Genomic DNA, 169,447 nt, shown 5'->3' on the forward strand with positions numbered 1-169,447 from the left:
GCGCAGCTTTTGCGCATGCTGTGGCGCGGAGCGTCGGCGCCGCACAAGTGAACCGGCTCGCCGGTCAACCCGCTGCTGCTTACCCGTTACGCAAGGTCGGATCGGCACTCGCACGCCAGCTGATCGCCCTTGCGCGCTGCTCGTTGAAGAACTCGACCCACTGGTTGCGCACCTTCGGATCGCTGCTCGTCGCCTCGCTCGCATGGCGCTGCGCGATCGATGCCTGGAACGCGCAGAAGTCGTCGTTCGACAGCCGGCCGCGCCGGTTCGCCACATAGGCATCGAAGAACGTCTCATAGACGTTCTGCGCGTCGCTGCCGTAGTCGACGGTTTGCGGCGAGCACATCTTCTGTAACGCCTCGAACGACGTTGCGCCCCTCGTCCCTTCCAGACTCGGCGTACTCACGCATCCCGCCAGCAGCGCCGCCGCGCCGATCATCAAAAGTCCACGCATACATCACCTCGAAATAGCTGCTACCGGGAGTATCGTCCGCGGTCGCGCGTTGTGCCACTCCCGTGCCATTCGACCCAGGCTCGCTCGGGTCGAAGCGAACTTTACTTTTTCGAATATGTTCATTAAAGTTCGAAAACGAACATGATTGGTTCAATTAGCTTTCCAACTTACTCCCAGATTCGATGCAGAGGCTCACCAGGTGACGCAAGGCACGAAATACGATTTGCTCGTCGTCGGTGGCGGGATCAACGGCGCCGGCATCGCCCGCGACGCGGCCGGCCGCGGCCTGGCGGTGCTGCTGTGCGAGCAGGACGATCTGGCCGCGCACACCTCGTCGGCGAGTACCAAGCTGATCCACGGCGGCCTGCGCTACCTCGAGTACCGCGAGTTCGGGCTCGTGCGCAAGGCGCTGCAGGAGCGCGAGACGCTGCTGCGCGCGGCGCCGCACATCATCTGGCCGCTGCGCTTCGTGATGCCGCATATGCCGGATCTGCGCCCCGCCTGGCTGATCCGCGCGGGTCTGTTCCTGTACGACCATCTGGCCAAACGTGAGCTGCTGCCGGGCTCGCGCGGCATCGTGATGAGCCGGCATCCGGCCGGCGCGCCGCTCGTCGAAACGATCAAGCGCGGCTTCGTTTATTCGGACGGCTGGGTCAACGACGCGCGCCTCGTCGTCCTGAACGCGCTCGACGCGCACGAGCGCGGCGCGACGATCCTCACGCGCACGAAGCTGGTCAACGCAGAGCGCGCCGGCGGCGAGTGGCGCGCGCAACTGCAACGCGCGGACGGCACGACGCTCGACGTGCGCGCCGCCGCGATCGCGAACGCGGCGGGCCCGTGGGTCGGCGAGCTGCTGAAGGGCGCGCTCGGCCGGCCATCGGCGCATAGCGTGCGGCTCGTCAAGGGCAGCCACATCGTCACGCGGCGCCTGTTCGAGCACGACCACGCGTACATCTTCCAGAACGCCGATAAGCGGATCATCTTCGCGATTCCCTACGAGCACGACTACACGCTGATCGGCACCACCGACCTCGAATATCGCGGCGACCCGTCGCAAGTCGCGATCGACGCCAACGAAACGCAGTATCTGTGCGATTCGATCAACCGCTACTTCAGGCAGAAGATCTCGCCGGCCGACGTGCGCTGGAGCTATTCGGGCGTACGCCCGCTGCTGGAGGACGAGAACGCGGACAATCCGTCGGCGGTCACGCGCGACTACTCGCTCGAACTCGACGCGCCCGCGGAACAGGCGCCGCTGCTGTCGGTGTTCGGCGGCAAGATCACGACGTTTCGCAAGCTCGCCGAGCAGGCCGTCGATACGCTCACCGACGCGCTGCGCCACGGCGGGTCCGCGTGGACCGTCGACGCGCCGCTGCCGGGCGGCGACATCGCACAGGCGAACTTCAATCGCTTCCTCGGAGAATTCTCGCGCGAGCATGCGTGGCTGCCGGCGTCGCTCGCGCATCGGCTCGCGCGCGCGTATGGCACGCGCGCGAATCGCGTGATCGGCCTCGCGCGCTCGCGCGCCGAGCTCGGTCGCGAGTTCGCGCCGGGACTGCACGAAGCCGAGCTGGTTTATCTGCGCGATACCGAATGGGCGCGCACCGCGCAGGACGTGCTGTGGCGGCGCTCGAAGCTCGGCCTGCACGTCGAGCCGGGCACGCTCGATGAGGTTACGCGCGATATCGACGCGTGGTTCGCGCGCGAACCGGCCCGGCAGAACGCGTAGGCGGCCCGGCCGGGCAAACTGGCATGCCCCGACAAAAGCGGCTGCAAACACAACGCGGCGCCAATGCCGGGTGAAGCAAACGGCGCGAGCCCGTATAAACGGCGCACACCATCCGCGCGTCCCGGGCCGGCCCCACCGCAGCTTCGGCTGGACGACACCGGCACGCGCCCTCACACTATGGCGGCCCGCTCACGACAACACGCCGCTCGCATCGCCGGCCAGCAATCCGGCGATCCGTAACATGCATGGAGAAGAGACAATGCTGGATCAGTACGTTCTCGCGCTTGACCAAGGCACCACCAGCTCGCGCGCGATGCTGTTCGACCGGCGCGGCAACGTCGTGTCGACCGCACAAAAGGAATTCCAGCAGATCTACCCGCACCCGGGCTGGGTCGAGCACGATCCGCAGGAAATCTGGTCGACGCAGGCCGGCGTCGCCGCCGAGGCGGTCACGCGAGCCGGCATGAACGGCACGTCGATCGCCGCGATCGGCATCACGAACCAGCGCGAAACCACGATCGTGTGGGATCGCGAAACCGGCCACCCGATCTACAACGCGATTGTCTGGCAGGACCGCCGCACCGCCGACTTCTGCGACGACCTGAAAGCGCAGGGTCTCGAAGCGAGCGTGCGCGCGAAGACCGGCTTGCCGATCGACTCGTATTTCTCGGCGACCAAAATCCGCTGGATTCTCGACAACGTCGAAGGCGCGCGCGAAAAAGCGCGTCAGGGCCGGCTCGCGTTCGGCACCGTCGACAGCTGGCTGATGTGGAATTTCACGAAGGGCGCGCTGCACGTCACCGACGTGACCAACGCGTCGCGCACGATGCTGTTCAACATCCACACCCTGAAGTGGGACGACGAACTGCTCGCCGCGCTCGACATTCCGCGCAGCATGCTGCCGGAAGTACGGCCGTCGTCGGAGGTGTACGGGCCGACGGTGACCACCGTGTTCGCGTCGAAGATTCCACTCGCGGGCATCGCCGGCGATCAGCACGCCGCGCTGTTCGGCCAGATGTGCACCGAGTCCGGCATGGTCAAGAACACCTACGGCACCGGCTGCTTCCTCGTGATGAACACGGGCGCCAAACCGATCGAATCGAACAACAATCTCGTCACGACGATCGCCTGGCAGATCGGCGAGCGTATCGACTACGCGCTCGAAGGCAGCATCTTCATCGGCGGCGCCGTGGTGCAGTGGCTGCGCGACGGCCTCGGCATCATCAGGAACGCGGCGGAAATCGAAACGCTCGCACGCGGCGTGCCGCATTGCGACGGCGTGTATCTCGTGCCCGCGTTCGCCGGCCTCGGCGCGCCGCACTGGAACGCGCATGCGCGCGGCACGCTGTTCGGCGTCACGCGCGGCACGACCTCCGCGCATATCGCGCGCGCGGCGCTCGATTCGATCGCCTATCAATCGCTCGACGTGCTGAAGGCGATGGAAGCCGACTCGGGCATTCGCATCGGCGAGTTGCGCGTGGATGGCGGCGCCTGCGCGAACAATCTGCTGATGCAGTTCCAGGCCGACATCCTCGGCGTCGACACGGTGCGCCCCCAGGTGTCCGAGACCACCGCACTCGGCGCCGCCTATCTGGCCGGTCTTGCGGTGGGCTACTGGAAGGACATCGACGAGTTGAAAAGCCAGTGGAAGCTCGAGCACCGCTTCACGCCGGCGCTACCGCATGCGGAGGTCAGGACCTGCCTCGATGGCTGGCAGCGCGCGATCCGCGCGGCGAAGGCCTGGGCCGATACGCCGTAAGGTCGCGGGCGCGCAGAACGCCAAAAGGACGCGGTCCGAAAGTACGTATGATGACGCTTTTCATCCCGGCGCGCGGGCCCGCAACCCGCCGCCCGCGCGCTTTGCGCTTACCGTTTTTCAGGCATGATCGACCACCTCATCTGTGACTGCGACGGCGTGCTCGTCGACAGTGAAGTCATCGCCGATCGCGTGATGTTCGACACGCTGACGGCCACCTTCCCCGGCATCGATTTCGCCCCCGTCGTCAAAACCGCGTTCGGCCAGCAAACCTCGCGCTTTCTCGCCGGCCTCGAAACGCAGTTCGACATCACGCTGCCTGTGAACTTCCTCGACACGATCGAGCACCATGTCGAGCTCGCGCTCGCCGCGTCGCTCGGTCCGATCCACGGCGTGCGCGACGCGCTGCAACGCGTGACGCTGCCGGCTGCGGTCGTGTCGAACAGCCGTATGTCGCGCGTCGCCGCATCGGTACGGCGCGCGGGTCTGCAGCAGATTTTCGGCGAGCGCGTGTTCAGCGCCGAGCAGGTCGCGCGGCCGAAGCCGTATCCGGACGTCTATCTGTTCGCGGCCACGACGCTTGGCGTCGTGCCGGCGCGTTGCCTCGTCGTCGAGGACAGCGTCGCGGGTTTGAACGCGGCGCGTGCGGCAGGCATGAAGACGATCGCGTTCGTCGGCGCGAGCCATATTCCGGACGGCTACGCGGATGCGCTGCGCGCGATGGGTATCACGCGAATCATCAAGCATATGGATGAACTGCCGGCGCTCATCGAGGCGGGCGTGCGCGGCGAATTCGGCGACGTGCAGTCGTAGCGGTTTTGCGCAACGCCGATAAAAAAGCCGGTTCTTCGGAAGAAGAACCGGCTTTTTTGCGTCATGGCGTCGCGTGCCGCTCGATGGATGGCCCGTCAAGCCTCGGCCATCGCGCCCTCGCGCACCTGCGCGAGCGACTCGCGAAACTCGACCAGCTCGGCGATCGTCAGCATCGGCAGATCATGTTGCGCGGCGAAGCGCTCGACGTCCGCGCCGCGCGTCATCGTGCCGTCGGCGTTCATCAGTTCGCACAGCACGCCGGCCGGCTTCAGGCCCGCGAGAATCGTCAGATCGACGGTGCCTTCGGTGTGGCCGCGCCGCGCCAGCACGCCGCCCGGCATCGCGCGCAGCGGGAACACGTGGCCGGGGCGCACGATGTCGGCGGGTTTGGCCGTATCGGCGATCGCGGCGCGGATCGTGGTCACGCGATCCTGCGCGGACACGCCGGTGCTGACGCCTTCGCGCGCTTCGATCGACACCGTGAACGCGGTGCCGTGACGGCTTTCGTTGTTGACGGCCATCGGCGGCAGTTCGAGCGCGCGGATCTTGTCGTCGGGCAGGCACAGGCAGACGATGCCGCTGCATTCCCGGATCACCAGCGCCATCGTTTCGACCGACAGGCGCTCGGCCGCGACGATCAGATCGGCTTCGTTCTCGCGGTCGTGGTCGTCCTGCAGCACCACGGCGCGGCCCTCGCGCAGCGCCTGCAAGGCGGCGGCGATACGCGGCGGAACGGCTTCGGTGGCAAGCAGCGGGAGATCGGCGAAGGCATCGTCTGCAATCGTCGACGGAGCAGGAAAAGTAGCAAAGGACATGGTTGAAACGCTCATCGCAAAAGTTGGGCGAGAAACGTTTCAGGGCATTGCAAACAGACTGGCACGCGCCGCCCAGGCGCCGCGCGGAAGCGGACGCTGATACGCCACCCGGCTACAGGCGGCGTCGCGGAACGCACATGACTATCTGCACATCTTCTTCCATCCGGACTATGACCGTCGGCTCTGGCTTCTGACCAGATCTGCTGACCCCGCTCCTGTCCCCGCTATGCCGAAGGCTAAGCGATGCGGGCGCTCGCGGGCTTGCCGGCTCGCGCTGTCGCGCTGCCGGCCCACCGCCGGTGGGGAATTTCACCCCGCCCTGAAGACGCACTGATTGCCGGTTCGACCGGCGGGCGAAGCATACAACAGTCGCGCGAGCGCTGCAGCGCGACGAACAAAGACCCTACTCACTGCATTTGACCTGCATCGACGCCCTGACCCGCGCTTGAACCTCGGACGCCGTCGATTCTCAACCCGGCACACCTTCGCGTGCGGCTTCGTCGCGTGCGGCGCCCGCGGCCGGCACTTCCCAGCGCGGCGGCGTCTCAGCCCGCAGCGTCACGCGAAACGCGCGCGCCTCGGTGTCGCCGGGATTGCGCAGGCTGTGCGGCTGGTCGGCGTCGAACACGAGCGCGTCGCCGGTCGCGAGCAGTTGACGCTGGTCGTGCACGCTGACTTCGAGCGTACCGTCGCTGACCACCAGATTCACCGTCGTGCCAGGCGCGCGGCGCACGCCCGCTTCGGTATGCAGCGGGGCGATCCGCAGTTCGTGAAACTCGGCGGCGATCGACTCGTCGTCGGGATAGAGCGGGCGCACCGAGTAGCGACCGTTCGCGCTGACCACGCGGGCCGAGCGCTCGGCCGGCAGATGCTCGAAGCCGTTGGTCGCGTGACGCCGCAGGAACGCCGCCACCGACACCTTCAGCGCCGCCGCCACCTTGCACAGCACCTTGATCGACGGCACGCTGCGCGCCGATTCGATCTGCGCGAGCATGGCGCGCGACACGCCTGACGCGCGCGCCAGCGCATCGAGCGAAAGCTGCCGTTCGGCGCGCAGCCGCGCCAGATTCACGCCGACCAGCTGTTCGAGCGCATCGAAGGGTTCGGCGGAGCGCGGCGCCGCGTCGGTGTCGGCATCGGCAGAGGGATCGCGGACCAGCGCGAGCGGCGAATGCATATTGGCCTCCAGAGCGCCGCCAGGCGGCGCAAGAGCAGTAAGTGGAAGCAAGATAGCATCGGCTTTGGCCGCGCCCAACGAAGTTATCTTCACACTGTTATCAGCATTGCGGAGGCAAGCAACTGACGACTCACGCGCTTTGCGCGAGCGCGCGCGCCGGCGCATCCATGCGCGCCGCGAACCACGTCAGCAGCAGCGCGGCGACGCTGACCGCGGCCGCGACCCACGGCAAGGTATCGAGCGCGTGACCGTGATTGATCACGAGACCGCCGAGCCACGCACCCGCCGCATTGCCGACGTTGAACGCGCCGATGTTCAGCGTCGATGCGAGATTCGGCGCGGCGGCCGCCTTCTCGACCACGCGCATCTGCAACGGGGGCACCGTCGCGAACGCCGCGATGCCCCACACGAACACCGTGATCGCGGCAGCCGCTTGCGAATGGCTGGTGCGCGCGAAGATCGCCATCACGACCGCGAGCGCGGCGAGAATGCCCATCAGCGACGGCATCAGCGCGCGGTCCGCAAGCTTGCCGCCGACCATGTTGCCGACCGTCAGGCCCACGCCGAACAGCACGAGGATCAGCGTCACGCCGCGCGGCGAAAAGCCGCTCACCTGCTCGAGGATCGGCGCGATATAGGTGAACACGACGAACACGCCCCCGAAGCCGAGCACCGTCATCGCGAGGGCGCTCCACACTTGCGGGTCTTGCAGCACGCGCACTTCGTGGGCAAGGCCGGCGGGGCCGGTGTCGTGGCGGTTCGGCACCAGCGCGCTGATGCCCGCGAGCGACAGCACGCCGAAGCCGCTGACGATCCAGAACGCCGCGCGCCAGCCGAACTGCTGGCCGATGAAGGTGCCGAACGGCACACCGAGCACGTTCGCGAGCGTTAGGCCCGTGAACATCAGCGCGATCGCGCTCGCGCGCTTTTCGGCCGGCACGAGCGAGGCCGCGACCACCGCGCCGATGCCGAAGAACGAGCCGTGCGCGAACGAGGTCACGACGCGCGCGATCATCAGCACCGAATAGCCCGGCGCCACCGCGCACAACACATTGCCGACGATGAACACGCCCATCAGCAGCTGCAGCGCGAACTTGCGCGACATCCTGCTCGTGATTACCGCGAGCAGTGGCGCGCCGACCGCGACGCCGAGCGCATAGCCGCTGACGAGCAGGCCCGCGGACGGGATCGACACGGCCAGATCGCGCGCCACTTCGGGCAACAGGCCCATGATGACGAATTCGGTGGTACCGATGGCGAATGCGCTAATCGCGAGCGCGATTAATGGAATGGGCATTTTTCCGCTCCGGGAATGAGGTGGGATCAGGGTTTGGGTTGAAGGGCCTGGCGCGCCGCCGTCACGAATTCGATGACGACGCCCGGCGCGAGCGCGACGAACAGCTGCCGCTGCTCCGGTTGCACGGCGCTCGCCGGCACCTGGCGGTCTGATAGCCGATGTCGTGCGCGTCTAGCCGCTCGAGCAACGCTTGCCGTTCGCCGGCGCTATCGAGCCGAAAGGCGATGTGATCGATGCGCGGCATGACGCGGCACGCCGCGCCGGAAGCCGGCGCGGCGATCAGATGCACTACCGGGCGGCCGCTTGCGTACAGCCAGTAGTCGTCGACGGAAAACGGCAGGCGCGCGCCTTCGGTGAACCCGGCGATGTCGACGAAGAAACGCCGGGCGGAATCGAGGTCGGCGGTGACGATGGTCGCGTGATCGAGTTGCATGACGAAGGACAGCAGCGGAGGTTTCGACGGCTGCATTGTCGCGGCGTGACGCCAATTTGATAATTGGCGTAGCATTTGAAGCATTTTCAAATTCTGCTTGAAAGCCAGCGATGGATAACCTCGGCGACATCCGCCTCTTCGTCGAAGCGGCGCAGCAAGGCAGCCTGTCGGCGGCGGGCCGCAAGATGGGCCTGACACCCGCCGCGGCGAGCGCGCGGCTCGCGAAACTGGAAGCGAGGCTCAAAGCGCGCCTGTTCGAGCGCACCACGCGGCAGCTACGGCTCACCGACGAAGGCCGCCTCTACCTGAACTGCTGCCGCCAGGCGCTGCAATCGCTGGACGACGCCGAAGCCGCGCTGCAAGCGGGCCAAGGCGTCGTGCGCGGCAAGGTGCGGGTGTCGGCGACCTCGGACTTCGGCCGCAACCTGCTGATGCACTGGCTCGACGAATTCAACGCGCTGTACCCGGACGTGACGTTCGCGTTGACGCTGTCGGATGCGCTGGCCAATCTCGTGCAGGAGGACATCGATCTGGCGATCCGCTTCGGCGTGCCGCAGGACAGCTCGCTGGTCGCGCGCCGGCTCGCGCCGAACCGGCGGGTGCTGTGCGCATCACCCGAATACGTCGGGCGTCGCGGCGAGCCGAAGGACCCGCTCGACCTCGCCAATTTCGACTGCATCGTGCTCGGCACCGCATCGGGGCCGGCCAGCGAATGGCGCTTCACGCGCGGTGACGAGGTGCAGCACTACAGCGTGCCGTTCGAAGCGGCGCGCGAGACCAACGACGGCGCGGTCGCGCGCGAATGGGCGCTGCGCGGCTACGGCATCGCGATCAAATCGATGTGGGACGTGGAAGCGGACCTGCGCGCCGGCCGCCTGAAGATCCTGCTGCCGGAATGGCGCTACCCCGATGCCCCGCTGCACGCGCTGTATCACCGCAATCGCTTCATGGCGCCGCGCGTGCGCGTGCTGCTCGATTTCCTCGCCGAGCGCTTCGCGCAGGTGTCGGATGAACTGGAAAGCCTGCTGGGACTGACGCCGGACCGGCCAATGAGCGCCGAAACCCCCGTTGCGTGAAGGGCTATAATATGCAGTTACGCTGCAAAGACACGCGCAAGCCGGCCATCACGCTCCGCGCTGCCCCGCGCCGCGGCCTCCTTCACCTTTTTACGACGCCCCCAGGTTAACCACTGCGACCGGCGGAATTCGATGACCAAGAAAGTTTATGTAAAGACCTTTGGCTGCCAGATGAACGAGTACGACTCCGACAAGATGGTCGACGTGCTCGGTGCCGCTGAAGGACTCGTCAAGACCGACACGCCGGAAGACGCCGACGTGATCCTGTTCAATACCTGCTCGGTGCGCGAAAAAGCGCAGGAAAAAGTCTTCTCCGACCTCGGCCGCGTACGCGAACTGAAGGACGCGAATCCGAATCTGATCATTGGCGTGGGTGGCTGCGTCGCGAGTCAGGAAGGCGCATCGATCGTCGCGCGCGCGCCGTACGTCGATATCGTGTTCGGTCCGCAAACGCTGCACCGCCTGCCGCAGATGATCGACGAGCGCCGCGCGAGCGGCCGCGCGCAGGTCGATATTTCGTTTCCCGAAATCGAGAAGTTCGATCACCTGCCGCCGGCGCGCGTCGAAGGTCCGAGCGCGTTCGTGTCGATCATGGAAGGCTGCAGCAAGTACTGCAGCTACTGCGTCGTGCCGTACACGCGCGGCGAGGAAGTGTCGCGTCCGCTCGACGACGTGCTGACCGAAATCGCCGGCCTCGCCGACCAGGGCGTGCGCGAAGTCACGCTGCTCGGCCAGAACGTGAACGCTTATCGTGGAAAATTCGGCGGCGCGCTGACCGTGGGTTCGACCGAGATCGCCGACTTCGCGACGCTGATCGAATACGTCGCGGACATCCCCGGCATCGAACGGATCCGCTACACGACGTCACATCCGAAGGAATTCACGCAGCGCCTGATCGACACCTACGCGAAGGTGCCGAAGCTCGTCAGCCACCTGCATCTGCCGGTGCAGCACGGCTCCGACCGCATCCTGATGGCGATGAAGCGCGGCTACACCGTGCTCGAGTACAAGTCGGTGATCCGCAAGCTGCGCGCGATTCGCCCGGACCTGTCGCTGTCGACGGACATGATCGTCGGCTTCCCCGGCGAGACCGAGGAAGACTTCGCGAAGATGATGGCGCTCGTCGAAGAGATGAAGTACGACACGAGCTTCTCGTTCATCTACAGCCCGCGTCCCGGTACGCCGGCCGCGAACCTGCACGACGACACGCCGCGCGAGGTGAAGCTCAAGCGCCTGCAACATCTGCAGGCCACGATCGAAGAGAACGTGCAGCGCATCAGCGACGCGATGGTCGGCAAGGTCGAACGCATTCTGGTCGAGCGCCCGGCGCGCAAGGACCCGAACGAGCTCGCGGGCCGCACCGGGAACAACCGCGTCGTCAATTTCCCGGCGCCGGTCGCGTCGCATGCACGGCTGATCGGTCAGATGGTCGACGTGAAGATCGTGCACGCGTATCCACACTCGCTGCGTGGTGAACTCGTGATGGTGCACGACGACAGCGCCGCGACGACGCATTGAACGACATTCCGAGTACCGCAACCGACAGGATCGACTCACCGCCTTGAAGACCACTCAGCAGCCTCTGGAATTCACCGCACCGCGCGAAGATAATGCGCGGCTCGCCAACCTCTGCGGACCGCTCGACGAAAATCTGCGGCAGATCGAGCAGGCGCTCGACGTGACCCTGCAGCGCCGCGGCCACCGCATCGCGATCCGCGGGCGCGGCGCGAAGCTCGCGCTCACCGCGCTCGAAAACTTCTACAACAACGCGCGCGAGCCTTTGTCGGTCGACGACATCCAGCTCGCGCTCGTCGAAGTGCGTCATCCGGTGCGTCATCGTTCGAATGGCAACGGCAATGGCAATGGCAACCCCGTCGACGCGCACTTCGCCGGCAATCCCGATCACCCGTTCGACCAGCCCGCCGACGCCACTGCGAGCGAGGACGACTTCGAGGAATACGGCCCGAAGCTGTACACGCGACGCGCGGATCTGCGCGGCCGCACGCCGGCGCAGCGCGAGTACCTGAAGCAGATCGTGTCGCACGACGTCACGTTCGGCGTCGGCCCCGCCGGCACCGGCAAGACTTATCTCGCGGTGGCCTGCGCGGTCGACGCGCTCGAGCGCGACCAGGTCAAACGCATCGTGCTGACGCGCCCGGCCGTCGAGGCGGGCGAGCGGCTCGGCTTTTTGCCGGGCGATCTCGCGCAGAAAGTCGATCCGTATCTGCGCCCGCTCTACGACGCGCTGTACGACCTGCTCGGCTTCGACAAAACCGCGAAGATGTTCGAGCGGCAGATGATCGAAATCGCGCCGCTCGCATACATGCGCGGCCGCACGCTGAATCACGCGTTCATCATCCTCGACGAGGCGCAGAACACCACACCCGAGCAGATGAAGATGTTCCTCACGCGAATCGGCTTCGGCTCGAAGGCGGTCGTCACCGGCGACACGACCCAGGTCGATCTGCCGCGCGGCCAGAAGAGCGGGCTGATCGAAGCGCAACAGGTGCTCGCGAACGTGCGCGGCATCGCGCTCACGCGTTTCACGAGCGCGGACGTGGTGCGGCATCCGCTAGTCGCGCGAATTGTGGAGGCGTACGATGCGCATGCGCAGAAGTCGCAGGCCGCGGTCGATCCGCGCTAAAGCGATGCGCTTCGCAGCGCGAGGCCCGCGTCGCCTCGCCGCAAAAAAAAAAGACTGAGCCAGGAATGCCACGCATAGAAACCGCATGAGCCGCACCCCGAAACTGACGTTGAGCCTGCAATTCCCCGCCGCCAAAGCCTGGCCGGAACACAAGGTGCTGCTGCCGCGCGCGACGGTGGCCGGCTGGATCAAGGCGGCGCTGTTCGCGGACGGCGAATTGACGGTTCGGTTCGTCGACGCCGAAGAAGGCCGCACGCTGAATCGCACCTATCGCGGCAAGGATTACGCGACCAACGTGCTGACCTTCGCCTATGCCGAATCGGAAGATGATCCGGTCACGGGCGATCTGATTCTGTGCTGCCCGGTGGTCGAGAAGGAAGCCGCCGAGCAGGGCAAGCCGCTCGCCGCGCATTACGCGCACCTGCTCGTGCACGGCACGCTGCATGCACAGGGCTACGACCACGAGGTCGAAGAAGAAGCCGAGGAAATGGAAGCTATCGAAACCGAAATCCTCGGCAAGCTCGGCTTTCCGGACCCTTACCAATAGGCGTTCCGCCCCTCCTCGACGCCAGCCCGCCCGAACCCACCGTGAGCACTCCGTCCCCCGAAGCCGATATCCCCGTGCGCTGTCCGGACTACCCGCCGGTGCTCGGCGACTCGCGGCTCCTGACGGACGACGAACTGCGCGCGTCGCTCGAATCCACGTTGCGCGGCTGGGACCACCAAAGCGATCTGTGGCTGTTCGGCTATGGCTCGCTGATCTGGAACCCGGGCCTGCCGACCGCCGAGGCGATGCGCTCGAAGGTGCACGGCTATCACCGCGGCCTCTATCTGTGGTCGCGAGTCAATCGCGGCACGCCAGAGCAGCCCGGCCTCGTGCTCGCGCTCGATCGCGGCGGCTCGTGCACCGGCATGGCCTTCCGGCTCGCGGCCGATGGCTCGAGGCCGCATCTCGAAGCACTGTGGCGCCGCGAAATGCCGATGGGCTCGTACCGTCCCGCGTGGCTGCCGTGCGTGCTCGCGGACGGCCGGCGCGTCGACGCGCTCGCATTCGTGATGCGCCGCGACGTGCCGAGCTACACCGGCAAGTTGCGCGACGACATCATCCAGACCGTGCTGGGCTGTGCGAGCGGCCGCTACGGCACGACCTTCGATTACGTGAGCCGCACCGTGCACGCGCTGCGCGAAAGCGGCATGCCGGACCGCGCGCTCGAAGCGCTGCTCGCGCGTTGCAAGCCGGCCGTGTGAGCGCGGCATCTCGGCAAAACCCCACCCGCGACTTTTTTGCCGGCGAGCGCTTTTGCCCGCGTAATCGGTTAGGATGATTCCACGCTCCGCCGTCGCGGCGGGGCCGTTTCACCTTGGCTTCGCTCATCGCCGGGCCCGGCGGGACACGGTTCCGCCATGCGCCTGGTGTATCCTTAACGCTCTGCAACAGCGCGCCCAGTCTCGCCGGGCGCACTACCATGAACGACACGTATCCCAGTCGACGCCATACCGGACGTCAACTCGACAAACCGCAGGAAAAGCGCTCGCTGCTCGAGCGCCTGACCGACTTCATCTCGCCCGAGCCCGACTCGCGCGCCGAACTTCTGGAAATTCTGCAGGACGCGCACGAACGCAACCTGATCGACGCCGACTCGCTGTCGATGATCGAAGGCGTGTTCCAGGTGTCGGAACTGAGCGCACGCGACATCATGGTGCCGCGCGCGCAAATGGACGCGATCAACATCGCGGACAATCCCGCTGAATTCATCCCCTACGTGCTGGACAAGGCGCATTCGCGCTATCCGGTCTACGAGGGCAATCGCGACAACATCATCGGCGTGCTGCTCGCGAAAGATCTGCTGCGCTACTACGCCGAAGAAGAGTTCGACGTGCGCGGCATGCTGCGCCCTGCCGTGTTCATCCCCGAGTCGAAGCGGCTGAACGTGCTGCTGCACGACTTCCGCGTGAACCGCAACCACCTCGCGGTGGTCGTCGACGAGTATGGCGGCGTCGCGGGCCTGATCACGATCGAAGACGTACTGGAGCAGATCGTCGGCGACATCGAGGACGAATACGATTTCGACGAGGAGAGCGGCAACATCATCGCTTCGCCGGACGGACGCTTCCGCGTGCGCGCGCTGACCGAGATCGAGCAGTTCAACGACACCTTCGGCACAGATTATTCGGACGACGAGGTCGACACGATCGGCGGGCTGGTCACGCATCACTTCGGCCGGGTGCCGCATCGGGGCGAGAAAGTCCGCCTCGACGACCTGATCTTCGAGATCCTGCGCGGCGACGCCCGCCAGATCCACATGCTGCTGGTGCGCCGCGACCCGCTCGCGGGCGAGCGCGAGCGCGAGTCACAGCACGCGCAGACCTGAGCCGGCGGCTCGGGCCGATGCACGGCCTGAGCGCCCGCGCGCTTTCATTGCCGGCGCATTTGCCAACTCCATTTGCCAACTCGTTTGCCTACTGAGTTGCCCTTTCAACTACCGACGCCGACCGCGCGACAATGGCCGACCCGATCACTTCCCGTTCGCACCGCGGCGTGAGCGCCCCCGCTCCCGCTTCCACCGAAGACGGCACGCGCAGCCGCGCGCTGCCGCGCTGGCACTACCTCGTCGCACTGGCCGCGGGCGCGGCCAATACGCTGTCGTTCGCGCCGACGCCGCATGGCGGCTGGCTGCAACTCGCGATCTTCGTGTTCTTCTTCGCGTGGCTCACGCGCAGCACCGGCTGGAAAAGCGCCGCGCTGACGGGCGGCGCGTTCGGCTTCGGCAACTTCGTGAGCGGGGTCTGGTGGCTGTACGTGAGCATGCACTACTACGGTGGCATGCCGGCACCGCTCGCCGGCACGGCGCTCGTGCTGTTCTCCCTGTATCTCGCGGTCTATCCGGCGCTCGCCGCGGGGGTGTGGTCGTTCTGCGCGGGCCATGCGCGCAACGGCGCGGCCGACGAGCGCGCGCCATTCTCGCCGACCTGGCACGGCGCGCTCGCCTTTGCAAGCGCGTGGGCGATCGGCGAATGGCTGCGCGGCACGGTGTTCACCGGCTTTCCGTGGCTCGCCACCGGTTATGCGCAGGTCGACGGCCCGTTGGCGGGGTTTGCGCCGGTGGTCGGCGTATATGGCGTCGGTTGGATGGTTGCGCTGACGGCCGCGTTGATCGTGCAGGCGTTGCTGGCGCTGCTGCCGTCGTGGCGCTCCGGGCGGGCGAATGAATCGCTCGAGCCGAACGCCAGCGCCGCTGATGACGCCGGCGGTCGCGCCGCGCGGGGCCGCGGCACGCACGTCGCCCCCATCGTCGTGCCTGCTGGCGTCGCGCTCGCGCTGCTCGTGATCGGCCTGCTGCTGCCGCTCGTGCAGTGGACCACGCCCGCCAACGCGCCGCTGTCGGTGCGGCTGTTGCAAGGCAACGTGAAGCAGGAGATGAAGTTCGAGGAAGCCGGCTTGCGCGCGGCGGTCGACGAGTATCAGCAGATGATCACGTCGAAGCCGGCCGATCTGATCGTCACGCCGGAAACCGCGATCCCCGTGCTCGCGCAGCAGCTTCCGCCGAACTTCGCGGCCGCGATCCGCCAGTTCACGGATTCGACCGGCAGCGCGCTGCTGTTCGGCGCGATCGGCGGCACGATCACGCCGGACGGCCGGGTGGTCGACTACACCAACAGCCTGTTCGGCGTCACGCCCGGCTCGCACGAGATTTATCGCTACGACAAGCACCATCTGGTACCGTTCGGCGAATTCGTGCCGTGGGGCTTCCGCTGGTTCGTGAACCTGATGAACATTCCGCTCGGCGATTTCTTCCCCGGCCCGCCGGTACAAAAGCCGTTCATGGTGCATAACCAGCCGGTCGCGGTGAACATCTGCTACGAGGACATCTTCGGCGAGGAGATCGCGCGCACGCTGCGCGAGAATGCGACGCCCGCCGGCGTGCTGATCAACTCGACCAATCTCGCGTGGTTCGGCGACACGATCGCGCTCGACCAGCATCTGCAGATCGCGCGCATGCGCTCGCTCGAAACCGGCCGGCCGATGCTGCGCGCAACCAACACCGGCATGACCGCCGCGATCGACGCGAACGGCCGCGTGATCGGGCGCCTGACGCCCTACACGGTCGGTTCGCTCGACGTGCGCGTGCAAGGCACCTCAGGCAACACGCCTTACGTGACGAGCGGCAACAACACGGTGCTCGCGGTGTCGGCGCTGCTGCTCGCGTTCGGTTTCGCGTTCGGACCGGGGCTCGCGCGGCGACGCAACGGCAAGCGGTAACGCCGACGTCAAAGGCACGACACCCGCAAAAAAAATGCGCCTGACATGCAGGCGCATTTTTTTCATGCTCGTTCGAGCTTCATCAATCCTTCGGCACCGTATCGATGAACGACTGCCGCAGCGACAGCTTCTGGAAGTGCTTGTCCAGGTTCGGATGCGATTCGCGCCAGTTCAGTTCCGGCATACGGAAGTCCAGATAGCCGAGCGCGCAGCCCACCGCGATGTCGGCCAGCGTGTAGTGATTGCTCGCGCACCACGGCTTGCTGCCGAGCCCTTGCGACATCGCGATCAGCGCTTCGTCGATCTTGCGCTGCTGCCGCGCGAGCCACGCGTCCACGCGCTGCTCGGGCGCGCGCTGCGTGCCTTCGAGACGGATCAGCACGGCCGCGTCGAGCAGGCCGTCGGCGAGCGCTTCCCAGCAGCGCACTGCGACGCGCTCGCGCCCCGACGGCGGAATCAGCTTGCCGACCGGCGACAGCGTATCGACGTACTCGCAGATCACGCGTGAATCGAACACGGCCTCGCCGTCTTCCATCACGAGGCACGGCACCTTGCCGAGCGGATTGAAGGTGTGAATCCGGGTATCCGGCGCCCAGACGTTCTCGGGCACCAGTTCGTAGTCGATCTTCTTATCGGCGAGCACGATGCGTGCTTTGCGCACGAACGGGCTGCCGAACGAACCGATGAGTTTCATCATGACCTTCTGCCTTTTTCTGAATCCGGCGAAAGTATAAGTGGTCTATGGCTTCCGCGAGCGTGCTGGCGGCATCTTCGCGAACCGCCCGCCGAGCCGCTGTGGACGGATTGCAACATGACGGCGGCCGCCGCGCCGTCCGGAGCCGCACAAAGCGAGTCAATGTCGTGCGCCGAGAATGGGGCCAGGAGAATCGCGGCGCTACAATCGCAGGATGAACCAGCCGACCGAACCCACCATCGCCATCGACGTCTACCGCACGCGCCGCGAGCGCGTTCTCGCCGCGCTGCGCGCCGCGGGCGGCGGCGTCGCCATCGTCCCGACCGCGCCGGAAGCGCTGCGCAACCGCGACACCGACTACCCGTACCGCCACGACAGCTACTTCTATTATCTGACCGGCTTCACCGAGCCCGAAGCGCTGCTGGTGCTCGATGCCAGCGCCGCGCCCGGCGCGCCCGCGTCGATGCTGTTCTGCCGCGAGAAAAGCGTCGAGCGCGAGACATGGGAAGGCTTCCGCTTCGGCCCCGACGGCGCGCGCGAAGCATTCGGGCTCGACGCCGCGTTCCCGATCGGCGAACTCGACACGCAGCTGCCGCGCATCATCGCCGACAAGCCGGCGCTGCACTACGCGTTCGGCACCTCGGCGCATTTCGACGAGCAGGTGCGCGGCTGGCTCGACGCGGTGCGCGCGCAAAGCCGCGGCGGCACCGTTGCGCCCACGGCCGCGCGCGACCTGCTGCCGTTGCTAGACGAGATGCGGCTCGTCAAGGACGACCACGAACTCGCGGTCATGCGCCGCGCCGGACAGATTTCGGCGGCCGCGCATCGTCGCGCGATGGCGCTGTGCCGGCCCGGTATCCGCGAGTACGAACTCGAGGCCGAACTGCTCTACACGTTCCGCAAGTTTGGCGCGCAGGCGCCGGCCTATACGTCGATCGTCGCGGCTGGCGCGAACGCGTGCGTGCTGCACTACCCGGCCGGCAACGCGATCGCGCGCGACGGCGACCTGATCCTGATCGACGCGGCCTGCGAACTCGACGGCTACGCGTCCGACATCACGCGCACGTTTCCGGCGAGCGGGCGTTTCACGCCGGCGCAGCGCGAACTGTACGACATCGTGCTGGCAGCGCAGCAGGCCGCCGTCGACGCGACGCACGCCGGTGCGAGCTTCGACGATCCGCATCAGGCCGCGCTGCGCGTGCTGTCGCAGGGGCTGCTCGACACCGGCATCGTGCCGCGCGCGAAGTTCGCCTCGATCGACGACGTAATCGCCGAGCGCGCCTACGTGCCGTTCTACATGCACCGCACCGGCCACTGGCTCGGCATGGACGTGCACGACTGCGGCGACTACCGCGAGCGCAGCGCGCCGCGCGACGAAGCGGGCGTGCTGCCGTGGCGCACGCTGCGCGCGTCGATGACGCTGACGATCGAGCCGGGCTTGTACGTCCGCCCGGCCGAGGGTGTGCCCGAACGCTACTGGAACATCGGCATCCGCATCGAGGACGACGCGATCGTGACGCCGACCGGCTGTGAGCTGATCACGCGCGACGTGCCGGTCGCCGCCGACGAGATCGAGGCGCTGATGCAGGAAGCACGAGCCCTCCATCAAGCGTCGCATCAACAGAGGACCTGATCCGCGATGAACGAAGCATCTCCCTCGGCGGTGATCCTGAGGCCCGCCTCCCACCAGCAGGGGTTCGATTTCGACGTGACGATCGTCGGCGCCGGGCCGGTCGGCCTCGCGCTCGCCGGCTGGCTCGCGCGCCGCAGCGTGACGCGCGAGCTGAAGATCGCGCTCGTCGACGCGCGTGAGCCGGAAGACTCGATCGCCGATCCGCGCGCGATCGCGGTCTCGCACGGCAGCCGGATGATCCTCGAGCCGCTGCGCTGGCCCGCCGACGCCACCGCGATCGAGCGCATCCACGTGTCGCAACGCGGTCATTTCGGCCGCACGCTGATCGATCATCGCGAGCACGGCCTGCCCGCGCTCGGCTACGTGCTGCGCTATGGCTCGATCGTGCATGGCCTCGCCGACGCCGTGCATGCGACGCCGGTCCACTGGTTCCGCTCGACCTCGGCCGGCGCGCCGGTTCAGGAGCTCGACGGCGTCACGCTGCCGATCGAAACCGCGGGCGTCGCGCGCCAGTTGCGCACGCGAATTCTGGTCAACGCCGAGGGCGGCCTGTTCGGCGACCAGAAGCACGCGATAAATCCGAGCCGCGCAACCGACGAATACGCCGGCGCACGCAACATCGGTAAAAACAACCCCGGCTCGCGCGACTACGGCCAGACCGCGCTGGTCGGCACGGTCACCGTGTCCGCGCCGCAGCCGCACGTCGCATGGGAGCGCTTCACCTCGCAAGGTCCGATCGCGCTACTGCCGATGGGTGGCGTGCGTGGCGCCGACTACGCGCTCGTCTGGTGCTGCGCGCCCGACGAAGCCGCGCGCCGCGCGCAGCTTTCCGACGAAGCGTTCCTGCGCGAGCTCGACGCCGCGTTCGGCAACCGCATGGGCCGCTTTACACACATCAAGGGTCGCGCGTCTTTCCCGCTCGGTCTCAACACGGTCGACACGCTCGTGAACGGCCACATCGTCGCGATCGGCAATGCGGCGCAGACGTTGCATCCAGTGGCGGGCCAGGGCCTCAATCTGGGCTTGCGCGATGCGCATGCGCTCGTCGACGCGCTATCGGCCGAAGGCCCGACCCCGCTCGCGCTTGCCACCTTCGCGCAACGCCGCGCGCTCGACCGGCGCCTGACGATCGGCTCGACCGACACGCTCGCGCGCCTCTTTACCGTCGACTTCGCGCCGCTCGCGGTATTGCGCGGCCTCGCCCTGACCGCACTCGAATTCGTGCCGCCGGTCAAAACCGCGCTCGCCCGGCAGATGATGTTCGGCCAGCGCCGTTAAGCGCGAGAAATCGCTGCGCGGTTCTATGAGCCGGGCGACTTTCATAGAAGATTTAACGGGTTACGAGACTCGGTTCGCGAGTCCCGGCAACCCGTTAACGCTAAAATAGCCGTTTTCCCTCGCATTTCGCGCTGCGCCGGCTGTCACGATTGTCAAATCCTGGCCCGTCGTCGGCGCGCACTCACGCCATGCCCCCTCTCGGCCCCCACAATCTGCGTAACAACCTGTTCGTCGCCCCGATGGCCGGCGTGACCGACCGACCGTTCCGCCAGCTGTGCAAACGGCTCGGCGCGGGCTATGCGGTGTCGGAAATGGTCGCGTCGAACGCGCAGCTGTGGAAGAGCGAAAAGACCATGCGCCGCGCGAACCACGAAGGCGAGGTCGAGCCGATCGCGGTGCAGATCGCCGGCGCGGACCCGGAGATGATGGCCGAAGCGGCCCGCTACAACGTCGCGAACGGCGCGCAGATCATCGACATCAACATGGGCTGCCCCGCCAAGAAGGTCTGCAACGTCGCGGCCGGCTCGGCGCTGCTGCAAAACGAACCGCTCGTGCAGCGCATCGTCGAGGCCGTCGTGAACGCGGTCGGCGTCGGGCCCGACGCGGTGCCCGTCACGCTGAAAATCCGCACCGGCTGGAATCGCGAGAACAAAAACGCGCTGAACGTCGCGCGTCTCGCGCAAGCAGCGGGCATCTCGATGCTGACCGTGCACGGCCGCACGCGCGCGGACCTGTACCACGGCGACGCCGAGTACGAAACCATCGCCGCGGTAAAGGCGGCGGTGCGCATTCCGGTCGTCGCGAACGGCGACATCACGTCGCCGCAAAAGGCGCGCGAGGTGCTCGCCGCGACCGGCGCGGACGCGATCATGATCGGGCGCGCCGCGCAGGGGCGTCCGTGGCTCTTTCGCGAAATCGAGCATTTCCTGCAAACGGGCGAGCTGCTGCCGCCGCCGCGAATCGACGAAATCCAGCAGGTGATGAACGAACATCTCGAAGATCACTACGCTTTTTACGGGGAATTTACCGGTGTCCGCACTGCGCGCAAGCACATCGGCTGGTACACTCGCGGCCTTTCCGGCGCCAACCTGTTCCGGCATCGCATGAATACGCTGGACACCACGCGCGAACAACTCCTCGCCGTCAACGAGTTCTTTGACGCGCAAAAGGCGATCTCAGACCGCCTCGTCTACGTCGACGAAGCGCCCGGCAACCCCGGGCTCGACAGCGAGAGCGAGGACAACTCCGACCGACTAGCAGCATGAGCAAGAACAACATCGAACAATCTGTCCGCGACAGCCTGGACGTGTATTTCCAGGATCTCGACGGCTCCAATCCGCACGACGTCTACGACATGGTCATTTCATGCGTGGAAAAACCCTTGCTCGAAGTGGTGCTCGAGCAGGCCGGCGGCAACCAGTCGCTGGCCGCCGAGTATCTCGGCATCAACCGCAATACGCTGCGCAAGAAGCTGCAACAACACGGTTTGCTGTAGCGCGTCGTAGTTTCTCGCGCCCTGCCACGTTTCCCTTCGGCTTTTCGTCTTCATCATGATCAAGCAAGCGCTCATCTCCGTTTCCGACAAGTCCGGCATCGTCGACTTCGCCAAATCGCTGTCGGACCTCGGCATCAAGATCCTGTCGACCGGCGGCACGGCGAAACTGCTCGCGGACGCGGGCCTGTCCGTCACCGAAGTCGCCGACTACACGGGTTTCCCGGAAATGCTCGACGGGCGCGTGAAAACGCTGCATCCGAAGGTGCACGGCGGCATCCTCGCGCGCCGCGACCTGCCCGAGCACATGGCCGCGCTCGAGAAGCACGACATTCCGACCATCGACCTGCTGGTCGTGAACCTGTACCCGTTCGTGCAGACCGTGTCGAAGGAAGAATGCTCGCTCGAGGACGCGATCGAGAACATCGACATCGGCGGCCCGACGATGCTGCGCTCGGCCGCGAAGAATCACCGCGACGTGACGGTGGTGGTCGATCCGGCCGACTACGCGGTCGTGCTCGACGAAATGCGCTCGAACGGCAACACGGTGTCGTACAAGACGAACTTCCGCCTCGCGACCAAGGTGTACGCGCACACCGCGCAATACGACGGCGCGATCACGAACTACCTGACGAGCCTGACCGACGAGTTGCAGCATTCGTCGCGCAACGAGTACCCGGCCACCTTCAACATGGCGTTCGACAAGGTGCAGGACCTGCGCTACGGCGAAAACCCGCATCAGAGCGCGGCGTTCTACCGCGACCTGGCGGTGCCGGCCGGCGCGCTCGCGAATTACAACCAGTTGCAGGGCAAGGAACTGTCGTACAACAACATCGCCGACTCCGACGCGGCGTGGGAATGCGTGAAGACCTTCGATGTGCCGGCCTGCGTGATCGTCAAACACGCGAATCCGTGCGGCGTCGCGCTCGGCGCGGACGCTCACGAAGCGTATTCGAAGGCATTCCAGACCGATCCGACCTCGGCGTTCGGCGGCATCATCGCGTTCAACCGTGAAGTCGACGAAGCGACCGCGCAAGCGGTGGCGAAGCAGTTCGTCGAAGTGCTGATCGCGCCGTCGTTCAGCGCCGAAGCGCGTCAGGTGTTCGCGGCGAAGCAGAACGTGCGTCTGCTCGAAATCACGCTGGGCGAAGGCCATAACACGTTCGATCTGAAGCGCGTCGGCGGCGGCCTGCTCGTGCAGTCGCTCGACTCGAAGAACGTGCAGCCGCGCGAACTGCGCGTCGTCACGAAGCGTCATCCGACGCCGAAGGAAATGGACGACCTGCTGTTCGCATGGCGAGTCGCGAAGTACGTGAAGTCGAACGCGATCGTGTTCTGCGCGAACGGTATGACGCTCGGCGTCGGCGCGGGCCAGATGAGCCGCGTGGATTCGGCGCGCATCGCGAGCATCAAGGCGCAGAACGCCGGTCTGACGTTGGCCGGTTCGGCGGTCGCATCGGACGCGTTCTTCCCGTTCCGCGACGGTCTCGATGTGGTCGTCGCGGCAGGCGCGACCTGCGTGATCCAGCCGGGCGGCTCGGTGCGCGACGACGAAGTGGTCAGCGCCGCCGACGAGCACAATATCGCGATGGTGCTGACTGGCGTGCGTCACTTCCGTCATTGATCGGCTGAAGTTCGGTAGCCGCAAGACAGGCCCGGCGGGTTGTCCCGCCGGGCCTTTTGTTTCGCGGCGACGCGTTCAATCGTCCGGCTCTTTGCGCGCGTAACCGTCCCGCACCTGCGCATGCTGGCTGATGTACGTGCCCAAACCCCGGCCCCGCCGCGCGAGACGCTTCAGCACCGCGACATGTTCAGCGCCGACACTCGCCTCTGTGTACCAATACACGACGCCCGGCCGAAAGCGCACCTTGATGAAATCGTCGCCGATTTCGTAAGCGTCGACACCCGAGTCGCCGCTGAGATTGCGGTAGCGCTCCATTCTCGATCGCCCTCCCTGCGCAAAGCCTTTAGCAGCTTTTATTCCGCTAAGCATGCTGCCAGCGGACCGCCGCGCGCCGCGTTCGTTGTAGTATCGCAGGCACCTGGTTTTTAAGGTTTGTGCGGCACCTCATGAGAATTCTCGGCATCGACCCCGGCCTGCGCGTGACCGGCTTCGGCGTGATCGAACAACACGGCCACACACTGAGCTACGTCGCGAGCGGCGTGATCCGCACCGCCGACGCCGATCTGCCGTCGCGGCTCGGCACCATCTTCGCGGGCATCTCGACGCTGATCCGCGAGCACGCGCCGGATCAGGCGGCCATCGAAAAAGTCTTCGTCAACGTCAATCCGCAGTCGACGCTGCTGCTCGGCCAGGCGCGCGGCGCCGCGATCTGCGGGCTCGTCGCGGGCGGCGTGCCGGTCGCCGAATACACCGCGCTGCAGCTGAAGCAGTCGGTGGTCGGCTATGGCCGCGCGACCAAGGAGCAAATGCAGCAGATGGTCGTGCGGCTGCTGAGCCTGTCGGGCGTGCCCGGCACGGACGCCGCCGACGCGCTCGGCATGGCCATCTGCCACGCGCACGGCGGCTCGACACTGAGCACGCTCGGCGGCATCGCACCGGCGCTCGCGAAGAAGGGGTTGCGAGTGCGGCGCGGCCGTCTGGTCGGCTAGCGCAACTATGCCCCGCGCCGCCGATCCGCTGCGCTACACTCGCGCTTTCCCATCCGACTCTGAAAACTAATCCGCCATGATCGGTCGCATCGCCGGCGTTCTGCTGGAAAAAAATCCGCCGCATCTGCTCGTCGACTGCAACGGCATCGGCTATGAAGTGGACGTGCCGATGAGCACGTTCTACAACCTGCCGTCGACCGGCGAGCGCATCGTGCTGCTCACGCAGATGATCGTGCGCGAGGACGCGCATCTGCTGTACGGCTTCGGCACCGCGCAGGAACGCTCGACGTTCCGCGAGCTGCTGAAGATTTCCGGCATCGGCGCGCGCATGGCGCTCGCGGTGCTGTCGGGCATGAGCGTCGCGGAGCTCGCGCAGACCGTCACGATGCAGGACGCCGCGCGCCTCACGCGTGTACCGGGCATCGGCAAGAAGACCGCCGAGCGGCTGCTGCTCGAACTGAAGGGCAAGCTCGGCGCCGACCTCGGCGCGATGGCGGGCGCCGCGTCGCCATCCGACCACGCGTCCGACATCCTCAATGCGCTGCTCGCGCTCGGCTACTCGGAAAAAGAAGCGCTCGCGGCGATCAAGAACGTGCCGGCCGGTACGGGCGTGTCCGAGGGCATCAAGCTCGCGCTGAAGGCGCTGTCGAAGGGCTAAGCGCCAAGCCGCGCGCGGTACAATGACCGCATGATCGAAACCGACAAACTCGCCGCCGAGCGCATCATCGCGGCCACGCCCGTGTCGCCGAACGAAGAAGCGTTCGAGCGCGCGCTGCGCCCGCGTCAGCTCGACGAATATGTCGGGCAGGAGAAAGTGCGCGGCCAGCTCGAAATCTTCATCGAGGCCGCGAAGCGCCGTTCCGAATCGCTGGACCACGTGCTGCTGTTCGGGCCGCCGGGCCTCGGCAAGACCACGCTCGCGCACATCATCGCGCGCGAGATGGGCGTCAATCTGCGGCAAACGTCGGGGCCGGTGCTCGAACGCGCCGGCGACCTCGCCGCGCTGCTGACCAATCTCGAAGCCAACGACGTTCTTTTCATCGACGAAATCCACCGGCTCTCGCCGGTCGTCGAGGAAATCCTGTATCCAGCGCTCGAGGATTATCAGATCGACATCATGATCGGCGAAGGGCCGGCCGCGCGCAGCGTGAAGCTCGATCTGCAGCCGTTCACGCTGGTCGGCGCGACCACGCGCGCGGGTATGCTGACCAATCCGCTGCGCGACCGCTTCGGCATCGTCGCGCGACTCGAGTTCTATAACGCCGAGGAGCTCACGCGCATCGTCACGCGTTCGGCCGCGCTGCTCGGCGCGCAGATCCATCCGGACGGCGCGTTCGAAATCGCCCGTCGCGCGCGCGGCACGCCGCGTATCGCGAACCGCTTGCTGCGGCGCGTGCGCGACTTCGCCGAAGTGAAGGCCGACGGCAACATCACCGCGCAGGTGGCCGACGCCGCGCTCAGCATGCTCGACGTCGACGCGGTCGGCTTCGACCTGATGGACCGCAAGCTGCTCGAAGCGATCCTGTACAAGTTCGACGGCGGCCCGGTTGGTGTCGACAATCTCGCGGCGGCAATCGGCGAGGAGCGCGACACGATCGAAGACGTGCTCGAGCCGTATCTGATCCAGCAGGGCTTCCTGCAGCGCACGCCGCGCGGCCGCATCGCCACGCTGCTCACGTACCGGCATTTCGGACTGGCCGCGCCGGATTCGGCGAGCGCGCGGCCGGCTCTGTGGGATTCCACGAACTGAGTCACGCGACGAGGCCGACCAGGATGTCAGACCAGACCCAGCAACCCGGCCCTTCCAACCGTTCACCTGTCAATCCCGCCGGCGACACGTCTGGCAATTTCACGCAGCGCCTCACCCACCGCCTGCGCTCGAAGCTCGCCGCCGGCGTCACGCATCTGACGACCGGCAGCGGACCGGTGCTCGACTACTCGTCGCCGCCGGGCGACCCCGGTCTGTTCGGGCCGGACTCCGTCTGCTGGAAGGTCCACGCCGACTTCACGTCGATGATGACGGGCGGCATCAGCGCGCTGCTGCTTCAGGCGCTGCATCCGCTCGCGCTCGCGGGCGTCTGGGATCACTCGAGCTTTCGCACCGACATCCTGGGCCGGCTGCGTCGCACTGCGACGTTCATCGCCGGCACAACGTACGGCAGCAAGAACGATGCGCTCGCGCTGATCGAGCGCGTGAAGCGCATTCATCTCGACGTGACCGGCGTCGCACCGGACGGCCAGTCGTATCGCGCGAGCGAGCCCGCGCTGCTGACGTGGGTGCACGTCGCGGAAGTGTCGAGCTTCATGACCGCGCATCTGCGCTATGTGAATCCGGTGCTGTCCGTCGCGGCGCAGGATCAATACTTCGTGGAAACCGCGCGCATCGCGGAAATGCTCGGCGCCGTCGATATTCCGCGCTCGCGCGCCGAGATCGAGGCGTACCTGCTCGCGATGCGGCCCGCGCTCGTCGCGAGCGAGCGCACGCGCGAAGTCGTGAGGATTCTGATGAACGCGCCGGCACCGAGCTTCGCGATGCGACCCGCCGGCACGCTGATGCTCAACGCGGGGGTCGATCTGTTGCCCGACTGGGCGCAGACGATGCTCGGCTTGAATCGCCACGCGGCGCTGCGTCGAACCTTCGCGCGGCCTGCCGTGCGGGTCGTCGCGCCGGTGATCCGCTGGGCGCTGGTCAATGGAGTATCGAAGCGGGCTCGGCGGCGCGCGGCGGCGGCGGTGCGGGAGCGGGATTGATTGCGCCACGCGTCTCGGGCCATTGCCCGCCCGCCTTTGCTTACCGCCCCGGTCCCTTCCTGAAACCATCATCGTCGGCGCTGCCCCCGTCGAGATGCGTTACGTCCGCCCACGACACGATCGTCGCGCGACCGTCCCCGTAATCCACGACGTTCAGGCTGGTGTTCAGCAGCGGGTAGTCGCGCGGTGCGTCGAGCCGCATGCCGGTTGCAAAGCGGCGCACGCAGTCGAGCACGCCGCCATGCGTGACACAGGCGATGCGCCCGCCCGGATGCGCGGCGACGAGCGGCTCGATCGCATGCACGATGCGGTGGTAGAACACGCGGTGCGACTCGCCCTCGGGCGGCGCAAAGCCGGGATCGCGGGTTTGCCACTGCGCGTATTCGTCGGGGAAACGCAGCGCGATCTCGTCGCTGTCATGGCCCTGGAACGCGCCGTACGAGCGCTCGCGCAAGTTCTCGCGCGACTGCAGCGGCAGGCCAAGCGCCTCGCCGATCGGCTGCGCGGTCTGCTGCGCGCGCTGCAAGTCGCTCGAATAGATCGCGTCGAGCCGCGCGCCCTGCTTCGCCTCGTCGGCGAGGCGCTGTGCGAGACGTCGCGCCTGCGCGACGCCGGTCGTCGCAAGCGGAATGTCGATGTGGCCTTGAATGCGCTTGATGCGGTTCCAGTCGGTCTCGCCGTGCCGGATAAACAGAATCTGCGTCGTCATGAGAGAGAGGTGCCGTTCGCGGTTGTGTCGAGCGACTATTGTGGCAAAAAGCAGCGGCTCGGCACGGCTCGCCTGCGGCGACGGCATGCTCGAACGTTTGCGTTCTTTTACGCGTTGGTCTGCAACCAGAACGTGACCGGCCCGTCGTTGACGAGCGACACCTGCATATCCGCGCCGAACTCGCCAGTCTCGACGATCGGATGCTTCGCGCGCGCGGCCGCGACGAAGTAGTCGAACAGGCGCTTGCCCTCGTCGGGCGGCGCGGCCGGCGTGAAGCTCGGGCGCAGGCCGCTGTTGGTATCGGCCGCGAGCGTGAACTGCGACACGAGCAGCAGCCCGCCCGCGCGTCCGGCGCCGTCGAGATTCTGCACCGACAGGTTCATCTTGCCGGCCGCGTCGCTGAACACGCGGTAACCGAGCACCTTGACGAGCAGCTTGTCGGCCGTGGCCTCGGTGTCGCCGCGCTCCGCGCAGACGAGCGCGAGCAGGCCCGCGTCGATCGCGCCTGTCACGCGATCGGCGACGCGCACTTCGGCGCGCCGCACGCGTTGGATCAGCGCGATCACGCCGTCAGCGTCACGCGCGCGAAACGGCGCTTGCCGACCTGCACGACGTACTCGCCCGCTTCGACCTTCAGGCCCTTGTCGGACACCGCGGTGCCGTCGATCTTCACGCCGCCTTGCTCGATGTTGCGCAGCGCCTCGCTCGTCGACGGTACGAGGTTCGCCTGCTTCAGCAACTGGCCGATCGCGAGCGGTGCGCCCGCGAGCTTCACGGCCGGGATATCGTCGGGCACGCCGCCCTTCGCGCGATGGTTGAAGTCCTCGAGCGCGCGTTCGGCGTCCGCCTGCGAGTGGAAACGCGCGACGATTTCCTGGCCGAGCATCACCTTGAAATCGCGCGGATTACGGCCCGCGTCGACCTCGCGCCTGAAGCCGGCGATTTCGTCCATCGGACGGAACGACAGCAGTTCGAAGTACCGCCACATCAGCGTGTCGGAGATGCTCATCAGCTTGCCGAACATGTCGGTCGGCTTTTCGCTGATGCCGATGTAGTTGTTCTTCGACTTCGACATCTTCTCGACGCCGTCGAGCCCTTCGAGCAGCGGCATCGTCAGGATGCACTGCTGCTCCTGGCCGTACTGCTTCTGCAACTCGCGACCAACCAGCAGGTTGAACTTCTGATCCGTGCCGCCGAGCTCCAGGTCCGCGTTCAGCGCGACCGAGTCGTAGCCCTGCATCAGCGGGTACAGGAATTCGTGGATCGAGATCGGCACGCCACCCTGGAAGCGCTTCGTGAAGTCCTCGCGCTCGAGAATGCGAGCGACCGTGTAGCGCGACGCAAGCTTGATCATGCCGTCGGCGCCTAGCGGCATCGACCATTCGCTGTTGTAGCGAATCTCGGTCTTGTCGCGATCGAGCACGAGCGCGGCTTGCTCGAAATAGGTCTTCGCGTTCGATTCGATCTGCTCGCGCGTGAGCGGCGGGCGGGTCGCGTTGCGCCCGGACGGGTCGCCGATCAGCGACGTGAAGTCGCCGATCAGGAAAATCACCGTGTGGCCGAGGTCCTGCAACTGGCGCATCTTGTTCAGCACGACCGTGTGGCCGATGTGGATGTCGGGTGCAGTCGGATCGAGCCCGAGCTTGATGCGCAGCGGCTTGGCCGTCGCCGCGCTGCGCGCGAGCTTTTGCGCGAATTCGTCTTCGATCAGCAGTTCGTCGACGCCGCGCCTGGTCACGGCGAGCGCGTGACGGACTTCGTCGGTGATCGGGAAGGCGGAAGCGGGATTGGGCTGGGTGGACTCGGTGCTCATGCTGGAAACGTGAAGTCGCGAAAAAACAGGATTGTCCCATAGATGCGCGCCGCCGCGCCCACTCACGCGCCCCGCACGGCCCCGCGACGGGCCAATTCGTTGCGGCTCGCGTCACCTTCGCCGTTTGCGCCGATAATCTGCTACAACGAATCGGAATGAACATCGACAGGAGCAGCGACGTGGCGCAAGATCCCGCAGACGGCATCTATTTCGGACTGATGTCGGGAACCAGCATGGACGGTGTGGACGGCGTGGCCGTCCGGTTTGCCAAAGGGAAGCCGCCCGAGGTGCTGGCCGAGGCGTTCGTCGGCTTTTCGGCCGGCATCCGCGAAGCGCTGTTCGCGCTGCAACAGCCGGGGGACAACGAGATCGAGCGCGAGGCGCTCGCCGCCAACGCGCTCGCGACGCGCTACACGGTGTGCTGCCACGATCTGCTGCGCGACAGCCGCGTATCGGCCGATGACGTCCGTGCGATCGGCGTGCATGGGCAGACCGTGCGGCATCGGCCGGAAAAGGGGTATACGCGACAGATCAACAACCCGGCGCTGCTCGCGGAAATGCTGCATATCGACGTGGTCGCCGATTTCCGCAGCCGCGACGTCGCGGCAGGCGGCCAGGGTGCGCCGCTCGTGCCCGCTTTTCACGCGACGATCTTCGGTGCGAAGGACGAAACGCGCGTCATCTGCAATCTTGGCGGAATCAGCAACATCACGATCCTGAACGCGACCGGCGGCGTGCGCGGCTTCGACTGCGGGCCGGCGAACGCGCTGCTCGACGCGTGGGCCGAGCGCCAGCTCGGGAAGCCATTCGACGAAAACGGTCATTTCGCGGCGGGTGGCCAGGTCGATCGCAAGCTGCTGAACGCGTTGCTCGACGAACCATTCTTCGCAGAGCAGCCGCCCAAGAGCACCGGCCGCGATCTGTTCAACACCGCATGGCTCGATGCGAAGCTCGAGCCGTTCTCCGCGCTCGCACCAGCCGACGTACAGGCGACGCTCGTCGCGCTGACCGCGGTGACGGTCGCGCGCGAGATTGAGCGGCATGCATCCGATGCGCGGGCCGTGTACGTGTGCGGCGGCGGCGCGCGCAATCCGGAGATCATGAAGGCGTTGCAGCAGGCGCTCGAAGACAGCGGCGTAAGCGGCGTGCCCGTGATGACTACCGACGCGCTCGGCGTGCCGCCGAGCCAGGTCGAGCCGCTCGCGTTCGCGTGGCTCGCGATGCGCTGCATCGCGCGTCTGCCGGGCAGTCTGCCAAGCGTGACGGGGGCATCCGCGGAGCGGGTGTTGGGGGCTATTTACCCGCGCTGAGAAAAGGCAGATGCGAACAAACCCACGCCTCTTGATGTCGCGGGTTGCCTCTGCGGCGCGAAAACAATAAAAAAACGGCGCCGAGGCACCGTTTTCACTGTGGCACGAAGAGCCTGTCCGCTCAGACCGAGAACGACGAACCGCAACCGCAGGTCGTGCTCGCGTTCGGGTTTTTGATGACGAACTGCGCGCCGTTGATGTCGTCCTTGTAGTCGATCTCTGCGCCGACCAGGTACTGGTAGCTCATCGAGTCGATCAGCAGCTGGACGCCGCTCTTGTTCATCACGGTGTCGTCTTCGTTGATCGCTTCATCAAACGTGAAGCCGTACTGGAAGCCCGAGCAGCCGCCGCCCTGCACGAACACGCGCAGCTTGAGCTCCGGGTTGCCTTCCTCATCGATCAGTTGCTTGACCTTGTCAGCCGCTGCGTCGGTGAAGACGAAGGGGGCCGGCATCTCGGTCACGGGGGTGTCGGTGACTGCGTTCATTCGAACTCTCCAAATAGCTTTAGCCGATATTGTAGGGCTGTTCCGGATATCGTGCTGAAGCCCACAAAATCAATGGGTTCTTGCTGCAAGGTCGATGCAAGGCGAGCCGATGCCGCCTGGGCGAACGAAACCGGCCCGCGAACCCCGGCGAACCATAAAAAAAGCCGCCTTCGCGCGTGGCGTTGGCGGCTTTTGCTGCAAACCGGCGTGAAGGCCGGTTCGCGCCCGAAACGATTAACGCTTCGAGAATTGCTTGCGGCGACGCGCCTTGTGGAAGCCGACCTTCTTACGTTCGACTTCACGAGCGTCACGCGTAACGAAGCCAGCGTTCGACAGTTGCGGCTTCAGCGTTGCGTCGTAGTCCATCAGCGCGCGGGTGATGCCGTGGCGAACCGCACCTGCTTGACCCGTTTCACCGCCGCCGGTCACGTTGACCTTGATGTCGAACGTGACACCGTGGTTCGTGAGCTCCAGCGGTTGACGCACGATCATCAGCGACGTTTCGCGCGAGAAGTAGTCGGCGATGGGCTTGCCGTTCACAACGATGTCGCCCTTGCCTGCCTTGATGAACACGCGAGCGACGGCGCTCTTGCGGCGGCCCGTGCCGTAATTCCAGTTACCGATCATGTGGGCTCCCCTTAGATCTCGAGCGCCTTCGGCTGTTGTGCCGAATGCGGATGCGTTGCGTCAGCGTAGACCTTCAGCTTCTTGATCATCGCGTAGCCGAGCGGACCCTTCGGCAGCATGCCCTTGACCGCTTTCTCGAGCGCGCGGCCCGGAAAGCGTTCCTGCATCTTGCCGAATGTCGTTTCATAGATACCGCCCGGGTAGCCCGAGTGACGGTAGTACTTCTTGTCGGTAACCTTGTTGCCCGTGACCTTCAGCTTGCCGGCGTTGATGACGATGATGAAATCACCGGTGTCGACGTGGGGAGTGAATTCAGGCTTGTGCTTGCCGCGAAGACGGTGTGCCACTTCGCTGGCGACACGCCCGAGAACCTTATCCGTCGCGTCAATCACGTACCATTCGCGCGTCACCTCATGGGCTTTTGCGGAAAACGTCTTCATGATCGATCCAAAAAAATTGCTGCGCCCAATGTGTTCTTTCCTGCTTGTAGTGTGCGCATCGAGGCGCGTGCAGGCTCTCCCTGGTTCTTCTTCCGCGGGCGCGGATGCGGAAAAGCCCTGAATTATAAAGGAATTTGTGCTGGCAAGTCAAAACGTGCGATGCGCTCGCCGCGAGCGGCCAGGAAACGGGGCGAAACGCCTGACAAACGGGGGCGAAAAAAAACCCGAACGAGCGGCTCGGGGTTTAATCCACCAAAGGAGGAGGTGGAGGAGACAGCGGAGGTTGCAGAACTGCTGCAACGATGGAGTAAATTATAAGAGTCACCCTTGTGCAACGCAAGAAGATTTGCATTGTGAAATTAGTTTTCATAATGTGACAGATTCGATGCAGGGAGGACATTTGACGAAACTCCTTTTGGATCAAGCACTAGAGGCCAAAGAATTCGAATCGCATCAGACATGCCCTAGAGTAAGGACCCTAAACTGCCCGAGGAATTCTGGAACCGCCCGCCCATTCCGCACCGCAACAAGAAAGCAATCGCCGTGCATGGACGCGGGATGCGCTCAGCGTGCGCCAATCGTCAGACACCGGGCTACAATGCCGTCTCGACAAAGCGATGCGCGGTGGGAGTGACAGCATGGAATGCAAAGTAAGCTGGATGGGACAAGACGGGATGGCGTTCGCGGCCGAGACGGGCAGCGGTCATCTGGTCGCGATGGACGGCGCACCCGAGGGTGGCGGACGCAACCTCGCGCCGCGCCCGATGGAAATGGTGCTGCTCGGCACCGGCGGCTGCACCGCCTACGACGTCGTGATGATCCTGAAGAAGAGCCGCCAGGAGATCGCCGGCTGCTCGGTGACGCTGAAGGCCGAGCGCGCGAGCGAAGATCCGAAGGTGTTCACGAAGATCCACTTCCACTTCACGGTGACGGGCAAGAATCTGAACCCGGCGACCGTCGAGCGCGCGATCAACCTCTCGCACGACAAATACTGCTCGGCGTCGATCATGATCGCGAAGACCGCCGAGCTCACGCATTCGTTCGACATCGTCGCGCTCTGAGCGCGAAAGCGATGGCGGCCACGGCCGCCACCCCGCCCCAAATGAAAAAGCCGGCGTCCCAACGGACGCCGGCTTTCCTTATTCAGCGGCAAAGCAGGCCGATAAGCCGGATTCTGTGCACGCGCCGCGCCCGAAGACTCGACCCGCGTGGCAGCCATTCCTCTAGGCGCGCCATTACTGACGCGCTCAAGCTTCCTACCCGCAGACGAGACGGGGGCCCCGTCCTGCATCGCGAAGATGCGCGCCTGCCTACTTGGAATTGCTCCGGGTGGAGGTTACCGTGCCGGTCTGCCTTGCGACAGCCGCGGTGCGCTCTTACCGCACCGTTTCACCCTTACCTGATCCCGACTTGCGCCGGGCCATCGGCGGTTTGCTTTCTGTTGCCCTGTTCCGCGTGTCGCCACGGATGGCCGTTAGCCATCACCCTGCCCTGTGGAGTCCGGACTTTCCTCGCCCTCGTTGGCCGAAGCCGTCGAGGCCGCGACTGCCTGGCCTGCTTTGCTGACGCGAATTTTAACACCGAACGCGGAAACGCCTAGCGCTTGCGCCTCCCCGTGCGGAACACGGACGTGTCGTCGTAGAACGCCGGCGATTCGTTCTCGGACCACCAGCCCGGAATGCCGAGCACCGGCAGCGGCGCGAACATGCGGCTCGTCAAAGCGTCGGGGCCGAGCAGCGCCGCGCTGACGGCTTCATCGAGCCATGCGTCGCGCGTCGGGGTGTCCCATTCGAAATACTCTGCCGGAACGTCGACGATCCATGCATGGCCGGTGCAGCCCTTGAACGGCGCGATCAGCTTTTCGAGCAGCGCATGGCCGAAGCACCGCACTTCGCAGCTCCGCCCCCACGCATCGCGCCACGCGACACACAGCGTCTGCCACTCGAAGCCGCGTAGCGCGGCGCTCAGCGAAGAATCGGCGCAAGCGAACAGCAGCGCGTTTTCGTCGAAGAGGGTCAGCATGTCGCGCACACCGCCACGCGTCGGGCCCACGCCGAGCACGTCGAGCTCCGCCGACTGGCGCGCGTTCAGCGCCGCCTTGATGCGCGGAAACGCGAACCACATCGAACCGTTGAAGAAGTCGTGCAGATTGTGGCGCGTCGGCACGCAACCGGTCGACGCTATATGCCCCTCGTACGCGGCACCCGGTGGCAGGTCGTCCTGCGCGATGAACGCAAGAGGCTGGCCGCGGCCGGTGGTCTGTTGCATCTGGGCGGCGTCGGCGTTCATCGCGGCGAGAAGGTCCGCGTAGCCGGTCAGCGCGGCTTGCTGCCATCGCTGACCGCGTGTGGCGAATTGCGCGAACCACGGCTTCGACCAGTCGATTGCGGCGAAGCACGGTGGCTGAGGCTCGGGTGCCATGCCGCGCGCAGCTTTGGCCGCCGCGGCTTCATGGTCTACCGCGGAGCCCGCTTTCGCCGCCTTATCAATATTGGCAGCGCGCTGCCCCGCCTCACGCTCCCGCATCTACCGCAGCCTCAAACGAGACGCCAGCCAATCGACTCCCCGCCTCGCAGCGGCACGACCGGCGTATCGCCGGCCGGCAGCTCGGCCGGCAGCGTCCATTGCTCGCGACGCAGCGTGACCTTCTCCGTATTGCGCGGCAGACGGTAGAAGTCCGGACCATGGAAGCTCGCGAAGCCTTCGAGCTTGTCGAGCGCGCCGGCCTTCTCGAATGCTTCGGTATAGAGCTCGAGCGCGTGGAGCGCGGTGTAGCAGCCCGCGCAACCGCACGCGTGTTCCTTCAGCCCTTTCGGATGCGGCGCGCTGTCGGTGCCGAGGAAGAAGCGCGGATCGCCCGAGGTCGCCGCCTCGACCAGCGCGACGCGATGCGTCTCGCGTTTGAGCACCGGCAGGCAGTAGTAATGCGGACGGATGCCGCCCTGGAAAATCGCGTTGCGGTTGTACAGCAGATGGTGCGCGGTGATCGTAGCGCCAAGCAGTTCCGGCGCGACGCCCGCTTCGCGGACGTAGTCGGCCGCGTCCTTCGTCGTGATGTGCTCGAACACGACCTTCAGCGCCGGAAATGCGCGGCGCAGCGGCATCATCACGCGATCGATGAAGACCTTTTCGCGATCGAACAGATCGATGTCCGAATCGGTCACCTCGCCATGCACGAGCAGCGGCATGCCGACTTCCTGCATCACTTCCAGCGTCTTCGCGCACTTCATCAGATCGGTGACGCCCGCGTCGGAGTTCGTCGTCGCGCCCGCCGGGTACAGCTTCACGCCGTGCACGAAGCCGCTCTCGCGCGCGCGGCGGATCTCGTCGGGCAGCGTGTTGTCGGTCAGGTACAGCGTCATCAGCGGCTCGAATCTCGCGCCCTCGGGAATCGCGGCGATGATGCGCTCGCGATATGCCTTCGCCATCGCGGTCGTCGCGACCGGCGGCTTCAGGTTCGGCATGATGATCGCGCGACCGAACTGGCGCGCGGTGTCAGGCAGCACGGCCGCGAGCATCGCGCCGTCGCGCACGTGCAGATGCCAGTCGTCCGGGCGGACCAGTGTGACGGAATCGGGGGAAACGTTGGAAGCAGTCATGGCAGGAATACGAGACTTCGCGCGCCTCGCTGATCGACCGGTCAAACCGCGTTGTAGCGGCCCAAACACATGTCAATTTCGCTATTTGGCGGGTTCGGCTCGGTGATATGCTTGAAAGATCATCATTGTAACGGCTCACTCCGTTCACAGGCTCACCTGCAACATGTGCCAACTTCTCGGAATGAATTGCGCCGCGCCGACGGACGTCACGTTTTCCTTTACCGGCTTTGCGGCGCGTGGCGGCGTCACCGATCACCACGCCGACGGCTGGGGCATCGCTTTCTTTGAAGACAAGGCGTGCCGCTTGTTCATCGATCATCAATCGTCGGCCACGTCGCCGATCGCCGAGATGGTCAAGCGCTATCCGATCAAATCGAAAAACACGATCGCGCACATCCGCAAGGCGACGCAAGGGCACATCCTGCTCGAAAACTGCCACCCGTTCATGCGCGAACTGTGGGGGCGTCACTGGATCTTCGCGCATAACGGCGACCTGCAGGCTTACGCGCCGGAACTGAACGGCGTGTATCAGCCGGTCGGCACGACCGACAGCGAACTCTCGTTCTGCGCGCTGCTGGAAGGTTTGCGTAAGGCTTTTCCGGGCGCGCAGCAGCCGCCGCTTCACGAGCTGTTCGCCGCGCTCGAGACGCTCACGCGTGAAATCACGCAGTACGGCGTGTTCAATTTCCTGATGTCTAACGGCCAGGCCCTGTTCGCGCATTGCTCGACGCATCTGCATTACCTCGTGCGTCGCTGGCCGTTTTCGACCGCGCATCTGGTCGACGCGGACGTGTCGATCGATTTCGCCAAATACACGACGCCCGAAGACCGCGTCGCAGTCATCGCGACCAAGCCGCTGACCGACAACGAAGTGTGGACCGCGTTCAAGCCCGGCGATCTGCTGATGTTCCAGCATGGCGACGTGATCGGCCACGCCAATATCCCGGTGCCGCAGTCGGTGCTCGAAAAGTTGCGCAATCCGGCACTCGACGCATCGGCATCGGCCACGACGATCGCGGCGTCGAACGGCGCGCACGCGGTGGGCACGAGCGCAACCACGATTTCACCCGACAGCGAAACCGATCTCGAAGCCGCCGATGACACGGCAGCGTTCGAGTCGTAAGCCGCCGCGTCACCCTACGCCTGCGAAACAAAAAGCCGCTCCACGGAGCGGCTTTTTTTCGTCCCGCGCGAGCCCCGAAACGAGGCCTGCGCGCCAACCCTCAGTCTCAGTGCAGAATCTTCGCGAGAAAATCCTTCGCGCGATCCGACTTCGGATTCGCGAAGAAGTCTTCCTTGCGGTCGTCTTCGACGATCAAACCCTTGTCCATGAAAATCACGCGATGCGCGACCTTCTTCGCGAAGCCCATTTCGTGCGTCACGCACATCATCGTCATGCCTTCCTGCGCGAGTTCGACCATCACGTCGAGCACTTCGTTGATCATCTCCGGATCGAGCGCCGAGGTCGGCTCGTCGAACAGCATCGCGATCGGGTCCATGGAGAGCGCACGCGCAATCGCCACGCGCTGCTGCTGACCACCGGACAGCTGCCCCGGATACTTGTCCGCATGTGCGCGCAGACCGACGCGATCGAGCAGCTTCAGGGCCTTCGCGGTCGCCTCGTCGTTCGAGCGGCCGAGCACCTTGACCTGCGCGAGCGTCAGGTTCTGCACGATCGACAGATGCGGAAACAGTTCGAAGTGCTGGAACACCATGCCGACCTTCGAGCGCAGCTTCGAGAGATTGGTTTTCTTGTCGGTCAGTGACTGGCCGTTGATGACGATCTCGCCCTTCTGGAACGGCTCGAGTCCGTTGACGGTCTTGATCAGCGTGGACTTGCCCGAACCGGACGGCCCGCACACCACGACCACTTCGCCCTTTTTGACTTCCGTCGTGCAGTCGGTCAGCACCTGGAAATGGCCGTACCACTTCGAAACATTCTTGATAGAGATCATCTTGCGACCTTTTTCTGAAGACCTTTGACGAGGCTCGACGCGATCACGCAGATCACGAAATAACACGCGCCCGCGAACAGTACCATCTCGACGTTCGTGCCGTCACGATCGCCAATATTCGTAGCCGTGCGGAAGAAGTCGGCGAGGCTGATCACGTAGACGAGCGACGTGTCCTGAAACAGCACGATACCCTGCGTGAGCAGCAGCGGCACCATCGCGCGGAACGCCTGCGGCAGCACGATCAGGCGCATCGCCTGCCCATAGGTCATGCCGAGCGCGAACGACGCGTTGACCTGACCACGCGGCACCGCCTGAATGCCGGCGCGGATGATCTCCGAATAATACGCGGCCTCGAACAGCGAGAACGCGACCATCGCCGAGGCGAGCCGGATGTCGATGTCGGCCGACAGACCGAGCACGCTTTGCAGCACCTGCGGCACGATCAGGAAGAACCACAGCAGCACCATCACGAGCGGGATCGAACGGAAGAGCGTCACGTAACCCTGCGCGAACCATCCGAGCGGCTTGATCGGCGACAGTCGAAACATCGCGAGAATGGTGCCCCAGATGATGCCGAATACGATCGCGATCAGCGTGATCTTGAACGTGATGATCGCGCCGGTCCATAGCGTAGGCAGCGCGCCCGGAATACCGCTCCAGTCGAAATGATGCATCACTTTCCTCCGATATAGCCGGGCAGCCGGGCCTTCACTTCGACCCAGCGCATCAGTTGCATCACGATCAGATTGATCAGCATGTATGCGACCGTGACTGCGATGAACGACTCGTAAGTTTGCGACGTGTAGTCGACGAGCTGGCGCGCCTGCGCGGACAGATCGAGCAGACCGATCGTCGAGGCAACCGCGGAGTTCTTGAAGATGTTCAGAAACTCGGAGGTGAGCGGCGGCACGATGATGCGGTAGGCGACCGGCAGCAGCACGTAGCGATACGTCTGCCACTGCGTGAAGCCCACCGCCAGACCGGCCGCGCGCTGGCCGCGCGGCAACGCGTTGATGCCCGAGCGCACCTGCTCGCACACGCGCGCGGCGGTGAAGAGGCCCAGACACACGATCGACGATGAGAAGAACTGCGCGCCCGGCGGCAATTGCTTGAACCAGTTGCCGATCGACACAGGCAGCAGCTCCGGTATCACCAGATACCAGATGAAGAACTGCACGATCAGCGGAATGTTACGGAAAATCGCGACGTAGACGGTGCCGACGCCCGACGCCCATTTGTTGGGCACCGTGCGCAGCACACCGAAGAGCGAGCCGACGATCAGCGCGATCACCCATGCCGACAGCGACACGGTGACCGTCACCCGCAGCCCCGAGAACAGCCAGCCCAGATAGGTGGTGGGCTCGCCCGTGGAGACGGGACTCAGCAGAATGCCCCAGTTCCAGTGATATGACATGACCAAGACTCCGGCAAAAAGAAACGGAAGAAGCGCGTGGCCCCTTCCGTTCCGTTCAGCGTTTCGAAAGTGTCGAAAAAGCAGCTAGGGTTTAGTCGATTGCCTTGTCGTTCGGGTTCTTGAACAGCGCACGCATATCGTCGCTCATCGGGAAGTTCAGGTTCAGGCCCTTCGGCGGGATCGGCGATTCGAACCAGCGCTTGTAGATCTGTTCGCCTTCGCCCGACGTTTGCACCTTCGCGATGGCGTCATCGGCGACCTTCTTGAAGTCGGGGTCGTTCTTGCGCAGCATGCAGCCGTACGCCTCCCGCGATTGCGGCGTGCCGACGATCACGAAATCGCCCGGGTTGCTCGACTTCGCGCGCTCGCCGGCGAGCAGCGCGTCGTCCATCATGAACGCGGCGGCACGGCCCGTCGACAGCGTCAGGAACGATTCGCCGTGATCCTTCGCGCTGATGATGTTCATGCCCATGTTCTTGTCCTGGTTCATCTTGCGAAGCAGGCGCTCGGACGTGGTGCCGGCGGTCGTGACGACCGTCTTGCCCTTCAGGTCCGGGAAGTCCTTGATGCCGGAATCTTTCTTGGTCATCAGGCGCGTGCCGATCACGAAGATCGTGTTCGTGAAGGCAGCCTGCTGCTGACGCTCGAGGTTATTCGTGGTTGAGCCGCACTCGATGTCGACCGTGCCGTTCTGCACGAGCGGAATGCGGTTCTGCGACGTGACCGGCACGAGCTTCACCTTCAGGTTCGGCATGTTCAGCTTTTGCTTGACGCCCTCGACGATCTTCATCGCGTAATCCTGCGAGTAGCCGATCACGTTCTGCTTTTCGTCGTAATAGGAGAATGGGATCGACGATTCGCGATGGCCCAGCGAAATGACGCCCGTATCCTTGATCTTTTTCAGCGTGCCCGAGTCTTGCGCATGCGCGCCAACCGTAAACAGTCCGAGAGTCGCGAGCAGCAGCGCAGCTTTTTTAATCTTCATCTTGATCTCCTTGGCAAGAACCGGCGCCAGTGTAACAAAGTAATTTTTCTGAAAGTATCGCTATTAACCATTCTGTTGCGCGCACGCCGCGATGGGCCCGCGGCGCCGTGGCACGGCCGTTTCGCGCATATGAGAAGGCGGGCGGCATCGATAGGATGCCGCCCGCCGGTCAAACACGCCGTCTTGTGGACCGCGTTGATGCACGAAATTTCGACGGTATGCGCCTCCCGCCCCGGATACCGGGCCGCGTCACCGCCGTTTCAAACAAGATAGGACACGGCCCATCAGGGATACAAGCCGCGCATCTCGCGCGCCTGCAAAATCCGCTTACACGCGACGATGAACGCAGCCGTGCGCACCGACACGTTCTGCTCGCTCGACACCTGCCACACCGCCGCGAACGCTTCGCGCATCACGCGCTCGAGGCGCTCGTTGATCTCGTCTTCGGTCCAGAAGAAGCTCGAGAAGTCCTGGACCCATTCGAAATATGACACTGTCACACCGCCGGCATTTGCGACCACGTCCGGAATCACGAGGATGCCGCGATCGTGCAGGATGTCGTCCGCCGCCGTAGTGGTCGGGCCGTTCGCGCCCTCGACGATGATCCTGGTCTTGATCTTGCCGGCGTTTTTTTCGGTGATCTGATTTTCCAGCGCCGCCGGAATCAGGATGTCCGACTCGACGGTCCAGAACTCATCACCGGTGATCGCGTCCGCTTCGGGGAAACCGCCGACGCCGCCCGTCTTCGCGACGTAGTCGAGCAGCGCGACCGCGTCGATGCCGGTGGACTTGTACACCGAGCCGGTGTGGTCCTGCACCGCGACGACCTTCGCGCCCGCCTCCTGGAACAGACGCGCGGCGATGCCGCCGACGTTGCCGAAGCCCTGCACCGCGATACGTGCGCCTTCGATGTCGAAGCCGATGCGGCGAGCCGCTTCGCAGCCCACCACGAATACGCCGCGGCCGGTCGCCTCGCGACGGCCGAGCGAGCCGCCGAGCGTGATCGGCTTGCCCGTCACGACGCCGGTGGCCGTCTGGCCCTGATTCATCGAGTACGTGTCCATCATCCACGCCATGATCTGCTCGTTCGTGTTCACGTCCGGCGCGGGGATGTCGGTATTCGGTCCGATGATGATGCCGATCTCGCTCGTGTAGCGGCGCGTCACGCGCTCGAGCTCGCCACGCGACAGCGTGCGCGGATCGACGCGGATGCCGCCCTTCGCGCCGCCGTACGGCACGTTCACCGCCGCATTCTTCACCGACATCCACGCGGACAGCGCCATCACTTCGGATAGCGTAACGTCCTGGTGATAACGCACGCCGCCCTTGCCCGGACCGCGCGACACGTTGTGTTGCACGCGATAACCCTCGAAGTGCGCGACCGTGCCGTTGTCGAGTTCGATGGGCACGTCCACGACGAGAATGCGCTTCGGGCGTTTCAGGGTTTCGAGCCAGCGGGACAGCGAACCGAGATACGGCGCGACGCGGTCGACCTGGCGCAGATAGTTGCCCCAAGGGCCGAGGTCTTCCTTATTGAGGTAGGAGGGAACGGCTTGCAACGTTGAGGCGGCTTGTACCGATTCTGCGGCTTGTTGCTGGGCTGACATGAACGCTCCGGCGTTTGATCGAGTACGGGCATTGTCGAAAAACGCCGTATCGAAATCCAATGCCGTTTCCTTATCCCGTTATGTTTTTCTTGCATAACGTTCGCAAAGCCGCAAATTCGCGTCGTCGCGACGCAGGTTCGAGTTTGAGTTTTATGCCGCGGCTCAGGCGGCGCTCTGCCGGAGTTCCTCCGACACCACGTCCCACAACTGGCGCACGAGAATCTGGCGCGCGTCGTCGCTTTTCGCGGCGAGCTTGTCGCGATACAGGCGAATCTCCATGCTGAGCGTCAGTTGCCCTTCCGGCGTGCCGCGCGTCGCGCGATCGAGGCGGATCAGCCGGCCTTCGGCCACCGCATCTTCGACCGCGCTATGCGGCAGAAACGCGATGCCGTGACCAGCGAGCGCCATCGCCTTGAGCCCCTCGGCCATGTCGGTTTCGTAGAGCCGGTCGAGGTACAGGCGCTCCGGCGCGTTCGCGAGAATCACCTCGGTCATGCGCCCGAGGTACGCGTTCGGCGTGTACGACAGATACGGCGCGGGCGCATCGGCCGAGCCTGGCAGCGTGTGACGCGGCCGCCCCGCGCGGGCCGGTGCCGAGAACGGGCTGATCGACTCGTGGCCGAGCGTCAGCATGTCGTAGCGCGCCGGATCGAGCGCGACCGGATGGCTCGGATGGTGGTAGCCCATCATCAGATCGCAGCCGCCTTCCACCAGCGAGAGCGCCGCGTCGTGCACGTTCAGCGCGCGCAGCCGCGTGTGGATCGGGCCCATCTGCGTCTCGATGCGCTGCAGCCAGCGCGGGAAGTAAGTGAGAGACAGCGTGTGGGGGACCGCGAATTCGATCGTCGCCTGCGGCGTCGCCGTGTGGCCGCGCAGCAGCGCGCGCGCCTCGTGGAATTGCGACAGCATCGCGAGCGCCTGCTCGTTGAACACCTGGCCGGCCGCCGTGAGCCGCGTCGGATAAACAGAACGGTCGATCAGTTCCGTGCCGAGCCACGCCTCGAGCGCCTGGATGCGGCGCGAGAAAGCCGGCTGCGTGATGTGGCGCAACTCGGCCGAGCGGCTGAAGCTACGCGTTTCCGCGAGCGAAATGAAGTCTTCGAGCCATTTCAGTTCCATGCGCTTGCGCTTGCCGTCGAGAGGGAAGAAGCCTGCATTCTAGCGGCGCGGATTGCGACCGACGCATCCGGGCGGGCCGATCGCGTCACAGTGGTAAAATCCACGGTTCCCTCCGTTCCCGACCCGCTCGCTGAGCGCTCAACCGCTTCAATCCGGTCCTCATCATGTCCGACACCCGCCCCGACACCCTGTTCGCGCTGAACGCGCTTTCCCCGCTCGACGGCCGCTACGCCGCCAAAACCGAAGCCCTGCGCGACTGGCTCTCGGAAGCCGCCTTCATGCGCAATCGCGTGACGGTCGAAATCCACTGGCTGATCGCGCTGTCGCGCGCCGGCTTCGCCGAAGTGCCGCGCTTCTCCGAGGCGTCCGAGCAATTCCTGCTGCAACTGGCCGAGCGCTTCACCGCGCACGACGCCGCGCGCATCAAGGAAATCGAGCGCGTGACGAACCACGACGTGAAGGCCGTCGAATACTGGTTGAAGGAATCGGTGAAGGGCCATGAAGAACTGGAGCGCGCGAGCGAGTTCATCCACTTCGCGTGCACGTCGGAAGACATCAACAACACGTCGCACGGCCTGATGCTCGCCGGCGCGCGCGAACACGTGATCCTGCCGGCGCTGCGCTCGGTGCATCAACGCCTCGTTGCGCTCGCGCACGCGCAAGCCGCCCAGCCGATGCTGTCGCGCACGCACGGCCAGCCGGCCAGCCCGACCACGCTCGGCAAGGAAATCGCCAACGTCGCCGCGCGGCTCGCGCGTGCGATCGAGCGGATCGCGAAGGTCGAACTGCTCGGCAAGATGAACGGCGCGGTCGGCAACTTCAACGCGCACCTGTCCGCGTATCCGGAGTTCGACTGGGAAGCATTCTCGAAGGACGTCGTCGAGAACCGTCTGAAGCTCGCGTTCAATCCGTACACGATCCAGATCGAGCCGCACGACTACATGGCCGAGCTGTTCGACGCGCTCTCGCGCGCGAACACGATCCTGCTGGATCTGGACCGCGACGTGTGGGGCTACATCTCGCTCGGCTACTTCAAGCAGCGCACGAAGGCCGGCGAAATCGGTTCGTCGACGATGCCGCACAAGGTCAACCCGATCGACTTCGAAAACTCGGAAGGCAACCTCGGCCTCGCGAACGCCACGTTGCGCCACCTCGCCGACAAGCTGCCGGTGTCGCGCTGGCAGCGCGACCTGACCGACTCGACGGTGCTGCGCAACATCGGCGTCGCGTTCGGCTACTCGCTGCTCGCGTACGACTCGCTGATCCGCGGCCTCGACAAGCTCGAAGTGAATGCGCAGCGTCTGAACGAAGACCTCGACAACTGCTGGGAAGTGCTGGCCGAGCCGGTGCAGACCGTGATGCGCCGTTACGGCATCGAGAATCCGTACGAGCAGCTGAAGGAGCTCACGCGCGGCAAGGGCATCACGCGCGAGGCGCTGCAGAGCTTCATTGGCGGCCTGGCGATTCCGCAGGACGCGAAGGACCGCCTGCTCGCCATGACGCCCGGCTCGTACATCGGCCGGGCCGTCGAACTGGCGAAGCGGATCGGCTGATCTGCTGGCCCAGCTTCTTCAATGCATAAAAAAGCCGCTCCGAGGAGCGGCTTTTTTTCGTCCCGCGTTCAAAGCTGGAACGCGAAGCAATCAACGACTCAGCGCGCTTCGACCTGCCTGAGCACCTCGTCGACGATCTGTTCCGGCGTCAGATCGATGCTGACCGTGATCGCTTCGTCGTCACCGGGCTCCTCGAGCGTATCGAGTTGGCTTTGCAGCAGCGACGGATCGAAGAAATGCCCGGTGCGATCCCCGAGACGCTCCGCGAGCACCTCGCGCGAACCCTTCAGGTAGACGAAGCACACGTCCTTGTCGCCGGCACGCAGAATGTCGCGATATGAGCGCTTCAGCGACGAACACGTGAACACCGCCGTCTCGCCCGCTTTCTGCTTTTCCTCGATCGCCGCGCGGATCGTCTTCAGCCACGGCCAGCGGTCTTCGTCGGTGAGCGGAATGCCGTGGTGCATCTTCTCCTTGTTCGCCGCGCTATGGAACGCGTCGCCGTCGGTGAACGCACAATGCAGGCGCTCGGCCAGCATTTCGCCAATCCTCGTCTTGCCGGCGCCCGACACGCCCATTGCGATCAGAATCATTTGAAACTCCTTACAGGACCGCCGCGAGCGCGAAGGTCAGGCCCAGCCCCATCACCGAAATGATGGTTTCGAGGAGCGACCACGTCTTGAAGGTCTGCACCACCGTCATGCCGAAATATTCCTTGATCAGCCAGAAGCCGCCGTCGTTCACGTGCGAGAAGATCAGCGAGCCCGAGCCGGTCGCGAGCACCATCAGTTCCGGCTTCACCTGCACCGCGCCCGCCGCCGCGATCGGCGCGACGATGCCGCAGGCGGTCGTCATCGCGACGGTGGCCGAACCGGTCGCGAGACGCATCATCGCCGCGACGAGCCAGCCGAACAGCAGCGGCGACAGATGCACCGCGGTCGCCACGTTGGTGATTTCCTTCGAAATGCCGCTATCCATCAGTACGCGGCCAAAACCGCCGCCCGCACCGACGATCAGTGTAATACCCGCTATCGGCGCGAGACACTCGCCGCAGAACTTCTGGATCTGCTCGCGGTTGAAGCCGCGGCTCGCGCCGAAGGTCCAGAAGCTGACCAGCACGGCCGTCAGCAGCGCGACGTCGGTGTTGCCGAAAAAGCGCAGCAGATCGTTCGGCAGCGTCTTCGGCTCGAAGACCAGGTCGGCCCAGCTGCCGACCAGCATCAGGACCACCGGCAACAGGATCGTGACCAGCGTGATGCCGAAGCTCGGCAGTTCGCGCTTCGGTGCAGCGGCCTTCGCGGCGTTACCACTTTGCACGCCGTTGGCGTCCTTCACGTCGCTGCCCAGAAATTGCGCGGCAAGCGGATTTTCCTTCGGCAACTGGATATGACGGCTCACCAGCAACGCGAACAGCGGACCCGCGACGATTGCGCACGGCACGCCGACGATCAGACCGTAGGCGATCGTCTTGCCGATGTCCGCGTGAAACGCCTGCACGGCGAGCAGCGCGGCCGGGTGCGGCGGAATCAGCCCGTGCACGACGGACAGACCCGCGACCATCGGCAGGCCGACCAGCAGCAGCGATTTGTTGGTGCGCTTGGCGACGTTGAACGCGATCGGAATCAGCAGCACGAAACCGACTTCGAAGAACACCGGCAAGCCGACGATGATCGCGACCACCATCATCGCCCAGTGAATGTGTTTCTCACCGAACCAGTTGATCAGCGTGGTCGCGACGCGCTCGGCGCCGCCCGATTCGGCCATCATCTTGCCGAGCATCGTACCGAGACCGACGACGATGGCAATGTGCCCGAGCGTGTTGCCGTTCCCCGTTTCGAACGATTTGACGATGGTCTGCATCGGCATGCCGGCCACGAGGCCCAGCAGCAACGACACGATGATCAGAACGAGAAACGGATAGACCTTGAAGCGCGTGATCATCAAGATCAGCAGCGCGATCGCGATCAATGCGTAGACCAGCAGCAAGCTGCCGTGGGCAGATTCCATGAAGCCCCTCCTTTGGTTTATTGATTTCAGAGTGCGGATGCGGCCGGCACTTCGTCTCACGGCAACCTGCGCGATGCCTGAAAACCCGGCTAGCCGCGCGGACGCTGAATTTTACTGTTTGTTTCCAGAAAGCGCGCGCAAATCCAGCACGCATATCAAGTAAAAAAAGAGTCTCGGCGCGACAGCCTGATGCGGCTGTATCGACGAGACTCCTGGGCCCGGTTCAGTTGACCGATGCGTTATTGGGTTGTGGGGCTTAGTGCGCGGGTGCCGCCAGCTGGCTCGCGGCGCGCGCGAGGCGCGTGAGCTCGTCCCAGTTCTGCGCGGCGAGCGCGGCCTTCGGCGTGAGCCACGAACCGCCGACACAGACCACGTTCGGCAGCGACAGGAAGTGCGGCGCGCTTTCCGGCGTGATGCCGCCGGTCGGGCAGAACTTCAGCGCCGGGAACGGGCCGTGGAACGCCTGCAGCATCGGCACGCCGCCCGCCTGCTGTGCGGGGAAGAACTTGACGATCTCGTAGCCGAGCTCGAGCGCGAGAATGATGTCCGACGGCGTCATCACGCCGGGCAACAGCGGCAGACCCACATCCTGCGCGGCCTTGTGCATGTCCTTGGTCAAACCCGGCGACACGCCGAACTGCGCGCCCGCCTTCTTCGCCTGGGCGCAATGCTCAGGCTTCGTGATCGTGCCGACACCGACCACGATGTCGTCCGCGAGTTCGCACGCACGCTCGATCGCGCCGATGCCCGCCGGCGTGCGCAGCGTGATTTCGAGCACCTTCACGCCGCCCGCGTGCAACGCACGCGACACGTGTTCGCCCTGTTCGACCGTGTCGAACGCGAGCACCGGAATCACCGGGCCGAGGCGCACGATATCGCTTACTGTTTTCGACGTCATAGTCAGACTCCTTGTTTCTGCGGCGCCGCGCCGGCTTGCGCGGTGCTCGTGTGATGGTCGCTGGGTTGATGGCCGTGCAGATGGTCACCGTCGTGGCCGTGCTTGTGATGGCTGCCGTGGCCGTGCTGGCCGTCGACCGTGCCGCCCTCGCCGACCAGCTTGCCGAACACCGACGCGCCCTGCTCCGCCGGCGCCGCCGCCGCACGGAACACGCCGAACAGCTCGCGGCCGAAGCCGACTTCGTTGTCCGCCTGATGCAGCGGCTCGGCGTTCGGACGGGCGGCCCACTCGGCTGCGTCGATCTCGATGTCGAGCACGCCCGCTTCGGCGTCGATCACCAGCATGTCGCCCGTGCGCACTTTGCCGATCGGGCCTTGCAGCAATGCTTCCGGCGACAGATGAATGACCGCCGGCACCTTGCCCGACGCGCCCGACATACGGCCATCGGTCACCAGCGCGACATGGAAACCCTGATCCTGCAGCACACCGAGCAGCGGCGTCAAACGATGCAACTCGGGCATGCCGTTTGCGCGTGCGCCCTGGAAGCGCACCACCGCGATGAAGTCGCGCTTGAGCTCGCCCTTGTCGAACGCTTCCTGCACTGCTTCCTGCGAATCGAACACGATTGCCTGCGCCTTTACCTTGCGGTGCTGAGCCGCGACCGCCGAAATCTTGATTACGCCGCGGCCGAGCTTGCCCTGCATCAGACGCAGGCCGCCGTCCGGCTGGAACGGCTCCTTGATGCCGCGCAGCACCGCTGTGTCCGCGCTCGCCTCGACACCTGCCACCCATTGCAGCTTGCCGTCGAGCAGCTTCGGCTCCTCGGTGTAGCGCTTCAGGCCCTTGCCCGCGACCGTGTTCACGTCTTCATGCAGCAGACCGCCTTCGAGCAGATTGCGCACGAGGAACGCGACGCCGCCCGCCGCGTGGAAGTGGTTCACGTCGGCCTTGCCGTTCGGATAGATCTTCGCAAGCAGCGGTACCGCCTGCGACAGCGTGTCGAAGTCGTCCCAGTCGATCACGATGCCGGCCGCGCGCGCGATTGCGACGAGGTGCAGCGTGTGATTGGTCGAGCCGCCGGTCGCCAGCAGCGCGACGATGCCGTTGACGATCGCCTTCTCGTCGACCACATGGCCGATCGGCATGTAGTGGCCGCGCTCGACCGTCAGATCGAGCACGCGGCGCGCGGCCTGCGCGGTCAGCGCGTCGCGCAGCGGCGTGTGCGGATGCACGAAGGCCGAGCCCGGCAGATGCAGGCCCATCACTTCCATCAGCATCTGATTACTGTTCGCGGTGCCGTAGAACGTGCAGGTGCCGTGGCTGTGATAGGCGGCCGCTTCCGCTTCGAGCAGCGCGTCGCGGCCGCACTGGCCGGTCGCGAACTGCTGACGCGTCCTGGCTTTGTCGTCGTTCGACAGGCCGCTTGCCATCGGGCCGGCCGGCACGAAGATGGTCGGCAAATGGCCGAACTGCAGCGCGCCGATCAGCAGGCCCGGCACGATCTTGTCGCAGATGCCGAGGCACAGCGCCGCGTCGAACATGTTGTGGGTAAGCGCGACGGCCGTGCTCATCGCGATCACTTCGCGCGAGAACAGCGACAGCTCCATGCCCGCGTTGCCCTGCGTGACGCCGTCGCACATCGCCGGCACGCCACCCGCGAATTGCGCGACGCCGCCGTTTTCGCGCGCGGCCTGCTTGATGATGTCCGGGTAGTTTTTGTACGGCGCGTGCGCCGACAGCATCTCGTTGTACGACGAGACGATGCCGATATTCGGCTCGCGAATCTGCTTGATCACGAGCTTGTCGTTGCCCTCGAGGCCGGCGAAACCGTGAGCGAGGTTCGCGCACGACAACGCGCCGCGCGCCGGAAAGCGCCCCTGCGCATGCTCGATGCGGGCCAGATACGCTTCGCGCGTGGGCTTGCTGCGCTCGATCACGCGTTGCGTGACCTTCAACAATTGCGAATGCGGGGAAACCATCGGAGCTCCTTCGTCGCTGGCGGCAGGCGCACGCATGACACCTGGCGGTATCGCGGGGTTGTGATATCGAACGACGTCATCTTAGTAGAAAAACTACACGATCGCAATGACGAACTCTGTTGCGGCGCCGCATGGCGCGGATCGCCAGGTCGCCCTACTGGCGGCGCCTCAGCGCTTTACAGCAGAAACCCAGGGAATACACTTACTCGCCGATATGTAGTTTTTGTACCTAGCTTTTGTGCGCCAACGACCAATCGGATATAGTCCACACGTTCTTCAGCATAGTGCGAGTTTTCCGATGATGCTGTCCCAGGTGGAAGAGATGCGCGACCAGCTGCGCCCGTCCGAGCGCAAGCTGGCCGATTACGTGATCGAGGCGCCGCGCGAGGTGCTCGATCTGTCGATGACCGAGGTCGCCGCGCGCGCGGGCGTGAGTCAGCCGACGATCGCGCGCTTCTGTCACGCGCTCGGTTTCTCCGGCTTTCGCGAATTCAAGATCCGTCTCGCGCAGGGCATCGCCAGCGAAGTACCCGCCGTCTATCGCGACGTGCGGCCCGACGAGCCGACGCCGGGCGTCGCCGCGAAGGTGCTCGACCGGACGATCGGCGCGCTGATTCAGGTGCGCAACAATCTGTCGTCGGATAGCGTCGCCGCGGCGATCGACATGCTCGCGCAAGCGAAGCGCATCGAGTTCTACGGAGCGGGCGGCTCAGGCATCGCCGCGCTCGACGTGCAGCACAAGTTCTTTCGGCTCGGCATGCCGAGCGTCGCGTATTCGGACCCGCATACGTTTCTGATGTCGGCCGCGCTGCTCGGACCTGGGGACGTGGTCGTCGCGATTTCCAATACGGGCCGCACGCGCGACATCATCGATGCCGCGAAGGCCGCGCTGAACGCGGGCGCGAAGGTGATCGCGATCACGCACGGCAATTCGCCGCTCGCGCGGCTCGCAACCGTGGGCCTCTTTGCGAACGTCGACGAAGACACCGACATCTTCTCCCCGATGACCTCGCGCGTGTCACATCTGGCGATCGGCGACATTCTGGCGGTCGGCGTCGCGCTGACCCGCGGGCCCGAACTGCTGGAGAAGCTCGCACAAACGAAGGAAGTGATCCACCGGCGGCGGGTGGATTCGCAGGGGTGAACCGCTGCGATGGAATGCGGAACGACGGGATAACGCAAAAGGGCGGTGTGCCATTCAACCGGCATACCCGCCCTTTGGTCTTTTCCAGCGCCCTGCTTAACGCCGTCAGCCGCTCAGAACGGCTTGATCACCACCAGCGCGACCGCGGCGAGCATACCGAGCACCGGCAGCTCGTTGAACATCCGATACCACTTGTCCGAGCGGCGATTCTCGCCGCGCTCGAACTTGCGCAACAGCACGCCGCAATACGCGTGATAGATGATCAGCAGCACGACGACGCCGACCTTCGCGTGAATCCAGGCCTGCCCGCTGCCGATGCCGATCACGAGCCACAACCACAGGCCGCACGCGATCGCGGGCACGGCGATGAAGCTCATGAAGCGGAACAGCTTGCGCGCCATCAGCAGAAGACGCGCCGTCGCGGCGGGTTCCGTTTCCATCGCCAGATTGACGAAGATGCGCGGCAGATAGAACAGGCCGGCAAACCAGGAGGCAATCAATACGATGTGAAACGTCTTTACCCAAAGCATCGGCGGGGGTCCTTGTGGTCCTTGTTGTTGTGGCGCCGGTGGTTGTGGCGCTTCGATTCGTGCTTTATTGACGGCCTTCGCCATGACCCAGCACGACGTATTTCAGCGACGTCAGCCCTTCGAGGCCGACCGGGCCGCGCGCGTGCAGCTTGTCGTTCGAAATGCCGATCTCGGCGCCGAGGCCGAACTCGAAGCCGTCCGCGAAACGCGTCGACGCGTTGACCATCACGCTCGCCGAATCGACTTCGCGCAGGAAGCGCATCGCGCGGTCGTGGTCTTCGGTGACGATCGCGTCGGTGTGCTGCGAGCTATACGTGTTGATGTGCTCGATCGCCGCGTCGATGCCGTCGACCACCTTGATCGCGAGCACCGGCGCGAGATATTCGGTGCGCCAGTCTTCCTCGCTCGCATCGACGAGCGGACCCACGCCCGCATCGGCCAGCACCGCGCGCGCCGCCGCATCGACGCGCAGCTCGACGTCCTTGCCGCGATACAGCTTGCCCAGCGGCGGTAGCACCTCAGCGGCGATGCCGCGCGCGACCAGGAGCGTCTCCATCGTGTTGCAGGTGCCGTAGCGGTGCGTCTTCGCGTTGTCGCAGACGTTCAGCGCCTTCGGCAGGTCCGCGCGATCGTCGACATAAACGTGGCAGATGCCGTCGAGGTGCTTGATCATCGGCACGCGCGCTTCGTTCATCAAACGCTCGATCAGGCTCTTGCCGCCGCGCGGCACGATCACATCGACGTACTCGGTCATCGTGATGAGCTTACCGACCGCCGCGCGGTCCGACGTCGCGACCACCTGCACCGCGTCCTGCGGCAGACCGGCCGCTTCGAGGCCCTCGCCGATCAGCTTCGCGAGCGCGGTATTGCATTCGAGCGCTTCCGAGCCGCCGCGCAAAATGGTCGCGTTGCCGGACTTCAGGCACAGCGCCGCCGCGTCGATCGTCACGTTCGGGCGCGATTCGTAGATGATGCCGATCACGCCGAGCGGCACACGCATCTGGCCGACCTGGATACCGCTCGGCCGGTACTTCAGATTGCTGATCTCGCCGATCGGGTCGGCCAGCGCCGCGACCTGGCGCAGGCCTTCGACCATCGTTTTCAGCGCCTTGTCGGACAGCGTCAACCGGTCGATGAACGCGGCATCGTGGCCCTTGCCGCGGGCGCGTTCGAGGTCGCGCGCGTTGGCGGCCTTCAGCAGATCGGCATCGCGCTCGATCGCCTCGGCAACGGCCGCAAGCGCCGCATTCTTCGCGGCGGTCGACGCCCGCGCCATCGCGCGCGAAGCCTGACGGGCGCGTTGGCCGAGGTCGGTCATGTACTGGTCGATATCCATGGTCATTCTCGTGATGCCCCGCACGTTGGCATGCGGTGGTCGGGCAAGATTAGCGAAAGATCAAACGATTGTAAGTCGGGTACCGGGGCTTTGCTCGCACGCGGGCGGCGGGTGCACTGTGCTGTCGCAGGTTCGCCGATGCGTTTCGTTCGGCGCGTGGCACGCGAAACACGCTGGTCTGTATGTGTGGAACGACTGGCAGTTGGTACACGATTGCTCGCGTCAGCCACTGCTTCGACGCTCGCGCGAATCAGCTGTGTCGCTTCAGACTGGCCGCCGCGCTGGCGCCGCCGTTGGCACCCGAGGTCGCGGCGGCGGCACTGGCGAAGCTGCCGACGGTTTTGGCGCCGCCACCGTCATTGCGAGTTCGAACAGGCCGTCCCACGGATCGGGCGGCGGATCGTTGCGATGATTACCCGGCGTGCCGCCCGACAGCCCCTTCACCTGCCGGTCGAGCCGCGCCGCCAGCGCGAGTGCCGTCTCGAGCGCCGCTTCGCTGACGCGCGACAGCGCAGGTCCGATCAGCCGTTCGCGCGGACCCCATACGCGGTTCTCGCGCGTGAGCATCGCGAGCGGCTTGCCAGCCGCGACGCCGCGCTTGATCCGCAGCAGCGTGCGCACTTCTTCGACGACCGCCCACAGCACGAGCACCGCGGCCTCGCCTTCACCGCGCAGCCCGTCGAGCATGCGCGCGAGACGGCCGACGTCGCCCGCGAGCATCGCCTCGTTGAGCTTGAACACGTCGTAGCGCGCGACGTTGAGCACCGCGTCCTGAACCTGATCGAAGCTCAGCGAGCCGTTCGGATACAGCAGCCCGAGCTTCTGGATTTCCTGATGCGCGGCGAGCAGATTGCCCTCGACGCGCTCGGCGATGAACGCGAGCGCACGCCGCCCCTCCTCGCCGGCTGCGACGCGCTGACCCTGGGCCGCGAGCCGCTGCCCGACCCAGTTCGGCAGCTGCGCGCGCTCGACCGGATCGATCTTCAGCGCGACGCCGGCGTCGGCGAGCGCGGCGAACCATGCCGACTTTTGCGTGGCCGCATCGAGGCGCGGCAGCGTAATCATCGTCAGCACGTCGTCGTTGACGGTGGATGCGAGCGCCTTCAGCGCATCGGCGCCTTCCTTACCGGGTTTGCCCGACGGAATGCGCAACTCGACCAGCTGACGGTCGCCGAACAGCGACATCGACTGGCTCGCGCCGAGCAGCGAGCTCCAGTCGAAACCGCGCTCGACCGTGAACACCGAGCGGTCGGTGAAGCCGGCCGCGCGCGCCGCCGCGCGGATGCGATCGCACGCTTCCTGCGCGAGCAGATGCTCGTCGCCGTATACGACGTACAGTCCGGCGAGGCCGCGGGCGAGATGCGCTTCGAGCGCGTCAGGTCGCAGTTGCATGGCTGGCGGTTGACGGGATGAATGAGATTCGACGAATCACGAACGGTGCGATGCTCACAGCGGCGGCGGCGGCAGCGGTGCGCGCGGCACGATGGCCGGCACGGCCTCGGCCGGCGTCGGATGCAGCGAGCGCACCACGCCGAGACGGCGGACCAACTGATCGACCGCGTCGTTTTCCATGTCGGCGAACAGGATGTCGGACTCGGCGGCCTTCGCCTGCGAGAACTGGTCGCTATAGGTCATCGCGCGGTTCAGCGCGATCACGCTGCCCGGAATCAACACGGTGCCGTCCTTGCCGGTCAGCGTGTAGGTCATCTGCAGATTCAGCTGATACTCGGCGACGACGCCCAGCGAATTCAGCGTCAGCGTGCTGACGTTGCGGTTCTGCGTGATCTGCAGCAGCGCATCGGCATTGGCGGGCGAGCTGACCACCACGGTGTCGCTGCCGCCCTGCACCATGCGCGTGAAGCGCGCCATGGCCGCGGGCGAGCCGCCCGCCACATAGAGGCGCTTGAACGCGAAGTCCTGCTGGCCGCGCAACTGGAAGCCGCAGGCCGACAACATCATTACGCTGCAAGCGAGCGTCAAAAACGATCTGCGAGTCACATTCGCTCCCGGTTCGCAGTGGATTCGCGGTGCCGAGGAACGCCGCCGGGCGGGCGGCGCTCCGTCTGCCGGATGAGGACCTGGAACGTCAAACGACCACGTTCACGAGGCGGCCCGGCACCACGATGATCTTCTTAGGCGCCTTGCCTTCGCTGAATTTCGCGACCATTTCGTGCGCGGCCGCTTGTTGCTCGATCGCTTCGCGAGACGCGTCCTTCGCGACCGTGATCGCGCCGCGCACCTTACCGTTCACCTGCAGCACGAGTTCGATCTCGGCCTGTTCGAGCGCCTTCTCGTCGACCTTCGGCCACGGCGCGTCGAGCAGTGGGCCGAATTCGTCGGCATAGCCGAGCTCCTGCCACAGCTGGAACGTCAGGTGCGGCACGACCGGGTACAGCACGCGCAGCATCACACCGTAGGTTTCACGCAGCACGGCGGTCTGCGCGCCCTTCGCGCCGTCGAGCGCGTTGAGCATCTTCATCGCGGCCGATACCACCGTGTTGTACTGAAGACGCTGATAGTCGAAATCGGCCTGCTTCAGCACGCTATAGATCTCACGACGCAGCGCCTTGTCGGTGTCGTTGAATCGTGCGGCGTCCAACTGGCCGCCCGCGCGCAGCGCGGCTTCGTTCGAATAGCCGAAGTTCCACACGCGACGCAGGAAGCGGCTCGCGCCTTCGACGCCCGAACCCGACCACTCGAGCTGCTGCTCGGGCGGCGCCGCGAACATCACGAACAGACGCGCGGTGTCCGCGCCGTGCTGATCGATCAGCATCTGCGGGTCGACGCCGTTGTTCTTCGACTTCGACATCTTCTCGACGCCGCCGAGCACGACCGGCTGGCCGTCAGCGTTGAGCACCGCGCCGACCGGGCGGCCCTTGTCGTCGAACGACACGGTCACTTCCGCCGGGTTGTACCAGGTCTTCTTGCCCGCTTCGTTTTCGCGGTAATAGGTTTCGTTGAGCACCATGCCCTGCGTGAGCAGGTTCTTCGCCGGTTCGCCGAACTTCACGAGACCGAGGTCGCGCATCACCTTCGCCCAGAAACGCGAGTACAGCAGGTGCAGGATCGCGTGTTCGATACCGCCGATGTATTGATCCATCGGCGCCCAGTAGTCAGTGCGCTCGTCGACCATCGTCTTCGCATCTGGCGACGCGTAGCGGTAGAAGTACCACGACGAATCGACGAAGGTGTCCATCGTGTCGGTTTCGCGCTTTGCCGCGCCGCCGCAGCTCGGGCACGTGCAGTTCAGGAACGCTTCGGACTTCGCGAGCGGATTGCCCGTGCCGTCCGGCACCAGGTCTTCCGGCAGCACGACCGGCAGGTCTTTTTCCGGCACCGGCACGTCGCCGCACTTCGGGCAGTGGATGATCGGGATCGGCGTGCCCCAGTAACGCTGGCGCGAGACGCCCCAGTCACGCAGACGCCACGTGATCTGCTTGTCGCCGAGGCCCAGTTCCTTGAGATCGGCGGCGATGCGGTCTACGGCTTCGTCGTAGGCGAGGCCGTCGTACTTGCCGCTGTTCACCAGCGTGCCGGTCTTCTCGCCGTACCACTCCGCCCACGCTTCTGTCGAGAATTCCTTGCCCTCGACCGCGACGACCTGCCTGACCGGCAGACCGTACTTCTTCACGAACGCGAAGTCGCGCTCGTCGTGCGCCGGCACGCCCATCACCGCGCCTTCGCCGTAAGTCATCAGCACGTAGTTGCCGATCCACACCTCGACCTTCGCCTGCGTCAGCGGATGCGTGACGTAGAAGCCGGTGGCCATGCCTTTCTTTTCCATCGTCGCGACGTCGGCTTCGGCGACGCCGCCGCGCTTGCATTCGTCGATGAACGGCTGCAGTTCCGGCTTGTCTTGCGCGAGACGCGTGGCGAGCGGATGCTCGGCGGCGATCGCGCAGAACGTGACGCCCATGATCGTGTCGGCGCGCGTCGTGAACACGCGCAGCAGCTTCTGTTCGCCGTCGATTTCATACGGGAAGCCGAAGTTCACGCCGAAGCTCTTGCCGATCCAGTTCTGCTGCATGATCTTCACGCGCTCGGGCCAGCCGAGGCCTTCGAGATCGTTCAGCAGTTCATCCGCGTACTGCGTGATGCGCATGTAGTACATCGGGATTTCGCGCTTTTCGACGAGCGCGCCCGAGCGCCAGCCGCGCCCGTCGATCACCTGCTCGTTCGCGAGCACGGTCTGGTCGACCGGGTCCCAGTTCACGGTGCCGGTTTTCTTGTACGCGATGCCCTTTTCGAGCATCTTCAGGAACAGCCACTGGTTCCACTTGTAGTAGTCAGGGCTGCAGGTCGCGACTTCGCGCGACCAGTCGATCGCGAGGCCCATCGACTGCATCTGCTTCTTCATGTAAGCGATGTTGTCGTAGGTCCACTGCGCGGGCGGCACGTTGTTGGCCATCGCGGCGTTCTCCGCCGGCATGCCGAAGGCGTCCCAACCCATCGGCATCAGCACGTTGTAGCCGTTCATCCGCAGATAGCGGTACATCACGTCGTTGATCGTGTAGTTGCGCACGTGCCCCATGTGCAGCTTGCCCGACGGATACGGCAGCATCGAGACGCAGTAGAACTTGGGCTTGTCGGTGGTTTCCGTCGTCTTGTAGGCGTCGATGGCGCGCCATTGCCCTTGCGCGGCGGCTTCGACGTCGGAGGGAACATATTTTTCGTGCATGGTGTGATGGGATCGCCAGGTTCGGTGCTTTCGCACCGGCCCGGTGCTCTGCAGAATGTCGTTGCGTCGTGTCCCCTTCGGCGGGGAAAGGGCTGATTATACCGTTCGCGGACGGGTGCGCCGCGCGGCGTGGTGCGGGACTGGGTATGCCGGATTGGTGAACGCGGTGCGCACCCGGTGGCGCTCAGTGCTGCGCGGCGGGCGGCGGCGGGTCCGTCACGAAGCCGATCCGCTCGAGCCCCGCCTGCTGCGCGGCGCCCATCACCTGCGCAATCACTTCGTAGCGCGTCGAGCGCTCCGCGCGCAACTGGATGTCCGGCTGGTCCGCCCGCTTGCCGGCCTCGGCGAACTGCACGCGCATCTGCGCGAGCGTGATCGGCTTGCCGTTCCAGTAGAGCTTGCCGGCGCCGTCGATCGAAAGGGAGATGGTTTGCGGGGTCTGACGCGCGGGCGCCGCCGCGACCTTCGGCAGATCGAGCCGGATCGCGTGCGAGAACAGCGGCGCGGTGATGATGAAAATCACCAGCAGCACCAGCATCACGTCGATCAGCGGCGTCATGTTGATCTCGGCCATCGGCGCGGCCGTCTGCTTCTTCTCGAGTCCGCCGAATGCCATGTCGCCTCCTTGCGTCTGAGCTTGCCCGTGCGATGGGCGGTGTGTCGTGCGAGGAAGGTCGCGATGTGCCGAGCCCGCCGCGCGTGACAAGTCAGCGGTGCGCCTCGCGCGCCGCCTGCTGCGCGCGCGGAGGCGTCGGCGCGTGCTCGGTTGGGGAGCACACGTACGCATGCAGATCGTGCGCGAAGCCGTCCAACTCCTCGGACAATTGCCGCACGAGGCGGCCCAGCACGTTGTACGCGAGCACCGCCGGAATCGCCACCACCAGACCGAACGCGGTCATGATCAGCGCCTCGCCCACCGGTCCCGCGACGTTCTCGATCTGCGCCTGCCCGCTCGCCGCGATGCTGCCGAGCGCGTGATAGATACCCCATACGGTGCCGAGCAGACCGACGAACGGCGCGGTGCTGCCAACCGACGCAAGCAGCACCTGACCGAACTCGAGCCGCCGCTGCGACGCATTGAGCGCCTGGCGCAGCGCGCGCAGCACCCGTTCGCTGCGCTCGACGCGCGCGAGCAGCGCGCCCGGAATGTCGACCTCGGCCGCATTGAGCGCCGCTTCGGCGAGCGGCGCGAACACGCGCTCACGATCAGTGCGGCGCAGGATGGCGACGCCTTCGGCGAGCGTCGGCGCCTGCCAGAAGCGCGCGATCGCCCGGTTGGCCTGGCGTTTCGCGCGCGTCAGAATCCAGCTCTTGACGATCAGAAAACACCAGCTCGCAATCGACATGGCCAGCAGCACATAGGCGACGCCATGCGTGATTGCGTCGCTCGTTTGCAGGTAATGGATGATGCCGCTGCTGCCTGCCATCTGACCTCGCCTTGGGAAAGTGACTTCGGGAGGGCGCGCTCGGGATGCGCTACTCCGACTATGCGCAACGGGCTTCGCTCAACGCAGGCCGAGCACGTCCTGCATGTCGAAGAAGCCGTTGTCGTGGCCTTCGAGGAAGCGTACAGCACGAAGCGCGCCTTGTGCATATGACAGGCGGCTTGCCGATTTGTGCGTGATCTCGATGCGCTCGCCGATGCCCGCGAACAGCACCGTATGATCGCCCACGATATCGCCGCCGCGAATCGCCGAGAAGCCGATCGTCGACGGATCGCGCTCGCCGGTCACGCCTTCGCGACCGTAGATCGCGCAGTCGTCGAGGTTGCGGCCGAGCGCGTTGGCGATCACTTCGCCCATCGTCAGCGCGGTGCCGGACGGCGCGTCGACCTTGTGACGATGATGTGCCTCGATGATCTCGATGTCGTAGCCGGTCGAGAAGTGCCGCGCCGCGTATTCGAGCAGCTTCAGCGTGACGTTCACGCCGACGCTCATGTTCGACGCGAACACGACGCCGATCTTCCGCGCCGCCGCTCGCAGCTGCGCTTTTTGCGCGTTGTCGAAGCCGGTCGTGCCGATCACCATTTTCACGTCGTGGCGCTGCGCGGCTTCGAGATGCGCGAGCGTCGCGTCGGGACGCGTGAAGTCGATCAGGTAGTCGGATTCGGCGAACACACGCTCGATGTCGTCGGACATCAGCACGCCGGTCTCTTTGCCGAGGAACGCGCCGGCGTCCTGGCCAAGCTGCGCAGCGCCCGTGCGGCAGAGCGCGCCGGACAGCGTCGCGTCGGCGTCGTTGAGGACGGTTTCGATGAGCATGCGGCCCATTCGGCCCGATGCGCCCGCAATGGCAATTTTCATGACGATGAGGATTCGAAAAGAGTCAACCGGTATGGAGCCCGGCAAACGCGGCCCGGCGAATGCCCGGACCAGTGTGCCGGGGAATGCGCCCGGTCGATATAGGGACATGCGGCGGCAGGGAGCGAAATCGCCCGGCTCGCTGCTGGAGCCAATGGGGGCGGCCGATCGGGACGGCTCGCTCAGGTGACTGACCGATACGGCCCGCTGCGGCGACCCACTGCCGCGGCAACACATTCATGCGGCCCAAGCGGCGCATTTCCGACCTCGCCTGGTGACGGACAAACACACATCTGGCGGGCGCCGCACATGTGGCGCGCAGCCCGCCTCACAACACCGACGAGCAAATCAGTTGCTCGTTCCCGGCGTCGCCGGCGAAGTGTTCAACGTCGGGCTGCCGCTGCTTTGCGAGCCCGTCGGGCCGACCGGGTTGCTCTCGTTCTCCTGAGCGGGCGGCGGCGGACGCTTGAACTGGAACTGCGGCTGACCGCCGGACGTCGGGCCTTGCGTCGGGATCCCGCCAGCGCCCGCCCTCGGCACGGCCGACCGCACGGACGGCGCGCGGCTCGGCGTCGGCACCGCGCTCGTTGCGCGATTGGCCGCCTGGGCGGCTTCCGCGTTGGCGTCCATGGACGGCGTGGCGGCCTGCTGGGCGCCTTCGACCGACGGCGAGCGCGTCGTATCCACGGTAGCCGGTGCCGCGGCGGCGGCCGCACTGGCGGCGGCTGCGTCGCTGGCGGCCACGGCGTTGGCGGCCTCGGCCGCGCTCGTCGCGCGCGGCGGCGTCGCGTTCGGGCGGCGGCCACGGCGATCACCGTCGATTTCGGCCAGCAATTCGAGATTGGTCGGCAGATCCTCGCCGCCCGTCCAGTGGGTCACGAGGTCACCCGAGAAGAACACGACGAAGTCGCGCTGCTGAACGATCGAGGTGTTGCCGCGCTTGAAATAGAACACGTAATCCCAGCGATTCGCGTGGAACATGTCGGTCAGCAGCGGCGTGCCGAGCACCTGACGCACTTGCGCGCGCGTCATGCCGACCTTCATCTGATCGGCCATTTCCTGTGACACGAAGTTACCTTGCACGACCGTAATCCGATACGGCGTAATGCGTTGGGCAACGCGCTGGGTCAGGCTGTCGTACGTGGAACATCCGGCAAGAACCGCGACAGTCGCAACAGCGATCAAGGTACCCCGCATGCGGCTCCCCCGGTAGATCAATTGAGATTTAGAAATCATTTCACTCACCGTGCGGGCCCGCTTGCGGGCCGCGCTCATTCCATCGAAAATGACCAGAACGCCAAAACACATTACTATGAGAGCCCAGCATTGTACTCTAGGGATCCCTTGTCATGACCAATCCAACCGATCTCAAGAATATCGGGCTCAAGGCGACCCTTCCGCGCCTCAAAATCCTTGAGATTTTCCAGCATAGCCCGGTGCGTCACCTGACCGCCGAAGACGTGTACCGCAACCTCCTGCACGAGGAGCTCGATATCGGTCTCGCCACCGTGTATCGTGTGCTGACGCAATTCGAGCAGGCCGGCCTGCTCTCGCGCAGCAATTTCGAATCGGGCAAGGCGGTGTTCGAACTGAACGAGGGGTCGCACCACGACCACCTCGTGTGCCTCGATTGCGGGCTGGTCGAGGAATTTTTCGACCCCGAAATCGAAAGCCGTCAGCAGTCCATCGCCAAGGCGCGCGGCTTCAAGCTGCAGGAACACGCGCTGGCGCTGTATGGGGCGTGCACGAAGGAAAATTGTCCGCATCGTAAGCACTGATGCGTCGCGGGTCGCCTGCCAACGCGACCTGGCAAGTCAGAAAAAAGACCCGGCCGATGGGCATCGGCCGGGTCTTTTCTATTCAGGCGGCGGCAATCGCCGCTATCCGACCAACTCCATACTCGGCTCGAAGGCGAGGCGCCACGGCTCGGCCAATTGCAATTCGTCGCAATTCGGCGCATCGCCGCCGCGATCGACGACGATGAAGTCGCTGACCTGATCCAGCGCGAGCAGCGGATGGTGCCAGACCCCTTTCGCGTAATTGACGCCCTGCCACGCATCGGTCCAGAACGCGCGCATGCGCGCGGCGTCGAACTCGCCGGCCGGCGCGACCACCATCAGATATCGGCCCGCGCGTAAGGGAATGAAAGCCTGGCTGCCGAGCGGATGCCGCTCCATCATCGTGATCTCGACGGGCAGCGCGCGCGGCTGCGCGCGAAACAGACTGACGAGCGGTCGGCCGCCCTGCTCCACCACGTCGACGCGCGCGAGGTCGTGATAGCGCTCGGTGGTACCGCCGTTGATCGGAAAACGACGCGCGCCGTCGAGTTCGATCACGTCGCCGAACGGCGCGAAGGCCGCGCGCGTCAGGCGTTCCATCTGCAGGATCTTCATGCGTGCCGCTCCATGACGTTGCTTGCGTTAAGCGATCTCGCCCCACAGACGCAGGCGCGACACGCCGCCGTCCGGGAAGATGTTGAAGCGCACGTGCGTGACCGGCCCGAGCGCGGCGAGGTCGTCCGCGAACGCGTGCACGTGATCCATCTGCAGTTTCTGTTCGCCGAGCAGCACCGGCCAGAACATCGCCTGCGTGACGAGAGAATCGTCGGTGCCGCCGGTCACCGATGCCGCCTGCAGCGAGCAGCGATCCGGGAAGTTGCCCTTGAAGTGCGCGGTGTCCACTTCGATCTTGCGGATCACGCCGGGCCGCGCGAGCGCGACGATCGCCCAGTCGTTGCCCGGCTCGCGACGCCGCCGCGTTTCCCAGCCATCGCCCATGTTCACGCCACGGCCCGGCATCAGCATCTGCGAGGCCGGCCCGAAATGCTGGTTGTTCGCGGCGACGAGGTACGCGCCGTTTTCGATCGCGGCGAGATCGAGCAGCGTGCCGCGCTCGACGCGGCTCCAGTCGCGCTGCGGCTGGCCGTACACGCGCAGTCGCGCGAGCCCGCCGTCCGGATACAGATTCACGCGCAGATGGGTGACCGGGCGCGCGTCTTTCACCTCGACGTAGTGATGCTGGTTGCCCTGTAGCGTTGTCGCCGGCACGAGCGGCTGCCAGTCGGCGTGCTCGGGCGGCACGTCAGCGTCGCTATGACAGGCATCGATCGACGCCGCCGGCGGGAAATTGCCGGTGAAGTGGCTCGTATCGAGATCGACCCCATGCACGACGCCCGGCCGCGCGAGCCGGATCACGCAATGGTCATGGCCGGTCGTGCGCTTGCGACGCGTCTCCCAGCCGTCCATCCACTTGCCGTGGTCGTCGTATTTGCCGGGGATGAACACCGCCGGCTGCGGGTCGAGCATGCGCTCTTTCGGCGCGAAGAATTCGTCGCTGGCGAACAGCGCCTTCGCGCCGAGGCGCGGATCGGCGAGGTTCATGTAGCGGCGTGTGAAGGCGGCAGCGTTCGGGTCGAGGATCGGGTTGGCCATGATGTCGGTCGGTGTCGAAGAGGTCGGAAACAGCCGGCGGCGCCACGGCAACTGCCGGCTTTGCGAAAAAAGGTCGAGGAGCTATCTAGGAAGCGAATGCCGGTTCGTCTGGTCAGACCAGATCCCCGCGCAGCCGTCAGACCGCCGGTGCGGGTTCGGCCGCACCGGGTTCGACGAGCGTGTCGTCGACGACGGGCACGTAGCGCAGCGCCGCGTCGCGATTCAGCACGCGATGCGCGCGCGCCTTGTCGATATCGTTTTCCCACACGGCGACCACCACCGTCGCGACGCAGTTGCCGATCAGGTTGGTGAGCGCCCGGGCGATGCCGACGAACCAGTCGACCGGCAGAATCAGCACGAGACCGAGCACAGGAATCGCGGGAATCGCGGAGAGCGTCGCCGCCAGAATCACGATCGCAGAGCCCGGAATGCCGTGCGCGCCCTTCGACGTCACCAGCGACACCAGCACGACGACGATCAGGTCATGAATAGACAGCGGCGTGTTGGTCGCCTGCGCGATGAACAGCACGGCGAGCGTCAGATAGATCGAGAAGCCGTCGAGGTTGAACGAGTAGCCGGTCGGAATCACGAGACCGACCGTCGAATCCTTGACGCCCATCCATTCGAGCTTGCGCATGATCTGCGGCAGCACGGCGTCGGACGACGCGGTGCCGAGCACGATCGACAGTTCTTCGCGCAGATAGCGGATCAGCTTGAAGATGCTGAAGCCGGCGAGCCGCATCACCGCGCCGAGCACGAGCACGACGAACACCGCGCAGCTCGCATAGAACACCAGCACGAGCATGCCGAGCTGCTTCAGCGACTCGACGCCGTAGGTGCCGGTCGTGAACGCGATCGCGCCGAGCACGCCGAGCGGCGCGAGCTTGATGATGAAGCCCATCACGCGGAAGAACACCTGCGACAGCTCATCGATCAACCCGCTCACGCGTTGCGCGCGCTTGCCGAGCAGCGACAGCGCCGAGCCGAACAGCACCGAGAACACGAGGATCTGCAGAATGTCGCCGGTCGCGAACGCGTTGATCGCCGTGTCGGGGATGATCTTCAGCAGGAAGCCCGCTGTGTCCTTCAGGCTCTTCGCGTGCTCGGTATAGGTCGCGAGCGACGCCGCATCGAGCGAGTTCAGGTTCACGTTCATACCTGCACCAGGACGCGTCGCGTAAGCGAGCACCGCGCCGATCACGAGCGCGATCGTCGTCATCGCCTCGAAGTAGATCACCGACTTCAAGCCGACGCGGCCGACCTTGCGCAGATCGCCTGCGTGCGCCATGCCGCTCACCACCACGCAGAACACGATCGGCCCGATCACCATCTTGATCAGCTTCAGAAAGCCGTCGCCAAGCGGCCGCAAGGACTGCGCGAAATGCGGAAACACGGCACCGAGCACGATGCCGACCACGAGCGCTATCACGACCCGGCCAAATAGCGAATTGAAGAATTTCAACACGGCTTCCTCCTGCGGATGGTTGTTTCGGTCACTTCTGTTCAGACTGGTCCGACCAGTGCTGTTATGGCGAATAGTAGGAAGCCGATATACCCGCGTCAAGGACTCATCGAGCAGTGTTTACCCGTTGTTTTTTCGGCGATTTCGGGTCGGATTCGGGATTTCAGACTGCGCGCGGCGCGCCTTCTCGCGCGCAAGTATTAGAATTGCGGTCAGACCACGCTACCGAGCGATCCCTCATGAAAAACGTCCCGCACACCGTCACCGACGCGGCCATCGCAACCATCCGCGAGCGTATCGAGGGGGGCGTCTATCCGGTGGGCAGTCTGCTGCCGGCGCAGCGCCAGCTATCCGATGAACTGTCGATCAGCCGCGCGTCACTGCGCGAAGCGCTTTCCACGCTGGAAGCGCTTGGTCTGCTGGTGATCCGCCCCGGCAAGGGCGTCTACGTGGAAAGCGCGCAGGCGAAAAACGCGCAGGCGTGGCGCTTCGCCGAGCAGTCGTCGCTGCCCGACACGTATCAGATGCGCTACGCGCTCGAAGGCTTCGTCGCGCGCATGGCGGTGCTCGCGGTCACCAACGACGACCTCACGTGGCTCGAGGAAAACATCACCGCGATGCAAAGCGCGCTCGCCTGCGAGGAACTCGACGAAGCAGCTCGGCTCGACTACGCGTTCCATATGCGCATCGTCAGCATCGCGGGCAATGCGGCGATCGAGTCGATCCTGCGCAGCAGCGCCGAGATCATGCAGGAAAGCCAGCGCATGCCGTTCTACCGGCGCGAGCGGGTGCTGTCCACGTACACCGAACATCGCGCGATTCTCGACGCGTTGAAGGCCCGCGATTCGCTCGCCGCGGGCAAGGCGATCGAGACGCACATCGCGAACGCCGCGCAGCGCGCCGGCGTCTATTTCCCCACCCCGTAGACGGCAAAAATCGCAGACGAAAAAAACCGCTCCGAAGAGCGGCTTTTTCATGCAGCGTGAAACCCGAAACTTACTTCGCGTTCGCGAGCGCCACAGCCGTGTCCAGCATGCGGTTCGAGAAGCCCCACTCGTTGTCGTACCAGCTCGACACCTTCACGAGACGGCCCGACACCTTGGTCAGCGTCGAGTCGAACGTCGACGAAGCCGGATTGTGGTTGTAGTCGATCGACACGAGCGGTGCGTCGTTGTAACCGAGGACGCCCTTCAGCGCGCCTCCTTCCGATGCTTCCTTCATGATCGCGTTGACTTCCTCGACCGTCGTGTCGCGCGCGGCGATGAACGACAGGTCGACGACCGACACGTTGATCGTCGGGACGCGGATTGCGTAGCCGTCGAGCTTGCCGTTCAGTTCCGGCAGCACGAGGCCGACCGCCGATGCCGCGCCGGTCTTGGTCGGGATCTGGCTATGCGTGGCCGAACGCGCGCGGCGCAGGTCTTCGTGGTACACGTCGGTCAGAACCTGGTCGTTCGTGTACGCGTGGATCGTCGTCATCAGGCCGTTCACGAGGCCGATCTTGTCGTTCAGCGGCTTGACCAGCGGCGCGAGGCAGTTGGTCGTGCACGATGCGTTCGAGATGACCGTGTCCGATGCCTTCAGCACGTTGTGGTTCACGCCGTAGACGACGGTCGCGTCGACGTCCTTACCGCCCGGCGCCGAGATGATGACCTTCTTCGCGCCGCCCTTGATGTGCGCGCTCGCCTTTTCCTTGGTCGTGAAAAAGCCCGTGCACTCCATCACGACGTCGACGCCCAGTTCGCCCCACGGCAGTTCGGCCGGGTTGCGGTTCGCCAGCACGCGGATCTTGTCGCCGTTCACGACGAGGTAGTCGCCGTCCACCGACACGTCGCCCGGGAACTTGCCGTGCGCGGTGTCGTACTGCGTCAGGTGGGCGTTGGTCTTCGCATCGCCCAGATCGTTGATGGCAACGATTTCGATATCGTGCTTCTTGCCGTTTTCATAGAAGGCGCGCAGGGTATTGCGGCCGATCCGGCCGTAGCCGTTGATTGCGACGCGAATCGTCATGATTTATCTCCTGATGGCTAAAAAATCCGTGTATGTTCGCCTGGTCGGACATCCGGTTCGGTGCGTTGCCGCGCGCAGCCACGAGGGGCGCGACGGCAACGCGACGCAACCATCAGCCGAGCGCGGCCTTGACCGTCGCCACCACGTGCTCGACGGTGAAACCGAAATGCTTGAACAGCACGCCTGCCGGGGCCGATTCGCCGAACGTGTCGATGCCGACCACGCCGCCTTCCAGACCCACGTACTTGCGCCAGAAATCCGACACGCCCGCTTCGATCGCGACGCGACGCACGCCATGCGGCAGCAGGCGTTCGCGGTACTCGGCGTCCTGCCTGTCGAACACGGTCGTCGACGGAATCGACACGACGCGGGCGGCGATGCCTTCGCGCGCGAGGGGCTCGACGGCTTTCATCGCGAGTTCGACTTCCGAGCCCGTCGCGATCAGGATGATCTTACGCGCGACGATCTCTTCATCCCAGTCGCGCAGCACGTAGCCGCCCTTCTCGATGTTGGCGATCTGCGCGTCGGTGCGCTCGTTGAACTGCAGGTTCTGGCGACTGAAGATCAGGCACGACGGTCCTTCATGCTCGATCGCATGGGTCCAGGCCACCGCGGTTTCGACCGTGTCGGCTGGGCGCCACGTTTGCAGATTCGGGATCAGGCGCAGGCTCGCGACGTGTTCGATCGACTGGTGGGTCGGGCCGTCTTCGCCGAGACCGATCGAGTCGTGCGTGAACACGAAGATCGATGGCGACTTCATCAGCGCGGCGACGCGCAGCGCGTTGCGGCTGTAGTCGGAGAACGTCAGGAACGTGCCGCCGAACGCCTTGTAGCCGCCATGCAGCGCGACGCCGTTGATCGCCGCGCTCATGCCGAATTCGCGCACGCCGTAGTTCACGTAGTTGCCGGCGGCACGGCCTTCGGCATTCACGCGCACCGGCTTGGCGGCCTTCCAGTTGGTCAGGTTCGAGCCGGTCAGGTCGGCGGAACCGCCGAGCAGTTCGGGCAACACGGCCGACAGACCTTCGATGGCCTGCTGCGATGCCTTACGCGTCGCCACGGTCTCAGCGCGCTCGTTCGCGCCGGCGATGATCGCTTTCGCCTTATCTTTCCAGTCGGCCGGCAGTTGCTTCGCGCTGCGGCGCTTGAATTCGGCCGCTTCCTGCGGGTACTTCGCCGCGTAGGCAGCGAACGCCTCGTCCCATTCCGCTTCGAAGCGCGCGCCCGCTTCCTTCGCGTCCCATGCCGTGTAGACTTCCTGCGGAATCACGAACGGCTCCCACTTCCAGCCGATCGCTTCGCGCGTCGCCGCGATTTCCTTGTCGCCGAGCGGCGCGCCGTGCGAATCGTGCGAGCCCGCCTTGGTCGGCGCGCCTTCACCGATCACGGTCTTGCAGCAGATCAGCGTCGGCTTGTCCGACAGCTTCGCCTGCCTGATCGCCGCGTCGACCGCGTCGACGTCATGGCCGACCACGTTCGGGATCACGTTCCAGCCGTATGCTTCGAAGCGCTTCGGCGTGTCGTCGTGGAACCAGTGCACCACTTCGCCGTCGATCGAAATGCCGTTGTCGTCGTAGAACGCGATCAGCTTGTTCAGCTTCAGCACGCCCGCGAGCGAGCAGGCTTCGTGCGAGATGCCTTCCATCAGGCAGCCGTCGCCGACGAACACGTACGTGTGGTGATCGACGATCCTGGCGTCGGGCTTGTTGAATTCGGTGGCGAGCAGCGATTCGGCGAGCGCCATGCCGACCGCGTTCGCGAGACCCTGGCCGAGCGGGCCGGTGGTCGTCTCGACGCCCGGCGTGATGCCGTATTCCGGGTGACCCGGCGTCTTCGAATGGAGCTGGCGGAAGTTCTTCAGCTCGTCCATCGGCAGGTCGTAGCCGGTCAGATGCAGCAGCGAGTACAGCAGCATCGAGCCGTGACCGTTCGACAGCACGAAGCGGTCGCGATCGGCCCATTGCGGGTTCTTCGGGTTATGGCGCAGATGACGCGACCACAGGGCGACGCCGATTTCGGCCATGCCCATCGGCATGCCGGGGTGACCGGAGTTCGCCTTTTGAACGGCGTCCATGGCCAACGCGCGGATCGCGTTGGCCATCAGGGAGGTGGGTGCGGGAGACGGGGTCGTCATGTCGAGTCCGGAGACAGAGTCAGAAAGCGGGGGCGCGCTTGAGGCCCGGAAGCTCGGCGGTCACTTCGCTACGGCGCACGATGCGGCGCCAGGAGACGCGAAACGGGCAGAGCAAGCGGACAAGGCTGAAAGCGTTACATTCTAGCAGAAGGTTAACCCCTATCCGGCCGGAAAGCCGCCTGGCCGCGTGGTTCAACGCGCACCGCCAGGCGGCGGCATTTACAATTCGAGCAGCTGTGTGCCCGCACTACCGATCGAGCCCGTCCGCCGTGAACGCCCCGCTATTGTTCCAGCCTTGTCCCGACGCCGTCTACGGCTTTCCTCACGCGCGCCTCGTCGAGCGTGTCGAATCCCGTTATCAGACGATCGAGATCTGGGACACGCCGCAGCTCGGCGCCCTGTTCACGCTCGACGGCCGTCCGATGACGTCCGCAGGCGACGAATTCATCTACCACGAATGCATGGTGCATCCGGCCGCGCTCGCGCATCCGGCGCCGCGCGCGGCGCTGGTGCTCGGCGGCGGCGATGGCGGGGCCGCGAGGCAATTGCTCAGGCATCCGGGCATCGAGCGGATCGTCGTCGCGGAGCTCGATGCCGAGGTCGTGCGGCTCACGCGCGGACATTTGCCGCAGGTGCATGGCGGTGCGTTCGACGATCCGCGCGTCGAGCTGGTGATCGGCGATGCGGCGGACTACGTCGCGGCGGCGGCCCGCGCGACGCAGGGTGCCACGAACGTCGCGGCCGCGCAGTTCGACCTCGTCGTATTCGACCTGACGCCACCCGATTCGCCCGCGGCCGGCCTGTACACGCCGACCTTCTACGCGCAGTTGAAGCGCGTGCTACGTGCTGATGGGTTTCTGTCGCTCCATCTCGGCTCGCCGTACCACCACGCGCCGCGCATCGCCGCGCTGCTCGGCGATCTGCACGCCGCGTTCGCACAGGTGCGCACGCTGGGCACCTTCGTGCCGCTCTACGGCTCGCTATGGCTGATGGCGATCGCCAGCGACACGCTCGACCCCGCCGCGCTCACCGCCGACACGCTCACCGAGCGTCTCGCCGCGCGCGGCATCGATTCGCTGCGTCATTACGAACCAGCCCTGCACGCGGGGCTATTCTCGGCGGCGCGATCGGCGCGCGATAAACTGAGTCCGTTGACGAAGTCGTCCTTTTGAAGCGCGGACACCTTGCGCGAATCGGTTCGTGTGATGCCGGCGTGCCGCGCCCGACCGAAACCCGCAACCGTGGCCTCGCCGCCTCACGAGATCCGGAGAACTCCATGACCGCCCCCCACCCCGCCGGTGTGCCCTGGCTCACCCCCTATCTGACGGTGCGCGACGCGCGCGCGTCGACGGCATTCTTCTCGGCGGCGTTCGGTTTCGACGTGCGCGACAGCGTGCAGGACGACGGCGTCGTCATGCACGTCGAGATGACCTATCAAGGCCAGCTGATCGTGATGTTCGCGCCTGAAGGCGCGTTCGGCTCGACCGCGAAGACGCCGAAAAGCGCGGGCACGATCGCGCCGCAATCGTTCTATGTCTATGTCGAGGACGTCGACGCCGTGTATGCTCGCGCGCTCGCGGCCGGCGCGAAGTCGCTGAGCGAGCCACAGGACCAGTTCTGGGGCGACCGCTTCGCGCAGGTCGAGGATATCGACGGCTATCGCTGGGCGCTCGCCCGCCACCTGTCCTGAATTCAAGAGTCTCCCGTCGATGCCCCGTTTTTTTGTTGATATCCCGCTTTACGCCGACGACGTGATTGCACTGCCCGACGACGTCGTGCGCCACGTGGCCGTGCTGCGTCTGCAGCCAGGCGATTCCCTGGCGTTGTTCAACGGCCAGGGCGGCGAATACGGCGCCGAACTCGTCGAGGTCGAGCGTCGTGCGGCTCGCGTGAAAATCGGCGAATTTCGCGCGATCGAGGTCGAGCCGCCGTATCGGCTGACGCTCGCCCAAGGCATCGCTGGCGGCGACAAGATGGACTGGCTGATCGAGAAGGCGGTCGAACTCGGCGCCTCGGGCTTCGTGCCGCTCGCGACCGCGCGCAGCGTCGTGCGGCTTACCGGCGAGCGCGCGCAGCGGCGGCAGCAGCACTGGCAGGGTGTGGTGCGGGCGTCGTGCGAACAGTGCGGACGTAATCGGCTTCCGGACGTGATGCCGGTGTGCGAGATTGGCGCGTGGCTCGATACGCTGTCGCGCGAGCCGGCGCCTGACGAGCTGCGCCTGCTGTTATCGCCGCGCGCGAGCATCGGCTTTGCGGCGCTGCCTGACGCGCCGCCGCCTGGTGGCGTGACGCTGCTGATCGGCCCCGAAGGCGGCCTTTGCGCCGACGAGGAAGCCGCCGCCGGCGAACAGGGCTTTACCGCGATTGGCTTGGGACCGCGTGTGCTGCGCACAGAGACCGTCGGAATCGCAGTGTTGGCGGGGCTCGCGGCGCGCTGGGGCGGCTGGTGAGCGGGTGCTTGCCCAAGCAGCGCGACAAAAGCAAAGGCCCGCCAATTAGCGGGCCTTTGCCGTTTATACCGCGACGTTCACTGTCAGACTCAAGCAGCTACGCCTGAACAGGCGAAAATCCGGCGAACTTCAAGCGAACGAGTAGAACACTCGGAACGCGACCTTGCGCTCGGCCCAGAATTCGGCCGCTTCACGGAACACGTCGAGCAGCGTCTCGCGCCCTTCCTTGTCGAATTTCTGCGCGATCGGCAGGTGTTCGAGCACGATCACGAAGCCTGGCTGCGCGCCGGCCTTGTGCACGAGGTCGGTCAGGCAGTCATAGAGCGCGTCGTAGTTCTTGCCGAAATGCCTGGGAAACAGGAACGACGTCGCGATCGTCTCGAGCACTTCCTGCTTCGAGGCGGCGTTCGCGCAGTACGCATACAGAAAGTGCTGGCCGAGCAGGTTGGCCTCGTCGGCGAGATCCTGCACGCGGAACGCGCGGATCGACTGCACGATGTTCGGCCGCACCGTCCTGAAAAGGCTCATGGGCTCCTCGTTCGATGAAACCACCGTGGCAGCCTCGCTTTGATTGTCGCGACCCTGCTCGTCGGCGCGCATCTTCATGACGCGTTGGAACAAATTGCCGTCGCCGGCCGCGAAAAGATCCGTCGCGACTCCGGAATCGTGCGCGTAGATGTTGTCGCTCATGCCGTTCATCCCAATGTCATTCAACAATATGGTTAAAACTGGTGTAATGGTCGTCCGAGTAATAACAATTGTCGGTCCGCTGTAGCGGACCTCCGCAGACGATGCGGCGCGCCCCGCGATTACGCGCGTGAGGCGTGGGGACGGTGTATTCGTGGTAATAGCCGCGCCGGTGGGCGGGCAGCACCCGTTCGTAGTTGCCGAATACGATGCCGTCCTTCTGATACGGGTAAGGCCCGCCGGCGGCAATGAGGTTCAACGTATCGACCGCCTCGCGCGGCAATTGCGCCAGAGCGATGGTGCCCACCTGCGCTTCCACCCCAGTTGGCGCCGAGTAATCTCGCGCCAGCGCTTCGGGCGCGGAACTGGACAACACGCAGAGTGCGGCGGCACCGATCAGCACGCCTTTCATGCGCAACCAGTTGCGTGCCATGTATCAGGTTTCCCCGCTGTCAGATCACGAGTTTGACGACCATGAAAGTCGTAAGGGTATCGCTAATAGCCTTTGGAATCAACGTTCGACGGCCGATGGCACCCCACCTCACCCCGCGGAAAAGCCGGTGGCGCGGACTTTGACGACTTTTGACAGAATGTTTAGCTCGATCGGGCTAAACTGAGCTCAACCGTGATCGAATGCAGTGCGGGCGGTGCAAGCGGCCGCTGGCCGAGGCGCTCGATTGCGGTTGTTGGAGCCTGAAACCACTAAGCCGAAAGGCCGTGTCATTGCCATTTTTCGGGGTGGCGATCCCCAGCTTGCCCTGAGGGCGTGCCCATTGCGGGCACGCCTTTTTTTTCAGGTACGCCGGTTGGAAAGCCGGCGCCGGGCCCGTCGCGGCCCGATCACGATGCGCAGTTAGCGGGTTGCGCTGACGTCCGCGACCAGCAGCGCCGTCATGTTGACGATCCGGCGCACCGTCGCCGACGGCGTCAGCACGTGCACCGGCTTGGCCGCGCCAAGCAGAATTGGGCCAATCGCAATGTTGTTGCCGGCCGCCGTCTTCAGCAGGTTGTACGAGATATTGGCCGCGTCGATGTTCGGCAGCACCAGCAGGTTCGCGTCGCCTTCGAGCGTCGAATCGGGCAATACCTCACGGCGCAGGTTGGCGTCGAGCGCGACGTCGCCGTGCATTTCGCCGTCAACTTGCAGCCCCGGCGCGCGTTCGCGCAGGATCTCGAGCGTATCGCGCATCTTCTGCGCCGTCGGCGCGTTGCTCGAACCGAAGTTCGAGTGCGACACGAGTGCAACCTTCGGCTCGATGCCGAAACGGCGCACTTCCTCGGCTGCCATGATCGTGATCTCAGCCAGCTCGGCCGGTGTCGGATCGACGTTCACGTGCGTATCGACGAGGAAAATCTGCCGATTCGGCAGCACCAGCGCGTTCATCGCCGCATAGACTTTCGCGCCGGGCTTCTTGCCGATCACCTGATCGATGAAGTGCAGGTGGCGGTGTGTGGTGCTGACCGTACCGCAGATCATGCCGTCCGCCTCGCCCTTGTTGACCATCATCGAGCCAATCAGCGTGGTGCGGCGGCGCATCTCGAGCTTGGCCATCTGCGTGGTGATGCCCTTGCGCGACATCATCTTCGCGTATTCCTGCCAGAACTCGCGGTAACGTTCGTCATGATCGGTATTGACAACCGTGTAGTCCTGCCCCGCGACGAGCCGCAGGCCATAACGCGCGATCCGCTGCTCGATCACGGCCGGCCGGCCGATCAGGATCGGCTTTGCGAGCTTTTCGTCGACGATGATCTGCATCGCGCGCAGCACACGCTCTTCTTCGCCTTCCGCGAACACGATGCGCTTCTTCTCCGGCTCGACGCTGCGCGCGAGCTGGAAGATCGGCTTCATCGTCGTGCCGCTGTGATAAACGAACTGCTGCAGATGCTGCGCGTACGCGTCCATGTCCTCGATTGGACGCTCGGCGACGCCGCATTCCATCGCGGCCTTCGCCACCGCAGGCGCGACCTTCACGATCAGACGCGGATCGAAGGGTTTCGGAATCAGGTATTCCGGCCCGAACGATAGATCCTGGATGCCGTACGCGGTCGCGACGATGTCGCTCTGCTCCTGGCGCGCCAGCTCGGCGATCGCGTTGACGGCGGCGATTTCCATTTCGCGCGTGACCGTCGTCGCGCCGGCGTCGAGCGCGCCGCGGAACAGAAACGGGAACACGAGCACGTTGTTGACCTGGTTCGGGTAGTCGGTGCGGCCCGTGCACAGCACCGCGTCCGGACGCACTTCGAGTGCGAGTTCCGGCAGGATTTCCGGCGTCGGGTTCGCAAGCGCGAGGATCAGCGGCCTGGCGGCCATCTGCTTGACCATGTCCTGCTTGAGCACGCCGCCGGCCGACAACCCGAGGAACACGTCCGCGCCTTCGATCACCTCGGCAAGCGAGCGCGCGTCGGTTTCACGCGCGAAACGCTCCTTGTCCGGGTCCATCAGTTCGGTGCGGCCCTTGTACACGACGCCCGCGAGGTCGGTCACGGTGATGTTTTCGAGCGGCAGGCCGATGTCGACCAGCAGGTCCAGACACGCGAGCGCCGCCGCGCCCGCGCCCGACGCGACCAGCTTGACTTCCTTGATGTCCTTGCCGACGACCTTCAGGCCGTTGGTGACCGCCGCCGCGACGACGATCGCGGTGCCGTGCTGGTCGTCGTGGAAGACCGGAATCTTCATGCGCTTGCGGCATTCGCGCTCGACGATGAAGCAGTCCGGCGCCTTGATGTCTTCGAGGTTGATGCCGCCGAAGGTCGGTTCGAGCGCGGCGATCACCTCGACCAGCTTGTGCGGATCGCTCTCGTTGATCTCGATATCGAACACGTCGATGCCGGCGAACTTCTTGAACAGGACGGCCTTGCCTTCCATGACCGGCTTCGACGCGAGCGGCCCGATGTTGCCGAGGCCCAGCACCGCGGTCCCGTTCGTGACGACGCCAACGAGGTTGCTGCGCGCGGTGAAGCGCGCGGCGTTCAGCGGGCTCTCGACGATTTCCTCGCACGCGAACGCGACGCCAGGCGAATACGCCAGCGCGAGGTCGCGCTGGTTGATCATCTGCTTGGTCGGGGCGATCGCGATTTTGCCGGGAGTCGGGAACTCGTGGTAATCGAGAGCTGCTTCGCGGAGTTTGGTATTGACGGGATTCGACATAAGGCAGGCTTCGGAGGGCAGATTAGAATAGACGTTCGACGGCATTGTAGCCCCAATTGCCTACGCAATTCCTTCAATACGGGTACAACAGCCGCGACTGAAACAGCGTGAAAGCACGCGTTGCCCGTTGTCCGGATGGTCCGGCGCTTGCGACGGGGCATCACGCTCAATCACCCTGATCCGCGCTATTTCTCCAATCGTTCTCCGCTCACCGTCCGCCATCATGCTTTCCGAGTTTTCGCTGATCGATCGTTTCTTTGCCCGCCGCGCCGCCGCCGTGCGGCCCGCCAATGCCGAAGGCGGCACGCTCGGCATCGGCGACGATTGCGCGTTGCTGGCGCCGCCTGCCGGCGAAATGCTGGCGATATCGACGGACATGCTGGTCGAAGGCCGTCATTTCTTCGCCGATATCGATCCCGAAGCGCTCGGTCACAAGGCGCTTGCCGTCAATCTGTCTGACCTCGCCGCAATGGGCGCGCAGCCGCGGGCGTTCACGCTGGCCTTCTCGCTGCCGAAAGCCGACGAAGCCTGGCTTTCCGGTTTCAGCGAAGGCCTGTTCGCGCTCGCCGAGCGCTACGGTTGCGAGCTGATCGGCGGCGATACGACAGGCGGGCCGCTCAATCTGTGCATTACGGTATTCGGCAGCGTGCCGCCACGAACAGCCTTGCGCCGCGATGCCGCGCAACCCGGCGACGACATCTGGATCTCCGGCACTCTCGGCGACGCGCGCGCCGGCCTCGGCGCGCAGCGCGGCGAATGGTCCGCCACCCCGAATGACGCCGCGACGTTCCGCCGGGCGCTCGAACGCCCCGAGCCGCGCATCGCGCTCGGCCTCGCGCTGCGCGGCATCGCACACGCGGCGCTCGACCTGTCGGACGGACTCGCCGGCGATCTGCGGCACATCCTCGAACGCTCGTCGGTGGGCGCGAGCGTCGACGTCGATGCGGTGCCGCGCTCGGCCGCGCTACGCCGCCTGCCGCCCGACGTCCAGCAGCGCTGCACGCTCGCCGGCGGCGACGACTACGAGCTGTGTTTCACCGCGCCCGCCGCCGCGCGCGCCGCGGTCGAGGCCGCCGCGCAGAAGGCCGCCGTGCCGGTCACCCGCATCGGTACAATAAGCGCACTGGAGGCGGCCACCGACCGCCCGGCCATCGCGTGGCGCAACGCCAGCGGCGCGCCGCTCACTCTGACCTTGCAAGGTTTCGATCACTTTCATGCAGAATGACCCCCCGCTCGGCCCCGCCGACGACTTCCTCGGCGGCGAGCCGCCCCAGGCGCCTGGACCGCGCGCGCCGAAGCCTGCTCAGCCGCGCCGCGCGACCGCGCGCTTCATGCTGTCGCATCCAGTCCACCTTCTGTCGCTCGGCTTCGGCAGCGGGCTGTCGCCCGTCGCACCGGGCACGATCGGCACGCTGCTCGGGTGGGCCTCGTTCGCGGTGCTGAGTCGTTATCTGACAGTTATTGAATGGGGCGTGCTGATCGGCGTCGGCTTTCTCGGCGGCATCGCGTTGTGCGGCTTTACCGCGAAGCGGCTCGGCGTCGAGGATCCGTCGGCGGTCGTGTGGGACGAAATCGTCGCGTTCTGGCTCGTGCTGCTGATGGTCACGCCGGCCACGCTCGCCGGCCAGGTGGGGGCGTTCCTGATCTTCCGCTTCTTCGACATGGTGAAGCCGCCGCCGATCGGCTACTTCGACCGCCGGCTGAAAGGTGGCTTTGGCATCATGTTCGATGACCTGATCGCCGCATTTTTTACGTTGCTGGTGATTGCGCTGTGGCGGATGTCGGTTTGAGCGCTGCCTGTTCACCGTTCGAGTACCGTTCGACTCTTTTGGTCGCCGCCCAGCCCCTGCCGTTCGCCGCGCCGCCCGGCCGGCTTCGTTTTCCGGATTGACTGACGCCATGCCTACCGATTCCGTCGTTCACCAGCTTGCGATCCGCGTGAGCAACCGTCTGCGCGACGAGCGCCTGATGCTCGTGACCGCCGAGTCCTGCACGGGCGGCATGGTCGCGACCGCGATCACCGACATCTCCGGCAGCAGCGGCTGGTTCGAACGCGGCTTCGTCACGTATTCGAACCAGGCGAAAAGCGAAATGATCGGTGTGCCGGCCGACCTGATCGAAAAGCACGGCGCGGTCAGCGAGCCGGTCGCACGAGCGATGGCCGAAGGCGCGCTGCGCAACAGCCGAGCGCAGGTGTCGCTGTCGATCACCGGCGTCGCCGGCCCCGGCGGCGGCACGGAAACCAAGCCGGTCGGCATGGTGTCGTTCAGTTGGAGCAACCGGCTGCACACGTCGGTGGAAACGAAGATTTTCAAGGGCGACCGCGACCAGATCCGCGTGCAGGCCGCGGCGCACGCGCTGCGCGGCCTGCTGGCGCTACTCGACGAACGCGAGCATTGAGCGGCGGCTAACTATCACTGAGGAGGCGGACAATGCTGGATTCGCGCGCGATCGCAGACGAACTGATCCGCCGCTTCGATCTGAAGCCCCATCCTGAAGGCGGCTTTTTTGCGGAGACCTACCGCTCGACCGCGCGTGTGCTGCGCGTCGGCGAGCCGAGCGAGGTTGGGAACGCCCGTGCGGCGTCGACTACGATCCATTACTTGCTGTGCGACGGCGCGCATTCGGCGTGGCATCGGATCCGTTCCGATGAAGTCTGGCATTTCTATGCCGGCGAGCCGCTGCTGGTCCACGTGCTCGATGAAAGCGATGCCGGCGGTGTGCTCGTCACGCACCGGCTCGGCAATCCGCTCACGCATCCCGATACGGTCTGTCAGGCCGTCGTGCCGGCCGGCTTGTGGTTCGCGGCCGAGTGTGCCGATCCGGCATCGTTCTCGCTGGTCGGCTGCACGGTCGCGCCGGGTTTCGAATTCAGCGAGTTCGAACTCGCGGAGGTGGACGCGCTGAAGGCGCGGCATCCGCGGCATGCGGGGTTGATCGGGCGGCTCGCACCGGCGCGCTGACGCGCCGCGCCGGCCGTCGCGGGATCGCCCACCGCGGGATCGCCCGCCGCGGGATCGCCCGCCGCGGGATCGCCCGCCGCGGGATCGCCCGCCGGTTCAACGAAATGCGTTGATCCGGTCGCGGGTGTCCTTCGCGGCCTGCGCGGCCGCTTGCACGAAATCGTCGCCCCTGCCCGCGTAGATGATCGCGCGCGAAGAGTTGATCAGCATGCCGGTGCCGTTCGCGGTGCGTCCGGCGCTCACGGTGGCCTGCACGTCGCCGCCTTGCGCGCCGATGCCCGGAATCAGCAGCGGCATGTCGCCGACGATCCCCCGCACCACTTCGATTTCCTTCGGAAACGTCGCGCCGACCACGAGCCCAAGCTGGCCGCTCGCATTCCACTTCTGCGCGGCCAGTTGCGCGACGACCTGATACAACGGCCGACCGCTTGTCTCGAGAAACTGCAGATCCGAGCCACCCGCGTTCGACGTGCGACACAGCACGATCACGCCCTTGCCTGCGTGCTCGAGATACGGCTCGATCGAATCGAAACCCATGTACGGATTGACCGTCACCGCGTCGGCCTGGTAGCGCTCGAAGGCCTCGCGTGCGTATTGCCCGGCCGTGCTGCCGATATCGCCGCGCTTGGCGTCGAGAATCACCGGCAGGCCCGGATGGTTCGCGTGAATGTGGGCGATCAGCTGCTCGAGCTGCTCTTCTGCGCGATGCGCGGCGAAGTAGGCGATCTGCGGCTTGAACGACGACGCGTACGGCGCGGTTGCATCGACGATCGTGCGGCAGAACTCGAAGATCGCGTCGGCGCGGCCCGCGAGCGCACCCGGGAATTTGCCGGGCTCGGGATCGAGGCCAACGCACAGCAGCGAGTTCGTGCGCTGCCAGGCGTCGTTGAGTGTCTGGATGAAATTGGACATGATGAGTCTCGCGGCGAGCCGGTAATCGGAGGAGGCGCGTATTTTACCTGTCCCACGAAAGCCGTCCATCGATGGCGGTCACCGCGCGGCCTGCGCCTCATAGGCGATAGCAGCGCCAGGCCGCCCGTTCGGACGTTCGTCCGGCCGGCGGCCCGGCGGCTACGACTGCGGCTACTGCCTGCGCCGCGCGCCGCGCCCGCCCGGCATCGAGCGCAGTCCAGTCCGCTCGACCGTGAAGCGGAACGTGCGCGTCAACCGCTCGCCGCGCTTGAGCAGCGTCATGCCGTTTTCGCTCGCGCCGCCCGCCAGGTTCATCGCATTGATCGGATGATCGACCGGTTCGAAGCAGAAGAAGTCTTCGCCGGGCGGCGTGTACAGCACGTAATAGTCGGTGTCGGCGGCGATGTTCAGCGACAGACGGCGCTTCGGCCATACCACTGCCGCCTGGCCGCTCCAGCCGGTGAACGCGTGATTGACGATCGTCTCCGGCAGCGGATACGCGACGCCGAACTGCCACGCCGGGGGCGCCGGCACGTGGCGCACCGGCAGCCAGTCGTCGCCCGAGAGCCACAGGCCGCCGGCCGCCGCCGACAGCTCGGTGTCCGCGTCGCGCACGAAGAACGGATGCACGCCGAGCCCGAACGGCAGCGTCTCGCGGCCAGCGTTTTCGATGTCGAGCGAGACGACCAGCGTTGGGCCGTCCAGCGTGTAGGTTTGTGTCGCGCGGAACGCGTACGGCTTGCCGTCGCTGCGGTCGAGCGCGAGACGCACGTGCTCGCGGCCCGCGTCGAGCACCTGCCATTGCGCGAGCCAGCCGTCACCGTGAATCGGCAGCGGCTCGTCGGCGCGGTTGCGCGGCACCTCGACGCGCCGCCCGGCCACGCTGAAATGGCCGCCGCCGATGCGGTTCGAGTACGGCAAGAGCGGATAGCAGGCCAGCTGGTTCGGTTGCGTATCGACACCGACGTGACTGCAGCGCCGGAAGATCGGCGTCAGCGCGCCGTCGTCGCGCCAGTCGAAGCGGGTCACGCCGCCGCCGAGCGTCGGCGCGACATCGAGACGCAATTGCGAGTTGGCGAGCGTGATGCACGCGACATCGCCGGCGCTGCCTTCGCCGAGGGCCACCGCCGACGTGCTCGGGCCCGCCAGCACGGGATTGGCGGCCGCGGCGAGTCGCGAGCGTCGCGTTTGAGAGGTTGGGGATGAGGCTGAAACGAGATTCGCAACAGTCATATCTGGCTCCATCGAGAGGCGTGGGACGTTGCCGTCAGGGTTGACGGGAGTGGCGGGCGACTTTTTGTGACCAATTCGCCTCGAGTCCGAACTGCATGCTGCCGATTCGTTGCCGGCCGGTCGCGGGCGTATTGCTCGCGGACCGAAACTGCCACATCGACTTCTGCTTCACCTTCAGGATCGCGGCCCCGGCGTGCGGCCGGGGCTGCGTCATTCTGCGCTAGATAGGCGCGCCCTGGAACAGCGGCTCCGCAACACCGCGCCGCGCGAGCGTCGCGACGAACAGGTCGCCCGCGAGCGTATCGGCCGCGCGCGCCGTCGCATCGAGCTCGGCGTAGGCGCTCGTGATGTACAGCGTGTCGAGCGCCGTCTCGCCCTGGGCGCTGCCCGTGGCCTGGCCGAGCGCGGCACCGCCGATCGCGACGCAGCTCGGCTGCGTGGTCGGCACGTCGATGCGCTCGGTTTCCACGCCATCGGGACCGTAACGCACCACGCGCGCGCCGCCCCATTGCGCGTTCCACAGGCCGCCGTCGCTGTCGACGGTCGAGCCGTCGGGGATGCCGTTCGCATCGGCCAGGCGAGTGAACAGGCGATCGTTCGCGATGCCGCCGTCCGCGCGATAGTCGCACGCGCGGATTTCACGCGTCGGCGAATCGCAGTAGTACATCGTCGCGCCGTCGGGACTGAATGCGATGCTGTTCGAAATCGCCGGCGCTGGCAACGGTAAACGTTCGAGCGACAGATCGTGATTCAACCGATAAAAGCCGGCGACCGTCTGCCGTTGCCCGCTTTCGTCCTTGGTGCCGAACACGAAACGCCCTTGCCGATCGCAGCGGCCGTCGTTGACGCGCGTGTTGAGACCGGGCTCGACGTCGACGATGCGCTGCGTGCCGCCCTTCTCCAGATCGAAAAACGCGAGGTGCGATGCGAGCCCGAGCAGCACGTAGCGCGGGTTTTCGCACAGTGCGAAGGTGGCGAGCCGCTCGGGCATGTCGAACGAATCGCTGCGGCCGTCGGCCGGATCGTAGCGCCACAGCCGCGCGCCTTCGATGTCGGTCCAGTAGAAGCGGCCGCTCCTCGCGCACCAGGTCGCGCCTTCGCCGAGCTCGCATTGCGCGTCGAGCAGCAGCGTGGCCCGCTGCACGCGCGGGCTGGCGCTCACGCCCAGCCTCCGTCGACGACGATGTCCTGCGCGGTGATCATGCGGCTGTCGTCGGCGGCGAGGAACAGCGCCATGCGCGCGAGGTCGGCCGGCATCAGCTCGGCGTCGATGCACTGGCCTTCCTTGATCTGGCGGCGGCCGTTGTCGTCGAGCCACAGGCGCAGCTGCTTGTCAGTCATCACCCAGCCCGGCACCAGTGTGTTGACGCGGATATTGAAGTGGCCGAGGTCGCGCGCGAGCCCGCGCGTCAACCCCTGCACCGCCGACTTCGACATCACGTACACCGGATAGCCGCCGTTCTTCAGCATCCAGCTGATCGAGCCGAGGTTGATGATCGAGCCGCTACGCGCGGCCTTCATGTCCTCCATCACGGCCTGCGCCGCGAAGAACTGATGGCGGATGTTCACGGCGATGCCCGCGTCGAACGACTCGCGCGTCACGTCGCCGATCTGATGGCGCTTGTCGTTCGCAGCGTTGTTGATGAGCACCTGGATCGGACCCAGCGCGGCCTTCACGTCGGCGATCGCTTTTTGCAGAGCGTCGACGTCGGTCAGATCGCAGGCCAGAAACAGCGGCTTGTGCTTCGAATCGCCGAGCTGATCGGCGAGCGCTTCGCCCGCGCTCGCGTCGATATCGAAGAACGCGACGCGCGCGCCCTGCGCCGCGAAGTGCTCGACGAACGATGCGCCGATGCCGGTCGCGCCGCCCGTGATCAGCACCGTACGGTCGACGAGGCTCGGATAGCGCGCGTACGCGGTGTCAGCGAGGCTGGCGTTTGCATTGGCCGGAGACGACATCGTTCGATTCCTTTATGAGCTTGGATGTGCTTGGGATGGGGTGAAAGCGACTCAATCGCGCGAGCCGCGGTTCTTCAACTGGTCGAGCAACACGGCCGCGAGCAGGATCGCGCCGCGCACCAGGTACTGATAGAACGCGTCGATGTTCAGCAGGTTCATCACGTTCTCGACCGTACCCATGATCAGCACGCCGATCACGACGCCGGAGATCGTCGCGCGGCCGCCCAACAGCGACACGCCGCCGAGCACGCACGCGGAGATCACGTTCAGCTCGAAGCCTTCGGCGGCGTTCGGCTGACCCGACGTGATACGCGACGCGAGAATCACGCCGGCAAGCGCGGTGACGGCACCCTGGATCAGAAAGATGTAGACGCGCGTGCGCTCCACGTTGATACCGGCGAGCCGCGACGCTTCCGGATTACCGCCGATCGCCAGCGTATTGCGGCCGTACACGGTCTGGTTAAGCATCACGCCGAACACGATGAAGCAGATCAGCGTGACCCAGATCGGCAGCGACACGCCGAAGAACGTCAGGCCGCCGAGCGCGATGAACGTATCCGACGACACACCGACCGCCTGCCCATGCGACACGATGAAGCCGAGCCCACGGACGATTTCCATCGTCGCGAGCGTCGTGATCAGCGCGTTGATGCGCAGATAAGCGATCACCGCGCCGTTGACGAAGCCGATCACCGCGCCCGCCGCGACCGCCGCGATGATCGCGATGACCGTGCTGTTGGTCGCGTTGAGCACCATCGCGCACAGCACGCCGGCGAACGCGACGGTCGAGCCGACCGACAGGTCGAAGTCGCGCGACGCGAGGCAGAACATCATCGTGCACGCGACCATGCCGATCTGCGAGATCGACAGCGCGAGGCCGAGCATGTTCTCGATCGAGAAGAAATGATCGACGGTCAGCGACATCGTGACGAACATCAGGATGAAGATCACGATCAGGCTGTATTCGGTGATCTGCTGCCACCATTTGGCCTTGTCGCCGGTCTGCGGAATCAGCGCGTCGGCCGCGCTCTTGGCGGTCTGCTGCGCGAGGTTTTCTCTGGCTTGCATGTTCAATACTCCTCCCCGTTCCCCACGGGTTGCGGACTCGCGTCCGGATAAGGTTCAGGCCGCGCGCGACGCGCTCTGGTTGGCGGCGCTGGCGTTCGCGTTTTCAGGCAGCGCGGTCGAGCTTTGCGGCAGCGCGAGGCTCAGCACCGACTGCTCGGTCGCGTCCTTGCGCGCGAGCTCGCCGGAAATGCGGCCCTGGCGCATCACGACGATCCGGTCGGACACGCCGAGCACTTCCGGCAATTCCGACGAAATCATCACGATCGCGCAGCCGCGCTCCGCGAGCTGATAGATCACGTTATAGATCTCGTGTTTCGCGCCGACGTCGATGCCGCGTGTCGGTTCGTCGAGAATCACGACTTTCAGATCGGGCTCGGCGAGCCAGCGCGACAGAATCGCCTTCTGCTGGTTGCCGCCCGACAGGAAGCGGATCTTCTGCCGCCGATGCGGCGTCTTGATCTTCAGCAGCTTGATGAAACGATCCGCCGTCTGCGCCTCCTTCTTGCGATCGAGAAACACGCCCGCGCGCAGATAGTGACGGCGGCAGCTGATGTTGATGTTCTCCGCGACGCTCGCCATCGCGACGATGCCCTCTTCCTTGCGATCCTCGGGGCACAGCACGATGCCGTGCTTAATGGCCTCGCCCGCGCTGCGCACCTTGATCGGCTTGCCGTCGAGTATGAGTTCGCCGCCCTTGCGGTGCTCGGCGCCGTACACCAGATGCATCAGTTCGCTGCGGCCCGCGCCAACGAGTCCGAAGAAGCCGACGATCTCGCCGCGCCGCACCTCGAAGCTCGCCGGCTGCGCGAGCGGATGACCTTCGATCGCCTTCGCCGCGAAGCGCACTTCACCGAGCGGCCGCGCCGAATAGCTATAGATGTCCGAAATTTCGCGCCCGACCATCTCGCTGACGATCGTGTCGCGCGACACGCCTTCTAGCGTGGCATGCGACGCGACCTTGCGGCCGTCGCGGAAGATCGTGCACGCGTCGCACAGCTCGTAGATCTCGTCCATCCGATGCGAGATGTAGATCATCGCGCGGTTGTCGGCGCGCAGATCGCGCACCAGCTTGAACAGCACCTCGGTCTCGCGGTGCGACAGCGAGCTGGTCGGCTCGTCGAGCGCGATCACGCGCGCGTTGCGCATCAGCGCCTTGCAGATTTCGACCATCTGCCGCTGCGCGATCGACAGCTTGCGCAGCTTCGCGTTCGGATCGAGCGCGACGCCCATCGCTTCGAGCCGCTCGCGCACGAAGCGCTTCGCCTCGCGCTTGTTGACCCAGCCGAGCGCATTGGGCAGCTGGCCGAGCAGCAGATTCTCCGCGACCGTGAGGTCGGGCACGTACTGCAGTTCCTGGTGAATCACCGCGATGCCGGCACCGATCGACGCGGCCGCGCTCGGAAAGCGCACCTCGTTGCCGTCGATCAGCATGCGGCCCGAATCGGGCTGATACTCGCCGCCGAGAATTTTCAGCAGCGTCGATTTCCCGGCGCCGTTTTCGCCCATCAGGCCGTGCACCTGGCCGACGTTGACGTCGAAGGACACGCCGTCGAGCGCACGCACGCCTGGAAAAACCTTGCCGATATTGTCAAAACGTAGCGTCGCTGACACTTCGCCTCCTTGTCGACCGGAGTTAGCGCTTTAGCGCTTACTCCGGTCCCATGCAGTTTCATCGCGGTCGACCGGAGTTAGCGCTTTAGCGCTTACTCCGGTCCCATGCAGTTTCATCGCGGTCGACCGGAGTTAGCGCTTTAGCGCTTACTCCGGTCCCATGCAAGATATTGCTGCTTCATGTTGACCGTACGCGTATCGCGCGCGATCCGTCTGTCTCCCGCAGATCGTCTCTCGCCGCCGGCGCGCCGTCCCCTGCGCCAGGCAGGGAAAGCGACGCGCCGGCGGTGTACTTCATACCACCGCAAGTCTTGCGATTACTTCGACGCGAGGCCCATCTTCTCGCGCACTTCGCCGACGTTGTCGCGCGTCGCCAGCATGCCGGTCGTCAGCGTCAGCAGCGGCGGTTCCTTGCCCTGCGTGATCCACGCGTACATCAGTTCCGAGGTTTCCTCGCCGTGGCGCTTCGGGCTGATGATCACGGTGCCGTAGAAGCCCGTCGGCTGCGGCTTCTTGAACTCGTTCATCGCGGACTCCGAACCACCGATGCCGATGCCGATCATGTTGTCGGCCTTGAAGCCACGGCCTTCAGCCGCACGCACCGCGCCGAGCACGCCTTCGTCGTTCAGCGCGTAAGCGACCCAGTGCTTGAACTGCGGGTTCTTCGTCAGCGCGATGTTGGCGGCGTTGAACGCGTTTTCCGTGTCGGTCTTCGCCTGCGGCGCGGTGACGATGTTCGCTTTCGGGAAGCCCGCGGCGACCAGCGCGTCGGTTGCGCCGGTGGTGCGGTCATGCGCGGTCGGCAACTGCTCGTAGGTCACGTCGATCGCGCCGACGTCCTTCATGTCCCAGCCGCGCTTCTTGATTTCAGCCGCGATGCCGTCGCCGACCTGCTTGCCGATGTTATACGCCGAGATGCCCATGTGCGGCACCGCTTCGATCGGCTTGCCCGCGCCGTCGACGAGGCGGTCGTCGACCGTCATCATCTTCAGGCCGTCCGCCTTCGCCTTCGCGACGATGCCCGGCCCGAGCTTGACGTCGGGTGTGCAGATCACGAAGCCCTGTGCCTTCTGCGCGGCGAGGTTATCGATCGCGCTCATCACCTTCTCGCCCGACGGCGCGCCGATCTTCACGAGCGTGAAGCCCTTCTGCTTGGCGGCCATCTCGGCGAACTTCCATTCGTCCTGGAACCACGGTTCTTCCGGCTGCTTCACGAGGAAGCCGATCTTGACTGAATCGGCGGCCTGTACGACCGGTGCGTTGAAGAGCACACCCGCCGCCGCCGCTGCCAGCGTGAGGAAAATTCTGCGTTTCATAATGCGTGTCTCCTGACTAATTGATAACGAGAAGGTAATCGGCCGCGTCTTCTTGTACCGGTCTGACACACGCGGCCAGCGCGTCGTCCGGTGTTCTGTGCGTCTTTTGGCGACGCAAATTCAGTCGTGGTAAAGCACCGAGCGCCCGCCATCGACGGTGATGCAGCTCGCATTGATGAACGGCGCTTCGTCCGACGCGAGGAACACCGCGGTCATCGCCACCTCCTCCGGACGGCCGATGCGCTTCATCGGCTGCAGATCGAGTGTCGCCTGCTTCGCGGCGGCCGGATCGGACTGCTCGTTCCACCAGTCGTGCGTCAGCTGCGTCTCGATGTAGCCCGGCGCGATCGCGTTCACGCGCACGTTGCGCGGCGCGTACTCGATGCCGAGCGCGCGCGTGAGGCCAATCACGCCGTGCTTCGCGACCGGGTACGGAAAGCAGCCCGGAATGATCTTGAACGCGTGCGTCGACGCGATGTTCACGATGCTGCCCGCGCCACGCTCGACCATGCCCGGCAGCACCGCGCGACAGCCGTTCCACACGCCGTCGAGATCGACCGCGAAGCAGCGCCGCCAGTCGGCGTCGGTCATCGTCAGCGGATCGCAGAACACGTTGATGCCCGCGTTGTTGACGAGGATGTCGAGCACGCCGAACGCGCGTTCGCCCTCGCTGACCGCGTGCCGCACCGACGCCGGTTGCGTCACGTCGGTCTGCACCGCGAGCACGCGCGCGCCGGCGCCGGTGCCAACTTCCGCCTCGATCTGCGCGGCCGTGCGCTGCGCCGTGTCGAAGTCGAGTTCCGCCAGCACGACCGCCGCGCCTTCGCGCGCGAACGCCAGCGCGATCGCCGCGCCTATGCCACGTCCAGCGCCCGTCACGAGAGCGGCTTTGCCGGCGAGCCGGTTCATTTCTTCACGCCCGCGCGGGCGATCCGCAGACCGTTGATGAACGCCTTCGCATGCGACGCGGTCACCGCCGCGCTCTGGCCCGGCTTGTACAACGCCGAGCCGAGGCCGAAACCGTTCGCGCCGGCGCTCAGGAACGGCCCCATGTTGTCCGGCGTGACGCCGCCGACCGGCACGAGCGGCACCTGCGCGGCGATCACCGCGCGCCATGCCTTGACGACCTGGCAGCCGAGCTGCTCGGCGGGGAACATCTTCAGCACGTCCGCGCCGTTCTTCAGCGCGATGAACGCCTCGGTCGGCGTCGCGACGCCGGGCGCGCAGGCGAGGCCCCGCGCCTTCGCGGCGATCACGACTTCCGGATCGCTGTGCGGCATCACGATGAGTTCGCCGCCCGCGGCCTTCACGTCGTCCACCAACAGCGGATGCAGCACCGTGCCCGCGCCGACGATCGCGTCGGCCGGCAGCACCTTGCGGATCGCCGAGATGCTGTCGAACGGCTGCGGCGAATTGAGCGGTACTTCGACGATGCGAAAACCGGCTTCGTACAGGGCCTGACCGTGATCGGCCGCGTCGGCGGGCGTGACGCCGCGCAGGATCGCGATCAGCGGACAGGCTTCGAACGCGGCGATCAGACCCGCGTGCGGCATGTACGGTGCGGGCAGATTGATGTGTGGTTGCATGTCGGTTCCTTGTTTCGTGAGCGTCGTAAAGGGCTCTGCCGCCGGTCAGCCTGCGCGCGCCGCCTGGGCGGACGGCCGGACGAGCCCCGCTTCGACGGCGACGCGCCACAGGCCGCGTTCGGTTGCATGCCTGACCGGCTCCGCGCGCAGACAGCCGAATTGCGCGAGTGCGAGGCGGTAGCGCTCGCACAGCGCGTCGTTGCCGATCAGCCGCAGACTCTGCTGCGCGAGCGAGCTGCCTTGCTGCGCGAGTACCGCTTCGAGGCCGGCGAGTTCGTGCCCGATCAGCAGGCCCGACAGATAGTCCGGCTGTGCCTCGCTCGGCAGCGCGCCGGTCAAGCCGAGCGTGCGCGTGCTGAACACGGTCGCGAGCACGCCTGCCTGGCCCTTCTCGCGCGCGATGTTCACGCCGCGCAGAAATGCTTCGGTATCCGGGCGATCGGGCGTGATCATCGTGCGGCCGAGAATCGTGTGCTCGCGCAGCGCGGCGAACACCTCGCCGGTCATGAACGTATGAAAACGCTCGATGCGCTCCGCCTGCACGACCGCCCATTTCGCGTGCGTGCCGGGCAGGCCAATCAGCGAGCGGGCGTTGCTGTCGACCGAGTTCGCGTCGTGCGCGCCGTCCGCGTCCGCGCTGAGCGCGCCGAAAATTTGCGTCTCCTCGCCGCGCATCACGTTCGGCAATTCACCGCGTTGCAGCACGCCCGGCACGATATGCAGTGTCGCGCCGCGCGCGGTCTGCACGCGGACGATACCGGCCACCAACGCATTGGCGTTCGCGGGTGTCTCGACATACGGCGCTTCGAGCCAGCCCTGCGCGCTGCCGACCATCCCCGCCGCGATCACCGGCACGCCGCGCGCATGGTCGAGCCATGCGCCGCAGGCGTCGTCGAACGCGGCGTCGAAGCCGCCCTCGGCCGCGCCACGCGGCAGATTCATGATGCCGGCCGTCGATGCGCGCGTCGCCAGCACGCGACCGTGCGCGTCGAACAGATAGGCGCGCAGCGACGTCGTGCCCCAGTCGAGCGCGATCAGCGCGGCGTGCGTGAAATCGACGGCGGCGGTATCGGCGGCGGCGGTCGCGTCCGGCTTCACGCCCGAGGTGGGCGCGGCGGGCGCCCGGTGGTTCGCCAGCGTGGCGGTGCCCGCTTGTTTCATCGCTTGATCCTGCGCGTGGCCGGTCGCGGTGCGCGCCAACCGAGTTCTTCCGAAATCGCGCGCGCCTCGCGCTGCACGACCGGAATCAGTTCGTCCATCCGTTCGAGCGGCATATAGGGAATCGTGCTGGCCACCGACAACGCCGCGACGATCGCGCCCGACGCATCGCGCACCGGCGCCGCGACGCAACGGATCGCCGCTTCGTTCTCTTCGAGATCGAACGTGTAGCCGCCGGCCGCGTAGTTCGTCATGCGCTGCAGGAAGGTCGGCGCATCGGGGCGGTTGTCCGGCTTGAAGCTGACGCCCGCGAGCGCGCGGCGCGACGCGTCGAACAGCGACTGCCATGCGTCCGGCGCGAGGTCGAGCATCATCGCCTTGCCGATGCCGGTCGACGCGAGCGGCATCCGATGGCCGACGCGCGAGCGCATTTCGAGGCCGCGCGTGCCGGGGATCTTGTCGATGTACAGCACGTCGTCGCCGTCGCGCACGCCGAGGTGGATCGTGTCGAGCGTCTGCTCGGCCAGCGACTCGAGGTGCGGACGCGCGACGGCCGTCAGCGGCATCTGTTCGAGCGCGATCGTGCCGAGCTCGATCAGCTTCGGCCCGAGCAGATAGCCGCCCTGCACCTGCCGCAGATAGCGCGCCTGCACGAGGCTGCTGACGAGCCGGTGCGTGGTGCTGCGGGTCGTGCCGAGCGCGGCGCCGAAGCTGCGCAGATCGCGCACACCGGCCGCGGCCGCCTCGAGAATCGCAAGGCCGCGCAACAGTGTCTGCGTGCCGGCCTGCTGCGGTGTGATTTCCAGCAGCGTGACCGGCAGTCCGAGACCGTCGACGGTCGCCGCGCGCGCCACCGGGCGCGACGCCCTCGCGGTAGCGGACGCACTGGCGGCGACATTGGCGGTGACGGCTGAAGCCTCGCGCGGCGCGGAATTCAGCGCCGGATTCGCGGCGCTGTTCGGCCCGCCGTTCGAGCCCTGCGCGGCCTCGGTCGCGCTGGCGGCGGGAGTGGGCATCGCTTTGTTCATGGCGATTCGCCTTCGGATGGTTTCTGCGCTTAGCGCGCGGGGCCGGAGAACAGGGCGGAAACGGGTGCGGCGCCGCGCTCGCGCGGCTGCTGTGGTTGGCTGCCAGACATGGTCGGTCTCGTCTCCGGTTTTTTTCTGTCGCTGTTCGCTGTTTCGGCGCGCTGGGGCGCCGACTCGCGATGCATGTTGGCTTGGATTGTAGGGCGACTTTTGAGAATCACCAATATGTGAATGTTGAGTCCATATAGTGAGATTTTAGTGGGCGATCGAGTGTTTAGCGAACTGTCGCGATCGCGGTCTGCTGACGCAAAAAAGCCCGCGCGAGGCGGGCATCGAAGCAGGACAACGGGATCGAGGGCTCTTTCAATCCGGCAATTCAGCCGCGCCCATCCGCCGCGCAATCACGCGCGCGCGTTGTGTGAGATACGCCGAATTCCTGTGTTCATCGAAATACCTGGGGCGTGGCAGCATCACCGCGAGCCGCGCCGACTGCGCGGCCGTGAGCTTGCTCGCCGAGGTCTTGAAGTAGTACTGCGCGGCCGCCTCGGCGCCGTACACGCCGCTGCCCCATTCGACCGAGTTCAGATAGATCTCGAAGATGCGCTGCTTGTCCATCAGCGTTTCGAGCATCCACGTGATGATCAGCTCCTGGCCCTTGCGGATATAGCTTTTCTCGCGCGACAGAAACAGGTTGCGCGCAAGCTGCTGCGAGATCGTCGAGCCGCCGCGCACGATCCGGCCTTGCGCCTTGTTGCGCTCCCACGCCTGCAGGATCGCGTCGGTTTCGTAGCCTTTGTTGTTGACGAAGTTCGCGTCCTCGGACGCGATGATCGCGCGCTTCAGGTTGCGGGAAATCTGATCGTACGGCACCCACGTTCGCTGCACCGACAGATCCGGCCGGTCCTGCGACAGACGCCATGCGTCCGAGCGCATGAACGCGGTCGAGCGCGGATTGACGACGTTCCAGATTGCGATCTGCGCGAAGTAGTACGCCTGCGTCGCGAGCCAGGCGATGGCCACGACCGCGGTCAACCAGGCGAGCCAGCGCAGCGGGCCGGACTGGCCGCGCGAACCGCTGGCGCGCCGCGTCGCTGTCATGGTGCGTGCTATCCGCGCGCCGACGTTACGCGGGCGACGGCGCCGTCAGCAGCGCGCGCAATTCGGCGAGCACCGGCGCACTGTCCGGACGCACGCCGCGCCACACATGGAACGATTCGGCGGCCTGCTCGACCAGCATGCCGAGTCCGTCGGCGCCGCGCGCGCCGAGTTTCGCCGCGTGCTGCATGAAGATGGTCGGATGCGCGCCGTACATCATGTCGTAGGCGAGCGTGCCGTTGCCGAACGCGCGATCGTCGCACTCGGGCAGCGACGCATCGAGGCTGCCCGCGGTCGCGTTGACGATCACGTCGTACTGGCCCGCTTCGATCGCGCGGGCGCTGCCGCCGGTCAGACGGCAGTGCGCGCCGCTGGCAGCCTGCGCGAACTGGTCGACCAGCGCTTCGGCCTTCTGCGCCGTGCGATTGACGATCGTCAGCGTATGCGGTGCGCGCTCGAGCATCGGCAGCACGACACCGCGCGCGGCCCCGCCCGCGCCGAGCAGCAGGATGCGCGCGCTTTTCAGCGACACGCCGAGATTCACCTCGATGTCGCGCACGAGGCCGAAGCCATCAGTGTTGTCGCCGTAGATGCCGTCGGCGTCGACCCGCAGCGTGTTCACCGCGCCGGCCGCCGCCGCGCGCGGCGACAGCGTGTTCGCGAATGCATGCGCGTCGAGCTTGAACGGCACCGTCACGTTCAGGCCGCGTCCGCCCGCTTCGATGAACGCGCGCACGTGCGGCACGAACGCGTCGAGCGGCGCGAGCAGATGACCGTACTCGACCGGCTCGCCGGTTTGCGCGGCGAAGCGGCCGTGGATGAACGGCGACTTGCTATGCCCGACGGGGTTGCCGATGACCGCGTAGCGCTCGCGCGTTGGGTTGCCGCTCATCGTCCCGGCTCCGTGATGTGTTGGTCGCGGTCGGCGTTGTTCGCGGCGTTGTTCGCGGCGTTGTTCGCGGCGTCGTTGCCGTCGCCGGTCGCCGCGGATTCGTCTGCGCTGGGGTTGTCGTTGGGATTGCCGCCGTCGGCTTCGGCTTCAGCTTCGGCTTCGCTTTCGGCGCTGTCATCGGATGCGTCGAGCAACTCTTCCTCGCTCTCGTCCTCGCCTTCTTCGGCTTCGCCGCCGCTCGTCACGGTCGGTGCATCGAGCACGTGCAACAGACGCACCGACGCTTCGATCGTCAGTTCATCGATCGACATGACTTCCATCTGCAAACGCGTGCCGCGCGCATGCACGCCGAGGCCCGGCACGTGCAGCAGCAGCGGAATTTCCTCGAGACGCACGAGATCGCCCTTCACGACCGACGCGACCACCTGCTTGCGATTTTCCTGCGTGAGCCAGCGCAGACACCAGAAGTACTCCATGCGACGCTGATAGTCGGCGTACGCGGTGTAGGTGTCGTCGAAGCCTTGCACGACCGCGAACAGATCGGCGTCCTTCGGCTTGAACGGCGCGGCGAGCTTGGCGGTCACGCCATGCTGCACGCACGCGATCAGCTGCCACTGATTCACGAGGTCGACGTAGCGGCGCAGCGGCGACGTGCTCCACGCGTACTGCGTGACGCCGAGCCCTTCGTGCGGCGCGGCGTTGGTCTGCATGCGTGTGCGCTTCGGGCCGCTCGGCACGCCGAACGCGCGCTGCGTGCGATAGATGCCCGGCACGCCGTGATCGTGCAGGAACCCGCCCCACGACGAGTTCGCGAGAATCGCCAGCTCGGCGACGATCGTGTCGAGCGGCGAGCCGCGCCGGCGCGGCGTAATCGTGACATGCTCGCCGTCGACGTAGAAATTGAAGTCGGTATTGCGCTGCACTTCGCGGCGCAGGCCGTAGCCGGCGCGCGCGGTCTGGCGCTTTTCGAACAGCGCTTGCGCGAACGGCCACAGCACGGCGATATCGTCCTTGTGCGGATACTCGCCGGTGCCCTCGGCGAGCGCCTTCTCGGTGACGATTTCGTCGAGCGTGTTGTGGCGCAGATTGTTCTTCACGAACACGCGCTCGGCGCGCGTTTCGCTCGCGACGATCTCCTGCGTCTCGCGATTGACGATCACGTACAGCGACAGCGCCGGCCGATACCCACCCTCGGCAAGCGTGAAGGTGTCGACGACGCTGTCGGGCAGCATCGTGATCTTGTCGCCGGGCATGTAGACCGTCGACAGACGCGCGCGCGCAATCGCATCGACTTCGTCGCCACGCTGGATGCCGAGCGCCGGCGCGGCGATGTGCACGCCGATGCGCACACGGCCGTCGGCCAGATGCTCGACCGAGAACGCGTCGTCGATTTCGGTCGTGGTGATGTCGTCGATCGAGAACGCCTCGACGTCCGCCTGCGGCAGATCGTCGGGCACGTTCGCGGCCGCGACGGACGGGAAGCCGGTGCCGTGCGGGAAGAACTCGGACAGGAATTTCGCTTCGTGCAGCGCGCGCGGCGACGCGATCGCGCCGCATTCGAGCATCAGCCGCGCCTGCGAGATGCCGCGCGCGGCCGCGGCGCCCTCGAGCGCCTTGTACTCGATCGTGTTCTTGTCGGGCTTCGTCAAGAGCGCGAGCCCCTTGCCGCCCGCGAACGCTTCAGGCAGACGGCCTGCCTTCAGCTCTTCCTCGTACTGCGCCTGCACGAGAGCCTGCTGACGCTTGCGCTCGAGGCCCGCGAGCGCCATCTTCAGCTGCTCCTGCGGCGCGCGCTGGTACATGCCGCGGCCCTTGCGGCGGAAGTACACCGGCGAGCCCTGCATGCGCAGCACCAGCGCCGCGCGCTCGATCGCGCCGAAGCTCGCGCCGAAGTACTCGGCGCCCAGCGTCGCGAACGGGAATTCATCGTCCGGCGCGCATTCCCACAGGAAGTCCAGATCGATCTCTTGCGCCAACGCGTCGGCCTGCTGCATCAGTTCGGCCGCGGTGGGCTTCTCGAACTCGATCAGCACATCCTTCGCGCGCACCTTCGCGCGCCGCCCGCCCGGCAACTCGACCTGAAACGCGTCGCCCTGGCGCGACAGCACGCTGCCGGCCTTGAAACTGCCCGATTCCTCGAAGAAAACGTTCACTCAATACTCTCGTTCTGACTTGCGTCTGCCGTCGCGCCCGACGCCCTGTGGCGATCGATCACTGCATGCGCGGCACGGCAACCTGTTCGTGATAGTGAATCCGCGGCGCGCACTGCGCGTGCCAGCGGGTTGAATCTTGCGACCAGCGATGGCGGTCGGTGTGTCTTTCCGACTGACGTCCTGGCAGGGTTCGATGCCGCCGCTCTTGCGTGCCGTCAGGCCGCCGCGCGCGGCGCCGGCGGCTCGACGTGTTCGGCGTCGCAAAAGGCCAGCACGTCGTCGAGATACTGCGCGAACTCGCTGATCGCGTGGTCGCTGCCCTCGATCAGCGTGGTGCGCGCGCCCAAATAGTGCGCGAGCATTTCGCGGTAGTCGAGGACTTCGTCGCCGGTGGCTGCCATCAAATAATAGCGTTTGGGCTGCGTGATCGACGCGACGCCGAGCGCGCGCAATTCATCCAGATGATGCAGCTCGACGACGATGCTTCCGCCACCGTGCCACAACGGCTGCTCGCCGAGATACGCGCTCAGGTCGCGCTGCGGCGCGACCGCCGGGTTCAACAACACGGCCGGCCAGCCGTGTTTCTCGGCCAGATGGGTGGCGAAGTAGCCGCCGAGCGAACTGCCGATCACGGTCACCTGCCGCGCATCGCCCTTCGCGCGTGCGTCGGCGACCAGCGATTCGGCGAGCGCCACGGTTTCGAACGGCGACACCGGCAGCATCGGGCAGCACCACTCGTCGGCGCGACCCAGCTCGGCGAGACGCGCCGCGAGCAGGCGCGCCTTGAACGAATTCGGCGACGAACGGAAACCGTGCAGATACAGAATCACGACGCGCCTCGCGTCGAAAGACCGTCGAGCAGTTTCTGATGCACGCCGCCGAAGCCGCCGTTGCTCATCACCAGAATCTGGTCGCCGGGGCGCGCCGCGTGGACCACCGCCTTCACGAGCGCGTCGAGGTTGTCGAACGCCTGCGCCTTGCCGTCGAGCGGCGCGAGCGCTTCGCCGAGGTTCCAGCCGAGCGCGTCGCGGCCGCTCGGCGCGCCGTAGCCGAACACGAGATCGGCGTCGGCGAGGCTCGCCGGCAGTTGCGCTTTCATCACGCCGAGCTTCATCGTGTTCGAGCGTGGTTCCAGCACCGCAAGGATTCGCGTGTTGTCGCGGCCGACCCGCGCGCGCAGGCCGGCCACCGTCGTCTCGATCGCGGTGGGGTGATGCGCGAAGTCGTCGTACACGGTCACACCCTCGACGCTGCCACGCACTTCCATGCGGCGCTTCACGTTGCGAAAGCCGGACAGCGACTTCGCGGCCTGCGCGGGCGGCACGCCGACATGGCGCGCGGCGGCGATCGCGGCGAGCGCGTTCAGGCGGTTATGCTCGCCCTGCACCTGCCAGTCGACCACGCCGACGCGCTCGCCGTTGTGATAGACGGCGAAGCGTTCGTCGACGGGCACGCCCTGCTCCGCCGCCTGGATCTCCCAGCCGCCCTGGACGCCGAAGCGCTCGACCTCGCTCCAGCAGCCGCGCGTCAGTACGCGCTCGAGCGCGTCCTCGCGGCCGTTCGTGACGACGCGGCCGAGGCGTGGCACCGTGCGGATCAGATGATGGAACTGCGTTTCGATCGCGGCGAGATCAGAAAAGATGTCGGCGTGATCGAATTCGAGATTGTTCAGCACCGCCGTTTTCGGGCGGTAATGGACGAACTTCGAGCGTTTATCGAAGAACGCGGTGTCGTATTCGTCGGCTTCGATCACGAAGAAGCTCGAATCGGTGAGCCGCGCCGACACGCCGAAATTCAGCGGCACACCGCCGATCAGGAAGCCCGGGTTCAGGCCCGCATCTTCGAGCAGCCAGGTCAGCATCGAGCTCGTGGTGGTCTTGCCGTGCGTGCCGGCCACGGCCAGCACCCATTTGCCGTTCAGCACGTGCTCGCCGAGCCACTGCGGACCGGACACGTACGGCAGGCCGCGGTCCAGAATCGCTTCCATCAGCGGGTTGCCGCGCGTGACCACGTTGCCGATCACGAATAGATCCGCGTTCAGGCCGTTCAGTTGGTCCGCGTCATAACCCTCGATCAGACCGATGCCTTGCGCCTCGAGCTGCGTGCTCATCGGCGGATAGACGCCGGCGTCGCAGCCGGTCACCGTGTGGCCCGCATTGCGCGCGAGCACCGCGAGACCGCCCATGAAGGTGCCGCAGATGCCGAGGATGTGGATATGCATAAGCCTGTCGTGCCGCGGGGGCGTTTCTTGCGAGGGATGAGAGAGCCACAGGACGGTCGGAACGACCGTCTGCAAAGGACGCCTATTGTAACCGACGCGACGCGCGCTGCCCCCTGCCGGCCACGCCCGGCGCCGCCCCGTGCGGGCCGCCGAACCGCGTCGCAGGCTCGATCGAGTATCATGCAAGGATGGTCCGCAAATCACATTTCGACCCGCAGCGCCTGCGCGAGGAAATCGCAATCGCGGCGGCACGCCTGATTGCCGAAGACGGCCTGGATTACGCCAGCGCGAAGCGCAAGGCGGCCCGGCAGGTCGTCGGCGAGACTCGTGTTGCCGGCGAATGGCTGCCGGACAACGATCAGATCGAAGAAGAAATCCGCGAATATCAGGCGCTGTTCCAGAGCGACAGCCAGCCGGCGCTGCTGCGGCGCCTGCGCATGATCGCGGTCGACTGGATGGAGCGGCTCGCGCCGTTCAATCCGTATCTGACGGGCGCGGTGCTCGGCGGTACGGCCGGCGAGCATTCGGATGTGCATCTGCAGGTGTTTTGCGACAACCCGAAGGAAGTCGCGATCTACATGCTCAATGCAAACATCCAGTACGACGTGTCGGAAACGCGCCACTTCGCGGGCCGCGGCTACGTGGAGACGCTGAGCTTTCTGTGGCGCCCCGCGGGCGAGCGCAACGCCGAGCCGGTCGGCATCCACGTCGCGCTGTACGAAACCGACGACCTGCGTGGCGCGGTACGCGCCGACGCGCGCGGCCGCACGGCGCGGGCCAATTTGCCGGCGGTGCAGGCGCTGCTCGACGGCGACGAAGTGCCGTCCTTCACCAATTGATCAGACAGAACGGAGCACGATGAACACGAGACGTATGCTGGCGGGCGCGGTCGTCGCGCTGATTGCCGCGGGCGGCGGCGTACTGGCCAATCACTGGCTCAATCGCGGTTCCGACGTCGCGTACGCGGCGCAGGCCGGAGCGCAGCCTGCCACCTCTGCGAGTCCCGTGCAGCAACTGTGGACCGCGCCGGTCACGAACGTCGACGGCAAACCGCAGTCGCTGAGCCTGCTCAAGGGCCACCCGATCGTCGTCAACTTCTGGGCGTCGTGGTGCGCTCCGTGCGTCGAGGAAATGCCGGCGCTGTCGCAGATCCAGCGCGAGTATGCGAAGAAAGGCATCCAGTTCGTCGGCCTCGGCGTCGACTCGGAAAAGAACATCCAGACCTTCCTGCAGAAGGTCAAGGTCGCGTACCCCGTCTACGTGACCGGCTTCGGGGGCGCCGACCTCGCGCGCGCGTTCGGCAACAATGCGGGCGGTTTGCCGTTTACCGTCGTGATCGACGCAAAAGGCAACATCCGCTCGACAAAATTGGGCCAGATCGACCCGACGGCGCTGCGTCAGACGCTCGACGCGCTGTAAATTTCCCGATTTCCCACGCTGCGCTTTTTGGCATGCGATTCCGTGCAGAACGAGCAAAAATACACGGATAATTCCCGAATTTGAGTGAAGTTGGACCCAAGGCTGCGCCGCGGCCCGCGCCGGCCGTCGCCGCGTACGCGCGCGAAACTAGACAAGTTTCTCTAATCAGCGCTAAAGTGCGCGCAATTCCACGGAAAAAGAAGCGACCATGACGCGACTGCTGGTACTGCACGGACCCAACCTCAATCTTCTCGGCAGCCGGGAACCCGAGGTCTACGGTCGCGTGACCCTGCCGCAGATCGATCAGGCGCTGGCGGACCGCGCAGCCGACGCAGGCGTCGAACTCGCGTCGTTTCAGAGCAATCACGAAGGCGCACTGGTCGACCGTATTCAGGCGGCCCGCACCGAGCAAACCGATTTCATCCTGATCAATCCCGCCGCGTACACACACACGAGCGTGGCCATTCGCGACGCACTGGCGGGAGTCGGCATCCCGTTCGTCGAGATTCATCTGTCGAACGTGCATCGCCGCGAACCGTTCCGGCATCACTCGTATTTCTCCGACCAGGCTGAGGGCGTCATTTGCGGCCTCGGCTGGAAGGGGTATCTGTACGCGCTCGAATTCGCGCTCGACCGGCTCGCGGCCGGGTCGTCGCGCGGCTGAATCCAAACACGTCCAATTTGAGCCGGCTACTGCGACTTGCACACGCCGGCACACTACGCATTGAAAAGGGGCACCCTGATGGATCTACGTAAACTCAAAACTCTGATCGACCTCGTTTCGGAGTCCGGTATTTCCGAACTCGAAGTGACCGAGGGCGAAGGCAAGGTCCGCATCGTCAAGAATGCGCCGCCGGTTTACGTCCAACCGTCCGCCTCATACGCCGTACCGCAATTCGCACAACCGGCACCGTTCGGCGCTGTCGAAGCACCGGCAGCCCCCGCGGGCGCTCCGGCCACGCCGGCCGCCGCCGCACCGCAGGGTCACGTCGTCACCTCGCCGATGGTCGGCACGTTCTACCGCGCGCCGTCGCCGGGCGCCGATCCGTTCGTGCAGGTCGGTGACACGGTCAAGGAAGGCCAGACCATCTGCATCATCGAAGCGATGAAGCTGCTCAACGAGATCGAGTCGGACAAGTCCGGCGTGGTCAAGGAAATCCTCGTCGAAAATGGCCAGGCGGTCGAATACGGCCAACCGCTGTTCGTGGTCGGCTAACGCGGCACGCACTATTTGCCGCCCGCGCGCCGCTCGTCCCGAGGCGCGCGACCGATCCTCTGCGGCAGCCGGCGTCGTGACCGACCCGGCGCCTATTGATGAGTCGAAAACCCGCTATGTTTGAAAAAATCCTCATTGCCAATCGTGGCGAGATCGCGCTTCGTATCCAGCGCGCCTGCCGCGAGCTCGGCGTCAAGACGGTCGTCGTCTATTCGGAAGCCGACAAGGAAGCCAAGTACGTGAAGCTCGCCGACGAGGCGGTCTGCATCGGCCCGGCACCGTCGAATCTGAGCTATCTGAACATGCCCGCGCTGATCAGCGCGGCCGAAGTCACCGACGCCGAAGCGATCCACCCCGGCTACGGCTTCCTGTCGGAGAACGCCGACTTCGCCGAGCGCGTCGAGCAGTCCGGCTTTACCTTCATCGGCCCGCGTCCGGAAACGATCCGCATGATGGGCGACAAGGTCACGGCCAAGCAGACCATGATCAAGACCGGCGTGCCTTGCGTGCCGGGTTCGGAAGGCGCGCTGCCGGACGATCCGAAGGAGATCGTGAAGATCGCCCGCCAGATCGGCTATCCGGTCATCATCAAGGCGGCTGGCGGCGGCGGCGGCCGCGGCATGCGCGTGGTCCACACGGAAGCGGCGCTCGTCAACGCGGTCATCATGACCCGCGAGGAAGCCGGCCGCGCGTTCGGCAACCCGCAGGTCTACATGGAGAAATTCCTCGAGAACCCGCGGCACATCGAAATCCAGGTGCTGGCCGACTCGTTCAAGAACGCCGTGTGGCTCGGCGAGCGCGACTGCTCGATGCAACGCCGTCACCAGAAGGTGATCGAGGAAGCGCCGGCGCCGGGCATCGCGCGTCGCCTGATCGACCGTATCGGCGATCGTTGCGCGGACGCGTGCAAGAAGATGGGCTATCTCGGCGCGGGCACCTTCGAGTTCCTGTATGAAAACGGCGAGTTCTACTTCATCGAGATGAACACGCGCGTACAGGTCGAGCATCCGGTGACCGAACTGATCACCGGTGTCGACATCGTGCAGGAACAGATCCGCATCGCGGCCGGCGAGAAGCTCACGTTCCGTCAGCGCGACATCCAGTTCCGCGGCCATGCAATCGAATGCCGGATCAACGCCGAAGATCCGTTCAAGTTCACGCCGTCACCGGGACGCCTGACCTCGTGGCATATGCCGGGCGGTCCCGGCATCCGCGTCGATTCGCACGCCTACAATGGTTATTTCGTGCCGCCGAACTACGATTCGATGATCGGCAAGCTGATCGCTTACGGCGCCACGCGCGAACAGGCGATCATGCGGATGCGCATCGCGCTGTCGGAAATGGTGGTCGAAGGTATTCAGACCAACATCCCGCTGCACCGTGAACTGATGCTCGACGCGAAGTTCGTCGAAGGCGGCACCAGCATCCACTACCTCGAAAACCGGCTGGCCGCGCGTCAGCAGGTCGCGGAAGAAGCGTAAGTCATGAGCTATCGGGAACTGGTTGCCGAACTGGCGCGCGAGCACGCGGAGGAATTGTCCGACGCGCTGCTCGAGCTGGGCGCGTTGTCGGTGTCGGTCGAAGACGCCGACGCCGACACGCCCGACGAGCAGCCGCTGTTCGGCGAGCCCGGCCTCACGCCGGATCGCACGGCATGGCAGCATTCGCGTGTGATCGCGCTGCTCGCGCCGGAACACGATCCGGCTGTGCTGCTGACCGCCGCGGCCAACGAGATCGGACTCGATGCCGCGCCGGCATATACCGTGCGCGAGGTCGAGGAGCAGGACTGGGTGCGGCTCACGCAGTCGCAGTTCGATCCGATCCAGATCGGCGAGCGCATCTGGGTCGTGCCGTCGTGGCACGATGCGCCGGACCCCGACGCGCTCGTGCTCGAACTCGATCCGGGTCTCGCGTTCGGCACCGGCAGCCACCCCACCACGCGTCTGTGCATGGAGTGGATCGAGCAGTCGATCAAGCCCGGCCAGTCCGTGCTCGACTACGGCTGCGGCTCGGGCATCCTCGCGATTCTCGCGAAGAAGTGCGGCGCCGATCCGGTGATCGGCATCGATATCGATCCGCAGGCGGTCGAATCGGCGCGTCACAATAGCGAACGCAATCACGCCGAAGTCACCTATGGCCTGCCCGACGCCTGTCCCGCCGGCGAATTCGACGTCGTGGTCGCGAACATTCTCTCCAATCCGCTCAAGCTGATGGCGTCGATGCTGTCGTCGAAGGTGAAGCCGGGCGGCCACATCGCGCTGTCGGGCATTCTCGCCCGCCAGGCCGAGGAGGTCGCGCAGGTCTACGCGCGCTGGATCGATATCAGCGTGTGGCGCGAACATGAAGGTTGGGTGTGCCTCGCCGGAACGCGCCGCGAAAGCAATTAGAATAAGGCGTATTGTCAACCTAACGGCCTCAGGCTCAACGGCTCGATATGCACCTGGCAACGCGTTGCCCCTTCTGCGAAACTGTCTTCCTTCTGCAACCGGCGCAGCTTGCGCAGCGCCGCGGCCTCGTGCGGTGCGGGCATTGCCAGGAAGTCTTCGACGCGTCGAGCAGTCTGTTCGACGTCTCCGAAGGCGGCGATTTTTCCACGGCCAAACCGGTTGCCGCCGCGGCGGCAATCGAAGCGCTGTCGGGTGTGCGGCAACCCAACCCGGACTTCAGCGGCGACGCGTGGGACCCGTGGGCGCCGGCTTCGGAACAAGACTCCACCAGCATTTCCCGCAGCACGCTCGATGCCCGTTTGCGCGACCACGCGAGCAGCGTGCCGCTCGCGCCGCTGCCGCTTGGCGGCAACGAGCACGCACCCGTCACATCGGGCACTCGTCGCCAGGCGACCGAACCGGAATTGCGCGCCGGCGCTTTCACGGCACCGCTACCCGCGGACGATGAGCCGACGCTGGCCGACGCGCCGCTCGAACCCTTCGCCTATCCCGCCGACAACGCGGTCGATGAACCGCCTGTCGTCCCGCCCACCGCGCCTGCTCCCCCACCGCGAGTCGAAGGCGAAGCGCCGCGCGTCTGGCACAAGATCGAACGCCCGGAGCCGTCCACGCTCGATGAACCGGCGCTGCGCGAACCAGCAAGTCTGCATGGCATGCCCGACAACGAGCCGCACTTCGGCCCGGTCGGTGGGGGCGTGGGCGGCTTCGGCGCCGCCGCAGGCATGGGTGCCGCAGGTGCTTCGGGCGCCGGCGGTCCCGGCGGCCCGCGCCCGCCGGGCGGTCCGTCGCTCGCCCCATCGAGCGGCGAGCCATTCTCGGTCAATCCGCCCGTCAGCGATGGCGACGATCCGTTCCCGGTCGTGCGCGAAACCCGCCCGGTGGACGCCGGACGCGTCGGCTGGATCGTCGCCGGCGTGGTGCTCGCCGCGCTGCTCTTCATTGCGCTGCTCGCGCAACTCGCGTGGTGGCAACGCGAGACCGTGATGGTCAACCTGCCGCGCTCGCAGATCCTGTACGCGCAGGCCTGCGCGCATCTCGGCTGTCAGCTGACGCCGCCGCACGACATCGAAGGCCTGCTGGTCGAGCCCTCCGATCTGCGGCAGATCGACGGCCCGCACAAGCTCGAGTTGAAGATGCCGCTGCACAACCGCCTGAACATCGCGCTCGCCTACCCCGCGATCGAACTCACGCTGCTCGACGATCAGAACAACGTCGCCGTGCGGCGGGTGCTGTGGCCGCAGGATTACGTGCCGCCCGGCACCGTGATCGCGTCCGGCCTGCCCGCGCACGCGACGCAGACGATGATCGTGCACCTCGACACCGGCAGCGCGATTGCCTCCAATTTTCGCGTACAGATTTTTTATCCGTAACGCACCCTCGCGCGCCCGCTCCCGAGCGGGCGCATCATTGTCATCACTGACGCCCTTTTCGGAGCACAACACATGAGTCAAGTCACGCTGGGTGGCAACCCGATCGAAGTAAGCGGCACGTTCCCGTCGGTCGGCCAGCAGGCCGCCGCATTCTCGCTGATCGGCCGAGACCTGAAGCCGCTGACGCTCGCCGACTTCGCCGGCAAGCGCAAGGTGCTCAACATCGTCCCGAGTCTCGACACGCCGACCTGCGCGACGTCGACGCGCAAGTTCAACGAAGCCGCCGCGAAGCTCAGCAACACGGCCGTGATCGTCGTGTCGGGCGACCTGCCGTTCGCGGCGTCGCGCTTCTGCACGACCGAGGGCATCGAGAACGTGGTGACCGCGTCGACGTTCCGCGGCCATGAGTTCGCGCAAGCGTACGGCGTCGACGTGACGAGCGGTCCGCTGACCGGCCTGACCGCGCGCGCGGTCGTCGTGCTCGACGAAAACGACAAGGTCGTGCACGCCGAGCTGGTCGGCGAGATCAAGAACGAGCCGAACTACGACGCAGCGCTCGCCGCGCTGAAGTAAGCCCTCTCGCGCGCGAACCACGGCGCCGCGCCTCGCGCGCGGCGCCGTCGGCGCGGCGCGTCTCTTCCCACCGCTTTCATACAGGAACGCTCGCCTTGGCTACGCTCATCTGCGGCTCGCTCGCGTACGACAACATCATGACCTTCGAAGGCCGCTTTCGGGAGCACATCCTGCCGGAGCAGGTCCACATCCTGAACGTAAGCTTTCTCGTGCCGACCATGCGTCGCGAGTTCGGCGGCTGCGCGGGCAACATCGCCTATGCGCTGAATCTGCTCGGCGGCGACGCACGCATCATGGGCGCGATCGGCGCCGTCGACGCACAGCTCTATCTGGACCGGCTCGCGCAGCTCGGCCTGTCGACGGAAAACGTGCTCGTCGTGCCCGACACCTACTCGGCGCAGGCGATGATCACGACCGACCTCGAGAACAACCAGATCACCGCTTTCCATCCGGGCGCGATGATGCAGTCGCATCAGAACCGCGCCGACGAAGTGGCGGGCCTGACGCTCGGCATCGTCGCGCCGGACGGCTATGACGGCATGGTCCAGCACTCCGAACAGCTTGCCGCCGCAGGCGTGCCGTTCATCTTCGATCCGGGCCAGGGCTTGCCGCTGTTCGACGGCGAGACGCTGCGGCGCATCATTGAACTTGCTACTTATGTAGCGGTCAACGATTACGAAGCCGCGCTGGTGAGCAACAAGACCGGCTGGTCGATCGAACAGATCGCCGGCAAGGTCGACGCGCTGATCATCACGCTCGGCGAGAAGGGTGCGCAGATCCATCACGGCGGCGGTATCGAAGAGATTCCGGCGGTAACGGCCAGGCAGGTGCTCGATCCCACCGGCTGCGGCGACGCGTTTCGCGGTGGCTTGCTCTACGGTATCGAGAAGGGTCTCGGGTGGGCCACGACCGGCCGTCTCGCCAGCCTGATGGGCGCACTGAAGATCGAGCATCAAGGCCCGCAAAACTACGCGCCCAGTCGGGCGGAAATCAACGAGCGGTTCAAGCAGGCCTTCGGATACGACCTGCACTGATATCGCGTGCTATGGGAGTTTGGGAATGAGAACATCGAGTCGCCTGATCGTCGTCACCTTGATCGCCGGTTCGCTGGCCATGTCGGGGTGTGCGGTCAACAGCAGCTCTCCCGACGTTTTCACCGCCTCGCAGGCGCAGCGTGAACAGACGGTTCGCATGGCCACGGTGGAGAGCGTGCGCGCGGTGCGGATCAGCACGAACGACGGTCAGCCGATCGGCATCGGCGCACTCGGTGGCGCGGCGCTCGGCGCGCTCGCCGGCAGCACGATCGGCGGCGGACGTGGCTCGGTCGCGACGGGTATCGTCGGCGGCATCGGCGGTGCGGTCGCCGGCAATGCAATCGAAAACCGCGTCGCCATGCGCGACGGTATCGAAATCACCGTGCGCCTCGACAACGGCGACATGCGCGCCGTCACCCAAACTGCTACCGGCGAAATCTTCCGCGCCGGCGATCGCGTGAGGCTGCTGTCGAGCGGCGGCGTCACGCGCATCACACACTAAGCGCACCTCCCGCGCGGCGGCGCGTAGTTCAGCGCCGCGACGACGACTTCACACGCATGGGTCCTCACGGGTCCATGCGTTTTTTTCTTTTCGGGACGACGGGCAAAAAAAACCCGCCACCAGCACACCGGTAACGGGTCATTGACCGGGTGGCGCCCGCAAGAAATCGAGCACGACCCGGTCATCCGACACATCGTACGATGTGTCGACTTACTGCTACTACTTACGGACGGCTGCCCGTCGGGAACGGCCATGCCGCTGCCGGGTTCAGCGCGGTCTTCACCGTCGCCGCCGGTGCGCTCGAGACAGCAGGCGCAGCGGGAGCAGGCGCGGCCTTCTTGGCGACAGCCTTCTTCGCAGGGGCAGCCTTCTTCGCAGGCGCAGCGGCCTTCTTCGCGGCAGCCTTCTTGGCAGGTGCAGCTTTCTTGGCTGCAGCCTTTTTGGCAGGCGCCGCCTTCTTGGCAGCGGCCTTCTTCGCCGCGACCTTCTTCGCCGGTGCTGCCTTCTTCGCTGCGGCCTTCTTCGCCGGTGCTGCCTTCTTCGCTGCGACCTTCTTCGCTGCGACCTTCTTCACCGCGGCTTTCTTCGCCGGTGCTGCCTTCTTCGCCGCGACCTTCTTGGCTGCAACCTTCTTCGCCGCGACCTTCTTCACTGCGGCTTTCTTCGCCGGTGCTGCCTTCTTCGCCGCGACCTTCTTCGCTGCAACCTTCTTCGCGGCGACCTTCTTCACTGCGACCTTCTTCACTGCGACCTTCTTCGCGGCGACCTTCTTGGCCGGAGCAGCCTTCTTAGCCGGAGCAGCCTTCTTTGCTGCGGTCTTCTTTGCTGCGGGCTTCTTGGCCGCGGCCTTCTTTGCAGTTGCCATCATTTTCTCCTTCAGGTTTTCAGATGAGGTCAGTTCAAACTACACCCTTCGTCAAAACCCGCTTCCCGCGGACGCTTCTCAGGGCGCGCGCTACGAAGCGGGCTATTCATCGGCGTACGCAGGTGCGGCGCGCTTACGCTAATGAATGCGGTAAGGCGCGCCGTGCCCGAAGGCACCGCGCGCCAAATCTGGTCGGCGTCGCAAGGCGACGCCGGCAATTGCTTGATCGGGCCGCCGGCAACGACGCCAGCGGCTTTTTCCGGGGGAAGTTTGCCCATCCCACTGAAGGGTCCGCAAAGTGCCTGTCATGTTTGTGGGCCGTCAAGGCACCGGGCACGCTTTGCATCAGGCCGTTCTGCTCCTAACCCGGGGCGCCGCGGCCACATGCGGCGGCATCCCCATCAATGAATACATCCGCGATACGAATCCCGGCTTACTCCCAGGAAAGCGCACCGCCAGTCTGATATTCGATCACTCGCGTCTCGAAGAAATTGCGTTCCTTCTTCAGATCGATCATCTCGCTCATCCACGGGAACGGGTTTTCCTCGTTCGGGTACAGCGGATCGAGACCGATCTGCTGGCAACGGCGGTTGCAGATGAAGCGCAGATAGCTCTTGAACATCGACGCGTTGAGGCCGAGCACGCCGCGCGGCATCGTATCTTCGGCGTAGCGGTATTCGAGCTCGACCGCCTGCTGGAAGATCGCGCGAATTTCGGCGCGGAATCCGGCCGTCCACAGGTGCGGGTTTTCGAGTTTGATCTGGTTGATCAGGTCGATGCCGAAGTTGCAGTGCATCGACTCGTCACGCAGGATGTACTGGTACTGCTCCGCCGCGCCGGTCATCTTGTTCTGGCGGCCGAGCGCCAGGATTTGCGTAAAGCCGACGTAGAAGAACAGGCCTTCCATCACACAGGCGAACACGATCAGCGAGCGCAGCAGCGTCTGGTCTGCTTCGAGCGTACCGGTCTTGAAGGCCGGGTCGGTCAGCACGTGGATGTACGGAATCAGGAATTCGTCTTTCGCGCGGATCGACGGGACCTCGTGATACGCGTTGAAGATTTCGCCCTCGTCCAGACCGAGCGACTCGACGATGTACTGGTAAGCGTGCGTGTGGATCGCCTCTTCGAACGCCTGGCGCAGCAGGAACTGGCGGCATTCGGGCGCCGTGATGTGGCGGTAGGTGCCCAGCACGATGTTGTTGGCGGCGAGGGAATCTGCCGTCACGAAGAAACCCAGGTTGCGCTTGACGACGCGGCGCTCGTCTTCGGTCAGCCCGTTCGGGTCTTTCCACAGGGCGATGTCGCGCGACATGTTCACTTCCTGCGGCATCCAGTGGTTGGCGCAACCCGCCAGATACTTTTCCCAAGCCCACTTGTACTTGAACGGCACCAACTGATTGACGTCAGTCTGGCCGTTGATGATGCGCTTGTCGGCGACATTGACGCGCGCTTCGGAAGCGGCCGCCGCGTTGGCAACCGCGTTGCCAATATGAGCGACGGGAGCGACAGCGACGTCGTTCGCGAAGACTTCTTGAGCGGAGGGAGCATGCGGCGCGGAACGCGTTCCGATTTGCGAATCCACAGCCGACCCCGCAGCGTTGCGCAACACGTTCGGTTGCGTCGCGCTCGAGGGAGTTACGGCAGTGATCTCGTCATCCCAGTTGAGCATAAATGTCACCATCAATTTAGAACGGTTTGTACCATCTTTTCACGAGCGATAAAAGAGTTCACTCGCGAAAATTCCTGTTTTCGATTCGCGTTGCTACGTTCATACAACACTTTGTTCGACATGCCGCGTGTGACCCATGCAGTGACGCATCGAGTGACGCGTGATGAACGCGAGTTCAACATGTGTTGCCGAGGTCCTTCGCGAACTCGAAGAGCAACGTTTCGACACGACGTTTCGTTGCTCTATCTATATGTATTGCGCAGTGCGTTCACGGCATCCGCCGACTGATCGATGGACTGATCGACTGATCGATGCCGAACGAGCCGCGCATCGCGAGAGTCGGCGGTGAGCCGTGTCGAGCGTGATGCGTCAGCGTTGGCGGTCGAGGTGCGATGCCATGTCGTGCGATCGTCTGGTGTTGCCAACGGCTGGGTTGCTTCATTGCATCGACGAGCGGTGAGACTTCGATACTGCTCACCGCTCGTCGACCTGCTTTCTACTTCATCGACGGGGCGCGTCGCTCACCGCCTGCGGATCACCACCTACGACCCTCGCGTGCAGTTAGCAAGCATCGCTCCCGCTGCTTGCCAATCTTTACTGGCAAGCCTCGCACTCGTCGAAGCCAGGATCGCCCGGACGCATCATGCAGACCGGACCATCCGCTTCGGGTGCCGCGTCGACCGCGACCGCGGCAGTCGCTGCGACCGCTGCAGCAGCCTGCAAGCCGCCGCCCACACCACCCGCCGCGCCACCGCCCACGCCGAAGCCGCCTGCCGCGCCGCCTGCGCCACCCGAGCCGTCATGACCCGAGCTCACCGCGTTCAGCGCGCCGTGCGCGACCGTCGACTTCTCGACGTGCGTCGCCGCCATCGTGCGCAGGTAGTAGGTGGTCTTCAGTCCGCGCAGCCATGCGAGCTTGTAGATCTCGTCGAGCTTCTTGCCCGATGCGCCCGCCATGTAGATGTTCAGCGACTGCGCCTGGTCGATCCACTTCTGACGACGCGAAGCCGACTCGACGAGCCACACCGGATCGACTTCGAACGCGGTCGCGTAGATCGCGCGCAGGTCGGCCGGGATGCGGTCGATGCGCGACAGCGTGCCGTCGAAGTACTTCAGGTCGGCGACCATCACTTCGTCCCACAGGCCGCGCGCCTTCAGGTCGCGCACCAGGTAGTCGTTGACCACCGTGAACTCGCCCGACAGGTTCGACTTCACGTACAGGTTCTGATAGGTCGGCTCGATGCACGCCGACACGCCGATGATGTTCGAGATCGTCGCGGTCGGCGCGATCGCGACGCAGTTCGAGTTGCGCATGCCGTAGGTCGAGATACGCGAGCGCAGCGCGGGCCAGTCCATCGACTCGCTCGAATCGACCTCGACATAACCGCCGCGCGCCTCGGCGAGCAGCGCCACCGAATCCTGCGGGAGGATGCCGCGATCCCACAGCGAACCGCGGTAGCTCGAGTAGCGGCCGCGCTCTTCGGCAAGCTCGGTCGACGCGTAATACGCGTAGTAGCAAACCGCTTCCATCGAGCGATCGGCGAACTCGACCGCTTCCTGCGACGCGTACGGCGTGCGCAGCACGTGCAGGCAGTCCTGGAAGCCCATGATGCCGAGGCCGACCGGACGGTGCTTCAGGTTCGAGTTACGCGCCTTGGCGACCGCGTAGTAGTTGATGTCGATCACGTTGTCGAGCATGCGCATCGCGACGCTGACCGTGCGCTTCAGCTTGTCGTGGTCGAGCGCGAGCGTGCCGTCGGCCTGCTCCTTCAGGTGCGCGACGAGGTTCACCGAGCCGAGATTGCAGACGGCGATTTCGGCGTCGCTCGTGTTCAGCGTGATTTCCGTGCACAGGTTCGACGAGTGGACGACGCCGACGTGCTGCTGCGGCGAGCGCACGTTGCACGGATCCTTGAACGTGATCCACGGATGGCCGGTTTCGAACAGCATGCCCAGCATCTTGCGCCACAGTTGCGCCGCCGGGATCTTCTTGAACAGCTTGATCTCGCCGCGCGCGACCTTGTCTTCGTAAGCCGTGTAAGCCGTTTCGAACTCGGCGCCGAACTTGTCGTGCAGGTCCGGGCAGGTGGACGGCGAGAACAGCGTCCAGTCGCCGCCTTCCATCACGCGCTTCATGAACAGATCGGGAATCCAGTTCGCGGTGTTCATGTCGTGCGTGCGACGACGGTCGTCGCCGGTGTTCTTGCGCAGCTCGAGGAATTCCTCGATGTCGAGGTGCCACGATTCGAGGTACGCGCACACCGCGCCCTTGCGCTTGCCGCCCTGGTTCACGGCGACCGCCGTGTCGTTGACGACCTTCAGGAACGGCACCACGCCCTGCGACTTGCCGTTGGTGCCCTTGATGTGCGAGCCGAGCGCGCGCACACGCGTCCAGTCGTTGCCGAGGCCGCCGGCGAACTTCGACAGCAGCGCGTTTTCCTTCAGCGCTTCGTAGATGCCGTCGAGGTCGTCGTCGACCGTGGTCAGGTAGCAAGACGACAGCTGCGAGCGGCGCGTGCCGGAGTTGAACAGCGTCGGCGTCGAACTCATGAAGTCGAAGCTCGACAGCACGTTGTAGAACTCGATCGCGCGCGCTTCGCGGTCGATCTCGTTCAGCGACAGACCCATCGCGACACGCATAAAGAATGCCTGGGGCATTTCGATACGCACGTTGTCGTGATGCAGGAAGTAGCGGTCGTACAGCGTCTGCAGACCGAGGTAGCCGAACTGCAGGTCGCGGTTCGCGTCGAGCGCGGCCCCGAGGCGCTTCAGGTCGAACTGCAGCAGCTTGTCGTCGAGCAGCTCGGCTTGCACGCCGCGCTTGATGAACTGCGGGAAGTACTCGGCGTAGCGCTCGCCCATCTCGGCTTGCGTGACTTCCTCTTCGAGAATCTCGCGGCGGATCGTATGCAGCAGGATGCGCGCGGTGACCTGGCTGTAGGCCGGGTCCTTTTCGATCATCGTACGGGCAGCGAGGATCGCCGAGTCGTACACCTGGCTCATCGGCACGCCGTCGTACAGGTTCTTCACCGTTTCCGCGACGATCGGCTCGGCGCTTACGGCGTCGCCGAGGTTCGCGCACGCGGACTCGATGATGCCGCGCAGCGCAGCCATGTCCAGCGGACGCGTGATGCCGTTGTCGGTCACGTTCAGGCCCGGGGTGCTGGCGCTTTCCGCTGTCTGACCTTCATGAGCGTCATGCGCGCGCACCTGGTTGCGCTTCTCGCGATACAGCACGTAAGCACGCGCGACGTTGTGTTCGCCGCCGCGCATCAGCGCGAGTTCGACCTGATCCTGAATGTCTTCGATATGGAACGTGCCGCCATTCGGACGGCTGCGCACCAGCGCGCGCACCACGTTCAGCGTGAGTTGTTCGACCAGTTCGCGCACCCGTGCCGACGCCGCGCCCTGACCACCGTTGACGGCGAGGAACGCCTTCGTCACGGCGATCGCGATTTTCGACGGCTCGAACGACACCACGCTGCCGTTGCGGCGGATCACCTTGTAGTCGGCGTAATTCGCTTGCGGCGCGAGCGCCTGCGCGCCTTGGGTCTGGCCGAAGGTCTGGCCAGTCGGTGAGCCCTCGTAACGGGTCGTCACGTTGTCGGTGGTTTGCATGTGCAAAGCTCCTGGTCTTGGAAATATTGCGGCGAGTGCCGCGGATTAAATCGAACGCCGCGCCGCCGCGTGCGCGTGCGATGAGGTGCAGGAAGGCCGGCGACGCCGGTTGGTGGGATGCATCTGCGAGGAAGCCTGGTTCGATTTGATGACGGTCTTCATCGGGTCGGTCGCGATCACTGGCTGGTCCTTTCCTGAATGCTTCTGGATGCGGCCGGAGATCCCCTACCGGCTGCGCCCCAGGAATTTTTTTCGCTGTCTGGAATGCTTGCGCTGCCATGCTCGGGGAGCGGGACGCCGCAGACTTATCCACTCTTATTCACTCGGTTATGCACATGGTTATTCACAGCACAACACAAGATATAGTGCGAAACTCAGTTGTCGGCACCAAGTATAGTGGAGTTTCGAGACAGGTCAAAAGGTTTTATTTGCGCTCGCAGTCTTGACTTTTGCTTCACGCGGCGCGCAGAAGCTCCCCGGAGAAGCAGGCTGCGCCTCGTTCTCCGGGGATCACGCAAGATCGTGCGAAGGGGTTACCGCGTTTCGGGAAACTTGAGATAGGGGAAATACCGACCGTCGAGCAACGTGTCGCGCTGCAGTCGCGGCCACTCGAAATACGGACCGGGATCGGTCTTGCGACCGGGTGCGATGTCGGAGTGGCCGGCAAGCGCGTCGATCGGATAGCGTGCCGTCAGTGCTCTGACGAGCGCGGCGAGCGTGCGGTATTGCGCCGCTTCGAAGGCGGTGGTGTCGCTGCCTTCGAGCTCGATGCCGATCGAGAAATCATTGCAGCGCTCGCGGCCGAAAAAATTCGACGGCCCCGCGTGCCACGCGCGCTCGTTGCACGACACGAACTGCTCGAGTGCGCCATCGCGATGAATCACGAAATGCGCGGACACGCGCACGCCGCGCAGATGCGTGTCGTAGTACGGGTGAGTGTTGCAGTCGAGCGCGTTCTGGAACAGCTCGGCAATCGCGGTGCCGCCGAACTGGTTCGGCGGCAGGCTGATGTTGTGAACGACGATCAGCGTCGGCAGCGCGCCTTGCGGCCGCGCTTCGAAGTTTGGCGAGGCAAGCTTGCGTGCGGCAGGAACCCAACCGTCGGCATCGACGGTGTACGCGCCGCTCATCGGGCGTCGCGGCCGCTCGGACGCGCGCCGTGGCGCTGCGCGTGCGCGGCGCAGCAGAACGCCTGCCCCGCGACGCTGACCGAGTCGCTCTTCGGTGCGTGCACGCCGCACTCGACGCAGCGGATCATCGGCTCGGCAAGCTGCGGCTGTTGCCCATTCGAAGAACGCGCGCCGCCATTCGCGGTGCCGGCAGCGTTGGCGCCGCCGGCACCGGTGCGTTGCGCGGATTGCGCGTCGTGGCGGCGCAGCGCCTTCACGAGCCATTGACCGACGATGAACAGCAGAATCAGCAAAAAGATTTGTCGCATGGGGACACTCACACCACGGGCCGGTGCAACAGCACCTCGAAAACAAAACGGCTGCCGACGTACGCGAGCAACAGCGCGACGAACGAGGCCAGCACCCAGCGCAATGCCGCACGGCCGCGCCAGCCGGACACCTTGCGCGCGGTCAGCAGCGCGCCGAACATCACCCACGAAAGAATCGCGAACACGGTCTTGTGATCGAGCCGCAATGCGCGGTCGATCAACTGCTCGCTGAACAGGATGCCCGACAGCAGCGTCAGCGTGAGCAGCACGAAGCCGGCGCCGATCAGACGGAACAGCAGCTTCTCGAGCGTGAGCAGCGGCGGCAGCGCGTCGAGCCAACTCGACCACCAGCCATTGTCCGCCGCCGCGTGCCTTTGCGCGAGACCACCGCGCATCGAATGCAGACGCCGCTCGACCGCCAGCATCAGCACCGCGTGCAGCGCCGCGATCGCGAATAGACCGTACGCGATATTCGCAATCAGGAAGTGCAGCTTGAACATCGGCGCGGCCGCATACGGCAGCACGCGCACGCCGCCGAACGCGAGCGGCAGCAGCGACGCGACGCACGCGAGTGGCAACACCAGCAGGCGCAGTCCGTCGAGCGGGAAAAAGAAACTCTCGATCCAGTAGATGCCGGCGCCGAGCCAGAACATCGCCGACAGCGCGAACGCGAAGCCGAACACCATCGCGTTCTGCGGGAAGATCGTGGTATGGAGCAGCACGCCGTGAGCGAGCAGCGCGACGAACAGCAGCGCGCGCCCGGGCGCGCTCATGCCCGAGGCCACCAGAGCGCCCGCGTTGGCGGCATGTCCGGGCAGCGGCGGCACGCTCTCGAGCAGCGGCCGCACGGCCGCGTGCCGGTGCGAGCGCCAGCCGGCCACGGCAAGACCGCCATAGAGAAGCGCGGTGAGGGCATACAGTACAATATCCATATTCGAAGTTTACACTAGGGCCCTACTCCGCGACGTCTTGCGCTTCGCGCGCTGCGCGGGCCCCACCGTTCATCGCTCCCCATGCTCGACAATCTGACTCAACGGATGGCGCGCGTCGTCAAGACGCTGCGCGGCGAAGCCCGGCTCACCGAGGCGAACACCCAGGAAATGCTGCGCGAGGTGCGTCTCGCACTGCTCGAGGCCGACGTGGCGCTGCCCGTCGTGCGCGAGTTCATCGCGAAGGTCAAGGAGAAGGCGCTCGGCGAGGAAGTGATCTCCAGCCTGTCGCCGGGTCAGGCGCTCGTCGGCGTCGTGCAGCGCGAACTGACCGCGGTGATCGGCGGCGATTACGAAGGCAAGGCCTCCGAGCTCAATCTCGCCGTCGCGCCGCCCGCGATCATCCTGATGGCGGGTCTGCAGGGCGCCGGCAAAACGACCACGGTCGGCAAGCTCGCCAAGCTGCTGCGCGAGAAGCACAAGAAGAAGGTGCTGACCGTTTCGTGCGACGTCTATCGTCCCGCCGCCATCGCGCAGCTGAAAACGGTGACCGAGCAGGTCGGCGCGGACTTCTTCCCGTCGGAGCTGAACCAGAAGCCGGTCGACATTGCCCGCGCCGCGCTCGACTGGGCCAAGCGCCACTATCACGACGTGCTGCTCGTCGACACGGCCGGCCGTCTCGGTATCGACGAGGTGATGATGAACGAAATCACCGCGCTGCACGCCGAGCTGAAGCCGGCGGAAACGCTGTTCGTCGTCGACGCGATGCTCGGCCAGGACGCGGTCAACACCGCGAAGGCGTTCAGCGACGCGCTGCCGCTCACCGGCGTCGTGCTCACCAAGCTCGACGGTGATTCGCGCGGTGGCGCGGCGCTCTCGGTGCGTCACGTGACTGGCAAGCCGGTCAAGTTCGTGGGTGTCGCCGAAAAACTCGACGGCCTCGAAGTGTTCCACCCGGACCGCATGGCGAGCCGGATTCTCGGCATGGGCGACATTCTCGCGCTGGTGGAGGAAGCGCAGCGCGGCGTCGACGTGCAGGCCGCGCAGAAGCTCGCCGACAAGGTCAAGAAAGGCGGCGACTTCGACCTCAACGATTTCCGCGCCCAGCTCACGCAAATGAAGGGCATGGGCGGCCTGTCGTCGCTGATGGACAAGCTGCCCGCGCAGTTCCAGCAAGCCGCGGCCGGCGCCGACATGAGTCAGGCCGAGAAGCAGATGCGCCGCATGGAAGGCATCATCAACTCGATGACGCCGGCCGAGCGCGCCAAGCCCGAACTGATCAAGGCGACCCGCAAGCGCCGCATCGCCGCGGGTGCGGGCGTGCAGGTGCAGGAAGTCAACCGCATGCTGAACCAGTACGAACAGATGCGCACGATGATGAAGAAGCTCAAGGGCGGCAACCTGCAGAAGATGATGCGCGGCATGAAGGGCATGATGCCTGGCATGCGCTAAGCTTGATGGGACCGGCGCGCGCTCGCGCCGAGTGCGGCGCGGCTGACTTCGGCATCGTGCGGGTTTATTCTGTAGCGCATTGCGCCGTCCCTCGCGGGAACGTCCCTCGGGACGTTGCCACTCACACTATGTATACAGTTACCGTCCGTCAGACGTCATGAACCGCGAAGAAGCCCTCCATATTTTTCAACACTCCGAAGAGATAGTTTCGGCCTCGGACGTCACTGCGTCGATCGCCCGCATGGCGGCTGCCATCCGCGACGAGATGAGCGAGGACTTCCCGCTCGTGCTGTCGGTGATGGGCGGCGCCGCGGTATTCACCGGCATGCTGCTGCCGCACCTCGATTTCCCGCTCGAGTTCGACTACATCCACCTGACGCGCTACCGCAATACGACGAAGGGCAGCAACGAGATGCAATGGCGCGTCGCGCCGGCCGAGTCGGTCAAGGATCGCGTGGTGCTCGTGCTCGACGACATCCTCGACGAAGGCGAGACGATGGCCGCAATCCGCGACCGCATCCTCGCGATGGGCGCGAAGCGCTTCCTGTCCGCGGTGCTGTGCGAGAAGATCATTCCGAAGGCGAAACCGCTGCGCCCCGATTACTGCGGCTTCGAAGTGCCGGACCGGTACGTGTTCGGCTGCGGGATGGATGCGAAGGGCTACTGGCGCAACCTGCCGACCATTCGGGCGTTGACCGAGGGAGCGTGAGCGGGGCATCCGCCCGCGCCCCTACCGGCGAAAAAAAAGCAGCCTGCCTGGCTGCTTTTTTATGGCTGCGACGGTGGCAATGCGCGCACCGGCTCGCGTTTCACAGCTTGTGCACGAAAGAGCGGATTCCACCGAGCATCATCTCGACTGAAATCGCGACGAGCACGAGCCCCATCAGCCGCTCGAACGCCGCCATCACACGTTCACCGAGCGACGCCTGAATGCGCTCGGCGAGCATCAGCACGATCGCACAGATGATCATCGTGACGGTCAGCGCGCCGACCCACTCGAACGTCTTGCCCGGCGCCTGCGAGGTCAGCAGCATGACCGTCGCCAACGCCGACGGACCCGCTAGCGCAGGAATCGCGAGCGGCACGATCAGCGGCTCGCCGCCGCGCGCGTCGCCGCCGAACGGACCGTCCGGATGCGGAAACACCATGCGCAGCGCAATCAGAAACAGCACGATGCCGCCGCCGATCCGCAACGACTGGTCGCTGAGGCTCATCATGCGCAGAAAGCTCTGCCCGAGCACCATGAACACCAGCAGGATCGCAAACGCGATCGCGACCTCGCGCAGGATCACGACCGTGCGACGCTCCGGCGACACATCGCGCAGACAGCTGACGAAGATCGGGATGTTGCCGAGCGGATCGGTGATCAGGATCAGCAGCACCGTCGCGGACAGGAAGGTGTACTCCACCGCCCGCTCCGCTTAGTTCGCCAGCGCCGCGCGCACTTTGCCGATCACGGTGTGCGCGGCATCCGCGACCGGCAGCAGCGTCGCTTCGGCCTCGCGACGGCCCTGATACTCGATCTTGCCGTCCTTCAGACCACGGTCGCCGATCACCAGTCGATGCGGCACGCCGATCAGTTCCCAGTCGGCGAACATCACGCCCGGCCGCTCGCCGCGATCGTCGAGGATCACGTCGATACCGGCCGCGACGAGTTCCGCGTACAGCTTGTCGGCCTGCTCGCGCACCGCGTCGCTGCGGTCATAGCCCATCGGGCACAGCACGACTTCGAACGGCGCAATCGACTCCGGCCAGATGATGCCCTTGTCGTCGAAATTCTGTTCGATCGCGGCGCCGAGAATCCGCGTGACGCCGATGCCGTAGCAGCCCATTTCCATCGGCCGAGGCTTTCCGGTTTCGTCGAGACAGGCCGCGTTCATCGCTTCGGAATACTTGGTGCCGAGCTGGAACACGTGGCCCACTTCGATGCCGCGGCAGATGTCGAGCACGCCCCTGCCGTCCGGCGACGGATCGCCCTTCTTCACATTGCGGATGTCGGCGACGACCGGCTCCGGCAGGTCGCGGCCCCAGTTCACGCCGGTGGTGTGATAGTCGACGTCGTTCGAGCCGACCACGAAGTCGCTCATGTTCGCGACCGTGCGGTCCGCAATCACCTTGACCGGCTTCTTCGTGTTGATCGGACCGAGATAGCCCGGCGGTGTGCCGAACGTCTCGACGATCTCGGCTTCGGTCGCCATGCGGAAATTACCGAGGCCCGGGAGCTTGGCCGCCTTGATCTCGTTCAGATCATGATCGCCACGCAGCATCAGCAGCCAGATCGTCGGCTCGGCGCCTTCGTTCTCGGTGGCGAGCACCACCGACTTGATCGTGCGTTCGAGCGGAATGTTCAGCAGTTCGGCAACCGCCTCGCACTTCGTCTTGCCGGGCGTCGCGGTCTTCTTCATCTCTTCTGCCGGCGCCGCGCGCTCTGCGATCAGCGGTAGCGCTTCGGCCGCCTCGACGTTCGCGGCGAAATCGGAGGTCGGGCAATACGCGATGTCGTCTTCGCCGGTGTCGGCGATCACATGGAACTCATGCGAGCCGCTGCCGCCGATCGAGCCGTTGTCGGCCGCCACCGCGCGGAAGTCCAGACCGAGGCGCGTGAAGATGCGCACGTACGCGTCGTACATCTTGCGATACGACTCGCGCAGACCCTCCGCGTCCTTGTCGAACGAGTACGCGTCTTTCATGATGAACTCGCGGCCACGCATCACGCCGAAACGCGGACGGATCTCGTCGCGGAACTTCGTCTGGATCTGATAGAAGTTGACCGGCAGTTGGCGATAGCTCTTGATCTGGTTGCGCGCGATGTCGGTGACCACTTCCTCGTGCGTCGGGCCCATCACGAAATCGGCCTGCTTGCGGTCCTTGAAGCGCAGCAACTCGGGACCGTACTTCTCCCAGCGCCCCGATTCCTGCCACAGTTCGGCCGGCTGCACGGCCGGCATCAACAGCTCGATGGCGCCCGCCCGGTTCATTTCCTCACGCACGATCGCTTCCACCTTGCGGATCGAACGCAGGCCGACCGGCAGGTAGTTATAGATACCGCCCGCGACGCGACGGATCATGCCCGCGCGCACCATGAGCTTGTGGCTGATGATTTCGGCGTCGGCGGGCGCTTCTTTGAGAGTGCCGATAAAGAAACGGGAAGCTTTCATTCAAGGTGTCCAAAAGCGGCGGCTTCCGGTAGGACCGCCAGAAAAGGGGAAAATGAGGGAAATCGACACAGATCCGCGGCGAAGCCGGCAGGGTTCGCCCGACTGGCGGCGCCCTGCCCCCGTGCGGCGCCGAAACCGCCGCGCAAAGCCTCTCTCACAAGGGATAGGCACGGAAAACCGACAGGCTACCGCAAACCCGGGCCTGTTGCGGCGAATCGCTCCATTCTGACGCGATTCGGTGCGTAGGGTCCGTTATCTGTTTATAATCAAAGCAATTTTAAAGGATTCGAAGGTGGTTGTATGCTGGATCGTGAAGGCTTTCGCCCGAACGTCGGCATCATCCTCTTGAACGCGCACAACGAGGTGTTTTGGGGCAAACGACTCCGTGAACATTCCTGGCAGTTTCCGCAAGGGGGCATCAAATATGGTGAGACCCCCGTGCAAGCGATGTATCGGGAGTTACACGAAGAGACCGGGCTGCTTCCTGAGCACGTCAAGGTGATCGGTCGCACGCGCGACTGGTTGCGTTATGAGGTGCCTGACAAGTTCATCAAGCGCGAAGTACGCGGTCATTACCGCGGCCAGAAACAAATCTGGTTTTTGCTCCGGATGGTAGGACGCGACTGCGACATCTGTTTGCGCGCCACCGACCACCCTGAGTTCGACGCGTGGCGTTGGAACGAGTATTGGGTGCCGCTCGACTGTGTGATCGAGTTCAAGCGGGATGTGTATCAGTTGGCGCTAACGGAGCTGTCCCGTTTCATGCGCCGGCCTGCGCCGCGTGCGGAAAAACCTGGCGGGCATCATGGGTCGCGTTATCCCCGGATAGCGTCGTCGATGCAAAGCCCGCCGGATTCCACGGTAAGCACGGTGGTCACCACCGTCACGACCGTAACTTCGGTCAGCGTCGAAACTTCGACGCACGTGCTGGTCGCGCCGGATTGCGGTCCCGGCTCACCGGATGCCAACATGAGATCGGAGGATGAGCGCGAAACGGCCGAAGCCGACGAGGCCGTCGCCCCGTTAGTCCGACGAGGCGTGCGCGATTAACCATTCCAGGCGGCGGCTCGCGCCGCCTCTCTCTGGCGCGGCTTTCGAGCCGCGTCCGTCTCTCGAGGGAATCAGATTGAAAGCACTTGCATTCGCCGTGGCGTGCGTCGCCACCGGCGCCCTGCTGGCAGGCTGTTCGAGCGCCGGCAAACCGACCAACAAAGACGACAGCGAGTTCACCTATCTGCTGGATCGCAAGAGCAACTGGGTTGAAAACAAGGTCGACACGTTGCCGCCGCTGCCCTCCGACGCGAACCTGCTGCCGTTCGAAGTCTCCGGCAATACGCCGCTGCAATTTGCGATCGACCCGAAGTCCGTCAGCGTTGGCGACGACGGCGTGGTGCGTTACACGGTGGTCGTCACGAGCCCGGGCGGTGCGCGCAACGTCAATTACGAGGGCATCCGCTGCGACACGTATGAATGGCGTCAGTATGCGGGCCTGAACGCCGATCACGACGGCTGGGACACGACGGTCGCAACCCCGTTTTCGAGGATAGAAAACGGCGCGCTGAATGCGTACCAGGCCGCGTTGTATCAGGACTATATGTGCGCAAACAAGATTCCGACCGGCAGCGCGCAGCACATCGTCGAGAACATTCGTTACAAGCGCACGCAGACGTCGCAGATTCATTGAGGCCGGTTGCGCGGCGCGCGCCCGACTCAGGCGCCGTTGCTTATCCGTGACGATTAAAAAGCCGTTCCAGCCTGCGCTGGAACGGCTTAATTGTTGGCTCTTCATACGCGCGATATGCGCGCCGCCGCGCAGATCAAAGCACCACGAGATTGTCGCGATGAATCAGTTCGGGCTCGAGCATATAGCCGAGCACTGACTCAATTTCGCCGCTCGGACGCCGCTGGATCAGTTTGGTTTCCGCGCTGCTGTAGTTCGTCAAACCACGTGCGACCTCGCGGCCTGTCGCGCTCAGACACGCGATCACCTCGCCGCGCGCGAATGCACCCTGCACACCGACGATGCCGATCGGCAGCAAGCTCTTGCCGCCGGCGGTCAGTTTTTCGACCGCGCCGTCATCGATCACAACGTGGCCGCGCACCTGCAGGTGATCGGCCATCCATTGCTTGCGCGCCGCCATGCGCGCGGTGCGCGCGATCAGTTGGGTGCCGATCGCCTCGCCGGCCGCCAGTCTCACCAGCACGTCCGACTCGCGCCCACTCGCGATCACCGTATTGGCGCCGCTATGGGCCGCACGCTTCGCAGCGAGAATCTTGGTCAGCATGCCGCCGCGGCCGAGGCTCGAGCCCGCGCCGCCCGCCATCGCCTCGAGCTCGGGCGCGCCGGCGTCGGCTTGCTGGACGAGTGTCGCGGTCGGGTCCTTGCGCGGATCTGCGGTGAAGAGGCCTTGCTGGTCCGTCAGAATGATCAGCGCGTCGCCCTCGATCAGATTGGCAACCAGCGCGCCGAGCGTGTCGTTGTCGCCGAACTTGATTTCGTCGGTGACGACCGTGTCGTTCTCGTTGATGATCGGTACAACTCCGAGCCCCAGCAGCGTGAGCAGCGTGGAGCGAGCGTTCAGATAGCGCTCGCGGTCAGCAAGGTCAGCGTGAGTAAGCAGGATCTGCGCAGTCTGGATGGAATGTTCGGCGAAGCGGCTTTCGTACACTTGCGCGAGACCCATCTGACCGACCGCCGCGGCCGCCTGCAGCTCATCGATTTCACGCGGCCGCTTCGTCCAGCCGAGCCGCTGCATGCCCTCGGCGATCGCACCCGAGCTGACCAGCACGACTTCCTTGCCTTGCGCGCGCAGTGCGGCAATTTGCGCGGCCCAGCGGCCGATCGCCGCATGATCGAGGCCGCGCCCGTCGTTCGTGACGAGACTCGAACCGACTTTGACGACCAATCGCCGTGAATCTGCGATGACGGAACGCATTGTGCGCTGTCTCCCAAGATGACGCGTGATGCATACCGGCACCCGCCGCTGGCGCCGGCGCTCGAGTTGTTATTCCTGCGGATCGGTGCCGGCTTCGCGGGTCGCGGCCGGTACTTGCGTCCCGTCGCGGAAACGCACGTCGGAGGCCAGGTCTTCGGCTTCGGCCGCGCGTTGCGCGTCGGAGTGCTCGGCGAGGTAGTCGAACACGGCGTAGCAAAGATTTTCACAGCCCTGGCCAGTCAGCGCCGAGATCTCGAACACCGGACCGTCCCAGCCGAAGCCTTCGAGGAACGCCGCCACGCGCGCTTCGCGATCGTCCTCAGGCACCATGTCCAGCTTGTTCAGCACAAGCCAGCGCGGCTTCTGATAAAGCTCTTCGTCGTACTTGCGCAGTTCGTTGACGATCGCCTTCGCTTCCGCGACCGGATCGATCGATTCATCGAACGGTGCGATGTCGACGATGTGCAGCAGCAGCCCGGTGCGCTGCAGGTGACGCAGGAATTGATGGCCTAGGCCGGCGCCTTCCGCCGCGCCTTCGATCAGCCCCGGAATGTCGGCAATCACGAAGCTGCGGCTCGGCCCGACGCGCACGACGCCGAGGTTCGGCGCGAGCGTGGTGAACGGGTAATCGGCGATTTTCGGCTTCGCGTTCGACACCGACGAGATAAACGTCGACTTGCCCGCATTCGGCATGCCGAGCAGACCGACGTCGGCCAGCACTTTCAGTTCGAGGCGGACCATGCGGCGCTCGCCCGGCTTGCCGTCGGTCTTCTGACGCGGCGCGCGGTTCGTGCTGGACTTGAAATGGAGGTTGCCGAGGCCGCCGGCTCCCCCTTGCGCGATTTGCACGCTCTGGTTGTGCTCGGTCAGATCGGCGATCAACTCGCCGGTTTCCATGTCCGTGATGGTGGTGCCGACCGGCATGCGCAGCGTGATGTCATCACCGCCCTTGCCGTAGCAATCCGAGCCGCGGCCGTTTTCACCGTTGCGCGCCAGATGTTTTTTCGCGTAGCGGTAATCGATCAGCGTGTTGATGTTGCGGTCAGCCACCGCGATCACGCTGCCGCCCCGGCCGCCGTCACCGCCATCGGGGCCGCCGAACGGGACGAACTTCTCGCGGCGCATCGACGCGCTGCCATCCCCTCCGTCGCCGGCGATGACTTCAATCCTCGCTTCGTCAATGAACTTCATGTGTTACTCCGTCCCGTGGTGTACTGCCCGATTCGATGCAGGGGTTGATACTGATTGGATGCTGCTATTTTGCCGCGCGCGCCGCGCGTTGATCAATCGACCGAACGGCATAGTCCGCCGATGAGGAGCGGTCGGCTGCGCGGCTTCGGCGCCAAGCTAAAGAGACGCCGCAATAAAAAAAGCCCCGCGAACTTCGCGGGGCCTTTTTCCGGTCCTGAAGCCCGTGCCTGATTAAACTCAGGCTGCCGGGACGACGGAAACGGTGTGCTTCTTCGCCGCGCCCTTCGTCGAGAACTGGACGTGGCCGTCCTTCAGCGCGAACAGGGTGTGATCCTTGCCCATGCCGACGTTCTCGCCAGCGTGCATGCGCGTACCGCGCTGACGCACGATGATGCCACCAGCGTTGATAGCCTGGCCGCCGTAAACCTTAACGCCGAGGCGCTTCGATTCGGAGTCGCGGCCGTTCCGGGACGATCCGCCTGCCTTTTTGTGTGCCATTTGATTTGCTCCTTAACCGGTGCGCTTACGCGTTGATCGCGTCGATGCGCAGTTCGGTATAGTTCTGGCGGTGGCCGCCATGCTTCTGGTAGTGCTTCCGGCGACGCATCTTGAAGATCGTCACTTTGGCGTGACGACCTTGCGACACGACGGTAGCCTTGACGGAAGCCCCACTGACCAGCGGCGTACCGAACTTAATCGATTCGCCTTCGCCCACTGCGAGAACCTGGTCGAGCGTGATTTCAGCGTCAATGTCTGCCGGTATCTGTTCTACTTTAAGTTTTTCGCCGACGGCAACCTTGTACTGCTTGCCACCGGTTTTTATGACCGCGTACATTGAGAACCTCACTCTGTATTCATTTTTCCCACGCACCGCGCGCGGAAACTCTCAATTATACATAGAGTTAGCTGCTCGGTCAAAACCTGCTTACCAACCCGTCTACCGTCCGGCTTCGGCCCTCCCTCGCAGGCGCTCGCAGATGGCAAACCTGTAACGCGCGGCGCCCCGCAGACGGCCTTGGCAGGCGCCCCGCGCGCCATGCGGACCGCATCCACGCCGCAGCCGACGACCCGGAAGCGCCCCGATCGCCTTATAATTCGCGGCACTACCCAATTCAGCCATCATGTCGTCGACTGCCACCACCTCCCCCAACGTCGCCAGCCTGCTTGCTCCGATCGCCGAAGACATGCAGCAGGTCAATCGCGTCATCCGGCAACGTCTTGCGTCGGACGTGATGCTGATCAATCAGATTTCCGAGTACATCATCAGCGCCGGCGGCAAGCGGCTGCGGCCCGCGCTGCTGTTGCTGGTGGCGGGCGCGCTGGGCGATACGACGGGGCACCGGCACGAGCTGGCAGCGGTCGTCGAATTCATCCACACGGCCACGCTGCTGCATGACGACGTGGTCGACGAGTCCGACCTGAGGCGCGGCCGCCAGACCGCCAATGCGCTGTTCGGCAACGCGGCGAGCGTGCTGGTCGGTGACTTTCTTTACTCACGGTCGTTCCAGATGATGGTCGGCGTGGGCAAGATGCGCGTGATGGAAATTCTGTCGGAGGCGACCAACATCATCTCTGAAGGCGAAGTGCTGCAGCTGTTGAACATGCACGATGCCGACGTCGACGAAGCCCGTTACATGCAGGTGATCCGCTACAAGACCGCAAAGTTGTTCGAGGCGGCCGCCCAGCTCGGCGCGGTGCTGGCCGGCGCGGACGCGAAAACCGAAGCCGCCGCCGCCGAGTACGGTCGTCGCATCGGCACCGCGTTCCAGATCATGGACGACTGGCTCGACTACACGGGGACGGCCGAGTCGATGGGCAAGAACGCCGGCGACGATCTGCGCGAAGGCAAACCGACGCTTCCGCTCATCTATCTGATCGAACGCGGCACGCCCGAGCAGTCGGCGCTCGCGCGCGAAGCCATCGAGCAAGGTGGCACCGACCGTTTCGATACCATTTTCGATGCGATCACGCGCTCGGGCGCGCTGGATCACACGCTCGAGTGCGCGAAACAGGAGGCGCAGGCAGCCGCGGCAGCAATTTCGTCATTTCCCCATTCCATTTTCAAGGAGAGCCTGCTAGAATTATGCTCTTACTCGACGGCAAGACAGTCTTGAACGAGACTGAGACACCGAATTAGTCTGAATCGAGTCAGCAGTACCCAATCGGGGTGTAGCTTAGCCTGGTAGAGCGCTACGTTCGGGACGTAGAGGCCGGAGGTTCGAATCCTCTCACCCCGACCAGATTCTCCTTGTTAGCTCAAGGTTCAAAACCGCCGCAGCGTTGCTGGGCGGTTTTTTGTTTTGCGCGGCGCTTTTTTCGTTGCTCTCGTGCTGCCCTTCGCCGCTTTCTTTCCTCCGGCTCGTCAGGCACAGCGCGTACGTTGCCACGTTGTCGTCCTAGCGGCGTCAGCCGTCGTCCACACCGGAGCGCGCGGCCCCCTCTGCTATATTCTCTCCATCCTTTCCCTTATTTTTCACGACGCGTGGAACAACTTCCCTTATGGGCGCAGATCGGCGCCGTCCTTCTGCTGCTTGTCTGCTCCGCCTTCTTTTCCATTTCCGAGACAGCGATGATGGCGCTCAATCGTCATCGCCTCAAACATCTCGCCAGCAAGAACACGCTCGGCGCAAAGACGACTCAGGGCCTGCTCGCAAAAACCGATCAGCTGCTCAGCGTGATCCTCATCGGCAACAACCTGTTCAACACGATCATTCCGGTACTGACGACATCGCTCGCGCTGCATACGTTCGGCCGCAATAGCCTCGTGCTGTCGATCGCGACCGGTATCGTCGCGTTCCTCATTATCGTGTTCGCGGAGATCACACCGAAGATCGTCGGCGCGACGTTTCCCGAGAAAATCGCGCTGCCCGCGAGCCTGCTGATCGCGCCGTTGATGCGCGTCGCGAGGCCACTGATCTGGTTTGTCAACCTGTTCGCGACCGGCATCCTGCGCGTGCTGCACATCAACACGAAGGGCGCGCGCGACCAGCGGCTGTCCACCGAAGAACTGCGCACCATCGTGCTCGAGTCGGGAAGCTTCATGCCCACCAAGCACCGCAGCATCCTGCTGAACCTGTTCGACCTCGAAAACATCTCCGTCGATGACGTGATGATCCCGCGTCGCCGTATCGAGGCCCTCGACTTCGATGCCCCGTTCGAACAGATCCTGCATCAACTGGAGACCTGCTATCACAACAAGCTGATCGTCTACCAGGGCGACATCGACCGCGTGCTCGGTGTGCTGCACGTGCGCAAGACGCTCTCAGCGCTGCACAACCAGGAGCTCGAGCGCGATACCTTGCGCGAGCTGCTCGCCGAGCCGTACTTCGTGCCAAGCGGCACGCCGGTGTTCCAGCAGCTGCAATACTTTCAGGAGAGCCGGCAACGCATCGCGCTCGTCGTCAACGAATACGGCGAACTGCAAGGCCTCGTCACACCGGAAGACATCATCGAGGAACTGATCGGCGAATTCACCACGTCGATTCCGCGTAGCGCCAGCTCGCGCGGTGGCTGGAACGAGGCGGGCGAATGCATCGTCGCGGGAAGCATGCCGTTGCGCGAGCTGAACCGCTGGCTGCAACTCGGGCTACCCACCGATGGCCCCAAAACGCTGAACGGCCTGATTCTCGAAATCCTCGAAGACATCCCCGACGGCGACGTCTGCGTGCGCATCGGAGACACCAAGCTCGAAGTGATGCGCAGCGACGATCAGGCGATCCGCACCGTCAAGCTTTTCAAACCGCCGTCGCGCACGAAGGCCGGTAAAGCAAGGTCAGGCTGAACTTCGCGCCGCCGCACGCTGATTTACGGTCAGCATCGCACAGGCTCGCGAAACGCGCCATTAGCCGAATGGCCGAATGGCATTCGGACGCCCGCAACCGGAAGATGAAGCCGTCATGTTCTAAAGGCGGTTCATCACCGGTCTCTCATGCAAACACCCTTTGCCACCGCCGCGGCATTGCCGCGCCCACTCGCTATCGACGGCGAATCCAGCACAACGAGTCTGAACGATCCCGACAACGCCCCAGCCGTGCGTCTGTTGACCGACACGTTGCACGAAGCGACGCGGCGCAATGCGTCGGATATCCACATCGAGCCGGCCGAGCATGGCTGGCGTGTGCGCCTGCGTATCGACGGCGTGCTGCATGAAATCCCGCGGCCGCCCGCCCATCTGCGCGACGCGTTCGTCACGCGTGTGAAAGTGCTCGCGCGCATGGACATCGCCGAGCGACGCGTGCCGCAGGACGGCCGGCTACGCCTAGCGACGTCGCCAGGGCGGCTCGAGGATTACCGCGTCAATTCGCTGCCGACACTGTTCGGCGAAAAGCTCGTGCTACGACGGCTCGACGCGCTGCCCGCCGATCTTTCGCTCGATTCGCTCGGCCTCGATCCGCGGCAGCGCGAAGCCGTCGACGCCGCGATCCGCGCGCCGCACGGTCTGATGCTCGTCACCGGACCGACGGGCAGCGGCAAGACACTATCGCTGTACTGCTTCCTGAACCTGCTGAACGGCGAGGCACGCAACCTCTGCTCGGTAGAAGACCCAGCCGAGATCCAGCTGGCCGGCATCAACCAGGTCAGCGTGCGCGAAAAAGCCGGACTGACTTTCGCGGTCGCGCTGCGGGCTTTTCTGCGTCAGGACCCGGACGTGATCATGGTTGGCGAAATCCGCGACAACGAAACCGCCGACGTTGCCGTGAAGGCCGCCCAAACCGGTCACCTCGTGCTGTCCACGCTGCATACGAACGACGCGCCCGCGGCCATCGCGCGGCTCATCGACATCGGTGTCGAGCCGTACAACCTTGCCGCCGCGCTGCGCATGGTGACCGCGCAGCGGCTGGTGCGGCGACTGTGCGTCGCATGCCGCGCGCCCGCGCCGCATTCGCCGGCGGCACTCCACGCCGCGGGCTTTGGCGAACATGAGCTCGACGGCTGGCAACCGTATGCGGCGACCGGCTGCGCGGTTTGTCATGGCATCGGCTATCGGGGGCGCGTCGGCATTCATCAGGTGATGCCCGTCTCCGACGCGATGCGTGAGCAGATCGTCGCAAGCGCGGGCGCGCACGAGCTGGCCCGCCTCGCGCAGATGGAACGGGTCGCGACGTTACGCGACGCGGCGCTTGCGCGCGTGCGCGACGGCACCACGAGTCTCGCCGAAGCGCTCGCCGCCACGGAGGTCGCATGAGTACCGCCGCGCTGTCACCAACCCGGTCCGTCTCAGCCGACCTACGCTTCAGATGGCGCGGCGTCGACGCGGACGGCACGCGCCAAAGCGGCACGCTGATCGCGCCCGACGCGAGCGCCGCACGCACGATGCTCAAACGCGACAACCTCTTTATCGTCGAACTCGCAACGCAAGGACCGGCGCCACGCCCGAAGACGAGCGCGGCCGCTGTCACGCTGTTCACGCGACAACTGTCCAGTCTGCTGCGTGCCGGTTTGGCGCTCGCGCCCGCGCTCGAACTACTCGCGCAGGCGTCGACGTCGGGTCAGCGGCAAGGCATGCCGCGCATCGTCGGCACTATCGCGCGCGACATCACCGCCGGCCTGCGGTTTTCGGCGGCCTTGCAGCGGCACCCGGCGCAGTTCAATGCGCTGTATTGCCAGCTCGTCGAGGTGGGCGAAGCGGCGGGCGCGCTCGTCACCGTGCTCGCCCGCCTCGCCGACGATCGCGAACGCGCCGCTGCGCAGCGCGCCAAGGTGCGCGCGGCTCTCACCTATCCAGCCGCGATCCTGCTGCTCGCGCTCGCGATAACTGCCGCATTGCTGGTGTGGGTCGTGCCGACGTTCAAGCAGATCTTCGATGGCTTCGGCGCGAAGCTGCCCGCGCCGACGCAGTTCGTGCTGGCGCTCTCGGCGGCCGCCGCGCGCTGGAGTGTGCCGTTGTTCATACTGATGCTCGCAATGAGCTCGGCCATCACGCTCGTGCTGCGTCGTTCGGTAAGCGCGCGCATCCGCTTCGCGCGCCTGTCGCTCGACCTGCCGGTGGCCGGCCCGCTGCTGCGCACGCTGTGCGCGGCGCGCTGGAGTCGCGCGCTTGGCACCTTGCTGTCCGCCGGCACGCCGCTCGCCGACGCATTCGATTCGCTCACTCAGGCGACCGGCAATGCCTTCTTCGATCGCGCGACGGCAAGCATCGCCATCAGATTGCGGCGCGGCGAACGGCTCGCCGCGGCTATGCTCGCGGCCCGCTGCTTTCCTCCCGAAGTCGTGCAGCCCGTTGCGGTCGCGGAGGAATCCGGCGCGCTCGACAGCATGCTCCTCGATGTCGCGTCGCTTGCGGATCGCCAGGTCGACGACAGGATCGGCACGCTATCGAGCCTGTGTGAACCGCTCGTGATCGTCGTGCTCGGCACACTGGTCGGCGGCCTCGTCATCGCGATGTATCTTCCCATTATTCAACTCGGCAACGTGGTGTAGCATCGCAGCCGAATCCACTTCGTCACCATGCAGGCTCCTCTTCCGCTCGTGTCACAAACTTCCTCCAGCCTGCTCGCGGGCTTACTGCCGGGCCGCTTTGCCAGCGATATCGGCCTCGCGCTCGCGAGCCTGCCCGCTGGCGTGCAGATCGCATTCGCGATCGTGCTTGGCCTCGTGATTGGCAGCTTCCTGAACGTGGTCGTGCATCGATTGCCGATCATGCTCGAGCGTGCATGGCGCGCCGAAATCAGCGAGACCACCGACGTGCCGCCGCCCGACCACGGACTGCCCGCGCGCTACAACCTGTGGATGCCGCGCAGCGCGTGCCCGCATTGCGGCCATGTGCTGAGCGCGTGGGAAAACTTGCCGGTGCTGAGCTACCTGCTGTTACGCGGCCGTTGTTCCGCGTGCGGCACGCATATCAGCGCACGCTATCCTCTGCTCGAAATCGCGAGCGCCGCTTTCGCGGCAGGCGCACTGATAGCGTTCGGCCCGACGCTGATGGCACTCGCCGCGTTCGGCCTGTGCGCGACGTTGCTCGCGATGAGCGCGATCGACGTCGACACGCATTTGCTGCCCGACTCCTTGACGCTGCCGCTGTTGTGGGCCGGCCTGATCGTCAATTTCAACGGCATGTTCACGAATCTGCATGATGCGGTGCTCGGCGCTATCTTCGGATATCTGGCGTTGTGGGCCGTGCATTGGGTGTTCAAGCTCGTGCGTGGTATCGAAGGCATGGGCTATGGCGACTTCAAGCTGCTCGCCGCGCTCGGCGCGTGGCTCGGCTGGCCCGCGCTGCCGCAGATCGTGCTGGTCGCCGCGGTGGCCGGTGCCGTGATCGGCCTCGCGGCGACGTGGCGCGGCCGAATGCGCTTCGAGGAGCCGCTCCCGTTCGGGCCGTTTCTCGCGGCGGGCGGTGTGTTGACGCTGTTTGCCGGCACGCCGCTTTATCTGGCTCTGGGGGGCTGAACCATGTTCGTTGTGGGACTCACTGGCGGTATCGGCAGCGGCAAATCGACGGTGGCCGATCTGTTTGCCGCGCGCGGCGTGCCGCTCGTCGACACGGACGTGATCGCGCATCGCATCACCGCGCCGCATGGCCTCGCAATGCCGCACATCGCCGCCGAATTCGGCGCGCAATCCGTCGCCGCCGACGGCTCCCTCGATCGCGCGCGCATGCGCACGCTCGTGTTCAGCGACGAGACCGCGCGCAAACGTCTCGAAGGCATCACGCATCCGTTGATTCGCGCGGAAACCGAGCGCGAAGAGCGCGAAGCGAAAGGACCGTATGTGATCGTCGTGGTGCCGTTGCTGGTCGAGTCCGGGACCTGGAAGAACCGCGTGAATCGCGTGCTCACCGTCGATTGCAGCGTCGACACGCAGATCGCGCGTGTGGTGAGCCGCAACGGCTTCAGCCGTGAGCAGGTGCTCGCAATCATTGCGCGCCAGGCCACGCGCGAAGCGCGGCTCGCCGCCGCCGACGACGTGATCGTCAATGACAATGCGCCGCTCGAAGAACTCGAGGCGCAGGTGGACGCTCACCATCAAGCCTATCTGTCGCTGGCGAAGGGCGATGCCGAGTTGTAGCGCGCGCAGACGCGTCGTCACCGGCACATTGAACTTTGCGCGCACGCGGCAGCCGAAGCGCTCATAACACCGGGAACTCACAAAAAAGTTGCGAAAGCGCGCAGAAAAAGTGCGTGATTGCCTGGGTAGTCCCACGGCATTAGAATGTTTTGCATTCCTGTCACCGACCACGCCCGAGGCGAGCCCGCTTGATCCTTTACGAGTACCCCTTCAATGAGCGAATCCGGACGCTGTTGCGGCTCGAAGATCTGTTCGAGCGCTTCACGTTCTTTCTGACTCAGGAAGACGCGCGGGAACATCACGTCGCACTGACAACGCTGTTCGAAATCTCCGAAGTGGCGGGCCGCGCGGATCTGAAATCGGATCTGATGAAAGAGCTCGAGCGGCAGCGGCAAACGCTCGCGCCATTTCGCGGCAATCCGGGCATCGAGCAGAACGCGCTCGAAGCGGTGCTCGGCGAAATCGAGCAGACGCTTGCGGGGCTCACGCAGATGCAAGGCAAGACCGGCCAGCATCTTGCAGACAACGAGTGGCTCGCGAGCATTCGCAGCCGCGCAATCATCCCCGGTGGTACCTGCAAATTCGACCTGCCCTCGTATTACGCGTGGCAACAGTTGCATCCCGATCAGCGTCGCCAGGACATCGCCAAGTGGGTGACACCGCTTTTGCCGCTGCGCGACGCGGCCACCATCGTGCTGCGGCTCGCGCGTGAGTCGGGCCAGGCGTCGAAGGTGATGGCGATGCAAGGCAGCTATCAGCAAATGCTGTCGGGCCGCTCGTATCAATTGATGCAGGTTCGCGTCGCTCCCGAATTGCGCGTGATTCCCGAAGCGAGCGCCAACAAGTACATGCTGTGGGTGCGCTTTACGGTGCAGGACGGCGATCTGCGGCCGCGCGCGGTCGACGTCGACGTGCCGTTCCAACTCACGCTCTGCAGCCTGTAGTCGCCTGTCAATCACCGCCGCATTGAGCAGCGCACACCGGATTTGACCGAACGCGCCTTTGAACCGGCGCGAAATAGCCCTATATTCGTTACTTGTTCCGTTTGCGATTGACCGTCCGACCGTATGCCTACCGTCGTCAAATGTCCTACCTGCGGTAAAGATGTCCGCTGGACCTCCGAGAGCCGCTTCCGTCCGTTCTGCTCCGAGCGCTGCAAACAGATCGATCTGGGCGCATGGGCCGCCGAAAAATACAGGATTGGCGGCAACGAACAGGAAGGATCTTCGTCCGAAGAGGAAACGCCGCGCGGCGACTACAACCCGCACTGAGCGAGTCAGTAAAAAAGCCACGCGAACCGGCGCTACCGATACAGCGCCCGCTACCGCGTGGCTTTTTCAATCACGGCCTGCAATCAATCACTTCTTCTCAGCCGCGAGCCACTCCAGCACCGGGATCGTGGCCGGCAGCAACGGCGAGACATCCGCAGGCAAGCTCTGCCAGACGAAGGCCTGACCTTCACGCCCCTGCGGCTCGCCCGACCATTGCGTCACCTTGCAGAAGAAGAGGCGCACATAGGCGTGCGGATAATCGTGTTCGAGCGTATGCCACAGATGGCTCGCCTCGACCTCGATTCCCAGTTCCTCGTGCAGCTCGCGCGCGAGCGCGGCCTCGACCGATTCGCCCGCTTCGAGCTTGCCGCCCGGAAACTCCCAGTAGCCCTCGTACGGCTTGCCCGTCGGACGCTGCGCGAGCAGATAGCGCCCATCCGGCTGCACCAGCACGCCGACAGCGACTTCGGTGACCGGACGGCCAGCGCCGTTGGCGCCGACGCTATTGCCGGCGCTTATGTTAGCGTCGCTCATGCCGGCGTCTTACGGCCGGACCAGTCGCGCGCGAACTGCCATGCGACCCGTCCCGAGCGCGAGCCACGTTCGAGCGCCCACACGAGCGCATCGCCGCGCGCCGATTCGATCTCGGCGTCGTCGCAACCGAAATGGCGCAGCCAGTGCGCGATGATCCTCAGGTAGTCGTCCTGCTTGAACGGATAGAAGCTGACCCACAGCCCGAAACGCTCGGACAGCGAAATCTTCTCTTCGACCAGTTCACCCGGATGAATCTCGCCGTCCGAAGTGTGCTTGTACGTCTCGTTGTCGCTCATGTACTCGGGCAGCAGATGGCGGCGGTTCGACGTCGCATAGATCAGTACGTTGTCGGACTGCGCGGCCACCGAGCCGTCGAGCGCAACCTTCAGCGCCTTGTAGCCCGACTCGCCTTCTTCGAACGACAGGTCGTCGCAGAACACGACGAAGCGCTCCGGCCGCTTCGCGATCAGATCGACGATGTCGCCTAGGTCGTGCAGATCGTCCTTGTCCACTTCGATCAGGCGCAGGCCGTCTTTCGCATACGCGTTCAGGCACGCCTTGATCAGCGACGACTTGCCGGTACCGCGCGCGCCCGTCAGCAGCACGTTGTTGGCCGGCTGACCGCGCACGAACTGGCGCGTGTTCTGTTCGATCAACCCCTTCTGGCGATCGATGTTCTGCAGGTCGTCGAGCGTGATCGGCGAAATGGCATGCACCGGCTGCAAGTAGCCGCGACCCTGGCGCTTGCGCCAGCGGAAAGCGACCGCGGCCGACCAGTCGATGTCCGGCGCGGCGGGCGGAAGCATCGCTTCCAGGCGGCCGAGCACGGCTTCGGCCCGGTTCAGAAACAGTTCGAGTTTGTCCATGGTGAGTAGGCGGCCCGTGGCCGCGCTTTGAAGCTGATTACGAGCGGTAGTCGGCGTTGATGCTCACGTAGTCGTGCGACAGATCGCAGGTCCAGATCGTGGCTTGCGCATTACCGCGGCCGAGCACGACGCGAATGCCGATCTCGCTTTTTTTCATCACGCGCTGGCCGTCTTCTTCGCGGTAGGCCGGGTTGCGTCCGCCGGCAGTCGCGACCAGCACGTCGTCCAGATACAGATCGATCTTGCCGACGTCGAGATCGTCAACGCCGGCATAGCCGATGGCCGCGAGAATACGGCCGAGGTTCGGGTCCGATGCATAGAAGGCCGTCTTGACGAGCGGCGAGTGGCCGATCGCGTAGGCGATCTGGCGGCATTCGCCGACGCTCGAGCCGCCTTCGACATGCACGGTCATGAATTTGGTCGCGCCCTCGCCGTCGCGCACGATCAGTTGCGCGAGGTTCTGCGCGACCTCGGTCACCGCGTCGCGCAGCGCTGCATAAGCGGGCGAATCGGTGGACGTGATCGCGGGCAGGCTCGATTTGCCCGACGCGATCAGGATGAACGAATCGTTGGTCGACGTATCGCCATCGATCGTGATGCAGTTGAACGAGCGATCCGCGACGTGCTTCACGAGCTCGTCGAGGACCGGCTGCGCGACGGCTGCGTCGAACGCGAGGAAGCCGAGCATGGTCGCCATGTTCGGCTTGATCATGCCGGCGCCCTTGCTGATGCCGGTCAGCGTGACGGTATGACCGCCGATCGTGACCTGGCGCGAGCTCGCCTTCGGCAGCGTGTCGGTCGTCATGATCGACTGCGCCGCGTCGTACCAGTTCGCTTCCTTGCGGTTCGCGAGCGCGGCCGGCAAGCCCGCCTTCAGACGATCGACCGGCAGCGGTTCGAGAATCACACCCGTCGAGAACGGCAGCACCTGCTCGGGCGCGATGTCGGCAAGACGCGCGAGTTCCGCGCAGGTTTCGCGCGTCGCCGCGAGGCCCGGCTCACCGGTGCCCGCGTTCGCGTTGCCGGTGTTGATCACCAGCGCGCGAATCGGCTTGCCGCCCGCGCGCACGCGCTGCAGGTTCTCGCGGCAGACCGTGACGGGCGCCGCGCAGAAGCGGTTCTGCGTGAACACGCCGCCTACCGTCGCGCCTTCGTCGACGGAAATGACGAGCACGTCCTTGCGGTTCGGTTTGCGGATATTCGCTTCCGCCCAACCTAGCGTGACGCCGGCGACGGGGTGGAGTTGAGCGGGATCGATCGAGGGAAAGTTGACAGCCATGGTCGCGACCTGTCGAAGAAAATGCCGGCGGACGCCGGCATCGGGGAAACGGAACTGATGACCCGGGTGTGTTGCCGGGTCACCCGCGAAATCAAAACGGCCAACGGCGCTTAAAAACGACACGGCGCGCCCGGAAGCGCGCCGCATCGCCATCAGGCGATCTTGCCGTGGCACTGCTTGTACTTCTTGCCGCTGCCGCACGGGCACGGGTCGTTGCGGCCGACCTTCGGCACGTTGTCGGCATTCATGTGCACGGCCGCCTGCGGCGCTGCGCCGTGGCCGTGGCTCATCGCGTCGCCGATCATCGCGGCGGTGGCCGCTTCGGCCGCGACCGGCGCGGCGGCGCCGGCTTCCGCGAACTCGGCATGACGGAACTCGACGTTCTCCAGATGACCGCCCTGCTCTTCCATCTGCTCCGCGGCCGCTTCGAGCTGCTCCGGCGACTGGATCTGCACGTTCATCACGATGCGCGTGACTTCGAGCTTCACGGCGTCGAGCATCGCGGCGAACAGTTCGAACGCCTCGCGCTTGTATTCCTGCTTCGGGTTCTTCTGCGCATAGCCGCGCAGATGGATGCCCTGACGCAGATGATCGAGCGCGGCCAGATGCTCGCGCCACGCGCGGTCGAGCGTCTGCAGCATGATCGAGCGCTCGAACGCGCTGAACGATTCGCGGCCGACCAGCTGGACCTTCGCCTCGTACCCTTCGTCCGCGGCGGCCTCGACCGCTTCGAGAATCTCTTCCGCGCTGATCGAGTTCGACTCGTTGATCATTTCCTGAATCGCGAGGTCGAGCTGCCATTCGTTGCGCAGTACTTCCTCGAGCTCGGGCACGTCCCACTGCTCTTCGATGCTGCCCACCGGCACGAACTGATGCACGATGTCGCCGACCACGCCGTGACGCATCGCGCTGATGGTCTCGGTGATGTCGTTCGCTTCGAGCAGTTCGTTGCGCTGCTGGTAGATCACCTTGCGCTGGTCGTTCGATACGTCGTCGTATTCGAGCAATTGCTTACGAATATCGAAGTTGCGCGCCTCGACCTTGCGTTGCGCCGATTCAATCGAGCGCGACACGATGCCCGCTTCGATCGCCTCGCCTTCCGGCATCTTCAGGCGGTCCATGATCGCGCGCACGCGGTCGCCCGCGAAAATGCGCAGCAGCGGATCTTCCAGCGACAGATAGAAGCGCGACGAACCCGGGTCGCCCTGACGGCCCGCACGGCCGCGCAGCTGGTTGTCGATCCGGCGAGACTCGTGACGTTCGGTGCCGATGATGTGCAGACCACCCGCGGCTTTCACCTGATCGTGCAGCGTCTGCCATTCATCGTGCAGCTTCTGGATGCGGCGCTGCTTTTCGTCGGCGGCGAGCGTTTCGTCCTGCTCGATGAACGACGCCTGCTTCTCCGCGTTGCCGCCGAGCACGATGTCCGTACCACGGCCGGCCATGTTGGTCGCGATCGTGATGCGCTGCGGACGGCCCGCTTCGGCGACGATCTCCGCTTCGCGCGCGTGCTGCTTCGCGTTCAGCACTTCGTGCGGCAAGCTGACCTGCTTCAGCAGATGCGACAGCAGCTCCGAGTTCTCGATCGACGTCGTGCCAACCAGCACCGGCTGACCTCGTTCGAAGCACTCGCGAATGTCGCGGATCACCGCGTCGTAGCGTTCCTTCGCGGTCTTGTAGATCTGATCCTGCTTGTCGATCCGCTTCGGCGGACGGTTGGTCGGGATCACGACCGTTTCGAGACCGTAGATCTCGTTGAATTCGTACGCTTCGGTGTCGGCCGTGCCGGTCATGCCGGCCAGCTTCGCGTACATGCGGAAGTAGTTCTGGAACGTGATCGATGCGAGCGTCTGGTTCTCGCTCTGGATCTTCACGTGTTCCTTCGCCTCGACCGCCTGGTGCAGACCGTCAGACCAACGGCGGCCGGCCATCAGACGGCCGGTAAATTCGTCGACGATGATCACTTCGCCGTTCTGCACGACGTAGTGCTGATCCTTGAAGAACAGCGTGTGCGCGCGCAACGCCGCGTACACGTGGTGCATCAGCGTGATGTTCTGCGGCGCGTACAGGCTTTCGCCGTCGCCGATCAGGCCCCACTCGGAGAGCAGGCGCTCGGCCTTTTCGTGGCCCGACTCGGTCAGGAAGACCTGACGGCCTTTTTCGTCCAGCGTGTAGTCGCCCGGCTTCTCGACGCCGGTGCCGTCCGCCTTCTCTTCGCCGATCTGGCGCTCGAGCAGCGGCGGCAGCGCGTTCATGCGCACGTAGAGTTCGGTGTGATCTTCGGCCTGGCCGGAGATGATCAGCGGCGTACGCGCTTCGTCGATCAGGATCGAGTCCACCTCGTCGACGACCGCGAAGTTCAGGCTACGCTGCACGCGCGCGTCGGTCTCGTAGACCATGTTGTCGCGCAGGTAGTCGAAGCCGAATTCGTTGTTGGTGCCGTAGGTGATGTCGGCGGCGTAGGCTTGCTGCTTCGCCGTGTGCTCCATTTGCGACAGGTTGATACCGACCGACAGACCGAGGAAGTTGTAGAGACGCGCCATCCATTCGGCGTCGCGCTGCGCGAGGTAGTCGTTGACCGTGACCACGTGGACGCCGCGGCCCGACAGCGCGTTCAGGTAGACCGGCAGCGTCGCGACGAGCGTCTTGCCCTCGCCGGTGCGCATTTCGCTGATCTTGCCGTAGTGCAGCGCCATACCGCCGATCAGCTGCACGTCGAAGTGGCGCATCTTCAGCACCCGCTTGCTGGCCTCGCGGCAGACCGCGAACGCTTCCGGCAGGATCTTGTCGAGCGATTCGCCGCTCGCAACGCGCTGGCGGAATTCACCCGTTTTGGCGCGCAGTTGGTCATCCGTCAATTGCTCGATCTGCGGCTCGAGCGCATTGATCGCCGCGACGGTCTTTTGATATTGCTTGACTAGCCGCTGATTACGGCTGCCAAAAATCTTCTGTAGAAAACCGGTGGTCATCGGATCGGTGTCTGCGTCGCGGCTTCGGCTGGCTCGCGGTATGCGCTACGCGCATACCGCGCCTGGGTCGGAAAGTCCTCGGCGGCTTAGTCCAAGAGTGAATTCGAATCGGGCATTTTAGCACGCGCCTCCGGCCGCGCTCGTGTCGCAGGCGTGACGGCGCCGGCCTCCGCCAGCCCCGCCCGGCAACCTTCGGCGCGGCGCGGACCGACTTCGCAAGCTGCCCGCGCGGTACAATCGCGGCGTGAGCGCGCATGGGGCGAGCTCACGTCGTCAATCCCAAACATGAGCCGTTTTTCGTCCTTTTCAAGGCCGCCGAAGCAGTTCGATCGGCGCCGTCCGCAACCGCTTGCCGAGGTACTCGGCCGCACGGACGCGTTCGCTGCGCTGCGCGCAGGCGTCGAGCAGATCGCCGCGCTCGAGAAGGATCTGCGCGAGCTGCTGCCCGATTATCTGGCGACGAGCGTCGAGCCTGGCTTCATCAAGGAGGGCGTGCTGGCCCTGTTCGCCGCACACAACGCGCTCGCGGCGCGTCTGCGGCATCTGGAGCCGCGGCTGCTGGCGGATTTGCAGCAGCGCGGCTGGCCCGTGCAGGCGCTGAAGATTCGGGTGCGGCCGCAGCCGCTGAAAGAACCGCCGCCCGTAAAACAGGCGCGCATGACGCCGGCGGGCGCCGCCGCGCTGCAGGCGTTGAGCGAATCGCTCGAGCCTTCGCCGTTGCAGGAGGCGCTGGCGCGCATGGCCGCGCGGCATCGGCGCAATCGCTGAACGCTCGACGAAAAAAACGGCCCCGAGGGGCCGTTTTTCATTTGCTTGCCTGTTACGCTGGCTTTATGCGAACGCAGTCTGCGTCTCGTACGCGAAGCCGCGCGGGGCCTTCTGCGTGTCGTCGAAAGTGACGATTTCGTACGAGTCTTCGTGCGCGAGCAGCTCACGCAGCAACGCGTTGTTCAGACCGTGGCCCGACTTGTACGCGGTGTACGACGCGAGCAGCGGGTGGCCGACCACGTATAGGTCGCCGATGGCGTCGAGCATTTTGTGCTTGACGAACTCGTCGTCGTAACGCAAGCCGTCGTTGTTCAGGATGCGGTACTCGTCGAGCACGATCGCGTTGTCCATGCTGCCGCCGCGCGCGAGGCCGAGCTCACGCATCATTTCCACTTCATGCGCGAAGCCGAACGTGCGGGCACGCGCGATTTCGCGCACGTACGACGTGTTGGCGAAATCCACTTCCAACGCCTGACCGGTTTTGTCCACGGCCGGGTGACGGAAGTCGATCGTGAATTTGAGCTTGAAACCGAAGTACGGATCGAGGCGCGCGAACTTGTCGCCGTCACGGATTTCGACCGGCTTCGTGACCTTGATGAATTTCTTCGGCGCGTTCTGCTCTTCGATACCCGCCGACTGGATCAGGAACACGAACGAACCCGCGCTGCCGTCCATGATCGGGATTTCCTCGGCGGTGACGTCGACGTAAAGATTGTCGATGCCAAGACCGGCGCAGGCGGACATCAGATGCTCGATGGTCGACACGCGCGCGCCGTCTTTCTGCAACACGGAAGCCAGACGCGTATCGCCAATCGCCAGCGCGGACGCAGGAATGTCCACCGGCGTGGGCAAATCCACGCGCGAAAACACGATGCCAGTGCCCGGCGCCGCCGGGCGGAGCGTCAGATTGACTTTACGGCCGGAGTGCAGCCCGATGCCGACAGTCTTGACGATCGATTTAATTGTGCGCTGCTTCAACATGGTGGCATTCTGTTCGATTGAAAATCCTAATCAGGATTTTTTATTCCATAGCGCGAATTATACTCCAATCCCCAGACCAGCGTCTTTGCGGGGAACGTGACAATCTGTTTCGCTGCATTACCCACTGGGCTCCGACGGAAAGCGTGACGGGCCGATGCCCCGGAACGGAGGCGTTTCCGGTCAATCGGCCCGCGTAACGGCCTGTCACAAAAGCGTCGTAATCACCGTTGCCGTAACGCCACGCGGCATAAGCGCAGGGTCGCGACGAAGGTGCGACGTCAGCAACTAGCTCAACGTGGCGAGAATACTCGCTGCATCGCTGACTTCGAATTTGCCGGAAGCCTCGACGTTCAGCGTCTTGACCACGCCGTCGTCGATCACCATCGCGTAGCGCAGGGAACGGATCCCCATGCCGCGCGCCGACAGATCCTGCTCCAGACCAAGCGCCCGTGTGAAAGCCGCACTACCGTCCGCCATCATGCGCACCTTGCCCGAGGTGTGCTGATCGCGTCCCCACGCGCCCATGACGAACGCGTCGTTGACGGACACGCACCAGATTTCGTCGATGCCGGCAGCGCGCAACTGCTCGGCATGCTCGACATAGCCCGGTACATGTTTGGCCGAACAGGTCGGCGTGAACGCGCCGGGCAATCCGAAGATCACCACGCGCTTGCCCGCCGTCTGCTCGTGCACGTCGAATCTGTTCGGTCCGATCGTGCAGCCCGCCCGGTCGTCTTCGACGTACTCGAAGAGCGTCGCGTCGGGCAGCTTTTCACCTTCCTTGATCATGCTCAGTCCTTTGCATCGATGCGAAGCACGCTCGCACGTCCTCGTGTCGCAGTGAATTTCGGTTCGGCCCATTCAGCTATAAGCCAACGCCGTTCGGCGGCAGCCACTTCGTCCGCTTCGCGAATCCGCAGAGGGCAGTTGCCCCTGCCGCGAATCAGACGATAAGCGACCTGCTTGCCGTTCACCCGCCACGCTCGTGCATTCGTCCGCCAGCGCTGCATCTGCGACCTTACTCGCAACGCGGCAACGAAGCCTGCCCGTGCGCTCAGTCCGCCTGCTTGCGCAGGAATGCCGGAATGTCGTACGTATCGACGCCCTTTTCCTGCAGCGCCTGCACGTGCGAGGCCGCCGTGTCGCGCGACGTGCGCCAGACTGCCGGCGTATCGAGCGCGCCGTAGTCGGCCGTGCTGGAGTGGCCTGCCGCCGGTGCGTACGCCGCATGCGCCATCGCGCCGATCGGCTGGTTGTCGGTGCCGGTGCGCAGCAGCGTCATCGGTGCAGATTGCTGCTTCTTCGCCGCGCGGCCGAGGCCCGTCGCAACGACCGTCACGCGCAGCGCGTCGCCCATCGCGTCGTCGTACACGGCGCCGAAGATCACCGTGGCATCTTCCGCGGCATAGCTCTTGATCGTGTTCATCACTTCGCGCGTTTCCGACAGACGCAGCGAGCGGCTCGACGTGATGTTGACCAGCACGCCACGCGCGCCCGACAGATCGACGCCTTCCAGCAGCGGGCTCGCGACGGCCTGTTCGGCCGCAAGACGCGCGCGATCGACGCCGGCAACCGTCGCCGTGCCCATCATCGCCTTGCCCTGCTCGCCCATCACGGTCTTCACGTCTTCGAAGTCGACGTTGACGAGACCGTCGACGTTGATGATTTCCGCAATGCCCGCGACCGCGTTGTTCAGAACGTCGTCAGCGCACTGGAAGCACTTGTCCATCTCGGCGTCGTCGCCCATCACCTCGAACAGCTTGTCGTTCAGCACGACGATCAGCGAGTCGACGTGATCCTCCAGTTGCTGCGAACCGGCTTCCGCCACGCGCATACGCTTGCCGCCTTCGAATTCGAACGGCTTGCTGACGACGCCAACGGTCAAAATACCCATTTCCTTCGCGATCTGCGCGACGACCGGTGCCGCGCCCGTGCCGGTACCGCCACCCATGCCGGCGGTGATGAACACCATGTGCGCGCCGCGCAGTGCGTCGGCGATACGCTCGCGTGCTTCTTCAGCAGCGGCGCGGCCCATTTCCGGCTTGGCGCCCGCGCCCAGACCCGTGTTGCCGAGCTGGATCACCGCGGTGGCACGCGAACGCGACAGCGCCTGCGCGTCCGTGTTCATCACGATGAAGTCGACGCCTTGCACGCCTTTGTTGATCATGTGCTGAACGGCATTGCCGCCAGCGCCACCGACTCCGACGACCTTGATGATCGTGCCGCTCGTTTCGGTTTCCAGCATCTGGAATTCCATGTTGCCTCCGTCAAGATAAAAAGTTACCGCCACTCGGCGTTATCCGGCAGGAGATCGGGCAACCCCCTGTCGCGCGCCGGCCGCCGGCACCAGCGCGAATTTCTCGAAACCCGTAGTCAGAAGTTGCCGAGGAACCAGTCCTTCATGCGCGAGAACACCTGTCCCATCGACCCCGACTGCACCGCAACCTTGCGCCCGCGCATACGCTGCGAGCGTCCTTCGACGAGCAGACCCATCGCCGTCGAATAGCGCGGATTGCGCACGACGTCGGCGAGACCGCCCGCATACTCCGGCACGCCGATGCGCACCGGTTTCAGGAAAATGTCCTCACCGAGCTCGACCATGCCGATCATCATCGACGCGCCGCCCGTCAGCACGACGCCCGAGCTCAGCAGTTCCTCATAACCCGACTCGCGCACCACCTGCTGCACGAGCGAAAACAGTTCTTCGACGCGCGGCTCGATCACGGCCGCCAATGCCTGGCGCGACAGCGTGCGCGGCCCGCGCTCGCCGAGACCCGGCACTTCGATCATCTCGTCCGGATCGGCGAGCGCCTGCTTGGCGATGCCGTAGTCGACCTTGATGTCCTCGGCATCCGGCGTCGGCGTTCGCAGCGCCATCGCGATGTCGCTCGTGATCTGGTCGCCGGCGATCGGAATCACGGCCGTGTGGCGAATCGCGCCTTCGCTGAAGATCGCGATGTCCGTCGTGCCGCCGCCGATGTCGACCAGCACCACGCCCAGTTCCTTTTCGTCTTCCGTCAGCACCGCGAGCGACGACGCGAGCGGCTGCAGAATCAGGTCGTTCACTTCGAGGCCGCAGCGACGCACGCACTTGACGATGTTCTGCGCCGCGCTCACGGCACCGGTCACGATATGCACCTTCACTTCGAGGCGGATGCCGCTCATGCCGATCGGCTCGCGCACGTCTTCCTGACCGTCGATGATGAATTCCTGCGTGAGGATATGCAGCACCTGCTGGTCGGTCGGAATGTTGATCGCCTTGGCGGTTTCGATCACGCGCGCGACGTCGGCCTGCGTGACTTCCTTCTCCTTGATCGCGACCATGCCGCTCGAATTGAAGCTGCGGATATGGCTGCCGGCGATCCCGGTGAACACGTTCGTGATCTTGCAGTCGGCCATCAGCTCGGCTTCCTCGAGCGCGCGCTGAATCGACTGCACGGTGGCTTCGATATTCACCACCACGCCCTTCTTGAGCCCCTTCGATTCGCTCTGGCCGAGACCGATCACCTCGTAGTGACCCTCGCCCTTCAACTCGGCGACGATGGCCACTACCTTCGACGTTCCGATGTCGAGGGCGACCAGCAGATCTTTATAGTCTTTACTCATAGCGTGCTCAGTGCGTGTGATGTCCGTTTACTTCTTGCCCTTGTCGGGTTCGCTGATGAAGCGCATGCCAGTGGCACGAATCGCGAAACCGTTCGGATAGCGCAAGTCCGCATTCTCGATATCCTTTCCCCAACGTTGCGTCACCGCGCTCCATGCCGCGGTCAGGCGCTTGCTGCGATCGGCCAGCGTGTCCTGATTGCGTTCGCGGCCCAACTCCACCTGCGTGCCGTTCGACAGCTTCACCGTCCACGCGTAGCGCGGCGACAGCGTCACTTCCTCGGGCGTCTCGTGGATCGCCGCGAACCACTTCTGGAAGTCGTGATAACGCGCGACGACTTCCTTCGCCGTACCGTCCGGGCCGTCGAACGCCGGCAGGTCTCCGTCGAGCTCGCCCTGGTTCGCGGTGAACAGCTCGCCGTCGACGCTCACCAGCTGATCGCTGCCCCACGTCCCAAGCGGCTTGTACTCCTCGAGCGTGACAGCCAGTGCATTCGGCCATACGCGCCGTACGCTCGCGTGACGCACCCACGGCATCTGCTCGAACGCCTGCCGTGCGGCGTCGAGATCGACCGTGAAGTAGTTGCCCTTCAGTCGCCCCACCACGCCGGCGCGTACCGTCGGCGAATTGATGTGCTCGGTATCGCCGTCGATCTGGATCTCGCGCAGCGCGAAATTCGGGCGCTGGATCAGCCAGTAACCGCCCGCCGCCAGCAGCACGAGCACCAGCAACGCGTGCAACGCGTTGGTGGCGAGATTGAGCTGGCGAACGTTGTTCCACATGGTGTCGCTTGCGGTTGCCTTGGTTAATCCTGCAGCGTCAGCGCCAACACGCCGACCACCAGTTCCTGATAGCTGATGCCGACCGCGCGCGCCGCTTTCGGCGGCAGCGAGTGATCGGTCATACCGGGCGCCGTGTTCACTTCGAGGAAGTACGGCTTGCCTTCGCCGTCCAGCATGAAGTCCGCGCGGCCCCAGTCGGTGCAGCCGAGCACATCGAACGCGCGGCGCGCGAGCACCTTCAGGCGCGCTTCCTCTTCGGCGCCGAGACCGCACGGAATCAGATACTGCGTGTCGTTGGCGACGTACTTCGCGTGGTAGTCGTAGAACTCGCCGGCCGGCACGATGCGGATCACCGGCAGGTCCAGATTGCCGGCGATGCACGCGGTGTACTCGCCGCCGCCTTCGATGCTCTTCTCGACCACGACGATACGGTCGTGCTTCACGGCTTCGATCAACGCGGCCGGCAGCGCGTCCGCGCTCTTCACCTTGATCACGGCGACACTCGAACCTTCGCTCGCCGGCTTCACGAACAGCGGCAGACCGAGCTTCGCGACGATCTCCTTGGCGCGCGCTTCGTAGTCGTCACCGCGCAGCACCGCTTCGAACGGCGGAGTCGGAATGCCGAGCTGCTGCCACACGAGCTTGGTGCGGAACTTGTCGAGACCGAGCGCCGAGCCGAGCACGCCGCTACCGGTGTAACGGATGCCATAGAAATCCAGCGCGCCCTGGATCTGGCCGTTCTCGCCGTAGCCGCCATGCAGCGCGTTGAACGCGCGCACGAAGCCTTCATCCTTCAACGCGGACAGCGGACGCTCGGCCGGATCGAACGGATGCGCGTCGACGCCCGCGTCACGCAGGCCTTGCAACACCAGGCGCCCGGAATTGAGCGACACCTCGCGCTCGGCGGAATTACCGCCGAGCAGCACTGCCACCTTGCCGAATTGTTTAGGGTCGATACTGCTCATCTCACACCTTCTGTTCCTGAGCGAGTCGAACCGGCACACCGCCGATCGAACCCGCGCCCATCGTAATCACCACGTCGCCGTCGCGCACCACCGTGGACAGCGCGTCCGGCACTTCATCCACCGTATCGACAAACACCGGCTCGACCTTGCCCGCGACGCGCAGCGCGCGCGCCAATGCGCGGCCGTCGGCGGCGACGATCGGCGCTTCGCCGGCCGCATAGACTTCGGTCAGCACGAGCGCGTCGACGGTCGACAGCACTTTCACGAAATCCTCGAAGCAATCACGCGTGCGCGTGAAGCGGTGCGGCTGGAACGCCAGCACCAGACGCCGGCCCGGAAATGCGCCGCGCGCCGCCGCCAACGTGGCGGCCATTTCGACCGGGTGGTGACCGTAGTCGTCCACCAGCGTGTAGGAGCCCGCGGCCTGGCCGTCGCTGAGAACCGGCACTTCGCCATAGCGTTGGAAGCGTCGGCCGACGCCGTTGAAATCCGCGAGCGCTCGCTGGATATCGGCATCTTTCACTTCAAGTTCAGTCGCAATTGCAATTGCGGCCAACGCGTTCTGCACGTTGTGCTCGCCCGGCAGGTTCAACGTGACGTCGAGCGGCGCCGCGTCTTCGCGCATCACGGTGAAATGCATGCGGCCTTCGCGAGCTTCGACGTTGACCGCGCGCACCTGCGCATCGGCCGCGAAACCGTAGCGGATGATCGGCTTCGACACGAACGGCAGGATCTCCTTCACGTTCGGATCGTCGACGCACAGCACCGCGATGCCGTAGAACGGCAAACGGTGCGTGAATTCGATGAAGGCCTGCTTCAGACGCGCGAAGTCGTGACCATAGGTGTCCATATGATCGGCGTCGATGTTCGTGATGACCTCGATCACCGGGAACAGGTTCAGGAACGACGCGTCCGATTCGTCCGCCTCGGCGACGATGAAGTCGCCGGTGCCGAGGCGCGCATTCGCGCCCGCGCTGATCAGCCGGCCGCCGATCACGAAGGTCGGATCGAGCCCGCCCGCGGCGAGCACGCTCGCGACCAGCGACGTGGTCGTGGTCTTGCCGTGCGTGCCGGCAATCGCGATGCCCTGCTTCAGACGCATCAACTCCGCGAGCATCACCGCGCGCGGCACGATCGGAATGCGGCGATGACGCGCGGCCAGCACTTCCGGGTTGTCGCTGCGCACCGCGGTCGACACCACCACCGCGTTCGCGCCTTCGATGTTCTCCGCCGCGTGCCCGATCGAAATGCGCGCGCCGAGCCCGGCGAGGCGCTCCGTGACCGCGTTGCCCGACAGGTCCGAGCCGCTCACCTGATAGCCGAGATTGACGAGCACTTCGGCGATGCCGCTCATGCCAACGCCGCCGATGCCGACGAAATGAATGTGTTTGACGATGTGTTTCATTGCTTTCCTTCTGGGCTCACGCCCGCCATCGAACCCGCAGCCGCCACCGTCGCGCAGATCTGCGCGACCTGTTCGGTGGCATCCGGTTTCGCGAGCGAGCGCGAACGCTCCGCCATTTCCGCGAGACTTTCCCGCGTCTGGCTGCGCAACCAGTCGGCGAGCTTTTCCGCCGACAGATCGCGTTGTTGCACGACCAGCGCCGCGCCGTTGTCGGCGAGGAACGCTGCATTAGTGGTCTGGTGATCGTCGACCGCGTACGGGAACGGCACGAACAGCGCCGCGACGCCGACCGCCGAGATCTCCGACACGGTCATCGCGCCCGAGCGGCAGATCACCAGATCGGCTGCTTCGTAAGCGCTCGTCATGTCGTCGATGAACGGCACGAGCGAGACATCCGCACCAGCCTGCAAACCAGCCGCCGCGTAGTTCTCGCGCAGAGCGTCGATATGCTTCGCGCCCGCCTGATGCACGATGCGCGGTCTCTCGTTGGAGCCAAGCAGCGCGAGCGCGCGCGGCACGACTTCGTTCAACGCCGCGGCGCCGAGACTGCCGCCCACGACGAGCATGTTCAGCGGACCATTACGCTGCGCGTAGCGTGCTTTGGGTGGATTCGCCCGCGCAAGTTCCTCGCGAATCGGATTACCGGTCCATTCGCTGTGCGGCAGCGCATTCGGAAATGCGACCAGCACGCGCTTCGCGAGCTTCGCGAGCACCTTGTTCGCGAGACCCGCGATCGAATTCTGTTCGTGCAGCACGAGCGGCCGGCCGCTCAGCGCGGTCATCAGACCGGCCGGGAACGTGATGTAGCCGCCCATGCCGAGCACGACGTCGGGCTTCACGCGACGCAGCACGCTCAAACTCTGCGTGCACGCGCGCAGCAGATTCACCGGCAGCATCAGCTTGGTCTTCAGGCCCTTGCCGCGCACGCCGCCGAAGCGCAGGTACTCCATTGGAATGCCGTGCTTCGGTACCAGCGTCGCTTCCATGCCCGCGGGGTTGCCGAGCCACACGACTTTCCAGCCCCACGCCTGCATCAGATGGGCGACCGCGAGCCCCGGGAACACATGTCCCCCCGTGCCGCCGGCCATCACCATCAGCGTGCGTTGTGGCAGAGCCGTCATACCTTGCCCCCGCGCATCAACACCCGGTTCTCATAGTCGACCCGCATCAGCACCGCGATCGCCACGCAGTTCAACAAAATGCCCGAGCCGCCGTAACTGACGAGCGGCAACGTCAGGCCCTTGGTCGGCAGTAGGCCGAGGTTCACGCCCATGTTGATGAAGGTCTGCGCGCCGAACCATATGCCGACGCCCTTCGCGACCAGACCCGCGAACGTGCGATCGAGCGCGAGCGCCTGGCGGCCGATCTCGAACGAGCGGCGCACGATCCAGTAGAACATCAGGATCACGACGAGCACGCCGACGAAACCCAGCTCCTCGCCGATCACCGCGAGAATGAAGTCGGTATGCGCTTCCGGCAGATAGTTGAGCTTCTCGACGCTGCCGCCGAGACCGACGCCGAACCACTCGCCGCGCCCGAACGCGATCAGCGAGTGCGTCAGCTGATACGCCTTGCCCTGCGCGTAGCGATCGTCCCACGGATCGAGGTAGGCGAAGATCCGCTCACGACGCCACGGCGACGCCCACACCAGCAATGTGAACGTGCCCACCGCGGTTGCGACGAGGCCGCCAAACAGCTTGCCGTTCACACCGCCGAGGAACAGCACGCCCATCGCGATCGCCGCGATCACCATGAACGCGCCCATGTCCGGCTCGAGCAGCAGCAGCATGCCGACGAGACCGACCGCGACGGCCATCGGCAGAAAGCCCTTGGCGAAGCTGTGCATGTATTCCTGCTTGCGCACCGTGTAGTTCGCCGCGTAGATCGTCACCGCGAGCTTCATGATTTCCGACGGCTGCATGTTCGTGATGCCGAGCGGAATCCAGCGGCGCGCGCCGTTCACGCCCTTGCCGACGTGCGGGATCAGCACGATCACGAGCGCGACGAGCGAGATCAGGAAGAGCTTCGGTGCGTACTTGTCCCACGTCGAAATCGGAATGCGGAACGACGCGACGCCGACCGCCGCGCCCATCAGCACGAAGATGATCTGGCGCACGAGGAACGCCCAATCGCGATACGACGCGTACTTCGGCGAATCGGGCATCGCGATCGACGCCGAGTACACCATCACGACGCCGAGCCCGAGCAGCGCGACGACGACCCACAGCAGCGAGTGGTCGTAGTCGAGCATGCGCGAGCGCAGCGGCCGCACGCCGTTGACCGCGCTCGCGAGACCGCTGCCGCCCGTGCGGGTGGACGTGCGCGCCGCGGCGCCGTTGCCGCCGGAGGGTTCGCGCGAGCCGAAACGTTCCGACCAGCTCATATCATCGTCCCCCGTTCGGCCGCGATATCTTCGACCGTGCTGCGGAATACCGCCGCGCGGTGTGCGTAACCCTTGAACATGTCGAAGCTCGCGCACGCGGGCGACAGCAGCACCGCGTCGCCGGGCTGCGCGAGCGCGGTGGCCGCGCGCGTCGCGTCTTCGAGCGTCGCGTGATCGGTCATCGCGACGCCGCAATGTTCGAGCGCCGCACGAATCTGCGGCGCGTCGCGGCCGATCAGCATCACCGCGCGGCACCAACGCATCACCGGTGCGGCGAGCGGCTCGAACTCCTGTCCCTTGCCGTCGCCGCCGGCGATCAGCACGACGCGCTGCGCGAGACCGTCGAGCGCGGCGACCGTCGCGCCGACGTTGGTGCCCTTGCTGTCGTCCACATAGTCGATGCCGTCGATCGACGCGATCAGTTCCACGCGATGCGGCTCGCCGCGATATTCGCGCAGGCCGTGCAAAAGCGGCGCGCCGGGCAGGCCGATCGCGCGTGCGAGCGCGTACGCGGCCAACGCGTTGGCGGCGTTGTGCAGGCCACGGATGCGCAGTGCGTCGGCGGGCATCAGACGCTTCAACGCGATGTCGGGCGTTGCGGCTGCTTCGTTCTTGCGACGGCGCTTCGGCGTCGGCGCCCCGAAGGAAGTCCCCTTGGGGGACTCGTCGCTCGCGTCGCGATCTTGCGCTTCGACGAGCCACACCATGTCGTTGTCGCGCAGGAGGCCAAAGTCACCGTCGTTCTTCGGCTCGGTCACGCCGAACGTGACGACCTCCGCGTCGCCGCTGGCAGGCGCGAGCGCGATTACGCGTGCGTCGTCGCGGTTCAGCACTCGCACCGTCCGTGTACCGAAGATGCGGCCCTTCGCGGCTGCGTACGCATCGAGTCCGCCGTGCCAGTCCAGATGATCCTGCGTGATGTTGAGCACGGCGGCCGCGTCCGGCGTAAACGTATGCGAGGTCTCCAGCTGGAAGCTCGACAGTTCGAGCACCCACACGTCGGGCAGCGCGGTCTGGTCGATCGCTTCGGAGAGCTTGTCGAGCAGCGACGGGCTGATGTTGCCCGCCACCGCGACCTTCTTGCCCGCGCGTTCGCACAGCAGGCCGGCGAGACTCGTCGTCGTGGTCTTGCCGTTCGTGCCGGTGATCGCGATCACCTTCGGCGCGTAGCCGGACTCGCCGAGCGTGCGCAGCGCCTGCGAGAACAGTTCGAGTTCGCCCCACACCGGGATGCCCTGCTCGCGCGCCGCCGTGATCAGCGGCAGCAGATCGGCGGCCAGCGGCGACAGTCCCGGGCTGATCGCGACCAGCTCGACGCCTTCGAGCAGCACCGGCGAAAACGGACCGCCGACGAAATCGGCATCGACGCCATGCGCTTCGAGCGCGGACAGATTCGGCGGCACTTCGCGCGTATCGGCCACGCGCAGCCGACAGCCGTGCCTGGCGCACCAGCGCGCCATCGCGAGACCGGATTCACCCAGTCCCAGCACGAGCACCATCGGCTTTTGCCGATCCCGAAACTTCTCGCCGAACATCGCCTGCTTCCTTAAATACTGCTGCTTAACGCAATTTGAGCGTGGACAAACCGAACAGGCACAACATCAACGTGATGATCCAGAAACGCACGACCACCTGCGTTTCCTTCCAGCCCGACAATTCGAAATGGTGATGCAGCGGTGCCATCTTGAAGAACCGCCGCCCTTCGCCGTAACGGCGCTTCGTGTATTTGAACCACGTGACCTGCAGCATCACCGACAGCGTTTCCGCGACGAAAATGCCGCCCATGATGAACAGCACGATTTCCTGACGCACGATCACCGCGACCGTGCCGAGCGCACCGCCGAGCGCGAGCGCGCCGACGTCGCCCATGAACATCTGCGCCGGGTGCGTGTTGAACCACAAAAACGCAAGACCCGCGCCGCCCATCGCCGAACAGAAGATCAGCAATTCGCCCGCGCCGGGGATGTGCGGGAACAGCAGGTATTTCGAGTAGACCGAGCTGCCCATCACGTACGCGAACACACCGAGCGACGCGCCGACCAGCACGACCGGCATGATCACGAGGCCGTCGAGGCCGTCGGTCAGATTCACCGCGTTGCTCGCGCCGACGATCACCAGATACGTGAGCACGATGAAGCCCCACACGCCGAGCGGATAGGTCATCGACTTGAAGAACGGCAGCAGCAGGTCGGCGCGCGCGGGCAAGCCCATCGACAGGCCGCTGCGCACCCACGCCATGAACAGGTCGAACACGCGCACGTTGCTCGCCTCGGACACGCTGAACGCGAGATAAACCGCCGCGAACAGGCCGATCACCGATTGCCAGAAATACTTCTCGCGCGACGACATGCCGCGCGGGTCCTTGTAGACGACCTTGCGGTAATCGTCGACCCAGCCGATCACGCCGAAGCCGAACGTGACGAGCATCACGATCCAGATGAAGCGGTTGGTCAGATCGGCCCACAGCAGCGTGGCCACGGCGATGCCGAGCAGGATCAGCACGCCGCCCATCGTCGGCGTGCCCGATTTGACGAGGTGAGTTTGGGGGCCGTCCTTGCGAACGGCCTGGCCGACCTTCATCGCGGTCAGCTTGCGAATGACCGCCGGGCCGCAGACGAGCCCGATCAACAACGCGGTGATGGTCGCCATCACCGCGCGAAACGTCAGATAACTGAACACGCGCAAGAAGCTTGCGTCATTCTGCAGCCATTGCGCCAGCGCCAGTAGCATGCCTGGATCCTTCTATTTCAATGTGCAGCGGGCGTCGTGCCCGCGGCGTTGGGTTGTGGACTCGTAACGGCGTCCACCACGCGCTCCATCTGCATGAAGCGCGAGCCTTTCACGAGAAGCGTTGCGGCAGCGCCGAAGCCGGCCTGCTGCAGTTGCGCGACCAGTGCGCCGACATCGGCGACGTGGTGCGCACCCGCGCCGTATGCGGTGCAGGCGTCGCGCGAGGCGTCGCCCATCGCATACAGCGCGTCGATACCGCGCTCTTTCGCATACGCGCCGATTTCGCGGTGAAACGCCGGGCCGTTGTCGCCGACTTCGCCCATGTCGCCCATCACGAGCACACGCGGCGATTCACGTGACGCGAGCACGTCGATCGCGGCGCGCATCGAATCGGGATTCGCGTTGTAGGTGTCGTCGATCACGGTTGCGCCCGCGAGCGTGCCGAGCACGGCCTGCTTGACCTGCAGACGGCCCTTCACCGCGCCGAACGATTCGAGGCCGCGCTGGATCGCGTCGAGCGACACGCCCGCTGCCAACGCCGCCGAGGTCGCCGCGAGCGCGTTGTGTGCGTTGTGATTGCCGAGCACCTGCAGCGTGACGTCGAGATGGCCTTGCGGCGTGTCGATAGACAGACGCTTGCCGTCGAACCTGCCCTTCACCGCGGCTTCGGTCGTGCGCTCCGCGCTGTTCAACGCGAAATCGATGATGCGACTGCCGGTCGCGGCGACGCGCCAGATGCTCGCGTATGCGTCGTCGGCGGGGAATACCGCCGTGCCTTCCGGCGACAGCGCGTGAATCACGCTCGCGTGTTCGAGCGCGACCGCCTCGACGCTCGCCATGAATTCCTGGTGCTCGCGCTGCGCGTTGTTGACGACGGCAACCGTCGGCTCGGCAAGCTTCGCGAGCTGTTCAGTTTCGCCCGGATGGTTCATGCCGAGCTCGACCACCGCGAGCCGATGCGCGGCATGCAGACGGAAAAGCGTGAGCGGCAGGCCGATGTCGTTGTTGAAATTGCCCGCGGTCGCGAGACGCGCATCCGCGCCGACCGCGGCCGCGAAGATCGAGGCGATCATTTCCTTGACCGTGGTCTTGCCGTTGCTGCCCGTGACCGCGACGAGCGGCAGGTCGAACTGACGACGCCAGCCGCGCGCGAGCGCGCCGAGCGCTTCGCGCGTATCGGCGACGCGGATCGCGGGCACGCTCCAGCTATCCGGCGTGCGCGCGACGAGCACCGCCGCGACGTTGCGCTCGGCCACTTGCGGCAGGAAGTCGTGCGCGTCGAAACGGTCGCCCTTGATCGCGATGAACAGATCGCCGGGGCCAGCGCTGCGGCTGTCGGTCGACACGCGCTCGAAGCGCACGCTGTCGTCGCCGGTGACGCTCGCGCCGGGGATCTGCGCAGCGGCTGCACGTAGTGAGAACATGTTCATTCGCCACCTCCGCGTGTTTGTGTGGCGCGCGCGGCGAGCGCGAGGCGGGCGTGGTCCTGATCGGAGAAAGCGCGTTTCTTGCCCATGATTTCCTGTGTGGCTTCGTGCCCCTTGCCGGCCAGCACGATCACGTCTTCGCGCGCGGCGCCGCGGATCGCCTGCAGGATCGCGCTCGCGCGGTCCTCGATGCGGCGCGCCTTCGACGCTTCCTGCATGCCCGCGGCAATTTGCTCGATGATCGCGAGCGGATCTTCGCTGCGCGGGTTGTCGCTCGTCACGACGACGTTGTCCGCCAGCCGCTCGGCGATCGCGCCCATCAGCGGACGCTTGGTCGCATCGCGGTCGCCGCCGCAGCCGAACATGCAGACGAGTTCGCCGCCGCGCGCGGTCGCGATCGGCCGCAGTGCTTCGAGCGTCTTTTCGAGCGCATCGGGTGTGTGCGCGTAGTCGATCACGACGAGCGGCTCGTCGTTCTGCAGACGGCCGCCCAGACGCTGCATGCGGCCGTTCACCGGTTCGAGCTTCGCGAGTTCGGCGAGCGCCGCGTCGAACGGCACGTCGGCGGCGAGCAGCACGCCGAGCACCGCGAGCACATTGCTGACGTTGAAGAGGCCGAGCGTTTGCACTTCGACTTCGGCATTGCCCCAGTCCGACGTATTCAGATGGAACTCAGTGCCGGTCGCGGTGGCGCGCACGTTCGATGCGACGAGCCACGCGTCGGCTTGCGTTGTGTCTTTGGCGTGAGCGTTCCCTTGCGCGGCATCGATGCCATAGGCGATTGTGCGCGCGTGACTACGCGTGCTCGCGAGCAAACGCCGGCCGGCGGCATCGTCGCGATTGATCACGGCCGCGCGCAGCTCGGGCCATGCGAACAGGCGCGCTTTGGCGGCTTCGTAGGCCTCGAACGTGCCGTGATAGTCGAGATGGTCCTGTGTCAGGTTCGTGAACACCGCGATGTCGAACGCGGTGCCGTTCACACGCCCCTGATGCAGCGCATGCGACGACACTTCCATCGCCACCGCCTGCGCGCCCGCGTCGCGCAATTGCGCGAGGCTGCGTTGCAATTGCGGCGCGTCGGGCGTCGTGAAGCCGGTTTGCACGAGCTGGCCGACCAGCCCGGTGCCAAGCGTGCCGACGATCGCGCAGCGCGTGCCGAGCGCGGACAGCGCCGCGGCGACCCACTGGCTGCACGAGGTCTTGCCGTTCGTGCCGGTGATGCCGACCGCGAGCATCGCGTCGCTCGGATCGCGATACCACGCGCTCGCGATCGTGCCGGCGAGTTCGTTCAACGCCGGCACCGCATGTGCGGCGGCCGCGTCGAGCGTGCCGCTGAAACCTTCGGATTGCACGAGCACGGCGGCCGCACCGCGCTTGATGGCCGCGTCGATGAATGCGCGGTTGTCCGCGCCATCGACCGCGTACGCGAAGAACGCGTCGCCGGCCGCGAGCGAGCGCGTGTCGGCGTGCAGATGCGCGCCTGGCTGCACGTGCGCGTGCAGCCAGGCGAGGGCGTCGGCGATCTGCCGGTGCGCTGGATGTTGCTCGCGCAGCGCGCTCATCGCTCGACTCCCGGATGATTTTTCGGGGTGGCGGAAATGGTCATCTTCTTCACGCCGGGGCTCGTCGACAGCTTCTTCACCACGGGCGGCGTGGCCGGCGCGCCGGGCGCGGGCGGCGCCGAATCGTCGGACACGACCATCTGCTTGACGGGCATGTCGGGCGGCACGTTCAGCGCGCGCAGCGTATCCCCGGCGATGCCCGAAAACACCGGGCCCGACACCTGGCCGCCGAAGTGGCTACCGGCCGTCGGCTCGTCGACCGACACCGCAACGACGATGCGCGGATTCGGCATCGGCGCCATGCCGACGAACGAGGCGCGATATTTGGAGTGGTCGTAGCCGTGCGGACCGTGCTTGTACGCGGTACCGCTCTTGCCGCCGACGCGATAGCCGGGCACCGCCGCATCCGGCGATGTGCCTTGCGGCGACACCACGGTTTCGAGCATCGCGCGCACTTCACGCGCGGTGGTCGGCGAGAAGATCTGCGGACCGGTGGCCGGCGGGTCGCCCGGCGTGTGGAAAATCGTCACCGGCATGATTTCGCCGTCGTGCGCGATCGCGGTGTACGCGCGGCCGAGCTGGAACAGCGACACCGACAGGCCATAGCCGTACGACATCGTCGCCTGCTCGATACGGCGCCAGCTCTTCCACGGACGCAGACGGCCCGCCGCCGCGCCCGGAAAGCCGACCTTCGGTGCCTGGCCGAGACCGATGCTGGTGTACATGTTCCACATCTCTTCGGGCCGCAACTGCATCGCGATTTTGGTCGCGCCGATGTTGCTCGACTTCTGGATCACGCCGCCGACCGTCAGTACGCCGAAGCCGCTGTCGTCGGTAATCGGCGCGCCGTCGAGTACGAAGTGGCCGTTGCCCGTATCTACCAGTGTAGTCGGCGTCACCCGGTGCAGATCGAGCGCGAGCGACACCGTGAACGGCTTCATGATCGAACCCGGCTCGAACGTGTCGGTCAGGATGCGGTTGCGCAGCTGGTCGCCGGTCAGGTGCGAGCGGTCGTTCGGGTTGTAGGTCGGGTAATTGACGAGCGCGAGCACTTCGCCGGTGCGCACGTCGATCACCATCGCCGCGCCGGCCTTCGCCTTGAATTTCTCGACGGCCGCTTTCAGGTTCGTATAGGCGATGTACTGGATCTTGCTGTCGATCGACAGATCGACGTCCTTGCCGTTGTGCGGCACGACCTGTTCGTCGACGTCCTCGATGATGTGGCCCATCCGGTCCTTGATCACGCGACGGCTGCCCGACATGCCCGCGAGGAGCTTCTGGTCGCCGAGCTCGACGCCTTCCTGGCCCTCGTCCTCGACGTTCGTGAAGCCGATCAGGTGAGCGGTGATCTCGCCTTCCGGATAGAAGCGCTTGTACTCGTCGCGCGAGTAAATGCCGGGGATGTCGAGCGACGCGACTTTTTCTGCGACGTCGACCGGCACCTGGCGCTTCACGTAGACGAAGGTCTTGTCTTCCGACAGCTTCGAGCGCAATTCCTTAGTGGTCATGCCGAGCAGTTTGCCGAGCGCGTCGAGCTTGTCGGCGCCGAGGTCGTCGGGCACCGATTCGGGAATCGCCCAGATTGCACGCACCGGCAGACTCGTGGCGAGCACGAGGCCGTTGCGGTCGAGAATCTTGCCGCGCGTGGCCGGCATGTCGATGCGGCGCTGATAGCGGATCTCGCCCTGCTTCAGATAGAACGCGTTGCCCGGGCCCTGAATCCAGAATGCGCGCGCGGCGAGCGCGACGAACGCCATGAACAGCAGGAACACGACGAGCTTCGAGCGCCACATCGGCAGGCGCACCGACAGAATCGGATTGGCCGAAAACGCAACGCTCTTGTGGGCCGACGATTTTTTCATCGCGTGGCTCCGCGACGGGTCGCGACCGGCGCCGAGGCCGGCGCGGAAGTCGGAATGGGTGCGTCGATCGCCGTGGCGGCACCCGGGGCGAGCGTCAGGTACTGGGTGCGGCCCGTGCTGACCGATTGCATCTTCAGCGAGGCGGTGGCGAGCTGCTCGATGCGCGACGTTTTGGACAGCGCGCTCTGCTGATATTGAAGCTGCGAATAGTCCTGCTGCAGCTGACGCTCCTGCGACTGCGCGCGCTGCAGCTGGATAAAGATCTGACGCTGCTGATTGGTCGCGTTGACGACCGACAAGGCACAGCCCATCACGATGATCAGCAGGAAAATATTGAGGCGGTTCATGGCGCGATCCGCTCCGCCACGCGCATCACGGCAGAACGGGCGCGCGGGTTGTCGGCGACTTCAGCGTCGCTCGCGAATACGCGGCCGATGATCTTGAGCGGAGGGCTCGGCAGGTCGACCGCGCGGATCGGCAGACGGCGGTCCACCGCCGGCGCGCTCGCGTGCGCCTGCATGAATCGCTTGACGATCCGGTCCTCGAGCGAATGAAAGCTGATGACCACCAGCCGCCCCCCTTGCTCCAACAACGACAACGCTGCTTCTAGAACGACTTGCAGCTCCGCAAGCTCTTGATTGACGTGAATCCGTATAGCCTGAAAGGTGCGGGTTGCCGGATCCTTGCCCTTCTCACGGGTTTTGACGACGTTAGCCACGATTTTGGCAAGCTCGCCCGTGCTGACGAGAGGCCCAAGACGGTCGGACTCTGCCCGGCGAGCAACAAGCGCCTTTGCAATCTGAAAAGCAAACCGTTCTTCCCCATAATCTCGTATCACCTCCGTCAATTCCTGCACCGTGGCCCGCGCGAGCCAGTCAGCCGCGGACTCGCCGCGCGTCGGGTCCATCCGCATGTCGAGCGGGCCGTCGGCGCGGAAGCTGAAGCCCCGCTCCGGATCGTCGACTTGCGGCGACGACACGCCCAGATCCAGCAACACCCCCGACACACGCCCTACCCCGCGCTCCGCCATCGCGGCGCGCAGTGAAGCAAAACTCTCGTGGACGATGGCAAAGCGCGGATCGGCGATCTTCTGCGCCGTCGCGATCGCGAGCGGATCTTTATCGAACGCGATCAGCCGCCCTGCTTCACCGAGCCGTTCCAGCACGAGGCGGCTATGGCCGCCACGGCCGAACGTGCCGTCCACATACGTGCCGTCGGCGCGCGTGACCAGCGCATCGACCGCTTCGTTCAGCAGCACCGTGCGATGCTGCAATTCGTTTCCCATCGCAGGTGCCATATAAATAAGCCGCGATCAGAACGTGAAATCTTTCAACGCGTCGGGCATGCCCTCGGCGATCGCCGCCTGTTCCTTCGCGGCGTAGATCTGTGCATCCCACAGCTCGAAATGGCGGCCCATGCCGAGCAAGGTCACTTCTTTCTCCAGCGAGCCAGCCGCTCGCAACTCCGGCGACACGAGCACACGGCCTGCGCCGTCCATATCCACATCCATTGCATTGCCGAGAAAAATGCGTTTCCACCAGGCGGCGTTCATGGGCAGCTTGTCGACCTTGTCACGGAAGATTTCCCATTCGGGGCGTGGAAAGAGCAACAGGCAGCCGTCCGGGTGCTTGGTGATCGTCACCCGGCCCTCTGCCTGTGTTTGCAGCGCATCCCGATAACGAGAGGGAATCGACATCCGCCCTTTCGCATCGAGCGTCAGCGCCGACGCCCCTTGGAACACTTCGCTCTCCCCTATTACGGCGCTGTTTGCGCCGCCCGCCCGGTCCGTGAAAATCTACCCGAAAGTGATGTCGGGAACACACAAAAATACACTTTCTCACACTGTCTCCCACTTTAGAGGAACGCTAAACACGGGTCAAGGGAGCGGCGCGCTTTTCGAGCGGATTTTGTTTGCTAGAACAAGGACTTAGCGCGACTCCTTCACGTCCAGCATAAAACGGAAAACCGTTATAAATGAAAGGGCTAGTGCAACTTGTGAAGGTGATACGTGAAAAGTGCGAGGAAACGGCGCGAATTGAAAGAGATCGTCAAGGGATTCTGAAAGGGAAGAGGCGGCGTCGCCCGGACCGACGACGAACGGGGCGCGCGGCGCCGTCTCGCTTGCGGAAATGCGTTCAGCGATGGCTGAGGCGATACGTGCGGTGCTCCGGTTAGCGAAGCGAAGCGGGTGAAACGCTCATATGTAATAGGCGGTGCGCGTCATCACCTTCGACATCGCACGCATCAACGCGCGTGCAGGAAACGGCAACTCGATGCCGCCCGCGTCCATCGCGGCCTTGCCGTGCTGCGCTTCATCGACGCGCATCTGCTCGACGATCGCGCGCGATTCATGGTCCGCGGCGGGGAGCTGATCGAGATGACTGTCGAGATGCTGCTCGACCTGGCGCTCCGTTTCGGCCATGAAGCCAAGACTCACGCGATCGCCGAGACGCCCCGCGGCGAGACCGATCGCGAGCGCGCCGGTGTACCACAGCGGATTGAGCAGACTCGGACGCGAGTCGAGCGCCTGGAGGCGTTTGGCGGTCCACGCCAGATGATCCTCTTCTTCCGACGCGGCGTGATCGAACATGGCGCGCAATGAAGGTGAGTCGGTGGCGAGTTTCTGCGCCTGGTAAAGCGCCTGCGCGCACACTTCGCCGACGTGGTTCACACGCATCAAACCCGCCGCATGCGCGCGCTCCGCGGGCGAGAGTTCGGGAGCTTCGGCCGTCGCCGCGGAAGCCTGCGGAAGCGGCAGCGGACGGCTCATCCGCGAGACCCCCGTCAGTGAGCGTAAACCCCGATCAAACTCGCCAATCAACTCGTCCAGCAACATAAAGCGCTCCCTGATTCGATAACCGCCGCATCGTTCCGGAAGGTCCGTGCGACAAGGCTTCGCGACGCGAAACCCGTGGCCCGACAGCCACCAATCCGCATGAAATGGGCGGTTAATTTGCGATTCTAGACCATGTTGCGTAAACGAAACAGCAGCCTTCCGGAGCGACTCCTTTTTCTTTGTTCCATGTATGCCTTTTGTTACATTACGTGGCAACTTCTCGCGAAGTTAGACAGCAAGGCCCTCTGCACTAACTAAATATTTCGCCTTGTACAAAAGATTCGTATTCCTTGGAGATCATTCGATGAAAAAGTCGCTTCTCGCTCTTGCAGCACTGGGCGCATTCGCAGGCGTCGCTCATGCGCAGAGCAGCGTGACCCTGTACGGCATCGTTGACGTTGGTATCAACATGAACACCAACTCGGGCGGTAAGCATCTGTACAACATGTCCAGCGGCGTCCTGCAAGGCTCGCGTTTCGGCCTGCGTGGCACTGAAGATCTGGGCGGCGGTCTGAAGGCCCTGTTCGTGTTGGAAAACGGCTTTGACGTGACCAACGGCAAGCTCGGTCAAGGCGGCCTGATGTTCGGTCGTCAGGCATATGTCGGTCTGTCGAGCCAGTTCGGCACGGTCACGCTGGGTCGTCAGTACGACTCCGTCGTCGACTACGTGGGTCCGTTCGAATCGGGTGATCAGTGGGGCGGCTACATCGCCGCTCACCCGGGCGATATCGACAACTTCAACAACGCGTATCGCACCAACAACACGGTCAAGTACACGAGCACCAACTACAACGGCCTGACGTTTGGCGGCACGTATAGCTTCGGCGGCCAGGCAGGTAACTTCACCGGCAACCAGATCTGGTCGTTGGGTGCTGGCTATAACAATGGTCCGCTGCAATTGGGCGTTGGTTACCTGAACGCGCGTACGCCGTCGGCGACGGGCGGTCTGTTCAACAACGGCGGCACGACGACGGCTGCCGGCGCAGCTGTGACGACCCCGATCTACGCTGGCTTCGCATCGGCTAACACGTACCAGGTCATCGGCGCAGGCGGTGCGTACACGTTCGGCGCGGCAACCATCGGCCTGACGTATTCGAACATCCAGTTCGCTAACCTCGGCAAGACGTTCGCGTCGCCGTTCACTGGCCAGAAGGCAACGTTCAACAACGGCGAAATCAACTTCAAGTATCAGTTGACCCCGGCACTGCTGGTCGGCGCAGCGTATGACTACACGCGCGGCCAGCAGATCGAAGGCAACTCGCGTGCTCAGTACCATCAGGGCGCGCTGGGCGTGGACTACTTCCTGTCCAAGCGTACCGACGTGTACCTGGTCGGCGTGTACCAGCACGCTTTGGGCGACACGGTCAACGCAACGGGTCAGGTGGTCGCAGCAACGGCAGGCATCAACGGCCTGACCGGTTCGTCGAGCAGCAACCAGTTCACGGCTCGTATCGGTATCCGTCACAAGTTCTAATAAGTCGTAAAAAAACGCAGTTTGTCTCAAAGGCGCCTTCGGGCGCCTTTTTTTATGCGCGGATTTTGTACGGGCAACAAAAAGCCCGGGCACTTTCGTGCGCCGGGCTTTTGTTCTTCGCTCGCTTAAGCCCTGCCGTCGCGCAACTCGCGGCGCAGGATCTTGCCGACATTGCTCTTCGGCAACTCGGTGCGGAATTCGACGACCTTCGGCCGCTTGTAGCCGGTCAGTTGCGTTTTGCAGTATGCGAAGATCTGTTCGTCGGTCAGCGACGGATCCTTTTTCACGACGAACAGCTTCACTGCCTCGCCGGAATGCTGATCCGGTACACCCACCGCCGCGACTTCGAACACACCCGGCAGCTTTGCGACGACGTCCTCGACTTCATTCGGATACACGTTGAAGCCGGACACCAGAATCATGTCCTTCTTGCGATCGACGATCTTCACAAAGCCGTCCGCGCCCATGATGCCGACGTCGCCTGATTTAAAGAAGCCGTCCGCCGTCATCACCTTGGCGGTTTCGTCGGGCCTGTTCCAGTAGCCCGCCATCACCTGCGGGCCGCGGATGCAGATCTCGCCGGACTGGCCGGGCGGCACTTCGTTGCCTTCGTCGTCGCGGATGGAGACTTCGGTCGACGGCAGTGGCAGACCGATCGTGCCGTTGTATCCGGTGGCGGTGACGGGATTGCAGGTCACGCACGGCGACGTTTCCGACAGCCCGTAGCCCTCGACGATCGGCGTGCGCGTCAGCTCGAACCAGCGCTTCGCGACCGCCTCCTGCACCGCCATGCCGCCGCCGTTCGCGGTCAGCAGCTTCGAGAAGTCGAGCTTGTGGAAGTCGGGGCTGTTCAACATCGCGTTGTAGAGCGTGTTGACCGCGGGAATCGTCGTGATCGCATACCCCTCAAGCGACTTGATCATGCCGGGGATATCGCGCGGATTCGGAATCAGCACGCCGAGACCGCCGGTGCGGATCGTCAGCAGCCCGCACACGGTCAGCGCGAACACGTGATACAGCGGCAACGCGACGACCGTAATGAACTGATCGATATCCGTGCGGTTCGCGCGCACCGGATTGAGCCAGACCTCCGACTGCAGCACGTTCGCGATCAGGTTCCGATGCAGCAGCGTCGCGCCCTTGGCCACGCCGGTGGTGCCGCCCGTGTATTGCAGGAACGCGATATCGTCGGGCCCCTGCTGGACCGGCTTGAACGTCAGACGTGCGCCCTCCGAGACCGTGTCGTTGAACTTGACGTGCCCAGCCAGGCTCCACGCCGGCACCATCTTCTTGACCTTGCGCACGACGAAGTTCACGAGCGGGCCTTTGATGCCCATCAGGTCGCCCATCGCCGCGACGACCACATGCTTGACCGGCGTATTGCGCACGATTGCCTGCAAGGTCCCCGCGAAATTCTCGAGCAGAATGATCGCCTCAGTGCCGCTGTCCTTCAGTTGGTGCTCGAGTTCGCGCGGCGTGTACAGCGGATTCACATTCACGACCACATAGCCCGCGCGCAGAATCGCGGCGAGCGCGACTGGATACTGCAGCACGTTCGGCATCATGATCGCGACACGCGAGCCGCGCGTGAGCCCTTTCGACTGCAGCCACGCTGCAAGATTGCGCGAAAGCTCGTCGAGTTCACCGTAGTTGATCTGCTTGCCCATGCACACGAACGCCGGCTTTGCGCGGTGTTCGCGAAAGGCTTCCTCGAGCAACTCGGCCACCGACGAATAGCGTGTCGGGTCGATCTCTGCTGGAACGCCGGGCGGATAAGATTTCAGCCAGATTTTCTCCATGCAGCGTCTCCTGAATTATTTTCGAATGGTCGTGCTAAAAACGCATCGTAGCATGGGCATATTGCGGCCAATGGGCAAAGCGATGAGGTTAGACGGCAGCCTCGAACTTGCGAGGCTGGGCGCCAGCTTCAATGTGCGGCGCGGCTTTCAGGCCCGCTCGACTTCGACGAGACAGTCGTAAAACGTCGCCGAACCGCCGAGATCGGTGAGTGCCTGGCTCGTCAACTGATTCGCGTTGCGGCCGTCCGGCGCGAGCTTCTTCCACCAGATCGACAACCCGACGACCAGGCCTTCGCGCGCCCGGTCGGTCACGCGGGCACGCGCTTGCATCGAGCCGCGGTCGTTGAAGATGCGCACCTGATCGCCGTCGCCGATGCCGCGCGCGTGCGCGTCGGCAGGGTGGATGTCCAGATGCGGCTCGCCTTCCGTCGCGCGCAGACTCTCGATGTTCACGAAGGTGCTGTTCAGGAAGTTGCGCGCGGGCGGTGAAATCATCGCGAGCGGATAGCGGGCCGCCAGCTCGGGCGCGCCGTCGGCCGATTCGTAGGGGGGCAGGTAGTCCGGCAGCGGGTCGAGGCCCTGTTGCGCAAGGCGCTCGCTGTAGAACTCGCACTTGCCGGATGGCGTGCGAAAACCACCGTCGGCAAATGGCGCGTCAGGTAGATTGAGACGGGCCCAGCCGGCTTGCTTCAGCATCGGCCAGTCGACACCGTCCAGCGTCTTGTCGTCCCAGCAAAATGCGGCTTGCGCGACGGCTTCGTCGCTGTCGAAGAGCGCCGGTTCCGTCATGCCCATGCGGCGCGCGAGGCTGCGGAAGATCTCGGTATTCGGCCGTGCGTCGCCGAACGGCGCGATGGCGGGCAGGTTGACCATCACGTGCGTGTGACCGTACGACTTGTGCACGTCGAGATGCTCGAGCTGCGTCGTGGCAGGCAACAGCAGGTCGGCGTAATCCGCGGTGTCGGTCTGGAAATGCTCGAGCACGATCGTGAACAGATCCTCGCGCGCAAAACCCGCCGCGACGCGTTCGGAGTCCGGTGCGACCGCGACCGGATTCGAGTTGTAGACCACGATCGCCTCGACCTTGGGGCCGAACGTCGCGTCGCCCGGATGCAGCAACGCGTCGCCGATCGCATTCATATTGATCACGCGGCTCGGCTTCGACGGCCAACCCGGCATCAGGTCGGGACGCTGCAACGCGTGCGAGTCGACCGGTGCCCAACCGCTCGACGACAGCAGCGCCCCGCCCGCGCGCTCACGCCATGCGCCGGTCAGCGACGGTAGACACGCGATTGCGCGCACCGCATTGCCGCCGCCACGCACCCGCTGCAGACCGTAGTTCAAGCGGATCGCGGCTTTCCGCGTGCTGGCGTAAAGTCGCGCAAGATCGGCGATTTCCTCTTCCTCGACGCCACAGATTTCGCTAACCCGAGACAGTGGATAGCTGAGCGCACGCACCTTCAAGTCGGCGAAGCCCAGCGTGTGCGCCGCGATGTACTCGTAGTCGAGCAGATTCTCGGTAATCAGGACGTTCATGATGCCGAGCGCGAGAGCGCCGTCTGTGCCCGGCTTCAGCGCGATGTGTTGATGGCATTTCTCCGCGGTCAGCGAGCGATACGGATCGATTGCGATCAGCCGGGCGCCGCGACGTTTGGCTTCCTGCGCGCGCGTCCAGAAATGCAGATTCGATGCGATCGGATTCGCTCCCCAGATCAGGATCACCTCGCTCTCGGCGAAAAACTCGATGTGCATACCGATGCCGGCGCCGTACGTGTATTTGAGGCCGGCAGCGCCGGCCGCCGCGCAAATCGCGCGATCCAGCTGCGATGCGCCGAGCTTGTGGAAAAAGCGTTGCGCGATGCTATCGCCCTGCACCAAGCCCATCGTGCCCGCGTAGCTGTAAGGCAGAATCGCTTCCGGCGCGCGACGGACAATCTCGCCGAGGCGGCTTGCGGCAAGGTCGAACGCTTCGTCCCAGTTGATTGGCTCGAAACGGCCCTCGCCCTTACGGCCGACACGCTTCATGGGCGTCGTCAATCGGTTCGGATGGTATACACGCTCCGCGTAACGACTGACCTTTGTGCACAGCACGCCCTGAGTCGGCGGATGGTCGGGATCGCCGGCGACCTTGATCGCCCGTCCATTGTCGATGGTCACGCGCATCGCGCAGGTGTCGGGGCAATCGTGCGGGCACACGGCGCGCGCGAATTCGATCGGGGCGTTCATCGGCAATGTGTCCTGGCGAGCAGTAAGCGGTCGCGCAAAGTGGAATTTTATTACGTCTATAGGCCGCCGACCTCGGTGGCGCCACCAAAAATGCCTTCGGCGTAGAATGAATAATCCGCAGTGCCCGGGCCGACGTGGTCCGCGGCGATCTCATGCTCGTCAAGCACAAACGCATAATCACTCCATCATGAAACTCATCCCCGAAATTCAGGCCGCTCGCGGCGAAATCCAGACCCTTCGACGAACCATCCATGCCCACCCGGAGCTGCGCTACGAAGAGACGGCGACTGCTGATCTCGTCGCGCGTTCGCTCGAGTCCTGGGGCATCGAGACCCACCGTGGTTTCGGCAGGACGGGCGTGGTCGGCGTATTGAAGCGAGGTAACGGCTCGCGCGCGATTGGCCTGCGAGCCGACATGGACGCGCTGCCGATCCAGGAGCTCAACAGCTTCGATCATCGGTCGACGAACGACGGCAAGATGCATGCGTGCGGGCACGACGGACATACGGCGATGCTGCTCGGTGCCGCGCACTACCTGGCCAAACATGGTGCTTTCGACGGCACGATCGTGTTCATTTTCCAGCCGGCTGAAGAAGGCGGCGCCGGCGCGAAGGCTATGATGGACGACGGCTTGTTCAACAAATTCCCCGTGGACGCCGTGTTTGGCATTCACAACTGGCCGGGCATGCCGGCGGGCCACTTCGGCGTGACCGAAGGCCCGATCATGGCGTCGAGCAATGAATTTCGCATCGAAATCAAGGGCGTCGGCTCGCATGCAGCGCTACCGCACAATGGCCGTGATCCGGTCTTTGCGGCGGTGCAAATTGCCAACGGGCTGCAAAGCATCATCACGCGAAACAAAAAGCCGCTGGATACTGCGGTATTGTCGATAACGCAGATACATGCGGGCGATGCGGTCAATGTAGTACCGGACGACGCATGGATCGCGGGGACCGTTCGGACCTTCACTACAGAAACGCTCGACCTGATCGAGTCACGCATGCGCAAGATCGCGCACAGTACAGCCGAAGCATACGATTGCTCCGTTCAGATCCAATTCCACCGGAACTATCCCCCGACGATCAACAGCAGCGAGGAAGCGCGTTTTGCGGCGTCGGTCATGAAAGAGATCGTTGGCGCGGAAAATGTCGATGACGCGGTTGAACCGACCATGGGTGCCGAAGATTTTTCGTTCATGCTGCTGGCGAAACCGGGTTGCTATGCGTTTTTGGGCAACGGCGATGGCGGCCACCGCGAGGCGGGCCACGGCGCGGGCCCTTGTATGCTGCACAACGCGAGTTATGACTTTAACGACGAGTTGTTGCCGGTGGGATCGACGTATTGGGTCCGACTGGCGCAGAAGTTTCTGGCGCAAGGGAAGTAGAGAGTTGATGGAGCGGCCCCCTGAATCGCCGGACACAGTTTCCCACTTAAAATAGCGGGTAGGCATACAACTGTGTTTTTGACTAACAACAAACAAGAAGTGATGGAAGTGTTGATGGGACCGGAACGCCGGCGGCGGTGGTGAGAGAGAGTTTCGAGCCGGGCAAGTCGGTCTCGATGGTTGCACGCCAGCACGGCGTGAATCCGAACCAGCCGTTTCACTGGCGCGAGCTGTATCAGGATGGCAGCCTGTCGGCTGTCAGTGCCGGCGAGGAAGTCGTACCAGCGTCGGAGCTGAGCGATGCGCTGAAGCAAATCAGGGAACTCCAGCGACTGCTCGGCAAACTCCAGCGACTGCTCGGCAAAAAGACAATGGAGAACGAGATTCTCCGTGAGGCGGTGGAGGTGGCGAAGTCGCGAAAATGGATTGCGCGCTCACCCTCATTGCCGGGGGACGAGCAGTGAAGCAGGTCTGCGACGTTCTCGGCGTAGCGCGCTCAAACGTGGCGGCAAGGCTTGCACGTACAGCCGACTGGCAGGATGGACGCAGCGCCAGGAAGACGGACGATGCCGGGCTGGTCGAAGAAATACGGCTGAGCGTCACTGACCTGCCGAGCTATGGTTATCGCCGGGTCTGGGGTATATTGCGTCGGCAGCGGGAGAACGAGTTGAAAGGCGTTGAGGCGGGCGGAGGTGTCGCTTGCTTCAATGCTGTTTGTTAATTTTGGCCGCGAAAACGCAAAAACCCCACCGCGGCGGGTGGGGTTTCTGACTGGGGAGGAGCCTGACGATTACCTACTTTCACACGGGCAATCCGCACTATCATCGGCGTGGAGTCGTTTCACGGTCCTGTTCGGGATGGGAAGGGGTGGGACCGACTCGCTATGGTCATCAGGCATGACGGGTTGCTGCGTCGCAGGGTTGGAGTCAACCGCTTGCGCCACAGCCAATCGGGAAGAAGCGTAAAGGATTCGAGTGTGGGGGGTTGTGTTGTTTCTGGCACAACGCTGAATCCCAACCGTGCGTTTCTGTTAGCTCCCGCGGGAGTTCACACCAATCCCCTTCGGGGATCGGACCGGCGTCAGTGCTCAAGCACTAACGCGGGTCGAGACACACCTGTTATAGGATCAAGCCTTACGGGCAATTAGTATCAGTTAGCTCAGTACATTACTGTACGTGCACACCTGACCTATCAACGTCCTGGTCTTGAACGACCCTTCAAGGGGCTCGAAGCCCCGGGGATATCTCATCTTAAGGCGAGTTTCCCGCTTAGATGCTTTCAGCGGTTATCTCTTCCGAACATAGCTACCCGGCGATGCCACTGGCGTGACAACCGGTACACCAGAGGTTCGTCCACTCCGGTCCTCTCGTACTAGGAGCAGCCCCCTTCAAATATCCAGCGCCCACGGCAGATAGGGACCAAACTGTCTCACGACGTTTTAAACCCAGCTCACGTACCTCTTTAAATGGCGAACAGCCATACCCTTGGGACCGGCTACAGCCCCAGGATGAGATGAGCCGACATCGAGGTGCCAAACACCGCCGTCGATATGAACTCTTGGGCGGTATCAGCCTGTTATCCCCAGAGTACCTTTTATCCGTTGAGCGATGGCCCTTCCATACAGAACCACCGGATCACTATGACCTGCTTTCGCACCTGTTCGACTTGTCAGTCTCACAGTCAAGCACGCTTATGCCATTGCACTATCAGCACGATTTCCGACCGTACCTAGCGTACCTTCGTACTCCTCCGTTACACTTTGGGAGGAGACCGCCCCAGTCAAACTGCCTACCATGCACTGTCCCCGACCCGGATCACGGGCCAAGGTTAGAACCTCAAACAGATCAGGGTGGTATTTCAAGGACGGCTCCATTGAGACTGGCGTCCCAACTTCATAGCCTCCCACCTATCCTACACAGACCGGTTCAAAGTCCAATGCAAAGCTACAGTAAAGGTTCATGGGGTCTTTCCGTCTAGCCGCGGGGAGATTGCATCATCACAAACACTTCAACTTCGCTGAGTCTCGGGAGGAGACAGTGTGGCCATCGTTACGCCATTCGTGCAGGTCGGAACTTACCCGACAAGGAATTTCGCTACCTTAGGACCGTTATAGTTACGGCCGCCGTTTACCGGGACTTCAATCAGGAGCTTGCACCCCATCATTTAATCTTCCGGCACCGGGCAGGCGTCACACCCTATACGTCCACTTTCGTGTTTGCAGAGTGCTGTGTTTTTATTAAACAGTCGCAGCCACCAGTTTATTGCAACCCTTTCACCCTTCTGGCGCAGGCCAGTCAGGCTATGAGGGCGTACCTTATCCCGAAGTTACGGTACCAATTTGCCGAGTTCCTTCTCCCGAGTTCTCTCAAGCGCCTTAGAATACTCATCTCGCCCACCTGTGTCGGTTTGCGGTACGGTCACTGTGAAACTGAAGCTTAGAGGCTTTTCCTGGAACCCCTTCCAGTTGCTTCGTCGCCTAGGCGACTCGCCTCGCACCCTTGAATTGCGCGCCCGGATTTGCCAAAGCGCCTTCTCCAATGCAAGGACCGGGACTTCCAACACCCGGACAACCTTCCGCGATCCGTCCCCCCATCGCATTTCACAATGGTGCAGAAATATTAATCTGCTTCCCATCAGCTACGCATTTCTGCCTCGCCTTAGGGGCCGACTCACCCTACGCCGATGAACGTTGCGTAGGAAACCTTGGGCTTACGGCGAGGGGGCCTTTCACCCCCTTTATCGCTACTCATGTCAGCATTCGCACTTCCGATACCTCCAGCACACTTTCCAGTGCACCTTCGCAGGCTTACGGAACGCTCTCCTACCATGCACATTACTGTGCATCCGCAGCTTCGGTATATGGCTTAGCCCCGTTACATCTTCCGCGCAGGACGACTCGATCAGTGAGCTATTACGCTTTCTTTAAAGGGTGGCTGCTTCTAAGCCAACCTCCTGACTGTTTTAGCCTTCCCACTTCGTTTCCCACTTAGCCATATTTGGGGACCTTAGCTGGCGGTCTGGGTTGTTTCCCTCTTGACACCGGACGTTAGCACCCGATGTCTGTCTCCCGTGATTGCACTCTTCGGTATTCGGAGTTTGCTATGGCGTAGTAATCCGCAATGGACCCCACAACCATGACAGTGCTCTACCCCCGAAGGTGACACACGAGGCACTACCTAAATAGTTTTCGGAGAGAACCAGCTATTTCCAGGTTTGTTTAGCCTTTCACCCCTATCCACAGCTCATCCCCTAACTTTTCAACGTTAGTGGGTTCGGTCCTCCAGCACGTGTTACCGTGCCTTCAACCTGGCCATGGATAGATCACCTGGTTTCGGGTCTACACCCAGCGACTGGACGCCCTGTTCGGACTCGCTTTCGCTACGCCTGCCCTAATCGGTTAAGCTCGCCACTGAATGTAAGTCGCTGACCCATTATACAAAAGGTACGCCGTCACCCCGCTTTAAGCGCTCTCGCGCTTAAATCCACTTCAAGCGCGCAGTGGTCATGTTTCAGACTTGATGTCTTTTGACGCATTCATTTCATGAATGCGCCGAAAGCGCTTAAAGCGGGGCTCCGACTGTTTGTATGCATGCGGTTTCAGGATCTGTTTCACTCCCCTCCCGGGGTTCTTTTCGCCTTTCCCTCACGGTACTGGTTCACTATCGGTCGATCACGAGTATTTAGCCTTGGAGGATGGTCCCCCCATCTTCAGACAGGATTTCACGTGTCCCGCCCTACTTCTCGTACACCCAGTTCTTCCATGCTGTTTTCGTCTACAGGGCTATCACCTGCTATGGCCGCACTTTCCAGAGCGTTCGACTAACAATACGGATAACGTGTACCGGCTGATCCCATTTCGCTCGCCACTACTCTGGGAATCTCGGTTGATTTCTTTTCCTGCGGTTACTTAGATGTTTCAGTTCACCGCGTTCGCTTCACGTAGCCTATGGATTCAGCTACGGATACTCCATTAGGAGTGGGTTTCCCCATTCGGACATCTCCGGATCAATGCTCGTTTGCCAGCTCCCCGGAGCTTTTCGCAGGCTACCGCGTCCTTCATCGCCTGTGATCGCCAAGGCATCCACCACATGCACTTGTTCGCTTGACCCTATAACGGGTGTGTCTCTGTGTCGACCCACGTTAGCGCTTTAGCGCTTACGTGGGTCCCATCCCCGGAGGGGATAGACGCACTCGCTACAGGTTGAGTATTCGTGTTGCGCCGTATTCCAAAGCAATCTTTCGATCACCTTTAAAATACATCGATACAATCACAACCCTGATTCACCTACTCGGCACCCATCTCCAGGCGCCTTTCGTGAATCTCTTTACTACTTCTTCCTGATTGTTAAAGAACGGCAGCCGGTATGAAGCCTGTGCCTCATACCGCTCTGACTGGCTCAATCGCCAATGCGCAACGCTCTGCCTTCATGCAGAACCCTGCGCATTGAGGATTGGTGGAGGATGACGGGATCGAACCGACGACCCCCTGCTTGCAAAGCAGGTGCTCTCCCAGCTGAGCTAATCCCCCAGTCCCACAGATATTCCAGCGGCCCCAGCCCTTCAGCTCACCAGACAAGACCGTGGTGGGTCTGG

General features: G+C 64.7%; 152 protein-coding genes, 3 tRNA genes, 2 rRNA genes, 1 other RNA gene, 3 pseudogenes and 1 riboswitch (2 of these 162 only partly in view). Of the genes and pseudogenes, 61 read left to right on the top strand and 100 right to left on the bottom strand.

Features of this window, described 5'->3' with window-relative positions; translation table 11 throughout:
• Window positions 1-51, top strand: partial view of a TetR/AcrR family transcriptional regulator gene (locus OKW29_RS32550; protein WP_429293905.1) — the end only. 603 nt of this gene lie to the left of the window's left edge; 51 of the gene's 654 nt are visible here — the last part of the coding sequence; its start codon lies beyond the left edge, outside the window; the stop codon is at window positions 49-51.
• Between the two features lie 28 nt (window positions 52-79).
• Here OKW29_RS32550 and OKW29_RS32555 read toward each other — a convergent pair whose 3' ends face one another.
• Complete coding sequence (locus OKW29_RS32555; protein ID WP_184050855.1) at window positions 80-454, bottom strand: hypothetical protein; 375 nt, start codon at window positions 452-454, stop codon at window positions 80-82.
• 199 nt (window positions 455-653) lie between these two features.
• Between OKW29_RS32555 and glpD the strand changes: the two genes are divergently transcribed.
• The 3 genes from glpD (at window position 654) to OKW29_RS32570 (ending at window position 4,752) form a co-directional block, all read left to right on the top strand.
• Entirely contained in the window at window positions 654-2,183 is a 1,530-nt protein-coding gene (gene glpD / locus OKW29_RS32560; RefSeq protein ID WP_429293906.1) for a glycerol-3-phosphate dehydrogenase, read from the top strand.
• A gap of 259 nt (window positions 2,184-2,442) precedes the next feature.
• On the top strand, window positions 2,443-3,942 hold the full coding sequence (gene glpK / locus OKW29_RS32565; RefSeq protein ID WP_184022960.1) for a glycerol kinase GlpK: 1,500 nt from the start codon (window positions 2,443-2,445) through the stop codon (window positions 3,940-3,942).
• 123 nt (window positions 3,943-4,065) lie between these two features.
• Complete coding sequence (locus OKW29_RS32570; RefSeq protein ID WP_184022959.1) at window positions 4,066-4,752, top strand: HAD family hydrolase; 687 nt, start codon at window positions 4,066-4,068, stop codon at window positions 4,750-4,752.
• Between the two features lie 95 nt (window positions 4,753-4,847).
• Here OKW29_RS32570 and ribB read toward each other — a convergent pair whose 3' ends face one another.
• The 4 genes and pseudogenes from ribB to OKW29_RS32590 form a co-directional block, all read right to left on the bottom strand.
• Window positions 4,848-5,567 carry a 3,4-dihydroxy-2-butanone-4-phosphate synthase gene (gene ribB / locus OKW29_RS32575; RefSeq protein ID WP_429293907.1) on the bottom strand — a complete coding sequence of 240 codons (720 nt, stop codon included), beginning with the start codon at window positions 5,565-5,567 and terminating at the stop codon, window positions 4,848-4,850.
• Window positions 5,568-5,714: 147 nt separating this feature from the next.
• A riboswitch (FMN riboswitch) is annotated at window positions 5,715-5,898 on the bottom strand.
• A gap of 138 nt (window positions 5,899-6,036) precedes the next feature.
• Entirely contained in the window at window positions 6,037-6,744 is a 708-nt protein-coding gene (locus OKW29_RS32580) for a helix-turn-helix domain-containing protein (RefSeq protein ID WP_429293908.1), read from the bottom strand.
• A 130-nt stretch (window positions 6,745-6,874) separates the two neighbouring features.
• Window positions 6,875-8,041, bottom strand: a complete 1,167-nt coding sequence (locus OKW29_RS32585; RefSeq protein WP_429293909.1) for an MFS transporter — start codon at window positions 8,039-8,041, stop codon at window positions 6,875-6,877.
• A gap of 26 nt (window positions 8,042-8,067) precedes the next feature.
• Window positions 8,068-8,474, bottom strand: a pseudogene (locus OKW29_RS32590) (VOC family protein).
• A 110-nt stretch (window positions 8,475-8,584) separates the two neighbouring features.
• Here OKW29_RS32590 and OKW29_RS32595 point away from each other — a divergent pair.
• The 7 genes from OKW29_RS32595 to lnt all read left to right on the top strand — a co-directional run bounded on the left by OKW29_RS32595 (window position 8,585) and on the right by lnt (window position 16,455).
• On the top strand, window positions 8,585-9,550 hold the full coding sequence (locus OKW29_RS32595; RefSeq protein ID WP_429293910.1) for a LysR family transcriptional regulator: 966 nt from the start codon (window positions 8,585-8,587) through the stop codon (window positions 9,548-9,550).
• 132 nt (window positions 9,551-9,682) lie between these two features.
• Window positions 9,683-11,068 (top strand): tRNA (N6-isopentenyl adenosine(37)-C2)-methylthiotransferase MiaB, encoded by a 1,386-nt coding sequence (gene miaB / locus OKW29_RS32600; protein WP_187628193.1) that lies wholly within the window; start codon window positions 9,683-9,685, stop codon window positions 11,066-11,068.
• Between the two features lie 43 nt (window positions 11,069-11,111).
• Window positions 11,112-12,194, top strand: a complete 1,083-nt coding sequence (locus tag OKW29_RS32605) for a PhoH family protein (protein WP_429293911.1) — start codon at window positions 11,112-11,114, stop codon at window positions 12,192-12,194.
• Between the two features lie 85 nt (window positions 12,195-12,279).
• Window positions 12,280-12,741 (top strand): rRNA maturation RNase YbeY, encoded by a 462-nt coding sequence (gene ybeY / locus OKW29_RS32610; RefSeq protein WP_184022954.1) that lies wholly within the window; start codon window positions 12,280-12,282, stop codon window positions 12,739-12,741.
• Between the two features lie 41 nt (window positions 12,742-12,782).
• Entirely contained in the window at window positions 12,783-13,442 is a 660-nt protein-coding gene (locus OKW29_RS32615; RefSeq protein ID WP_429293912.1) for a gamma-glutamylcyclotransferase, read from the top strand.
• 218 nt (window positions 13,443-13,660) lie between these two features.
• A complete protein-coding gene (locus tag OKW29_RS32620) occupies window positions 13,661-14,566 on the top strand; it encodes an HlyC/CorC family transporter (protein WP_429293913.1) in 906 nt (301 codons plus the stop codon).
• A 131-nt stretch (window positions 14,567-14,697) separates the two neighbouring features.
• Complete coding sequence (gene lnt / locus OKW29_RS32625; protein ID WP_429293914.1) at window positions 14,698-16,455, top strand: apolipoprotein N-acyltransferase; 1,758 nt, start codon at window positions 14,698-14,700, stop codon at window positions 16,453-16,455.
• A gap of 82 nt (window positions 16,456-16,537) precedes the next feature.
• Here lnt and OKW29_RS32630 read toward each other — a convergent pair whose 3' ends face one another.
• Window positions 16,538-17,152 (bottom strand): glutathione S-transferase C-terminal domain-containing protein, encoded by a 615-nt coding sequence (locus OKW29_RS32630; RefSeq protein ID WP_184022950.1) that lies wholly within the window; start codon window positions 17,150-17,152, stop codon window positions 16,538-16,540.
• Window positions 17,153-17,363: 211 nt separating this feature from the next.
• Between OKW29_RS32630 and OKW29_RS32635 the strand changes: the two genes are divergently transcribed.
• The 5 genes from OKW29_RS32635 to purH all read left to right on the top strand — a co-directional run bounded on the left by OKW29_RS32635 (window position 17,364) and on the right by purH (window position 23,176).
• Complete coding sequence (locus OKW29_RS32635) at window positions 17,364-18,782, top strand: aminopeptidase P N-terminal domain-containing protein (protein ID WP_429293915.1); 1,419 nt, start codon at window positions 17,364-17,366, stop codon at window positions 18,780-18,782.
• Window positions 18,783-18,788: 6 nt separating this feature from the next.
• A complete protein-coding gene (locus tag OKW29_RS32640) occupies window positions 18,789-20,060 on the top strand; it encodes a UbiH/UbiF/VisC/COQ6 family ubiquinone biosynthesis hydroxylase (protein WP_429293916.1) in 1,272 nt (423 codons plus the stop codon).
• 188 nt (window positions 20,061-20,248) lie between these two features.
• On the top strand, window positions 20,249-21,325 hold the full coding sequence (gene dusB, locus OKW29_RS32645) for a tRNA dihydrouridine synthase DusB (RefSeq protein WP_090801809.1): 1,077 nt from the start codon (window positions 20,249-20,251) through the stop codon (window positions 21,323-21,325).
• The gene (locus OKW29_RS32650) at window positions 21,322-21,555 is read left to right on the top strand and encodes a Fis family transcriptional regulator (protein WP_008919619.1); all 234 of its coding nucleotides are present in this window, start codon (window positions 21,322-21,324) and stop codon (window positions 21,553-21,555) included. Before dusB ends, OKW29_RS32650 begins: the two co-directional genes overlap by 4 nt.
• Before the next feature lie 55 nt (window positions 21,556-21,610).
• Complete coding sequence (gene purH, locus OKW29_RS32655) at window positions 21,611-23,176, top strand: bifunctional phosphoribosylaminoimidazolecarboxamide formyltransferase/IMP cyclohydrolase (RefSeq protein ID WP_184058423.1); 1,566 nt, start codon at window positions 21,611-21,613, stop codon at window positions 23,174-23,176.
• A gap of 75 nt (window positions 23,177-23,251) precedes the next feature.
• Here the strand turns inward: purH and OKW29_RS32660 are convergent, their stop codons facing one another.
• Window positions 23,252-23,491 carry a hypothetical protein gene (locus OKW29_RS32660; RefSeq protein WP_018421774.1) on the bottom strand — a complete coding sequence of 80 codons (240 nt, stop codon included), beginning with the start codon at window positions 23,489-23,491 and terminating at the stop codon, window positions 23,252-23,254.
• A 131-nt stretch (window positions 23,492-23,622) separates the two neighbouring features.
• On the opposite strand from OKW29_RS32660, the gene ruvC reads away from it, so the two are divergent.
• The 4 genes from ruvC (at window position 23,623) to OKW29_RS32680 (ending at window position 26,916) form a co-directional block, all read left to right on the top strand.
• Complete coding sequence (ruvC, locus tag OKW29_RS32665; protein WP_184006515.1) at window positions 23,623-24,165, top strand: crossover junction endodeoxyribonuclease RuvC; 543 nt, start codon at window positions 23,623-23,625, stop codon at window positions 24,163-24,165.
• A gap of 76 nt (window positions 24,166-24,241) precedes the next feature.
• Entirely contained in the window at window positions 24,242-24,823 is a 582-nt protein-coding gene (gene ruvA / locus OKW29_RS32670) for a Holliday junction branch migration protein RuvA (RefSeq protein WP_429293917.1), read from the top strand.
• Window positions 24,824-24,853: 30 nt separating this feature from the next.
• Window positions 24,854-25,915 (top strand): Holliday junction branch migration DNA helicase RuvB, encoded by a 1,062-nt coding sequence (ruvB, locus tag OKW29_RS32675; RefSeq protein WP_429293918.1) that lies wholly within the window; start codon window positions 24,854-24,856, stop codon window positions 25,913-25,915.
• A gap of 23 nt (window positions 25,916-25,938) precedes the next feature.
• Window positions 25,939-26,916 carry an oxygenase MpaB family protein gene (locus OKW29_RS32680; RefSeq protein WP_429293919.1) on the top strand — a complete coding sequence of 326 codons (978 nt, stop codon included), beginning with the start codon at window positions 25,939-25,941 and terminating at the stop codon, window positions 26,914-26,916.
• Between the two features lie 40 nt (window positions 26,917-26,956).
• On the opposite strand, the gene OKW29_RS32685 is transcribed toward OKW29_RS32680, so the two are convergent.
• From OKW29_RS32685 to tyrS, 3 genes are all read right to left on the bottom strand, one after another.
• Window positions 26,957-27,625 (bottom strand): histidine phosphatase family protein, encoded by a 669-nt coding sequence (locus OKW29_RS32685; protein WP_187628202.1) that lies wholly within the window; start codon window positions 27,623-27,625, stop codon window positions 26,957-26,959.
• A 107-nt stretch (window positions 27,626-27,732) separates the two neighbouring features.
• Window positions 27,733-28,191 carry a D-aminoacyl-tRNA deacylase gene (gene dtd / locus OKW29_RS32690; protein WP_429293920.1) on the bottom strand — a complete coding sequence of 153 codons (459 nt, stop codon included), beginning with the start codon at window positions 28,189-28,191 and terminating at the stop codon, window positions 27,733-27,735.
• The gene (gene tyrS, locus OKW29_RS32695) at window positions 28,188-29,438 is read right to left on the bottom strand and encodes a tyrosine--tRNA ligase (protein ID WP_429293921.1); all 1,251 of its coding nucleotides are present in this window, start codon (window positions 29,436-29,438) and stop codon (window positions 28,188-28,190) included. The genes dtd and tyrS overlap by 4 nt, the downstream gene beginning before the upstream one ends.
• Before the next feature lie 179 nt (window positions 29,439-29,617).
• Between tyrS and OKW29_RS32700 the strand changes: the two genes are divergently transcribed.
• Window positions 29,618-30,748 carry an anhydro-N-acetylmuramic acid kinase gene (locus tag OKW29_RS32700; protein WP_429294985.1) on the top strand — a complete coding sequence of 377 codons (1,131 nt, stop codon included), beginning with the start codon at window positions 29,618-29,620 and terminating at the stop codon, window positions 30,746-30,748.
• Between the two features lie 121 nt (window positions 30,749-30,869).
• On the opposite strand, the gene erpA is transcribed toward OKW29_RS32700, so the two are convergent.
• The 3 genes from erpA to rplM all read right to left on the bottom strand — a co-directional run bounded on the left by erpA (window position 30,870) and on the right by rplM (window position 32,302).
• On the bottom strand, window positions 30,870-31,235 hold the full coding sequence (gene erpA, locus OKW29_RS32705; RefSeq protein ID WP_027198818.1) for an iron-sulfur cluster insertion protein ErpA: 366 nt from the start codon (window positions 31,233-31,235) through the stop codon (window positions 30,870-30,872).
• Window positions 31,236-31,469: 234 nt separating this feature from the next.
• Entirely contained in the window at window positions 31,470-31,862 is a 393-nt protein-coding gene (gene rpsI, locus OKW29_RS32710) for a 30S ribosomal protein S9 (protein ID WP_115781002.1), read from the bottom strand.
• An 11-nt stretch (window positions 31,863-31,873) separates the two neighbouring features.
• Window positions 31,874-32,302: a 50S ribosomal protein L13 gene (gene rplM, locus OKW29_RS32715; protein ID WP_013090508.1), complete on the bottom strand. Its 429-nt coding sequence runs from the start codon at window positions 32,300-32,302 to the stop codon at window positions 31,874-31,876.
• A gap of 638 nt (window positions 32,303-32,940) precedes the next feature.
• Between rplM and OKW29_RS32720 the strand changes: the two genes are divergently transcribed.
• Entirely contained in the window at window positions 32,941-33,363 is a 423-nt protein-coding gene (locus OKW29_RS32720; RefSeq protein WP_026226035.1) for an OsmC family protein, read from the top strand.
• Between the two features lie 86 nt (window positions 33,364-33,449).
• Here the strand turns inward: OKW29_RS32720 and rnpB are convergent.
• The 3 genes from rnpB to pyrC all read right to left on the bottom strand — a co-directional run bounded on the left by rnpB (window position 33,450) and on the right by pyrC (window position 35,901).
• Window positions 33,450-33,863: RNase P RNA component class A (gene rnpB / locus OKW29_RS32725), an RNA gene on the bottom strand.
• Between the two features lie 35 nt (window positions 33,864-33,898).
• Complete coding sequence (locus OKW29_RS32730; RefSeq protein ID WP_429293922.1) at window positions 33,899-34,828, bottom strand: DUF3025 domain-containing protein; 930 nt, start codon at window positions 34,826-34,828, stop codon at window positions 33,899-33,901.
• 11 nt (window positions 34,829-34,839) lie between these two features.
• On the bottom strand, window positions 34,840-35,901 hold the full coding sequence (gene pyrC, locus OKW29_RS32735) for a dihydroorotase (RefSeq protein WP_429293923.1): 1,062 nt from the start codon (window positions 35,899-35,901) through the stop codon (window positions 34,840-34,842).
• A 163-nt stretch (window positions 35,902-36,064) separates the two neighbouring features.
• Between pyrC and OKW29_RS32740 the strand changes: the two genes are divergently transcribed.
• A complete protein-coding gene (locus OKW29_RS32740) occupies window positions 36,065-37,024 on the top strand; it encodes a class II glutamine amidotransferase (RefSeq protein ID WP_429293924.1) in 960 nt (319 codons plus the stop codon).
• A gap of 106 nt (window positions 37,025-37,130) precedes the next feature.
• Here the strand turns inward: OKW29_RS32740 and OKW29_RS32745 are convergent, their stop codons facing one another.
• The 6 genes from OKW29_RS32745 to OKW29_RS32770 all read right to left on the bottom strand — a co-directional run bounded on the left by OKW29_RS32745 (window position 37,131) and on the right by OKW29_RS32770 (window position 42,981).
• Window positions 37,131-37,856 (bottom strand): amino acid ABC transporter ATP-binding protein, encoded by a 726-nt coding sequence (locus tag OKW29_RS32745; protein ID WP_090801826.1) that lies wholly within the window; start codon window positions 37,854-37,856, stop codon window positions 37,131-37,133.
• The gene (gene gltK / locus OKW29_RS32750) at window positions 37,853-38,530 is read right to left on the bottom strand and encodes a glutamate/aspartate ABC transporter permease GltK (RefSeq protein WP_184022936.1); all 678 of its coding nucleotides are present in this window, start codon (window positions 38,528-38,530) and stop codon (window positions 37,853-37,855) included. The genes OKW29_RS32745 and gltK overlap by 4 nt, the downstream gene beginning before the upstream one ends.
• Entirely contained in the window at window positions 38,530-39,270 is a 741-nt protein-coding gene (locus OKW29_RS32755) for an amino acid ABC transporter permease (RefSeq protein ID WP_018421789.1), read from the bottom strand. The genes gltK and OKW29_RS32755 overlap by 1 nt, the downstream gene beginning before the upstream one ends.
• Before the next feature lie 91 nt (window positions 39,271-39,361).
• Entirely contained in the window at window positions 39,362-40,255 is an 894-nt protein-coding gene (locus OKW29_RS32760) for a glutamate/aspartate ABC transporter substrate-binding protein (RefSeq protein WP_429293925.1), read from the bottom strand.
• A gap of 284 nt (window positions 40,256-40,539) precedes the next feature.
• Window positions 40,540-41,862, bottom strand: a complete 1,323-nt coding sequence (locus tag OKW29_RS32765) for a Glu/Leu/Phe/Val family dehydrogenase (protein WP_429293926.1) — start codon at window positions 41,860-41,862, stop codon at window positions 40,540-40,542.
• Between the two features lie 162 nt (window positions 41,863-42,024).
• A complete protein-coding gene (locus OKW29_RS32770; RefSeq protein ID WP_429293927.1) occupies window positions 42,025-42,981 on the bottom strand; it encodes a LysR family transcriptional regulator in 957 nt (318 codons plus the stop codon).
• A 164-nt stretch (window positions 42,982-43,145) separates the two neighbouring features.
• Between OKW29_RS32770 and purB the strand changes: the two genes are divergently transcribed.
• Complete coding sequence (gene purB, locus OKW29_RS32775; RefSeq protein ID WP_429293928.1) at window positions 43,146-44,534, top strand: adenylosuccinate lyase; 1,389 nt, start codon at window positions 43,146-43,148, stop codon at window positions 44,532-44,534.
• 98 nt (window positions 44,535-44,632) lie between these two features.
• Here purB and OKW29_RS32780 read toward each other — a convergent pair whose 3' ends face one another.
• From OKW29_RS32780 to edd, 4 genes are all read right to left on the bottom strand, one after another.
• Entirely contained in the window at window positions 44,633-45,127 is a 495-nt protein-coding gene (locus OKW29_RS32780; RefSeq protein ID WP_090801834.1) for a gluconokinase, read from the bottom strand.
• Between the two features lie 10 nt (window positions 45,128-45,137).
• Entirely contained in the window at window positions 45,138-46,541 is a 1,404-nt protein-coding gene (locus OKW29_RS32785; RefSeq protein ID WP_429293929.1) for a gluconate:H+ symporter, read from the bottom strand.
• A gap of 256 nt (window positions 46,542-46,797) precedes the next feature.
• Entirely contained in the window at window positions 46,798-47,439 is a 642-nt protein-coding gene (eda, locus tag OKW29_RS32790) for a bifunctional 4-hydroxy-2-oxoglutarate aldolase/2-dehydro-3-deoxy-phosphogluconate aldolase (RefSeq protein ID WP_429293930.1), read from the bottom strand.
• A gap of 2 nt (window positions 47,440-47,441) precedes the next feature.
• Window positions 47,442-49,418 (bottom strand): phosphogluconate dehydratase, encoded by a 1,977-nt coding sequence (edd, locus tag OKW29_RS32795; protein WP_429293931.1) that lies wholly within the window; start codon window positions 49,416-49,418, stop codon window positions 47,442-47,444.
• Between the two features lie 298 nt (window positions 49,419-49,716).
• Here edd and OKW29_RS32800 point away from each other — a divergent pair, with 298 nt between their 5' ends.
• Window positions 49,717-50,562, top strand: a complete 846-nt coding sequence (locus OKW29_RS32800; protein WP_184066743.1) for a MurR/RpiR family transcriptional regulator — start codon at window positions 49,717-49,719, stop codon at window positions 50,560-50,562.
• A 113-nt stretch (window positions 50,563-50,675) separates the two neighbouring features.
• On the opposite strand, the gene OKW29_RS32805 is transcribed toward OKW29_RS32800, so the two are convergent.
• The 9 genes from OKW29_RS32805 to OKW29_RS32845 all read right to left on the bottom strand — a co-directional run bounded on the left by OKW29_RS32805 (window position 50,676) and on the right by OKW29_RS32845 (window position 60,603).
• A complete protein-coding gene (locus tag OKW29_RS32805; protein WP_429293932.1) occupies window positions 50,676-51,092 on the bottom strand; it encodes a CopD family protein in 417 nt (138 codons plus the stop codon).
• Window positions 51,093-51,156: 64 nt separating this feature from the next.
• Window positions 51,157-52,428, bottom strand: coding sequence for a glutamate-5-semialdehyde dehydrogenase (locus OKW29_RS32810; RefSeq protein ID WP_184050922.1), 1,272 nt, complete (start codon window positions 52,426-52,428; stop codon window positions 51,157-51,159).
• A 264-nt stretch (window positions 52,429-52,692) separates the two neighbouring features.
• On the bottom strand, window positions 52,693-53,820 hold the full coding sequence (gene holA, locus OKW29_RS32815; RefSeq protein WP_429293933.1) for a DNA polymerase III subunit delta: 1,128 nt from the start codon (window positions 53,818-53,820) through the stop codon (window positions 52,693-52,695).
• 54 nt (window positions 53,821-53,874) lie between these two features.
• Complete coding sequence (lptE, locus tag OKW29_RS32820) at window positions 53,875-54,426, bottom strand: LPS assembly lipoprotein LptE (RefSeq protein WP_429293934.1); 552 nt, start codon at window positions 54,424-54,426, stop codon at window positions 53,875-53,877.
• 88 nt (window positions 54,427-54,514) lie between these two features.
• Window positions 54,515-57,106 (bottom strand): leucine--tRNA ligase, encoded by a 2,592-nt coding sequence (gene leuS / locus OKW29_RS32825; protein ID WP_429293935.1) that lies wholly within the window; start codon window positions 57,104-57,106, stop codon window positions 54,515-54,517.
• 184 nt (window positions 57,107-57,290) lie between these two features.
• A complete protein-coding gene (locus OKW29_RS32830; protein ID WP_429293936.1) occupies window positions 57,291-57,722 on the bottom strand; it encodes an ExbD/TolR family protein in 432 nt (143 codons plus the stop codon).
• A 91-nt stretch (window positions 57,723-57,813) separates the two neighbouring features.
• Complete coding sequence (locus tag OKW29_RS32835) at window positions 57,814-58,533, bottom strand: MotA/TolQ/ExbB proton channel family protein (RefSeq protein ID WP_184058458.1); 720 nt, start codon at window positions 58,531-58,533, stop codon at window positions 57,814-57,816.
• Between the two features lie 78 nt (window positions 58,534-58,611).
• Window positions 58,612-59,409 (bottom strand): 4-hydroxy-tetrahydrodipicolinate reductase, encoded by a 798-nt coding sequence (dapB, locus tag OKW29_RS32840; protein WP_184066764.1) that lies wholly within the window; start codon window positions 59,407-59,409, stop codon window positions 58,612-58,614.
• Window positions 59,410-59,754: 345 nt separating this feature from the next.
• On the bottom strand, window positions 59,755-60,603 hold the full coding sequence (locus OKW29_RS32845) for an outer membrane protein assembly factor BamE (RefSeq protein WP_429293937.1): 849 nt from the start codon (window positions 60,601-60,603) through the stop codon (window positions 59,755-59,757).
• Window positions 60,604-60,755: 152 nt separating this feature from the next.
• On the opposite strand from OKW29_RS32845, the gene fur reads away from it, so the two are divergent.
• Window positions 60,756-61,184 (top strand): ferric iron uptake transcriptional regulator, encoded by a 429-nt coding sequence (fur, locus tag OKW29_RS32850; protein ID WP_013090534.1) that lies wholly within the window; start codon window positions 60,756-60,758, stop codon window positions 61,182-61,184.
• A gap of 102 nt (window positions 61,185-61,286) precedes the next feature.
• On the opposite strand, the gene OKW29_RS32855 is transcribed toward fur, so the two are convergent.
• The 3 genes from OKW29_RS32855 to OKW29_RS32865 form a co-directional block, all read right to left on the bottom strand.
• Entirely contained in the window at window positions 61,287-61,799 is a 513-nt protein-coding gene (locus tag OKW29_RS32855; RefSeq protein ID WP_429293938.1) for an ureidoglycolate lyase, read from the bottom strand.
• A 27-nt stretch (window positions 61,800-61,826) separates the two neighbouring features.
• Window positions 61,827-62,837, bottom strand: a complete 1,011-nt coding sequence (gene alc, locus OKW29_RS32860) for an allantoicase (RefSeq protein ID WP_429293939.1) — start codon at window positions 62,835-62,837, stop codon at window positions 61,827-61,829.
• A gap of 136 nt (window positions 62,838-62,973) precedes the next feature.
• Window positions 62,974-64,302: a C4-dicarboxylate transporter DctA gene (locus OKW29_RS32865; RefSeq protein WP_429293940.1), complete on the bottom strand. Its 1,329-nt coding sequence runs from the start codon at window positions 64,300-64,302 to the stop codon at window positions 62,974-62,976.
• A 236-nt stretch (window positions 64,303-64,538) separates the two neighbouring features.
• Here OKW29_RS32865 and OKW29_RS32870 point away from each other — a divergent pair, with 236 nt between their 5' ends.
• The gene (locus tag OKW29_RS32870) at window positions 64,539-65,225 is read left to right on the top strand and encodes a FadR/GntR family transcriptional regulator (RefSeq protein ID WP_429293941.1); all 687 of its coding nucleotides are present in this window, start codon (window positions 64,539-64,541) and stop codon (window positions 65,223-65,225) included.
• A 70-nt stretch (window positions 65,226-65,295) separates the two neighbouring features.
• Here the strand turns inward: OKW29_RS32870 and gap are convergent, their stop codons facing one another.
• Window positions 65,296-66,309, bottom strand: a complete 1,014-nt coding sequence (gene gap / locus OKW29_RS32875) for a type I glyceraldehyde-3-phosphate dehydrogenase (protein WP_429293942.1) — start codon at window positions 66,307-66,309, stop codon at window positions 65,296-65,298.
• A gap of 112 nt (window positions 66,310-66,421) precedes the next feature.
• Window positions 66,422-68,443, bottom strand: a complete 2,022-nt coding sequence (tkt, locus tag OKW29_RS32880) for a transketolase (RefSeq protein WP_429293943.1) — start codon at window positions 68,441-68,443, stop codon at window positions 66,422-66,424.
• 269 nt (window positions 68,444-68,712) lie between these two features.
• Here tkt and speE point away from each other — a divergent pair, with 269 nt between their 5' ends.
• From speE to OKW29_RS32895, 3 genes are all read left to right on the top strand, one after another.
• A complete protein-coding gene (speE, locus tag OKW29_RS32885) occupies window positions 68,713-69,615 on the top strand; it encodes a polyamine aminopropyltransferase (RefSeq protein WP_429293944.1) in 903 nt (300 codons plus the stop codon).
• Between the two features lie 104 nt (window positions 69,616-69,719).
• Window positions 69,720-70,133, top strand: coding sequence for a VOC family protein (locus OKW29_RS32890; RefSeq protein ID WP_090801864.1), 414 nt, complete (start codon window positions 69,720-69,722; stop codon window positions 70,131-70,133).
• Window positions 70,134-70,152: 19 nt separating this feature from the next.
• Window positions 70,153-70,893: a 16S rRNA (uracil(1498)-N(3))-methyltransferase gene (locus OKW29_RS32895; protein ID WP_429293945.1), complete on the top strand. Its 741-nt coding sequence runs from the start codon at window positions 70,153-70,155 to the stop codon at window positions 70,891-70,893.
• A 129-nt stretch (window positions 70,894-71,022) separates the two neighbouring features.
• Here OKW29_RS32895 and OKW29_RS32900 read toward each other — a convergent pair whose 3' ends face one another.
• The 3 genes from OKW29_RS32900 to OKW29_RS32910 all read right to left on the bottom strand — a co-directional run bounded on the left by OKW29_RS32900 (window position 71,023) and on the right by OKW29_RS32910 (window position 74,773).
• Window positions 71,023-71,583 (bottom strand): barstar family protein, encoded by a 561-nt coding sequence (locus OKW29_RS32900; RefSeq protein ID WP_429293946.1) that lies wholly within the window; start codon window positions 71,581-71,583, stop codon window positions 71,023-71,025.
• Window positions 71,584-71,599: 16 nt separating this feature from the next.
• Complete coding sequence (locus OKW29_RS32905) at window positions 71,600-72,013, bottom strand: ribonuclease (RefSeq protein WP_184066793.1); 414 nt, start codon at window positions 72,011-72,013, stop codon at window positions 71,600-71,602.
• Between the two features lie 420 nt (window positions 72,014-72,433).
• Window positions 72,434-74,773 carry an NADP-dependent malic enzyme gene (locus tag OKW29_RS32910; RefSeq protein ID WP_429293947.1) on the bottom strand — a complete coding sequence of 780 codons (2,340 nt, stop codon included), beginning with the start codon at window positions 74,771-74,773 and terminating at the stop codon, window positions 72,434-72,436.
• 178 nt (window positions 74,774-74,951) lie between these two features.
• Between OKW29_RS32910 and thiL the strand changes: the two genes are divergently transcribed.
• The 4 genes from thiL to OKW29_RS32930 all read left to right on the top strand — a co-directional run bounded on the left by thiL (window position 74,952) and on the right by OKW29_RS32930 (window position 77,691).
• On the top strand, window positions 74,952-75,953 hold the full coding sequence (gene thiL / locus OKW29_RS32915; RefSeq protein ID WP_184022910.1) for a thiamine-phosphate kinase: 1,002 nt from the start codon (window positions 74,952-74,954) through the stop codon (window positions 75,951-75,953).
• Complete coding sequence (locus OKW29_RS32920; protein ID WP_429293948.1) at window positions 75,943-76,518, top strand: phosphatidylglycerophosphatase A family protein; 576 nt, start codon at window positions 75,943-75,945, stop codon at window positions 76,516-76,518. The genes thiL and OKW29_RS32920 overlap by 11 nt, the downstream gene beginning before the upstream one ends.
• Window positions 76,519-76,627: 109 nt before the next feature.
• Window positions 76,628-77,128, top strand: coding sequence for a CinA family protein (locus OKW29_RS32925; protein WP_184022908.1), 501 nt, complete (start codon window positions 76,628-76,630; stop codon window positions 77,126-77,128).
• Between the two features lie 32 nt (window positions 77,129-77,160).
• Window positions 77,161-77,691, top strand: coding sequence for a cupin domain-containing protein (locus OKW29_RS32930; RefSeq protein ID WP_429293949.1), 531 nt, complete (start codon window positions 77,161-77,163; stop codon window positions 77,689-77,691).
• Between the two features lie 96 nt (window positions 77,692-77,787).
• Here the strand turns inward: OKW29_RS32930 and pyrF are convergent, their stop codons facing one another.
• The 16 genes from pyrF to mpl form a co-directional block, all read right to left on the bottom strand.
• Window positions 77,788-78,603: an orotidine-5'-phosphate decarboxylase gene (pyrF, locus tag OKW29_RS32935; protein ID WP_429293950.1), complete on the bottom strand. Its 816-nt coding sequence runs from the start codon at window positions 78,601-78,603 to the stop codon at window positions 77,788-77,790.
• Window positions 78,604-78,774: 171 nt separating this feature from the next.
• Window positions 78,775-79,836, bottom strand: coding sequence for an aldose 1-epimerase (locus tag OKW29_RS32940; RefSeq protein ID WP_429293951.1), 1,062 nt, complete (start codon window positions 79,834-79,836; stop codon window positions 78,775-78,777).
• A 220-nt stretch (window positions 79,837-80,056) separates the two neighbouring features.
• Window positions 80,057-80,998 (bottom strand): SMP-30/gluconolactonase/LRE family protein, encoded by a 942-nt coding sequence (locus OKW29_RS32945; protein WP_429293952.1) that lies wholly within the window; start codon window positions 80,996-80,998, stop codon window positions 80,057-80,059.
• Window positions 80,995-81,795: an SDR family NAD(P)-dependent oxidoreductase gene (locus tag OKW29_RS32950; RefSeq protein ID WP_090801880.1), complete on the bottom strand. Its 801-nt coding sequence runs from the start codon at window positions 81,793-81,795 to the stop codon at window positions 80,995-80,997. Before OKW29_RS32950 ends, OKW29_RS32945 begins: the two co-directional genes overlap by 4 nt.
• A gap of 51 nt (window positions 81,796-81,846) precedes the next feature.
• Complete coding sequence (gene araH / locus OKW29_RS32955; RefSeq protein ID WP_184022903.1) at window positions 81,847-82,863, bottom strand: L-arabinose ABC transporter permease AraH; 1,017 nt, start codon at window positions 82,861-82,863, stop codon at window positions 81,847-81,849.
• Between the two features lie 54 nt (window positions 82,864-82,917).
• A complete protein-coding gene (gene araG, locus OKW29_RS32960; protein WP_429293953.1) occupies window positions 82,918-84,474 on the bottom strand; it encodes an L-arabinose ABC transporter ATP-binding protein AraG in 1,557 nt (518 codons plus the stop codon).
• Window positions 84,475-84,791: 317 nt separating this feature from the next.
• The gene (locus OKW29_RS32965) at window positions 84,792-85,790 is read right to left on the bottom strand and encodes an arabinose ABC transporter substrate-binding protein (RefSeq protein ID WP_184050969.1); all 999 of its coding nucleotides are present in this window, start codon (window positions 85,788-85,790) and stop codon (window positions 84,792-84,794) included.
• Window positions 85,791-85,910: 120 nt separating this feature from the next.
• The gene (locus tag OKW29_RS32970) at window positions 85,911-86,699 is read right to left on the bottom strand and encodes an SDR family oxidoreductase (protein WP_429293954.1); all 789 of its coding nucleotides are present in this window, start codon (window positions 86,697-86,699) and stop codon (window positions 85,911-85,913) included.
• Window positions 86,696-87,376, bottom strand: coding sequence for a 2-dehydro-3-deoxy-6-phosphogalactonate aldolase (locus OKW29_RS32975; RefSeq protein WP_184066819.1), 681 nt, complete (start codon window positions 87,374-87,376; stop codon window positions 86,696-86,698). The genes OKW29_RS32970 and OKW29_RS32975 overlap by 4 nt, the downstream gene beginning before the upstream one ends.
• 45 nt (window positions 87,377-87,421) lie before the next feature.
• Window positions 87,422-88,537, bottom strand: a complete 1,116-nt coding sequence (locus OKW29_RS32980; protein WP_429293955.1) for a 2-dehydro-3-deoxygalactonokinase — start codon at window positions 88,535-88,537, stop codon at window positions 87,422-87,424.
• Window positions 88,534-89,562, bottom strand: coding sequence for an IclR family transcriptional regulator (locus tag OKW29_RS32985; protein ID WP_429293956.1), 1,029 nt, complete (start codon window positions 89,560-89,562; stop codon window positions 88,534-88,536). Before OKW29_RS32985 ends, OKW29_RS32980 begins: the two co-directional genes overlap by 4 nt.
• 363 nt (window positions 89,563-89,925) lie before the next feature.
• Window positions 89,926-90,660, bottom strand: coding sequence for a monofunctional biosynthetic peptidoglycan transglycosylase (gene mtgA / locus OKW29_RS32990; RefSeq protein WP_184022897.1), 735 nt, complete (start codon window positions 90,658-90,660; stop codon window positions 89,926-89,928).
• A 25-nt stretch (window positions 90,661-90,685) separates the two neighbouring features.
• Window positions 90,686-91,549: a shikimate dehydrogenase gene (gene aroE / locus OKW29_RS32995; protein WP_429293957.1), complete on the bottom strand. Its 864-nt coding sequence runs from the start codon at window positions 91,547-91,549 to the stop codon at window positions 90,686-90,688.
• Complete coding sequence (locus tag OKW29_RS33000) at window positions 91,546-93,702, bottom strand: ribonuclease catalytic domain-containing protein (protein WP_429293958.1); 2,157 nt, start codon at window positions 93,700-93,702, stop codon at window positions 91,546-91,548. The genes aroE and OKW29_RS33000 overlap by 4 nt, the downstream gene beginning before the upstream one ends.
• A 215-nt stretch (window positions 93,703-93,917) precedes the next feature.
• A complete protein-coding gene (locus tag OKW29_RS33005) occupies window positions 93,918-94,532 on the bottom strand; it encodes a YqiA/YcfP family alpha/beta fold hydrolase (protein ID WP_429293959.1) in 615 nt (204 codons plus the stop codon).
• Window positions 94,529-95,923, bottom strand: coding sequence for a UDP-N-acetylmuramate:L-alanyl-gamma-D-glutamyl-meso-diaminopimelate ligase (gene mpl, locus OKW29_RS33010; RefSeq protein ID WP_429293960.1), 1,395 nt, complete (start codon window positions 95,921-95,923; stop codon window positions 94,529-94,531). Before mpl ends, OKW29_RS33005 begins: the two co-directional genes overlap by 4 nt.
• Window positions 95,924-96,111: 188 nt before the next feature.
• On the opposite strand from mpl, the gene OKW29_RS33015 reads away from it, so the two are divergent.
• From OKW29_RS33015 to OKW29_RS33060, 10 genes are all read left to right on the top strand, one after another.
• The gene (locus OKW29_RS33015) at window positions 96,112-96,762 is read left to right on the top strand and encodes a UDP-N-acetylmuramate--alanine ligase (protein WP_429293961.1); all 651 of its coding nucleotides are present in this window, start codon (window positions 96,112-96,114) and stop codon (window positions 96,760-96,762) included.
• 19 nt (window positions 96,763-96,781) lie between these two features.
• The gene (locus OKW29_RS33020; protein WP_184022891.1) at window positions 96,782-97,342 is read left to right on the top strand and encodes a TlpA family protein disulfide reductase; all 561 of its coding nucleotides are present in this window, start codon (window positions 96,782-96,784) and stop codon (window positions 97,340-97,342) included.
• A 208-nt stretch (window positions 97,343-97,550) separates the two neighbouring features.
• Entirely contained in the window at window positions 97,551-98,006 is a 456-nt protein-coding gene (aroQ, locus tag OKW29_RS33025) for a type II 3-dehydroquinate dehydratase (RefSeq protein WP_090801901.1), read from the top strand.
• Between the two features lie 78 nt (window positions 98,007-98,084).
• A complete protein-coding gene (gene accB / locus OKW29_RS33030; protein WP_090801903.1) occupies window positions 98,085-98,558 on the top strand; it encodes an acetyl-CoA carboxylase biotin carboxyl carrier protein in 474 nt (157 codons plus the stop codon).
• Between the two features lie 116 nt (window positions 98,559-98,674).
• Window positions 98,675-100,039, top strand: coding sequence for an acetyl-CoA carboxylase biotin carboxylase subunit (gene accC / locus OKW29_RS33035; RefSeq protein ID WP_184006568.1), 1,365 nt, complete (start codon window positions 98,675-98,677; stop codon window positions 100,037-100,039).
• A gap of 3 nt (window positions 100,040-100,042) precedes the next feature.
• Window positions 100,043-100,945, top strand: coding sequence for a 50S ribosomal protein L11 methyltransferase (prmA, locus tag OKW29_RS33040; RefSeq protein ID WP_090801906.1), 903 nt, complete (start codon window positions 100,043-100,045; stop codon window positions 100,943-100,945).
• Window positions 100,946-100,992: 47 nt separating this feature from the next.
• The gene (locus OKW29_RS33045) at window positions 100,993-102,375 is read left to right on the top strand and encodes a zinc-ribbon and DUF3426 domain-containing protein (RefSeq protein ID WP_429293962.1); all 1,383 of its coding nucleotides are present in this window, start codon (window positions 100,993-100,995) and stop codon (window positions 102,373-102,375) included.
• Window positions 102,376-102,447: 72 nt separating this feature from the next.
• Window positions 102,448-102,948 (top strand): thiol peroxidase, encoded by a 501-nt coding sequence (gene tpx / locus OKW29_RS33050; RefSeq protein WP_090801909.1) that lies wholly within the window; start codon window positions 102,448-102,450, stop codon window positions 102,946-102,948.
• A 95-nt stretch (window positions 102,949-103,043) separates the two neighbouring features.
• Window positions 103,044-103,982: a carbohydrate kinase family protein gene (locus OKW29_RS33055; protein ID WP_090801910.1), complete on the top strand. Its 939-nt coding sequence runs from the start codon at window positions 103,044-103,046 to the stop codon at window positions 103,980-103,982.
• A gap of 25 nt (window positions 103,983-104,007) precedes the next feature.
• Window positions 104,008-104,484 (top strand): glycine zipper 2TM domain-containing protein, encoded by a 477-nt coding sequence (locus OKW29_RS33060; RefSeq protein WP_184022888.1) that lies wholly within the window; start codon window positions 104,008-104,010, stop codon window positions 104,482-104,484.
• 223 nt (window positions 104,485-104,707) lie between these two features.
• On the opposite strand, the gene OKW29_RS33065 is transcribed toward OKW29_RS33060, so the two are convergent.
• The 7 genes and pseudogenes from OKW29_RS33065 to OKW29_RS33095 form a co-directional block, all read right to left on the bottom strand.
• The gene (locus tag OKW29_RS33065) at window positions 104,708-105,349 is read right to left on the bottom strand and encodes a histone H1-like DNA-binding protein (RefSeq protein ID WP_429294986.1); all 642 of its coding nucleotides are present in this window, start codon (window positions 105,347-105,349) and stop codon (window positions 104,708-104,710) included.
• A 29-nt stretch (window positions 105,350-105,378) separates the two neighbouring features.
• Window positions 105,379-105,695 (bottom strand): annotated as a pseudogene (locus OKW29_RS33070) (hypothetical protein).
• An 87-nt stretch (window positions 105,696-105,782) separates the two neighbouring features.
• Complete coding sequence (locus OKW29_RS33075) at window positions 105,783-107,018, bottom strand: ribonucleotide-diphosphate reductase subunit beta (protein WP_429293963.1); 1,236 nt, start codon at window positions 107,016-107,018, stop codon at window positions 105,783-105,785.
• A gap of 594 nt (window positions 107,019-107,612) precedes the next feature.
• Window positions 107,613-110,636 (bottom strand): ribonucleoside-diphosphate reductase subunit alpha, encoded by a 3,024-nt coding sequence (locus OKW29_RS33080; RefSeq protein ID WP_429293964.1) that lies wholly within the window; start codon window positions 110,634-110,636, stop codon window positions 107,613-107,615.
• 533 nt (window positions 110,637-111,169) lie between these two features.
• Complete coding sequence (ampD, locus tag OKW29_RS33085) at window positions 111,170-111,766, bottom strand: 1,6-anhydro-N-acetylmuramyl-L-alanine amidase AmpD (protein WP_429293965.1); 597 nt, start codon at window positions 111,764-111,766, stop codon at window positions 111,170-111,172.
• Window positions 111,763-112,074 (bottom strand): PP0621 family protein, encoded by a 312-nt coding sequence (locus OKW29_RS33090; protein ID WP_090801917.1) that lies wholly within the window; start codon window positions 112,072-112,074, stop codon window positions 111,763-111,765. Before OKW29_RS33090 ends, ampD begins: the two co-directional genes overlap by 4 nt.
• An 8-nt stretch (window positions 112,075-112,082) precedes the next feature.
• A complete protein-coding gene (locus OKW29_RS33095; protein WP_187610004.1) occupies window positions 112,083-113,006 on the bottom strand; it encodes a cytochrome C assembly family protein in 924 nt (307 codons plus the stop codon).
• A gap of 81 nt (window positions 113,007-113,087) precedes the next feature.
• Between OKW29_RS33095 and ffh the strand changes: the two genes are divergently transcribed.
• Both ffh and OKW29_RS33105 read left to right on the top strand, forming a co-directional pair.
• Window positions 113,088-114,455, top strand: a complete 1,368-nt coding sequence (gene ffh, locus OKW29_RS33100; protein WP_429293966.1) for a signal recognition particle protein — start codon at window positions 113,088-113,090, stop codon at window positions 114,453-114,455.
• Window positions 114,456-114,612: 157 nt separating this feature from the next.
• Complete coding sequence (locus OKW29_RS33105; protein WP_008923084.1) at window positions 114,613-115,164, top strand: hypoxanthine-guanine phosphoribosyltransferase; 552 nt, start codon at window positions 114,613-114,615, stop codon at window positions 115,162-115,164.
• Between the two features lie 100 nt (window positions 115,165-115,264).
• On the opposite strand, the gene OKW29_RS33110 is transcribed toward OKW29_RS33105, so the two are convergent.
• Both OKW29_RS33110 and OKW29_RS33115 read right to left on the bottom strand, forming a co-directional pair.
• Window positions 115,265-115,864 (bottom strand): MarC family protein, encoded by a 600-nt coding sequence (locus tag OKW29_RS33110; protein ID WP_429293967.1) that lies wholly within the window; start codon window positions 115,862-115,864, stop codon window positions 115,265-115,267.
• 12 nt (window positions 115,865-115,876) lie between these two features.
• Entirely contained in the window at window positions 115,877-117,613 is a 1,737-nt protein-coding gene (locus tag OKW29_RS33115) for a proline--tRNA ligase (RefSeq protein ID WP_429293968.1), read from the bottom strand.
• A 300-nt stretch (window positions 117,614-117,913) separates the two neighbouring features.
• Here OKW29_RS33115 and OKW29_RS33120 point away from each other — a divergent pair, with 300 nt between their 5' ends.
• Both OKW29_RS33120 and OKW29_RS33125 read left to right on the top strand, forming a co-directional pair.
• Window positions 117,914-118,663 carry an RNA pyrophosphohydrolase gene (locus tag OKW29_RS33120; protein WP_090801927.1) on the top strand — a complete coding sequence of 250 codons (750 nt, stop codon included), beginning with the start codon at window positions 117,914-117,916 and terminating at the stop codon, window positions 118,661-118,663.
• A gap of 76 nt (window positions 118,664-118,739) precedes the next feature.
• Entirely contained in the window at window positions 118,740-119,297 is a 558-nt protein-coding gene (locus OKW29_RS33125; protein ID WP_429293969.1) for a CNP1-like family protein, read from the top strand.
• A gap of 133 nt (window positions 119,298-119,430) precedes the next feature.
• On the opposite strand, the gene proB is transcribed toward OKW29_RS33125, so the two are convergent.
• From proB to rplU, 4 genes are all read right to left on the bottom strand, one after another.
• Window positions 119,431-120,549 carry a glutamate 5-kinase gene (gene proB, locus OKW29_RS33130; RefSeq protein WP_429293970.1) on the bottom strand — a complete coding sequence of 373 codons (1,119 nt, stop codon included), beginning with the start codon at window positions 120,547-120,549 and terminating at the stop codon, window positions 119,431-119,433.
• Between the two features lie 69 nt (window positions 120,550-120,618).
• Window positions 120,619-121,740, bottom strand: a complete 1,122-nt coding sequence (cgtA, locus tag OKW29_RS33135) for an Obg family GTPase CgtA (protein WP_184051016.1) — start codon at window positions 121,738-121,740, stop codon at window positions 120,619-120,621.
• Window positions 121,741-121,977: 237 nt separating this feature from the next.
• Window positions 121,978-122,238 carry a 50S ribosomal protein L27 gene (gene rpmA, locus OKW29_RS33140; RefSeq protein WP_008923994.1) on the bottom strand — a complete coding sequence of 87 codons (261 nt, stop codon included), beginning with the start codon at window positions 122,236-122,238 and terminating at the stop codon, window positions 121,978-121,980.
• Between the two features lie 25 nt (window positions 122,239-122,263).
• Window positions 122,264-122,575, bottom strand: a complete 312-nt coding sequence (gene rplU / locus OKW29_RS33145; protein WP_007180329.1) for a 50S ribosomal protein L21 — start codon at window positions 122,573-122,575, stop codon at window positions 122,264-122,266.
• Window positions 122,576-122,861: 286 nt separating this feature from the next.
• On the opposite strand from rplU, the gene OKW29_RS33150 reads away from it, so the two are divergent.
• From OKW29_RS33150 to yacG, 9 genes are all read left to right on the top strand, one after another.
• Window positions 122,862-123,854, top strand: a complete 993-nt coding sequence (locus tag OKW29_RS33150) for a polyprenyl synthetase family protein (protein WP_026229109.1) — start codon at window positions 122,862-122,864, stop codon at window positions 123,852-123,854.
• A 49-nt stretch (window positions 123,855-123,903) separates the two neighbouring features.
• Window positions 123,904-123,980: transfer RNA gene (locus OKW29_RS33155), tRNA-Pro, on the top strand.
• A gap of 242 nt (window positions 123,981-124,222) precedes the next feature.
• Entirely contained in the window at window positions 124,223-125,521 is a 1,299-nt protein-coding gene (locus OKW29_RS33160) for an HlyC/CorC family transporter (protein ID WP_429293971.1), read from the top strand.
• Between the two features lie 147 nt (window positions 125,522-125,668).
• On the top strand, window positions 125,669-126,925 hold the full coding sequence (locus tag OKW29_RS33165) for a GspE/PulE family protein (protein WP_429293972.1): 1,257 nt from the start codon (window positions 125,669-125,671) through the stop codon (window positions 126,923-126,925).
• Window positions 126,922-128,160: a type II secretion system F family protein gene (locus OKW29_RS33170; protein ID WP_429293973.1), complete on the top strand. Its 1,239-nt coding sequence runs from the start codon at window positions 126,922-126,924 to the stop codon at window positions 128,158-128,160. The genes OKW29_RS33165 and OKW29_RS33170 overlap by 4 nt, the downstream gene beginning before the upstream one ends.
• Window positions 128,161-128,187: 27 nt before the next feature.
• Complete coding sequence (locus tag OKW29_RS33175; RefSeq protein WP_429293974.1) at window positions 128,188-129,129, top strand: prepilin peptidase; 942 nt, start codon at window positions 128,188-128,190, stop codon at window positions 129,127-129,129.
• A gap of 3 nt (window positions 129,130-129,132) precedes the next feature.
• Window positions 129,133-129,747 carry a dephospho-CoA kinase gene (gene coaE / locus OKW29_RS33180; RefSeq protein ID WP_429293975.1) on the top strand — a complete coding sequence of 205 codons (615 nt, stop codon included), beginning with the start codon at window positions 129,133-129,135 and terminating at the stop codon, window positions 129,745-129,747.
• 188 nt (window positions 129,748-129,935) lie between these two features.
• Window positions 129,936-130,691, top strand: a complete 756-nt coding sequence (gene zapD, locus OKW29_RS33185) for a cell division protein ZapD (protein WP_008921182.1) — start codon at window positions 129,936-129,938, stop codon at window positions 130,689-130,691.
• Window positions 130,692-130,814: 123 nt separating this feature from the next.
• Window positions 130,815-131,018 (top strand): DNA gyrase inhibitor YacG, encoded by a 204-nt coding sequence (yacG, locus tag OKW29_RS33190; protein ID WP_090801947.1) that lies wholly within the window; start codon window positions 130,815-130,817, stop codon window positions 131,016-131,018.
• 87 nt (window positions 131,019-131,105) lie between these two features.
• On the opposite strand, the gene OKW29_RS33195 is transcribed toward yacG, so the two are convergent.
• The 4 genes from OKW29_RS33195 to secA all read right to left on the bottom strand — a co-directional run bounded on the left by OKW29_RS33195 (window position 131,106) and on the right by secA (window position 136,666).
• On the bottom strand, window positions 131,106-131,552 hold the full coding sequence (locus tag OKW29_RS33195; RefSeq protein ID WP_429293976.1) for an NUDIX domain-containing protein: 447 nt from the start codon (window positions 131,550-131,552) through the stop codon (window positions 131,106-131,108).
• On the bottom strand, window positions 131,549-132,418 hold the full coding sequence (locus OKW29_RS33200; RefSeq protein WP_429293977.1) for an ATP-binding protein: 870 nt from the start codon (window positions 132,416-132,418) through the stop codon (window positions 131,549-131,551). The genes OKW29_RS33195 and OKW29_RS33200 overlap by 4 nt, the downstream gene beginning before the upstream one ends.
• 37 nt (window positions 132,419-132,455) lie before the next feature.
• Window positions 132,456-133,697 carry a bifunctional glutamate N-acetyltransferase/amino-acid acetyltransferase ArgJ gene (argJ, locus tag OKW29_RS33205; protein WP_429293978.1) on the bottom strand — a complete coding sequence of 414 codons (1,242 nt, stop codon included), beginning with the start codon at window positions 133,695-133,697 and terminating at the stop codon, window positions 132,456-132,458.
• 152 nt (window positions 133,698-133,849) lie between these two features.
• On the bottom strand, window positions 133,850-136,666 hold the full coding sequence (gene secA, locus OKW29_RS33210) for a preprotein translocase subunit SecA (protein WP_429293979.1): 2,817 nt from the start codon (window positions 136,664-136,666) through the stop codon (window positions 133,850-133,852).
• Window positions 136,667-136,951: 285 nt separating this feature from the next.
• On the opposite strand from secA, the gene OKW29_RS33215 reads away from it, so the two are divergent.
• On the top strand, window positions 136,952-137,434 hold the full coding sequence (locus tag OKW29_RS33215) for a DciA family protein (RefSeq protein WP_090801953.1): 483 nt from the start codon (window positions 136,952-136,954) through the stop codon (window positions 137,432-137,434).
• 63 nt (window positions 137,435-137,497) lie between these two features.
• Here the strand turns inward: OKW29_RS33215 and lpxC are convergent, their stop codons facing one another.
• The 18 genes from lpxC to coq7 all read right to left on the bottom strand — a co-directional run bounded on the left by lpxC (window position 137,498) and on the right by coq7 (window position 157,971).
• Window positions 137,498-138,415 carry a UDP-3-O-acyl-N-acetylglucosamine deacetylase gene (gene lpxC / locus OKW29_RS33220; protein ID WP_090801955.1) on the bottom strand — a complete coding sequence of 306 codons (918 nt, stop codon included), beginning with the start codon at window positions 138,413-138,415 and terminating at the stop codon, window positions 137,498-137,500.
• A gap of 285 nt (window positions 138,416-138,700) precedes the next feature.
• Window positions 138,701-139,204: a peroxiredoxin gene (locus OKW29_RS33225; protein ID WP_429293980.1), complete on the bottom strand. Its 504-nt coding sequence runs from the start codon at window positions 139,202-139,204 to the stop codon at window positions 138,701-138,703.
• A gap of 265 nt (window positions 139,205-139,469) precedes the next feature.
• Window positions 139,470-140,672: a cell division protein FtsZ gene (gene ftsZ, locus OKW29_RS33230; protein ID WP_429293981.1), complete on the bottom strand. Its 1,203-nt coding sequence runs from the start codon at window positions 140,670-140,672 to the stop codon at window positions 139,470-139,472.
• Window positions 140,673-140,788: 116 nt separating this feature from the next.
• Window positions 140,789-142,021 (bottom strand): cell division protein FtsA, encoded by a 1,233-nt coding sequence (ftsA, locus tag OKW29_RS33235; protein ID WP_008921172.1) that lies wholly within the window; start codon window positions 142,019-142,021, stop codon window positions 140,789-140,791.
• Window positions 142,022-142,048: 27 nt separating this feature from the next.
• Entirely contained in the window at window positions 142,049-142,801 is a 753-nt protein-coding gene (locus tag OKW29_RS33240) for a cell division protein FtsQ/DivIB (RefSeq protein WP_090801961.1), read from the bottom strand.
• 23 nt (window positions 142,802-142,824) lie between these two features.
• Complete coding sequence (locus OKW29_RS33245; protein ID WP_090801962.1) at window positions 142,825-143,766, bottom strand: D-alanine--D-alanine ligase; 942 nt, start codon at window positions 143,764-143,766, stop codon at window positions 142,825-142,827.
• 1 nt (window position 143,767) lies between these two features.
• The gene (murC, locus tag OKW29_RS33250) at window positions 143,768-145,171 is read right to left on the bottom strand and encodes a UDP-N-acetylmuramate--L-alanine ligase (RefSeq protein ID WP_184066906.1); all 1,404 of its coding nucleotides are present in this window, start codon (window positions 145,169-145,171) and stop codon (window positions 143,768-143,770) included.
• Complete coding sequence (gene murG / locus OKW29_RS33255) at window positions 145,168-146,292, bottom strand: undecaprenyldiphospho-muramoylpentapeptide beta-N-acetylglucosaminyltransferase (RefSeq protein ID WP_184022864.1); 1,125 nt, start codon at window positions 146,290-146,292, stop codon at window positions 145,168-145,170. The genes murC and murG overlap by 4 nt, the downstream gene beginning before the upstream one ends.
• The gene (gene ftsW / locus OKW29_RS33260; RefSeq protein WP_184066909.1) at window positions 146,289-147,554 is read right to left on the bottom strand and encodes a putative lipid II flippase FtsW; all 1,266 of its coding nucleotides are present in this window, start codon (window positions 147,552-147,554) and stop codon (window positions 146,289-146,291) included. Before ftsW ends, murG begins: the two co-directional genes overlap by 4 nt.
• Window positions 147,551-149,089 carry a UDP-N-acetylmuramoyl-L-alanine--D-glutamate ligase gene (gene murD, locus OKW29_RS33265; protein ID WP_429293982.1) on the bottom strand — a complete coding sequence of 513 codons (1,539 nt, stop codon included), beginning with the start codon at window positions 149,087-149,089 and terminating at the stop codon, window positions 147,551-147,553. Before murD ends, ftsW begins: the two co-directional genes overlap by 4 nt.
• 25 nt (window positions 149,090-149,114) lie before the next feature.
• Window positions 149,115-150,284 (bottom strand): phospho-N-acetylmuramoyl-pentapeptide-transferase, encoded by a 1,170-nt coding sequence (gene mraY / locus OKW29_RS33270; protein ID WP_184066915.1) that lies wholly within the window; start codon window positions 150,282-150,284, stop codon window positions 149,115-149,117.
• Between the two features lie 17 nt (window positions 150,285-150,301).
• A complete protein-coding gene (locus OKW29_RS33275) occupies window positions 150,302-151,714 on the bottom strand; it encodes a UDP-N-acetylmuramoyl-tripeptide--D-alanyl-D-alanine ligase (protein WP_429293983.1) in 1,413 nt (470 codons plus the stop codon).
• Window positions 151,711-153,273, bottom strand: a complete 1,563-nt coding sequence (locus OKW29_RS33280) for a UDP-N-acetylmuramoyl-L-alanyl-D-glutamate--2,6-diaminopimelate ligase (RefSeq protein ID WP_429293984.1) — start codon at window positions 153,271-153,273, stop codon at window positions 151,711-151,713. Before OKW29_RS33280 ends, OKW29_RS33275 begins: the two co-directional genes overlap by 4 nt.
• Window positions 153,270-155,135 (bottom strand): peptidoglycan D,D-transpeptidase FtsI family protein, encoded by a 1,866-nt coding sequence (locus OKW29_RS33285; protein WP_429293985.1) that lies wholly within the window; start codon window positions 155,133-155,135, stop codon window positions 153,270-153,272. The genes OKW29_RS33280 and OKW29_RS33285 overlap by 4 nt, the downstream gene beginning before the upstream one ends.
• Window positions 155,132-155,482 (bottom strand): cell division protein FtsL, encoded by a 351-nt coding sequence (gene ftsL, locus OKW29_RS33290; RefSeq protein WP_429293986.1) that lies wholly within the window; start codon window positions 155,480-155,482, stop codon window positions 155,132-155,134. Before ftsL ends, OKW29_RS33285 begins: the two co-directional genes overlap by 4 nt.
• Window positions 155,479-156,432: a 16S rRNA (cytosine(1402)-N(4))-methyltransferase RsmH gene (gene rsmH, locus OKW29_RS33295; protein ID WP_429293987.1), complete on the bottom strand. Its 954-nt coding sequence runs from the start codon at window positions 156,430-156,432 to the stop codon at window positions 155,479-155,481. The genes ftsL and rsmH overlap by 4 nt, the downstream gene beginning before the upstream one ends.
• A 15-nt stretch (window positions 156,433-156,447) precedes the next feature.
• On the bottom strand, window positions 156,448-156,876 hold the full coding sequence (mraZ, locus tag OKW29_RS33300; RefSeq protein WP_013090620.1) for a division/cell wall cluster transcriptional repressor MraZ: 429 nt from the start codon (window positions 156,874-156,876) through the stop codon (window positions 156,448-156,450).
• A 456-nt stretch (window positions 156,877-157,332) separates the two neighbouring features.
• On the bottom strand, window positions 157,333-157,971 hold the full coding sequence (gene coq7, locus OKW29_RS33305; protein WP_184066930.1) for a 2-polyprenyl-3-methyl-6-methoxy-1,4-benzoquinone monooxygenase: 639 nt from the start codon (window positions 157,969-157,971) through the stop codon (window positions 157,333-157,335).
• Between the two features lie 304 nt (window positions 157,972-158,275).
• Between coq7 and OKW29_RS33310 the strand changes: the two genes are divergently transcribed.
• Window positions 158,276-159,445: a porin gene (locus tag OKW29_RS33310; protein ID WP_184066933.1), complete on the top strand. Its 1,170-nt coding sequence runs from the start codon at window positions 158,276-158,278 to the stop codon at window positions 159,443-159,445.
• Between the two features lie 125 nt (window positions 159,446-159,570).
• Here the strand turns inward: OKW29_RS33310 and OKW29_RS33315 are convergent, their stop codons facing one another.
• Entirely contained in the window at window positions 159,571-161,244 is a 1,674-nt protein-coding gene (locus OKW29_RS33315; protein WP_429293988.1) for a long-chain fatty acid--CoA ligase, read from the bottom strand.
• A gap of 147 nt (window positions 161,245-161,391) precedes the next feature.
• The gene (locus OKW29_RS33320; RefSeq protein ID WP_429293989.1) at window positions 161,392-163,470 is read right to left on the bottom strand and encodes a molybdopterin-containing oxidoreductase family protein; all 2,079 of its coding nucleotides are present in this window, start codon (window positions 163,468-163,470) and stop codon (window positions 161,392-161,394) included.
• Between the two features lie 187 nt (window positions 163,471-163,657).
• Here OKW29_RS33320 and OKW29_RS33325 point away from each other — a divergent pair, with 187 nt between their 5' ends.
• Both OKW29_RS33325 and OKW29_RS33330 read left to right on the top strand, forming a co-directional pair.
• Window positions 163,658-164,854 carry a M20 aminoacylase family protein gene (locus OKW29_RS33325; protein ID WP_429293990.1) on the top strand — a complete coding sequence of 399 codons (1,197 nt, stop codon included), beginning with the start codon at window positions 163,658-163,660 and terminating at the stop codon, window positions 164,852-164,854.
• A 102-nt stretch (window positions 164,855-164,956) separates the two neighbouring features.
• A pseudogene (locus OKW29_RS33330) lies at window positions 164,957-165,512 on the top strand (transposase); the annotation flags it as partial.
• A 123-nt stretch (window positions 165,513-165,635) separates the two neighbouring features.
• Here OKW29_RS33330 and rrf read toward each other — a convergent pair.
• The 4 genes from rrf to OKW29_RS33350 all read right to left on the bottom strand — a co-directional run.
• Window positions 165,636-165,749, bottom strand: a 5S ribosomal RNA gene (gene rrf, locus OKW29_RS33335).
• 227 nt (window positions 165,750-165,976) lie between these two features.
• Window positions 165,977-168,962: ribosomal RNA gene (locus OKW29_RS33340) — 23S ribosomal RNA — on the bottom strand.
• A 344-nt stretch (window positions 168,963-169,306) separates the two neighbouring features.
• Window positions 169,307-169,382, bottom strand: a tRNA-Ala gene (locus OKW29_RS33345).
• Between the two features lie 53 nt (window positions 169,383-169,435).
• Window positions 169,436-169,447: transfer RNA gene (locus OKW29_RS33350), tRNA-Ile, on the bottom strand (it continues 65 nt past the right edge of the window).

Source organism: Paraburkholderia sp. CI3, assembly GCF_050436505.1.
GTDB lineage: Bacteria > Pseudomonadota > Gammaproteobacteria > Burkholderiales > Burkholderiaceae > Paraburkholderia > Paraburkholderia tuberum.

Coding starts and splice junctions, on each gene's coding strand:
- OKW29_RS32810 (WP_184050922.1), bottom strand. CDS start 52,428: ATGGATATCGACCAGTACATGACCGACCTCGGCCAACGCGCCCGTCAG.
- OKW29_RS32755 (WP_018421789.1), bottom strand. CDS start 39,270: ATGTCATATCACTGGAACTGGGGCATTCTGCTGAGTCCCGTCTCCACG.
- OKW29_RS33080 (WP_429293964.1), bottom strand. CDS start 110,636: ATGCAAACCACCGACAACGTGACGACCCGTTACGAGGGCTCACCGACT.
- OKW29_RS32975 (WP_184066819.1), bottom strand. CDS start 87,376: ATGCAACCACACATCAATCTGCCCGCACCGTACATGCCGCACGCGGGT.
- OKW29_RS33075 (WP_429293963.1), bottom strand. CDS start 107,018: ATGCTCAACTGGGATGACGAGATCACTGCCGTAACTCCCTCGAGCGCG.
- OKW29_RS32845 (WP_429293937.1), bottom strand. CDS start 60,603: ATGCGGGGTACCTTGATCGCTGTTGCGACTGTCGCGGTTCTTGCCGGA.
- OKW29_RS32870 (WP_429293941.1), top strand. CDS start 64,539: ATGAAAAACGTCCCGCACACCGTCACCGACGCGGCCATCGCAACCATC.
- rplU (WP_007180329.1), bottom strand. CDS start 122,575: ATGTACGCGGTCATAAAAACCGGTGGCAAGCAGTACAAGGTTGCCGTC.
- OKW29_RS32910 (WP_429293947.1), bottom strand. CDS start 74,773: ATGCCGTCGAACGTCTATTCTAATCTGCCCTCCGAAGCCTGCCTTATG.
- OKW29_RS33045 (WP_429293962.1), top strand. CDS start 100,993: ATGCACCTGGCAACGCGTTGCCCCTTCTGCGAAACTGTCTTCCTTCTG.
- edd (WP_429293931.1), bottom strand. CDS start 49,418: ATGGTTTCCCCGCATTCGCAATTGTTGAAGGTCACGCAACGCGTGATC.
- ampD (WP_429293965.1), bottom strand. CDS start 111,766: ATGAGCGGCGCGTACACCGTCGATGCCGACGGTTGGGTTCCTGCCGCA.
- OKW29_RS32680 (WP_429293919.1), top strand. CDS start 25,939: ATGTCAGACCAGACCCAGCAACCCGGCCCTTCCAACCGTTCACCTGTC.
- OKW29_RS32570 (WP_184022959.1), top strand. CDS start 4,066: ATGATCGACCACCTCATCTGTGACTGCGACGGCGTGCTCGTCGACAGT.
- OKW29_RS33105 (WP_008923084.1), top strand. CDS start 114,613: ATGAACCGCGAAGAAGCCCTCCATATTTTTCAACACTCCGAAGAGATA.
- ftsL (WP_429293986.1), bottom strand. CDS start 155,482: ATGAACCGCCTCAATATTTTCCTGCTGATCATCGTGATGGGCTGTGCC.
- tkt (WP_429293943.1), bottom strand. CDS start 68,443: ATGACGACCCCGTCTCCCGCACCCACCTCCCTGATGGCCAACGCGATC.
- secA (WP_429293979.1), bottom strand. CDS start 136,666: ATGACCACCGGTTTTCTACAGAAGATTTTTGGCAGCCGTAATCAGCGG.
- OKW29_RS32585 (WP_429293909.1), bottom strand. CDS start 8,041: ATGCCCATTCCATTAATCGCGCTCGCGATTAGCGCATTCGCCATCGGT.
- alc (WP_429293939.1), bottom strand. CDS start 62,837: ATGGCCAACCCGATCCTCGACCCGAACGCTGCCGCCTTCACACGCCGC.
- pyrF (WP_429293950.1), bottom strand. CDS start 78,603: ATGTCCAATTTCATCCAGACACTCAACGACGCCTGGCAGCGCACGAAC.
- OKW29_RS32580 (WP_429293908.1), bottom strand. CDS start 6,744: ATGCATTCGCCGCTCGCGCTGGTCCGCGATCCCTCTGCCGATGCCGAC.
- glpK (WP_184022960.1), top strand. CDS start 2,443: ATGCTGGATCAGTACGTTCTCGCGCTTGACCAAGGCACCACCAGCTCG.
- gltK (WP_184022936.1), bottom strand. CDS start 38,530: ATGCATCATTTCGACTGGAGCGGTATTCCGGGCGCGCTGCCTACGCTA.
- OKW29_RS32595 (WP_429293910.1), top strand. CDS start 8,585: ATGGATAACCTCGGCGACATCCGCCTCTTCGTCGAAGCGGCGCAGCAA.
- OKW29_RS32895 (WP_429293945.1), top strand. CDS start 70,153: ATGCCCCGTTTTTTTGTTGATATCCCGCTTTACGCCGACGACGTGATT.
- ffh (WP_429293966.1), top strand. CDS start 113,088: ATGCTCGACAATCTGACTCAACGGATGGCGCGCGTCGTCAAGACGCTG.
- OKW29_RS32730 (WP_429293922.1), bottom strand. CDS start 34,828: ATGCGGGAGCGTGAGGCGGGGCAGCGCGCTGCCAATATTGATAAGGCG.
- OKW29_RS32980 (WP_429293955.1), bottom strand. CDS start 88,537: ATGAAACAAGCGGGCACCGCCACGCTGGCGAACCACCGGGCGCCCGCC.
- coq7 (WP_184066930.1), bottom strand. CDS start 157,971: ATGTTGCTGGACGAGTTGATTGGCGAGTTTGATCGGGGTTTACGCTCA.
- OKW29_RS33325 (WP_429293990.1), top strand. CDS start 163,658: ATGAAACTCATCCCCGAAATTCAGGCCGCTCGCGGCGAAATCCAGACC.
- prmA (WP_090801906.1), top strand. CDS start 100,043: ATGAGCTATCGGGAACTGGTTGCCGAACTGGCGCGCGAGCACGCGGAG.
- coaE (WP_429293975.1), top strand. CDS start 129,133: ATGTTCGTTGTGGGACTCACTGGCGGTATCGGCAGCGGCAAATCGACG.
- OKW29_RS32660 (WP_018421774.1), bottom strand. CDS start 23,491: ATGGAGCGCTACCGCAATCTCAGCGGCGACTCGGGTGTCGACGCTTAC.
- OKW29_RS32720 (WP_026226035.1), top strand. CDS start 32,941: ATGGAATGCAAAGTAAGCTGGATGGGACAAGACGGGATGGCGTTCGCG.
- OKW29_RS32985 (WP_429293956.1), bottom strand. CDS start 89,562: ATGAACAAAGCGATGCCCACTCCCGCCGCCAGCGCGACCGAGGCCGCG.
- OKW29_RS33065 (WP_429294986.1), bottom strand. CDS start 105,349: ATGGCAACTGCAAAGAAGGCCGCGGCCAAGAAGCCCGCAGCAAAGAAG.
- gap (WP_429293942.1), bottom strand. CDS start 66,309: ATGACGATTCGCGTCGCAATCAACGGCTACGGCCGGATCGGCCGCAAT.
- dusB (WP_090801809.1), top strand. CDS start 20,249: ATGCCCCCTCTCGGCCCCCACAATCTGCGTAACAACCTGTTCGTCGCC.
- OKW29_RS32835 (WP_184058458.1), bottom strand. CDS start 58,533: ATGGCAGGCAGCAGCGGCATCATCCATTACCTGCAAACGAGCGACGCA.
- OKW29_RS33240 (WP_090801961.1), bottom strand. CDS start 142,801: ATGTGGAACAACGTTCGCCAGCTCAATCTCGCCACCAACGCGTTGCAC.
- ftsA (WP_008921172.1), bottom strand. CDS start 142,021: ATGAGTAAAGACTATAAAGATCTGCTGGTCGCCCTCGACATCGGAACG.
- OKW29_RS32765 (WP_429293926.1), bottom strand. CDS start 41,862: ATGTCAGCCCAGCAACAAGCCGCAGAATCGGTACAAGCCGCCTCAACG.
- ybeY (WP_184022954.1), top strand. CDS start 12,280: ATGAGCCGCACCCCGAAACTGACGTTGAGCCTGCAATTCCCCGCCGCC.
- eda (WP_429293930.1), bottom strand. CDS start 47,439: ATGACGTCGAAAACAGTAAGCGATATCGTGCGCCTCGGCCCGGTGATT.
- OKW29_RS32780 (WP_090801834.1), bottom strand. CDS start 45,127: ATGATTCTGATCGCAATGGGCGTGTCGGGCGCCGGCAAGACGAGGATT.
- OKW29_RS32905 (WP_184066793.1), bottom strand. CDS start 72,013: ATGGCACGCAACTGGTTGCGCATGAAAGGCGTGCTGATCGGTGCCGCC.
- ruvA (WP_429293917.1), top strand. CDS start 24,242: ATGATCGGTCGCATCGCCGGCGTTCTGCTGGAAAAAAATCCGCCGCAT.
- OKW29_RS32925 (WP_184022908.1), top strand. CDS start 76,628: ATGCCTACCGATTCCGTCGTTCACCAGCTTGCGATCCGCGTGAGCAAC.
- OKW29_RS33150 (WP_026229109.1), top strand. CDS start 122,862: ATGTCGTCGACTGCCACCACCTCCCCCAACGTCGCCAGCCTGCTTGCT.
- purH (WP_184058423.1), top strand. CDS start 21,611: ATGATCAAGCAAGCGCTCATCTCCGTTTCCGACAAGTCCGGCATCGTC.
- OKW29_RS33165 (WP_429293972.1), top strand. CDS start 125,669: ATGCAAACACCCTTTGCCACCGCCGCGGCATTGCCGCGCCCACTCGCT.
- mpl (WP_429293960.1), bottom strand. CDS start 95,923: ATGCATATCCACATCCTCGGCATCTGCGGCACCTTCATGGGCGGTCTC.
- OKW29_RS32805 (WP_429293932.1), bottom strand. CDS start 51,092: ATGCTTTGGGTAAAGACGTTTCACATCGTATTGATTGCCTCCTGGTTT.
- thiL (WP_184022910.1), top strand. CDS start 74,952: ATGCTTTCCGAGTTTTCGCTGATCGATCGTTTCTTTGCCCGCCGCGCC.
- murC (WP_184066906.1), bottom strand. CDS start 145,171: ATGAAACACATCGTCAAACACATTCATTTCGTCGGCATCGGCGGCGTT.
- OKW29_RS32760 (WP_429293925.1), bottom strand. CDS start 40,255: ATGAAGATTAAAAAAGCTGCGCTGCTGCTCGCGACTCTCGGACTGTTT.
- OKW29_RS32770 (WP_429293927.1), bottom strand. CDS start 42,981: ATGGAACTGAAATGGCTCGAAGACTTCATTTCGCTCGCGGAAACGCGT.
- OKW29_RS33095 (WP_187610004.1), bottom strand. CDS start 113,006: ATGGATATTGTACTGTATGCCCTCACCGCGCTTCTCTATGGCGGTCTT.
- OKW29_RS33215 (WP_090801953.1), top strand. CDS start 136,952: ATGAGCCGTTTTTCGTCCTTTTCAAGGCCGCCGAAGCAGTTCGATCGG.
- rplM (WP_013090508.1), bottom strand. CDS start 32,302: ATGAAGACGTTTTCCGCAAAAGCCCATGAGGTGACGCGCGAATGGTAC.
- ftsW (WP_184066909.1), bottom strand. CDS start 147,554: ATGAGCTGGTCGGAACGTTTCGGCTCGCGCGAACCCTCCGGCGGCAAC.
- ruvB (WP_429293918.1), top strand. CDS start 24,854: ATGATCGAAACCGACAAACTCGCCGCCGAGCGCATCATCGCGGCCACG.
- accC (WP_184006568.1), top strand. CDS start 98,675: ATGTTTGAAAAAATCCTCATTGCCAATCGTGGCGAGATCGCGCTTCGT.
- ruvC (WP_184006515.1), top strand. CDS start 23,623: ATGAGAATTCTCGGCATCGACCCCGGCCTGCGCGTGACCGGCTTCGGC.
- OKW29_RS32855 (WP_429293938.1), bottom strand. CDS start 61,799: ATGAAGATCCTGCAGATGGAACGCCTGACGCGCGCGGCCTTCGCGCCG.
- OKW29_RS33060 (WP_184022888.1), top strand. CDS start 104,008: ATGAGAACATCGAGTCGCCTGATCGTCGTCACCTTGATCGCCGGTTCG.
- OKW29_RS32950 (WP_090801880.1), bottom strand. CDS start 81,795: ATGTCGTCTCCGGCCAATGCAAACGCCAGCCTCGCTGACACCGCGTAC.
- OKW29_RS32970 (WP_429293954.1), bottom strand. CDS start 86,699: ATGAACCGGCTCGCCGGCAAAGCCGCTCTCGTGACGGGCGCTGGACGT.
- OKW29_RS33315 (WP_429293988.1), bottom strand. CDS start 161,244: ATGGAGAAAATCTGGCTGAAATCTTATCCGCCCGGCGTTCCAGCAGAG.
- OKW29_RS33090 (WP_090801917.1), bottom strand. CDS start 112,074: ATGCGACAAATCTTTTTGCTGATTCTGCTGTTCATCGTCGGTCAATGG.
- OKW29_RS32890 (WP_090801864.1), top strand. CDS start 69,720: ATGACCGCCCCCCACCCCGCCGGTGTGCCCTGGCTCACCCCCTATCTG.
- OKW29_RS33280 (WP_429293984.1), bottom strand. CDS start 153,273: ATGAGCGCGCTGCGCGAGCAACATCCAGCGCACCGGCAGATCGCCGAC.
- OKW29_RS33200 (WP_429293977.1), bottom strand. CDS start 132,418: ATGGACAAACTCGAACTGTTTCTGAACCGGGCCGAAGCCGTGCTCGGC.
- OKW29_RS33170 (WP_429293973.1), top strand. CDS start 126,922: ATGAGTACCGCCGCGCTGTCACCAACCCGGTCCGTCTCAGCCGACCTA.
- ribB (WP_429293907.1), bottom strand. CDS start 5,567: ATGTCCTTTGCTACTTTTCCTGCTCCGTCGACGATTGCAGACGATGCC.
- OKW29_RS32930 (WP_429293949.1), top strand. CDS start 77,161: ATGCTGGATTCGCGCGCGATCGCAGACGAACTGATCCGCCGCTTCGAT.
- tyrS (WP_429293921.1), bottom strand. CDS start 29,438: ATGAGCACCGAGTCCACCCAGCCCAATCCCGCTTCCGCCTTCCCGATC.
- OKW29_RS33310 (WP_184066933.1), top strand. CDS start 158,276: ATGAAAAAGTCGCTTCTCGCTCTTGCAGCACTGGGCGCATTCGCAGGC.
- OKW29_RS33275 (WP_429293983.1), bottom strand. CDS start 151,714: ATGAACATGTTCTCACTACGTGCAGCCGCTGCGCAGATCCCCGGCGCG.
- OKW29_RS32940 (WP_429293951.1), bottom strand. CDS start 79,836: ATGACTGTTGCGAATCTCGTTTCAGCCTCATCCCCAACCTCTCAAACG.
- araH (WP_184022903.1), bottom strand. CDS start 82,863: ATGCAAGCCAGAGAAAACCTCGCGCAGCAGACCGCCAAGAGCGCGGCC.
- OKW29_RS33120 (WP_090801927.1), top strand. CDS start 117,914: ATGCTGGATCGTGAAGGCTTTCGCCCGAACGTCGGCATCATCCTCTTG.
- lpxC (WP_090801955.1), bottom strand. CDS start 138,415: ATGTTGAAGCAGCGCACAATTAAATCGATCGTCAAGACTGTCGGCATC.
- OKW29_RS33225 (WP_429293980.1), bottom strand. CDS start 139,204: ATGATCAAGGAAGGTGAAAAGCTGCCCGACGCGACGCTCTTCGAGTAC.
- miaB (WP_187628193.1), top strand. CDS start 9,683: ATGACCAAGAAAGTTTATGTAAAGACCTTTGGCTGCCAGATGAACGAG.
- rpsI (WP_115781002.1), bottom strand. CDS start 31,862: ATGATCGGTAACTGGAATTACGGCACGGGCCGCCGCAAGAGCGCCGTC.
- OKW29_RS33020 (WP_184022891.1), top strand. CDS start 96,782: ATGAACACGAGACGTATGCTGGCGGGCGCGGTCGTCGCGCTGATTGCC.
- erpA (WP_027198818.1), bottom strand. CDS start 31,235: ATGAACGCAGTCACCGACACCCCCGTGACCGAGATGCCGGCCCCCTTC.
- leuS (WP_429293935.1), bottom strand. CDS start 57,106: ATGCACGAAAAATATGTTCCCTCCGACGTCGAAGCCGCCGCGCAAGGG.
- yacG (WP_090801947.1), top strand. CDS start 130,815: ATGCCTACCGTCGTCAAATGTCCTACCTGCGGTAAAGATGTCCGCTGG.
- rpmA (WP_008923994.1), bottom strand. CDS start 122,238: ATGGCACACAAAAAGGCAGGCGGATCGTCCCGGAACGGCCGCGACTCC.
- aroQ (WP_090801901.1), top strand. CDS start 97,551: ATGACGCGACTGCTGGTACTGCACGGACCCAACCTCAATCTTCTCGGC.
- OKW29_RS32650 (WP_008919619.1), top strand. CDS start 21,322: ATGAGCAAGAACAACATCGAACAATCTGTCCGCGACAGCCTGGACGTG.
- OKW29_RS32785 (WP_429293929.1), bottom strand. CDS start 46,541: ATGGAATCTGCCCACGGCAGCTTGCTGCTGGTCTACGCATTGATCGCG.
- pyrC (WP_429293923.1), bottom strand. CDS start 35,901: ATGACTGCTTCCAACGTTTCCCCCGATTCCGTCACACTGGTCCGCCCG.
- OKW29_RS32800 (WP_184066743.1), top strand. CDS start 49,717: ATGATGCTGTCCCAGGTGGAAGAGATGCGCGACCAGCTGCGCCCGTCC.
- OKW29_RS32740 (WP_429293924.1), top strand. CDS start 36,065: ATGTGCCAACTTCTCGGAATGAATTGCGCCGCGCCGACGGACGTCACG.
- OKW29_RS32635 (WP_429293915.1), top strand. CDS start 17,364: ATGAACCAGCCGACCGAACCCACCATCGCCATCGACGTCTACCGCACG.
- OKW29_RS33320 (WP_429293989.1), bottom strand. CDS start 163,470: ATGAACGCCCCGATCGAATTCGCGCGCGCCGTGTGCCCGCACGATTGC.
- OKW29_RS32920 (WP_429293948.1), top strand. CDS start 75,943: ATGCAGAATGACCCCCCGCTCGGCCCCGCCGACGACTTCCTCGGCGGC.
- mraY (WP_184066915.1), bottom strand. CDS start 150,284: ATGCTACTGGCGCTGGCGCAATGGCTGCAGAATGACGCAAGCTTCTTG.
- OKW29_RS33015 (WP_429293961.1), top strand. CDS start 96,112: ATGGTCCGCAAATCACATTTCGACCCGCAGCGCCTGCGCGAGGAAATC.
- murG (WP_184022864.1), bottom strand. CDS start 146,292: ATGACGGCTCTGCCACAACGCACGCTGATGGTGATGGCCGGCGGCACG.
- aroE (WP_429293957.1), bottom strand. CDS start 91,549: ATGAGCGGCAACCCAACGCGCGAGCGCTACGCGGTCATCGGCAACCCC.
- tpx (WP_090801909.1), top strand. CDS start 102,448: ATGAGTCAAGTCACGCTGGGTGGCAACCCGATCGAAGTAAGCGGCACG.
- ftsZ (WP_429293981.1), bottom strand. CDS start 140,672: ATGGAATTCCAGATGCTGGAAACCGAAACGAGCGGCACGATCATCAAG.
- rsmH (WP_429293987.1), bottom strand. CDS start 156,432: ATGGCACCTGCGATGGGAAACGAATTGCAGCATCGCACGGTGCTGCTG.
- OKW29_RS32965 (WP_184050969.1), bottom strand. CDS start 85,790: ATGAAACGCAGAATTTTCCTCACGCTGGCAGCGGCGGCGGCGGGTGTG.
- OKW29_RS33245 (WP_090801962.1), bottom strand. CDS start 143,766: ATGAGCAGTATCGACCCTAAACAATTCGGCAAGGTGGCAGTGCTGCTC.
- fur (WP_013090534.1), top strand. CDS start 60,756: ATGACCAATCCAACCGATCTCAAGAATATCGGGCTCAAGGCGACCCTT.
- dapB (WP_184066764.1), bottom strand. CDS start 59,409: ATGAAAATTGCCATTGCGGGCGCATCGGGCCGAATGGGCCGCATGCTC.
- OKW29_RS33195 (WP_429293976.1), bottom strand. CDS start 131,552: ATGAGCGACGCTAACATAAGCGCCGGCAATAGCGTCGGCGCCAACGGC.
- accB (WP_090801903.1), top strand. CDS start 98,085: ATGGATCTACGTAAACTCAAAACTCTGATCGACCTCGTTTCGGAGTCC.
- OKW29_RS32830 (WP_429293936.1), bottom strand. CDS start 57,722: ATGGCATTCGGCGGACTCGAGAAGAAGCAGACGGCCGCGCCGATGGCC.
- OKW29_RS32745 (WP_090801826.1), bottom strand. CDS start 37,856: ATGATCTCTATCAAGAATGTTTCGAAGTGGTACGGCCATTTCCAGGTG.
- OKW29_RS32555 (WP_184050855.1), bottom strand. CDS start 454: ATGCGTGGACTTTTGATGATCGGCGCGGCGGCGCTGCTGGCGGGATGC.
- OKW29_RS32685 (WP_187628202.1), bottom strand. CDS start 27,625: ATGACGACGCAGATTCTGTTTATCCGGCACGGCGAGACCGACTGGAAC.
- OKW29_RS32630 (WP_184022950.1), bottom strand. CDS start 17,152: ATGATGAAACTCATCGGTTCGTTCGGCAGCCCGTTCGTGCGCAAAGCA.
- OKW29_RS32620 (WP_429293913.1), top strand. CDS start 13,661: ATGAACGACACGTATCCCAGTCGACGCCATACCGGACGTCAACTCGAC.
- OKW29_RS32900 (WP_429293946.1), bottom strand. CDS start 71,583: ATGAGCGACAACATCTACGCGCACGATTCCGGAGTCGCGACGGATCTT.
- argJ (WP_429293978.1), bottom strand. CDS start 133,697: ATGGCTGTCAACTTTCCCTCGATCGATCCCGCTCAACTCCACCCCGTC.
- cgtA (WP_184051016.1), bottom strand. CDS start 121,740: ATGAAGTTCATTGACGAAGCGAGGATTGAAGTCATCGCCGGCGACGGA.
- OKW29_RS33285 (WP_429293985.1), bottom strand. CDS start 155,135: ATGAAAAAATCGTCGGCCCACAAGAGCGTTGCGTTTTCGGCCAATCCG.
- lnt (WP_429293914.1), top strand. CDS start 14,698: ATGGCCGACCCGATCACTTCCCGTTCGCACCGCGGCGTGAGCGCCCCC.
- holA (WP_429293933.1), bottom strand. CDS start 53,820: ATGCAACTGCGACCTGACGCGCTCGAAGCGCATCTCGCCCGCGGCCTC.
- murD (WP_429293982.1), bottom strand. CDS start 149,089: ATGTTCGGCGAGAAGTTTCGGGATCGGCAAAAGCCGATGGTGCTCGTG.
- proB (WP_429293970.1), bottom strand. CDS start 120,549: ATGCGTTCCGTCATCGCAGATTCACGGCGATTGGTCGTCAAAGTCGGT.
- purB (WP_429293928.1), top strand. CDS start 43,146: ATGTCCGACACCCGCCCCGACACCCTGTTCGCGCTGAACGCGCTTTCC.
- OKW29_RS32640 (WP_429293916.1), top strand. CDS start 18,789: ATGAACGAAGCATCTCCCTCGGCGGTGATCCTGAGGCCCGCCTCCCAC.
- OKW29_RS33115 (WP_429293968.1), bottom strand. CDS start 117,613: ATGAAAGCTTCCCGTTTCTTTATCGGCACTCTCAAAGAAGCGCCCGCC.
- OKW29_RS33175 (WP_429293974.1), top strand. CDS start 128,188: ATGCAGGCTCCTCTTCCGCTCGTGTCACAAACTTCCTCCAGCCTGCTC.
- mtgA (WP_184022897.1), bottom strand. CDS start 90,660: ATGACAGCGACGCGGCGCGCCAGCGGTTCGCGCGGCCAGTCCGGCCCG.